General features: G+C 45.3%; 192 protein-coding genes, 3 tRNA genes and 1 pseudogene (2 of these 196 cut by a window edge). 90 read left to right on the top strand and 106 right to left on the bottom strand.

Going from position 1 to position 230,686, the window contains the following annotated elements:
• The 9 genes from FS373_RS06385 to FS373_RS06345 form a co-directional block, all read right to left on the bottom strand.
• Nucleotides 1–1,563 carry the 5' portion of a SurA N-terminal domain-containing protein gene (locus FS373_RS06385; protein WP_144047275.1) on the bottom strand. Its footprint begins 303 nt before the window's first position, so only the first 1,563 of its 1,866 coding nucleotides appear in the window; its start codon is at nt 1,561–1,563; its stop codon lies beyond the left edge, outside the window.
• Nucleotides 1,564–1,752: 189 nt separating this feature from the next.
• Nucleotides 1,753–2,025, bottom strand: coding sequence for an HU family DNA-binding protein (locus FS373_RS06380; RefSeq protein WP_013052264.1), 273 nt, complete (start codon nt 2,023–2,025; stop codon nt 1,753–1,755).
• 258 nt (nt 2,026–2,283) lie between these two features.
• Nucleotides 2,284–4,641, bottom strand: coding sequence for an endopeptidase La (gene lon / locus FS373_RS06375; RefSeq protein WP_144047276.1), 2,358 nt, complete (start codon nt 4,639–4,641; stop codon nt 2,284–2,286).
• Between the two features lie 149 nt (nt 4,642–4,790).
• Nucleotides 4,791–6,068, bottom strand: a complete 1,278-nt coding sequence (clpX, locus tag FS373_RS06370) for an ATP-dependent protease ATP-binding subunit ClpX (RefSeq protein WP_144047277.1) — start codon at nt 6,066–6,068, stop codon at nt 4,791–4,793.
• 81 nt (nt 6,069–6,149) lie between these two features.
• Nucleotides 6,150–6,761, bottom strand: coding sequence for an ATP-dependent Clp endopeptidase proteolytic subunit ClpP (gene clpP / locus FS373_RS06365; RefSeq protein WP_144047278.1), 612 nt, complete (start codon nt 6,759–6,761; stop codon nt 6,150–6,152).
• A gap of 90 nt (nt 6,762–6,851) precedes the next feature.
• On the bottom strand, nt 6,852–8,156 hold the full coding sequence (tig, locus tag FS373_RS06360) for a trigger factor (protein WP_144047279.1): 1,305 nt from the start codon (nt 8,154–8,156) through the stop codon (nt 6,852–6,854).
• Between the two features lie 253 nt (nt 8,157–8,409).
• Nucleotides 8,410–8,485: transfer RNA gene (locus FS373_RS06355), tRNA-His, on the bottom strand.
• A gap of 8 nt (nt 8,486–8,493) precedes the next feature.
• Nucleotides 8,494–8,570, bottom strand: a tRNA-Arg gene (locus FS373_RS06350).
• A gap of 190 nt (nt 8,571–8,760) precedes the next feature.
• Nucleotides 8,761–8,837 (bottom strand) — tRNA-Pro (locus tag FS373_RS06345).
• A gap of 411 nt (nt 8,838–9,248) precedes the next feature.
• Here FS373_RS06345 and folD point away from each other — a divergent pair.
• Nucleotides 9,249–10,109 (top strand): bifunctional methylenetetrahydrofolate dehydrogenase/methenyltetrahydrofolate cyclohydrolase FolD, encoded by an 861-nt coding sequence (gene folD, locus FS373_RS06340; RefSeq protein ID WP_144047280.1) that lies wholly within the window; start codon nt 9,249–9,251, stop codon nt 10,107–10,109.
• A 350-nt stretch (nt 10,110–10,459) separates the two neighbouring features.
• Here the strand turns inward: folD and cysS are convergent, their stop codons facing one another.
• A complete protein-coding gene (gene cysS / locus FS373_RS06335) occupies nt 10,460–11,839 on the bottom strand; it encodes a cysteine--tRNA ligase (protein WP_144047281.1) in 1,380 nt (459 codons plus the stop codon).
• Between the two features lie 263 nt (nt 11,840–12,102).
• Here cysS and FS373_RS06330 point away from each other — a divergent pair, with 263 nt between their 5' ends.
• Entirely contained in the window at nt 12,103–12,597 is a 495-nt protein-coding gene (locus FS373_RS06330) for a peptidylprolyl isomerase (protein WP_144047282.1), read from the top strand.
• 9 nt (nt 12,598–12,606) lie between these two features.
• A complete protein-coding gene (locus tag FS373_RS06325; protein ID WP_144047283.1) occupies nt 12,607–13,341 on the top strand; it encodes a UDP-2,3-diacylglucosamine diphosphatase in 735 nt (244 codons plus the stop codon).
• A 76-nt stretch (nt 13,342–13,417) separates the two neighbouring features.
• Here FS373_RS06325 and miaE read toward each other — a convergent pair whose 3' ends face one another.
• Complete coding sequence (gene miaE, locus FS373_RS06320; protein ID WP_144047284.1) at nt 13,418–14,206, bottom strand: tRNA isopentenyl-2-thiomethyl-A-37 hydroxylase MiaE; 789 nt, start codon at nt 14,204–14,206, stop codon at nt 13,418–13,420.
• A 387-nt stretch (nt 14,207–14,593) separates the two neighbouring features.
• Between miaE and FS373_RS06315 the strand changes: the two genes are divergently transcribed.
• Nucleotides 14,594–15,190 carry a Yip1 family protein gene (locus FS373_RS06315; RefSeq protein ID WP_144047285.1) on the top strand — a complete coding sequence of 199 codons (597 nt, stop codon included), beginning with the start codon at nt 14,594–14,596 and terminating at the stop codon, nt 15,188–15,190.
• An 82-nt stretch (nt 15,191–15,272) separates the two neighbouring features.
• Here FS373_RS06315 and glnS read toward each other — a convergent pair whose 3' ends face one another.
• The 3 genes from glnS to FS373_RS06300 form a co-directional block, all read right to left on the bottom strand.
• Nucleotides 15,273–16,943, bottom strand: coding sequence for a glutamine--tRNA ligase (gene glnS, locus FS373_RS06310; protein ID WP_144047286.1), 1,671 nt, complete (start codon nt 16,941–16,943; stop codon nt 15,273–15,275).
• 215 nt (nt 16,944–17,158) lie between these two features.
• Nucleotides 17,159–19,450 carry a Fe(2+) transporter permease subunit FeoB gene (gene feoB / locus FS373_RS06305; RefSeq protein WP_152828975.1) on the bottom strand — a complete coding sequence of 764 codons (2,292 nt, stop codon included), beginning with the start codon at nt 19,448–19,450 and terminating at the stop codon, nt 17,159–17,161.
• Nucleotides 19,443–19,712, bottom strand: coding sequence for a FeoA family protein (locus tag FS373_RS06300; RefSeq protein ID WP_144047288.1), 270 nt, complete (start codon nt 19,710–19,712; stop codon nt 19,443–19,445). The genes feoB and FS373_RS06300 overlap by 8 nt, the downstream gene beginning before the upstream one ends.
• Before the next feature lie 422 nt (nt 19,713–20,134).
• On the opposite strand from FS373_RS06300, the gene FS373_RS06295 reads away from it, so the two are divergent.
• The 12 genes from FS373_RS06295 (at nt 20,135) to FS373_RS06240 (ending at nt 40,255) form a co-directional block, all read left to right on the top strand.
• On the top strand, nt 20,135–21,097 hold the full coding sequence (locus tag FS373_RS06295) for a DmsE family decaheme c-type cytochrome (protein ID WP_407695668.1): 963 nt from the start codon (nt 20,135–20,137) through the stop codon (nt 21,095–21,097).
• A gap of 13 nt (nt 21,098–21,110) precedes the next feature.
• Entirely contained in the window at nt 21,111–23,237 is a 2,127-nt protein-coding gene (locus tag FS373_RS06290; RefSeq protein ID WP_152828974.1) for an MtrB/PioB family decaheme-associated outer membrane protein, read from the top strand.
• 126 nt (nt 23,238–23,363) lie between these two features.
• On the top strand, nt 23,364–25,253 hold the full coding sequence (locus tag FS373_RS06285) for an OmcA/MtrC family decaheme c-type cytochrome (protein WP_227992511.1): 1,890 nt from the start codon (nt 23,364–23,366) through the stop codon (nt 25,251–25,253).
• A 103-nt stretch (nt 25,254–25,356) separates the two neighbouring features.
• Nucleotides 25,357–27,516, top strand: a complete 2,160-nt coding sequence (locus tag FS373_RS06280; protein WP_152828972.1) for an OmcA/MtrC family decaheme c-type cytochrome — start codon at nt 25,357–25,359, stop codon at nt 27,514–27,516.
• 508 nt (nt 27,517–28,024) lie between these two features.
• Nucleotides 28,025–30,244: an OmcA/MtrC family decaheme c-type cytochrome gene (locus tag FS373_RS06275; RefSeq protein ID WP_152828971.1), complete on the top strand. Its 2,220-nt coding sequence runs from the start codon at nt 28,025–28,027 to the stop codon at nt 30,242–30,244.
• 432 nt (nt 30,245–30,676) lie between these two features.
• The gene (locus tag FS373_RS06270; protein WP_152828970.1) at nt 30,677–32,686 is read left to right on the top strand and encodes an OmcA/MtrC family decaheme c-type cytochrome; all 2,010 of its coding nucleotides are present in this window, start codon (nt 30,677–30,679) and stop codon (nt 32,684–32,686) included.
• 93 nt (nt 32,687–32,779) lie between these two features.
• Entirely contained in the window at nt 32,780–33,781 is a 1,002-nt protein-coding gene (locus tag FS373_RS06265; protein WP_144047295.1) for a DmsE family decaheme c-type cytochrome, read from the top strand.
• Nucleotides 33,782–33,795: 14 nt separating this feature from the next.
• Nucleotides 33,796–35,907, top strand: a complete 2,112-nt coding sequence (locus FS373_RS06260) for an MtrB/PioB family decaheme-associated outer membrane protein (RefSeq protein WP_152828969.1) — start codon at nt 33,796–33,798, stop codon at nt 35,905–35,907.
• A 333-nt stretch (nt 35,908–36,240) separates the two neighbouring features.
• Nucleotides 36,241–36,864 carry a uracil-DNA glycosylase family protein gene (locus FS373_RS06255; RefSeq protein WP_144047297.1) on the top strand — a complete coding sequence of 208 codons (624 nt, stop codon included), beginning with the start codon at nt 36,241–36,243 and terminating at the stop codon, nt 36,862–36,864.
• Nucleotides 36,865–37,021: 157 nt separating this feature from the next.
• A complete protein-coding gene (locus FS373_RS06250) occupies nt 37,022–38,002 on the top strand; it encodes a GGDEF domain-containing protein (protein ID WP_144049045.1) in 981 nt (326 codons plus the stop codon).
• 143 nt (nt 38,003–38,145) lie between these two features.
• Entirely contained in the window at nt 38,146–38,940 is a 795-nt protein-coding gene (locus FS373_RS06245; protein ID WP_152828968.1) for a hypothetical protein, read from the top strand.
• A gap of 166 nt (nt 38,941–39,106) precedes the next feature.
• Nucleotides 39,107–40,255, top strand: coding sequence for a sugar diacid recognition domain-containing protein (locus FS373_RS06240; RefSeq protein ID WP_322619452.1), 1,149 nt, complete (start codon nt 39,107–39,109; stop codon nt 40,253–40,255).
• A gap of 598 nt (nt 40,256–40,853) precedes the next feature.
• Here the strand turns inward: FS373_RS06240 and FS373_RS06235 are convergent.
• Nucleotides 40,854–43,913: an efflux RND transporter permease subunit gene (locus tag FS373_RS06235; protein ID WP_322619451.1), complete on the bottom strand. Its 3,060-nt coding sequence runs from the start codon at nt 43,911–43,913 to the stop codon at nt 40,854–40,856.
• 2 nt (nt 43,914–43,915) lie between these two features.
• Entirely contained in the window at nt 43,916–45,064 is a 1,149-nt protein-coding gene (locus FS373_RS06230; RefSeq protein WP_152828966.1) for an efflux RND transporter periplasmic adaptor subunit, read from the bottom strand.
• A gap of 291 nt (nt 45,065–45,355) precedes the next feature.
• Between FS373_RS06230 and FS373_RS06225 the strand changes: the two genes are divergently transcribed.
• The 9 genes from FS373_RS06225 (at nt 45,356) to FS373_RS06185 (ending at nt 55,620) form a co-directional block, all read left to right on the top strand.
• Entirely contained in the window at nt 45,356–46,081 is a 726-nt protein-coding gene (locus FS373_RS06225) for a TetR/AcrR family transcriptional regulator (RefSeq protein ID WP_152828965.1), read from the top strand.
• Between the two features lie 422 nt (nt 46,082–46,503).
• Nucleotides 46,504–47,010 (top strand): helix-turn-helix domain-containing protein, encoded by a 507-nt coding sequence (locus tag FS373_RS06220; RefSeq protein WP_152828964.1) that lies wholly within the window; start codon nt 46,504–46,506, stop codon nt 47,008–47,010.
• 388 nt (nt 47,011–47,398) lie between these two features.
• Nucleotides 47,399–49,708 carry an MIX and LysM peptidoglycan-binding domain-containing protein gene (locus FS373_RS06215; RefSeq protein WP_152828963.1) on the top strand — a complete coding sequence of 770 codons (2,310 nt, stop codon included), beginning with the start codon at nt 47,399–47,401 and terminating at the stop codon, nt 49,706–49,708.
• 2 nt (nt 49,709–49,710) lie between these two features.
• The gene (locus tag FS373_RS06210) at nt 49,711–50,142 is read left to right on the top strand and encodes a hypothetical protein (protein ID WP_152828962.1); all 432 of its coding nucleotides are present in this window, start codon (nt 49,711–49,713) and stop codon (nt 50,140–50,142) included.
• A 627-nt stretch (nt 50,143–50,769) separates the two neighbouring features.
• Nucleotides 50,770–51,102, top strand: coding sequence for a hypothetical protein (locus FS373_RS06205; protein ID WP_152828961.1), 333 nt, complete (start codon nt 50,770–50,772; stop codon nt 51,100–51,102).
• Between the two features lie 175 nt (nt 51,103–51,277).
• The gene (locus FS373_RS06200; RefSeq protein ID WP_152828960.1) at nt 51,278–51,997 is read left to right on the top strand and encodes a hypothetical protein; all 720 of its coding nucleotides are present in this window, start codon (nt 51,278–51,280) and stop codon (nt 51,995–51,997) included.
• Between the two features lie 112 nt (nt 51,998–52,109).
• Entirely contained in the window at nt 52,110–52,571 is a 462-nt protein-coding gene (locus FS373_RS31850; protein WP_227992510.1) for a hypothetical protein, read from the top strand.
• A gap of 211 nt (nt 52,572–52,782) precedes the next feature.
• On the top strand, nt 52,783–53,811 hold the full coding sequence (locus tag FS373_RS06190; RefSeq protein WP_152829099.1) for a transposase: 1,029 nt from the start codon (nt 52,783–52,785) through the stop codon (nt 53,809–53,811).
• Nucleotides 53,812–54,396: 585 nt separating this feature from the next.
• Nucleotides 54,397–55,620 (top strand): glycosyltransferase, encoded by a 1,224-nt coding sequence (locus tag FS373_RS06185; RefSeq protein ID WP_152829098.1) that lies wholly within the window; start codon nt 54,397–54,399, stop codon nt 55,618–55,620.
• Between the two features lie 107 nt (nt 55,621–55,727).
• On the opposite strand, the gene FS373_RS06180 is transcribed toward FS373_RS06185, so the two are convergent.
• From FS373_RS06180 to FS373_RS06170, 3 genes are all read right to left on the bottom strand, one after another.
• Nucleotides 55,728–56,210: a DUF1348 family protein gene (locus FS373_RS06180; RefSeq protein WP_152828959.1), complete on the bottom strand. Its 483-nt coding sequence runs from the start codon at nt 56,208–56,210 to the stop codon at nt 55,728–55,730.
• Between the two features lie 40 nt (nt 56,211–56,250).
• Nucleotides 56,251–57,909, bottom strand: coding sequence for a 2Fe-2S iron-sulfur cluster-binding protein (locus FS373_RS06175; protein WP_152828958.1), 1,659 nt, complete (start codon nt 57,907–57,909; stop codon nt 56,251–56,253).
• A 197-nt stretch (nt 57,910–58,106) separates the two neighbouring features.
• Entirely contained in the window at nt 58,107–58,652 is a 546-nt protein-coding gene (locus tag FS373_RS06170) for a carboxymuconolactone decarboxylase family protein (protein ID WP_152828957.1), read from the bottom strand.
• A gap of 225 nt (nt 58,653–58,877) precedes the next feature.
• Between FS373_RS06170 and FS373_RS06165 the strand changes: the two genes are divergently transcribed.
• The 4 genes from FS373_RS06165 (at nt 58,878) to panP (ending at nt 64,561) form a co-directional block, all read left to right on the top strand.
• The gene (locus FS373_RS06165; RefSeq protein ID WP_152828956.1) at nt 58,878–59,777 is read left to right on the top strand and encodes a LysR family transcriptional regulator; all 900 of its coding nucleotides are present in this window, start codon (nt 58,878–58,880) and stop codon (nt 59,775–59,777) included.
• 266 nt (nt 59,778–60,043) lie between these two features.
• Nucleotides 60,044–61,402 (top strand): GntP family permease, encoded by a 1,359-nt coding sequence (locus FS373_RS06160; RefSeq protein WP_152828955.1) that lies wholly within the window; start codon nt 60,044–60,046, stop codon nt 61,400–61,402.
• Between the two features lie 95 nt (nt 61,403–61,497).
• On the top strand, nt 61,498–62,679 hold the full coding sequence (locus FS373_RS06155; protein WP_144047308.1) for a glycerate kinase: 1,182 nt from the start codon (nt 61,498–61,500) through the stop codon (nt 62,677–62,679).
• A gap of 223 nt (nt 62,680–62,902) precedes the next feature.
• A complete protein-coding gene (panP, locus tag FS373_RS06150; RefSeq protein WP_416221743.1) occupies nt 62,903–64,561 on the top strand; it encodes a pyridoxal-dependent aspartate 1-decarboxylase PanP in 1,659 nt (552 codons plus the stop codon).
• A 31-nt stretch (nt 64,562–64,592) separates the two neighbouring features.
• Here the strand turns inward: panP and map are convergent, their stop codons facing one another.
• From map to FS373_RS06135, 3 genes are all read right to left on the bottom strand, one after another.
• Nucleotides 64,593–65,300, bottom strand: coding sequence for a type I methionyl aminopeptidase (gene map, locus FS373_RS06145; RefSeq protein WP_152828954.1), 708 nt, complete (start codon nt 65,298–65,300; stop codon nt 64,593–64,595).
• A gap of 201 nt (nt 65,301–65,501) precedes the next feature.
• Nucleotides 65,502–65,633: a hypothetical protein gene (locus tag FS373_RS32410; protein WP_265575319.1), complete on the bottom strand. Its 132-nt coding sequence runs from the start codon at nt 65,631–65,633 to the stop codon at nt 65,502–65,504.
• Complete coding sequence (locus FS373_RS06135; protein WP_144047310.1) at nt 65,630–65,845, bottom strand: ParD-like family protein; 216 nt, start codon at nt 65,843–65,845, stop codon at nt 65,630–65,632. Before FS373_RS06135 ends, FS373_RS32410 begins: the two co-directional genes overlap by 4 nt.
• Nucleotides 65,846–66,079: 234 nt before the next feature.
• Between FS373_RS06135 and FS373_RS06130 the strand changes: the two genes are divergently transcribed.
• The 4 genes from FS373_RS06130 to FS373_RS06115 all read left to right on the top strand — a co-directional run bounded on the left by FS373_RS06130 (nt 66,080) and on the right by FS373_RS06115 (nt 69,974).
• Nucleotides 66,080–66,973, top strand: coding sequence for a metal ABC transporter substrate-binding protein (locus tag FS373_RS06130; protein WP_152828952.1), 894 nt, complete (start codon nt 66,080–66,082; stop codon nt 66,971–66,973).
• 210 nt (nt 66,974–67,183) lie between these two features.
• Nucleotides 67,184–68,047: a manganese/iron ABC transporter ATP-binding protein gene (locus FS373_RS06125; RefSeq protein ID WP_144047312.1), complete on the top strand. Its 864-nt coding sequence runs from the start codon at nt 67,184–67,186 to the stop codon at nt 68,045–68,047.
• A gap of 63 nt (nt 68,048–68,110) precedes the next feature.
• Entirely contained in the window at nt 68,111–69,064 is a 954-nt protein-coding gene (locus FS373_RS06120; RefSeq protein ID WP_144047313.1) for a metal ABC transporter permease, read from the top strand.
• Nucleotides 69,048–69,974: a metal ABC transporter permease gene (locus FS373_RS06115; protein WP_152828951.1), complete on the top strand. Its 927-nt coding sequence runs from the start codon at nt 69,048–69,050 to the stop codon at nt 69,972–69,974. Before FS373_RS06120 ends, FS373_RS06115 begins: the two co-directional genes overlap by 17 nt.
• 81 nt (nt 69,975–70,055) lie before the next feature.
• Here FS373_RS06115 and FS373_RS06110 read toward each other — a convergent pair whose 3' ends face one another.
• A complete protein-coding gene (locus FS373_RS06110) occupies nt 70,056–70,682 on the bottom strand; it encodes a GNAT family N-acetyltransferase (protein ID WP_144047315.1) in 627 nt (208 codons plus the stop codon).
• 45 nt (nt 70,683–70,727) lie between these two features.
• Nucleotides 70,728–71,129: a thiol-disulfide oxidoreductase DCC family protein gene (locus FS373_RS06105; protein ID WP_144047316.1), complete on the bottom strand. Its 402-nt coding sequence runs from the start codon at nt 71,127–71,129 to the stop codon at nt 70,728–70,730.
• Between the two features lie 157 nt (nt 71,130–71,286).
• On the opposite strand from FS373_RS06105, the gene FS373_RS06100 reads away from it, so the two are divergent.
• Nucleotides 71,287–71,766 carry a hypothetical protein gene (locus tag FS373_RS06100; protein WP_144047317.1) on the top strand — a complete coding sequence of 160 codons (480 nt, stop codon included), beginning with the start codon at nt 71,287–71,289 and terminating at the stop codon, nt 71,764–71,766.
• A 125-nt stretch (nt 71,767–71,891) separates the two neighbouring features.
• Here FS373_RS06100 and FS373_RS06095 read toward each other — a convergent pair whose 3' ends face one another.
• Nucleotides 71,892–73,163 carry a transporter substrate-binding domain-containing protein gene (locus tag FS373_RS06095; protein ID WP_152828950.1) on the bottom strand — a complete coding sequence of 424 codons (1,272 nt, stop codon included), beginning with the start codon at nt 73,161–73,163 and terminating at the stop codon, nt 71,892–71,894.
• Between the two features lie 199 nt (nt 73,164–73,362).
• Here FS373_RS06095 and FS373_RS06090 point away from each other — a divergent pair, with 199 nt between their 5' ends.
• The 4 genes from FS373_RS06090 to FS373_RS06075 all read left to right on the top strand — a co-directional run bounded on the left by FS373_RS06090 (nt 73,363) and on the right by FS373_RS06075 (nt 75,696).
• Nucleotides 73,363–74,238: an AraC family transcriptional regulator gene (locus FS373_RS06090; RefSeq protein WP_152828949.1), complete on the top strand. Its 876-nt coding sequence runs from the start codon at nt 73,363–73,365 to the stop codon at nt 74,236–74,238.
• A gap of 85 nt (nt 74,239–74,323) precedes the next feature.
• On the top strand, nt 74,324–75,040 hold the full coding sequence (locus FS373_RS06085) for an AzlC family ABC transporter permease (protein WP_152828948.1): 717 nt from the start codon (nt 74,324–74,326) through the stop codon (nt 75,038–75,040).
• Entirely contained in the window at nt 75,037–75,339 is a 303-nt protein-coding gene (locus tag FS373_RS06080; RefSeq protein ID WP_144047320.1) for an AzlD domain-containing protein, read from the top strand. The genes FS373_RS06085 and FS373_RS06080 overlap by 4 nt, the downstream gene beginning before the upstream one ends.
• 15 nt (nt 75,340–75,354) lie before the next feature.
• Nucleotides 75,355–75,696, top strand: a complete 342-nt coding sequence (locus FS373_RS06075; protein ID WP_144047321.1) for an NIPSNAP family protein — start codon at nt 75,355–75,357, stop codon at nt 75,694–75,696.
• Nucleotides 75,697–75,718: 22 nt separating this feature from the next.
• Here the strand turns inward: FS373_RS06075 and FS373_RS06070 are convergent, their stop codons facing one another.
• The 8 genes from FS373_RS06070 to FS373_RS06035 form a co-directional block, all read right to left on the bottom strand.
• Nucleotides 75,719–76,405, bottom strand: coding sequence for a helix-turn-helix transcriptional regulator (locus tag FS373_RS06070; RefSeq protein WP_144047322.1), 687 nt, complete (start codon nt 76,403–76,405; stop codon nt 75,719–75,721).
• 133 nt (nt 76,406–76,538) lie between these two features.
• Nucleotides 76,539–77,033 (bottom strand): GyrI-like domain-containing protein, encoded by a 495-nt coding sequence (locus FS373_RS06065; RefSeq protein ID WP_144047323.1) that lies wholly within the window; start codon nt 77,031–77,033, stop codon nt 76,539–76,541.
• A 99-nt stretch (nt 77,034–77,132) separates the two neighbouring features.
• Nucleotides 77,133–77,516: a VOC family protein gene (locus FS373_RS06060; protein WP_144047324.1), complete on the bottom strand. Its 384-nt coding sequence runs from the start codon at nt 77,514–77,516 to the stop codon at nt 77,133–77,135.
• Between the two features lie 122 nt (nt 77,517–77,638).
• On the bottom strand, nt 77,639–80,338 hold the full coding sequence (locus FS373_RS06055) for a M16 family metallopeptidase (RefSeq protein WP_194165810.1): 2,700 nt from the start codon (nt 80,336–80,338) through the stop codon (nt 77,639–77,641).
• Nucleotides 80,339–80,738: 400 nt separating this feature from the next.
• Nucleotides 80,739–81,758, bottom strand: a complete 1,020-nt coding sequence (locus FS373_RS06050; protein WP_227992508.1) for a hypothetical protein — start codon at nt 81,756–81,758, stop codon at nt 80,739–80,741.
• Nucleotides 81,759–82,092: 334 nt separating this feature from the next.
• A complete protein-coding gene (locus FS373_RS06045) occupies nt 82,093–82,983 on the bottom strand; it encodes a helix-turn-helix domain-containing protein (protein WP_152828946.1) in 891 nt (296 codons plus the stop codon).
• A 136-nt stretch (nt 82,984–83,119) separates the two neighbouring features.
• The gene (locus tag FS373_RS06040) at nt 83,120–83,935 is read right to left on the bottom strand and encodes a GNAT family N-acetyltransferase (RefSeq protein ID WP_144047328.1); all 816 of its coding nucleotides are present in this window, start codon (nt 83,933–83,935) and stop codon (nt 83,120–83,122) included.
• 283 nt (nt 83,936–84,218) lie between these two features.
• Nucleotides 84,219–84,527 (bottom strand): hypothetical protein, encoded by a 309-nt coding sequence (locus tag FS373_RS06035; RefSeq protein WP_144047329.1) that lies wholly within the window; start codon nt 84,525–84,527, stop codon nt 84,219–84,221.
• A gap of 244 nt (nt 84,528–84,771) precedes the next feature.
• Between FS373_RS06035 and FS373_RS06030 the strand changes: the two genes are divergently transcribed.
• The 3 genes from FS373_RS06030 to FS373_RS06020 all read left to right on the top strand — a co-directional run bounded on the left by FS373_RS06030 (nt 84,772) and on the right by FS373_RS06020 (nt 85,810).
• Nucleotides 84,772–84,996, top strand: coding sequence for an amphi-Trp domain-containing protein (locus FS373_RS06030; protein WP_144047330.1), 225 nt, complete (start codon nt 84,772–84,774; stop codon nt 84,994–84,996).
• Nucleotides 84,997–85,241: 245 nt separating this feature from the next.
• Nucleotides 85,242–85,529: an HU family DNA-binding protein gene (locus FS373_RS06025; protein WP_185976859.1), complete on the top strand. Its 288-nt coding sequence runs from the start codon at nt 85,242–85,244 to the stop codon at nt 85,527–85,529.
• A complete protein-coding gene (locus tag FS373_RS06020; RefSeq protein ID WP_144047332.1) occupies nt 85,526–85,810 on the top strand; it encodes an HU family DNA-binding protein in 285 nt (94 codons plus the stop codon). Before FS373_RS06025 ends, FS373_RS06020 begins: the two co-directional genes overlap by 4 nt.
• Before the next feature lie 102 nt (nt 85,811–85,912).
• On the opposite strand, the gene FS373_RS06015 is transcribed toward FS373_RS06020, so the two are convergent.
• Entirely contained in the window at nt 85,913–87,634 is a 1,722-nt protein-coding gene (locus FS373_RS06015; protein WP_152828945.1) for a phospho-sugar mutase, read from the bottom strand.
• A gap of 383 nt (nt 87,635–88,017) precedes the next feature.
• Between FS373_RS06015 and FS373_RS06010 the strand changes: the two genes are divergently transcribed.
• Nucleotides 88,018–88,344 carry an SMR family transporter gene (locus FS373_RS06010; RefSeq protein ID WP_144047333.1) on the top strand — a complete coding sequence of 109 codons (327 nt, stop codon included), beginning with the start codon at nt 88,018–88,020 and terminating at the stop codon, nt 88,342–88,344.
• Between the two features lie 95 nt (nt 88,345–88,439).
• Complete coding sequence (locus tag FS373_RS06005; RefSeq protein WP_152828944.1) at nt 88,440–89,303, top strand: RluA family pseudouridine synthase; 864 nt, start codon at nt 88,440–88,442, stop codon at nt 89,301–89,303.
• A gap of 260 nt (nt 89,304–89,563) precedes the next feature.
• Here FS373_RS06005 and FS373_RS06000 read toward each other — a convergent pair whose 3' ends face one another.
• The 3 genes and pseudogenes from FS373_RS06000 to FS373_RS05990 form a co-directional block, all read right to left on the bottom strand.
• Nucleotides 89,564–90,319, bottom strand: coding sequence for a putative porin (locus tag FS373_RS06000; RefSeq protein WP_152828943.1), 756 nt, complete (start codon nt 90,317–90,319; stop codon nt 89,564–89,566).
• 269 nt (nt 90,320–90,588) lie between these two features.
• A pseudogene (locus FS373_RS05995) lies at nt 90,589–91,350 on the bottom strand (alpha/beta hydrolase family protein); the annotation flags it as partial.
• A 202-nt stretch (nt 91,351–91,552) separates the two neighbouring features.
• Nucleotides 91,553–92,344 (bottom strand): substrate-binding periplasmic protein, encoded by a 792-nt coding sequence (locus FS373_RS05990; RefSeq protein WP_194165809.1) that lies wholly within the window; start codon nt 92,342–92,344, stop codon nt 91,553–91,555.
• Nucleotides 92,345–92,528: 184 nt separating this feature from the next.
• Here FS373_RS05990 and FS373_RS05985 point away from each other — a divergent pair, with 184 nt between their 5' ends.
• The 5 genes from FS373_RS05985 to FS373_RS05965 all read left to right on the top strand — a co-directional run bounded on the left by FS373_RS05985 (nt 92,529) and on the right by FS373_RS05965 (nt 95,616).
• Nucleotides 92,529–92,876 carry a DUF6508 domain-containing protein gene (locus FS373_RS05985; protein ID WP_144047338.1) on the top strand — a complete coding sequence of 116 codons (348 nt, stop codon included), beginning with the start codon at nt 92,529–92,531 and terminating at the stop codon, nt 92,874–92,876.
• A gap of 106 nt (nt 92,877–92,982) precedes the next feature.
• The gene (locus tag FS373_RS05980; protein WP_144047339.1) at nt 92,983–93,534 is read left to right on the top strand and encodes a TetR/AcrR family transcriptional regulator; all 552 of its coding nucleotides are present in this window, start codon (nt 92,983–92,985) and stop codon (nt 93,532–93,534) included.
• An 84-nt stretch (nt 93,535–93,618) separates the two neighbouring features.
• The gene (locus FS373_RS05975; protein ID WP_144047340.1) at nt 93,619–94,158 is read left to right on the top strand and encodes a carboxymuconolactone decarboxylase family protein; all 540 of its coding nucleotides are present in this window, start codon (nt 93,619–93,621) and stop codon (nt 94,156–94,158) included.
• Nucleotides 94,159–94,237: 79 nt separating this feature from the next.
• Nucleotides 94,238–94,735, top strand: coding sequence for a DUF417 family protein (locus FS373_RS05970; RefSeq protein WP_152828940.1), 498 nt, complete (start codon nt 94,238–94,240; stop codon nt 94,733–94,735).
• A gap of 269 nt (nt 94,736–95,004) precedes the next feature.
• Nucleotides 95,005–95,616, top strand: coding sequence for a hypothetical protein (locus tag FS373_RS05965; protein ID WP_152828939.1), 612 nt, complete (start codon nt 95,005–95,007; stop codon nt 95,614–95,616).
• A gap of 617 nt (nt 95,617–96,233) precedes the next feature.
• On the opposite strand, the gene FS373_RS05960 is transcribed toward FS373_RS05965, so the two are convergent.
• The 9 genes from FS373_RS05960 to FS373_RS05920 form a co-directional block, all read right to left on the bottom strand.
• Nucleotides 96,234–97,094, bottom strand: coding sequence for a LysR family transcriptional regulator (locus FS373_RS05960; protein WP_152828938.1), 861 nt, complete (start codon nt 97,092–97,094; stop codon nt 96,234–96,236).
• Nucleotides 97,095–97,158: 64 nt separating this feature from the next.
• Nucleotides 97,159–98,034: a DMT family transporter gene (locus FS373_RS05955; protein ID WP_194165808.1), complete on the bottom strand. Its 876-nt coding sequence runs from the start codon at nt 98,032–98,034 to the stop codon at nt 97,159–97,161.
• 104 nt (nt 98,035–98,138) lie between these two features.
• Nucleotides 98,139–98,612, bottom strand: coding sequence for a hypothetical protein (locus FS373_RS05950; RefSeq protein ID WP_227992507.1), 474 nt, complete (start codon nt 98,610–98,612; stop codon nt 98,139–98,141).
• Nucleotides 98,613–98,669: 57 nt separating this feature from the next.
• On the bottom strand, nt 98,670–99,764 hold the full coding sequence (oleD, locus tag FS373_RS05945) for a 2-alkyl-3-oxoalkanoate reductase (RefSeq protein ID WP_152828936.1): 1,095 nt from the start codon (nt 99,762–99,764) through the stop codon (nt 98,670–98,672).
• 3 nt (nt 99,765–99,767) lie between these two features.
• On the bottom strand, nt 99,768–101,525 hold the full coding sequence (gene oleC / locus FS373_RS05940) for an olefin beta-lactone synthetase (RefSeq protein ID WP_152828935.1): 1,758 nt from the start codon (nt 101,523–101,525) through the stop codon (nt 99,768–99,770).
• Nucleotides 101,526–101,620: 95 nt separating this feature from the next.
• Entirely contained in the window at nt 101,621–102,508 is an 888-nt protein-coding gene (locus FS373_RS05935; RefSeq protein WP_144047348.1) for an alpha/beta fold hydrolase, read from the bottom strand.
• A 114-nt stretch (nt 102,509–102,622) separates the two neighbouring features.
• Nucleotides 102,623–103,672: a 3-oxoacyl-ACP synthase III gene (locus tag FS373_RS05930; RefSeq protein ID WP_144047349.1), complete on the bottom strand. Its 1,050-nt coding sequence runs from the start codon at nt 103,670–103,672 to the stop codon at nt 102,623–102,625.
• A 227-nt stretch (nt 103,673–103,899) separates the two neighbouring features.
• Nucleotides 103,900–105,195, bottom strand: coding sequence for a methyltransferase (locus FS373_RS05925; RefSeq protein WP_152828934.1), 1,296 nt, complete (start codon nt 105,193–105,195; stop codon nt 103,900–103,902).
• A gap of 306 nt (nt 105,196–105,501) precedes the next feature.
• On the bottom strand, nt 105,502–106,692 hold the full coding sequence (locus FS373_RS05920) for a chemotaxis protein (RefSeq protein WP_144047351.1): 1,191 nt from the start codon (nt 106,690–106,692) through the stop codon (nt 105,502–105,504).
• Nucleotides 106,693–107,014: 322 nt separating this feature from the next.
• On the opposite strand from FS373_RS05920, the gene FS373_RS05915 reads away from it, so the two are divergent.
• Complete coding sequence (locus FS373_RS05915; protein ID WP_152828933.1) at nt 107,015–107,260, top strand: DUF1289 domain-containing protein; 246 nt, start codon at nt 107,015–107,017, stop codon at nt 107,258–107,260.
• Nucleotides 107,261–107,331: 71 nt separating this feature from the next.
• On the opposite strand, the gene FS373_RS05910 is transcribed toward FS373_RS05915, so the two are convergent.
• From FS373_RS05910 to FS373_RS05885, 6 genes are all read right to left on the bottom strand, one after another.
• Complete coding sequence (locus FS373_RS05910) at nt 107,332–107,694, bottom strand: YajD family HNH nuclease (RefSeq protein ID WP_144047353.1); 363 nt, start codon at nt 107,692–107,694, stop codon at nt 107,332–107,334.
• A gap of 148 nt (nt 107,695–107,842) precedes the next feature.
• Nucleotides 107,843–109,819, bottom strand: coding sequence for a BCCT family transporter (locus tag FS373_RS05905; protein WP_144047354.1), 1,977 nt, complete (start codon nt 109,817–109,819; stop codon nt 107,843–107,845).
• Between the two features lie 834 nt (nt 109,820–110,653).
• Entirely contained in the window at nt 110,654–111,364 is a 711-nt protein-coding gene (phoU, locus tag FS373_RS05900; protein WP_144047355.1) for a phosphate signaling complex protein PhoU, read from the bottom strand.
• 86 nt (nt 111,365–111,450) lie between these two features.
• Nucleotides 111,451–112,269: a phosphate ABC transporter ATP-binding protein PstB gene (pstB, locus tag FS373_RS05895; protein WP_144047356.1), complete on the bottom strand. Its 819-nt coding sequence runs from the start codon at nt 112,267–112,269 to the stop codon at nt 111,451–111,453.
• A 140-nt stretch (nt 112,270–112,409) separates the two neighbouring features.
• Nucleotides 112,410–114,062 (bottom strand): phosphate ABC transporter permease PstA, encoded by a 1,653-nt coding sequence (pstA, locus tag FS373_RS05890; protein ID WP_144047357.1) that lies wholly within the window; start codon nt 114,060–114,062, stop codon nt 112,410–112,412.
• Nucleotides 114,063–114,428: 366 nt separating this feature from the next.
• Entirely contained in the window at nt 114,429–116,684 is a 2,256-nt protein-coding gene (locus tag FS373_RS05885) for an ABC transporter permease subunit (protein ID WP_152828932.1), read from the bottom strand.
• A 183-nt stretch (nt 116,685–116,867) separates the two neighbouring features.
• Here FS373_RS05885 and FS373_RS05880 point away from each other — a divergent pair, with 183 nt between their 5' ends.
• Both FS373_RS05880 and FS373_RS05875 read left to right on the top strand, forming a co-directional pair.
• The gene (locus FS373_RS05880) at nt 116,868–117,368 is read left to right on the top strand and encodes a glycine cleavage system protein R (RefSeq protein WP_152828931.1); all 501 of its coding nucleotides are present in this window, start codon (nt 116,868–116,870) and stop codon (nt 117,366–117,368) included.
• 265 nt (nt 117,369–117,633) lie between these two features.
• Nucleotides 117,634–118,449, top strand: coding sequence for a DUF2797 domain-containing protein (locus tag FS373_RS05875; protein ID WP_152828930.1), 816 nt, complete (start codon nt 117,634–117,636; stop codon nt 118,447–118,449).
• A gap of 89 nt (nt 118,450–118,538) precedes the next feature.
• On the opposite strand, the gene FS373_RS05870 is transcribed toward FS373_RS05875, so the two are convergent.
• Entirely contained in the window at nt 118,539–118,943 is a 405-nt protein-coding gene (locus FS373_RS05870; RefSeq protein ID WP_152828929.1) for a cupin domain-containing protein, read from the bottom strand.
• Between the two features lie 204 nt (nt 118,944–119,147).
• Between FS373_RS05870 and FS373_RS05865 the strand changes: the two genes are divergently transcribed.
• From FS373_RS05865 to FS373_RS05855, 3 genes are all read left to right on the top strand, one after another.
• A complete protein-coding gene (locus FS373_RS05865) occupies nt 119,148–121,286 on the top strand; it encodes a TonB-dependent receptor (RefSeq protein WP_152828928.1) in 2,139 nt (712 codons plus the stop codon).
• Nucleotides 121,287–121,753: 467 nt separating this feature from the next.
• Entirely contained in the window at nt 121,754–122,683 is a 930-nt protein-coding gene (locus tag FS373_RS05860) for an esterase/lipase family protein (protein WP_152828927.1), read from the top strand.
• A 25-nt stretch (nt 122,684–122,708) separates the two neighbouring features.
• Entirely contained in the window at nt 122,709–123,683 is a 975-nt protein-coding gene (locus FS373_RS05855) for a lipase chaperone family protein (RefSeq protein WP_152828926.1), read from the top strand.
• 54 nt (nt 123,684–123,737) lie between these two features.
• Here FS373_RS05855 and FS373_RS05850 read toward each other — a convergent pair whose 3' ends face one another.
• The gene (locus tag FS373_RS05850) at nt 123,738–124,166 is read right to left on the bottom strand and encodes a hypothetical protein (protein WP_152828925.1); all 429 of its coding nucleotides are present in this window, start codon (nt 124,164–124,166) and stop codon (nt 123,738–123,740) included.
• Nucleotides 124,167–124,196: 30 nt separating this feature from the next.
• Complete coding sequence (locus FS373_RS05845; RefSeq protein WP_229380946.1) at nt 124,197–124,703, bottom strand: DUF4136 domain-containing protein; 507 nt, start codon at nt 124,701–124,703, stop codon at nt 124,197–124,199.
• Between the two features lie 327 nt (nt 124,704–125,030).
• Between FS373_RS05845 and FS373_RS05840 the strand changes: the two genes are divergently transcribed.
• Together FS373_RS05840 and FS373_RS05835 are read left to right on the top strand one after the other, a co-directional pair.
• Nucleotides 125,031–125,624, top strand: a complete 594-nt coding sequence (locus tag FS373_RS05840; RefSeq protein ID WP_144047366.1) for a LysE family translocator — start codon at nt 125,031–125,033, stop codon at nt 125,622–125,624.
• Nucleotides 125,625–125,740: 116 nt separating this feature from the next.
• Nucleotides 125,741–126,307 carry a DUF1415 domain-containing protein gene (locus FS373_RS05835; RefSeq protein WP_152828924.1) on the top strand — a complete coding sequence of 189 codons (567 nt, stop codon included), beginning with the start codon at nt 125,741–125,743 and terminating at the stop codon, nt 126,305–126,307.
• A gap of 89 nt (nt 126,308–126,396) precedes the next feature.
• On the opposite strand, the gene rihA is transcribed toward FS373_RS05835, so the two are convergent.
• Together rihA and FS373_RS05825 are read right to left on the bottom strand one after the other, a co-directional pair.
• Nucleotides 126,397–127,338, bottom strand: coding sequence for a pyrimidine-specific ribonucleoside hydrolase RihA (gene rihA / locus FS373_RS05830; protein WP_144047368.1), 942 nt, complete (start codon nt 127,336–127,338; stop codon nt 126,397–126,399).
• A gap of 159 nt (nt 127,339–127,497) precedes the next feature.
• A complete protein-coding gene (locus tag FS373_RS05825; protein WP_144047369.1) occupies nt 127,498–128,040 on the bottom strand; it encodes a GNAT family N-acetyltransferase in 543 nt (180 codons plus the stop codon).
• Nucleotides 128,041–128,293: 253 nt separating this feature from the next.
• Between FS373_RS05825 and FS373_RS05820 the strand changes: the two genes are divergently transcribed.
• The 3 genes from FS373_RS05820 (at nt 128,294) to FS373_RS05810 (ending at nt 130,411) form a co-directional block, all read left to right on the top strand.
• The gene (locus tag FS373_RS05820) at nt 128,294–129,061 is read left to right on the top strand and encodes a ribonuclease H family protein (RefSeq protein WP_144047370.1); all 768 of its coding nucleotides are present in this window, start codon (nt 128,294–128,296) and stop codon (nt 129,059–129,061) included.
• 53 nt (nt 129,062–129,114) lie between these two features.
• Nucleotides 129,115–129,747 carry a sulfotransferase family protein gene (locus FS373_RS05815; protein WP_144047371.1) on the top strand — a complete coding sequence of 211 codons (633 nt, stop codon included), beginning with the start codon at nt 129,115–129,117 and terminating at the stop codon, nt 129,745–129,747.
• Nucleotides 129,748–129,838: 91 nt separating this feature from the next.
• Nucleotides 129,839–130,411: a tRNA-(ms[2]io[6]A)-hydroxylase gene (locus FS373_RS05810; protein WP_144047372.1), complete on the top strand. Its 573-nt coding sequence runs from the start codon at nt 129,839–129,841 to the stop codon at nt 130,409–130,411.
• A gap of 78 nt (nt 130,412–130,489) precedes the next feature.
• On the opposite strand, the gene FS373_RS05805 is transcribed toward FS373_RS05810, so the two are convergent.
• The gene (locus tag FS373_RS05805) at nt 130,490–131,392 is read right to left on the bottom strand and encodes a LysR family transcriptional regulator (protein WP_144047373.1); all 903 of its coding nucleotides are present in this window, start codon (nt 131,390–131,392) and stop codon (nt 130,490–130,492) included.
• Between the two features lie 143 nt (nt 131,393–131,535).
• On the opposite strand from FS373_RS05805, the gene FS373_RS05800 reads away from it, so the two are divergent.
• A complete protein-coding gene (locus FS373_RS05800) occupies nt 131,536–132,174 on the top strand; it encodes an NAD(P)-dependent oxidoreductase (RefSeq protein ID WP_152828923.1) in 639 nt (212 codons plus the stop codon).
• 181 nt (nt 132,175–132,355) lie between these two features.
• On the opposite strand, the gene FS373_RS05795 is transcribed toward FS373_RS05800, so the two are convergent.
• Nucleotides 132,356–132,964 (bottom strand): short chain dehydrogenase, encoded by a 609-nt coding sequence (locus FS373_RS05795; protein WP_152828922.1) that lies wholly within the window; start codon nt 132,962–132,964, stop codon nt 132,356–132,358.
• Between the two features lie 191 nt (nt 132,965–133,155).
• On the opposite strand from FS373_RS05795, the gene FS373_RS05790 reads away from it, so the two are divergent.
• From FS373_RS05790 to FS373_RS05780, 3 genes are all read left to right on the top strand, one after another.
• Entirely contained in the window at nt 133,156–134,007 is an 852-nt protein-coding gene (locus FS373_RS05790; protein ID WP_144047375.1) for a LysR family transcriptional regulator, read from the top strand.
• Nucleotides 134,008–134,094: 87 nt separating this feature from the next.
• Entirely contained in the window at nt 134,095–134,859 is a 765-nt protein-coding gene (locus FS373_RS05785; protein ID WP_152828921.1) for a helix-turn-helix transcriptional regulator, read from the top strand.
• 127 nt (nt 134,860–134,986) lie between these two features.
• Complete coding sequence (locus FS373_RS05780; protein ID WP_152828920.1) at nt 134,987–135,721, top strand: transglutaminase-like domain-containing protein; 735 nt, start codon at nt 134,987–134,989, stop codon at nt 135,719–135,721.
• A gap of 213 nt (nt 135,722–135,934) precedes the next feature.
• Here the strand turns inward: FS373_RS05780 and FS373_RS05775 are convergent, their stop codons facing one another.
• Complete coding sequence (locus FS373_RS05775; RefSeq protein WP_144047378.1) at nt 135,935–136,387, bottom strand: hypothetical protein; 453 nt, start codon at nt 136,385–136,387, stop codon at nt 135,935–135,937.
• Nucleotides 136,388–137,290: 903 nt separating this feature from the next.
• Here FS373_RS05775 and FS373_RS31415 point away from each other — a divergent pair.
• Nucleotides 137,291–139,087: a phosphatidylinositol-specific phospholipase C domain-containing protein gene (locus FS373_RS31415; RefSeq protein WP_194165807.1), complete on the top strand. Its 1,797-nt coding sequence runs from the start codon at nt 137,291–137,293 to the stop codon at nt 139,085–139,087.
• A 502-nt stretch (nt 139,088–139,589) separates the two neighbouring features.
• Here the strand turns inward: FS373_RS31415 and FS373_RS05765 are convergent.
• The 8 genes from FS373_RS05765 to FS373_RS05730 form a co-directional block, all read right to left on the bottom strand.
• Nucleotides 139,590–140,777 carry a kynureninase gene (locus FS373_RS05765; RefSeq protein WP_152828919.1) on the bottom strand — a complete coding sequence of 396 codons (1,188 nt, stop codon included), beginning with the start codon at nt 140,775–140,777 and terminating at the stop codon, nt 139,590–139,592.
• An 82-nt stretch (nt 140,778–140,859) separates the two neighbouring features.
• Nucleotides 140,860–141,705, bottom strand: a complete 846-nt coding sequence (gene kynA, locus FS373_RS05760) for a tryptophan 2,3-dioxygenase (RefSeq protein ID WP_144047380.1) — start codon at nt 141,703–141,705, stop codon at nt 140,860–140,862.
• A gap of 287 nt (nt 141,706–141,992) precedes the next feature.
• On the bottom strand, nt 141,993–142,793 hold the full coding sequence (locus FS373_RS05755; protein ID WP_152828918.1) for a PhzF family phenazine biosynthesis protein: 801 nt from the start codon (nt 142,791–142,793) through the stop codon (nt 141,993–141,995).
• Between the two features lie 20 nt (nt 142,794–142,813).
• On the bottom strand, nt 142,814–143,263 hold the full coding sequence (locus FS373_RS05750; protein ID WP_152828917.1) for a GNAT family N-acetyltransferase: 450 nt from the start codon (nt 143,261–143,263) through the stop codon (nt 142,814–142,816).
• A gap of 84 nt (nt 143,264–143,347) precedes the next feature.
• Nucleotides 143,348–144,571 (bottom strand): lanthionine synthetase C family protein, encoded by a 1,224-nt coding sequence (locus tag FS373_RS05745; protein ID WP_194165806.1) that lies wholly within the window; start codon nt 144,569–144,571, stop codon nt 143,348–143,350.
• Between the two features lie 61 nt (nt 144,572–144,632).
• On the bottom strand, nt 144,633–145,433 hold the full coding sequence (locus FS373_RS05740; RefSeq protein ID WP_227992505.1) for an alpha/beta hydrolase: 801 nt from the start codon (nt 145,431–145,433) through the stop codon (nt 144,633–144,635).
• Nucleotides 145,434–145,573: 140 nt separating this feature from the next.
• Nucleotides 145,574–146,341 carry a class I SAM-dependent methyltransferase gene (locus tag FS373_RS05735; RefSeq protein ID WP_227992543.1) on the bottom strand — a complete coding sequence of 256 codons (768 nt, stop codon included), beginning with the start codon at nt 146,339–146,341 and terminating at the stop codon, nt 145,574–145,576.
• Between the two features lie 399 nt (nt 146,342–146,740).
• Nucleotides 146,741–147,127 carry a VOC family protein gene (locus tag FS373_RS05730; RefSeq protein WP_144047385.1) on the bottom strand — a complete coding sequence of 129 codons (387 nt, stop codon included), beginning with the start codon at nt 147,125–147,127 and terminating at the stop codon, nt 146,741–146,743.
• A gap of 428 nt (nt 147,128–147,555) precedes the next feature.
• Between FS373_RS05730 and FS373_RS05725 the strand changes: the two genes are divergently transcribed.
• Both FS373_RS05725 and FS373_RS05720 read left to right on the top strand, forming a co-directional pair.
• Nucleotides 147,556–148,221 (top strand): hypothetical protein, encoded by a 666-nt coding sequence (locus FS373_RS05725; RefSeq protein ID WP_144047386.1) that lies wholly within the window; start codon nt 147,556–147,558, stop codon nt 148,219–148,221.
• 567 nt (nt 148,222–148,788) lie between these two features.
• Nucleotides 148,789–149,658: an amino acid ABC transporter substrate-binding protein gene (locus FS373_RS05720; RefSeq protein WP_144047387.1), complete on the top strand. Its 870-nt coding sequence runs from the start codon at nt 148,789–148,791 to the stop codon at nt 149,656–149,658.
• Here the strand turns inward: FS373_RS05720 and FS373_RS05715 are convergent.
• The 7 genes from FS373_RS05715 to FS373_RS05685 form a co-directional block, all read right to left on the bottom strand.
• A complete protein-coding gene (locus FS373_RS05715; protein WP_144047388.1) occupies nt 149,645–149,836 on the bottom strand; it encodes a hypothetical protein in 192 nt (63 codons plus the stop codon). The two genes, FS373_RS05720 and FS373_RS05715, sit on opposite strands and share 14 nt — an antisense overlap.
• A 153-nt stretch (nt 149,837–149,989) precedes the next feature.
• Nucleotides 149,990–150,544: a porin family protein gene (locus FS373_RS05710; protein ID WP_144047389.1), complete on the bottom strand. Its 555-nt coding sequence runs from the start codon at nt 150,542–150,544 to the stop codon at nt 149,990–149,992.
• A 566-nt stretch (nt 150,545–151,110) separates the two neighbouring features.
• The gene (locus FS373_RS05705; protein WP_152828914.1) at nt 151,111–152,391 is read right to left on the bottom strand and encodes a PrpF domain-containing protein; all 1,281 of its coding nucleotides are present in this window, start codon (nt 152,389–152,391) and stop codon (nt 151,111–151,113) included.
• 207 nt (nt 152,392–152,598) lie between these two features.
• On the bottom strand, nt 152,599–155,220 hold the full coding sequence (gene acnD / locus FS373_RS05700) for a Fe/S-dependent 2-methylisocitrate dehydratase AcnD (protein WP_152828913.1): 2,622 nt from the start codon (nt 155,218–155,220) through the stop codon (nt 152,599–152,601).
• Between the two features lie 74 nt (nt 155,221–155,294).
• Nucleotides 155,295–156,419, bottom strand: coding sequence for a 2-methylcitrate synthase (gene prpC / locus FS373_RS05695; protein WP_144047392.1), 1,125 nt, complete (start codon nt 156,417–156,419; stop codon nt 155,295–155,297).
• A gap of 177 nt (nt 156,420–156,596) precedes the next feature.
• Nucleotides 156,597–157,475, bottom strand: coding sequence for a methylisocitrate lyase (gene prpB, locus FS373_RS05690; RefSeq protein WP_152828912.1), 879 nt, complete (start codon nt 157,473–157,475; stop codon nt 156,597–156,599).
• Between the two features lie 228 nt (nt 157,476–157,703).
• Nucleotides 157,704–158,369, bottom strand: coding sequence for a GntR family transcriptional regulator (locus FS373_RS05685; RefSeq protein ID WP_152828911.1), 666 nt, complete (start codon nt 158,367–158,369; stop codon nt 157,704–157,706).
• A 260-nt stretch (nt 158,370–158,629) separates the two neighbouring features.
• On the opposite strand from FS373_RS05685, the gene FS373_RS05680 reads away from it, so the two are divergent.
• Both FS373_RS05680 and FS373_RS05675 read left to right on the top strand, forming a co-directional pair.
• Entirely contained in the window at nt 158,630–159,025 is a 396-nt protein-coding gene (locus FS373_RS05680) for an LETM1 domain-containing protein (RefSeq protein ID WP_144047394.1), read from the top strand.
• A gap of 145 nt (nt 159,026–159,170) precedes the next feature.
• On the top strand, nt 159,171–160,532 hold the full coding sequence (locus FS373_RS05675) for a leucyl aminopeptidase family protein (RefSeq protein ID WP_144047395.1): 1,362 nt from the start codon (nt 159,171–159,173) through the stop codon (nt 160,530–160,532).
• A gap of 185 nt (nt 160,533–160,717) precedes the next feature.
• Here FS373_RS05675 and FS373_RS05670 read toward each other — a convergent pair whose 3' ends face one another.
• On the bottom strand, nt 160,718–162,310 hold the full coding sequence (locus tag FS373_RS05670) for an ABC-F family ATPase (protein WP_144047396.1): 1,593 nt from the start codon (nt 162,308–162,310) through the stop codon (nt 160,718–160,720).
• A gap of 198 nt (nt 162,311–162,508) precedes the next feature.
• Complete coding sequence (locus FS373_RS05665) at nt 162,509–164,782, bottom strand: heavy metal translocating P-type ATPase (protein WP_144047397.1); 2,274 nt, start codon at nt 164,780–164,782, stop codon at nt 162,509–162,511.
• Nucleotides 164,783–164,998: 216 nt separating this feature from the next.
• Here FS373_RS05665 and FS373_RS05660 point away from each other — a divergent pair, with 216 nt between their 5' ends.
• The gene (locus FS373_RS05660) at nt 164,999–165,382 is read left to right on the top strand and encodes a MerR family DNA-binding protein (protein WP_144049053.1); all 384 of its coding nucleotides are present in this window, start codon (nt 164,999–165,001) and stop codon (nt 165,380–165,382) included.
• A gap of 82 nt (nt 165,383–165,464) precedes the next feature.
• On the opposite strand, the gene FS373_RS05655 is transcribed toward FS373_RS05660, so the two are convergent.
• The 13 genes from FS373_RS05655 to FS373_RS05595 all read right to left on the bottom strand — a co-directional run bounded on the left by FS373_RS05655 (nt 165,465) and on the right by FS373_RS05595 (nt 180,981).
• Entirely contained in the window at nt 165,465–167,537 is a 2,073-nt protein-coding gene (locus FS373_RS05655; protein ID WP_152828910.1) for a prolyl oligopeptidase family serine peptidase, read from the bottom strand.
• Nucleotides 167,537–167,815 (bottom strand): hypothetical protein, encoded by a 279-nt coding sequence (locus FS373_RS05650; protein WP_152828909.1) that lies wholly within the window; start codon nt 167,813–167,815, stop codon nt 167,537–167,539. The genes FS373_RS05655 and FS373_RS05650 overlap by 1 nt, the downstream gene beginning before the upstream one ends.
• Before the next feature lie 194 nt (nt 167,816–168,009).
• On the bottom strand, nt 168,010–168,768 hold the full coding sequence (locus FS373_RS05645; RefSeq protein ID WP_152828908.1) for an SDR family oxidoreductase: 759 nt from the start codon (nt 168,766–168,768) through the stop codon (nt 168,010–168,012).
• Nucleotides 168,769–168,772: 4 nt separating this feature from the next.
• A complete protein-coding gene (gene mmsB / locus FS373_RS05640; protein WP_144047400.1) occupies nt 168,773–169,693 on the bottom strand; it encodes a 3-hydroxyisobutyrate dehydrogenase in 921 nt (306 codons plus the stop codon).
• Nucleotides 169,694–169,746: 53 nt separating this feature from the next.
• Nucleotides 169,747–170,886: an enoyl-CoA hydratase/isomerase family protein gene (locus tag FS373_RS05635; RefSeq protein ID WP_152828907.1), complete on the bottom strand. Its 1,140-nt coding sequence runs from the start codon at nt 170,884–170,886 to the stop codon at nt 169,747–169,749.
• Nucleotides 170,886–171,659, bottom strand: a complete 774-nt coding sequence (locus tag FS373_RS05630) for an enoyl-CoA hydratase (RefSeq protein ID WP_152828906.1) — start codon at nt 171,657–171,659, stop codon at nt 170,886–170,888. Before FS373_RS05630 ends, FS373_RS05635 begins: the two co-directional genes overlap by 1 nt.
• A gap of 25 nt (nt 171,660–171,684) precedes the next feature.
• On the bottom strand, nt 171,685–172,842 hold the full coding sequence (locus tag FS373_RS05625) for an acyl-CoA dehydrogenase family protein (protein ID WP_152828905.1): 1,158 nt from the start codon (nt 172,840–172,842) through the stop codon (nt 171,685–171,687).
• Nucleotides 172,843–172,992: 150 nt separating this feature from the next.
• On the bottom strand, nt 172,993–174,498 hold the full coding sequence (locus FS373_RS05620) for a CoA-acylating methylmalonate-semialdehyde dehydrogenase (RefSeq protein ID WP_144047403.1): 1,506 nt from the start codon (nt 174,496–174,498) through the stop codon (nt 172,993–172,995).
• A 230-nt stretch (nt 174,499–174,728) separates the two neighbouring features.
• Nucleotides 174,729–175,919: a thiolase family protein gene (locus FS373_RS05615; RefSeq protein ID WP_144047404.1), complete on the bottom strand. Its 1,191-nt coding sequence runs from the start codon at nt 175,917–175,919 to the stop codon at nt 174,729–174,731.
• 259 nt (nt 175,920–176,178) lie between these two features.
• On the bottom strand, nt 176,179–176,628 hold the full coding sequence (locus FS373_RS05610; RefSeq protein ID WP_144047405.1) for a hypothetical protein: 450 nt from the start codon (nt 176,626–176,628) through the stop codon (nt 176,179–176,181).
• A gap of 83 nt (nt 176,629–176,711) precedes the next feature.
• Entirely contained in the window at nt 176,712–179,042 is a 2,331-nt protein-coding gene (locus FS373_RS05605) for an immune inhibitor A domain-containing protein (RefSeq protein ID WP_322619450.1), read from the bottom strand.
• A 523-nt stretch (nt 179,043–179,565) separates the two neighbouring features.
• Nucleotides 179,566–180,510, bottom strand: coding sequence for a homoserine O-acetyltransferase MetA (gene metA, locus FS373_RS05600; protein WP_152828904.1), 945 nt, complete (start codon nt 180,508–180,510; stop codon nt 179,566–179,568).
• Between the two features lie 69 nt (nt 180,511–180,579).
• Complete coding sequence (locus FS373_RS05595) at nt 180,580–180,981, bottom strand: YbaY family lipoprotein (protein WP_144047408.1); 402 nt, start codon at nt 180,979–180,981, stop codon at nt 180,580–180,582.
• A gap of 1,258 nt (nt 180,982–182,239) precedes the next feature.
• On the opposite strand from FS373_RS05595, the gene FS373_RS05590 reads away from it, so the two are divergent.
• The 5 genes from FS373_RS05590 to FS373_RS05570 all read left to right on the top strand — a co-directional run bounded on the left by FS373_RS05590 (nt 182,240) and on the right by FS373_RS05570 (nt 187,961).
• Nucleotides 182,240–183,589: a toll/interleukin-1 receptor domain-containing protein gene (locus tag FS373_RS05590; protein WP_152828903.1), complete on the top strand. Its 1,350-nt coding sequence runs from the start codon at nt 182,240–182,242 to the stop codon at nt 183,587–183,589.
• A gap of 585 nt (nt 183,590–184,174) precedes the next feature.
• Entirely contained in the window at nt 184,175–184,936 is a 762-nt protein-coding gene (locus FS373_RS05585; RefSeq protein WP_152828902.1) for a DUF5677 domain-containing protein, read from the top strand.
• A gap of 417 nt (nt 184,937–185,353) precedes the next feature.
• The gene (locus FS373_RS05580; protein ID WP_152828901.1) at nt 185,354–185,842 is read left to right on the top strand and encodes a DUF6680 family protein; all 489 of its coding nucleotides are present in this window, start codon (nt 185,354–185,356) and stop codon (nt 185,840–185,842) included.
• Between the two features lie 547 nt (nt 185,843–186,389).
• On the top strand, nt 186,390–187,229 hold the full coding sequence (locus tag FS373_RS05575) for a DUF2971 domain-containing protein (protein ID WP_194165805.1): 840 nt from the start codon (nt 186,390–186,392) through the stop codon (nt 187,227–187,229).
• 312 nt (nt 187,230–187,541) lie between these two features.
• Nucleotides 187,542–187,961, top strand: a complete 420-nt coding sequence (locus tag FS373_RS05570; protein WP_152828899.1) for a GNAT family N-acetyltransferase — start codon at nt 187,542–187,544, stop codon at nt 187,959–187,961.
• Nucleotides 187,962–188,315: 354 nt separating this feature from the next.
• Here the strand turns inward: FS373_RS05570 and FS373_RS05565 are convergent, their stop codons facing one another.
• Nucleotides 188,316–188,723, bottom strand: a complete 408-nt coding sequence (locus tag FS373_RS05565; RefSeq protein ID WP_152828898.1) for a hypothetical protein — start codon at nt 188,721–188,723, stop codon at nt 188,316–188,318.
• Nucleotides 188,724–189,294: 571 nt separating this feature from the next.
• Between FS373_RS05565 and FS373_RS05560 the strand changes: the two genes are divergently transcribed.
• Complete coding sequence (locus tag FS373_RS05560; RefSeq protein ID WP_152828897.1) at nt 189,295–190,062, top strand: SDR family NAD(P)-dependent oxidoreductase; 768 nt, start codon at nt 189,295–189,297, stop codon at nt 190,060–190,062.
• Between the two features lie 126 nt (nt 190,063–190,188).
• On the opposite strand, the gene ompW is transcribed toward FS373_RS05560, so the two are convergent.
• From ompW to FS373_RS05530, 6 genes are all read right to left on the bottom strand, one after another.
• Nucleotides 190,189–190,833: an outer membrane protein OmpW gene (ompW, locus tag FS373_RS05555; RefSeq protein WP_144049054.1), complete on the bottom strand. Its 645-nt coding sequence runs from the start codon at nt 190,831–190,833 to the stop codon at nt 190,189–190,191.
• Between the two features lie 309 nt (nt 190,834–191,142).
• Nucleotides 191,143–191,697: a nucleotidyltransferase family protein gene (locus FS373_RS05550; protein ID WP_322619449.1), complete on the bottom strand. Its 555-nt coding sequence runs from the start codon at nt 191,695–191,697 to the stop codon at nt 191,143–191,145.
• Nucleotides 191,698–191,766: 69 nt separating this feature from the next.
• On the bottom strand, nt 191,767–193,977 hold the full coding sequence (locus FS373_RS05545; RefSeq protein WP_144047414.1) for a hypothetical protein: 2,211 nt from the start codon (nt 193,975–193,977) through the stop codon (nt 191,767–191,769).
• A gap of 195 nt (nt 193,978–194,172) precedes the next feature.
• Nucleotides 194,173–194,568, bottom strand: coding sequence for a YbaY family lipoprotein (locus FS373_RS05540; RefSeq protein WP_144047415.1), 396 nt, complete (start codon nt 194,566–194,568; stop codon nt 194,173–194,175).
• Between the two features lie 64 nt (nt 194,569–194,632).
• Nucleotides 194,633–195,499, bottom strand: a complete 867-nt coding sequence (gene tesB, locus FS373_RS05535; protein WP_144047416.1) for an acyl-CoA thioesterase II — start codon at nt 195,497–195,499, stop codon at nt 194,633–194,635.
• Between the two features lie 195 nt (nt 195,500–195,694).
• Nucleotides 195,695–196,600: an SDR family NAD(P)-dependent oxidoreductase gene (locus FS373_RS05530; protein ID WP_152828896.1), complete on the bottom strand. Its 906-nt coding sequence runs from the start codon at nt 196,598–196,600 to the stop codon at nt 195,695–195,697.
• Nucleotides 196,601–196,930: 330 nt separating this feature from the next.
• Between FS373_RS05530 and FS373_RS05525 the strand changes: the two genes are divergently transcribed.
• Nucleotides 196,931–197,803, top strand: a complete 873-nt coding sequence (locus FS373_RS05525) for a 1,4-dihydroxy-2-naphthoate polyprenyltransferase (protein WP_144047418.1) — start codon at nt 196,931–196,933, stop codon at nt 197,801–197,803.
• Nucleotides 197,804–197,877: 74 nt separating this feature from the next.
• Nucleotides 197,878–198,117, top strand: coding sequence for a DUF3624 domain-containing protein (locus FS373_RS05520; RefSeq protein WP_144047420.1), 240 nt, complete (start codon nt 197,878–197,880; stop codon nt 198,115–198,117).
• A gap of 10 nt (nt 198,118–198,127) precedes the next feature.
• Here FS373_RS05520 and FS373_RS05515 read toward each other — a convergent pair whose 3' ends face one another.
• Nucleotides 198,128–199,504 carry a leucine-rich repeat-containing protein kinase family protein gene (locus tag FS373_RS05515; RefSeq protein WP_152828895.1) on the bottom strand — a complete coding sequence of 459 codons (1,377 nt, stop codon included), beginning with the start codon at nt 199,502–199,504 and terminating at the stop codon, nt 198,128–198,130.
• Nucleotides 199,505–199,586: 82 nt separating this feature from the next.
• Nucleotides 199,587–200,018, bottom strand: a complete 432-nt coding sequence (locus tag FS373_RS05510) for a GNAT family N-acetyltransferase (protein WP_144047422.1) — start codon at nt 200,016–200,018, stop codon at nt 199,587–199,589.
• A 251-nt stretch (nt 200,019–200,269) separates the two neighbouring features.
• Here FS373_RS05510 and FS373_RS05505 point away from each other — a divergent pair, with 251 nt between their 5' ends.
• Nucleotides 200,270–202,546 (top strand): peptidase U32 family protein, encoded by a 2,277-nt coding sequence (locus FS373_RS05505; protein WP_144047423.1) that lies wholly within the window; start codon nt 200,270–200,272, stop codon nt 202,544–202,546.
• A gap of 175 nt (nt 202,547–202,721) precedes the next feature.
• A complete protein-coding gene (locus FS373_RS05500) occupies nt 202,722–203,462 on the top strand; it encodes a glutathione S-transferase (protein ID WP_144047424.1) in 741 nt (246 codons plus the stop codon).
• Between the two features lie 837 nt (nt 203,463–204,299).
• On the opposite strand, the gene FS373_RS05495 is transcribed toward FS373_RS05500, so the two are convergent.
• Nucleotides 204,300–204,641, bottom strand: coding sequence for a hypothetical protein (locus FS373_RS05495; protein ID WP_227992503.1), 342 nt, complete (start codon nt 204,639–204,641; stop codon nt 204,300–204,302).
• Between the two features lie 255 nt (nt 204,642–204,896).
• Between FS373_RS05495 and FS373_RS05490 the strand changes: the two genes are divergently transcribed.
• Entirely contained in the window at nt 204,897–205,937 is a 1,041-nt protein-coding gene (locus FS373_RS05490; protein ID WP_144047425.1) for a formylglycine-generating enzyme family protein, read from the top strand.
• A gap of 9 nt (nt 205,938–205,946) precedes the next feature.
• Here FS373_RS05490 and FS373_RS05485 read toward each other — a convergent pair whose 3' ends face one another.
• From FS373_RS05485 to FS373_RS05470, 4 genes are all read right to left on the bottom strand, one after another.
• A complete protein-coding gene (locus tag FS373_RS05485) occupies nt 205,947–208,496 on the bottom strand; it encodes a LysM peptidoglycan-binding domain-containing protein (protein ID WP_152828894.1) in 2,550 nt (849 codons plus the stop codon).
• Between the two features lie 14 nt (nt 208,497–208,510).
• On the bottom strand, nt 208,511–209,137 hold the full coding sequence (locus FS373_RS05480; RefSeq protein ID WP_152828893.1) for a DUF4123 domain-containing protein: 627 nt from the start codon (nt 209,135–209,137) through the stop codon (nt 208,511–208,513).
• The gene (locus tag FS373_RS05475) at nt 209,116–211,203 is read right to left on the bottom strand and encodes a type VI secretion system Vgr family protein (RefSeq protein ID WP_152828892.1); all 2,088 of its coding nucleotides are present in this window, start codon (nt 211,201–211,203) and stop codon (nt 209,116–209,118) included. The genes FS373_RS05480 and FS373_RS05475 overlap by 22 nt, the downstream gene beginning before the upstream one ends.
• 210 nt (nt 211,204–211,413) lie before the next feature.
• A complete protein-coding gene (locus tag FS373_RS05470) occupies nt 211,414–211,932 on the bottom strand; it encodes an Hcp family type VI secretion system effector (protein ID WP_144047429.1) in 519 nt (172 codons plus the stop codon).
• 468 nt (nt 211,933–212,400) lie between these two features.
• Between FS373_RS05470 and FS373_RS05465 the strand changes: the two genes are divergently transcribed.
• A complete protein-coding gene (locus FS373_RS05465) occupies nt 212,401–214,080 on the top strand; it encodes an RluA family pseudouridine synthase (protein WP_144047430.1) in 1,680 nt (559 codons plus the stop codon).
• Between the two features lie 91 nt (nt 214,081–214,171).
• Here FS373_RS05465 and gndA read toward each other — a convergent pair whose 3' ends face one another.
• Nucleotides 214,172–215,725, bottom strand: coding sequence for an NADP-dependent phosphogluconate dehydrogenase (gndA, locus tag FS373_RS05460; protein ID WP_144047431.1), 1,554 nt, complete (start codon nt 215,723–215,725; stop codon nt 214,172–214,174).
• Between the two features lie 298 nt (nt 215,726–216,023).
• Nucleotides 216,024–217,961 (bottom strand): propionyl-CoA synthetase, encoded by a 1,938-nt coding sequence (locus tag FS373_RS05455; protein ID WP_152829090.1) that lies wholly within the window; start codon nt 217,959–217,961, stop codon nt 216,024–216,026.
• A 424-nt stretch (nt 217,962–218,385) separates the two neighbouring features.
• Here FS373_RS05455 and FS373_RS05450 point away from each other — a divergent pair, with 424 nt between their 5' ends.
• The 9 genes from FS373_RS05450 to FS373_RS05410 all read left to right on the top strand — a co-directional run.
• Nucleotides 218,386–218,784 carry a MerR family transcriptional regulator gene (locus tag FS373_RS05450; protein ID WP_144047432.1) on the top strand — a complete coding sequence of 133 codons (399 nt, stop codon included), beginning with the start codon at nt 218,386–218,388 and terminating at the stop codon, nt 218,782–218,784.
• Nucleotides 218,785–218,905: 121 nt separating this feature from the next.
• Nucleotides 218,906–220,075: an isovaleryl-CoA dehydrogenase gene (locus FS373_RS05445; RefSeq protein ID WP_144047433.1), complete on the top strand. Its 1,170-nt coding sequence runs from the start codon at nt 218,906–218,908 to the stop codon at nt 220,073–220,075.
• 80 nt (nt 220,076–220,155) lie between these two features.
• A complete protein-coding gene (locus tag FS373_RS05440; protein ID WP_144047434.1) occupies nt 220,156–221,763 on the top strand; it encodes a carboxyl transferase domain-containing protein in 1,608 nt (535 codons plus the stop codon).
• A gap of 57 nt (nt 221,764–221,820) precedes the next feature.
• Nucleotides 221,821–222,660: an enoyl-CoA hydratase-related protein gene (locus FS373_RS05435; RefSeq protein WP_144047435.1), complete on the top strand. Its 840-nt coding sequence runs from the start codon at nt 221,821–221,823 to the stop codon at nt 222,658–222,660.
• Complete coding sequence (locus tag FS373_RS05430; RefSeq protein WP_152828890.1) at nt 222,660–224,762, top strand: acetyl-CoA carboxylase biotin carboxylase subunit; 2,103 nt, start codon at nt 222,660–222,662, stop codon at nt 224,760–224,762. The genes FS373_RS05435 and FS373_RS05430 overlap by 1 nt, the downstream gene beginning before the upstream one ends.
• Nucleotides 224,763–224,808: 46 nt before the next feature.
• Nucleotides 224,809–225,699 carry a hydroxymethylglutaryl-CoA lyase gene (locus FS373_RS05425; protein WP_144047437.1) on the top strand — a complete coding sequence of 297 codons (891 nt, stop codon included), beginning with the start codon at nt 224,809–224,811 and terminating at the stop codon, nt 225,697–225,699.
• 82 nt (nt 225,700–225,781) lie between these two features.
• Nucleotides 225,782–226,489: a CoA transferase subunit A gene (locus FS373_RS05420; RefSeq protein WP_152828889.1), complete on the top strand. Its 708-nt coding sequence runs from the start codon at nt 225,782–225,784 to the stop codon at nt 226,487–226,489.
• A gap of 16 nt (nt 226,490–226,505) precedes the next feature.
• A complete protein-coding gene (locus FS373_RS05415) occupies nt 226,506–227,162 on the top strand; it encodes a 3-oxoacid CoA-transferase subunit B (protein ID WP_144047438.1) in 657 nt (218 codons plus the stop codon).
• A 254-nt stretch (nt 227,163–227,416) separates the two neighbouring features.
• Nucleotides 227,417–230,686: the 5' portion of a hypothetical protein gene (locus FS373_RS05410; protein WP_152828888.1), read on the top strand. The gene runs 519 nt beyond the window's last position; the window shows 3,270 of its 3,789 coding nt (coding positions 1–3,270); the start codon lies at nt 227,417–227,419; its stop codon lies beyond the right edge, outside the window.

Genomic DNA, 230,686 nt, shown 5'->3' with positions numbered 1-230,686 from the left:
CGACTCGGCGTCAGGGAAAGCACTCATTAAGGTTTGAGCCTTCTCACGAGCCACTTCATTAGCTTGCTCCTGCTTCAAACGCTCAACAATACCGGCTTTTACCTTAGCGAAATCGACAGTACCCGCAGTAGTGTGAGACTTGATGCGGATAACCATGGCATGGTTAGCGTCTATCTCAATCACATCGCTGTTCATTCCATCTAGCAATACGTTGGTAGAAAAAGCCGCCTTCAACACATCTGGGTTATCGAACGGTGCCGGTGCATTAGAGCGAGTAAACACGGGTGAAGTCATGACTTCAACTCCAAGCTCACTCGCAGCTTCACTCAAGGTATCAGGCACTTCATAGGTCACATCGGCAAGTGTCTGCTGCAAACCATAATAAGTGTCGACCGCTGCCTTATCTTTCAGCTGAGCAATAATCTTATCTTTAACATCAGCAAAAGGTGCTTCGGCCCCTGGCTGGACGTCGAGTAGCTTGATGATATGATAACCAAAGCTTGTCTTCACCACAGTCGAATATGAACCTTTTGACAGTGAATAAAGCACATCATCGAAAGCTGGCTCCATGACGCCTTGTTCAAACCAATCTAATTGACCACCCTGCTCGCCACTGAAAGTGTCTTCAGACTCAGTTTTGGCAAGTTCAGCAAAATCTTCACCAGCTTGGAGCTTGGAATAGATAGCTTCGGCCTTAGCTTTTGATGCTGACTCATCATCGCCAAGGTTAACGAGAATATGTGCAGCAAGGCGTTTCTCAGCCTTTAGATACTGCTGCTTATTCTCATCATAATAGGCTTGAGCCTCTGCATCGGTCACTGCCACATCGTTAGCCATATCAGTAGCATTAAGCTCAATGTATTCGAGACTCATAGTCTCAGGACTCATGAATTGTGCAAGATTCGCATCAAAAAATGCTTGCGCCTGTTCATCAGTCACTTCAGCATCGGCTACAAATGGGCTTGCATCTACAATATGATAACGAATATCGCGGGTCTGCCCCTGAATACCTGCCAAATAACTGGTTTCACCAGGAAGCACAAATTCAGAACCGACCAGAGAAGCAACAAGCTGACGGCGGGTCATATCGGTCCGCATCATATTCCTGAACGTATTCGCCTGATAGCCTAACTGACGCAAAATGGCCAGATAACGGTCGTTATCGAATTGACCATCGGTCTGAAATGCAGGCTCAGTCATGATGGCATTCTTAATCTGCTGATCTGATACTCGCAAACCAAGTTCAGTGGCGGTTTGATCGAGTAACTTTTCTGCGACCAAACGTTCTAACACGCTTTGCTTTACACTTGCCAGATAAGTATCATCTGCGGCTAGCGCTTGGAACATTTCACCCAGTTGCTGCTCTAATCGAGCACGTTCACTTTGGTAGGCTTGTTCCAAGGCTGACTCACTGATATCTTCACCATTAACAGTGGCAGCTGCTGCCTCTGTCGATGATCCTAAGTAACTACTTACACCAGTAAATGCAAAGGAAAGTATTACTAGAACCAGAATGCTTTTTGCAATCACGCCCTGTGAGCCTTCGCGAATCTTCTCTAACATCTGTTCTCTCGCTCGTTGCGATTAAAAAATAAAAAGGCGCATCACGTTTGAGATGCGCCTTTTCGTAAACTTGAGGTCATTAGCAACCTATGCTACTGAATGCCTGTCATACTCATTATTCGTAAAAGCACCGCTAAAGCAGTGCTTGTATCTTACGAAACTCTTTTAAAAAGAGTGGTAAAACGGATCTTAGTTTACAGCGTCTTTTAGAGCTTTACCTGCTTTGAATGCAGGAATGTTTGCTGCAGCAATCTTGATCTCTGCACCCGTCTGTGGGTTGCGACCAGTACGCTCAGCACGTTGACGCACTTCAAAAGTACCAAAACCAACAAGAGAAATCTTATCGCCATCTTTAAGGCCGTCAGTGACTGCGCCGATGAAAGAATCTAATGCACGGCCAGCAGCCGCTTTAGAAATGTCAGCACCAGAAGCGATTTTCTCGATTAGTTCAGATTTGTTCATGTCATCCCCTTGAATGTAATTTTTGCACCGCAACCAAATCCTTTGCTAGAGCGGTCTGCGGTGGCTTTTATAACAAGCTTGAATTTAAAACTCAAGCTCAGTAGGAAAAGCAAGATAAATATAATTGGAAATAGCTCAAAACCAGTAGCCATAAGGGCTTGAGAAGAATGGGCTATCCACCAACCTAGGCTACCACAGCTAGCGAGTTTAAAAAGCCCCTTTTTGCAATTTTTTTACTACAAAGGGGCAATTTTTGCGTTAACCCGTGTTTTTAACGACTTCGAAGCCTTCAATTGGTCGCTCTAGCGCCAATTTTAACACTTCATCGATCCAGCGCACCGGATAAATTTTCAAGTCGGCGACTACGTTTGCAGGGATCTCTTCCAAATCTCGTTCATTTTCCTTTGGAATCAACACGACTTTAGTTCCACCTCGGTGGGCAGCAAGCAACTTTTCCTTCAATCCACCGATAGGCAATACCTCACCACGTAGGGTGATTTCACCTGTCATGGCGACATCGGCACGTACAGGGTTCCCCGTTAGGCTAGAAACCAATGCGGTACACATAGCCGCACCAGCAGAAGGCCCATCTTTCGGTGTTGCCCCTTCTGGCACATGAACATGGATATCACGTTTCTCATAGAAATCAGGATTGATGCCTAACTGTTCTGCACGAGCTCTGACCACTGTCATCGCAGCTTGAATTGACTCCTGCATAACATCACCGAGTGAGCCTGTGTAACTTAGCTTACCTTTACCCGGTACCGAGGTGGCCTCAATAGTGAGCAAATCACCACCGACTTCAGTCCATGCCAACCCAGTCACTTGACCGATCTGGTTATTGGACTCTGCTTTACCATAGTCACAACGCTGCACACCCAAAAATGATTTTAGGTTATCCTGATCCACGTCAACATGCTTAAGCGTCTTGTCGAGCAAGATACGCTTAACCACTTTACGACAGATTTTTGATAGTTCACGTTCAAGCGATCTCACACCCGCTTCACGTGTGTAATAACGAATGATACCTATGATGGCACTATCATGAACTGTCACTTCTTTGATTTTGAGGCCGTTACGTTCGATTTGCTTAGGCAACAAGTGTTGCTTAGCAATATTAAGTTTCTCATCTTCGGTGTAACCCGATAGACGAATGACTTCCATACGGTCAAGTAGTGGGCCAGGGATATTCATCGAATTCGAGGTCGCAACGAACATCACATCGGACAGATCGTAATCCACTTCTAAATAGTGATCACTAAAGGTCGAATTCTGCTCAGGATCTAGCACCTCTAACAGAGCCGACGCTGGATCGCCACGCATATCGCTGCTCATCTTATCTATCTCATCGAGCAGGAACAGCGGATTTTTAACCCCTACTTTAGACATTTTCTGGATGACTTTGCCCGGCATAGAGCCAATATAAGTACGACGATGACCGCGGATCTCGGCCTCATCACGTACGCCACCCAAGGCGACACGAATATACTTGCGCCCGGTTGCCCTAGCAATCGACTGTCCTAATGAGGTTTTACCCACGCCTGGAGGTCCCACTAAACAAAGAATTGGACCTTTAAGCTGCTTGACTCGGCTCTGAACCGCCAAGTACTCTAAAATGCGTTCTTTGACTTTTTCCAAACCAAAATGATCAGCGTCTAACACATCTTGTGCCTTGGCCAAGTCACGTTTAATTTTAGAACGTTGACGCCAAGGAACCGAGATCATCCAATCGACATAGCTACGAACAACCGTAGCTTCAGCCGACATGGGCGACATCATCTTCAATTTATTGAGCTCAGCGATCGCCTTCTCTTTGGCTTCCTCCGGCATCTTAGCTTCTTCAATCTTCTTGGCTAAGGTTTCAAATTCATCGTGAGACTCATCGATGTCCCCCAACTCTTTTTGAATCGCCTTCATCTGCTCGTTGAGGTAATACTCGCGCTGACTCTTCTCCATCTGCTTCTTGACTCGAGAACGGATCCGCTTCTCAACCTGTAACAGATCAATTTCGGACTCCATCATGGCCATCAAATACTCGAGACGTTCGGCAACATCGACCATCTCAAGCACAGATTGCTTATCTTCGAGCTTAAGTGGCATATGGGCCGCCATGGTATCGGCAAGACGTGCGGCTTCTTCGATCCCCGACAGTGACGTTAACACCTCAGGTGGGATCTTCTTATTCAGCTTGATGTAGCCCTCAAACTGGCCAACGGCAGAACGAACCAACACCTCTTCCTCTTTCTCAACCATTGGCTCAGATTCCAGGTATTGAGCCGTGGCGACAAAGAAAGATTCCTCGTCTGAATATTTCTCGATGCGCGCGCGCTTACCACCTTCAACCAGTACTTTTACTGTGCCATCGGGTAACTTCAACAACTGTAAAATTGAAGCGACTGTACCCACTTCAAAAATGTCATCAATGCTTGGGTCATCGAGCTCAGCATCGCGCTGGGCAACCAGAATAATTTGTTTGTTTTGCTCCATCGCCGATTCCAGGCAACGAATAGATTTTTCCCGTCCTACGAATAACGGAATTACCATATGGGGATAAACCACCACATCTCTTAGTGGTAGTACGGGTAGTTCGATTCGCGCTTCACTCTCTTGTGTCATAGCTCGATTCCGTTTGATGATAATACTAATGATTATATTGGGATGAATTGATTGGTTTCAATGGCTAACAACAAATATATAAACTGAGCGAATAAAAAAGGAGCCATATGGGCTCCCTTTCAATTCTGATGAGTCTGTTTCTGAGAAACTTACTCTGCGCCTGCAGCCTTAGGCTCACTATTCTCATAGATGAGTATAGGGCTAGATTCACCTTTAACGACAGATTCATCTATCACAACTTTAGCAACATCATCTGAGGAAGGTAGGTCATACATGATATCGAGTAAGATACCTTCAACGATTGAGCGTAATCCACGAGCACCAGTCTTACGGGTCATCGCCTTAGCTGCAATGGCTTTGAGTGCATCAGCTCTGAACTCAAGCTCTACGCCTTCCATCTCAAACAGTGCTGCAAACTGTTTAGTCAAGGCGTTCTTAGGTTCAGACAAAATTTGCACCAAGGCCTCTTCATCGAGCTCTGCCAATGTCGACAGAACAGGAAGACGGCCGATAAACTCAGGGATCAGACCATATTTGACCAGATCTTCCGGCTCAACCTGCATCAGGATCTCAGAGATAGTGGCTTTATCATCTTCGCCCTTAATTTGAGCGCCAAAGCCAATACCACTGCCTTTATGGCTACGCTGCTCGATAACTTTCTCGAGACCAGAAAAGGCGCCACCACAAATGAACAGAATCTTAGAGGTGTCGACCTGTAAGAATTCTTGCTGAGGATGCTTACGTCCTCCCTGAGGTGGTACAGAAGCAACGGTGCCTTCTATCAGCTTGAGCAGTGCCTGTTGAACACCTTCACCGGACACATCGCGAGTGATCGATGGGTTATCAGACTTACGACTGATCTTATCTATCTCATCGATGTAGACAATACCGCGCTGCGCCTTCTCGACGTCGTAATCACATTTTTGTAGCAGCTTCTGAATGATATTCTCGACATCTTCACCTACATAACCAGCCTCGGTTAATGTGGTTGCATCGGCCATGGTAAATGGCACATCCAGAAAACGCGCAAATGTCTCGGCGAGTAATGTCTTACCGCTACCCGTTGGGCCAATCAGCAAGATATTACTCTTGCCGAGTTCGACACCATCTTTAGGACTCGAATTTTTTAATCGCTTATAGTGGTTATATACCGCGACAGACAGGACCTTCTTCGCCTTATCTTGCCCAATCACATAATCATCCAGATGAGCTCTTAACTCATGTGGTGTCGGTAATTTGTCCTGATCTTGCTTCGGTGAAATCTCTTTGATCTCTTCCCTAATAATATCGTTGCAGAGCTCAACACACTCATCACAAACATATACTGAAGGGCCAGCGATGAGTTTACGAACCTCATGTTGACTCTTTCCACAAAAAGAGCAGTACAGTAGTTTCCCACTGTCACCGGTACTTTTGTTGTCGCTCATTACACTACCTCTTGCGCAGTCTGCACTACTTAAATCTACTTATCGCCTTACTACTCAGCATAGCTCAGCCAAAGACAAAAATCAGCCCTGTTTACTCATCACTGAATCGACGATTCCATATTCTGCCGCTTGATTGGCACTCATGAAGTTATCACGATCCGTATCACGTTCAATCACTTCCAGTGGTTGGCCCGTGTGCTCAGCCAGCATCTGGTTTAACTTATCCTTGATGCCCAATATCTCCTGAGCATGAATGGCGATATCAGAGGCTTGCCCCTGAAAGCCACCCAATGGCTGATGGATCATCACTCTGGAGTTTGGCAAACAATGACGCTTACCTGCAGCGCCCCCAGCAAGAAGAAACGCCCCCATGCTAGCAGCTTGTCCAATACAGACTGTACTGACATCCGGCTTGATGAATTGCATAGTATCGTAGATCGCCATTCCGGCAGTAACAGAGCCGCCTGGAGAGTTAATATACAGGAAAATATCCTTATCAGGGCTCTCTGACTCCAAAAACAGTAATTGTGCGACGACAAGATTAGCCATATGCTCTTCAACTGGACCAACCAGGAAGATGATACGCTCTTTTAATAGGCGAGAATAGATATCGTACGAGCGTTCACCCTTGGCAGTTTGTTCAACTACCATAGGCACTAGTGCATTTAATACTGATTCTGGTGCATTTTGCATTATTTATAATCCCTAAATAAAAACGGCTCGCATGAGGAACCTCATACGAGCCATTATAAATGGTTAATCACCATTTAAGTCAAGCTAAGCTTAGCCTTGTTGTGTAGCCTTGTTCATAAATTCTTCAAAGTTAACTGCTTTTTCAGTCACTTTGGCAGTTTTTAACAAAGCTTCAACCGCTTGCTCTTCAAGAGCGACATTACGCATGTTCTGCATCATCTCTTGATTAGCCTTGTAATATTCAACAACTTCACTTGGATCTTCGTAAGCTGAAGCCATAGAAGCAATAAGCGCCTGAACACGTTCGTCTTCAGCTTTAAGCTCGTTAGTCTTGATCACTTCACCAAGTAGTAAGCCAACTTTTACGCGACGTTCTGCTTGCTCAGTGAATAGGTCTGCAGGTAGCTCAGGCATGTTAGCAGCTTGATCACCGAAACGCTGCATCGCTTGCTTACGCAATACTTCAACTTCGCCATCGATAAGCGACTTAGGCAGGCCGATTTCATTCTGCTCAAGTAGACCTTTAAGTACTTGCTCTTTAACACTGGCTTTAAGTGCTTGCTCAAGTTCACGACCCATGTTCTTGCTGATCTCAGCTTTAAGCGCTTCCAGACCACCTTCGGTCACACCGAATAGCTTAGCAAACTCATCGTTAACTTCAGGAAGGTTAGCCGCTTGAACTTCGTTCAATGTGATAATGAACTTAGCAACTTTACCTTTCAAGTTTTCAGCATGGTAATCTTCAGGGAAAGTGACATCGATATCGAACTCTTCACCCGCTTTATGACCTTCAACACCAGACTCGAAGCCAGGGATCATGCGGCCGCTACCAAGTTGTAGTTCGAAGTTTTCGGCTTTACCGCCTTCAAACTCTTCACCGTCAACTGAACCCACGAAGTTGATCATCGCCTTGTCGCCATCAGCAGCTTCACGCTCTACAGCTTCAAAAGTAGCGTGTTGCTTACGCAATGTTTCAATCATAGCGTCAACATCAGTATCTGTGACTTCAGCAGTTGGTTGCTCAACTACGATTGCATCAAGACCCTTTAGTTCTACTTCTGGGTAGATCTCGAAAGTCGCTACAAACTGGAAGTTATCGGTATCTGACTCACCAGGTATGAAAGTCGGTGCGCCAGCTGGGTTTAATTTCTCAGCAACAATAGCTTCAACGAAATTACGCTGCATCACTTCACCGGTGATATCTTGACGGATAGCCTTGCCATAACGCTTGTTAATGACACTAACTGGCACCTTACCTGGACGGAAACCAGGAAGACGAGCACGCTTTGCTTCGCTCTTTAATGCTTCATTAACGGTTTTTTCAATCTGCTCAGCAGGAACAGAAATAGTTAGGCGACGCTCTAGGCCTTGAGTTGTTTCAACAGAAACTTGCATTGTTTTACCTCGAAATAAGTCTTACATCCTTTGTAATAGTCGAATGATCAACTATTAAAGTATTCGTTTCTTGATCTTAAAATTTGACTAGAAAGCCCATCACAACTGAATTCCGGCTCTAATCACTCATAGTTGAGAATTATCAAGACGCGACATTATAGCCACGCTTTATCCCAGAGTCGACCTTAAAACACGAATTACAGGCGTAAAAAAAGCGACCTAAGGTCGCTTTTCTACTTTCTTCTGAAAGAAATGGGGTGACTGATGGGGCTCGAACCCACGACAACCGGAATCACAATCCGGGGCTCTACCAACTGAGCTACAATCACCACTGATATGGTGCGCCCGGCAGGATTCGAACCTGCGGCCACCCGCTTAGAAGGCGGGTGCTCTATCCAACTGAGCTACGGGCGCTTCGAAAGTGATAATTCTCACATCCTGAATAAGCGTTGAAAGACGTATCTTTCATTTATCTGCTTGGTGTTCAGATAAATATATAATTGGTCGGCCACTCTCTTTCATAAAGAGTGAGAATTCGAAGCTCTTAGCCTCTGTTCCTATTCGACCTTAAAGCAGGAAGGTTAACAACCTACTTTAATAAATTTGGTCGGTGATAGAGGATTCGAACCTCTGACCCTCTGGTCCCAAACCAGATGCGCTACCGGGCTGCGCTAATCACCGAAAATCAACTTTTACTTTATCTGCAATCAACACCAGAGTTCCTCTGTTCCACTTCTTATCCTAAACAAGGATGCTAAAGCGGCTGCGCTAATCACCGAAGGTCTATCATTTGAAAATTTTAAAGAATGTTTATAATTGGGAGAAACATTCAATCTTCTGCTAACCTCGAGAACAATCTAGCTTCTCGTTGAGAACGGAGCGCATCTTAGCCCCTAGCCTGACATGCGTCAACGGTTTTTTTATAAAGAAAGTGAGCTTGGTTACTTTACAAACTATCGGGTCTAAAACCACTCAAATTATCCGTATTTTAGAACTGATTGTTGTACAGCTTAATAAATGACACTCAAGCCTTGTCCTGTTAAAATGGCGCCGTTTTCATTATCGCGCTCCATTAAAGGATATCCAACCCCAATGACAGCTCAAAGAATCGATGGCAAAGCGATCGCTCAATCCATTCGAACACAGCTAAAAGAAAAAGTAACCGCCCGTAAAGAGGCAGGACAGAGAGCTCCAGGTTTAGCGGTGATCTTAGTCGGCGCAGATCCAGCGTCTCAAGTTTATGTTGGCAGCAAGAGACGCGCCTGCGAAGAGGTCGGATTTCTTTCCCGCTCATATGACTTAGACAGCAGCACGTCTGAAGAGGAGTTGTTGGCGCTAATTGATGAGTGTAATAACGATTCATCTATCGATGGTATATTAGTGCAACTGCCTCTGCCTAAGCATATCGAAGAGTCGAAGGTCATCGAGCGTATCAGACCCGATAAAGATGTTGATGGTTTCCATCCCTATAACGTTGGCCGTCTGGCTCAGCGCATTCCGGTATTGCGTTCATGTACACCTATGGGGATCATGACACTGATTAAGTCTACTGGCGTTGATACCTTCGGTTTAGACGCTATCGTAGTGGGAGCCTCGAACATAGTGGGTCGCCCTATGACACTTGAATTGTTACTCGCGGGTTGTACTACCACCACCTGTCATAGATTCACCCGCAATCTTGAACAAAAAGTCAGACAAGCGGATCTGGTTGTGGTCGCAGTAGGCAAGCCGGGGTTTATTCCTGGAGATTGGATCAAGCCCGGCGCCTTGGTTATCGATGTGGGGATTAACCGTCTTGAAGATGGCAGCTTAGTGGGTGATGTTCAATATGACGTTGCGGCGGAAAATGCCGCTTTCATCACCCCGGTTCCCGGTGGCGTCGGTCCAATGACCATAGCCAGCCTGCTGGAGAACACTTTATATGCCGCCGAGACTTATCACGATAAAGTCTAGATAGATTATAGGCTTGGATATTATTAGGTTCTAGGTTCTAGGTTCTAGGTTCTAGGTTCTAGGTTCTAGGTTCTAGGTTCTAGGTTCTAGGTTCTAGGTTCTAGGTTCTAGGTTCTAGGTTCTAGGTTCTAAAAAGCATAAATGTTCTGACTGCCACGGATAGCGGAAATGCCAATAAATGAATGGAACATTTATGGCCAGGCACAGCGAAGGTTTATACCCGTCCTTGGTAAATCTTCATAAATGTTCCAGACATAAATACCACACCTTTCCATCCATGGGGCGTGGCATAAGTGTTCCAGACACAAAAAAGCCTGCATCTGCAGGCTTTTTAATGGGAAAGAGTAATTTCACTTCTTACGCCAGGTGGTGCCACTAGGGCCATCTTCTAAGATAACGCCTAAAGCATTTAAACCATCACGAGCCACATCGGCAGCAGGCCAATCTTTCTCGGCTCTGGCGCGATTACGCTCGACGATCAAGGCCTCTATTTGAGCCACTTCATCATCACTGCCCTCCCCCTTGAAGAAGGTATCGACATCTTGTTCCAGTAGACCTAATACCTCGGCCAGCTCTTTTAACTTAACCCCCAATGCCGACGCTTGTGCGATGTCACTGCCTTTGAGACGGTTAATCTCACGCACCATCTCAAACAGCACCGAATAAGCTTCAGGCGTATTAAAATCGTCATCCATCGCTGCCTTAAACTTAGCGACAAATTCGGAGGCATCTGCAGGCTCAACGCTAAGATCTAAACCTTTAAGTGAAGTATACAAACGCTCGAGTGCAGATTTAGCTTGCTTGAGGTTATCTTCCGAATAATTAAGCTGGCTACGGTAATGACCCGATAACAGGAAGTAGCGAATCGTCGCAGCATCATAGTGCTTAAGCACATCACGTATGGTGAAGAAGTTGTTCAATGACTTAGACATCTTCTCCTTGTCGATCATTACCATACCAGTGTGCATCCAGTAATTCACATAAGGTGTGTCATGGGCACAGCAAGATTGAGCAATTTCATTCTCATGGTGTGGAAACTGAAGATCTGAACCACCACCATGGATATCGAAGTGTTGACCTAAGTGCTTACTGTTCATTGCCGAACATTCTATATGCCATCCTGGACGACCGGCCCCCCAAGGAGATTCCCAGGTCGGTTCTCCGGGTTTAGACATCTTCCACAACACAAAATCCATAGGATCGCGTTTAGTGTCTTCGACTTCGACGCGAGCACCGGCTTGCAACTGCTCAATATTTTGCCCCGACAGGCGGCCATATTCAGGGAAAGATGACACGCTAAAGAGCACATCGCCATTATCGGATACATAGGCATGTTCCTTCTCGATAAGTTTTTCAACCATATCGATAATTTCAGGCATATGTAGTGTGGCTCTAGGCTCAAAATCTGGGCGTTTCATGTTTAACGCATCGAAATCACGATGCATTTCACCAATTAAACGCTCAGTCAAAGATTCACAACTTTCGTTATTCTCAGCCGCGCGCTTGATGATCTTGTCATCTACATCGGTAATGTTTCGCTGAAAATTCACCTCATAGCCTGAGTATCTCAGATACCTGACAATCATATCGAAAGAGACAAAAGTTCGACCGTGACCGATATGACATAAGTCATAGATGGTGATCCCACACACATACATGCCAATTTTTCCTGGCTGTAATGGTTTGAATTCCTCTTTTTGGCGGGTCAGACTATTGTATAACTTCAACATCGCTACTCTCTTCAACGAAAAAACAATAAAAATTAGCTAGACAGTTTAACATCGCCCCCATGTTGCTTCCATCAGTTTTACGTGACTCTCACCATGAAACCCGGCTTTTTATCAAGTATATGGACGAGTTTTATCCTCACACGCTCTGACAATCAAATTTTTATTCTCTTAAGCAAATTAGCGACTAGCTCTTTATGCGAAATGGCAATTACGATAGAATCCTGCCACAATTTCTTATTGCTAAATTTAGTGAGAATCAAATCATGATCACTCTTCATACCAACCATGGTGAAATCACCCTGGAACTAGAGACAGAAAAAGCACAGTTAACTGCCGAAAACTTTATCAAGTATGCTAAAGATGGCTTCTATGACGGTACGGTATTCCACCGCGTTATCGATGGTTTCATGGTTCAAGGTGGTGGCTTCACTGAAGATATGGAGCAGAAGCCTTGCGGTGAAACCATCCAGAACGAAGCAAACAATGGTTTGTCGAACGTGATAGGCACTGTGGCTATGGCCAGAACATCGGATCCCCATTCGGCAACGGCTCAGTTCTTCATCAACATCAATGACAATACCTTCCTGGATTTCAAATCAGAGACAGCACAGGGCTGGGGTTACTGCGTATTTGCCAAGATCAGTGCCGGCATGGACGTGGTCAACAAGATTAAAGCGGTAAACACAGGTAACAAGGGCATGCATCAAGATGTGCCTCTAGAAGCTGTAATTATCGAGAAAGTGACCATTGCCGAATAAATCAGCTTAATGCGCACACTTTTTATAGGCGATCTGCATCTATCTGCAGATCGCCCTGATATTACACTCGCCTTCAATCAGTTTCTCGATACCCAACTCGATGATGCCGAAGCGCTCTATATACTTGGCGACCTATTTGAAGTCTGGACAGGCGATGATATTGCCGAGCCCTTCGCTAATGAGTTAGCCGATAAACTCCATGGCATCTCACAAAACCTGCCTATCTATTATATCCATGGAAATCGAGATTTTCTGATTGGTAATCAATTTGCAACACGATCTGGCATAACCTTATTGCCAGAACTCCATAGCCTTAATCTATATGGCATTGCTACTGTGCTCCTTCATGGCGATAGCCTATGCACACTCGATAAGGGCTACCAAAGATTCAGACGCTTCAGAAATAACTCAGTGGTTAAGTGGATCTATTCACGCCTTCCTAAGCGCACTCGCCAAAATATTGCAACCAAGATACGTGCAAAGAGTCAGGCGAGTAATATGAATAAAAGCTACACCATCATGGATGTAGAGAAAGATGCCGTTACTCAACTAATGAATAGTTGCGGCGCAACACAGATGATCCATGGCCATACCCATAGACCCGATATTCATTATTTAGGTAAAAATCAGGCTGGAATTGAGAATCTGCGAATTGTGGTCGGTGACTGGTACGAACAAGGCAGCGTGCTTAGCGTGTCGAAAGATAATCTAGCCTTAACCAGCCTGCCCTTTCAAGCCCAGTAATGACTTCGTTAAGTCTTTACTGGCTCTCTCCCCTACAAAAACCGCCCCCAATAGTTCGAAACAGATTCAAAAGGTATTAGGTCACTGGTGCGCCAGAGTGAAATTTAAACTCAGGATCGACAGATAAAATTAGCTCAGCTTCAGTCTGGCGGATAACGGCTATTCGCTCACTCACAGGCACACTCTTCTTAGTCATAGCATTGGCCTGAATCAGTTCCGCTAGCACCAGGTAATCTTGATAATGTCTCGCTTCTGAGCGTAACAGAGAAACATAGAACCGGTTGAGTTCATCGTCTAAAAAGGGCGCCAGTTTTGCGAAGCGCTCACAGGATCTAGCCTCAATAAAGGCGCCTATGATGAGCTTATCGACTAAGGCTGCTGGCTCATGTGTCCTGACTTGCTTCATCATGCCTTTGGCATAACGACCCGCTGTCATGTTCTGGTAAGGGATATTTCGTGCTTGCATAATCTCTAACACCTGCTCGAAATGATGAAACTCCTCTTTGATAAGACGAACCATCTTACTTATCAGTTCGGAGCCATGATCGAAGCCGGGTTTAGCGACTAGCTCCCCGGAAAAATCATTTTTTTTACTGTCACGAGATAAAAAGGCGTCTATGTCTCTGTCTTTTTGATAGATAAATTCTTCATAGGGTTTTGCCCATTGAAGTAACAATTTGCCACTGTCTTTATCGATTGCATATTTCCGAATAAGAAACATGGCCGTCTGCGCCGCTTTTAATTCACAGTTACAGTGATCGATAAGTAACTCAGGTAGACTTTCCGGCTTTTTAGCCACTTCAATCCAGGCATCTGGTGTTTCACATCCTAAAAAATCATGGATCGGGGCTAACAATTGCTGCATGGACTCTGTTCTCGAAGTAAATAAATGTCATCTTTATGGGTGCATTATTCTAGCATCGACTCGGGTAGGCAGAGGGATCAATTTAATCGTTATTTCTTATCCTGAATTATTAATCCAGAAGTTTGAACTCGATCAAACAAACAGGAATACAAACTTAGAAACAAATAATTAACAAATGAGGTAAGTTCAGCTTGACTAAGAGCCTGTTTTGTTCAATAAATAAACTTACACCATGCAATTATTGGAAATATGAGCTAGACATTAGTGAGAGCATTGATTGGCATTGGGTATCGTGAGCCGTAAGGTCTTTGGGAATTAGACCAATAGGCATGTAGGCTCGTCTGAAGTTTGGCGAGCAAAAGTTAAAGCTAAACAAGGATAATTATAATGATATTGAATCACTTAATGGGACTCTACACACATCCAAAAGAAGAATGGCACACAATTGAGCAGAATCATGAAGCACTCAAGAGCAGTCTGAGCCACATATTGCTCATTGCACTCATTCCAGTGATCTGTACCTTCATCGCAGCTACTGAACTGGGATGGGACTTAGGTGTTGGCGATCGACTCTTTCTAACACAAGAAAGTGCACTATTGATGTCCGGAGGCATGTATTTTGGACTCATTGCCGGTGTGTTTGCACTCGCTTATCTGGCTTTTTGGATGGCAAAGACGTTCGATGCTGATCCTAGCTATACTCAAGCACTGGAACTCGCATCTTACACGGCAACCCCATTATTTATGGTGGGGCTCGCCGCATTGTATCCCGCTATTTGGTTTGTGATGGTCGTCGGCTTCTTCGGACTCGCCTACTCAGTTTATCTGCTCTATACCGGTGTCCCTATTATCATGAATATTCCTGAAGAAAAAGGCTTCATCTATGCCAGCTCAGTGGTCACTGCTGGCCTGGTACTGCTGGTCGCCTTGATGGCATCGAGCGTTATCCTCTGGAGTATGGGTTTTGGCCCTATGTATCAATAGAATCTAGGAATCTAGGACAACAAAAAAGGCTTTAGGGTTTCCCCTAAAGCCTTTTTAATACATCAATTTTTATATCAACTAACTACTGTGAAGAATCTCGCAGCGCTACCGTCAGGTTGAAGACTAAGCTGTCTGGCGTTGAATCTTTGCTATCTGCACAGAAATATCCTTCACGCTCAAACTGATAGGCTTTTTCCGCTGCAGCATTCACAAGACCCGCTTCGACTAGACCTTGCTTCACCACAAGAGAATCAGGATTTAATACATCCTCTACTGTTTCAGCCCCTGCAGGGTTAGCATCGATAAATAATCGATTGTAGAGACGGAACTCGGCAGGCTTAGCACTGCTCGCTTCAACCCAGTGAATAACACCTTTCACTTTACGGCCATCAGATGGGTTTACACCTAATGTCTCATCATCATAGGTACAGTAGATAGTGGTGATGTTACCTTCTGCATCCTTGTCACAGCGCTCAGCTTTAATGACATATGCGTTACGAAGGCGCACTTCTTTACCTTGTACAAGACGCTTATACTTCTTATTGGCTTCTTCACGAAAATCATCGGCATCGATAAACAGCTCGCGGCCAAATGTTATCTCACGCTTACCAAACTCATCTTTACTCGGATGAATGGGTGCATGAAGAGTCTCAACTTGCCCTTGCGGATAGTTTTCGATAATCACCTTAACCGGATTGATCACCGCCATGGCGCGGGGAGCATTATCGTTTAACTCTTCACGAATACAGGCATCTAACATGGCCACTTCAACCATATTATCTTGCTTAGTCACGCCAATGCGCAGACAAAACTCACGAATAGAGGCGGCGGTATAACCACGACGGCGAAGTCCTGCGAGAGTAGGCATGCGGGGGTCGTCCCAGCCATGTACCAGCTCACGGGTAACCAAGTCATTTAGCTTACGCTTAGACATCAAGGTGTATTCAAGATTAAGTCTGGAGAACTCATATTGACGAGTTCTGTTAGGCGCCTGAAAATCATCTAAATGATCCAGTACCCAGTCGTACAGACGACGGTTGTCTTGAAACTCTAATGTACATAAAGAGTGACTGATGTTCTCGATGGCATCCGAGATACAGTGGGTAAAATCGTACATAGGGTAGATGCACCACTTATCACCCGTTTGATGGTGATGAGCGAAACGAATGCGGTAGATGATAGGGTCGCGCATACACATGAAAGACGATGCCATATCTATCTTAGCTCTGAGTGAACATTCACCCTCTTTGAACTCACCCCTACGCATCTTCTCAAACAACTCAAGGTTCTCAGCCGCTGAAGACTCACGATAAGGACTGTTCTTACCCGGTGCTTTCAATGTACCGCGATACTCACGAGTCTCTTCACTGTTTAGGAAGCAGACATAAGCTAAGCCCTTAGTGATCAGCTCAACAGCATAGCCGTGTAGCTGATCGAAGTAATTAGACGAGTAGCGAATATCTCCAGACCACTCGAAACCCAACCACTTCACATCGTCCTGAATCGAATGAACATAATCGATATCTTCTTTTTCAGGATTGGTATCATCAAAACGTAAGTTACATTGGCCCTTGTAATCCTTTGCTATACCGAAGTTTAAGCAGATAGATTTAGCATGACCAATATGAAGAAAGCCATTAGGCTCAGGTGGAAAACGTGTATGCACGCTGGTGTGCTTACCGCTTTCAAGGTCTTCATCTATGATGTTACGAATGAAGTTACTGGGACGAACTTCGCTGTCCACATGGCTCATGTGATTCCTCTTAGAGAACGCTGGCCAACCATTAGCCTGCTTGTATATACAATTAGCTTTATGGGATGGCATATTTTGATGTAATTGGAAAGATAATCTACTATCTCAGTGCCAGATACAACGCCTGATAGCAAAAAACAGCAACAAAAAACCATATAATAAAAAAGCAGCGAATAAACGCTGCTTTTTTATTATATTCGACTACGACTTGCTTGTTATGTGATCACTTTTACATCTAATGTGACCATCTCAGTCCGTTTGGCTTTCACCTTCAACCAAATATAGAAAATAGCCAGCGCACTGATAAAGAAACCAATCCACAGACTCGATGAAAGCGGGTGCTCCCCGAACGTCGCCGCCTGATAGAAGACAGTCGCCGTGCCGTAAGCTAAGGCAAAAGTCCAAACCCCGGCAAATGCAGCCCAACGCCCACCAAACTCTCCCACTAACGCGCCCATCGCCGCGACACAGGGTGTATAGAGTAAGATAAACAACAAATAGGCAAAGGCTGCCGTGATCCCAGAGAAACCCGCCTGAAGCGCGGTGAAGGTCGAAGTATCCACCTCTAACTCTTCCGATGCAGCTTCCACCGAAGACACATCACCCACAGAGATCGACAAGGGATCATCGAGTGCGATACCGAACAAGTTTTCCGGAATAGTACTCAAGGCTTGTTTGAGTGTTTCAGAGAACGGTGCAAGCTCTTCGTCACCCGAGCCAGCTGTGCTATACAAGCTGTTAAGAGTCCCGACTACCGCTTCTTTGGCAAATATCCCGGTGATAATCCCCACAGTGGCAGGCCAGTTATCTTGCTCCACTCCCATTGGGCCGAAAAATGGCGTCACTTTCTGGCTGGCAACGCTGAGCACGGACTCTGAGCTATCTTCATGGCCAAAGGTACCATCTACGCCTATGGCGTTGACGAAGTTAAGCAAGGTCACCACGATAACGATAGTCTTGCCCGCACCAAGAATGAAACTCTTGGTCCGTTTACCTGTACGGTTCATTACCGTCTTAAATTTGGGTTTCTCGTAACTCGGTAACTCCATCACCACAGCACTGCTGCTGCCAGGAAGCAAGGTCGAGCGCAAGAGTAAACCAGTCCCTACCGCGGCTAATATTCCTATGATATAGAGTAAAAACACCAGGTTCTGTCCCGACTCAGGAAAAAAGGCGGCGGCAAACAACGCATACACAGGAAGCCGTGCACCGCAGGACATAAACGGCGCCATCATACCTGTTACTATGCGCTCACGTTCACTGCCTAAAGTACGTGTGGCCATGATAGCGGGTACCGAACAGCCAAAGCCCACTATCATAGGCACGAAAGCTTTACCCGGCAGACCGATGCGACGCATAAGGCCATCGACAACAAACGCCGCACGAGCCATATAGCCCGAGCCTTCGAGCACAGACAGCGCTAAAAACAGCGCGGCGATGACAGGAATAAAGGTCGCTACCGTCTGAATACCTTGTCCAATACCACCAGCAATGATAGTAACTAACCAAGCCGGCGAACCAAGACTCGCCATCAATGCACCTAAGTGATCGACGAAGATAGCGCCAGCGGTAATATCGAAAAAATCGATAAACGCGCTACCCACATTGATACTGAACATGAACATCAGATACATAACAAACAGAAATACTGGCACGCCGGCCACCGGGTGAAGAATCACCTTATCTAGTTTGTCACTCAGGGTTTCACTGCCATCCGATGATACAGAGGAGTCATAGACACTTTGGACGAAGTCGAAACGTGTGGTGGCCACCATAACTTCTATATCTTGGCCCTGCCTGGAAATCGATTCAGAGCACTCATTAACCTCATCGTGCATCTGGCCATTCTTGCACTGACCACACCCTATTCCATTGGCCAACATGGCGAGCGCGCGGCCACGGCTTAGGCTTGTATCACTGGACAATAAACTGGTGACGCCTGTCTCAATTCGAGCGTCATAATTGAGAATCAAGGCTTTCTCGGACACCTTGCCCTCGAACAAAATCACAACTTGCGCCTTCACTTTCTCGATATCGGCCTCATCCCGTGAGCAAACACCCACAACCGGACAACCTAAGGTTTTGCTCATCTGCTCAACATCGACTTCGATGCCGTGGCTCTTGGCCGCATCTATCTTGTTGAGCACGACAATCATAGGTATGCCAAGCTCACGCAGCTGAATCGTTAGATACAGATGTCGCTCAATATTGGTCGCATCGACGAGATTGATAATACCGTCTATCTGTTGCTCGGCAAGAAACTGCTGTGCTATCTGCTCATCTAACGAGCAATCACAGCTTTTACCGGCAGGCAGTAGATCATAGATACCAGGAAGGTCGGTTAGAGAAACATCGGTACCATTTAGGGTAAATAAGCCTGTTTTCTTCTCTACTGTGACCCCAGACCAGTTACCAACCTGTTGATTGGCACCCGTGAGTGCATTAAAAAGTGTCGATTTACCCGCGTTAGGATTACCGACAGTCACACAATGAAACTGCTTAGCCATTCGTTAGTACCGCCTTAACTGTATCTGCTCTAACTATCTCTACATCAATAATGTCGGCAAGGTCACGACGCATACATAATCGACTGCCTCGAATATCGAGCAAAAGCCCGGATCCCATCGGAGCCTTACGGATCATGAAGAATGACGTGTTTGGGGTGATCCCCATGGAAAGTAATTTTCGTTTAACCACAGATGGCAAACTCAACTGGCCAACCTCTGAAATCGTGGCGTGATCGCCAGGGTTTAAATCGCTTAATTTCATTATGCTTTTATACCTTTTAACAGGTCTCAATAATTCTTAAACTCGAACTAATTTTAACGGAGGAACAAGAAGAATAACTTTACCTAGATCAACTTTTCGCATTGGGAACGATAATAGTTTTCAATTGTATTCTATATTATGTGACAAAAGTCCCAACTAATAAATGATTGTAATCAAATAAATCCAACTACAAGCTAATACGAATAATTATCAATTACTTAATTATTGAGCTTATTAATCGCACCCTACAGTGATCGAGATCACATTTTAGATTTTCCCTTCATAATCATCACTCTTTACCGGACGAAATCACCGCAAATGTGACTCAAATGTAATGCACATGCTCTATAGTTATGTATTAGTAAATTAGATAATTACTAATATAACAATTATTAGCAAAATAGCGCTCAGGATGTGTGATGATGAACATGGGATCTGCTTGGACAAAAAGCAAGGCCTTACCTTGCCTGTTATTTTTATTAACAGTATTTAGTTTACATCTAGCGGCTGCTCCTTGGGATGATAAAGACCCTGCCGAAGTAGAAACGATTCTCGACCAAAAATTTGCCGAAGGTAAATACTCCTCAAAAGGCGCTGATACTTGCCTAATGTGTCACAGAAAGAGTGCCAAGGTGATGGCGCTGTTTGACGGTGTACACGGTAATACCAGCGTCAAGGGCTCTCCGATGGCCGATCTGCAGTGCGAAGCCTGCCATGGTCCATTAGGCAAACACAACCGAGGCGGCAAAGAGCCAATGATCACCTTCGGTGCTAACTCACCAGTTCCGGCCCAAAAACAAAATAGTGTCTGCATGAGCTGTCATAATGATGACAAGCGTATGGCTTGGAGTGGTAATCACCACGACAACGCCGATGTCAGTTGTGCCAGTTGTCACTCGATCCACACCGGACACGACCCAATCAGTGATCGTAAAACAGAAGTCGAAGTTTGTACTTCATGTCACACCCAACAGAAAGCCGACATCCATAAGCGCTCTTCTCACCCGCTGAAATGGCAACAGATGGTGTGTAGTGATTGTCATAACCCCCATGGAAGTTTAAGTGACTCTAGCCTCAAGCAGATGAGTGTGAATGAAAACTGCTATTCATGTCATGCAGAGAAACGCGGTCCAAAGCTGTGGGAACATTCACCTGTCACGGATAACTGCGCCAATTGCCATAACCCTCATGGCAGCGTGAATGAAGCCATGCTTATCAGTAAGCCACCTCAGCTCTGTCAGAGTTGCCACGCTTCTGATGGACACACATCGAACGCTGTTTTCGCTAATCAGAAGAATGCCTTCAATGCGGGGCAATCCTGTATGAACTGCCATAGCCAAGTACACGGCTCTAATCATCCATCCGGTAAGCTACTGCAGCGTTAAGAGGGAATAGATAATGAAAACACATATTATGAATACCCTAGCGCAACACACGATAAAAATGAGCTTAGTTGCCATCGCCATGACGAGTGTTTTTTCCCCCGCAATAGCCGATGGGTACGGCCTAGCACAAGTTAATCGTACCAGTTTAAAACTTGAGAAGTGGCAATGTAAGCGTTGCAAGGTTTCAACTGACACCCAAGGGAGTATCGGCGTAGGACTTGCCTATAATGATGGCTCAGATCCTCGGTTCGGTAATACTTCTGGAACAGACAAAGACGGACTCGTCGGCCACTTAGATGCCGATGTGACGTTAAAAGGCGAATCAGGCTATCGCACCGAAATTGCAGCGAACAAGCTAGGTTATGACAACGGCAGTGCAACGCTGACCACCGGCAAGCCCGGGCAATATGAAGTCGCTTTCGGATATCGAGGTATCGCTAATTACGATACTAACAGGGCTCTGACACCTTATATGGTTAACAGTGATGCTATGCTTCTCCCCGAAGACTGGCAAACTGGTGCCACTACTGGACAAATGATTTCGCTAATCGATAGCGTCAGGCAAGCTGAGCTTATGACCCAGCGTGATAGCCTGACCCTAGATGCACATTATAAAGGTGATTTCTATAAAGCTGAGCTGGATTACCAGCACCAAGAGCGCTCAGGACAAGGTGCCTTTAGTGGTAACTTATTAACAAACAGTGCCATGTTGGCACAACCTATCGATGACTCCATCGATAATCTAGGCGCAAAAATCTACTTCAATGGCGATGGTTGGCTTGCGGGCATAGATACCATGCTTAGCCGCTATAATAACGATCATGATGCAATAAGCTGGGATTCAGCATTTAGCCCAACCTTTGGTGCGGCTTATTCGGGTCAAAGTGCTACGACACCAGATAACAAGGCCTACCGAATAGCGGGCAATGCGCAATTTAGCGACAATGGCCAACAAATTTTAATGCACACAGGTTTCAGTCGCTTCACCCAAGAACAAACATTCCTACCCGCTACAATTAACGGCCCTTCTCCTGACTTACCTTCAGCGAATTTAAATGGTCAAGTCGATATGATTGAGATGACCATTAAGTATTCGGGGCGCATAACCCGTGAATTAAGCTTACGTGCCAGTTACGACTACAAAGACAGGGATAATAAAACTGAAGTGAATGACTACCCTCAGGTGATCACCGACAGTTATTTTAGCGGGGCAGCAACAAATCCTGAATATGATCGCACACGTCAAAAGGCCAAGCTTGCCGCTAAATACAGATTTAGCCGTAATGTCTATCTCGATGTGGGTTATGAATATGATCATAACAATTATAGTGATTTGGACAGAGAAACCATACACGAGTCCAGCCTATATGGACGCTTGAGCTACCGACCTTCTCACGCTTGGTCATTTGGGTTTAAAGCAAAAGCGCAAGATAGAAGCGGTAGTGAATACAAGCCGGTCAGTAGAACTGATAGTCCCAGCAATCCATTACTGAGAAAAACCTACCTTGCAGATAGAGAACATCAGGAATATAAACTCTCGGCAAATTACACTGGCTCTGCATCTTTCTCTGCCTCAGCGAATCTACATTTAAGCCAACAAGATTATACCGATACCCAGATAGGCTTAACCGATGTCGACACTTCCGGTTATGACATTTCTGGCCAATACCTGATCGATGAAGACCTCAGTTTCAACGTTTTTCTCAATCAGGACTGGCGTGATAGCGAGCAAGCCGGCAGCAGCAATTTCAGTGCTCCTAACTGGTACGCAACTGCTGATGAGCAATCCACTATCGTAGGCCTTGGGATGCTGTATCAAAACCTATTGGATAAGCAGTTATCTCTGGGGGTCGACTACAACTATTCAGATGGCCAAAGCGATACCGAGGTCACCCAAGGCTTGGCAACCCCTTACGGCGCATACTTCTCCACCAGCCATAATGTGAATGCATTCGCCGATTACCAAATGAGTGAATCAATAGGTATACGCTTTGACTGGATTTTTGAACAGTACCAAGATGCCGATTGGAGTAACCAAGGGATGAGCGTCGACTCCATCCCAAATGTATTGATATTTGGTGATCTCAGCCATGACTACAATGCGCATTACTTCGGGGTGACATTGAGCTACCAGCTATAAACATTAGCGATAAACATCAGATTTAAACGACTTATTAATAGCACGTTTTTTGGGAAAGTCAGTGTGTGAGCATGTTCCAAGGAAGAGATGATGAAACTAATTACAAATCTAATATGTGTATTTGACATGAAAAATGCAGCACCGCTTATCCTTGCTTTACTGTTAACGGCTTGTGGTGGTGATGACGGTGAGCCCGGTAACTCAGGAGAACCCGGCGGTCCTCCTGCTACCGATATATCTTCACTTAACGTCGAGGTTAATGAAGTCATTTTTACTCATGGCGTAGCCACGGTGAATTACAGCGTCAACAACCAAGACGATGAGCCCATCGTCGGCATACCTAGCTCAACGTATATTGCAGCTCAGCTTCTTCCCCAAGGTTTTACCAATGCCGGAAACAGCAGTCAGTGGCAATACTTTACCTCTGAGAGCTGCACAAGCAGCTGTACAGGCGAGCTTGTCGATCACAAGAATGGAAAGTATTCCTATACTTTCAGTGCTGCTTTCGATGGCATGAATGAGATGAGCTATTTGCCAGGAGCCACCCAACGCATAGTCATTAAGATTGGCGGAGATAGCTTACCTGACGGAACAGCATTACCAACAACTAACCAAAATTTCGATTGGCAAGATTCAGGTGAAGCCGCCTACACTCGTAATTTGATCACCATGGAGACATGTAACACCTGTCACAAGGATCTCGCTTTTCACGGTAGTAAGTACAACGAAGTCGAAACTTGCGTGACCTGTCATAGTGAAGGAAAAGTGAGTAGCAATGACAATATCTTCCCGCAGATGATACACGGTAAACATTTAACCGGCTTCCCAGGCTCCTTGGCAGATTGTCAGACTTGTCATGCCAATGATGAAACATTGACTGAAAATATGAACTGGGCCCGTGTGCCAGGTATGGAGGCATGTGGTTCATGTCATACCGATATCAACTTTCCTGCAGGTGAAGGGCATCCAGCCCAAGTCGATAACAGCAATTGTGTGGCTTGTCATAATCCCGATTGGACCATGAGTGTACATAATGATGGTGGTAACGATGAGGCATTAGCACAATTTAATGCCCAAATAACCGTTGCTAGCCTCTCAGGCACGACTGTCACTTTTTCACTAAGACTCTCTAACCCTGTCACTGGGGAGGTTTACACAGATAGCGCTGATAAACTTAACTTTGTGGCTGATTTACGCGTAGTAGCTAACTGGGGAACAAGCTTTGATTATGCCACTCGTTCGGCAAAATCAATCAAGTTACAAGAAATACCGCCAAAGTCAGGCAGTGCAGGTATCTACACTTATGACATTACTGACCTAACAGTTCCATCGGGAAGCGAATCAGACCACGGAACCTTAGCTATTCAAGGTAAACTTTGTAGCTCAGAAGGAATGCTTGGTGATTGCGCCAATGAACAATTTTCAAGCGTTAATATAAAATCCAGCCATCAATTCTTCTCAATCGCTTCTATATCGGATGAAGGCAGACGAATTGTTGTCACTAATACTACCTGCGGAAGCTGTCATGGCGATCAAGCCCTCAATTTTCATGGTTCTCGTAACGACCTGGAGCAACAATGTCAGTTATGTCATAACAATAATATGATGGCTGATGCCAGTGCTGTTAATCCCTCGATTGCAACCGCAGACTTTAAGCATCTTATTCACGGTTTACATAGCTCACAACGTGAAGGTTTTGAAGATCTTAATTATCCAGGTCAAATAGGTGATTGTGCTCAATGCCATACCAGTAACGATACAGGAACCCTAACTGCAGCACTGCCGCTGAGTAACGCTGTACAACCCCTTTCAATTGACAATGGCACATTCACCAGTGCTACCGCTGCAATATGTAGCGACTGTCACTCCAGTACAAATGCCGCAAATCATATGACTCAGCAAGGCGCTGTATTTATGGGGACCGAGGAAGATGCAACTTCTGGTACAGAGAGCTGTGCAACCTGTCATGGACAAGGGGCTACAGCGGACGTACTGACAGTCCATCCAATAAAGTAGCAATACAGAATGAATACAAAGAGTGAGGCACTCAATAAACTCTGTCAGATAAAAGAGTGAGTGCCTCAACCCGAGATGATGTATAGATAATGGAACGCAACTTATGGATATCAAAAGAAAAGGTTCGAAGCTAAGCGTTATCGCACTGACCTGCTCTGCCCTACTACTAGGCTGTGGAAGTGATGGTAAAGACGGTGAAGATGGACAAGACGGAGAAGTCGGCTTCTCAGTTAGCCAAGCCAATGAGCTAGTCACTAACATTAGTGCAGTCGACATTGTGGATGGTGTAGTGACAGTCAGCTTCAGTGTTGAAAATGCCAATGGTGTCGCCATCACAGACTTTGATACCTATGAAGGCGTCGACACATTAGGCATGGGGATAGCCAAGCTGCTTCCTCAAAGCGGCAAAGGTTATAAAACACCCCAGTGGATCAACTATATCAATAATATGGTCGAACCGGTTTCCGAGAATATTCCCGCCGGATATGAAGAGATGGCAGGGCCTCAGATCCAGCCATCTCTTGAGGGAAGTTGTAAACAAGAGTGTGTCGAGAAGATTTCTGCGGGTGAATATACCTATACCTTCCAGCTCAACCTCAGTGCAGTTGAATCTGTAGGTGATTTAGACCTGACGTTTGATACTAGCCTAACTCATAGGGTCACCATGGAGATGCGCGCCGATGGCGACATCAAGAAGCTGGTTAATACCCATTATGACTTTTTACCTTCATCGGGTGAGATGGTCAGTGCAGAGGACACGCGCACGGTCGAGTTTTTAGAAGACTCCTGTTTGCGCTGTCACAGTGATAATTATGGTCACGCCTGGGCACCAAAGCTCATCATGCATGGTTCAAAACGTTACGCCATCGAAAATTGTCAAATGTGCCATACCAGCTACGCGGGCGATCCAGAAACGGGGGCCCCTATCGACATGGGCTACATGATTCATAAGATCCACAAGTCCGAGTATTTTATGGTGGGCTATGGCGGTAGTGTCCATGACTACCAAGATGTCACCTTCCCTGCCGATATATACGATTGCCGCACTTGCCATATCGAAGGCGAAACGGCGCCAGCCGATGCTGCAAACTTTAAACATCACAGAGCACTCGCTTGTGGTTCATGTCATTCCGATTCAAGCGATCCCGCAGTAATAAAATCTGAAATGCATGATAAGTATCAACCCGACTATGCTTGTAGCACCTGTCATGCCGAGCAAGGCCAGGAAGGTGCAGGCCATCATATGACCGATGCGATAGCAAAAGATAATGCCAAAAACAGCTACTCGGCTAGCTTAGTGCCAGGGTCAGTGTCGATAGCAACGGATATGATTAGCTTCGATGTAGAATTCAAAGATAGCTCACTAACGACCACCGTAATGAGTCCCGATGCCGATGCCCGTATCTCATTGAGCAATCTCTATTTTGGCTTTGGTAATGACATAGACTTTGGCTCAGGAACACAAAAAATAGACTTACGCTCAATGACTCCGACATCGGTCAGTAATGGGGTATATCGATATACAAGTGCAACCTCGTTAACGCCTGATGAAAGCCAAGCAGCCACTGGTGTTGTCTCTACTAAGATGTGCGTCGATAGAGACAGTCTAATGGGGGTAAATTGCGGCACAGGAACCCATGAGTCTATAAACCCAGCAGTGATCACCGGTGAGCTTGTCGCGTTCAATCTCAATGGTGATACTAGCGTGATGGCCAGAAGAGTGGTTGTCAGTAACGACACCTGTGCCAATTGCCATGATGAGAAGTTTATCGGTAAGTTTGGCATCGGCTTCAAACACAGCGGCAGTTACAGCAACTTCGAGGGTGAGTGTCAGATGTGTCATAACCCCACTCGTTCAGGCGCTGACTCGAAATCGATTATCGATCATATCGACTTTAAAGTCCGCATTCATGCACACCATGCCAGCAAGCGCTCGACTCAAGATCCTGTGACCTTCCCTGAGCATTATGGCAACTGTGCAGTCTGTCATGATAAGGGCCAGCTAAAGATGGATGGCTTGAGCGCTATGGTCGCGACACCTTCAACGGACTCAGTACTTGGAGCTGTTGAATTCTCACCTATCGCGGCAACCTGTGTCAGTTGTCACGGCGTAAAAGACTCTTTAGTGGCGCATATACGGGCTAATGGCGGCGCAGCTAACGACACCAGAGGGAGTTATGTGCCTGGCAGTGAAAGCTGCGCAACTTGTCACGCCGAAGGTAAAACTAATGGCGTCGATGCGGTTCATCCAACTCAGTATTAGATACATTTAGCTACGAGCTACGAGCTACGAGCTACGAGCTACGAGCTACGAAAATAGTTTAATTGAGCAATCTGAAGCAGGAAGTAAACCTTCCTGCTTTTTATATCTAAAAAGTAATACTCTAACATTCACTATTTAGATACCTGACATCTCAGGCTAAGAACACCACCCAATAGCAACGAAATATCAAATAACCCACACTAAACCTCTGATAAATATTTAGCCTCTTCCACGAGTGTTTAGCTTATCCGATCCTTAAGAACGGCTGAAAACCCCTCTTTCACCTACCCCTAAAGAAATAGTCAGACCTAGTTCACATAAACTAGCTAAAACAACTGCTAAAAATTCGCTGCTTAGTTAGCCTTACCAAGGGAAATAAATTCCACACACTAAGTTGCTGTTTAACAACAAGTTGATAATGAGAATTACTCTTATATATCGCAAAGCTTATAAAGCAAACGCTTAAATAGTGACTCAGTGATGATTAAAACTATTGCAGGGAATAATCATGATGAAAAAGTTCAACTCTTTTAATCTAAAAAAGAGTGCAGCAGCCAAAGCTGTACTCAGTGCAGGGATACTCTCTCTTGCACTTGCTGGTTGCGGCAGCGACGGTAGTGATGGTGAAGATGGCAAGCCTGGTCCTATTGGCGTAAATATAGACTCGGCTAAGAGTGTCAATGCGATATTTACTAATGCTGCTGTCGAAGCGGGCATAGTCACCGTCGACTTCACTCTTGAAAATGATAATGGTGTTGCCGTTCTCGGCCTGACTAAAGATCACGATCTGCGTTTTGGTATCGCTCAGCTTGCACATGTTACCGAAACCATGAACGACAAAGATGGCGTACCCACAGAATACGACCGTGGTTACCAATGGCAAGCCTATATCAATGCTGAAAAATCACCTAACCCGGACTGGGTTCCTGAAGGTGAATCAGATATTAACCCAACGAATCAGTTCCAGGCTAATGTAGAAAAAGCCAGTGATTGCGAAACCTGTTTTGTTGATAATAACGATGGGACATATACTTATTCCTTCCAACAAAATATTGGCAACGTCACAACGCCTGTTGAAGTCATTTACAACGCAGACTACACTCAACGTGCCACATTGGAACTTGAGTTACCTAGCTTTGCTGCAAATGCAAATTATGATTGGCAGCCATCTACTGGCACCACTGACGGCATTCAAACTCGTGAAGTCGTTTCTATCGAAACCTGTTACACCTGTCACCAACCAGATAGCCTAGAGTTCCACGGTGGGCGTCGAATCAATCTTGAAAACTGTGTATCTTGTCATACTGCGACTTCAGGCGATCCTGAAAGTGGTAACAGTGTCGACTTCACCTATATGATCCACGCTATCCATAAAGGAAATAGCAGAACAACTTATAGCCCTGACTCACCTGACGCTGATGAGAATGGCAATATTCCAGCACCTTACAAGGTTATAGGATACGGTGGTGGCGTTCACGATTACGGTAAAGTGATGTTCCCTCAGGGACCTGCTGCTGACTGTACCTCATGTCACGTCACAGGCGAAAATGCACCAGTTAATGCGGACTTATTCGAAGCCAATCAAAGCAACCAAGCTTGTATTGCCTGTCACACGACTATGCCTAAGGCATATCACGATCCAAGCAACGAAAACTGTATGTCTTGTCATATCGAAGAAGGCTATGCACGTAGTGCTAAAGAAGCTCACGGCGATATCATGAAAGCCTACAATGAAACCCAAGAGATGAGTGTACAATTCTCTGAAATTGGTGTTGATAGCGATGGTAAGTTCACAACCACAGTTCAAGTGCTGGGTACTGATGGCCTGCCATTAGCTGCAGAGTTTGTCGATACTGGTTCTCGTATTGTAATGGCTTGGGACAGCGATAAAGACTTCCCTTCATACTCTGAAGCTTCATATAGCAAACGTCGTATGAAACTTAGCGAAGGCATCTATGACGCTGCAGCTAATGCATGGGTGATGACTTATGCTGGTATCGACCTTCCTGCCGATGCAAGCGGAAAAACGTTTGAGCTTTGGTCTGCACTTAAAATTTGTTACAACAATGGTGGTTATGGCCGCCCTGTCGTGGAAATGACAGATTGTACAACTGAAGGTGTTCGCAAAGTTGAAGTGAAAGATGAGCCGTTCCATTTTATTTGGAGTGACACAGGTGCAGACTTAGACACAGCTCCTATGGCGCGTCGTGACATTATCGACCCAACTAAGTGTGCAGGTTGCCACAATCAGGAGATTTATCACTACAACAATGGTGTGAATTGCCAGACATGTCATACATCAGACAAGACCACTAAAAGTAATGCGAGTGAGCAGTACCCTAATGCTAAGAAGCCAACCAGTTTCGCTTACAAAGCACATGAAGCTGAAGGACATTACCTGAAATATGCAGGTGTTGGTTCGAGTACTGTAGTAAAAACCGATTGTATGACCTGTCATACTGATGACGGTATTCAACTTGGCCGAGCTCCAGAGCGTACATGGCGCTACGGTGACATGTTGACTGGAGAAGACATGTGGGTCTCTTCTGATGCGGGTTCATGTATGAGCTGCCACCAGAAATACCTCAGTGATTCTGGTAAATCTCACATCGAAACAAACGGCGGTATCTTAGATGGTATCAGCGCTGAAGACGTTCAAAATCGTGCGAAAGAGACCTGTTCAACTTGTCACTCTCCAGAGAAGTTAATGGAACTTCACGGTAACTAATCAGCGGCAAGCACTAACTAAATATGATGAATTAGCACTCGCTCTCTAGCCGTTAAACCATCATTTTTTATACCCAAAGGGAGGCTTAGCCTCCCTTTATTTTATCTGCGTAAGTAAAAAAAGAAAATATTAAACACTTACCATACATAACATCAACTTAACTGAGAATAGTTATCAACTAACCCGCTCATTTATTGATCTGGAATAGCGTTTCCCCCCTGTCTAAACTACCACTTTATAAATAGGCGGATCTTGGTCACACATTAACACCTGCTTTGCAGATTTCACCCCCCTATTACGTTAGCCTTCCCCTAGGGAATTATATTTCCAGCATCGACTTAAGTAGCACTAATAATGAAATCATCTAAATGATAATCGGTTAGCTTAGCTGACCAAGCACTTGAGCCAATGTCAAACCTATGCAGGGAAAAAATGATGAACGTGATAAATAATAAGTTTGTGCTGCTATTGGCAGCAAGTGCTGTATCTCTAGCCTTAACCGGTTGTGGTGGCAGTGACGGTAATAATGGTGATGACGGCAACCCAGGCGGTCCAGCTGCCGATGTAGTTAATGTACTCAACTTAGATGTGACTAAGGTGACTTACCAAGACGGCATGCCAACCATTGAAGTCTTCGCCACTAACGAAGAAGACCTTCCGGTTGTAGGTTTAAAAGACTTGGAAGTTAAAGCCGTTGCCCAGCTTCTCCCACAAGGTTCTACCGGCGCTGGTGACAGCGCTCAGTGGCAGAAAATTGGTTCTGAGAAAACCTTTACCGACCACAAGAATGGCAACTATAGCTTCACCATTGAGGTTGAAGGCTATAATTCAGAGCTAACTCAAAGATACAACGTTATCGCCAGTGCATCGACACTGCAAGATGGCGTAACTTCTGTACCACGTACCGAGCTTTCAGAAGATTTCTCAGGTGACGGCTACCAAGCGCTTTATACCAAAGACATAGTTTCAACTGAAACCTGTGCTTCTTGCCATGCTGCAGGAGAAGCAATTTATCACAGCTACACTTCAGCAGAAACCTGTGCATCTTGTCATACCCAAGAGTGGGCCGAAGGGCGCGGTAAGCCAGAAGTGGCCTTCACTCACCTGGTTCACAACGTACACAACTCAGCCAAAGGCTATAAAGCTGACAAAGATACTGGTGAATTCACTAAAGATGCAGAAAAAGCGCACGCTTTGCTGCAAGACAAGTGTCAAACCTGTCACATTGCACCTGAAGAAGGTAGCAATGAGCTAAGTGAATGGGGCAACTGGACGCGCGTTCCAACCATGGAAACCTGTACAAGTTGTCACGTTAACATCGACTTTAAAGCCGGTGAAGGTCACTCTCAGCAAAATGACAACAGCAACTGTATCGCTTGTCATAACGCAAGTTGGACAGAAGAGCTTCATATGGGTGGCTTCGTTGAGAAGAAAGCACTTATCGACCAATATGGTATGGAAGCAAGCCTTACTGCGATAGCCACAGACTCAGGTAGCGATACCACACTCAGCATTACCATTACTGGTGCTGACGGCGCCGCAATAGATGCTGCAACATTATTGACTAATATTGAGCAACTGGAATCTATCACTAACGTGGGTCCTAACTTCCCGATAATGGGCTACAACCCAAGCCCTGGTAATGGTGAGCATAAAGTGCTTATTAATCTAGTTAAAGATGGCACCCTCGATGAAGCAGCCTCTATTGTTGATGGTAAATTTGTCACCACAATCGCTAACCTTCCTTACGGTGAAGTCGGCGCAGATACTGATACAGCATTTAGCTTTATCGGCCTGACCTTATGCAACGACGGTACTGATCTGCTTGCCTGTGGTGAAGGCGTTGATAGCACATCAATGAAAGCAGAGCTTGCCCACGGCACACTTTCTGGTGAAGCACCGAGTGTACGTCACACAGATTCAGTTAACTTTGCAGCTTGTGAAAGCTGTCATGGCACCGAGTGGGAGCTACATCAAGAGTACCATGCAGGTTTCGTGATGACAGAGCAGCTAGGCCGCATCAACGAAGCGGGTGAGATGATTGTTGGTGTTGATGGCTGTGTCGCTTGTCACACTCCAGATGGTACTTACATGAGTGGCGGCAACAAAGGTGCACTCGAGATGAAACTTCACTCAGTACATAGTTCTGGTGATTACGGCATTATTTCAGGCATGACCTGTAGTCAGTGTCATAACGACTTCAACCTTGATGCTTTCAAGGTGAAAGGTGCGTTAGCAACCTCATCAGGCAAATACAGCACACCTATCGCGGCAACATGTAGCTCTTGTCATAGTCATAGCGATAGCTTCAAGCCACACGCTGAAGGTCAAGGTGCCATCATCGACGGTTCCTATGAAGCCGCCAACGATGCAGCCCAACTTGAAACCTGTTTCTTGTGTCACAACCCAAGCATCAATGATCACACTTCGGTGAAGATGTAATTTGCTCAACTCTTAACGATAAATAGAGAGTTTGAAAGGGGGAGTCCTCTCCCCCTGCTTTCAAGCGAATTTGTGCAGATTAGGAAGCCAAATATGAAAATCATTAATACACTAAAATCTGTTTCACTGTCAGTGCTCCCCGTACTGCTAGTGTCAGCAGTCTTGTCTCTCGGTATGACTTCTGTCGCTCACGCGTCAAAGTGGGATGCCAAGATGACTCCCGATGAAGTCGAAGCCACATTAGATAAGAAGTTTGCCGAAGGTAAATACTCCCCTAAAGGCGCCGATTCTTGCTTAATGTGTCACCGTAAATCTGAAAAAGTGATGGATCTGTTTAAAGGTGTCCATGGCTCAATCGATTCAAGTAAGAGCCCTATGGCTGGTCTTCAATGTGAAGCCTGTCACGGCCCTCTTGGTAAGCATAACCGCGGCGGTAACGAGCCAATGATCGCCTTCGGTCCAGACTCGACTCTGTCAGCCGAAAAACAAAACAGTGTCTGTATGAGCTGTCACTTAGATGATAAGCGTATGGATTGGAATGGTGGACACCATGACAATGCCGACGTTGCTTGTGCTTCTTGTCACTCCATACACACAGATAAAGACCCTGTTTTGTCTAAAAACACCGAGATGGAAGTCTGTACTAGTTGTCACACCAAGCAAAAAGCTGACATGAACAAGCGCTCAAGCCACCCGATGAAGTGGGCCCAAATGGTGTGTAGCGATTGTCATAATCCACATGGCACTTTGAGCGACTCAGATCTTGTAAAACCTACGGTTAACGAGACATGTTACTCCTGTCACGCCGAGAAGCGCGGCCCAAAACTGTGGGAGCATGCACCCGTAACTGAAGATTGTGTCGCTTGTCACAATCCACACGGTTCGGTGAACGAAGGGATGCTGAAGACTCGTGCTCCTCAGCTTTGTCAGCAATGTCATGCCAGTGACGGTCATTCCAGTAGTGCCTACATGGGCAACACAGATCAAGGCTCAACCGTAGGTGGCAATGCATTCACTGGTGGTCGCAGCTGTTTGAACTGCCATAGCCAGATCCATGGTTCTAACCACCCATCTGGCAAGCTATTTCAGCGCTAAACGGAGTCGAGAAGATGAAATTCAAATTAAATTTAGTCACCCTCGCCCTACTTGCTAATGCTGGCTTTGTCAGCACGGCAATGGCAGCTGGCGGCTATGGTATTCAAGATGCGAATACCGACAAGGTTAAGTTCGACAAGTGGGCGTGTAAACGCTGCGTTGTCGAAACTGGCGTTAACGGCACTGTCGGTGTCGGCATGGGCTATAACAATAGCGATGATATTCGCTCTGCCAACGCCTTCGCAGCCGAAAACGACTTAGCGGCTAAGCTAGATGCAGATCTGAAATATGTTAGCGAATCAGGTTACCGCGCCACCATAGAGGCCGATAACCTCGGCATGGAAAATGGCCGTTTAGATATTAATGCCGGTAAATCCGGTCAGTACAACCTGAACCTTAACTATCGTCAGATTGCCACCTATAAAACAGACAGCGCCATGTCACCTTATCAGGGCGTTGGTGGAGACCATCTAACCCTGCCAGATAACTGGCAGACGGCAGGTTCGAGTCAAGATATGACTCAGCTATACAGCAGCCTGAACCCTATGGAGTTATCACTTAAGCGTAAACGAGCCGGACTTGGTTTCGACTATACGTTTGATGCTGATCCGGGTGAGGAGTTATGGACCACTTATCTAAATTATCAACGTGAAAATAAGACCGGACTTAAGCAAGCTTCTGGTAGTTTCTATAACCAGTCTATGATGTTAGCTGAACCCGTCGATTACACCACAGATACGGTAGAAGCAGGTATAAAGCTTAAAGGTGACAACTGGTTCACAGCACTTAACTACTCAGGTTCGAGCTTTAAAAACCAGTATAGTCAGCTAACGTTTGATAACGCCTTTAACCCAACGTTCGGCGCGCAAACTCAAGGCACCATGGCATTAGATCCTGACAATGAAGCTCATACGGTTTCATTGATGGGCCGAGTCACTGCCGATAAGACTATCTTGAGTGGCCGCGTTCATTACGGACAAATGACCCAAGATCAAGCGTTTGTCACCTCTGGGTACGGTTACCAGATGCCAGCAGAATCCCTCGATGGTCGCGTCGACATGACAGGTGTGAACTTGAAGCTAGTCTCCCGCTTAAATCGCAGCGTGAGTATTAAGGCAAGCTATGATTATAGCGATCGTGACAACAAGACTAACGTTGAAGAATGGACGCAGATAAGCATAGACTCAACAACAGGGCAAGCTGCCTATAACACGCCCTATGACATCACCACACAAAGGGCTAAATTAAGTGCCAACTATCGCATCACTCGCGGTATGCGACTCGAAGCGGGTTATGATTACCGCCAGGATGACCGTAGCTATCAAGATAGAGAAACCACCAACGAACACACACTCTGGAGCAAGTTCCGTCTGAGTAAGTTCGAAAACTGGGATATGTGGATCAAGGGTAGCTATGGCGAGCGTGACGGTTCTGAATACCAAGCATCAGAGTGGACTTCAAACGAGTCTAACGACCTGCTACGTAAGTACAACCTAGCAGATCGCAAACGCACCATGGTTGAGGCTCGTATCACTCACAGCCCTACCGAGGCGTTGACTATCGACTTAGGTACGCGATACGCACTGGATGACTATAACGACACCCAGATTGGTTTAACTGAATCTAGAGATCTTAGTTATGATGTCAGTGCAAGTTACCTGATCAACGATGATATGACATTGACGGCATTTTATAACCGTCAGAACATAGAATCAGATCAATCAGGTAGCACTAACTTCAGCACGCCAAACTGGTTTGGTGTGGTTGAAGATCAGGTCGATGTGATCGGTGCAGGCTGGAGTTATAACAACCTGATGGAGAAAAAGTTACGTTTAGGCGTAGATTACACTTATTCAAATTCAGACAGTAATACTCAGGTCACCCAAGGTGTCACCGGAGATTACGGCGACTACTATGCCAAGTCCCATAACATCAACATCTATGGTCAGTATCAAGCCACCGAAAAAATGGCGCTTCGCTTAGATTATAAGATGGAGAAATACCAAGATAATGATGCTGGCAATGAGATAGCACCTGACGGTATCTGGAATGTAGTGAGTTTTGGTTCAAACAGCCACGATTACACTGCCCACCTCATAATGTTGAGTATGAGTTATAGGTTGTAAAAACTCGGGTAGATTATAGATGAAGCTCAAACAGCCAACTCTATGACCTACCACAGCCCACCTCATAATGTTGAGTATGAGCTATAGGTTGTAAGAAGTTCCGAGGGCCTAGGGCCTAGGGCCTAGGGCCTAGGGCCTAGGGCCTAGGGCCTAGCTAAAACATAAATGCCAGCTGCTATCTTATTAGTCGCTGGCATTTTTATTTTTTAAAACTGTCTCACATCGACATTAGCGTCACTGTCTCTAGCTCGAAAAACTGGCTTACAAACCTTGCAAGTATTCACGCAATAGATGAGTCATAATGATTCGATAAACAATGACCTCATATAATGAATGAAACCATCTGATAAGTTCCTGCAGCTCAAAGCAAAAATCTCAGCCTGTAACTTATGTCAGGCTGAGCTGCCTTTGCCTGCAAAGCCTATCATCCAAATCTCGCAAAATGCCAAAATATTAATTGCTGGCCAAGCACCAGGCATAAAAGCCCACGAGAAAGGAGCGCCCTTTCACGACCCCAGTGGTAAACGACTCAGAGACTGGTTAGGTGTAACAGAGGAACAGTTTTACGATGCAAACCTGTTTGCCATAGTACCTATGGGATTTTGTTTTCCCGGCACCATAATCAGAAATGGTAAAAAATCCGGCGACAAACCGCCCATGCCATTATGTGCGCCGATCTGGCGTCAAACCTTGTTTGAAGAGTTAGCCCATATCGAGCTGACTATCATTCTAGGCCAATATGCCATCGACTATCACCTGAATAGTAAACAAGGAAAAAATAAGCTGTCAGTGACTCAGGCTGTGATGAACTGGCAGGAGTATTGGCCAGCAAGCATCGCCCTGCCTCATCCAAGCCCGAGGAATAATATCTGGCTTAAACGCCATCCAGAGTTTGAGGCAGAGGTCATTCCAAGACTCAGAAACAAGGTGAAAGATATATTAACAGTTCAGGGTTGAGCTAAATGCTTAACTTGAAACGAATCACTCCACAGACTAGGCCCCTCATACTATTATCTTAAATGAGTAATAAACATCCACTCACCCAACAAAACCTCTAGGCCTTAGCTAAACTTAATTTTAATAACACAAGATCTGAGGTCAATTTGTGAGTGACATGCTAAGTCCAACACGTGCTCCTTACCCTTACTCATCTATTTTAGAGCTAGAGATAGAGGAGATCGACTGGCAAAGATGGCAGCGGCTGGTAAACACTGTCGCCGACATGTTCCATGCTCCGGCTACTTTCATCAATCAAGCTAATCTCAAGGGCATCGAAGTCATCATAGCGTCACAAAAACCAGAGACACATTATCAACCGGGGAGTGTCGATTTAGACACTAATATCTATTGTCATCACGTAGTCAAAAACTCGATCGAGCTCTATGTTAAAGACGCCAAGCTCGATCCCCAATGGAGCAATAACCCAGAATACACCGAAGATAACTATGTCTCTTACTTAGGCTTACCTATCTCCTGGCCCGATGGCAGCATTTTCGGCACCCTGTGTGTGTTAGACACTAAGGCCACCGATTACCCTGAAACCTATATCAATGCGCTTGGAGTCATTAAAGAGGTGATCGATAGTGACCTTCGTCATCTGTATAAAGAGAATCAACTGCTGACACTCAGCTATACCGACCCATTAACACAAATCTATAATCGACGTGGCTTCGAAGACCTGCTTCTCAGCACTCAAGACTTAGCCCAGAGACTCAACCGGCAACTTATTTTGCTTTATTTCGACCTGGATCATTTTAAAGAAGCCAATGACATTTTTGGCCATGAAATTGGAGATGACATCTTAAAAGTCTTCGCAAAAACACTGAAAGTGAACAGTCGAAGCTGTGACTTAGTCGCCAGGTGGGGCGGCGATGAGTTTCTGGTATTGATTCATGCTGAAAACGAGCACTGTGTCGAACTGTTCAATCACAGAATGGCTGAGCATTTATCGGCTTGCTCCTTAAAAACTGAGATAGAATACTCATTCGGTTATGCCGTGCTCAAACCTGGTGAAGAAACCGATCTCGAATCATTGTTAAAAATTGCCGACGAATACATGTACCAAAATAAACTTGCTAAGAAATCTCAGTCTTAACTCGAGATTCAGAAGACCCATAATATTGATTACATCGGTAAATACCATAAATGTTAGATTCAACAAGATATATACCTTGATGTAATACCTGTAACACATATAAAATTACTGCATATGGATTAGTTTAGACGGAACTTAAGTTTATGGCATCAGTAGTATCTTCTCGCCTGGCACAATTTCACTTACCTCGGTTATTCACCCTATTATCAATCAGTGTGCTCACGGCATGTAGCGGTGGCGGCGCAAACTCCACAGCAGAGACAAATGGAAATTCAGGCAACAGCAGCACGTATCAATTCAATGCTGATTTCATTAACCTTATTCCTAATACTCAATTAGCCACTAAAGTCGATCTCTTCTATGAGCATATCGGCATAGATGAAGTTGAAATAGCCTCAAATATCGATTATTTAGAGCGACAAAGAACATCTAACTTTGGCTGGACTGGCCTAACTCAAGCCAATTTAAGCTTCACAGTAAAAGACGCGCTCAATAATCAGTCTTTGCTCAGCACAAGCACCATGACTTATAGCAATACTCAACAAGACCTGTTCCTACTTGCTACAGGTGAGAAACCTACGACTCAAGCCGTGTCACTTATCCGCATCAACAAGCTCGAAGGTGAGCAAGCCAGCTATCGCTTGTTTCACGCTAACGCCTTAGAGCCCCGCAGTATCGATATCTATAATGCTGATGCACAAACCGCTATTGCCCTCAACTTGGCCTTTAACCAAGTGTCTGCGCCTATTAAATATGATCAAAATCTGGCTGAAGTTAATGTCTTCGCTATTCCCTCTGGCACAAGCCCGGATTACAGCAACACCAGTCACTACTTGTTACAAGCCGTTATCACACAAGAATCGAATGACACTCTGAGTGTACTTGTGGCCAAACCTGGAACAACATCTAGCTGGCAAATAAATCACTATTTTGAATAGCGTTATTTATATCACCGTGAAATAAAAGCCCCAGCTCTTGTTTGCCCCCAGTCTTTGGACAAACAAGAGCGGTAAATAAAAGTATCGGTATAAAAGTTTGCCATATCTCATAGTTAGCCCTTCCAAAATACCTTAAGCTAATAGAAACACCTTCGAGACGCTAAATGTGTATTTTCTAGATCCCAACCTAGCCCAACAAATTGTTGAACGAACCATGAAAATTATCCATCACAATATTAATGTGATGAATGATAAAGCTGTCATCTTAGGCTCGGGCGATCCACACCGTATCGGCTCCACTCATGAAGGTGCCCTGCTGGCGATTAGCCAGAATCGAAGTGTTGTAATTAATTCAGCCATGGCGGCTAATCTTCATGGGGTAAAAGCAGGTATTAACTTACCCTTACATTATAAAGGCGAGATCATTGGCGTTATTGGCATCACAGGTGAACCTGAAACCTTAAGAAACTACGGTGAGCTACTTAAAATGACCGCCGAGATGATCGTCGAGCAAGCCAACTCCTTAGAGCTTGCTCAATGGCAATATCGTCAAAAAGAAGAGTTTATTCTTCAACTGATAAAATCAGACACTGAATTTTCGCCTCAAGTTAGAGACTGGGCCCTACAACTCAATATAGAGATAGACGCCCCTCGTGTAGTCGCGGTGATTCAAGTCCAGGGTGATGAAGAGCAAACCTCAGCAAACTCCTTACTCAAAAAAGTGCTCAACCTATTGGAGACCCCTTCACGTGGTAACTTGGTCGCCATGACCTCTATGACTGAGTTGGTGATCTTAAAGCCCGCGTTTCTTGATGGCAACAAGTGGGACCCGCATCTTGAGAGCCAGCGCATCGATCAGCTTCTCACCCGTATCCCAGAAGAGTTGAATGTCAGATTAAAGATTGCGCTAGGCCATTTTTTCCCCAGCCCTGCCGATATAAGCCGTTCCTACACCACAGCCAGAGAAACCTTAGCCTTAGGTCAACAGCTCAGACCCAATGAAAGTAAATACCTCTATGAAGACTTTTCACTACTTGTATTACTCTCCGGACTCAGAGGAGACTGGCGAGGTAGAGAGCTGACCACGCCCTATCAATCACTCGTCGATGCTGATAAAAATGGTCAACTCAGTAAGACCTTAACCGCTTACCTGCAACACTTCGGTGATCTACAGCAGTGTGCTAATGAACTCTTTATCCATAGAAATACCTTAAGATATCGCCTGGATAAGATCCAACAACTGACTGGCGTCGATATTCAAACACTCGATGGCCTACTTCAGCTATATCTGGGCCAGGTATTGAGTAAACAGTAATTTGGCCTTCGAATGAAGGCTGATTACATTTTTTGTTTAGTTCATTTTGTTTTGCTTGTTCCTTCTCATCATTCCGGTAGAGCTTTTGAGCCGGAATCTGACCTCCATGGATGGAGGAAATGCCAAATTTTGTATGGAGCAAAATTGGCCGTGTGGGCTCTGCCAAAACATCTGACCCACATGGATGTGGGGAATGCCAGAAAATGTAGGGAACATTTTTGGCCATGTTTTGGAAGCTCGCAGCCGCATCTGCACTGAGTTATTTTCTCTCTTCGATTGAGCTTTTTATGCTCTTCTTCGTGTCCTCTGTGTACTCCGTGGTGAATTGCTTTTGCCGAAAGTTAGCTAGCCTTCGAATGAAGGCTTATTGCATTTTCTTGTTGTTTGTATAACCGTCATTCCGGTAGCTCTTTTGGGCCGGAATCTGACCTCCATATATGTGGGGAATGCCAGAAAATGTAGGGAACATTTTTGGCCATGTTTTGGAAGCTCGCAGCCGTATCTACAACTTGGTGGTTTACAAGAATATTTGACCTTATTTGATACGCCCCCTTTGTTTCTTGAAATGGTGAGTTACTACACTCACCATTTTCAATGTTTACTTAGTTAACACGGCTTGCCTCTCATCAAACAAGGCGTCTGTAGATTTATTGAGATTTTCTGCTAGAGCCAAATAGACTGCCGGTAACACAAATAGGGTAAATATTGTGCCGATAAACATGCCTGCTACCAAAATAATACCAATACTATTCCTGGCTTCTGCGCCTGGTCCTGTCACTAAAACTAAAGGAAAGTGACCAAGTACTGTCGCAGCTGTTGTCATCAAAATAGGTCGTAACCTTAACTTTGCGCTATATACGACAGCGTCCAATTTTCGATACCCTTTTTGTTGAAGCTCATTCGCAAACTCTGTAATTAGTATTCCATTTTTAGCAACTAAGCCCACGAGAGTAATAAAACCGATTTGGGCGTAGATATTCATCGTTGTCATACCAAGAAACGAAAACGACATACCGCTAGCAAGAGCCAAAGGTACGGACCCAAGTAATACCACTAATGGCGAACGAAAGCTGTTGAACTGTATAGCTAGAACCATGTAAACCATGAATAAAGATATGGCAAGCACAGAGAATAAACTGTTTCCTTCTTGGCGTAGTTGACGAGAGCTGCCCGCATAATTCACTTGGTATCCTGGCGGTAATATCTCCTCTGCCTTTTGTTCCAGAATACTCAACGCTTGATCAGGTGTTGTCCCTGGCACCAATCCACCTAAAACACGAAACGAGTTAAGTTGATTAAATCGGTTCGCGCTGCGTACGCTAGCGGTTTGCTCTAAGTTTGCGATACTACTTAAGGGTACAAAATCGCCATTCGGTGTTTTTATTTGTAGGGTGAGTAATGTTTCACTGCTATTTAGCTGTTGCTCCTCAATCATGGGGATCACACGATAGGCCCTACCATTACTATCAAAACGTGTCACGTCCTGCTCTGACACCATCAATGATATTTGGTCTGTTACCGCTTTGGTTGTTAACCCCAAGTCCATCATTTTTGTACTGTCAAACTCGAGTCGTGCATGAGGCATATCTAGCTTCAGGTCCGTATCAACAAACATGAATTTGCCACTTTTTTGCGCGGCCTCTAGCAGTGCATATGAATACCTAAGCATATCGCTGTGACTATCTTGCGATTGAATGACCATTTCTACATCAAATTGCCCAGCCGTCGGCAGTGGCATCGGTGACGTTGGGTAAATTCTCAAGCCAGTGATTTCTTTGAGTGCAAAATAAATATTTTGTACAACATCTGAGGTTGAGTATGAGCGTTGGTCGTATGGAACGAAGTTAATGCCACTGAAACCGCCTGACTCAGTAAGGGTCTGCCATACCATGTCTATGCCTTCCATTTTCTCAATAGAGCTGACCGCCTTTTGCATAAATTGATTGCTATAGTCTAAAGAACCACCTGAAGGGGCTTCAGAAATAACAAATAGCGAACTTTGGTCTTCAACAGGAGCAAGCTCTTGCTGTGAAAATAGATAGAAAGGAACGATCAAAAGCGAAAGAACAAATGCTCCAGTCAATAGGGCTCGGTCATGAGAGAAAACACGATATAGTCCATTCTCATAACGCGCTGACAATCGATCGAATATCAGGTTGACCTTGTGCGTTAGGCGACTTTCTTTCCCCTTTTCTTGAGAGACGTAGGCGCTCATGATTGGCGATAAAGTAATAGCAACGATACCGGAAACAAGAACAGCAATGGCTAACGTAAACGCGAACTCTTTAAATAGAGCCCCAGACAAACCGCCGACAAAACCAATGGGGACAAATACTAAAGCCAAGGTGATTGTCATAGAGAAAATAGGGCGCAGCAGCTCTCTTGAGCTTATTAATGCAGCTTCAATTCGGCCTTTACCATTTCGCATATGACGTGCGACATTTTCTACGACGACAATCGCATCATCGACAACCAGTCCTACAGATAAGACGATTGCCAAAATGGTCAGTAAATTAAGTGAGAAACCCGCTAGTAGCATCGCTGCGATACTGCCTAAAATTGAAATAGGAATCGTCACCAAAGGCACCAACGCCGTTCGAAATGATCCCATTAGCAACAGAATCACTACGCCTACCAGCAATACAGTTTCGACAAGAGTGGTGAAAATTTCTTTGAGTGCATCTCGCATATATTGAGTGCCATCATAGCCAATGGTGATACTTGTTCCTTCTGGTAAGCGTGAATTAGTGACCACAAGTTGCTCGTATAATGCATCACCAATTGAAATTTCGTTCGAACCCGGTGACGTTACGATGCCGATAAAAACCGACTCACTAAGATTTAGGCGTGCAGAGTCGGTACCGCGATCCTCTCCAAGCTCTATACGAGCGAAATCGCTAAGGTAAATAAAAGTATCACCACTCTTTTTCACGATCATTTGGCGAAAATCATCGGCGCTTTGGTACAGTGCATTACTCATGATACTTATGTTTTGGCTAGCGCTTTCTACATGACCTAAAGAAGCGATAACATTGTTATCGATTAAAGCCTGATGAACTTGATCGGCACCAATATTCAAGCTTGCCATTTTCAGAGGATCGAGCCATACACGCATAGCCGGCTTGCGTCCACCAAGTACATCCGCACTTTGAACGCCAGGCACAGACGCAAACCAAGGTGTTACGTCGCGTTCTAAAAAGTCGGTGAGCTCTGCTCTGTCCATTGTAGTGCTAGAAACATTCAGATAAAAAGTGGCTCCTGGCCTGTCGACACGGGTAACAGAAACGCTTGGGTCTTGCACGCCATCTGGCAGTTCATAAGAGATCTGGCTGAGCCGTGAGTTAAGTTCAGCAAGCGCATTGGTGCTATTTTCGTTGAGCTTGAGCCATACCGTTACCTTACTCAGTCCTGCTGTTGTTGATGAATCGACGTAGTCGACGCCCGGAACACTCATTGCAACTCTTTCGATTGGTTCTGTAACGAAACCTTTTACGACATCAGCAGAGACACCAACATACTCAGTGGTGATGATAAGAGACGAACTTTCGATCTGGGGGAACTGCGAAATCGATAGTCGTTGTGATGCCATCAAACCGGCAATGATAATGATCAAAGAAATGACGATTGCTATAACTGGCTTTTTAACAAAGATATCCACTGTTATTCTCCAACAATAGCTGCAACGAGTGGCGGCTCTTGTGGTAAAGCTCCTTCCCTTGAGCGAACCAACAAGCCTTCATAAAGTTTGAATGCGCCAGCCGCCGCAATTTTCTCACCTTCATGAACGCCTTCAGTGATTAGTTTCGATCCATTAATCTCTGAGATAACCTGTACGGGAACGCGTTTTGCCCGGTAAGCTCCGGGCTCACTGTCGAGTGCGATTAGCTTCATGACATATGAGCCATAAAGATCCTGATTAACAGAAATAACAGGGACTTGATATACCGTCTTGTTTTCACTTATCGGAATAAGCACTTCCAATGGCATGTTTGGTGTGTAGGGGGCGAGGGTTCGGCTAATCTCTGCGCGATATCTCAGGCTACGAGTTGTCTCCGATATTTGTGTGTCTTTTGCTATGACTGTTGCCTGCTGGAAAGACGATGTACCAAGAGAATCAATGTTTCTTGCTCGTATCTGAGAGCTTATGTCGAGCTCTGGGTAGAATTGTGGAACGCTAAAATCTACCCAGACTTTGTCACTGTCTCCAATAAACGTTGAAAGTACTTGGTTAGCAGAGACATAGTCGCCTAACTTGATATCATGAAGTCCTATGACCCCATCAAATGGCGCAATAACGGTCTTTTGTTTGATTGTGACTTGTAGTACCTCAATTTCAGATTCAATCACAATAAGGTCAGCGTAAGCTTGATCATATTGCTCTTGGCTAATCGATTTTTTTTCTAGCAAAGTTAGATAACGTTGAAGTACTGATTGAGCATGTTTTTTGCGTGCTTGTGCCGATTTTATTCTCGCGCGTTCTTCAGAAATATCGACCTGAAATAATAGATCTCCTCCATTAGCCTTTCCACCAGCTTGGAAACCAACAGAGGCAACTTTCCCCGACAGCTCCAGTGATAAATTAGATTGCAGTGGCGATGCCGCACTGCCAAGTACGCTGACAGTCGGTGTATGCTCCGAAACTTTTACGTAGGTGGCATCGACGACTTCGTAGTGCTCAGGGAAGGAGGACGCTATATCTATTGCGACTTTTATTTGATTGTATTTGTAATACCCTAAACCACCTATAATCAAGGCTAAGCTTGATAGCACCCATAGCCAACCTACGAATGAAGACCTTTTCTTTTTCATATAATCACCACAAAAGTTTAAATAATTGCATTCGAATGATATTCGAATAGGATTCGGATTATGAATTGTTGGAATTTTTTGTCAAACTGAAAGGTTTAAGTTTCAAGCAATGGTGAGAGCAGGAAGGTAACTTTACTCTTTAAATATCAATCACTTTAAGACAGCATACTTGTGTTAAAATTATATTCATTGACAACCTTTTCGTATTCATAGCAGCTTATCCATAAAGATTGACTCAGGTAGGGAGATTTATTAGCATTCACCCGAATATTATTCGAATGAAGGTCCACTATGCCAGCCCCTAAACACACTATCGCTGAACAAGAGAAGCTAATATTAGATGCTGCTGCACAATGTATTCTCGATACTTCGTTGATCGATTTTAAGATGTCGGCGATTGCTAAAAAAGCTGGTTTATCAATGGGCTCAGTTTATAAGCACATCCAATCTAAAGAAGATGTATTGGTTGCCCTGTCTGTACGTCTTGATAGTCAAGCATCCAATGTTATTCGATTCATTCTTGCTCTACCCTATTCACTTCCAGCGAAGATCGTGGCAATTAATCTTGTGTCACAAGAATCAATGTATATTTATTCTTTTTCTTATCAGCTTCTTACGATGATAAGCAGTAGAGACTTGCTAGCCAAAGCCTCTGATAAATGGCTAGCTAAATTATCTTTAGTGTCTACAGAAATTAGGTTTCAGTTTCAAGATGCGTTACGAGAGGCAGTAGGTTCAGAAGAATTACTTTGTGAAGAGGAAGAAAAAGAAGCTCTGATTGAAGAGTTTATGCTCCTGCATTGGGCCGTAAATATAGGCTCCCCTCAAATCCTTAACCACCCCCATGAGACTCATATAAATGAAGCTAAGGTAAACGTTAATGTACCGCTGACATTGGATCACCCATTAATGAGAGCGACTATCCGTATGACAAATTGCTACCCTTGGAAATACCCAGTGACACGAAAAGAGCTATCTGAAATTGAGCAAGTGCTCATCGAAAATGATTTACGATAGATTTAGATTCTTTCTTAATTTATATTGCCCTTTTAGGATAAAGGAGAGAAGACGAGACAACCATATCTTTTGTTTGTTTCTGGTTAAATCTTTCACTAAAAACTATATTTTTCAATAAAGTAACGGCTTGTATATTGTAACCCACAATAAAAGTAGGTTATTGTGTGTGCAGTTAGGGAAACGCAGGCGAGACTCACTTCTTAAGTAAGAGGTAGAAAGTCGCCATTCAGGGATGAAGACAAGCTAGCAGTACTCACTCACTCTTTGCAGAAAAGAAGAAAAGCAGAGTGAACTGCTCAAGCAATTGATTCATATCAATCTTCCCCCTATTTTTTTCACGTTTTGCAACGAAAGAATTTCCCCAAAAACACCCAATCAGTTAGATTTAACAATGGGTGTCTTAGTTATTTAAACCCGCATTCTTGGATGGAAACAAATGGGACCCGCACCTGGAGAGTCAGCGAATCGATCAGCTTCTTACTCGCATTCCTGAAGAGTTGAATATCCGATTAAAAATCGCACTGGGACACTTCTTCCCAACCCCAGCCGATATTAGTCGCTCCTACATAACAGCACGAGAAACCTTAGCCTTAGGTCAGCAACTAAGGCCCAATGAAAGCAAATATCTGTATGAAGACTTCTCGCTACTTGTATTACTCTCCGGGCTCAGGGGAAATTGGCGGGGACAAGAACTAACAACACCCTATCAGACGCTCGTGAATGGGGATAAAAATGGTCAACTCATTAAGACCTTAACCGCTTACCTGCAACACTTCGGTGATCTGCAGCAGTGTGCTAATGAACTCTTTATCCATAGAAACACTTTAAGGTATCGTCTGGATAAAATCCAACAACTCACTGGCGCCGATATTCAAGAACTCGATGGCCTGCTTCAGCTATATCTTGGACAGGTATTGAGTAAACAGTAAGTTTGTTAGCCTTCGATTGCAGCTTTATTATTTGAAGCCTGATTAGCTAGGCTTCCATAGTTACTCAGCTCTTCTGGCTCACATACTACCTTGTGGAAACATTTTCCCGTACAAAAGCTGTGACTATCTAAGTGAAGAATAATCAAACAAAGGTGCTAACTCTAAATAAAGTCAGCTAGTAGCTATTTTAGCGATATAAAGCGTATTCTTGTTTTTAGAAAAGTTCAAACCAGCAAGAATATGGTGGCTACATAATGTTGCAAGCTCATCGTTCAATACCTGCTAGATAGGTGGTACTATCCTCGTCTATCGAAAGTTACGACTCAATTTAGCAAATAAGTGATGGACCACTTTTGGGTTAACCCCCATACATTCAATGGATGAATATATGCGCTCAACGAAAATAGTCAACGTCGACACCTTAATGCTAGCGGATGCCAGTTGCATCGAATCTGATACCTCCTGGATAAGCGATAAGGATTGGAAAGAGATGTTGCCTACTGGTAGCTCTTTAGGCCAAATTGAAAGTCAGCTTGAATCTGGCGAATCAGTTGTATTGAGTGACAGCCCCAGAAGTCCATTATTTACCTTATCTCAAGGCGAGTGGATAAAGTCAGTGAGTGCAAGTTCGGCTTTTCCAAGTTGTGCTGTTACCGCCATCACCCAACGTTTTAATGCTGCTGGAAGTAGTATCGCATTTGAGCGTTCGCCCGGTGAGTCGCTACCACCTTCACCGCAATTAGATTACACGCCCGATACTTCTACAGTGAAGGAGCAAGTGTTCCCTATCTCCTGCCAGTACAATGTAGAGATAGCCTGTACTCCTCAACATTTAGACACTTTAAATTATGGCTACTTCATGTTGGCTAAAACCAAGAATGAACCTAGCTTGGCATTATCTACGGTCAAGCCATTAGGCAGTCATTCTCTGCTCACTGCGCTCGGTAAGTTTGAGGAGCCTAAACAACTTCTGCACATGCTGACCACAGGCAAGAGCAGCCAGTTATCTGTAAAACCGGTAAAGATGGTGCCCTTAGGCTCTCAACAAGTCTATGAGTCCTTTGTTCCAGTGCAACTTGCCGTGCAAGTGGGTGAGAGGCTGGGCTACCCCATTCGCGGTTATTTCTATCATTTCAAGCAAGGTCAACTGGTACATGAATACGCTATCGTCGAGGGTGCCAAAGGATATTTTAATATCACTCACTCGACAGCGAACGCCTTATCTGATGAGGTAAACATACCGGCATTAAGAGGGAGTATCTTTCTGCCTTGGAAAATTAATGGACAACAGGTCGCCCCTCAGCATATTTACTACAGCAAGCAAAAGTTAACCGCTGAGATGTTCCAAAGCATCGATGGGGCCTGGCTAAACACTAATGCCTTCATGGTTGACCTGAAAGCCATCTTAGCCATCAACCAGGAAGCGGGGCTTGAAAGAGCAGAAGAGCAAGCGAGCCAACAAAACAAACAACCGGCTAAACCACAAAACCATGCGGTACTCCCCAGTCATGCTGGTCCCGGTCGTGAAAGCTGGTCTGATATTGCCAAGCAATACGGACTGACGCCTGATGAGTTACTCGCACTAAATCCTGCTTTCCAGCAAGACCCGATGCTGCTTAAAGCCAGCGATATCTTAGTCATCGCCAAAGCGGAAACAGCTCAAGATAAGTCCAAAGTAGATACTCAGCCGCCCCAAGCCCCGCAAGCGGTAAGCCGAGCAGATAACATCTATTACCAATCTTCAACACCAGAGTTGGCACCGGGTATTATCGGCATTACTAAGCAATCGGTGTTAAAGGGTGTAGCGGTCCTGAATTTAGTTGAGCTAGTTAATCGAAACACTAAGTCTTTCCCTGATGAACCTTTACGAGACAAGCTAAAGGAAAATAATAAACACATTATGTTTTTGACGCTAAAAGAAGCCCTAGATGTATTACGCGATTGGGGGTGGAAGGATACAAAAGGGCTATGGAAAGAAAGTACTGATTCAGTGTTAGGGCAGGTACTAATCAATTACGGTGTAAATGGTAAGGATGTCGTCACAGCATCTATGCTCATCTCTCAATTAGGTAGCGTTGGTATCAAGGCTACAAGTTATCTCAATAAAAGTGGTACAGAGATGATAAAACTCTCTGGTTATGCAGGTATACGCAAAGTCTTAAACGCCCCCTCTTTTAGTGCTGTAAACCCCAAGATTGTTCAAGTTGGTATCGGAAAATATGGCCTTGCCAACTCTATTAAAAGTGGCGCAGTATTAACGTTTTACGTTGCGGCAGCTTACCGTATCGTTGATTACATTTTGACAGATGAACAAAGGCTTTCTGAATTCATAGGTTCGATGGCTACTGATGTAGTGAAGATAGGAATAGCTTCTGCTATTACATGGGGGATCGGTAGCGTCATCGTTACCTCTTTTGTTGTTGTGAATTTTGGAATTGTAATCGTTGCGGGGTTAGCTACTGCTGTGATTTTAAACTATTTAGATGACAGGTATGGAATAACTAATCAAGTCATTGAATATTTAGAAAAGTCGCAGCAAGAAGTTGTAGATAAAGCACGAGATATTGAAGATGGCTTTTGGGACTTAGGGTCTATGATTTTAGATGGGATGCTAGAGGCTGGTAAAAGAGTCATAGAAGATGAGGTTCGGAGTTATATCAGAAGCACAATACAAGATATTAAGCCAAGGATGTTTTAGTTATGCAATCTAATTATTTAACAAATCGGCTCAGAGCATTCTTTGCTACATTGATAGGGATCGCTATAACAATAGGAACCAGTATATTTGGGTTTCAAGGAGTTCTAGGGTATTTCAACTATACTGATGTCATCATCTACACGCGAGGACTGGTAGTTTTTTTATTTATTCCTCTGTTTTTTATTATGGTAACTGGTTATCAGGTTTATATATTAATATATGGCCGTGACTTACCTCACTTTATTGGAGTGAAACTAGTGCGAGCGACTATTTTCATTGCTATATCTGCATTTGTTTCATCAATTACTTTTTCAATATGGTACTCCAATCATTTGGAAGATAAAGGCTACATTCAATGTAGTGGAGTACCGGTTGGATACATGCCTTTCATGGCAGTAAAATATGTTGTATTTGAGTCTATGTGTAAAAAATAATTGTGATATTTATAATGGCTAAGCTCCCAAAATAGTCAATCTGAAGTAAATAAAATTACAACTGTAGTGACTATAGCCATGCCACTACGAATAAATCACTAGTGTCGGCAGACAATAAATCCTGATCAATGATCATTAAAGTTTGTCACTTTTACTGGTTTAGGTGCAAATCAAAGGAGAGGCTCTGGCTCACTTCTGCCCCAACATGAGTTGGCGGCAGTATTTCGCCGATTTCAGTATTAACCTTTTCGCAATACTTTTTCTCAGCTGAAGAGGTAATTATTTTTCTTGCGACAACTCTTTAGTTAACCAGTCCTTGAGTTATATACAGTATTATTGGTTTTTTGCGGATATTTACCGAATTTTGCGTATTCAGTTCACGATTTTCTATTGAGTGATAATAAAAAGCAGCGTAGATTCAAGTAATTAAAAACGCGCATACTCGGTTTTCAAGAGACCGGAGATACGAGGCAAGCAGAGTGTGCATTCTCGTTTTTCCAGAAGGTGTGTTTGGACTAATCGTTGAAAATGTTTATAAATGAGACGATTATGAGTATACGCCTTGACTGGTCTAACCTGATAAACGCGCAAGGCGTGTATACAAAGGTTATATTTTTCGGAGAAATCATGGATTTTGAGTCCCTAGATAAATCAATCAAGAATGAGCTTTTGACTTCTATCCCTCTGTTCATTTTTGCAATACTAATTCCAACCCTTGCATGGCGTGGTTGGTTTCAACTAGATGAAAATGTGGGTACTTGGTTCCAAAGAAGTGGCTCTTTAATGGTACTTTTTGCAGTGTGGATTGAATTCAAGCTATTTAAAATAACAAATTCAACAAACCCGATTAGTGCCAATGGACAAACGTGGGATAACTTAGAAGTTGGGAGCCGTTTAAGAATTAAATATGGAAAAACAATTCAAAAATTGAAGTTTCTTGCCGCTGCATTGGTACTTTAGTTTGGGGGTATGGTGATTTGTTCTTATCAACGATCATCGAGTGTGAAAAAATAGTAATGCACTTAAATGCAACTAAAACAGTCGGTTAGTCTTGGCTTCTCTCCACGTTTTAACCCGCGATTTTAGTCCGTTTAATGCGGAGTTATGTGTCTATTGGAAATCGAGGATAATATTTATGAAATGCCCTAATTCAGCGGCAGTAAAAGCATTAGGTTCGTCAATGGACCGACTCAATGAGGCGCAATGGTACGTTGAATTGATGCAAGATAATTATCACACGGCAAACAAGTTTCGTTGGGCACTAACTGGTTTTCTTCGCTCAATCAAAGAAATCCCTCAGATCATCAGTATGGAGGTTCAGCAACACGCTGAATTAAAAGACTGGTATAAAGAGGTGCGAAAAGACATTCAAAATGACCCTATTGTAAAATACTTGAGCAAACAGCGTGACGTAGTGGTGCACAAAAAAACTTTAGAAACCGCAAGTTCAGCGACTGTCGGGTTTGTGCGAGGAAAACAGTTAAAGCTTGGTATTAGTGTACCGATCAATCCTCGTTATGATAGTGTTGAAGGCATCTTAATGTACATTGACGCAGCAGCACGAGATACAGACTTTCTAGGTATTCTATATACAGAGGATGATGGTAGCGGTGAAAGAAGTGCTGTGATTCGTGAATGGAAACTCCCGGGGTATGAGGACGTAGAAGTAACAACTCTATGCAAACACGCTTGGGAGTTAATGGGGAAAACGAACGTTGCATTAGCACGTATGCTCGGTGCAGACTTTTTTGAGCCTCAGTTAAAAGTGAAGCCAGTAAACGAGGTTTCAATCCAAACATATGATCCAGATTGGGTTAAAGAGCAACTTCAAATAGCAAAAAGTGAAATATCATAGCTACACATAAAACTGTTAAATCAGGACAAATACAGTTGGCTGTGTTTCATTCCGCAACAATATTTTGCCCATTAACGAGGGCGTTATGTCTCCTAAGTAATGGAGAGTCAGGATGATTCAAAGATACATTAGGTGGTATGAAAAAGAAGGTGACGCATTTATTGGTGAAGAGCCTTTTTACTTAAGTACCATTGAATTGCAGTTCATTTTTAGCCGTGAAGCTAACTATCCCTTACTCGATTGCTATCAGATAGATAATGATCAGAAAGATAACTTTGTAAGAATTTTATTACATCGCTTTGATTTGGATAAGTTTGATTATTTCTTAGAGTCGCATGAAGCGAAGGGATACCTGCATGAACTCTGGTCAGAAAACGAAGTAGAGCAACTGTTCTGTTTGGCTGGTAGAGGTGGCGAGGAAGCTAGGAGTCAAATGGAACCGGATGCCGAGCTGATATGGTCGATTTCTGCAACTAGCCACTACGAAGCAATGGAAAAGTACTATCAACATATGGGATGGGGGTATTATGCATCAGAATTCTTAGTTGATAGATTTCCATATGATAATAAATAGAGACAGACATAACAAACGGCTCCAAGTGAAGTGGATATAGGGATCGGACCGAACTAGGGCTTTTTAATAAACTAAGAGACTTTTTCTAATCTGAACTAAGTGCATTAGTGCAAAGCCAGAAAAAGACGGGACAGCCATATCTTTTGTGCTTTAGCACATCCTCTACTAACCTTTAAGTTACCTCAACTTAGTTTTGTTCAGGATAACGATGATGACTTCAGCTCGAAGAATTCTTATCGATGCAGAATCGACTCCGTTTTACCACATAATAAATCGTTGTGTTAGAAGGGCTTTTTTGTGCGGAGAGGATGAACTCACAGGTAAAAGCTATGAGCATAGACGCGGCTGGATTGTCGATAAAGTTAAGGCTCTATCTGCTATTTTTTGTATTGATGTCTGTGCCTATGCGGTGATGAATAATCACTATCATTTGGTCCTTAAAATCGATACCGACAAAGCCAAGTCATTGAGTAACCGTGAGGTTATTAGTCGATGGTGTAAGGTAACAAAAGGGCATGATGTAGCGACTAAATTTATGAATGGAGAGACCTTAATCGAGGGGGAGCGTTTACTACTTGATGGGTTATTGGCTGAGTGGCACGAACGTCTATCCAGTATCTCTTGGTTTATGAGGTGCCTCAATGAAGAGATAGCGCGTAGGGCCAATCGTGAGGATGGATGTAAAGGGGCTTTCTGGGAGGGGCGCTTTAAGTCACAAGCTTTACTTGATGAGCAAGCACTATTAGCCTGCATGATGTATGTTGATTTAAATCCTATTAGAGCGGGAATTGCCAACACACTTCAAGCTTCTGATTATACGTCTATTCAGGAGCGCATTAACGAGCTCAATACACCAGATAAAGACACTAAACCAAATGATGAATCAGAACTAATCTCGAGTGAGCGACTCAAACCCCTTGCCCAATTTGATGGTGCAGCTCATTTAGCGACTCAATCAGGCGTCCCATTTCATTTCTGTGATTATTTACAACTTATCGATTGGACTGGCAGAGCAATTAGGCCAGACAAAAGAGGTTTCATCGACTCAAGTCGCCCTAAATTACTTGATGAACTTGGTATATCATCCGATGCCTGGATAACCTCAGCAAAAGAGTTTCGCCGCCAATACAGTGGTATTAGTGGTCGTTGGGATGCTATGTGTGCTTTCAAAAAGCAACATAACTGTGGGCTATGGTGTAAAGGTAAAGCCAGCAGTAATGCACTTCACCCCTCGCCTTAGTCGTATATAAATTATCTACAAAGGCTTGGTGATAATTAGGGATTTCGAATAAACCAAGATACTTTTTCTAATCAATGTCAGTTTAATTAGACTCTGATCTCCGGGGTCAGAGTAAACTTTATTACTAGCCAGTATAGTTACAATCGAAGAGACAAACACTCAGGTGTGAACGCGGCTGAGAGCTTCCGAAACAAGGACGTTTTGGCAGAGCCCACGGCAGGTGATAGATAACTATAAGGTTTTGGTATTCGACATAAAACCAAATACTAATTCAGCCTAATGAAACCCAAAAAGATACTTACAACTTATTATCAGACAAAAAATTTGAATGGCGACTCGCAGAAGTGTTTGCACATGAGGTCACTCATTCACATCCTTGTGATTGTGACATTCGTAAATCCATTTACAGCACCTGCTGCAGGCAATAAACACCAATGAAGCTTTGGTGATCAGCAAACTAACCAAATAACAAAACCAGTCCAATGAACCCACAATAGATATTTAACCAACTTGTTATCCGACAAGCTTGAACCTTCATCTGGTATACAATACCCTCCCATTAAAGTACCTATTATGTGAGAAATGATGAAGAAAGTATTAGTGATAGGCTATGTGTGGCCAGAGCCCAACTCATCGGCGGCAGGTACACATATGTTGTCGCTGTTAAGGCTTTACAGGCAACAAGGCTGGCAGGTCGAGTTCGCCACCCCGGCGCAGCCATCGGATCACATGATAGACCTAAGCCTAGAAGGTATATCCAGTAAAAATATCAGCTTGAACTGCGATAGCTTCGATACTTATATCATGGATTTTCAACCAGATATCGTCATGTTCGACCGTTTCATGATGGAAGAGCAGTTTGGCTGGCGCGTGGAAAAACACTGCCCCGATGCCATAAAAATACTCGATACCGAAGACCTACAATGCTTGCGTAATGCACGCCATCAAGCCGTTAAGAGTGAGCGAGCACTCACTCAAGCCGACCTGTTCAGCGATATAGCAAAACGTGAAATAGCCGCGATTCTTCGCTGTGACATCTCACTTATCATCTCAAGTTTCGAGATGGAGCTGCTACAAAACCAGTTTAAGCTTGACCCAAGCCTCTTGCATCACTTGCCGTTTATGGTGGACTTGAACAAGCGCCCGTCTCAGACAAAAACCTATACTGAGCGTCAGCACTTTATGACCATAGGTAATTTCCGTCATGCTCCTAACTGGGACGCCGTGCTATATCTGCAAAAAATCTGGCCCTTGATCAGAAAACAGCTACCCCAGGCAGAGCTACATATCTATGGCTCCTACCCGCCACCGAAAGCCACCGCACTCAATAACCCCAAAACTGGCTTTATCATTAAGGGTTGGGCGGAAGATGCCTATCAGGTAATGGAGCAGTCTCGTGTCTGCTTAGCACCCATTCGTTTTGGTGCCGGTATCAAGGGTAAGCTACTCGATGCCATGATAATGCAGACCCCAAGCGTCACCACAAGTGTTGGCAGTGAAGGCATGATTCAAGATGAGCAGTGGCCTGGTTGCATTACAGATATTATCGATGACTTTGCCCAAGCTGCGGTTGATTTATACACTCAAGAATCACTCTGGACAGAGGCTCAAAGCCACGCCTCGAGTCTATTAACGGCGCGATACGATGGTGAGATGTTAGGGCAGAATTGGATGAAAAAGTTGGCTCATACAATAGAAAATATTGACCAACATAGGCTGAATAACTTTACCGGCGCCATGCTTAAGCATCACTCGATGGCGAGCACTAAGTATATGTCTCAGTGGATAGCGGCTAAGAATGCCAAGTAATGACTCAACCAGTAGCTCTGCAGACTGATTTACCAGAGCTACTCATCAACTTCCATCACAACAAAGCCATAAAGCACTGAAACAACCGTTTCCTAAACCACAGACCCCTAAAGCCCTAGTTCAGTCAGCCCAGGATGTTCATCTGGCCGGCGTCCTATGGGCCAATAAAATTTACGTTCAATCTCTTCAATCTTCAGATCATTGATACTGGCGTGGCGCTGCTCCATCAAGCCGTTTTCATCAAATTGCCAATTCTCGTTACCATAGGCTCGATACCATTGACCACTAGCATCGCAATATTCATAGGCAAAACGTACCGCAATGCGATGGCTATCCACCGCCCATACCTCTTTAATCAATCTATATTCAGTCTCTTGCTGCCATTTGGCTGTGAGCAGCTGGATAATTTCATCTCGTCCCTGCACAAATTGATCACGATTACGCCAAATTGAGTTTTCACTGTATGCCTTCGCTATTTTTTCCGGTTGCTGTCCATTCCAGGCATCTTCGGCCATTCTTGCTTTAATCACTGCACTGGCTTGGTCATAGGGCGGCAGTGGTGCTTTTTTGTCATTAGTTATGTTATTCATATCAATCTCTCACTGTATGTCTTGCTTGCATCATTAATGATTAAAGATCCAGAGTCAGCACTTGTGTCTTTGATCGGGAAACACAGGGACAAAATAGCTGTAGTTGCTCTTTTTCAATATCGGTCAGCACACTGTCTCTATGGTCAGGTTTTCCCTCTATCACAGGTATTGCGCACTGTTTACAGCTTCCAGACTGACAGCTAAAAGGTGTATCAATATCGGCAGCGAGTAAGGCATCGAGAACCGACTCATCGGCAGCAACCTTAAGTTTCAGTTTCGACTTAGCAAGATCAATGGTGAATGCCTTATCCTCAACTGAGCTGTCTACAACGCCACCGAAGCCTTCGCTTCTGATGCGGTCACTATCGATACCCAGCTCATTGGCCATAAACTTCATCTCACTGAGCATCTTTTGCGGGCCACAGATATAGAAGATGGTATTTTTGGGCGCCCTCGATAACACATGACGTAAATTCATTCGCCTATTGTCGTCACTGGGATAAATTGATATCGACTCACCAAACTCTCGCTCTAGTCGGTCCCTAAAAGCCATATCCTTAATACTTCGGCCACAGTAGTGCAGCGAAAGTGTTACGCCTCTCGACTTTAGGTATTGCGACAGCGGCTTTATCACAGTGATCCCAACTCCTCCAGCAATCAAGATTGCAGGCTCAGTCCCTGAGTGCACATCGAAATGGTTGCTTGGTAAATCACAGTTAATCACCATGCCAATTTGAAAGTTATGGTGGATCGAATGGGATGCACTCTTGTGCAGATAATGCTCCCGACCTTGGCCAGTCTCGCTGCTTAAGCGTTTAGCGAGTACGGCTATCTCGTAGAAGTTTCGGCGCGAGGGATTAGAGCAGATAGAGAAGGAACGATGCACCAGAGAGCCATCATTGAGCAGAACCGGCACTCTAATATGAGAACCTGCAGTCACTAAAGGCAGCTCTCCTCCACCAGCAGCTTTAAATTCAAAGGCACGTACTTCAGGTGTCAATTGACGTATGCCGCTGATAACCAGACTCAGTGGCCCTTCACCTAAAGTGACAGGACTCAGTCTGCCAAGGTTTTCGGCCTTTTCCACTGGCTTACTTTCAGCTTGCTCAAGCTGTTTAGCTTCTAATCGCTTAGCTTCGGCGAGTCTTGCCGCTACAATGTCCTCTACCTCAGCTTCACTATATCTGGGGGTGATATGTTTAGGGCAGTTCCAATCGAAGGCTTCAACTTGGATAACGAAAGCACGCTCGACCCTGGCACGGTAATCATCGTCCTGCAATTGACTCAACATTTCTGAGTCATTCACATCCGCAAGCTTTACCCTGCCGAGCAACTTAAGTCGGGTCTTGTTGGGATAATCCATAAAAAACAGTGACACCTTGTCATTGTTAGCAAAATTACCTGTGCTGATATACTGACGATTACCGTTATAATCGGCAAAGCCAATGGTCTTGTCATCGAGCACTTTCATAAAGCCTTGCGGCCCACCTCGATGTTGAATGTAAGGCCAGTCGGTTTCACTGACACTGGCCATATAGAAACTGTCACGGGCCTGGATGAATGCTGTTTCAGCAACGCCAAGGCGATCATTAAAATCCTCGCCACCTTCCATCCCCTCATAGCCTTTACGGCTGCCAAGCCTCGCCTGGACCTCTTTCACGGCTTGAGTGAAACCTATCTCAGCAAATTTATGACCCATGACTTTATCTCCAATAACTCGATAATCTTATCTGACTGTCACTCTTTAGCTGATATGCCAGCTAGAGAGTGACAGTAGCGAATCTCACCTGGCAGAGTTTAAAATAGCCCTCTAATACAGGCGAGAATAGTGCCCTAATACAAGTGAAACAATTATCTGACACAAGTGTCAAGTTTTGTTGTTTCAACTCACGTCAATTAAGCCACTTTGTTCAGTGACACTTTTGGAAAGTCGATATCTAATTGACTCGCCTTACCGAGAATATTGGTCATCACGTTCATGCCGACATGAGTAATGATCTCGACAATATCTGCTTCGGTGTAGCCCGCAGCGCGCACCGCGGTTAACTCTGCATTGGTCACATCACCGTTATGTTCGGCGAGAGAGGTAGCAAATTTCACCGCAGCAGCAGCCTTTGCATCTTGGCTGGTACCTGCGCGATTAGCCTCTATTTCATCACCATTGAGACCCGCTTTACGACCCAGTGCGGTATGAGCTGATAGGCAATACTCACAGCTGTTTTGTTCAGCCAAGGCTAACGCAATACGCTCACGAGTCAGCGGGGTTAAGCTACCTTCCCCGGCAATGCCATGTAAGCCTAGAAAAGCGCGCAGCGCGGCGGGTGAGTTAGCGAACACTTTCAAGAAATTTGGCACCATACCCAGCTGAGACTGAATCACCTCTAAAAGTGCTTTTTGTTCGTTATTGGCAGTATCGTTTTCGATTAAATTAATGCGGCTCATGGTCGTTCTCCATTATATGAATTGCTAGTAGGTTTATCGGTAACAAGCCTTCTGTGCTTGCTTGGTAACTAGATTGCCAAATTTCACTTTAAAGAAGAATACCCGTATATTACATTTGATAATTCCAATAAATGGAATAACAAATCTAGTGAAATAATAAGCCTAGTGAAATAACCAGTAAGTGAAGTATCAGGCTAATAAAATAACCAGCAAGTGGAATAACAAATGGATAGATTTCATCTTCTCAAAGTATTTATTGCCGTAGCTGAAGAGCAAGGGTTCGCTGCCGCGGCAAGAAGGCTGAACATGTCGCCACCAGCGGTTACCCGCGCCATCGCAGGACTCGAGCAGCAGCTCAATGTCAAACTACTCAATCGCACCACACGTTTTGTCAGAGCGACCGATGTAGGGCTGCGTTACTTAGATGATGCCAGACGTATCTTGGCAGACCTAAGCGCTGCCGATGAAGCGGTAACGGGCATAAATGCAGAGCCACAGGGACATCTTGCGGTCACCGCACCTGTGATGTTTGGCAGCCTGTTCGTTATGCCTTCAATAGTCCGATACCTGCAGCAGCACCCTAAAATGGAAGTCTCAGCCATCTTTCTAGATCGGGTGGTTAATATGCTCGAAGAGGGTATAGATGTGGGAGTAAGGATAGGTCAACTGCCTGATTCGAGTATGCGAGCCAGACGGGTGGGCTCAGTCAGGCTGGTGCTTTGTGCATCACCACAATATATCCAGATCCACGGCCTTCCCCAACACCCAGATGATCTGCATCAACACACAATTATTGCCTCAAAGGCCGGCAATAATGGTCTGGATTGGCGCTTTCCCGATGGTAAGAGTATCAAGTCAATCAAGGTCAAACCTCGACTGACGGTCACCACTAACGACGCCGCCATCTCTTCAGCCGTCGAAGGCTTGGGTATCACCCGCTTACTCTCATATCAAATCGCCCTGCAACTCGCCTCGGGTGAACTTAAAATTTTACTGGAGGGCTTCGAGCCCGAACCCCGGCCTGTGCATATCATTCATCGAGAGGGCCCCAATGGCTCGGCCAAGGTGCGCAGTTTAGTTGACCTGTTAGCGAAACAGCTTAGCCAACATCCGGCGCTCAATTAAACAAACAACGCTACCTCTCCTCAATAGGTGTGGTTAAACGCTCAAATTATCGCTGAGCCTCATCTGACCACTAAATATATTTGTGCAAACGCACAAATATATTACCGATAAAGGTGATAAATCAGTCACTAGACACGATGTCAGATTGTACTCAGCACAGGATAATAGCCAAAGCCTGAAATACCTTAGCCGTCGACCTTTAAAAACGGCGAGTGAACCGGGTCAAATAAAAAAGTAAGCTAATAATACCCAAACAGGGACACCCTATGAGCCAAGTCATGATCTTGTTGGCAGTGATATTTTTCATTGTTATTGCCACCTCAAAATTCAAACTACATCCATTTTTAACGCTGATTTTAGCCTCATTCCTTACCGCATTTGCCTACGGATTACCCAGCACAGATATTGCCAAGACCATCACTAGCGGATTCGGTGGTATTCTTGGCTATATTGGCCTGGTTATCGTACTCGGTACTATTATCGGTACCATATTGGAGAAGAGCGGCGCGGCCATCACCATGGCAGATGTAGTCATCAAGGTGCTGGGGAAACGTTTTCCGACCCTGACCATGTCGATTATCGGCTACCTGGTCTCAATTCCTGTTTTTTGTGACTCAGGTTTCGTGATCCTTAACTCCTTGAAACAATCTATGGCCAATCGCATGAAGGTCTCGAGTGTCTCCATGAGTGTCGCCTTAGCCACGGGTCTGTATGCGACTCACACGTTCGTGCCGCCAACACCCGGCCCTATTGCCGCTGCGGGTAACTTAGGTCTGGAATCGAATCTCGGCTTAGTCATCTTTGTCGGTGTGTTTGTCGCGGCCGTTGCCGCACTTGCTGGCACGCTGTGGGCTAACCGTTTTGCCAATGTTGAGCCGGACGGTGAAGGTGCGGAAGAACTTAACAAGAATGTAGAAGACTTCGACACGCTAAAAGAAGCCTATGGCACACTGCCAAGCCCGACTCGCGCCTTTGCCCCTATCTTCGTGCCCATCTTACTCATCTGCTTTGGCTCAGTCGCTAACTTCCCTTCAGCGCCGCTTGGCAATGGTCTGTTATTTGATGTGCTCGCCTTCCTGGGTCAACCAGTAAACGCCCTTATGATTGGTCTGTTCCTGTCTATTTCACTGCTTAAAAGCAGTGAAAAGATTAAAGAGTTCAGCGAGCGCATCACTCAAGGTCTAGTGGTTGCCGCCCCCATTCTGCTAATCACAGGTGCAGGCGGTGCATTCGGCGCCGTGCTTAAAGCGACAGAAATTGGCACCTTCCTTGGAACATCACTTTCGGCATTAGGCATAGGCATCTTCATGCCATTTATCGTCGCTGCTGCCCTTAAATCAGCCCAAGGTTCATCGACAGTGGCATTAGTGACCACATCGGCCTTGGTGGCACCTATGCTGGGTGATATCGGTCTTGCCAGTGACATGGGACGAGTACTGACTGTGATGGCCATCGGAGCCGGCGCTATGACGGTTTCTCATGCCAATGACAGCTTCTTCTGGGTCGTGACTCAATTTAGCCGCATGAGTGTTAAGCAAGCCTATAAAGCACAAACTATGGCGACGCTAGTGCAAGGCATAACCGCAATGACCTTAGTGTATATCTTGAGTCTTATTCTGCTTTAAACGCCAGGCCCAGAGTTCAGTGGCTGTCACAGCAGCCACTGACATTTTATTGTTTTTAGTACCCAGTTCTTCTGACTGCTTTAGGATCCCCACCAATGAAAATAGTTATCGCTCCCGATTCATTCAAAGAAAGCCTGAGTGCGATGGAAGTAGCCAACGAAATCGAACGCGGCTTTAAATCTGTCCTGCCCGACACTGAGTATCTAAAGTTGCCTGTTGCCGACGGCGGTGAAGGCACTGTGCAGTCTATGGTCGATGCGACAAACGGTTCCATTATCGAGCTCGATGTTATCGGCCCCCTGGGAAAACGAGTCAGTGCTCATTACGGGATCTTAGGAAATGAGTTTATTGGTGACAGTAAGACAGCCATCATAGAGATGGCGTCGGCCTCGGGCCTACATCATGTCTCAGTCGAGAAACGCGACCCTCGTATCACCACCAGCTATGGCACAGGCCAGCTTATCTGTGATGCGCTCAACCGCGGCATCAAACACATCATAATTGGCCTAGGTGGCAGTGCCACCAACGATGGCGGCGCAGGTATGGCACAGGCACTTGGTATTCATCTGCTCGATGAGTCAGGCAAAGCCCTGAGTGTGGGCGGTTCGGCATTAAACGAGCTTCACACCATAGACATGAAAGATCTCCATCCCCTTATCCAGCGCTGTGAATTTATCGTCGCCTGTGACGTAGATAACCCTTTGTGTGGTGAGAAAGGCGCGTCGGTAATTTTTGGTCCACAAAAAGGCGCTACACCCGAAATGGTAACCAGCCTGGATGCGGCCTTGACTCGATACGCCGACATTATCGCCAAGACTATTGCTAACAAACAGATCAATGACACTAAAATTGAAGACAAGCGCAATACACCAGGTGCAGGCGCCGCCGGCGGAATGGGGCTGGGTGTCATGGCATTCCTAAACGCCACACTCAAACCCGGCATAGATATCGTCATGGAAACCGTAAAACTCGACGAAAAAATTGCAGGCGCAGATCTGGTGATCACAGGAGAAGGCAGACTCGACAGCCAAACCCTGCACGGTAAGACCCCAATGGGCGTCACGCGCGTCGCCAACTCACAGGGTATTCCTGTTATCGCCATAGCAGGCTGCGTCAGTGATGATGCCAATATGCTACTCGAACATGGCCTATCTGCCATCTTCTCCATCACTCCCAGGGCGCTGCCACTGGAGGATGTGCTTGCCAATGCTAAACACAACTTATTTACCGCGTCGCAGAATATCGCCGCTCTCTATGCCATGAAGATAAAGGCGTAATGCCGTCCTCGAAGACGATAAAATGAGGCTATCCTCTCTTTATCGTCTTCAGATAACCTCAATGGCACTCAGCCCAAACAATCGCCACCGCTTTACATTCCCCATGAATCGTTTTAACTTTTCCACTTGATGCACCAAAGCGCATAAAGTAAAGTGACTCCCCTTTGGAAAACTGCAACAAATAGCAGTTCCTGTTGAATAGTGTGATAGCTAAGAGATAACCATGTCGATGACACCCAGACGAGCCACAGCTTCTGAAGAGGCATTACTGCGCATCTTCACCGTACCGGAAGCCCCTGATTCAACATTAAGCGTCATCGAGCAAAACATATCGCAAAACTTGATGGGCTTCCTGCAAGAAAGTGTGGTTGCCATCGAGAAGCCTCTGTCTGAGATAGAGCTAGACTTCCAACAGCATCAGATCCCCTCTGCGCCTCAGTTTGTTTCAGACTATGCCGATGAGATGATGAAAACCTTAGTAGCGCATTCGGTTCATACGTCATCGCCTAGCTTTATCGGTCACATGACCTCGGCTCTACCTTACTTCGTCTTGCCTCTGTCTAAGATGATGGTTGGCCTGAATCAAAATCTGGTAAAAATTGAGACCTCTAAGGCCTTTACGCCACTGGAACGTCAGGTCTTAGGTATGATGCATCACCTGATCTACAGTGAAGATGATAAGTTTTACAAAAGCTGGATGCACAGCGCCAACTACTCCCTCGGAGCATTTTGCTCTGGCGGCACGGTCGCCAACATCACGGCCCTATGGATAGCCCGTAATCAGTTACTCAAGGCCGACGGTGACTTCAAAGGAGTTTCGGCTCAAGGCCTGATGAAAGGCCTACGTCATTATGGCTATGATGATCTGGCCATCTTAGTCTCAGAGCGTGGTCACTACTCATTGGCGAAAACGGCAGACTTACTTGGCATAGGCCGTGAGAACATCGTTAAAATCCCCACATCGAGTAGTAACAAGGTCGATGTGGAGAAGATGCGCGCCATGGCAAAACAGCTTGAGCATGACAACATCAAGGTCATGGCCATCGTCGGCGTCGCAGGTACCACAGAAACAGGCAATATCGACCCCTTAGATGAACTTGCCACACTGGCCGTAGAACTTGAGTGCCATTTCCACGTCGATGCGGCTTGGGGCGGCGCCTCGCTATTATCGAACCAGTACCGCCATCTGCTTAAAGGCATAGAGCGCGCTGACTCAGTCACAATCGATGCTCACAAACAGATGTATGTGCCCATGGGCGCGGGAATGGTGATCTTCAAAGACCCGGCCTTCGCCAACGCCATTAAGCATCATGCAGAATATATTTTACGAAAAGGCTCTAAAGATTTAGGCAGTCAAACTCTGGAAGGTTCACGCCCGGGAATGGCCATGTTGGTCCATGCCTGCCTGCAAGTCATTGGCCGGGATGGTTACGAGATATTAATCAACAACAGTTTAGAGAAGGCGCGTTATTTCGCCGAGCTTATCCAGCAGCAAGAAGATTTCCAACTGGTATCAGAACCTGAGCTCTGTCTGCTCACCTATCGCTATGTGCCAAAATCGGTGCAGCTGGCGATGCAAGAGACCAGAGACAATGGCAACACAAAGAAGTTAATCGAATTTAACGGCTTACTCGACGGTCTGACTAAGTTTGTCCAGAAACGTCAACGAGAACAAGGCACCTCATTTGTGTCTCGTACCCGTATTAATCCCGAAAGTAGCAGCGGACTCAATATTCAATCTGTGGTTTTTCGTGTGGTTTTGGCTAATCCCCTCACCACCCGTGAGATATTGCAGCTGGTCTTAGCCGAGCAGATAGAGATAGCCAAACAAGATAATAAATTCTTGCCGCAACTGTTAGCACTCGCCTCTCACTCGTCTTAACCATGTGACAAAACCATAAAGAAGCCGTTTATCAAACGGCTTCAGTTTCCCTTAAGGTCAACACCTCGAAACCCGTTTGGGTTACTAAGATAGTGTGTTCCCACTGAGCCGATAGCTTCTTATCCCGGGTCACCACGGTCCAGCCATCTTTCTTGGTTTTTATTTTGGCATTTCCCTGATTGATCATAGGCTCAATGGTAAAAGTCATTCCAGGTTTCAATGTTAAGCCCAAACCTGGCCGACCGTAATGCAATACTTGTGGCTCTTCATGCATTTCACGCCCTATACCGTGGCCGCAATACTCCTTCACTACGCTGTAACCCGATTTCTCGACATGTTTCTGTATGGCATGGCCTACATCTCCCAGTGTGGCGCCGGGTTTAACCACATTTATCCCCAGCCACATGGCTTCATAGGTGGTCTGCACCAATCTCTTAGCCAGTGGGCTGGCATCGGGTAACAGATAGGTCTTACTCGAGTCCGCAATGAAGTCATGCTTTTCCAAGGTGATATCGACATTGACGATATCGGTGCTCTTCAACCTATAAGTTGCAGAAGGTATGCCGTGGCAGACCACCTCATTGACCGAGGTATTGAGCGAATATTGATAACCGTATTGACCTTTGCTGGCGGGACGAGCGTCAAGCTCGTTAACGATGAAGTCTTCGACCTTATTGTTGATCTCCATGGTGGTGATTCCCACCCGAATATACTCATCTAGAATCCGATACCATTCCATATAAGTATCTGGTCAGTTCAGAGACTCTCAGTTTTTTCAATTCAAGGCGCATTGATGAGGAAATGGTTATTCCCTTTTCAGTCAATGAAACGCAGACGTGGAAACACTGAGAGCCTCACGCAGTGCGGGTTTCAAAGCCCTTTATGCTACGTTGAATGTTCTCGATATAGAATAACTATTAGCTTCAAACATTCGCCTTGCCTACAGTGCTTTGAACTCCCGCTGAATGATCAGATACTTACTCGGAATGGTATTAAACACCCGGGCCAGTAGCTTGCCCGATTGCCTCATTAACTCAGCTTCAACGGCTGACTTGATCTGAATGTCACTCATGACTTACCTTCATGAAGAATGCCTTCTAAAGATACGTTTTCATCCCTGAGGCGTTGCTGCAATATCTCATTGAAGGTTAACGTCGGATTCAACTCGGCTAGCATGCCGGTCTTGATCCAAAACTCCACTTGGGAGTTGATCGATCTCGACATCACATTGCTCGACTTTCTGATCTCTTCATGGAGTTCATCTGAAATTTTAACCAGTCCCAAAATGCACCTTTATATGGTTTATATATAAAACGTATATGTATTATATATAAAACGTATATACCCATCAAGCCCTGACTCAGATACCAATATCAATAGCCCAGATCAACACCTTCCCTTTCCCCTTCACACTTTACGACTTAATTGATAATAATTATCATTTGCATTGAGAAAACACTTATTCCCTGCTAGCATTGAGTCGGTCCACCACGTAACCGCACATAACAAGGAAAAAATATGTTTCGTACATTTGGTTTGCTGCTCGCTATCACCCTCTCCTTCTGGTCGCAAGACCTGCTTGCCAGCCAGAGTGATAAGTTTAAGATCATCACCACCTTCACCGTTATCGCCGACATGGCGAGAAACGTGGCAGGCGACGCCGCTATTGTCGAGTCCATCACCAAACCAGATGCCGAAATTCATAACTATCAGGCGACGCCGGGCGACATTCGTCGTGCACAGGGGGCCAATCTTATCCTGTATAACGGCCTAAATCTGGAACTCTGGTTCGATAAGTTTTTTTACAATCTCAGTGAAGTCCCCCGCACCATAGTCACCAAAGGCATAGAGCCTATGGGAATTTCTCAGGGCCCCTATTCCGGTAAGCCTAATCCCCACGCCTGGATGTCCGCCCCCAATGCGCTGATCTATGTGGAAAATATCCGCCAAGCCTTGGTCAAGTATGACAGCGGCAATGCCGCAAGCTATAACACCAACGCCAAACGTTATTCGGCGCAGATCCTCGCCGCAGTCGCGCCATTCAAGGCGCTATTAGATGCGGTGCCGGAGGAGAAACGTTGGCTGGTAACCAGTGAGGGAGCGTTTAGCTACCTGACTCGAGACTATGATCTGAAGGAGCTCTACCTCTGGCCCATCAATGCCGATGCCCAAGGCACACCTCAGCAGGTGAGAAAGGTTATCGATCAGATGAGGCAGCATAAAATCCCAGTCATCTTCAGTGAGAGCACGGTATCGGCCAAACCCGCTCAGCAGGTGGCACGAGAAACCGGAGCCAAATACGGAGGCATGCTCTATGTCGACTCTCTGAGCAGCACTTCTGGCCCAGTGCCGACCTATATCGAGCTGCTAACGACAACCTTGAGTACCATAGCCAGAGGATTAAACGACTAATGACAGTACTCACAACTGAATTTATAGCTAGTCTCACAGTTAACGACATCACATTCCCCTCTAGCAACAACCTGAAGATAAGCACTTTAAAGACCATAGGCAGAGGACTAAACGACTAATGACAGCACTTATTACGAGTCTCACAGTTAACGACATCACTGTCCCCTATCGCAACGGCCAGCTGACAAGCAGCTTAAGGACCAACGACTAATGACTGCACTCACTAGCGGACTCACAGTTAACGACATCACAGTCACCTACCGCAACGGTCATACTGCAATTCATGATGCCAGCTTTGACCTGCCTAAGGGGTCAATCACAGCCCTGGTCGGCGTCAATGGCAGCGGCAAGTCCACCCTATTTAAATCCATCATGGGCTTCGTCACTCTGGCTAAGGGCAAAGTTGAGATCTTGGGTCTTTCGGTTAAACAGGCCCTAAAGAGCAACCTGGTGGCCTATGTTCCCCAGAGCGAAGAGATAGATTGGAATTTTCCTGTGCTAGTAGAAGATGTGGTCATGATGGGTCGATATGGCCATATGAACATGTTTCGCATCGCTAGCAAGCATGATGAACAGATGGTGAATATCGCCCTGGACAGGGTCAATATGAGGGAGTTTCGCAAGCGTCAGATAGGGGAGCTTTCCGGCGGACAGAAGAAGCGTATCTTTCTTGCCAGAGCTCTGGCCCAAGAGGGGCAAGTCATCTTACTCGATGAGCCTTTCACCGGTGTGGATGTGAAGACCGAAGATCAGATCATGGCACTACTGCGTGAGCTACGCGCCGAGGGCAAGGTTATCTTAGTATCGACCCATAACCTGGGCAGTGTACCCGAGTTTTGTGACAGAACGGTACTCATCAACCGCACCGTACTCGCCGCAGGCCCCACCAAATCGGTATTCACTCAGGAAAATCTGCAACTGGCATTTGGCGGCGTGCTGCGTCACTTCGTATTAGGAGGTAAAGACCTCCATGAAGATGATGATGCCAGGCAGGTAACCTTACTGACGGATCATGAGCGGCCTGTGGTGTTATACGGTGATGACAGCAAGACTCAGGTTGTTAGCAGTGAATAGTATTTGGAAAATAGCGATAGAAGTGAATTCTTGATTAAAGTACCAGCTTAAAAAGTGAACCCTATGATTGAAACTCTATTACAGCCATTCGAATATGGCTACATGGTAAATGCCATCTTTATCAGTGCCCTGGTCGGTGGCGTATGCGCCTTCCTATCAGCCTATCTGATGCTCAAGGGCTGGTCTCTTATCGGCGACGCCCTGTCACACTCCATCGTTCCCGGTGTCGCTGGCGCCTATATGTTAGGTTTGCCCTTCGCCCTGGGCGCCTTCTTTTCCGGAGGACTCGCGGCAACGACCATGCTGTTTCTCAGTCAACGCTCTAAGCTTAAAGAAGATGCCATCATAGGCCTAATCTTCACCTCCTTCTTCGGCCTCGGCCTGTTTATGATCTCCCTCTCCCCCACTTCGGTGAACATTCAGACCATAGTACTGGGGAATATTTTGGCAATCACCCCGGAAGATACCCTACAACTCCTGTTGATTTCCGGTATATCTTTGGCCGTGCTGGTACTGAAATGGCGAGATCTTATGGTGGTTTTCTTCGATGAGAACCACGCCAGAAGCATAGGTCTCAATCCCAATGCTCTGAAGATCCTCTTCTTCACCTTACTGAGTGCATCGACTGTGGCGGCGTTGCAGACCGTGGGCGCGTTTCTGGTTATTGCCATGGTAGTGACCCCCGGAGCTACCGCTTATCAGCTTAGCGACCGATTTGGCATTGTCGTCATCTTGAGTGTCGCCATAGGCGCTATTACCTCTTTTGTTGGCGCCTACTTAAGCTTCTTTATCGATGGTGCTACTGGCGGCATCATAGTGGTTTTACAGGCATGTGTCTTCGTGCTGACATTTGTGTTTGCCCCTAAACATGGTTACCTGGCGGCGAGGCACAGGGCGAAACGCTTCTCAGCTCCAAGCTTAAAAACGACCTCTAAAAAAATATCGCCAAGCATGCTAGAACAAAAGTCGAAAAACATCTCAGTCGATACAGGAGTCCCCAATGACCAGTTTATTTAACTCAGGTCTGGACATATTACTCTTACCCTTTAGCTTTACCTTCATGCATCAAGCCTTCGTGATCGTCTTGTTAGTGGCGATTCCCACCTCAGTGCTCTCCTGCTTTCTCGTGCTCAAGGGCTGGTCCCTGATGGGAGATGCCATCTCCCATTCGGTACTGCCAGGAGTTATCTTGGCCTATGTGCTGTCTATCCCCTACGCCATAGGCGCGTTCGCCGCCGGCATGTTCTGCGCCTTAGCCACGGGGTTTATCAAGGACAACAGTCGTCTCAAGGAGGACACTGTGATGGGCGTAGTGTTTTCCAGCATGTTTGGTTTAGGTCTGGTGCTGATGACTAAGGTTGAGACTGGGGTCCATCTGGACCATATCTTGTTCGGCGATGTGCTCGGAGTGAGCTGGACAGACGTGCTCGAAGCTGGGGGCATTGCGCTGCTGGTAATAAGCTTCATCCTATTCAAGGGGCGGGATCTGCTGGTGTTTGTCTTCGATCAGCAACATGCCAAAGCCATAGGATTGCCCGTAGGTCTGCTGCATTATGGTTTGCTGTCGATACTCTCCCTCACCATAGTCGGCGCACTTAAGGCCGTTGGCATGATTCTGGTTGTCGCCATGCTGATAGCTCCCGGGGCCACCGCCTTCCTGTTAACCCGTAAGTTTCAATCTATGATGCTAATCGCCCTGCTTATCTCGACCTTGACCTCCTTCCTGGGCGTCTATCTCAGCTTCTTCATCGATAGTGCCCCCGCGCCCACCATCATCATGCTGATGACGCTGATCTTCATCTGTGTGTTCTTCTATTCCGGCTATCAGACGAAACGAGCCTCCGCCGCCCTAGACCCAAAAGACCAGAAAAACCAACAAGATCAGCAGCACAGTTTAGAAACGCCCAAAGAGGCGTTCGCCGAATAACGAGTCAATCAGGTCAGATAAATGAAATGAGATAAACAAGGAGCGGCTGGCTTATACCGATTGGTATCAGATACTAAGCCGCTAATCTTGAAAAACGATATGGTAAAATACCTGTTGGTCTGTATCGTCAACGCCCTTTTCAGAATCTTCTGACGACACAAAGCAGAGGCTGAATCCAGTGTTAACTAACACAGCAATCGATGCCAGATTACTACTTTCAACACCGGCGACGATCTTGCAAACATGAATCAGACTATCTTTAACAGAAGACCTTACACTATTGACTGGAGATTTTGCCCAAGCCACCAGCCCCTTAATCATCTCACAAGCAAAGCCTTGTCCCCATTGTGACTCCGTGAGCAGATAACCTAAGTGTAATGTAACCACTTTATCGCTTGGCAACTCTTGCTCTTGATGCCGCTCCTCATGTAAGAAGATGAAACCTATCACTTGGCGGGTTTCACGCTTTCTCACCACTAAGAAACTGCACTCCTCGACCCTGGCCTCTAGCCAGATCTTAGCTTCCTCGAGATTATGAATATTTTGCCAACCCGGCGGCAAGGCGCGGGTCACATTTGGGGTGAGAATATCCAGTGTCATACTGGCAAGCTCTGCCATATCCGGCACTTGATGATTGGCTGAGTCAGGCCAAGCTGAAATAACCAACCTTGGGGTCTCGAATTGGTACAATAAAGCAGAATTTTCCATATGCCCTCTCTTAATATCAATCAATCTAATTAATACAAGTTAATATCAATCAATAAACCGGCTACGCAGATCTTCTGTAGGCAGCATACAGGCATCGCGTTTGCCGAAGAGTGAATAACGCCGACTCCCCAACCAGTGATAGCAATAATCCCTGAATGAACGAGGCAAGACCGAAAATATCCTCAGCAGAGGCCATAAACCGGATAGGTCTTTACAGATCTCAAGCGCCGCATCGGTACGGGTATAACATTTTCCCTGCTTGATAAGAAAGAAGGTATCGCCGTAATCATTCACAAGCGAATACCTAGCCATCAAGTCTTTTGCAGCCTCGCTTTGCATAGGCGTAAAGCAAAAAATTTGCTTAGGATCTCGCTTAATGATGAAGTTGACCGCGTTATTGCAGAGATTACACACACCATCGAAGATGATGATATTTCTGGTTTCCATGGCACTCCTTACTTTTTCTTATACAAAGTGGCTGCTGGGCTTAAGATTTACATTTAAATCCTGATTTCTGGTTCAGAAATTGCTCGGTTTACTGAGACGAAGTCGACTCGATAATATACGCAAAGATATTCCATAGTTCCAATGGAAGGACAGTAACATGATGACAGTTAATGGCTACAATGCTTATTTAAATACAGACACACATATTAGTAAGCCATCACAGGTTCAAGCTAGCCATCATATTGCGTCAAATTCAGTCCAATCTCCGGAGCCCCAGAGTCATATCATCGACCCAAACAGCCAATATCAAGACCGAGTCACACTTTCATCGAGCGCTCAAACCGCTGAAAGTCCCGAGGCCGACACCTATGAACAACTTGGCTCACAAGCCAAACAAAGAGCCAGCTTACAAGATATAATGCAGGTCATACTGGATAAACGCACTGGCATTGACCGTGATAAATTAGATGAGATAGAGGCTCAAATACAGGCTATTGCAAAGAGTGACACCCTAAGCAAAGAGCAGAAGGAGGCACAGATCAAACTGTTAGAGGAGCAAAAGACACAACTAATTCAAGAGTTTGTCGAGAAAAACGAACAAAACCAGCAAGAATACGATAATAAAATCACGTCATAGCCACCGATGTTTAGCGCAACATTCATAGCGACTAAAGATAGCGGCAAAGCGGATGCCGTTTGCAGGCAAGGATTAGCCGCAATAACGGCAAGAAATAAATACCAGCAGCCAATCCTTGAAAATAATTAAATATAGCGAGCGAAAACTCTCACCATAGTGCCGTCCTTGATCGTAATTTCTAGCCAAGTGTCTACGTATTCTTTCCAAATAAGATCTCTGTTCATCAAGAACGCCTTGGCCGAATAACTCAGGTTAGTATCAGGCATTGCGGCGCATAGCTTAGGATGTTTCTTAGATTGCACCTGTACCTCAATACGATCGGTGAACATCACATCGGCGCGGCCGTCGATGATCTCTTGGAATACTGTCACATTACTGCCATGAACAATGACCTTAGCCTGCTTAATATTGCCATCGACGAAGCGCTGATTCGTACCACCTTTATTGACGATAACTCGCGTGTCCGGCGTATCTATCTTGGCTAAGGAATCATACTGACTCACGTTAGCACACAGGCTAATCGGTGTTTTCCCCCCCTCCAGATAAACATCAGACATCAAACCTACCTGTTGACGAAATAGCTTCTTCGAAATGCCACTCATCATGATATCAAAATCTTGGCTTTGCAGATCTGCTATCAGATCTGTCCAACTCGTAGATAAAAATACAGCTTTGGCCCCCAAAGAAGCGGCCAACTGATTTGCCAGCTCTATGTCTATCCCTCTTCTGTGCGTCCCCGCTAAATATGAAAACGGCTCGTAGTCGCCGGTGGTACCGACTATCATAATTTTTTGAGCCAGTATCTTGTCTAATGCCGACGAATAAACTTTAGGCTTCACTGAAGTTAATGCTCTGAACAACAAGGCTTTCTCTTCAAGGCTCACAAACTGGGTATCTATGGAATGATTAAATATCACAAAGTCATGCTCCCCCTGATGACTCGCAATCCTTTGAATAATCGATTTGCCTAGTACTATCAGTTTGGGACGAATTTCAGACAAGCTAAGTTCGGAACGAGTGGCCCCTTGTAACTCAGGAGGCAAACCATGCTCGGTCCATTGCTGATAATATTTCCCCTGTATCTTCTTAGCTAATTCGATTTGAACCCGAAAAAAGTTCTCGATCGCCTGAGATGCTATCCCTTGCTCCTTTGCCATCGAGACGCTCTTCTCGATCACCAATTTCTCTCTGGTGAGGTCTTCAATCGCTAACTTATGTTGCCATTTATATAAGGCCACAGCTTTCATGTAGCCAAGACGTGTATTCATTTCTGAATAAAGCGCCTGATTTTCATCATCCTCGGCATGAGCAGAGAAAGACAAGAGCGTCAGTAAACTTAAGCATAATACTGCGTATAGACGGACGGAATTAAGGGTATAAAAACGAAGAGAGGCCATAAAAAAGATCAAGATGACTGAAATGGAGCACAAAGATATCAGTTACACCTAATATTGCAACAGAGACAACAAGCTAGCCTGACTAATCGATAGGGTAACGACATTACCTAGCACTAGTACTGGCATTAAATGAGCACAATTTTGTACAAAAGCATTAGCCATTTATGCGCTATGATGACTCAGTACAACGAGGAGTATCATGGAACAAGCGGCACCTAAGGCAGACAAGCAAGATTCTGCCCGACAGAGAAACAATAGTGAAAAAGCGGAATTTACCTTGGCCCAAGAGCTGGGTGGTATTGAGCTACTCGATGCCAGCTATCAAAAACAGAACTTTTCCCGTCACAGTCATGAAGGCTACACCGTTGGTGTGATAGATACAGGTGCCCAGAAGTTCTTTCGTACCGGCAGCAATCACCTAGCGCCGCAGAACAGTATCATCTTAGTCAACGCCGATGAGGTACATAACGGCTGCTCTGCCACAGAGAATGGCTGGTCTTATCGCGCCATGTATCCTCTTCCCGAGCAATTTGCCTCGATCAACCAAGAATTAGGACTGGCCTCGACAGGCGCACCTTACTTTCCCGACGCTGTGGTCCACGACAAGTCGATGGCCGACATGCTCCGCATGACGTTTCAGACTCTTAAAGAGTCCGATAACCGCCTGCTGCGGGAATCTGTTGTCTACTCCACCATGATTAAACTCATGGCACGCCACAGCACACACAGAGGAGAAAACCAGACACAGGCCTTGGCTCAGCCTCAATTGGCACTGGTTAAACAATTTCTCGACGATCACCCCAACGCCGATATCTCTCTGGAAGAGTTGGCAGTGTTAGCCGGGCTCAGCCCCTTCTATTTAATCAAACAATTTCAGCGCACCTTTGGCCTACCGCCCCATGCCTATCAGATCCAAGCGCGAGTCAGACTCGCCAAGAAACGGATCCGAAATGGCGATAAGCTACTGGATGTCGCCTTAGCCTGTGGTTTTCACGATCAAAGCCACCTCAACCGTCACTTTAAACGCACCATGGGGGTCACACCAGGCCAATATGCAAAAGAGTTTACCAGATAAATGAGTGCAAGTTTGTACAAGCCAGCGGATCTCAGATAGGTTAACTTAGTGGTTAATGTTACCAATAGAAGTGTTCAAAAGATTAATGAGTTCCCAAATACAAACATTAAAGGCTGAGGGGAAATTTAACGGCTTCTTAAAGGGCACCTTAGCTGTGATGCCATTAACCATAGCCGTCATTCCCTGGGGCATTTTAGCAGGCTCCTTTGCACTTGACGCCGGACTGTCTCCCTTCGAGAGTCAGGCCATGTCGGCCATCATTTTCGCAGGCTCGGCCCAGTTGGTTGCACTTGGCATGATCAAAGCTGGTGTTGGCTTAACCAGCATCTTAATCACCACCTTACTCATCACCTCGCGGCACTTTCTCTATGGCATGGCCATGCGCCCCCAAATTAGTCCCTTGCCACTCAAGTGGCGGCTAGTCTTAAGCTTTCTGCTTACCGATGAACTCTTTGCCATCGCTAATCAAGGCAAGCAACACAAGCTGGATCCCTGGTATGCATTCGGCGGCGGATTTAGCTTTTATCTGGGCTGGAACCTAGCCACGGCGGCCGGTATTATCGCGGGTCAAACAATCCCAAACCTCGACAGCTGGGGACTGGATTTTGCCATCGCGGCCACCTTTATCGCCATTGTCGTTCCTTCGGTAAAGAAACCTTCAATGCTATTTTGTGTACTAGTCTCTCTCGTCGGCGCCGTTGTCTGTGAGCTATTAGCCATCCCCGCTGGACTACTCATCGCAGCACTGCTTGGCATGACCTCCGGCACACTCTACGCCAAGCTGACAGGAGAGAAAACATGATTTGGTTGACTATTTTAGCCATGGCAGCAGTAGTATTTGGCAGTCGATATCTGTTTCTGGAGCCAAGGCTGCCGGTACGATTAAGCAAAAACACCTTAGCATTCCTGAGTTATTCGGCCCCAGCCGTTCTCACAGCCATTTTCGCTCCCATCGTCTTTATTCGAGAAAATCAGTTAGATTTGAGTTTAGATAACAGCTATTTGATATGCGCAATCTTAGCCGCATTTTTGGCATATACCACACGCAGCGTACTGTTAACCACAGTACTGAGCATGGGGCTCTTCTTCGTTATTCACTAGGGTAAAGGAATAAAAATGACTTCGAACGAAAATTTGGAACACCCAAGAATGCAGGTCACTTGTCATGTTAGATACGTAATAAACCCGGAAATGATTGAGGAGTTTGAACACTATGCCAAACTCTGGATACCGCTAGTTGAAAAGTTTGGTGGCCAACATCATGGCTACTTTCTGCCTGGCGAGGGAGCAAATGATATCGCTATAGCCTTATTCTCTTTTCCTAGTTTGGCTGTTTACGAAATCTATCGGAATGATTCAGCCAAAGATGCTGATTGTCTCGCTGCATTTGACTTCGCCAAAAAACATAAATTCATTTTAAGATATGAGCGTAATTTTATGCGTCCTGTACTAGGCTAATATTTATGGACACTATTGCGTCCTAATTGTAACCGTACTTAGCCTCCATCGCCTCGATATAGTCCTGCATCTCCTCACCGGGCGTCACTGAAAAGTGCCGGCCTAAATTGGTGAGTCCGGTGATCCTATCGACCCTGAAGTTACGAAAATCATCTCTGAGTTCACACCAGGCGAGCAAGGTCCAGGTTCCCTTCCAAAAATAGATGGCCAGAGGGCGGATCTCTCGCTGAGTATTAGCCTCTTTGACATCCCGATATTCCATCGACAGGTATTCCCGTAATCTGGATGCAATTCTCAACACATCGAGAAATTTAAACTCATCGGTGTCGATATAAAAGTCCGGAGCAAACATCAGGGACTGATAATCCTGCAAACGTGCAGGTAAGACTGCTTCAACCTTGATCATCGCCTGCTTGGCGGCGCTGGAGAGCTCTTTACCGCCCCAGGCTTGTACCATACGCATGCCGACTTGAATCGCTTCAAGCTCGGCTTCATTGAACATCAAAGGTGGGACATTGACCTCATGGCGCAGCAGGTAACCGACACCGGCCTCGCCTTCGATAGGGATACCACTGAGACAGAGATCTTGCACATCGCGATATATGGTTCGGGTCGACACTTCCAGCCTCTCAGCCAGCTCTTTGGCCGTCGTTAAACGGCGATGACGCAGTAGTTGAACTAGCTGAAATAATCTGTCGGCTCGGCGCATGAGTCACCTCAATATTGAACATCAAACAGATGACATCCAGCTCTAAAACACTGGCTCTGCAAAACATATCTCTAACAAAACAAAAAGTGCCAAGCCCGATTGACTTAGCACACTCTTTGGTACGAAATTAAGGCTATCTAAGCTTGATGCCAATGTAAATATCTACACCGTCATTGGAGGTGTAGCACTCATAATCTGTGCTATAACTCCGCTCAAATTGGCAATTTTCATCATTAAAATAATGCCATACCTGACCCCAAAGACTGATCACCACAGCAGGCATCTCACCAATAGCACTAAAACGCAGGTATTCTCCGGCGGCTAACGTCAGTCCAGTCAGCTCCGAATTATCGGCTCCCACTTTAGTTAACCCTACCACTAATCCCGCGAGAACAGAGAACTCACCATTATGATCGGATTCATAGTCGTAATAACTGCCATAAACTGGCGAACTCATATTGCTCTGAACATCAGATAAGCTTATAAACTGCTGCCAAAGCGGCCCAATTTTCTGAGTATCGGCAACTTGCTCGGCACGATTTGATGTTCTTACCGCCAGTCCCCTTAACTCAATCACCTCTTGGGTTACCAAAACCGGCGAAACCACATCTTCCTTTATCACAGTCATCTGCTTTCCTTTAGCCTAAAGCCATTTTACTCACTCAAGTAATACCAAGCATGAGCCGGAACTAATCCGGCCCACCCACTCCCAACCTACAACTAGCCACTATTTATCTTTTGACCACAGGCCGACAGTATTGCCTTCGCTATCTTCGAATAACGCGATGAAACCGCACTCGCCTTCTTTGATAGGCATGACAGGAAGGAGCACTTTTACGCCAGCTTGGGTAATACTCTCAACCAGAGGAGACAGTTTCTCACTCAAGTGCAGATAAAGCACACTACCATGGGCCGACGGCTTCATCATCTCATGTTTAACCAAGCCAATACTGGCCGCTTCCTTATCCTCAGTTTCTAGAATCGCCATCTCCATATCGTTCATGACTTCGCGTCTAAAACTGACACCAAAATGCTTGCCATAAAACTCAACGGCTCTATCCATGTTTTCGACGGCTATTTCGCCCCAGACTAGCGGTGCTTGATGTAACATATTGAACTCCTTTCAATTACTAAGTTCACACTCAACATGAGTGCTTCTCCCTTAGCGACGAAACAAGGATAAACCAGGCCTACTGACAGCATAGTGTCAGTAGGCTTTCAGACAGGACAAATTTATTGCTTTATAACACTATTAGATATTTTCTCAGGAAGAACCTTAACAATCACTTCTCTTTCCTGAACTAGGTACCGGTTTGCAGTTTGAGTGATATCGGCCACAGTCACGGCACTCAACTCTTGTGTAAATTGATTAAATCGATCAAAACGAGCCGGGGCGCTATAAGCTTGGCTAGCCAAGTCTAACCAAAACCAGTTACTATTCACTGCATTTTTAACATCTTTAATGATAGGAGCTCTGGCTCTTAATAACTCATCATCTGTAATTGCGCCCTCTTTCTTCACCTCGTCAGTTATCAGTTTATAAGCCGCCTCAACTTTATCTATATCACCAAGCTTTATGTTACTGCTCATACCAATGAAACCGTAACCATCCAGAGAATCTGAATTAGTGCTAAATGCATAGGGAGAATAAGAAACGCCCATTGACTCTCTTAGCTTTTTCGTCAACTTTAATGTGAGTATCTCTTGCAGAAGTTGCAATCTGCGCATGCTCTTCACATCACGATCGTCATCAGTTTTCCAATAGGTGTTTAGCAACGCGGTGTCCACCCCCCCTCGATGAAACAAGATAACAGTTTGGGGCTCAGGAAAATCTATTCCCTTTAGATAATGGTGACTTGGGAGCTTAAACCGCTGTGGCAAAGCGCCAAATGTTTCAGCTACCGCTGAAATTGCTTTTTGATTATTGATATCACCCACAATCGCAATTTCAATCGGCCCATTCTTCATGATCCGTTCGATAACAGGTCTAAGTTCAGCAAATGTGCGCTGCTGAATCTCAGATAAGGGTCCAAGCCCAAAACGCTTATCCTCACCATATAAAGTGCGCATGAATTGTGTATCAATCACATGTTCTGGACTGGAGCTAGCCATTTGCTCACTGACTTTGATCTCATGTCTAAAAAAAGATTCCCCTTCCGAACGATAAGCCTGTTCCGTCAAGAGTGCAGTCAATACTTGCAGCTGCAGCTTTAATTCATCAGGCGTCGTACTGTAAGTTCCACCTAAACTGTCTAACCCGACGCCTAAAGCCATTGAGACATTCTTATCGAGAAAGATATTATGCAGCTCATCGAATGTGTGTTTTTTCAACCCACCTGACTGGTAACCATACTCAAAAAGATTAATTAACCCATCTTTGTCAGCAGGAAAATCCTCAAGGCCATGACCAACACGTAAAGAGATAAACACCTGTCCCTTATCAAACTCTGTTTGCTTTACGTTTACTACAACACCGTTGTTGAACTGGACAGATTTTATTCCACTCACTTTATTTGTTTTTTCAGATACAACTTTCCCTTTATCACCAAAGTTTACGTATTGAAACTCGACTTCTTCACGTGCCTCCAAGGGATAAACTTGAGTATTTAAGCTTTGGTTATATACCTTTAATATTGCTGCTTCTGCATCTTCAATTTCAATATTGCTTGTGAGATAAACACTGGGAGCAGCCCCTGACCATAACAGTCTAAAATGCTCAGCGACCTGTTCCGCTTTAATACCCACAATGTTCTTTTGAAAGAACGCTAAATTATCCTTCGCCGACAACACTGATTCTCGATTTTCAACAGCTTGAGTCACCGAGTCCGCAATAACATAATTCGGAACAGTCTCTTCAGATTGGACAGCCAGTTTCAAATCAGCTTCAAAGCTTGCCACTAACCGATCTATCTCCTTTTGCGTAAAACCAAACTCTAAGGTTTGACCTAAGCTTTGCTCAATCAACTCAAGTGCTGATGGCCATTGCTCTGCATCGATATAACTTGAAACACTACTAATGGTTGCCAGTTCCGAACGCTCTTGATAGGCCGCAGCTCCCGTCATCAAGTTATCGCTGTTAATAGCAATATCATTGAGTCGAATAGACAGGGCAGTATTAGCAAGATAAGTTAACAGATCACCAAGACGTTTTTTACGACTATCTGGCTCAACTTTAGCTGGTGTGATCACATTAATGGAGATACGACTATCGATACTCTTATCGATAAAAGCATGGGTACTAATTTCAGTATTGACGACCAATTTCCCAAAGTCCGGTTCATCGAGGCTTTCATCCGCCGTCCAATCTGAGAACTGCTTTTGAATCGCTTTTTTGACCCGTTCAGGGTTAAAGTCTCCTGTAACAATCAATGTTGTACGCTTTGGTGTGTAATACCTGTGATAAAACTCCACCAGAATATCTTGAGTAACAGACTTAATACCTTGAGATGAACCAACCGGGATCTTGTTGATGTAATCAGTCCCCGGATAGGCAAACCGAATCCAATCAAGAAAACTGTTAAATTCAGGCCCCTGCTTGCCTCTAACCTCAGCGTTTAATACCCCTCTTTCTCTTGCAACCGCAGCTTTATCAATCGTCAGGTTACTACTGGTTTCCCTCATAATAAATAAAGCTTTTTCAATAAGCTCTTCTTCAGCGCTAGGCAGTGACAACTGATAAACCGTCTGCGTAAAATCGGTGAACGCATTGGTATGAGCACCGAAAGCGAGCCCATCCCTTTGCAACATAGTGATCATTTCACCTTCAGGAATATTTTTAGACCCATTAAATGCCATATGTTCCAAAAAATGTGCCACACCTGGCTGCGGGCCTTTTTCCAATGCTGACCCTGCACGGATATGCAGCCGGATTTCCACCTCATCTTTCGGAGATTGACTTTGAATTAGTATGTATCTCATACCATTCTCTAACACATATGGCTTAACTCTGGGATGCAGTGTCAGATCAGTTTTCGGATACCAAAGTGCATCATTCTTATCTACTGGCTGTAAGGGAGCAGCATCGATAAATCCAATAGGAATAACCAGTGTAAAAATGATGACTAGTAAACTCGATCGAATACGCAACATATTCCATAACCTCATGAATTTATATAATTAAAATAAGAAGCGAATAGTATTTTAAAGTCTCTATTTTTATACTACTGCTAAAAGATTGGCGTGAGATTAGCACGAGGTGGATACAAACTGTTTCAATATAGGGTGGCATACTATGTAAAGGCCAATAGTAGATCACTATAAGATCAATTAATCACAGTAAAAACAACAACCAACCCAAAGCCGGATAAGTATTAAACAAAATAGATACAATAGATCAGATGTTCTGAAACATTACTTCTAATCGAAAGGTGATAATGGCTTGATCTAACCTGTCTGTGTCGATCTCTTTACTCCAGTTATACTCGGGGGTAATTTCGAAGAATAACCAGTCCCTGGCGAAATTTTGCCGATAGGTGATGGCGATTCTGGCATTCTCCACATAATGATAAGGCGTATCGACACCATAGATACTGGCAATATAGTTAAGTGCTTGCTTACTACTGATGTAATGGTAAAGGTTAACACTGCTGCCAAACTCCCAGCCATTATCACGATTTTCATACTGAGCGACCACGCTCCAACGCAATAAAAAATCTTCATCGAAGGAATGCTCAATATCGAACTCGGTAGACTCTCCGGTCACCTTCTTCTCTTGATAGATTTTCTGCGTGAGTCGAGTAATGGTGCCCTGGGAGATGGGATAGGTATAGCGCCACCTCGCCTCTAACTTAGGTTTAAAGTTGGCCTTAATATTGAAACTCACTCTGTCCTTAGCATACCAATCATATCTAAGCCCGATATCCCGTTCCCCCTCATCATCGGGCCCTTTTAGGAAAGCGAACGGATCGTCCTCCCCTTGAGAGTCGATGATCACTTTAAGCTTCTGGTTGACCCCGGGAAGATTGAACCTGGCATTGAGGTTTGCCCTATATTTGAACCCTTCCTTGAAGTAATAAGAGAAATCATTAGTCCAGCGAACTAAGGTCCCGGCCCGAGCATCTTCCTGAGTACGATCATCGACAAAAAAGCTGTCGAACCAGATAGCCGGCTGACAAAACTTAGTATTGAGATAATCAAAGGCTTGATCGAAAGCGGTATTATCTGCCGAGTGGGTTAAACAGGGATCAAGAGCCTCTTCAGCCTTATCGAGTGAGGCTTTCTCTTTTACTGGCTCTACATCTTCTTGTGCATCGGCGTCTTGTTCAGTAGGTTCTGGATCCATAGCTTCTTGCTCAAGAGATAGTCCAGCATTGCTCGCCACAACAGGCTTATTCACTTGAGTTCGAGATTGCATCAGAACAGGTTCCAGAGCTTGACCCTGAGCTTCAGCAATTGTCAAAGCCATAAAGGTAAGCGATAGTGAAAGTAGTAAGCTTCTAACCTGCAACAACTGTTATCCAATGTCATACAAATATGAGATATCAGATAATAACATCTAGTACCTAATTTCGTTAACAAAGTAGAGAAAGGTTGAAATAAAGCTTGATTACATTTTTAACTAGATTCATTTTCCTATTTAGATTCCCTGATGTGCCTGCCACTCCAGAAATAAGTGCAACTTCTTGAAAAAAGGCGAAATACTAAATAGCTCATTTAAAACCAACTGTATGGCTAGCGTATTAAATAAGTCAGTTCGTTGGAATAGCAATAGTTGAAGTCTTGGCTAAGGAAGAACGAACACCACCATAAACATCTATGGTTAAGCCCCTCTCATTAGCGTAACTTTTTGGTGTTAAACCTATCTGCTTTTTCAAGTGACGAATAAGATGAGGCTGATCGCTAAACCCAAACTCAAAAGCGACTTCAACCCAATCAATTTCATTAGCACTACGTTGATAAAGATATTCCAGCATCTCCTCTAACTTGTTCATCGTCTGACATTGTTTCAATGTTAGGCCTGTTACCCGACTAAAGCTTCTCTCTAAAGTTCTTTGAGAACAAAAAAGCATATTGCCAAGTTTAGAGATTGGAGATGCGTCCAGTAACTGAAGTACTTTTCGAGTAAGCCTGCTATGCTGATCCTCTTTGCAGTTCCCAAGCCAAGGCAAAAATAAAGTATCTAATTGATTACGACATAGTTCAGAATCACTTCTTGCCACTTCTATAAGTTTATTTTCATCAAGTTCATTTACATTTGACTCATTTGAATAAAATAAGTTAGCAAGATTAATTTCTTCAATAACATCTAACATCGAATGGGAATAGAGTGGAAAACCAAGGGAGTACAATGCGCCAACACGAAATTTGACTCCTAAATGAATAAATGGTTTTGAGTGATCGAGCTGAAAAGTTTGCAGATGAGGAAACAACAAATGACTACCATGGCCATCAACTGTGCCAAGGTCCATACCATAATCATAGGCTTGGTTGCTTGGGGATATGATTAAGTGAGCCGATGGATCTGGGTTTAACTTGGGATATTGATAACTTTCTACACTAGGGCATTTTTCAATAAGCCAATAACACTCAATATATTTGGCGACGTCTTGAGACTTGGGCGCCTGAAGCCAGTTGATCATTGTAGTCTATAACCATCATCTTGGATTACATTGTTACTATATGCTAAACCATGACTAATTACAGTTAGCTTACTCATTTAAGGCAAATAGCTTCATCCCTAAATAGGAATGAAGCTATAGGAATCCTTCATTAACCCTAGGTAAATTCACACTGAATTATTCGGTTTGAGGAGATAAATCCTGCACGGAAAATGGCTTTTTGAGCAGCAATATTGCTACTTTCTGTCGAACAAATCGGTATTAACCCTTGCTTTGAAGCCTGATTAATTAAGTGATAAAGAACACGAGTCGCAACACCTTTACCTCGCTCAGATTCAGCAACTATCATACCTAGATCCGCATAGTCAGTCTGATAATCATCGAATAACCGGCACTCACCAGTTGCTAATAATGTGCCTTCATACCAGTAGCCCCATAGCTCTTGGCGCTGAATCAAGTTACCAAAATATGCCGACAACCATTGTTCTGGCGCACCAATATTGGTCGCTGCAAAGCCAACGAAATCATTAAGTTGTTCCTGATACGCTAATGTCATTCCCAACGGTTCTATGGTCTCAATATTCTGTACCTTATTGTGCTGATACATTAAAGCATTGACCTTAACTGAAGACGTGTTATCTAAACAAAGTGATAAATAATCGGTCTCTGCAGTACTCACGAATGCCCCAAGTACTTTCCCAAATTCAGAAATATTTTCTTTCGCAATCAAAGTAAACAATTCTGTAGCTTTGGTTTTCGCTGTTGGAGATAGATAAAATTGCAACATATAGCCTTCACCATTAATGCAGCAGAAACCTACTAGGCGATTATTCTCGTAAAAAGCAAAATGGTCAGACATGGGGACAAAACCGAAATGCCACATGCCATCGAGTGGGGCCCTTGATAGCGAAAAATATTGCAGTTTTAGTTTACAGATCTCGCTTAATGACACAATTTTTTTAATTTCTAACATGGCTCTGTACCTAACAAATGTATTTGAAAAACTAACGAGGGAACTCGCTTTCGATAGGAAAATAGTACGAGATGGCCGGAATATAAGATTGAATAAAAACGACACTTTGAGCAATAAAGTGATAAATCGCATGAACTAGATGTGAGTACTATTTCTGTTGTCGAGCTTTTCTCTAAGGTGTCTACTCTGAAAATATGACCCGCATTCAGGGAGAACAAAGGTTCTTAAACAAAAAGCCAAGACACGCTTGGCTTTTCACCTGAAACAGTGACAGCTCACTGAATTAACAAACCTGCTTTATTGCCGCTGTTGTCGAAAAATCATGTTGTGTGGAAGCAAGAAGGTGATGTGCTTTCTTCTCGGCAACTTGATTGTTTAAGAAGTCATACTGGCGACTCGCTGCCGCAGTCTTGGAAAAATCGTGCTGTGCCGAGCTCTGTTGCACATTATTTCCCTTGGCAGGCTGATTATTTGAAAAATCATAGCTAGATTGCGCAGCAGCTGTTTTTGAGAAATCTGGAGTCTCGGCAAAGGCGGATGCAGAAGAGAGTACTAAGATGGCTGATAGGGCTGCGCTGATCAATAATTTCATGTTTAACTCCACAATTTAGGTTCGATTAATTATAAATAAGGGCTAATAATTTGCTGTTCACGAGGGCTATAAAGTTTGCCAACTAGCCTCCTCGTTTTCAATAACAGCAGGATAATCCCTCCCCTTAGTGGAGGGTCAAGCATGGATCTAGAAATAATTTATTTTCCCTAAAATAAGAGGAAACCAGCCCATTTTTAAGTAAAGTGATATTGGACAATTTCTCACTCTCAATGAAGGAATACACATGACGAATAAAGCAGATAGAGACATAGAGAAGGATTACCCAAAGGCAGAGTTCGTGGCTAAACTTCGCCGACTGGCTGATTCATTGGAAAGCGAGAGTAAGTTTGAGATTCAGATCGCCGGCGAGCGTATCTATGTGCCAGTGCGTGCAAAGTACAACATAGAGCATGAACGTGAGGGAGACGAAGAGGAAATTGAGTTCCAGATAAAATGGACTAACGTTTAAACATTCATGGCCACAAAAGGCATAATGAAAACCTCAGCCCGAAACGCTAAAGAAACAATAAAGGCCACTGTTTCGACTATAAATATACCCAGAGATTCTTAAGAAATCTCACCCTGTTGCTGTTTAATGCTCTTTACTCTCTCTGTTTAGAGCCTTTTTTCAACAGATAGCGAGTATGTTATTCCCTACTGACTGCGCAATCCTTGCCTATTTTATGATTACAAACTCTTATGACGATAAATCAAATGACAAAAACAAAAAAAGATCTTGTGGTCCGAGTAAAGCAAGACTTATCAAAATATCGAGCCGAACAGCTAAAAGAGATGACTGATTTTTTACTTAACGACATAGTTGAAATAGCGAAGTCAGGCTATATCGTTAGTTTGAAAAACCTAGGGAATATCCAGCAATCTCATAAAGCGGCTAGACCGGGAAGAAACCCCAAAACGGGCGAAGATGTGATCATAGCCGCCAGAAGTCGATTAACGTTTAAATTTCGTCCTAATCTCGCACAGACACCGGAGGAAACATGAACGTGAAAATCCACCTCATAGATTTGGCTCAGCGTTTAAGCCATGAATTCTCCATTCCCCAGAGAGATGCCATGCTGATAGTAGAGGCAACACGAGACTTTTTCATTGAATCAATCAGGGCACAACAGAGAATTGAAATTCGAGGTTTTGGGGTCATAAAGTATAATATCCGTCCCTCGGGGATTAAACGCAATCCCAAAACAGATCAACAAATAATCGTTCCTGAAAAAATTGTCCCTTGGTTTGTACCTTCCCGCTCCACCACCGACATAAGCCCATAGCATTTACCTAGCAACCAACTCCCAATTATTTCTGAGCCTAGCGACTATTCACAGTTGCTAGGCTCAGAAAAGAAAACGTAAAACGCCTTATATCAATAGCGATTATTGAGGTAAAGATGCCTGATGAGCCAAGATAAAGGTATCCATCTCTGCTTGAGCACGGATCTGAACGCTATCTAAACTGTCATCACTCGTCATGTTCGCGACCACTTCGTAGTAACACTTAATCTTGGGCTCTGTGCCTGACGGCCTGACGATGACACGTCCCCCTCCTTCCAGCTTAAAAATAAGCACATCACTGGCAGGTAGATCGATAACTTCAGTGGTGCCGTCTTTAAAGGTTCGCAAACCACAACTGATATCATCTGTGCTCAATACCTGCTTTGTGGCAATCACACTCGGTAGCTCCTTACGTAGATATGCGCCAATATTAGGCGTAGTGGGCTTAAGCGCTATGCTCACCTGTGCATTGAGGTGAAACCCATGCTCACGATAGATGGCTTCTAATCTGTCCCATATGGTCTTGCCTTGACTGGCAAGCTCAGCAGTTAACTGAGCAAACGCCACCAGCGCAGATAGACCGTCTTTATCCCACACCATAGAGCCAACCATGTAACCTAAGGCTTCTTCATAGGCAAACAGGCATTGGTTATCCTCAGTTTGCTCCGCCATGCCGACATTAGTCAGCCACTTAAAGCCTGTCAGTGTCGTCAAACAGGTCGCATCCATACTCGCCGCCACTTTCGATAATAGGCTTGAAGACACGATAGTTGTGCAGGTCAGACGTTGATTTTTAGCGGCGTGAGTCATCAAGTAATGGCCAAACAGCACACCCACTTGGTCACCGGTTAACATTTGATAATCACCGGCCTTTGTACGAACGGCAACCGCAAAACGATCGGCATCGGGATCGTTAGCACAAGCCAACATGGCGCCGTGCTTCTTCGCCTCGGCTATCACAAGATCCATAGCCCCTTTCTCTTCGGGGTTAGGGAAATTCACCGTAGGAAAGTCACCATTGGGCTCACGTTGAGCGGCCACAGAATAGACCTGAGTCACGCCAGCATCGGCCAGTACAGTCTCGGCCATCTCCGCGCCGACACCATGCATGGCGGTGTAAGACAGGCTTACCCGCTCAGGCTGAGTGTGGTTTTGCAGCACAGATGCATCCTTGATCCCTTGACGATAACTTTGATAGAAATCATCTTCCAACACGACTAGCTTACCATTGGCCCTGGCAGATTCGAGATCCAATAAATGGATTGACTCTGTCGCCGCCTTATCGATACACGCCGCAATACCTGAGTCGTGAGGCGGGATGATCTGTGCCCCGTTGCCCCAGTACACCTTATAACCATTGTACTGAGGTGGGTTATGACTCGCGGTCACCACTATTCCTGCCGCCGCATCGAGATGATTAACCCCGAATGCCACTAAAGGAGTCGGCGCTACCTTACAGGTCAAATAGACTTTGATTCCCATGGCAGTGAGTACGCCCGCCGCATCATGGGCAAACTGCTTTGAATCGTGGCGTCCATCGTATCCGATGACCACACCACGAGTGTCGACATCGCTAACCTGTTGCTTAAGATAGGCTCCAAGCCCTGCCGATGTCTGCTGTACTACCAAGCGATTCATCCCCATGGGGCCCGCTTCGACGACGCCTCTTAGCCCGGCGGTACCGAATGCGAGTCGACCCGAAAAACGTTGCTGTAACTCAGCTTCATTGCCAGTATCTATGAGCGCCTGCAGTTCCTGTCGAGTACGGGGATCTGGATCATAATCAAGCCAATGTTTAACCCTAAACTTTAACTGTGTATCCATAATTCACTTCACCTGGTATAGATTGTGCCGCCTGGCCTAAATTACCGTCAGCAGCTGGAAATAGTTATCATTAACCCTAAACCTAGCATCTATAGAGAACAAGCAAATTTGCACTTTAAAAAATGATTAATGAAAACTACCAAGCTTAATCAAAATCCTTAATGATGCCTAATAGACGTGCATAGGGCATTATCCCCTCCGAAGTCGTCAACCCTACTTAACTAAATCCTGATGGTTTTAACCTAAGTAGGCTTGCCCTGCAGAGGCATTATTCGTCTTAGCTTCTCCTTTATGGTTTTATTTTGGCCCTGAGTTTGTCAGGGCCGTTTTTTTAAACTCATAGAGCCACTTCTAAAGCCTACATTGACCCCCAGAGATTAAAAATGAACAGTTACTTCTATTTAAGTATCGCTATCATTTCAGAAGTCATTGCTACCACCTTACTCCCGGTTACATTGGGCTTTACCCGGATATTGCCTTCCCTTGGGTGCGCTATAGGTTATGCCAGTGCATTCTATTTCCTCTCATTAGCGACAGCCAATATTCCTACTGCCGTGGTTTATGCTATTTGGTGTGGAGCTGGAATAGTGCTGATCGCACTTATCGGAGCAATAAGAGGAGATATACCCAATATGGACACCATTTTCGGCATGATATTGATCATCATAGGCGTATCTTTAATCAATATGAATACTAAAGCCATATGTTGAAATAACACCAGTAGTGATTGGGCACAATAATCAGCAGATTTCATTATCAAATGATGTAAAATAGCGTCTAACACTATCAGCTATGCCTATATTTTATGCCCCAAGTCACTCAAAATGTGCTCGAATCCCACTTGACCATTAATAACCTCGAACTTGATGCTGCTTCATTATTGGCAGCAGAGACAAAACTGTCTAAGCAACAGATAAAGCAGGCGATGAACAAGGGAGCCGTTTGGCTTACACGAGGCAAACAGACCCAGAGACTTCGCCGTGCTAAACGGACTTTAAAGCTTGGCGATGAGCTACATCTGTATTACAACCCGCAAGTGTTAGCACACAGTGTCGATGCAGCCGAATTGATATTCGATGGGGGTCAATACAGTATCTGGTACAAGCCCTATGGCATGTTGTGTCAGGGGTCTAAATGGGGCGATCACACCACTATTAACCGCTACGCCGAGATTCACCTCGCCCCCGATCGTCCGGCATTTATCATTCATAGGCTAGATAGAGCCGCGACAGGCTTGGTTCTTATCGGTCACAGCAAAAAAACCACCGCGGCCCTGGCTAAGCTCTTTGAGCTAAGGCAACTCGATAAGTACTATCAGGTAATAGTAGAAGGTCAATTTAACTCGGGAAATCTGGAGTCAGTCACCATAGCGACAGATGTGGATAACAAAGCAGCCCGTTCACACGCTAGATTGTTAGCCTTTGATGAAGAGAAAAAACGCTCTTTAGTACAGGTGAAAATTGAGTCGGGACGTAAGCACCAAATCCGTATTCATATGGCATCTATTGGATATCCGGTCGTAGGAGACAGACTCCACGGCGTAGCGAAAGAAGGTGAATTGAATCTGCAGCTCACCTCTTGCTATCTTAAATTCACTTGTCCCATCACAGATGAAATTAAAGAATTTGAACTGCCTGAAAGGTTAAAGCCTAAACTCATCGCGTGCTGATACAGAATGAAAATATAAGTCTCCCACCGTTCTCAGTCTCAATTTTTCACAAAAAAAAAGCTCTATTCGGACGGAATAGAGCTAAAAAACATCCAAGACAAGCATGTTGATGAGAGCCGCACTACTGACTCACATCAAGAATAGCCCAAGCTAAACCTAAGCATGTTTCTTAAGTGTAGACATGCAGAAAACAAATCTCACCCAATGATTGAAACCATTAAGACACAAACAAGATAAGTGAATCGACTATAAATAAGCCTTTAGAATCGACCAGTGAGCGTAATACCTAAACCGACACCGTCGATATCTTCGTTAATGATTTTTGATATTGCGAAATTAGCAGAGAAATCATCAGAAATACGTAACCAATAAGCGGTTCTAATGTCGAAGTCACCATCTTCAGCATCGCGTGTATATCCAGATCCAACGGACCATGAGTTCGTTACATACCAGTCAGCGCCTAAGTTATAGTTATTCTCCGAATTGGCATGTACCCAGCCCGCCGACAGATCAATTCCAGGTGTTGAGTCTAGCTCTAAATAACGACGAATATTTAAGCCGTAGTTTTCCTCTGCATTATCATCTGTACCACCATCAAAAAAAGCTGAAAAAGATGTCTGCTCATTAACATAATAACCAAGCTCAACGCCATAAGTGTTGAGATCCACATTACCAATACTACTACGTTGATAGTTTAGACCCACAAACCAATTAGAATCGAAGACATAAGTACCATCAACGCCTACGGTATCAAGGTCCAGAGCATCAAAATTAGCATAATGCGCTCCAATATTAGATTCCTGGGCAAGAAAACCGTTTAGCGCATAAGGGCTAGTATTTTGTGCGACAGGATTGGCATAGTATCGATAATTAACACCCAAAATGCCGTCACCCATTTCATCTGAATTGGTAAGATAACCCACGCTAGCTTCATGCTGGTATGCATTATCCTGTGCAGCCATTGCATTTGCACTCAATAGGGCTATAACCAATGTTGAAGCAGTAATTAATTTCATTCTCTTTCCTTGACATGTCTAATGACATAATAATTGATGGTGTTCGATGACTTAACTGAGCCAATGTAAAACAACCATAACTATCTGATAAAAATATTTTTTATTTGTTTCCTAAGGGTAGGAAAAGAAAGGATCAGTGCTTCAATGTTTACAGTTTTGTATTTCAGAGCTTGAATTTAAGTCGTATTTTTCTCAATCGATGGGCTGTTCTACAAATAAACGGTTCTTTAACCGTTTAACCCAGTCATGACCAACTCCTAGCCCTATTTATGAGCCGTAGAGAAGCATAAATATCGACTACTCCAGCTGGCTATGTTTATCGCTACATATTCTGCATCTTCTTTGCGTGTTATTAGGTGATCTGCAGTGTCCAAGCTGATAAAACTTTTAGGGTGTCTTGCCTGAAAGTATACCTTCTCGGCCTGAGCAATAGACACTGTGGTATCCACTGGAGAATGCATAACCAACAAGGCTTTTTTTGTTAGGGTAAAACCTTTTTTAGCATGCAAGTCTAAATCATCTAGAAATTGTTTTTTAATGGTAAATGTATGCGGCCCCAAGGTCACATGAGCTAACCCTTCGGTGTTGATTTCGTCAATTGAACCGGAAAAGTTATGGATCACATGGTCGGCAGTTGAAGGCGCACCTATAGTAACAACAGCCTTACACTCTGGAATATCATCGGCGATTGACAGCATCGCGGCACCACCTAAACTATGACCAATTAATAGCTGCGGCGCATCGTACTCTCGTCTCAAAAAATCCGCTGCTGCTTTGAGATCGTCAAGGTTTGAGGAGAAATTGGTATTAGCAAAATCACCATCACTGCTACCAAGTCCAGTAAAATCAAACCTAAGTGTACCTATACCTTTCTCCATTAAAGCCCGAGATATTCTTGAGGCGGCAACGATATCTTTGCCACAAGTAAAGCAGTGGGCAAATAAGGCAAAAGCACTAACATTACCAGCTGGTTGCTCTAATAAACCGACTAATGTCTGACCATTACTGATAAATTCAACTTTCTCTTTCATGCTGGCATCCTCAATTACTGATTATTTAGCCCATCTATGGCCGCGACTAGCTCAAAAAACACTTGTATTTATTAACGCTGAAAAATAATAAGAGTAATGGTCTTTTCTGTTCACTAAAATGACATTTAAATATTGACCTCAGACATATTAAACTTCCTATTTAAAAGGATTGCACCCATTAATACTTGTTAGTGGCGTAATATTATTTAAAATCCCCTGTAGGTTCTCCCTCTATAGGAACATCAACTCGGTTGTACTTATTTATTATTTTTAGAAAGCTCCCACTTTCTTTCGCCTTCTCAAAACCTATCTTCAAACTCAGGTAAACATCAGGTTTAATTGATTTTTTACTAAAGGCAAAGTAAACCAAGTTTGTATGAATAACAAATGGATGTATCTTAACATTCTTGTATTCAGGATGAATAGCAATGGCGTGGCGCAACTGATAATACTCTTCCAAGAAGCCTATTGTTCTGCCTAAATTTAGGAGTTTTATTTTATCCTTATTGCCATTTACAGTGACAAAATAATGAGAAAAATCTGGCTCATTTTCTAGCTTTAGAGAAAATTCATCCCCATAGTGAGCACCACGTTGAATGGAAATTAATCCACCTAAATGGGTGAGGTCATCTATTGAGCTTATCGAAAATTTTGAATTTTCATCTATGCCAAGTACGATGGCCTCATTCTGCTGAGGCCCAATAAAATACATCCCTTGCTTTCTCTCTTCAGTGATAGAAACATTGAGTAACATATCTATTTCCCCATTCATCATCAGGTGAAGAGCCCTTTTCCTAGGGATAGTCATGTAGTCCGGAGTGCAGTTGATCGTATCGAGTAAGGCCTCTGCGAGTTCAATATTCATCCCCTGCCAATGCCCGCTACTATGTAAATAAGATTGAGGGAAAAAATCTTCAACTCCAACTTTAACTAGACAATCAGCTAGAGAAAGCTGTGGAATAACATAAATGAGAACGAGAATATTTAATTTCACCTTAACCCCCAGTGTTAATCACTACAAATCGATTATTTAACCATACTTCAAGATATAAAGACCGGAGAATACATAAAACCATTCCCAAAAAATAACTATTGAAATTTTATTTTGATTGTACAGGTCTCTGTTTACTGTCTAATGCTTGTTATTGCTACTTTATTAAATAGGAGAAAGAATAAACATGAACAAACCTCTATTGCAACACACTTCATTTATTCACGAAAGATTTGGAAGCTGCTTAGAAAAATCTGGCTCATCACTATTGTGTAATAAGAAAAACTTTGAAAAAGAATTAGAGAACAGAAATCTATTACTAATCAGCTTCCGCTGGGAAGACTGGTATAATTATAGCCATTTTATTGATAGACCTGATTATATCTCTGATTCCACGATATTTGAATGTCAGCTGATACTCACGGCTATTATCAGGCTTGAACGGTTTAGCCCTAAGACTCTGGATAACATGCGGCAACTTGGCGTACTAAAAGCTGTAATGGATCGGCTAAGTTGGTTTGCTAGTAGCCATTGATTGAGTGCCTGAAACTCATTGATTTGAAATATCTCAACGTTATGGCCAGCGTATTTTGATATAACAAACCTTGACACCCTACCAACTGGTAGGTAGCATTGATTGCATGAACACTACATACATAGATATTTTACAGTACGCTGATGAATTAATTCAGCAAAATGGCTTTAATGGTTTTAGTTATGCTGACTTATCCAAAAAGCTGGGTATAAAGAAAGCCAGTATACATCATCACTTTCCTACCAAAGCGGATTTGGGGATTGCTTATTGTCAGCAAAAAAGTGATGCGCTCAGTGAGTTACAACAGCAATTATCGATGAAAAAAACAGCCCGGGCACAATTACAAGGTTACTTTTCAGTGTTTGATGATTGTGCTGAGCTTGGAGGCATGTGTGGAATATTTTCTATGCAAACAGATTTGAAACTCCTGAGTGCAGAGTTGCAAAAACAAGTAAATAAACTGGTTCAATTAGAATTACAGATACTCAGTGGTGTGCTGCTAAAGGGCTTAACAACGGGTGAGTTTCGCTTTAATGGGGCACCAGAGCAACAAGCTGTCATTATCTGCTGCGCGATTAAAGGTGCGCTGATGTTAAACCGTAACCAGCAAGGGTTATATAAGCAAACCTGTGACGCCTGCTTGGATATTATTAGCTAAGAAGGAGGGGAAACCCTAAAAATTTTAACCATTACACCTACCTACTAGAAGGTAGCTTAACTTTAATTAATTAAGGATTTTATTATGCAACGCATTACTACGTTAACTGTTAATACCGCGACAGGTCAGGCACAAACTCAGCTCACAGCATTAAAAAAGGCGATGGGCGCCGAAATCAATTTATTTGGCGCAATAGCCAACTCTTCCAGTGCATTAGAAGGTTTTTTAAATTTTAAGGGATCCCTTGAAAAAGGCGTTTTAAGCAAAAAATTGTCAGAGCAACTCGCGTTAACTATCGCCGGGACTAATGGTTGTCACTACTGTGCATCAGCTCATGCTTTTATCGGTGGAAAACTCGGCTTGTCAGAGGCAGAAATAAGAGCGAATTTAAATGCCCGCTCTGAAGACAGCCAAACAAACACCATATTGAGTTTTGCTAGACAGGTGATAGAGCAAAAAGGCCGTGTCACGACGAAACAACTCGCAGCGACAGAAGCTGCAGGATTTAACCGAGAGCAACTTGTTGAGGTCATAGCACATATAGCGCTAAACACCTTCACTAATTATTTCAATGAAGCTTTTGAGATTGACATCGATTTTCCAAAAATCAGCCTAACTGAATAATCGCCGCCAAGTACATAGCAAACACATGTTGGGCCATAGAGCCCTAAATATAATCAGGCACATGCCACAGGAGTGAACCATGAACGTTAATACCATCCAACTGCAAACCTTATCGACCCTTGGCCAAAAAATTGAGAAGACGGGCTTACCCCTGATCTATATCACGCTAGGAATTATTTATATTTGGTTTGGGGGAATGAAATTCACCTCTGGCCAGGCCGAAGGCATGTACGGCATGATAGCTAATAACCCTTTAGTCTCGTGGATGTATATCATTTTCTCTAAACAAGGTTTAGTTGATTTTCTAGGAAGCCTGGAAGTGCTTATCGGTATCTTGATTATTGGGCGATTTGTTAATCCTGCTTTGTCCGCTATTGGCGGCCTACTCTCAATCACTCTATTTACGGTAACCCTAAGTATGATGATTTTTTTGCCTGGTATCACAACCGAAGCAGGCTTTCCGACACTGAGTTTCTTCGGCGAGTTTTTACTCAAAGATGCGGGATTATTTGCCGCCTCTCTCTTTGTACTTGGGCATAGTCTAACAACATGGGCAGCTGCACAACGTCAAGACTAATAACCTTGAAACTAACACTAGAGCAAACAAACTCGCTTATGTCATGCAGTAATGAAATGAAGTCTGGACGTAGAACGTTTTATTGCACCGCTCCACCGAGTTTTTATGGGGCGGCAGCAATAAAACACAACCCGATAACAAATAGGATGCACAACCAAGAGAAATAGTTGGCAAAATGAAGCCTATTTAGTAACACATAGATTAAGCCTCTTGATAGCTTACTCGACGAAAGGAAAGCAAGTCTTACTAGCTGAACAAAGGGAGGGAATATGCAAAATGTATTATTAGAAACAGAGCAGTCAATTAAGTCGTTAATCAACAAAGGCACAGCAGAAACTCTATTAGCGGCTAAGAACACATTGTCGCTCTATAAAATAGCTCATGATGAATTAAAGACTGATGAGTTACTCACCCTCCCCGAAGTATCACTGAGTGATGCCGTGTGCGTTCAGGCAGGCGCGGCACAAAAACAATTATGCCTGCTTAATGCCCGATTTAACTATTTAACTGAACGTTCGGAGCGATTGCTTTATGGTTACATTGATGAGGTTGGAGAGCTCAATACTGCTTCTGATGAGTTTTATCATTTGAGTCAATTCGTTTCAGAAACATTGACCAGCCTCAAAACCGATAAACCTGAATTTACTCTAAGGATAAAGGAGACCCATGAAAACTTAGCTAGACTAGAGCAAGTGTTAGTCGAGGCGATTCAAACACTGATTAATCGCTTCGAGCTGTTATTGGTACACCAAAGCGAGTTATATCATCGTTACTCAGCACTCAACACACAAAATTCAGATAGGCTGAAATGTGCACAGCCATGGAGTGTGAAGCTTTTCTTATGCAGCTTGGGTAACAGATTTCAATCAGTATTATTCTAACCTTACTTACTACATAACAACTATGGCAACATGTCAGTGCATAACCGCCTAGAGGTTATTGTGAAGCCATAAAGCTGAAAATATTATTCCCGCTAACCAAAATACAGGAATGGAAAATAACAAGCTCACACCCCAATAAAAATACAATCAAGATAAATAGAACTTTAGTCATCAAACTTTCCTTGGTATTTTGTGTATCACCTGACAACTCTGAGCGTCTTAATTGGGTTTTAAGCCGCGGGCATTAGGCACATCGATAGGTAAGCTGTAAGTTGCCGCGCCTTGCTGGCTGACTTTGAACGCCCCCAAAAGGACACCGTGCTATTTTCAATAGCCTGGGCCTGTGGAATGAGCATCACAGAACTTAGAGAGGAGCACAGAAGGGCCACACTCAACACATTAACAGCACGATACCGCATCTTACCTACATCCTTATAGAAACAACCGCTTATAAATTCAGTAACAAACTACTGTAAGTCATAAGTTTTTTCTGTTTCTGCAAGGTATCCAGGTGGCTTAATCTAGAAGTTCTAATTTTTAAAAGCCGAAGAGTCAATTCTGGAGAAGAATGCTTATAGATGAGTTAGAGTAACTTCCCCATCAACAAATACCGAAAGCTAAGCTTCTTTCCTTAGTGTTAACACTATTTCATCATAGAGCAAGTGCGCCAGAGACCCTTTAGTGACTGAAGAGCTGGTCATAACACCTACATCTAGGGCCGGTAATTTAGGCAACCTAGTATTGTTTAGCACTTGAAGATGCGCCGGTACGCTGCATCTTGTTAACACCGCGATGGCCATGCCACTCTCGACGGCGGCCAACTGACCGGCAATATTAGGGCTGTTGTAGACGATGCGATACCCGAAGCTAAGTGATTCGAGTTTATCAAGTATCTTAGCTCTAGCCTGACTGCCAAACTCATACATGGCGACGGGCAGCGGACTCCGGTTCCAAATCTGCTGAGATTGCTTGCCAACCCAGACCAGCTCTTCGGAAAAAAGAGACTCCCCGCGATCGGCTTTATCTTGTGTGATGACGGCAATATCCAGTTCATTGGCTGCTATCTTAGGGATGAGTTGTGACGAAGGCTCGCAGCATAAGGTAATTTCTATAGAGGGGTATTTCTCGGAAAATATGCTGAGTAAGGCAGGCAGATAAGCCATGGCATAATCGTCAGGAATACCTAAGCTGATATGTCCCTGGACATCAGATCCCATAAGTTCCCGCATAGAATTGCGATAAACATAAAGAATTTTTTGCGCGTGAACCAGCAACTCTTGCCCCGATGCATTCAGGCTCAAGCGTCTCGACTCACGGCTAAACACGGCTCGCCCTAGAGTGTCTTCGATATTCTTGATATGCATGCTAATCGCAGATTGTGAGCGGTGCAGAATCTTTGCCGTCTCCGTCATAGAACCAGTCTTGGCGACTGTCACGAACGAGTGGAGCCAGCTTATTTCAAGGTTAAGTTCACTCATTATGATTTCTCTTTGCGACATGGTTTACATAGCAACTGAAATAGAAGTAACCAAAAAGAATTATTCAAATACTAGCCGTCTTTTCTTGCTTAAATACACGTCTCTGTGACGAAATGACTACAGCAAGAATAATGGCAAAGCCACCAGATAATACAACTAAAGAAGGCTGCTCAGAAAAAATAATCCAGGCTAACAAGATGGCATAAATGGGCTCTAATGCAATAACAGTGGCGGCGACTTTAGCCTTAACGCCTGATACGCCATAAATAAACAAGGTATAGGCAATGCCGGTGCATAAGATACCTAATACAGCGAGTAATAAGCACTCTTCTAAGGTGATATTTAACATGCCTTCGAAGGAAAATGGCAACAGCAGAAAAGTAATAACCAGGCATTGAACCCAAGATGATTGCATAGGATTAACCCCGTCAACCAGATAGCGGTTGGTAAGCATCATGATGCTGTAGATCACACCGGATCCCAGCCCCCACAGCATGCCTAGGGCTGATTCATCTGACAAATCAAAGTTTGGTGTGATTAGCCATATCCCAATACCTATCAACAGGATAATAACCCCATCATGAGCCGTAATTTTCTCTTTGAAGAAAAGCGCCTCAAACACGATCACAAAAGCCGGGAAACAGGCAAAGCCCAATGTACCTATGGCTAATCCTCCTAGCTTGACTCCCATAAAGAAGCTGAACCAGTGCAGTGCTAGTAGAGTGGCAGACACAGATAATTTGAGCATCTCATTGACAGATAATGGCGAGAGTAACTGATGTCTAAAAAACGGCACTAAGGCAGTAAGAGTGAGTGAGGCAAACAGGCAACGAGCGAACACTATCACCACAACCCCGACCGCCAGTTGCTCAGCGATTAATGCTGAAGCGCCAAAAAGAAAAGCCGCTGTCTGTAACGAAAGCTGATACTTAGAATGCATTAGCATTCACCCTAGTTAGAATTTATCAGAAGAGCTTAACCAAACAGAACTGATTATAAAAACGAATAATAATGGATAATAGCATTCGAAAAACGAATAGATAATTAGTCCAACCTCTGCCAGACCTCAACTTCTTTAAGCACGCCCTGCTCGATACGTTTGGTATGCAGCTGTTGGCCTTTCATCTGATACTCAAACGCAAATGACTCTCCAGGCGTTACGCCGAAAGAATTAAGTTGAGGATACTCGATATATTGGCTATCGGTGAACTCATAGCGCCCCGAACCTGCGGCCCAGAACTCTTGCCTCTTCTTACCATCAGCTTGCTCAATCTCTTTCATGGTAGTGAAGCTAAAATGAGAGGACGAGATAACCTTGATGGCTGTCAAGTTAAGGTTTTTATAGTCCTGCCATTCACCTCTGTCATCCAGATACTTGCCCGATTCTAACTGCCAACTGCCAATAAAAGGGTTAGTCGAAAGCTCAGTTGCTAGCGCCGTAGAGCTTAGTAAGAGTAGAGAGAAAATCAACGAGAGTGAGACCAAAACAGATAAGAGCAGACGACTTGGAGCGAACATGTTTCTTCCTTGGTAGCGCTTAGGCATGTTCATTCTGCATGCCTAAGCTAGATTGATTTAAGACTTAAGATACTGTCTCAGTTTCACCATCCCTTGGTCAATGCTAATAATAGGAGAATATCCGAAATCTGTTTTCGCGGCCGAAATATCGAAATAGTGACTAGTAGACAATTGCTTAGCCACGAAACGGGTCATCATAGGCTCATCTGTCTTACCAAGGACACCATAGACGCTTTCGAGCACGACACCGACGGCATAGGCTAGGCCAGCAGGAACCCGCTTGGTCACTTCCGGTAAGTCAGCGCAGGCTAAAATCTTATTCAGCATGGCAGCCATGGTGATTGGCTCGTCATTACTGAGGAAGTAAGCCTTACCCGCGGCCGACGCATCCTCACAGCACAAGTTAACGGCGGCTAGGATATGAGCATATGCAGCATTGTCCACATAAATGGTATCCACCAATTTATCTTCTTTGCCGACTAACTTGAGTCGTCCGGCTTTTGCCCTCTCAATGACACGCGGCACCAAATGAGGATCTTCTGGCCCCCAAATAAGATGAGGGCGCAACGCCAGAGTCTTCAATACTTGGCTATTGGCCTCGAGCACCATCTGCTCCGCAACCGCCTTAGACTCACCATAATGATTTAAATAGTTAGCGGCGTAAGGCGCACTCTCGTCGATCCCGGATTCATCCTCACCGGCAAAAGTCACACTTGGCGTACTGGTGTAAATAAGTTTGCTGATCTTAAGCTGCTGACAAGCGCTGATGATATTGGCCGCGCCATCCACATTTGGTGAAAAGTAGCTCTGTTTGCTGCCCCAGACACCCGCCTTGGAAGCCACATGAAAAACCAGATCGCAGCCTTTCATTGCATCAACAACAGCAGCCTCATCGGCAATATCGCCTCTAACCATAGTCACGCCCATGGCCGTTAACTCAGAATATTCACCTCGGGCAAAGCCTGTCACCCTAATCCCCGCCGCCAATAAACGTTGGCAGATTGCCTTACCTAAAAAACCGCCAGCACCTGTGACAAAGGCATGATCCACCTTACCTTTAAGAGCCAGGACCGCTGCTTGTTCCAGAACATGAAACGCTTCTAAAGCAGATGAAACAGCGTGTGTATCGACTGAGACATGAGTCGCTGACATGGATTACTCCTTATGTTTATTCTGGGCCCAGACTGCCAGTTTCTCACGAAAAATCTTAGCGTTATGACGAATGTCGACAGGAAATTCAGGATGAATGAGAAAACGTTTGATACCCAGAGTTTGGCTATGTTGCTCGGCGATGGCATTAAGCTCAGCATATAAACCGGCGCCTAACGAGCATGCCAGAGATTTATCCAGCTCAATACACAATAGAGGCACAACCTCTGGGGTACCAGCGTCGCCATTAACCTCAACCCCAACTAACGCGCTTCGCTTTACTTGGGGGTGGGTATTGAAGATACGTTCACAGGGGATGGAAAAGTAGCGTTTACCACAACTGGCATCGACTCTATGGGCCTTACGGCCACACATCCATAGCTTGCCTTCACTGTCGAGATAACCGAGATCGCCCATACGATGGCGTATCGTTTCACCATCTTGAATCTTAGCCTGCTCGGTCGCGCTATCACGGCGATAGTAACTGCGGCTCACCATAGGTCCTTTAACGACTATCTCACCTATCTGACCGGCCTCTAACCTCAATGACTCGCTCCAGTGCGTGAGCGGTTTCTCGGTGATCTCTATGATGGCAATATCCACCCCAGAGATGGCGTCACCGACACAAATCCCGCCGCCATTATCTGTGATGGCACTGGTGTCAAACAATGCCTGGCTGCCCATCTTACTCAGGGGCAAAGATTCAGTGGCACCATAAGAGTTAAGCACTTCCACACCATCACTCAGCATCTTACTAAAGTGCTTGATAGAAGAGATAGTCGCCGGAGCACCTGCGGATATGACACGTTTGATGCTTAGCAACTTATGGTAACTAACCTCATCGTCCAGTCCTTCTTGTACGCCCGCTTGCCCCAACCTCTCGATCAAAGCCGGATTGACAAACATGTTGCTGCATTGGTACTTCTCGATCGCGGCAAACAAGTAATCAGGATTGGCCGTTATCGGCTTGCTGGCATCCATCTCTGGAATAATCGAGGCCATACCCAGTGCGGGTCCAAACAAAGAAAATAGCGGAAAAGTAGCCAGGTCACGTTCACCAGGCTTAATGCCGTAATCATCTCTCAGAGCGCTTATCTGAGCTTCAAACATCTTGTGGGAGTAGACCACACCCTTGGGCGTTCCTGTGCTACCACTGGTAAACAAAATAGCGGCCATCTCATCTTGGTCTAGCCAGTGCATGTCATAGGGCTCTGATGAGCCGCGTGCTGCGATGGCTTCCAGTGTCACTCCTCCAAACAAACTGCGACCGCCTACGGTCACCAGATGCTTAACCGACCCCTTGCCCCAACCAAAGAGCTTGCGGGCCAGATGCGCCTTAGGAATACCAATAAAGGCATCGGGCTCAGATTCGATGAAACATTGCTTGAGATTCTTCACTCCCATGCCCGGATCCACCAAAATAGGCACAACACCCGCCTTAAACAGGGCGAAGGTTAACGTAAAAAAGTCGACGCTCGGGGTCACCATCAACACGGCCTTCATGCCACGCGTTATCCCATAAGCATTTAAGCCATGGGCTAAACGATCACTTTGTTGATTGAGATCTGAAAAGTTGAGCTCTTGATATTCCAGCGTCTTGACGGAGAAAATAGTCCCGCTAGCTGTTTGTACCACTACGGCGAGATCTTTAGGGGAATGGCTTGCGGCGCTAATGAGGTGACGACAGAGATTAGCGTCCGCTCTCGTGTTAATGTCGCTGTTTTGTACTGTTGAAGAATGGCTGGCAGTTAAAGAGGCTGACATGTTCGATGACCTTTCTCATTGCTTATATGAAATAAGCGGTCAATCTTGACCGCTTATTTGTATTTTATCCTCTCGCTAAAAGCTGACTGCGAGTATTAAACAGCGGCAGAGTCGCTGTTCATAAACTGAGTGATATGTCCGACGACTTCATCAGTGGCATCTTCAAGAATATAGTGACCGCAATCTGCAAATTCATGCACGCTCGCATGGGGCATCTCTACTTTCCACTGGGCCAGAAAATGCTTATCGAAAACGAAGTCTTTCAGGCCCCAGCAGATCATAGTCGGCACATTAGCAAACTTTGGCAGACTGGCGGCTATTTCAGAGACCAGCTCATAGTTTCTATCACCCTCTTTGAGGGGAATATCCTGTACAAACCTCAAGGTCGAGATCCGGTTAGCCCAGGAATTGAAAGGCGCCACATAGGCTTTACGTATCTCACTCGCCATAGGTTTACGCTTAACACCGACATAGGAGGCTATGGATGAAAACGCGTTGAAACCTCGGACCATGGCCGTGCCTAGTAAGGTGTTACGACAGATCCATAAGGGCCAGGGAAACGGCTTAGATTGAGGAAGATGAAACGCGCCGGTATTGAGAATAACCAGACGTTTTATCCGCTCAGGGTAGCGCGCAGCATAACCCATGCCTATCATCCCGCCCCAGTCGTGTACGACTAAGGTGATATTCTCTTTGACGTTTAAATGTTCGAGTAAGGCTTCGAGATCGTCGATACGATTCTTTAATGTGTAGTCGTAACCACTGTCATCCGGCTTATCAGACAGGCCACAGCCGATATGATCCGGCACGATACACTGGTGGTTACTGCTCAGAGCAGACACCACATTTCGATAATAGAAAGACCAGCTAGGGTTACCATGAACCATGACTACAGGCTCACCTTGGCCTTCATTTACGTACTGTAGCTTATGGCCGTTTCTGTCGAGATAATTTCGCTTGAAGGGAAACAGAGTGTCTAACATGACTCTTCCTAAATATTCTTTGCATCATCACGCCTCAAACTTGAGGCGCATAACGTGATTATGTGAGGTATGGAACTGAAACGCGCAAAGTTCGCACTAGTTGGCTGCAGCTCGTTACCACTTGATCCCAAGCATCATGCAGTTAAGTCCGCTGCCTATGCCAAGAAAACTCACCTGATCACCTTTCTTAAGGAAACCCTGATCGTGGGCCATTGCTGCCGTGACAGGCAGAGAAACCGTGCCCATATTGCCCAGTAGTTGGTAAGTAGGAAACTCTTTCTCTTGGGGAATAGCCAATGCATTGAGCACTTTCAGGCGATTTGATGACCCCACCTGATGGCAAATCACTTTATCGACCTGCTCCACCACCCAGTCACGCTGTTCGAGGAAATGGCTCCAGGTATGACGGGCAAGCTCTACTCCCTCTTTGAGTAGAGTCACACCATCGGTGCGCATAAACTCGCGGTAGAGATGTAAACCCGCTTCCTGAAGACCCCATTGACACAAGTTATGGTGTTCAGGTGCAGAAAGGTGGCTCGCACCTAAAAGCTGATGTTGACGCTCGGTACTCAATGGCAAGCTGCCATCGGTAAGCAAGACGGCTACCGCTCCCGAGCCACCAGTTAGGGTTGCCAGAGACTGGGCATAGTTCTGCATGGTTTGATCGGCCAACATATTGTCTATGGTGATATCGACAATATGGCGGGCTGATTCACAGGAGACCACTAAGCCGGCTTTAATTTGACCGAGTTCAATGCGGTTAGCGATATCTAAGATCCCAGAGAGCACACCCAGACAAGCATTACTAATGTCATAGATGGCGGTGTCTTTCGATACTCCAAGCTCGGCAGCGATACGGCACGCCGTAGCCGGCTCGTGTTGATCACGGCAAACGCCGGTATAAACCACAGCGCCTAAATCACTCACTTTCACGCCAGTTTCATCAATAGCCTTATGAGCCGCTGCCAGAGCACCGTCTGATAATCTATGGCCCTTTGGCCACCAGCGACGCTCGGTGATCCCAGTTAATGCGGCAAGTTGCCCCATTGGGATTCGAAACTTCTTATATAGAGGTGCCAAACGAGATTCTAATTCGGAAGTTGACACAACTTCAGGTGCCAGTTCATATGCCAGGCTATTGATAAATACTCGGGAATATTTCATGAAACAGTATTATTTCGCTCACAATATCGGCGCGACTTCAGCCAATAAGTATTATTATTTAGTATTAACCCATCATTTGAGCAAGAAAAGGCTAATGATTCAATAAAAAACCGTCATAGGTGCGATTTATTCACTAATAAACTGCATTTTTCATCAAAAAAATGCAGTGTAAAAGAAATAAATTCATATGACTTAGTATATCTTCACTATAAAAACATAGACTTAGTTCATCCTTTATCGGTTAAACATTCGTTTGCTGGTTTTTCCGCCAAAATCAGTGAATTCCTTGGGGTAATGGCCTCACTGCAGAACCTGGTGAGCTTTACCGAGTAACCTTGCTCTTCGAGAAAGCAGACTCTATCGAGCAGTAACCAATGTTCCAGAATGTCACGAAACAGATGGGCAACCAGATCGATTCGTCGAGTGAGTCTCTGTCTCTGAACGCCTAACTCAAGGTAAAAATCAACATCCAGAGCAACAGGTAATTCTACAGACTTTTTCCCGGCCGCCCAGTGACAGAATGCCTCAAAACCTTGGTTCAACTGACTCTGCTTTATTGATGGAATCGGGAGATATCGCCTGCTTCGGTTCACATCTCGCTGCAAGGAATCGAATCCCAAACGCCAAACGATCTCTCTGTGGCGATATTCGACCTGTTTCGCATTGGCAATGGTGCTGTGTTGCAGTGGCACTTGCAGATCATGTGGAGATAACATCAATTCACTATCTAGTACCACTTCAGACATCCCCTGATACTGCTCAGCTTGAATAAGATGATAACAACAGGGAGAAATAATAATAGATCGGGTGTTTGCCTGAGATGCCAGCCTTAACAGGCGCACATGGAGATCGCCACAGGCATGAAGTGCAACGGCCTGCTGATCCCTCTTTAGCTTGGACTGCTGAGGCGTAAATGCATCGGCGCAGATAAATTCTTGAGGCAGATCCCACTTACCGGCAAATTTTGCTCCTTCATCACACAGACTCTGCTGCCATTCCAGACTCACCACAGGACGAGAATGAGCCTTGGCGATGAGTCGACCAAGATGGCCCTTTCCGGCGCACCACTCCAGTACTTCGCTGCTATCTTGCTTGATTTGAGCCGCAAATGCCGTGATCTGTGACCATTTGCGCCCTTTTATTCCAGCGCTTAAATGGGAGACTTCCCTATCCGACAACTGCTGAACCGAGTGTTGCAATTGGCTTGTGTTCCCACCAGTTAACACGGGGTCCACTTGCAGGAGCAAGTCTAGTTGCCACGCCGACCCATTTCGCTTTAAATCTCGCAGTAGCGCTGGCAGCAGCTCAGTGTTGAGCTTAGCTTGACCCTTATCGAGTTCATCGATATCGACATCAGATATCGACCACACTTTTTCCGCCAAACCAGGGAACTGTTTCTCCCAAGGTAATTGGGTGCAGTCGAACGCCTTCACCTGCCATAGCGCACGGCTCTGAACTAATAATGTATCGAGTTGCTTGAGTCGATGGCGATGGGAGGTTGCTTGCAAGGTGTTGGCACTCATTTTTATAGGTGAAAAACAGGAACAAAATCAGTTCCTAGGCCCTAGGAACTGTCTCTTTACTAAATTTATTGGCTTTCTTGCTTTCCATGCGTTTACACAAGAAAACACCAAGACCCAACTGGCTGAAAGGCGAAGAAAACCACTAGCCTGTTCATTAGCAACCTGCTATCTATTAGCTTTTTACTGCTTTGCTACTCAATTAACTCTTCTTGCTTTCCATGCGTTTACCCAAGAAAACACCGAGACCCAATTAGGTGAGAGACGAAGAAAACCACTAGCCTGTTCTAGCTATGAATCTTCTAGCAATTAAGTTTTTATAACCTTACTACTCAGCTTACTCGTCTTCTTGCTTTCCATGCGTTTACCCAAGAAAACACCTAGACCAAGAGGAGCGAAGAAAACCACTAGCAAGAAGAGCACGAAATAGAGGATCAGACTCTTAAGAGTCTTGGTCAGCTCCTGAAACACTACCTCTACCGTGTGTTTGGAGATCTCATCCAGATTAGCCGCCGCGGCGACACGCTCTCTGGCTACCATCTCTTCCAAAGCCAGGCGCTCATTCTTCACCATTAACTCTAGTGCCTGACGTTCGACCGATAGTTGCTTAAGCTTGTCGTCGGTCGAATCGCTGAGCTGCTGCAGTAAGGGGCTCAGCTCACGTCGCATATCTACGGCTAAGCTTTGCATCATCTCAGGGCTCTGTGCCATCAGCTCCTGGAACCTTGCTGATGTCTCACTGATGCTCACAAGCGTTGCCTGGATTTCTTCGGCATTGATATTGGAATGCAGTGCATAGAGCTCGGCTTTCCAACCTAAAATTTTGGGCATCTGTTCAGAGATCATCGCCATACGGTCTGAGATATCACTCATCACTTCTGGCACTGAACCGAAGGTAGTCACGGCTTCAAATTCATTGATCTCTCTGAATGTTAACCAGTCATTGAATGCCGACTTGCGACTAAATGTGATATCAGTAAGGGGATTATCCAGCACGTACTGCTTGATAAATTCGCGGTTCTTGTTGAAGTCACTCTGGGAGACGAAACCTTTAACTGTTTTCTCAAACTGAGCTTCTAATGCCCTGCTGGTCTCAATAACCAGCGCTTGTTGCTCGCCAAACAGGGCTTTACCCGCGCCAGTGTCATAAAAGTCACTCATCTGCGCCGTAAATGCCCAGGTATCGACCATGGCTGCTACTGGTGAGGCCTGGAAAATAGTCCTCTGTAGTGCCTGTTCAGCATTTATCTTCCACATCAGAGCGTTAGATTTCAGATAGATATCTTGCTCGTCGTTAGATTCGATCGCTGAAATCTGGTCGGCAGTCTGTTCGACCTGACTGTAAAAAGTGCTGCTAAAATCACGACTAAATACCCGCATATTTAGCTGCTCTTGTGGCAGAGGCACCACACCACTTTCAAGTTTTACCTCTAACAGAGAACATGCCGTCGTAAGCAGACCCAGCACGACAAAAACACTTAAGCGTAGCAACGCTTTCATAAAGCCCCCAGTAACTTTCCACAATCCATTGAAAAGCTAAATAAATGAAAAAACAAATCGATAAAAAATTCAATCGAGTCTAACATTTGAGGTCTGCTTTACCTATAGCTTACAGTGCTATAGATCATTCATCAGCTCAATATACCCCACTCTGTTTTCATTGGGATTAAAATATTAACAAACTAATAAACATCAAGTTTACAATCAAACAACCATAGGCTTTAGCTAACTGAGGATTATTCTCACTCCCCCTTGAAAATCGTGACAAGGATCACTAAAATCTCGGTCAATGATTTTGGAATTACAATCTGAGCCGAAACCTATGATTCACTCGCCTTGCGTGGCCAAATGTGGTTTAAACGATGATGACATCTGTATGGGGTGTTACCGGACTATCGATGAGATTGTCGGCTGGAGTGCGGGTGACGATGGGTTTAAAACTCAAGTATGGGAGAAACTAGCCCTGCGTAAGACCGAACTAGCCAAAGGTGAGTTCAGCGAAAGTAACAGCATCAGTCGACAGAAATGGCTAGAAGCTGAGGCTCGGATAGCACTGAACGAGCGTTAATTGATATAAAAATCGATAAAAAGAGATATAGGCGATACTGGCACATATCTCTTAATCGTCTTGCCGGTAAACTACTTCTTCATCATGCCTTTAAGATCGGCGAAGGGATTATAGGTTGCCGATTCTACTTTTGTTTCAGTCGTCGCACCGTACTGAATCAACTCTTCAAATTTCGAATGTTCATTATCATGACAATAAAGACAGAGTAACTCCCAGTTTGAGCCATCCGATGGGTTGTTATCATGGTTGTGATCTCTATGATGCACGGTCAACTCTCGCAGATTTGAGTGAGTAAACTCACGAGTACAACGGCCACACACCCATGGATATAACTTCAGCGCCTGCTCACGATAGCCCGTTTCGCGCTTCGCTTTATAATCTCTGGCTTCAGCTAATACTTTATCTAGTTTACTTTGACCTTGACTTACCGACATATACTTTAATCCTGCTCACAGCTATCGAAACTGACTTCATCATTACCGGCACGATAGCAAAAAAATACCCTGTACCGATAATAACATCGCTACAGGGTAAATTTAACTGTTTAACCGACTTTCCACGAAAAGCCTATTGCTAAAAAGCTTATGCATCCCCACCCAGATATTCTGAACTTGAGATATGCAGGTAATAGTTATACTTCTCATACTGAGTCACTACATCGGCCAAGATCTGTTTCTGAGTGAACCCCATCACGTCATAGTGCTGGCCGCCATGCTCAAGGAAGACTTCGGCGCGATAGTAATCAGTCTCACCATCGTCGACTTCGCTGACTAACGGATTGGTAATGGTGAAGGCTCTGATACGCAGACCATAGACAAAATCGTTATGATCTTCACTAGGGATAACAAACCTGACTCGATTATCAAAATTGACAAACTTAGCCGGAATACCACGACGAACGAAGCTCTCACACACCTTAGTCAGCGCCGGCGTCGCCACCTGCTCGAGGAACTCCTGTACATCATCTTCACTGGGATGGGACACCAGGACATCGAGATGATCTTCCCAGTCCACATCGGTCTTACTGTACTGCACACTGGTATTATGTGACTGCACACTATTGATCTTGATCCAATCATCTCGCAGTGCCCTATAAAGACCTAGGCACATCAACAACATCACTAGCAAGAATGGCAGCGCACTGGCAATAGCCACAGTCTGCAAGGCCTGTAGACCACCTGCCAGCAAGAGCACTGAAGCAACCACACCCTGAAGTAGAGCCCAGAAGACACGCTGCCACACAGGAGCCTCTAAATCACCTCCCGAAGTCAGATTATCGATCACCAAGGAGCCTGAATCTGACGAGGTGACGAAGAAGGTGATCACTAAGCACAGGGCAATAGTCGACAACAGCGTCGAGAAAGGCATGTGTTCGAAGAAGACAAACAGGGCGACAGACACGTCCGATGAAACCGCTTCGGACAGATAAGTAGCGCCATGATTCATGATGGCATCTATAGCGGTATTACCAAAGACCGTCATCCATAAGAAGGTAAAAGCCGATGGCACAAATAACACGCCAATCAAGAACTCCCTAATGGTTCTGCCTCGGGAAACTCGTGCGATAAAGGTGCCGACAAAAGGTGACCAGGAGATCCACCAGCCCCAATAGAGCAAGGTCCAACCGCCTATCCAATCATTCTTCTGTTCATAAGCATATAAGTTAAATGTCTTACCCACTATATCACTCAGATAGGCACCGGTATTTTGCACAAAAGCCTGTAGTAATTCGACCGTTGGTCCAAAAATAAGCACAAAAATCAACAAAAGCACTGCCAGCCCCAAATTGAGCTCACTGAGTCGTTTAACCCCTTTATCCAAACCTGAGAATACAGACAGGGTAGCTATCAACGAAATCGCGATGATCAAGCCTACCTGCACCATAGCATTCACCGGCACACCGAGTAGATAGTTAAGACCCGAGTTAACCTGCAGTACGCCGAAGCCCAGAGAGGTAGCTACGCCAAACATGGTACCTAGCACGGCAAACGTATCAACCGCATGACCTATGGGTCCATAAATACGCTCACCAATCAAGGGGTAAAGGGCACTTCTCGGCAACAGAGGTAATTTATGACGATAAGAGAAATAAGACAGACTCAGGGCAACGACGGCATAGATGGCCCAAGCATGGATCCCCCAATGAAAGAAGGTTATCTTCATCGCATCTTTTGCCGCCTGAATCGTCTCAGGAGTAGCATCAGGTGGCGACATATAGTGCATCACAGGTTCGGCAACACCGAAAAACATCAGGCCTATGCCCATACCAGCAGAAAACAGCATGGCTATCCAGCTCTTATAGCTGTAATCGGGTTCAGCGTGATCTGGCCCAAGTTTGATATCACCGAAACGGCTAAACATGACAAAGATGATAAAAATAAGGAAAATGGCTACGCCTGAGATGTAAAGCCAACCAGCTTTAACCTGAAACCAAGTCTGAGCCGTTTTGAATACATCTTGGGCTTGTTCTGGCCACACAGAGCCGACGAACACCATCAAGATGATGAGAAATAACGATGGAAAAAAAACAGGTGGATTGATACTGGTCTTAATAGACATATAGCTCCCGCACGTTAACATGCGGCGGCACACAAGTAATGATGACGCCACTCGGATCCCGAAGCACGACACACTCACACCATGACGCATCAAATCCGACACAGGTTAAGTATATGCAGCAACCGGGAAGTTGCATTTTGTGGTAAAGCCCACTAAATCCTTCTGGCATACGATTAGGTATTTAAAAGCCTTTCATCCGCTTAATAGATAAAAATAGGAAATTTAGCGTAAAAGATGCTGAAACAAATCATATTGAATAACCCAGCCCAAGACTCTCACTAAAGTGAGTCCGGCTCACGCCAGCTCCTGAACACAAGATCCGAATCCAAATTGCAGACTCCAGGTGTTAGAGCGGGCTGCTGCCCAGCTATTAAATAGAATTTGCGTATCGATTTATCTACAGAGCTCGGTAATCATATCCTTGCTCTGTCAAAAAAACAGATACTCACAAAACTCGCTAATATAATAACCTACTATGCCGATCCAGTAATGTGCGGCTAGACAATTAAAACAAAAAAGCAGCGATAAGCTGCTTTTAATCAAGATTTACACCATTGTGGGCTCAAAATTTAGCCTAAAGACTCAGATCTTTTTCATCTCTTCATAAGATATGAGATTGCCGGACATCTTTTCTATTACCAGACTTTTCGCTTAGCCAAGTTATAAGTTCAGGTCTTTTTCCATCTCTTCATAAGATATGAGATTGCCGGGCATCTTTTCTATTACCAGACTTTTCGCTTAGCCAAGTTATAAGTTCAGGTCTTTTTCCATCTCTTCATAAGATATGAGATTGCCGGGCATCTTTTCTATTACCAGACTTTTCGCTTAGCCAAGTTATAAGTTCAGGTCTTTTTCCATCTCTTCATAAGAAACGTGGCGTACATCTTTTCCTTTAACATAATAGATGATGTATTCGCAGATATTCTGACAGCGATCGCCGACACGCTCCACCGCTCGTGTCGCCCAAAGCACATCAAACACCTCAGGTATTGAACGGGGATCTTCCATCATATAGGTCATAAGTTGGCGGATGGTACCTTCATACTCTTTATCTAGCTTAGCGTCTTCCTTATGTAGCGCGAAAGCTGCATCAGCATCCATGCGAGCCAAGGCATCTAGGGTGCCGTGAAGAAAGCGGGTCGCGTGGCGTCCCATGCTATCGAGACTCACCAGAAGAGGCTGTTGCTTTTTCAAACGTTTATCCAGAGCAACCTTGGCAATTTTCACACAAGCATCACCGATACGCTCTAAATCTGTGATGGTTTTAGAGATGGCCAGCACTAACCTTAAATCACTCGCCGCAGGTTGCCTTTTGGCGATGATACGGGCACATTCCTCATCGATCGCGACCTCCATACCATTAACCTTATGATCGCCTTCGATCACGCTCTGGGCGAGCTCAGCATCTAAGGTTGCAATAGCATCCAGAGCTTGCTCCAACTGACGCTCTACCAGGCCACCCATGGCCAAGACGCGGTTACGAATATCATCCAGCTCGGCGTTAAACTGACCCGAAATGTGTTTATTTAAATTCATATTATCCATCGGTGTTAACCCTTTTTCAGTATCTCATCCCCAGGGAGCTTAGCTCACTGGACTTGGATTGGTTGACTCACTCTAATTAGCCTTAATTACCCGTAACGGCCGGTGATGTAATCTTCCGTTTTACGTTTCTGCGGCGTGGTAAAAATGGTGTTGGTATCGGCGTACTCAACCAGCTCGCCCATGTACATAAATGCGGTTTGATCTGACACCCGAGCCGCCTGCTGCATGTTGTGGGTCACTATCACCACGGTATATTTTGATTTAAGCTCACTGATCAGCTCTTCAATGATCAGGGTCGAGATGGGATCCAGAGCCGATGTGGGTTCATCCAGTAGTAATACCTCAGGCTCGATAGCTATCGCGCGAGCAATCACCAGACGCTGTTGCTGACCACCTGAAAGGCCGAAGGCGTTATCATGAAGTCTGTCTTTCACTTCATCCCATATCGCGGCACCGCGAAGAGAGCGCTCGGCAGCGTCATCAAGATCGCGACGATTGTTTATCCCTTGGAGGCGCAATCCGTAGACCACATTCTCATAAATTGATTTAGGAAAAGGGTTAGGACGCTGGAATACCATGCCAACGTTACGACGCAAGGCGGCAACATCGATCTTCTTGTCATAGATATTTTGTCCGTGAAGCAGGATATCACCACTAATATGGCAGTTATCCACCAGATCATTCATCCGGTTAATACAACGCAGTAGAGTCGACTTACCACAACCACTAGGGCCGATGAATGCGGTAACTTGTTTCTCCGGTATCTTCATCGATACATCAAACAGGGCCTGTTTATCGCCATATTTCAGATCTAAGTTACGGATCTCCAGGGCTGTTTCTTCCTGGCTCAAGTTTTTCAGGTCCACTGATTTAGTACTCATCGCTGACTTATCTATCGAAATCATTTTATGTCCTATCACTTATAGATCTGCTACGCATCTCTATTTGAGTCACTGTGTGACAACTTTTTGGTTTATAACTGCAACTTAAAAGTATGATTCTGTTTCTCTATCATACTGGGTTTGCATTACTCCGCTAGCCAATATTAGTGCTCGAGTGAGCGATATTTCTCACGTAGATGGTTTCGAACCGCAATCGCCGTCAGGTTCAATGACACAATGACAGTAACCAGCAGGAACGAGGTGGCGTAAACCAGAGGTCTCGCGGCCTCTACGTTCGGACTTTGAAAGCCCACATCGTAAATATGAAAACCTAAGTGCATAAACTTTCGCTCCAGATGCACGAAGGGAAAGTTCATGTCTATGGGCAAGGTTGGCGCAAGCTTAACCACACCCACCAACATCAAGGGAGCCACTTCACCCGCGGCGCGCGCCACAGCCAGAATGAGTCCTGTCATGATCGCCGGGCTCGCCATAGGCAAGATAATGCGCCACAGAGTTTCCGCCTTGGTAGCCCCTAGTGCCAGGCTAGCTTGGCGTACCGAACTTGGGATACGGCTCAAGCCTTCCTCGGTCGACACGATAACCACAGGTAAGGTCAAGATAGCTAAGGTCAATGCAGACCAGAGTACACCCGGGGAGCCAAATGTCGGCGCCGGCAGCGCTTCGGGAAAAAAGAGCTGATCTATGCTGCCACCGAACATATAGACGAAGAAGCCTAATCCGAATACCCCGTAAACAATCGAGGGCACACCAGCCAGATTAATCACGGCGATGCGGATCATCTTAGTGACCGGGCCTTTCTTGGCATATTCATGCAGGTAAACCGCCGCAATCACCCCAAAAGGCGTCACGATCACAGCCATCAACATCACCATAAAGACAGTACCAAAAATAGCCGGAAATACTCCGCCCTCAGTGTTGGCTTCACGAGGATCGTCACTGACGAAACGCCCAACACCGACGAACCAATGGCCCAATTTATCCAGCGGGCCCAGACGATTGGAATAAGTCACATCCAAAATGCTGTCCAGCTTGAGGGTAACCTCCACGCCGCGCATGTCTTTGATAACGACCGAATCCCGACCCGCCTCTTTCCTGAGTCCGAAGAACTTTTTCTCTACAATCAGATATTGAGCCTGTAGGTCCGCCCGTTTCAGGGCTAAGTCGGCCTTAATCACTGGTGTTAGCTTACCATCGAGTTCATAACCACGTCCCTGCAGACGAAGCTTCTCAATGGCGTAGTTTATCGAACCAATCTCCCCCTTCTGAAGATCCACCGCCTTATCATTGAGCGCCACAGAACGATCTATGTGCGACTCGAACGAGGCTTCGACATTATCGAAGTCGAGTCGTTTACCATTTTCGATGACTGCAACAGGGTAGCCGTAAAAATCGCCATTTTTGCTGCGCTCGATGACCGCGATATCTTCGGGTCGACTGCGAGAGATGATATCAGTGGCTAGAATCCAACGAAAATCCAGGCCAACAAATTCACGGTTACCCGTTTTAACTAAGTAACGGGTAACCGTATCACCCGGCGCCTCTTCAAACACATGACCAGCCGAGATCAACTGCTCTGTGGGCACCTGCTCGGTGTCGTATATCTCCCCGATAAGCGTATATTGGGTCCCCTGTTGATCTTGCATCTCCCATTGATAGATCTCAGCAGGCCAAAAGTAACTCAAGCCCCGCCATGCAATCATCAAGAGTAGACCCAATACTGCAATCAAACTGATGCTGACCGCACCACCTGTCATCCAGATCCAGGGAGAACCAGACTTAAACCAATTACCCATGACACTGACTCCCTACATCTAGTGCTGAACATACCGCATCATCTGTCATATCACAGTCCCAGGGAGAACCTGACTTAAACCAATTACCCATGTGAGTTTCTCCATACATCTAGTGCTGAACATACCGCACCACCTGCCATATCACAGCCCCAAGGAGAACCAGACTTAAACCAATTACCCATGACACTGACTCCCAAGAAGTAGATCAAACTTAGCAACAAGCACCATGTCATTCATTCCCAAAGCCCAAGGAGAAACAGATTTAAACCAATTACCCATGAGAGTGTCTCCATAAGTTCAACTGTAAAACCCATATATTCATGTTCATATATATATTCATCATTTCTTTGCTACTAAAATGAGCGATTAAAGTGAGCTATAGCGTTCACGTAGACGCTGTCTCACCACTTCGGCAATAGTGTTGAAAATAAAGGTGAAAATAAACAGTACAAAAGCCGCCAGGAAGAGTACCCGATAGTGAGAACTGCCTATGGCCGACTCAGGTACTTCGACGGCAATATTCGCCGCCAGGGTGCGCATGCCCTGAAACACACTCCACTCCATGATAGCCGTGTTACCTGTCGCCATGAGTACGATCATGGTTTCACCAACCGCGCGTCCAACTCCCATCATAATGGCGGAGAAGATGCCCGGACTTGCAGTAAGCAATACCACTCGAGTGAGAGTCTGCCAGGTGGTCGCACCCAGCGCCAAACTGCCATTGGAAAGATGACGAGGCACAGAGAACACCGCATCTTCGGCTATCGAGAAGATAGTTGGTATGACTGCAAATCCCATGGCGATACCCACAACCAGCGCATTACGCTGATCGAAGGTGATACCGAGTTCATTGGTGATAAATAATCTTGAATCACCATCAAAGAAGGCGATTTCCAATGCTGGACTGATAGCGAAAGAGAACCAGCCGACGAATAAAATCACCGGAATCAACATCAACTCCTGATAGGCTTCAGGCAAGTACTCTTTAGCCTTACCTGGCAAGTTATGCCAGATGAAAGCACTGGTTAGTATCGAGAGCGGCAAGAGAGTGAGTAAGACTAAGATCCCCGGCAAGTGGTCCTCTATCAAGGGCGCCAGCCATAAACCGGCAAGGAAACCGAGTATTACCGTAGGCAAGGCTTCCATGATCTCGATGGTTGGCTTGACGATGGAGCGTACTTTAGGCGTCATAAAATAGGCGGTATAGATGGCACCGGCAATCGCCAAAGGAGTGGCAAACATCATGGCATAGAAAGCGGCTTTCATGGTACCAAACGCCAATGGCATCAGGCTCAACTTAGCTTCAAAATCATCGGATCCCGAAGTCGACTGCCACACATATTTTGGCTCAGGATAACTTTCATACCACACCTTGCTCCACATGGCGCTCCATGACACTTCAGGGTGAGTATTTGAAACACTGAACATATGTAACTTGTTGTCAGCTTCGACCACTAAGGCGTTAGAGCGTGGGCTGAAGCCCAGGGTGCCGGGATTCTTTAAGTTAAAATCTTTGGAAAATAGTTTTCTTTGGCTCGTGGTATAAAGCAACGACAACTGGCCATTATCGCTGATAGTGACAAAGCTCTTTCGATAAAATTCAGAGGCAACACTCTTAATGCCGCCATGATTTCTAAATTCGCGTATCTCTTGATACTGACGCCCTTGCTTACCATTCACCTGAAAATACTGTTGTACCAAACCTGAATCGTAACTCACCAACAGAGAGCTTGCCCCTGCTAGCAGGCTAACATTTGTGACGTTGACACCAGTACGCCCCAACTCTAATACTTGACTCAGGGAGACAGCTTCGGCATCTCGAATATCATAGACGAAGAGTTTATTGTCTGATCTGAGCAGGAGTTGACGCTGATTAGGAGTCATCAATTGTTGCTGAACACGTACCGGAGCATCGTCGATGATGCCGTTATAAGCAGACCATTCGACCTCTTCGGTCATCATGTTCTCTTCACCCTCCTGACGTGACAGACGCCAAATATTATCATCTCCCTGATAAGCAAAGGTCATCTTATCGCTACTGTAATCGAATGCGAGATTGTTTATCGATTGCCCCTGTTCATCGACAGTCATAGGCGTCTTGCCGTTAGGGAATCTCAAATTAGGTGTGATGAGTCGCTTATTGTCTGGATAAGTCACACCAAACTCGATACCTGCAATGATCACCTGACCATTATCGAGTCCGAAAGCAAACCTCTGCTCACTTGGCACCGAGGCTGAACTACTGACAACTTGACTACCCTCGGGAAATTCCAGCTGTTCAGTTTCAATTAATTTTGATGAGCTAACATCATAAAAATCGACTCGACCAGTTTGAGAGACACGGTACATGATCTCATTTTGTTCATCGCTTCCAACCATCAGGGCCGGAACTGAATCCTGGAGGTCCACGCTCGATACTGGTGACACTTCGGCATCATCGAAGATAGGCTTGATAACATAGAGCAGATAAAAGAAAATTAACAACAGAGCGATAAATACCATAGCTCCGCCGATAGTCACCCCAATTTGAGTCAACTTATCCTTAATTGCCCTGCTGCTTGAGCCTCTCCCCATCAGTAGGTTATGAGCCTTAGAATCAGGTTGTTTTACCTGAGTTTCCATTAGAACCTCGTTTATTAAATAGCCAGTAGACTTTTCACTGGGATTGTTTCAACTGCTATGCTAACAATAGCTTAGAAACATTCTCATTATTCTGATGTGTGGCATTATATGACGTAAAGATGACACTAGTGTTACAGTGCCTAATCAAGGATGAAAACAATTAAAGACAGGAGAAATATCAATATGTTACGTTATTTAGTTACACTGCAGGTTGCAGATAAAAAAGGACTAGTTGAACAGATAGCCCACGCGGTGAGTCGCCATGGCGGTAATTGGCTGGATTCTGAACTACGTCATATCGATGGTATCTTCGCCGCCATACTCCTGTTAGAGGTGCCTTCGTCCAACTGGGACATCTTAATCGAAAGCCTGGAATGTATCGAAGGCTTGAGCCTGACCTATGCCAAGACCAGCAAACAGCCCAATAAACTACAACATCTTAGCTTCTCACTCGTCGCCTATGACAGACCCGGTCTGGTACACGAGATCTCCAACAAAATAAGCGCCCAGGGTATCAATATCGAACACTTCAGCAGTCGTTATGAGACAGCCTGCCACACTGGCATCGCCTTATTCAGAGCAAACTTCGATCTCGGCATGAAAAACCCCGAGCAAGAGGAACAACTATGTGAAGCACTTTATGCATTAGGTGATGATGTGGTACTCGATAAGATAAGCCGCTAAAGCAGACTTGACCCAATAGCTATCCGACCCAAGAAAAAATAGACTCAGTCTCTACATCGAGGAGAACCTTTCTCTTCGATGACTTTATCTTCGATTACTCCCCTGCTCACTTAGCCTTCAGAATGCTTCTTTACATAATCACTTCGCAATCGGTTAAATCAATCAAGAATCAAACCAACAATCTGATATGATGAGAAACATAAGATCGTTAATGTCATGCTCAAAATTATAGGGAACGATAGAGTTTCCAATGATAGGAAAAAATATGTTAGGAACCATCAAGAAGATGCGCGCCACACTGGATGATAACCAGCAGGTGCAGTATCAGTTGCCTATAGGCGATGATTTATTAGACATGAATCCGCTAATCGGCACCAGTGTCACCCTCACACATACAGGCAAAATATGTTGCAGTAACTGTGGTAAGCGCACCAAGAAGAGCTATTCTCAGGGCCATTGTTTCGTCTGTATGAGAAAGCTGGCCAGCTGCGACATGTGTATCATGAAGCCCGAAACATGTCATTTCGCCGAGGGGACATGCCGCGAGCCTGAATGGGGAGAGGCTAACTGTTTCGTGCCCCATTACGTTTACCTGTCAAATACCTCAGGACTCAAAGTTGGCATCACACGTCACACCCAACTCCCGACCCGATGGATTGATCAGGGTGCCACCCAAGGTTTAGCTATCTTGAAGGTGTCGACCAGACAGATCTCTGGACTCGTCGAAGTCGAACTAGCCAAGATGATCGCCGATAAGACCAATTGGCGCACCATGTTAAAGGGCAATGCACAAGACATAGATCTAAAAGCGAAAGCCGCAGAATTACTGCCGGAAGTCGAAAACAAGATCCATGAAATATGCATGGCACATGGCGACTACGCCATTGAGAAGCTCGATGAAGAGATACAGAGTATCCACTTCCCCGTCACCGAGTTTCCAACCAAAATAAGTTCGCATAACTTCGACAAAGAGCCTGTGGTCAGCGGCATATTGCTCGGCATAAAAGGTCAGTATTTAATCTTCGATACTGGTGTGATCAATCTACGCAAGTTCACCTCCTATGAGATTAGCGTCGGCTAAGCTGAGTCAATAAGCAGTTTAAATAAAAAAGCTCATGAAAATCATGAGCTTTTTGTTTAGCGATTAAGATGGATTATTCCTAATAAATATTAGTGTTTATGATCTAAAATAGTCACTTTATCCCCTTGCTCAGCCAGATAAAACACCACGATTTTGGCCGGCTCTGAACTGATGTTTTTTCCATAATGAGAGGTATTAACCAGTTCGATAAGCGTGTCTCCAGCTTTCAGGTTTTTCTTTTTACCGTCGCGGGTGTACACCATCAATTCACCACTTAGGAGTATGCCGGCATTAATCACCGGATGCTGATGCCAGGGCAGTTCCTCACCAGGGGCTATGACAATCTCTTTGATCGTCACTTCAGGCTGGGTCAATGAGTATGCAGGCAGTTTATTCCCGTCCCATGACTCGGTAGATTTGATCAGATCCTTAGAGGTGGCGGCACCAGCGGTCAATGATGCGAACATCAGAGTGGCAGATAAAAGCTTTAACATGAACATATCCTTACTATCAATAAATTTATCCAATCAGATCTGAGCGTTTTCATCGGTCATCATACATAAAAATGTGATCAGAGGCACAAAACCACGTCAAATCAAATACAAGCTGCAACATGGGTGAATTAAATGTAAATAACCTTTCAATGATACCGATAACGATTATCATTCGCGGCACTTTTGTTACATTCAGGACCACACATGTCATTCTCACTTAGCAAAACGGCCATTGCCACGCGATGCGCACTGCTTTGCCTCGCACTTCCCTCACTCTCCGCCTTAGCCGATGATAACGCCCGCTCCATGGAACGTATGATTATCACAGGAAGCCGCAGTGTCGAGCGCATCGATGAAGTGCCATCTTCGGTCACCCTGATCGACAACAAGATGCTTAAGCAAGATATGTTGGTCAGCTCAGAATTGCAGAACATACTGGCGTTCCGCGTACCGGGAATGGCGCCAAGCTCAGGCACCTCCAGTAACTCGGGGCAAACATTACGTGGTCGAAAAGCGCTCGTCATGATAGATGGAGTGCCACAGTCGACGCCACTAAGAAATGGTCAGTTAGGCATTCGTTCCATCGATGCCGGAGCCATAGAACGCATCGAAGTGATCAAGGGCGCGACCTCAATTTATGGTAATGGCGCATCGGGCGGTATCATTAACTACATCACTAAGAAGGCCAGTAGTGACGATAAAGCCAGAGTCCAGCTAGGCGCATCGAGCAAGTTCAGCGCAGTAAAGTTCGAAGATACTCCAGGTTATCGCTTCGATGCATCGATAGACGGTACTGTCGATAAATTCAGTTATGTATTGAGTGGTGCAATAGAAGAGACAGGTTTACAGCGCGACTCGGAAGGCGATGTGATCGGCCTTAAATACGGATTGTCTGAGAGTAAATCGAAAAACTTATTCACTAAACTCGGCTATGCTTTCGACGAAGAGAAGTATCTTCAGCTGACCTATAACTATTACGATGCTCAACAGGAAGCAGATTATGTTGATGTGGTCGGTAGCGTCAATAGTGGCGTTAAGACCTATGCCATCAAAAACACCTCGGGTGATGCAAAACTGGGGGTACCTCAAGGTCCCCGCGGTAACCACAACCTGATGCTAAAATATGTTGATGAAGAAATATTTTCCAATACTCAGCTAACAGTCGATGGCTATGCCCAAGTTATCGAAAACATGTTCTTCTATTCGCCAACTCTGTCGAACCCCAGTGAAGGTTATGCCGGCGGCCAGTCGCTGATTAAGTCCGATAAGAAAGGGTTACGAGTCAACTTCAATACACAAGTTGATTGGGATGATATCGAGGTCAGCTTCATCTATGGCCTGGATGCCCTCAACGATGTTAGCTCTCAACCCTTGGATGACGGCCGGATCTGGGTGCCAGAGATGGACATGACCAACTTGGCCGCCTACCTACAGACCAAGATAGTGATAGACGGAGACTGGATTGTTAAAGCCGGTATTCGTCAAGACAGTGTCGATCTCAGCGTCGATGACTACCAGACACTGAAAGTGTGCAAAGGTGCCGATACCTGCTCAGTCCCTATGGACGTTAAAGGGGGGGATATCGATTATGACACCACCACCTTCAATGTCGGTATCAGATACAATATGAATGAGTATTTCAGCCCATTTATGAGCTTCTCTCAAGGCTCCGACATCTCAGATCTTGGCCGATTATTGCGTACCGCTACCGTCGATGATATCTCGCTTATTCGTACCGAGGCCTCAATCGTCGATAACTATGAACTAGGTTTGTCGGGGCAATTTGCGAACTTGACCTATGAAGTTGCCGCCTATCGCAGCAATTCAGACCTAGGTACCGGCAGTAAATATATAGTGGAAACTGGCGTCTATATGCCAGTTCGCGAGCCACAGAAAATTTGGGGCTATGAAGCTCAGCTTAACTATCAGATACAAGACAACTTAAGCACCAGCGTCAGTTACAGCTGGGTAGAAGGTAAAAATACCGATAAAGATACTTATCTCGACGGTAAAACCATCTCGGCACCTAAGTTCACCGCGACACTCGACTGGCAGCCAATAGAGAAAGCCAGAATCGGCCTAAACTATCTTTATGTTGGTGATCGTAAACGCTTCGAGCCAGTCGATGGTAAGTACGTCGGCACACAAGGGCCTGTTAGCAGCTATAACATAGTGAATTTGAGTAGCAGTTATCAAATTGACAACTGGCAGTTGTCTCTGGGAATCGAAAACCTGCTTAATGCAGACTATTACTCGGCTCGCTCCCAAGCATATACCTATTCAGGTTATAACACCAAGGGATTAGGCACTACAATAAACCTTGGAGTGAAAACCAGCTTCTAATTTAACCCATGATTATTGATGAAGGGCGAGCATTAGCTTGCCCTTCTTTTTAGCCATTTTGACTAAGATATTAATAAAAACCACGAAGAGATGACCTCCTCCAGTTACAGCATAATACCCTTTTCACCCCGCTTCTCAATAACAAATCTAGTCATAAATATGGCTAAACACTAAAATTGCAGATACACATAAGCTAACGGTCCAAAAAATATTTTCATTAGCTGCCGCTAAAGCTCCCACTGTCTTAAACAGGTCCGACATCTCATGCCGCCACTCAGCTTACTCACCAACCGCACGTTTTAAACACGCCCACAGCTCTTGTCCTACCTGAATTTTAATAGAAAACATAGCTTGATCCCCCCCGTTTATTAAGATAACAATAATGACAAGCGTTCACTTTTTATACAGAGCGCTAACAATAAAATACTTATTCAACAAGACAAATTAACCAGCCCCTGGGGAATAACATGAACAGATGGACCTACACACTGACAATTTTGCTCTTGAGCTTATCAAGTTCATTCAATGCGACGGCCAGCACGTCAACATCGGCAACACAATATCCCATAGTTCTGGTTCACGGCTTATTTGGTTTCGATGATATCTGGGGTATAGATTACTTCTACCGGATACCACAAGCACTACAGCGACAAGGCGCACAGGTATTTGTCGCAAATGTTTCACCGGCGAATTCAAGCGAGGTGCGAGGGGAGCAATTACGCAGTTACGTCCAAGCCGTTCTTGCACAAACTGGCGCCGATAAAGTCAACCTGATAGGTCACAGTCACGGCAGCCCAACCATACGTTACGTCGCCAGTGTCAGCCCTGAAATGGTGGCATCGGTGACCTCTATCGGCGGCGTAAATTGGGGCAGCAATGTTGCCGACTTCGCTCGCAGTGCAATACCAGTCGACTCGGCAATAGAATGGCTTGCTCAGCAAGGTTTTAATACCTTAGCCTCGATCATTGCCGGGATCTCCGGCAATAGCGGTCTGCCGACTGACACTATAGCAGCGATGGAATCACTCACTACGGCCGGCTCTGTCGCATTTAATCAGCGCTATCCAGAAGGCATACCAGCCCAATACTGTGGCCAAGGTTCAGCACTCGCCGACAACGGTGTGTACTACTTCTCCTGGTCGGGTTCCGGTCAACTCACCCACGTGTTCGATGTCAGCGATTACCCATTGAGTCTAACGGGTCTGCTATTTAATGAGCCCAACGATGGACTGGTATCAAGTTGTAGCTCGCACTTAGGCTTAGTCATCAAAGATAACTACAAGATGAATCACTTAGATGAAGTGAATCAGACTTTCGGTCTGGTTAGCTGGTTTGAAACCAATCCTGTCACTCTATACAGACAGCACCTAAGCCGCTTAGCCCAACTCGGACTCTAATCTATTTAATAGGATAGGTATAAACATGAACGACAGAACTAAGCCAAGCCAGAAATTCACTAAGCTTATCGGCATACTTGGGCTGATTTCGTTAATATTACTCAGCCTTGGTTTGGTTCTGTATCCGACTATCACTACAGAAAATCGAAGCTCGGCAGCCAAGTTAACCAGTAAAACACCAGAACAAGAGCCATCACTTAGGTTACAGATTGAAGATGCTCAACCCTCACAGTCACCTAAAGTGATCTGGCAGCCATTAAAAATGGAGCTGGCACTAAGATGGAAGTTCGATGACATCATCTTAGAATACCAACAAAATCAAACGCCCTTAGAATCTCAGCTAATCCAGCTGGCTCATACTCTAGCGCTAGACTCGACTGAACTAGCCTACCTTTTGGCCTTATTCGGACGTTATCGTGACTATCAATTGGCTCTTATTGAGATAAAAAATCTCAGTCCCAGCATAGATGAAGATATGCAGATGAGCCAAAGCCTTGCGTTTATCGAGCAGGCTCACGATAGCCAATTTCAATTTTTCAGTGAGCAGGAGATCCAAGCCTTCTTCGCACAGGACAATGCTTACGACCAACAGGCGATAGCCAGAGCGGCCATCAGACAAGATAACTCCCTGACCCCAGCACAAAAGCAGCAATTACTGGCACATCAGATAAGTCAGTTAGATGAGTCAGAGCAACAAGCGTTGCTTCCCAGCTTTCAAGCCGAAAAAATTGCCGCTATGCTCGATAACAGGCAAGTTCAACCACCGGAGATGACACCGGAAATCTCAGCCAGAGTAGAGAAAGTAAGAATAGCGCAAGATGAGTGGAAAACGCGGGTAAGAGGCTATCAAGAGTTTCAGCTGACGATAAAGGAAGAGTATGCGGATACAGAGGAGTACGAGCTAAAAATTGCAATATATATTAAGCAGAATTTCACCTCGACAGAGGTAAAGCGATTGCAGGTTTTTTTAACAAATCCCAGTCTATATGATGCCAGCTAAAGCCCCAAATAGAACAAGCCCTTGCGGGCTTGTTCTATGCGGGTCTAATACGAATTAGTCTTTGTCTGCCAGTTTCTTGCCCATAATGTCCAGCTTACCTTTCTTAGAAAGCCCGGCAATGGCCAGGGTCTGGCTACCGACGCTGTCATAGGTTAAATCGATAGACTCGATTTTAATATCACCTTTAGGTACGCTGATACTACGGCTCGACAGTCCCTTGGTTAACAGACCTAAATTGTCCACCGTCTTGCTCGTGCCGTCACTCATATGCAGTACGACTTTATGCAGGTTCACCGAACCTTGGGTGCACTTTAACTTGATATGAGTGACACTTTTCTCGCTGTAATGAGGAGTTACCGTATCGGTTTCAGTTTTATAATCGACGGTCTTATCTGCAATTTTAACCCAATCTGCAGACGCTAAACCTTGAAACGAAATCAGCGTTAATGCCAATACCAAGATTCGTGTCATTGAAAATTTCAAAATCCTTCTCCTAAACTTCTATCTTTAAAATTAAACGCTAGGAATGCTTCCCAACATTAAAGAGATAAGTTCGTCAAAACGTTGCTGTCTCTGTTCACCAGACTGCTTAAAGTCGGTAAAACCTTGTGCTAACACTCGCCAAACTGGCTGTAGTTGCATAGGCTTAAATAGCGCCACTAACACTGAGCCTTTCTCATACTGATCGCTATCGATACCAGCAGTCGATAAGCCAGCCACTAATCCGGCTTCCTTCAAGATCTCGGCATCACTCATGTTGGACTCGAGTGCCAAACCAAACCCTATCAGCAGATCCGGAGACTCATCGATGGACACGAGTCGATAACCTTTAGACTCCATCATCTGAGTGATCGAGGTGCGCATATGACGAACGACTTTTTCACTGTTAATTCTCTCATCCGCAACCACATTTTCCAATGAGGGATGCCAGGCAAAACGAGAAGTTTTTTCAGAAATGAAACCTAGATCACCCGTAGTCACCATAGTCGTGCGCATTGGGCTGGTTTCAACATGGTCCACAGTGACGCAAGCCGTCAAAAATGTGATTAAAAATAAACAGATTAGTTTTTTGATAATGAGGTTCCTTTTCGATATCAGAGCTTGGCACTCAACAATTTTTCAATGCATCAACAATAACATTGCAAAGGTTAACCTAACCTGACTCATAAGTAACCAAAATGGAGAACATTTGCCTATGGGCCATCTAGAATATTAGCACTTAGAATACTTGTCTTAGCATGCTTAACTATCGACCAGGTTATGAAAGTGAGTCCCAGTTGCAAATTTAGCTTCACTGTCTCACCAATTTAGCTAATATGGCTTCCCGATTTCCCCTACAGGTCCAGTATGGAACTCATTTTAGCTATTGCTCTGTTTGCCTTCTCGTCCGGGATAACTCCGGGGCCAAACAACGTTATGTTGATGAGCTCAGGGGTCAACTTTGGCATTAAACGTAGCCTGCCGCACTTAACTGGGATCTGCCTTGGTTTCCCTTGTATGGTACTTGCCATAGGTTTAGGCATGAGTGCCTTATTCCAGACCTATCCGGTCATTCATTTAGTCATCAAATATATAGGCATTGCTTATCTGCTCTACCTCTCATGGCTTATCGCCAATAGCAGCAGTAAGATGGAAGGCAAACAGACATCGAATCCATTAAGTTTCATACAGGCGGCAGCCTTTCAATGGGTCAACCCTAAAGGCTGGATAATGGCCGTGGGCGCAATAGCCACCTTCACCAATCTTGATACCGCATTAACACCCCAAGTATTGACTATCGCGGCTGTTTTCCTCGGCGTGGCCTTTCCCTGCGCCATGACTTGGTTAGGTTTTGGCGTCGCCTTAAAACGCCTACTCAAAAATGAACGGCAACAGAAAATCTTCAACATCTCTATGGCACTCTTACTCGTGGTGTCGATCATCCCCATGGTGTCGCCATAAGCCAAGTTATTTAGTAGGATAGGTAGTAAGTTCAGCACTGATCGCTTGCGCACTCTGCCTTTCCTCCTTATCCTTGCCCACGATGTATCACCAAAACAGATTAAGGCTAGCCCCGCATGTCACAGCACGAACAAGACAAAGAACTTCAGCTCATCGCGCAGCAGACTCAAAGTTGGGTAGAGCAAGTGATAATGAAGTACAACATCTGTCCGTTCGCTCGCCGGGAAGTCGAACGTGGCAGCATACGCTACGCGGTGATCGATGAGTCCAAGATGCATAATGTACTCGAAGCCTTGATAAAAGAGTGTAAGTTGTTGGATGACAATCCAGATGTTGAGACCACCCTGTTTATTGTCCCCCGTGGTTTCGAGGGCTTCTACCCTTATCTGGATCTGGTCGATGTCGCCAACAATCTGCTTATCGAACAAGGCTATGAAGGCGTATACCAGCTAGCCAGTATGCATCCGGATTACTGTTTCGACGGCGAACCTATGGATGAACCATCGAACTACACCAATCGCTCCCCCTACCCTTTACTCCATATCATTCGGGAGGCCAGCATGGAGCAAGCACTAGCCAGCTATAAGGATCCTGAATCCATTCCCGAGCGTAATATCGAGTTTACCCAGCGTAAAGGCAGTGACTTCTTCGCCAAGCTACTCTCCCAATGCATGAAGAAATAAGCCTTACAGATATCCATCAATGAGCGCATTCTCTGATAATAAGACATGCGCTCAAAACGTCTCGATTTAAAAAGCTAGTCGAGTGAAGGCTATTTATTATACGCCTGCAAACATTCGACGATAAGATCGACAAAACCCTCACGATCCACATCGAACAACACCTTGGCATTCGGCTTATTACCCGACAGCTGATAGCGGTCCACGACTGTCATGCCTTGGGTATGCTCTCCCTTAGTCTCGATACCAACCCACACATCTTGGGCAGTAAACAGCTCAGGTTTCAGCAGCCAGGCTATGGTGCACGGATCGTGCAGCGGCGCCCCCTTGAGTCCCCACTTAGGGTCTTGATGATAGATCATGAAGAAATCCAACAGACCTGCGACGCACTGAGCAACCGGATTATCTATGGCGCGAATTCGCTCTATATCTTGCTGCACAATATACGCTTGGTGAGTCACATCCAATCCGCACATGACGATGGGGATACCTGATTTAAACACCATATCGGCCGATTCAGGATCGACAAAAATATTGAACTCGGCGGCCGGCGTCCAGTTGCCCGCAGCCGCGGCGCCTCCCATCAAGACTATGCTGTCTATCTTAGTGTGCAGCTCGGGATGGCTAGCCAACAGCAGGGCGATATTGGTCAAGGGGCCCGTGGGGTTAAGAATAACCGGAACCTCACTGTCTCGAATTTTCTGCGCCATCAACTCCACCGCGCTGAGCTCGACCGGAGCGAAAGCCGGATCTGGCAGCTTAGGGCCATCCAGTCCGGACTCTCCATGAACATTATCGGCAATGATCAGCTCTCGAGCCAGAGGCTTAAGGGCGCCACCGGCAACGGGCACGTCATATTGCTCCAGCAAGGTCAGTATGCGTAGCGCATTATTCAGTGTCTTATCCGGAGTCTGATTTCCTGCACTCGTGGTCACAGCCAGCACATCCAAGGCTTTAGTGCTAAAGGCAAGAATAAGGGAGATGGCATCATCATGCCCGGGATCACAATCACAGATAATGGGACGACTCGTCATACTATTTACTCCTGAAAAACCAAAAATGACCTAAGTGGCCTAATAATTTACCTAATTGAATTAATATCAATCGCTATGAAAGAGTGTACCTGAGGTTAAAGGGAAATCTGTGAGTCAGTCTGCAAGCTGAAAATCTGGAGCTAGCTGAACCAGATTGAATCATAATAATTTACACATGGGGATGCACATAAGCTCAATACCCGTTGGGTGGCGCCAGCGAGTCTCATCTCCGGCGTTAAAGCCTAACTTTTTATAAAAACCGACGGCATTTAATGAAGATGACAGTGACAAGGTCTTAACGCCCGCTTTTTTGGCCTGCACTTCAAGCTCGATTGCAAGCAACTTACCTATGCCCATGCCTACGGCTTCGGGGTCAACAAAGACGGCCTCTAAACGACATTGAGCCGCATCAATAAAGCCAAAACCCAGAATCTTTTCTGGGGTATCCCCCTGGATATTGCTACCGCATTCTCCCAGAGCTTCAGCGACTTGTTCTACAGAGAGTTCATCGACCAATTCAACGGCGACAATAGCGCCGAGAGATAACAGGACCTCAGTGAACGCTTCCGGCATGGGCGAGCCAGCCCAGGTTTGCACCTCGTATCGGGTATAATGCGTACTGCATCCCTCTAATATGGCATCAGTCCTTATCTGCCAAATCCGGCTCACATCCTGTGATGTCACGGCTCGTGTCGTGATCATGGCTTCTCCTTTAGTTGACCGTTTTTTAACTGAATATCAAAAGCCTGCGGGGTTAATTTCACAGCTATTCTCATCAGAGTCAATCCAGCTCTTTAAGAGGATTAACCTTATCTACAAATAAAACTGGTATAAGATTGTACAAACGAGCTCAGTCTTATCGCTTCTATCCTCTGATTAGGTGACTTTTGCGCTAGGTAACCGTAGTATTTGCCAGAATATACTTTCTTCTATACAGCAAATTTAAGAGTATCAAATGGCTAAAAAGTTTTATGTGGTTTGGGTCGGGCGCGAAACAGGGATTTTTACCACTTGGGATGAAGCCAAGCGTCAGGTCGATAAATTCCCTAAGGCCAAATACAAATCTTTCAAGACAAAATCCGAGGCCGATGCCGCATTTTCAAGAGGCGCATCGAGTGCCTACGCCGCTAAGCCAGCTAGCTCATCTAGCGCAAGCAAGAGTCAAAAAGCTCCGACAGCTAAAACATCAGCTTCTAACGCTGACTATGATGTGGTGATCTATACCGATGGTGGCTGTGAGCCAAACCCGGGTAAAGCAGGATCTGGCGTTGCCGTGTATAAAGATAATGAGTTGTCTGAACTCTGGTACGGGCTATATAACAGCTATGGCACCAACAACTCAGCCGAGTTAAATGCATTGCATCAGGCGCTATTAATCGCAAAAGAGAACTTGGCAGCAGGTAAATCGGCACACATTCGCAGTGACTCCCAATACTCGATAAATTGCATCACCAATTGGGCCTATGGCTGGAAAACCAAAGGCTGGAAACGCAAAACTGCCGGTGACATCAAAAACCTGGATGTCATTCAGGCATCACATGCCCTGTATGACGAGCTTAAAGAAAAACTGGTTATCTCCCATGTTGCGGCCCATATAGGCATAGAAGGTAACGAGTTAGCCGACAGAATGTCTATCTATGCCATAGATAAAAAAGATACAGAGTTTTGCCGCTATCCTAAGCCGATAGTGCTTGCTGAGATTTTAAGTTTACGCACGGGGTAATACCCCTTTCCAACAGCCAGGTCGACAATCGAATCTTAAAGAGCAACAATCAAGTGACAGAGCAGAAAGTATTTATCATAGGCCTACCGAGAACGGCCACCACCAGCGTCTGTGTCGCCACCCTTTCTTTGGGGTTTAAAACCGCGCACACCGCCTACACCCAAAGAGCCATGGATGAGGCCCAGATCATCGCCGACACACCGATTTTTTGTGATTATCAGCAACTCGACAAAGTCTATCCAAATGCTAAGTTCGTTTACCTTACCCGAGAGTCGGATAAGTGGCTGCCTTCTATTCGCCAGTTGTTAGCGCGCATGTTTACCAACTTACAACGCAGTGACGGTGGTTTTAACCCGATATTAAAGCGTTGCTATAACGAGGTATTTGAACCGCTGACTTTAGATAATATTGCCAAAGACAGCTTCTTGCTTGAGTGTTATCAGCGTCATTACCAAGGCGCATTAGACTATTTTAACGGCCGAGAGCAAGACCTGCTGATTATAGATGTCGCTGATGCTGGAAACTTTCAACGGCTAGCCAACTTTTTAAGCATCACAGATATCGCCCCCTCGCAGAATTTTGAACATATCAATATTGGCGGTAAGGTCACAGCCTGGAAAAAGATAAAACATCCGTTGAAAATAGAAGCGACCGAGAAAGGTAAAATCGACAGCATTAAGCGATGAAGCAAGAGTCGACTGAAGCATACACTAGGTTAACGCTTTGCTACTTGGCCTAACTTAGGTAAAATGCCGTTTTTTCTCGCCGAGAGCACTTATGTTTGATTTGAAATACCACACGCCGTTTAAGTGGACCGAAAAGGTATTAGCCGATTTCGATACCTTTTTACAAGATCATGCTTCGGCAGAAAAGAAAGCATCGGGCATGGCCATGTCTATGTTGTCCCATTATCCTCAGCATAAAAAGCTAGCCCGTGCGATGACAGATCTGGCCCTCGAAGAGCTGATCCATTTCAAGCAAGTATTAAAGCTTATCCACGGCCGCGACAATGAACTGGGTCGAGATCAAAAAGATGAGTACATCACTCAGGTACGCAAACTTCATAGACACCCAAGCGATCAACTGTTTTTAGATCGCATGCTCATCGCCGGTGTCATCGAAGCCCGAGGTTTTGAGCGTTTCTCTCTCGTTGCCGAAGCACTCGAGCCAGGTAAAGAGAAAGACTTCTATGAAGCCATTGCTAAGTCGGAAGAGAAACATAAAGAAATGTTTGTCGAACTGGCTTATGAGTATTTCGATAAAGACTTGGTTGATACACGTTTAGAAGAACTGCTTGTCGATGAAGCCAAGATTTGTGAAAGCATTCCTTTCACCGCAGCACTGCATTAACCATTTTAATGTAAACAAGCCCCTTTCTAAGGGGCTTTTTATTGTCTGTTCCTAGCCAACAAGCATTAGCCAACAGGCCTAATCCACGGGCTCTAAGCGTTTAATGTCTTGTTGCCATTGCTCAGCAATAAAGTCGATAAACTGTCTCACTAGAGGTAGTTGATAACTGCGGGACAGATACACGGCCCACAGGGGACTACTGGGAAAGTAATAATCCAAGAGTATTGGTTGCAGCTGTTTAGCGGCAATGATTGGGTTAGCGAGATCGCAGGGTAACCTGACAACACCCTTGCCTCGGATAGCAGATCTAAGTAATAAACCCACATCATTACCTTGAATATTGCCTTTCACCTCAACCGAGAATTGTTGATTATCACGGATAAAGCGCCACTCAGACATGCCAAGATGCACTAAACAGTTATGCTTGGTTAGTTCAGCTGGCGATACGGGCTCGCCATGCAATTTGAGGTATTCTTCCGACGCGCACAGCACAGAATCAATCGAAAACAATTTACGTGCTATCAGGCTTTCATCGGGTTGCTGAGTATACCTAAGCGCTATATCGATGCGCTCGTCCACTAATTGCGAGTAAGTATCCGAGGCAAAAATATCTATGTTGACCAAGGGATGAAGCTCGGTAAAATCTTCCACTAAATCAATCAACATATTTTGTGAGAGTCCGATTGGCGCTGTAATTCGAATCGTTCCCGATAACTTATCTGCCTGAGACAAGGCCTCGAACTCCAATGCCGCGGTTTCATCTAAGATCCGCTCACAGCGCTTTAATGCCGCCTCCCCTGCATGGGTCAAACTCACCTTCCGAGTGGTGCGATGCAATAGCCTCAGCTTCAACCAAGACTCAAGGTCTTGTACATGGCGAGACACCTGCAGTCTGCTCAAGCTCAAATTATCAGCAGCCTGAGTGAAACTGGCAGTATTGGCCACCTCGACAAAACTTCGCATTGCAGTAAACCTATCCATCACACCCACCATTAGTATCTTACATAGATACAATCTACATCATTAATCGATATTTATCCCATATTCCCCTGCTAGTAGACTGCAATGGTTATCAAAACTAAATACTGATCTCGATTGGTATTAAACGAATAAGAGGATTTAAAATGAAAATTGCAGTCATAGGCGCATCGGGTTGGATTGGCAGCCATATCGTTACAGAAGCTAAAAACCGAGGCCATCAGGTTATCGCCTTAGTGCGGGACACAACTAAGATCACAGATACCGACATAGAAGCTCGCCGCTTCGATCTACTCAATAGCCAGGCAGATTTAGCCACAGCGGTAAAAGGCGCCGATGTGGTCATCTCGGCTATCGGCGGACGCGCAGCCGGTAACCATGGCATAGTCTCTAAAACGGCTGAGAAGTTACTATCCGAGCTGCCTCACGCTCACATTGAGCGACTATTATGGGTTGGCGGTGCAGGCTCTCTGGAAGTCGCGCCCAATGTTCAACTGGTAGATACCCCTGAATTTCCTGCAGAATATCACACAGAGTCAATTGAGATGGGTAAGGCTCTCGAGGTATTTCGCCAGAGTAATAGTCCAATTAACTGGACCTTTATCAGCCCGGCGGCGCTGATTTTCCCAGGAGAAAAACAAGCTCAATATCGTGTGGGGGGAGAACAGTTACTCACAGATGCAGAAGGCAATAGCAAGATTTCGGTGAGTGATTATGCACTGGCCATGATCGATGAAGTCGAGACAGGCAAGTATCCGCGGCAACGTATCGGGGTCGCCTATTAATAGATGATGATCATAAGAAAGACAAAAAGTCAGCGTGACAAATACACTGACCTTTTCACTCTTATCGATAACGAATTTCGTCAGCTAACGGCTACTGAGAAGTTAGTCTCGACAATATCGGTTCGCAGATGCTTTATCTGTTGCTATTCATCCGCATTCAAACAATCTTTTAGAGGCTGCATTACTCTTCTAGACCTGCGACGGCCTGATATACAGCACCATTTTTCTGTCCGCTAACACTGGCAACATAATAGGCAGCAAGCTCATCGGCTGGCATACCTGTACTGCTGTCCATACCCAGCATCTCCATCGTCTCTTTAACAAAGCTTGGGCTCACGACGTTAAGCCTTTTACCGTCGATTAACTCAAGTGCTGCAGCGCCAACGAAACCATTGACCGCCGCAGTCGCCATAGAGATAGCAGCCGTCCCTAGTGAAGGATTATCAGATGACTGACCCGAAGTTAAGGTAATAGAGCCCCCGTGATTAAGATATTCAAGCCCTATTCGTACCAGATTAACCTGCCCCATCACCTTACTGTCCAGCACAGTCTGGTAACCAGAATCAGGCATGTCCGCAAGACTCCCCATGGCGCCATTGCCCGCCATGCTCACTACGGCATCCACCATGCCCACCTGCTCAAACAAGGCTCGAATCGAGTCTTTGCTTTGAGTATCGACAGTAATATCACCTCGGCTATGGCCCACTGAGATAACATCATGATCCTTTGCTAAACGATTAACCACTGCCTTACCGATAATGCCGTTCGCACCAATTGCTAAAATTTTCATTGTTTTTGCTTCCTTCTAATTAGAGTCAATTCTTGTATATAGATTAAAATTCGATTTGTTGTCACCCATTCACCAAGCGAGTCTTCAATTCATATTTAATCGATGTCGCTGCTCGAATGAGATAACTTTAAGGCATCACCTGTTCACAAAAAAGCATAGCTTTTAGCACAAGATGGTCATATTATTAGACCATGGTGAATTTAGAACATCTTCAGGTTATCAATACCATCTGTGCAGAAGGCAGCTTTCAGAAAGCCAGCGAGAAACTGCATAAGGTGCGCTCGGCTGTGTCCTACTCAGTAAAACAGGTCGAGTCTTATTACGATATTCAGATCTTTAATCGTCAAACCTATCGACCTGAACTCACGGCAGACGGAAAACTCTTAATTGTAAAAATTAGGCAGCTACTCAAGCAGGCCAGTGATTTTGAAACCTACGTGAATGAGCTAAAGGGTGAGTGTGAGACAGAGTTACGCTTTGGGGTGAGCTCCAACTTCCCTCTGGATAGAATCACTGAGCTGCTGCTCGAATTGAAGCAAACGTTCCCGAGCACCACGATTCATCTGGAAATTGAAGTCGCATCAGGCGAGAGAATGTTACTGGATGAAAAGGTCGATATTGCAATCTATGGTGCCCCGTTTAAAAATAAAGCGGTGGACTATAACCTAATCGATACCATGAATATCCCTCTGCTAATATCTAAGCTGCTCCCCCTTAAAGATCTCAATAAAGTGACAGAAGATGAGCTTGCCGCTTATCCTCAGGTGATAGTCAAATCGACCGACAGTAAATCACCGGATACCAGTTTTATTGATGCTACTCTTAAGTGGTATGTCACCGACCTTCATACAAAAAAGACCTTAATCACTCAAGGTCTGGGCTGGGGACGACTGCCTGAACATCTGGTTAAGAAAGAGCTGGAAAGCGGGGACTTGATCACACTGGATACCTTAGGAGAGTTCAAACTTCCTATGTATGTCTCTAAACTAAAAAACAGAGCATTAGGGCCTGTCGCCCTTAAGATTTGGAATTATTTTCAATAGAATCACCTCTTCAAATGATGTTCAGAACATCACCCGGTTCTGTTTTATCTACATAGTTGGCTCATTGAGAAACAAGAGGAGATACAGATGCACCCAAGCGTTTGGCTCAAACCCGGCATATTAATCATTTATGGCTCGGCGCTCGATACTGCCCCCCATAAGCACCATGCGATTCAACTGATATTGCCAAGCCCAAACGCCTCTTATCAGCTAAATAATACAGCTGGAACTGGTGCGCTGGTGATCGATGCCGACGTGGAGCACCAACTTTCCATGGCATCTGGCTGGATACTCCTGATCGAACCTCTGAGCCATTGGGGGAAAGCCCTGCAAGAGAAGCTTGCTGGCCGCCCTACATGCGACATAGAGCAGCAATCATCCACTATGCCATCAATTGCAGGCAGCGACGACCAGCCCTTTCCCCTATTAACACCACTCTTTGAGCAGCTAGGTCTAGGCAGTTATCCCAACACATTCACCAGTCAGCCCACAGACAAACGTATACAGAGTCTGGTTTCGCAACTGGACAAGTGCATTAATGGCGATTGCGTTAAGCCCAGCAATTGGCGGGCTGCGCAGGTTGCAGAGCAACTAGCTCTATCTGAGAGTCGTTTTCTCCATCTATTTCGCGAGGAGATGGCCATAGCCTGGCGCCCCTACTTGCTATGGCGTCGAATGTTCTGCGCCATTAATGCCTTAAAACAAGGTAGCAATGCAACTCAGGCCGCTTACTTAGCAGGCTTTGCCGACAGTCCTCACTTAAGCCGGACATTTAAAAATAATTTCGGCATGACAATTCGCCAAGCATTAGCCCTACTCCAGCTTAAATCCTATTCCAACTTAAATAAATAAGCTAAATATCCAATCACCCAAACTACCGCTTATCCGATCAAGTTAGCCAGTTTATTCAATTTATCTGCAGCACTAGCTTCTAATATCGACTCATACCCAGCGTACAGATTTGATATTGGAGATACCCATGACAACAACAGCAAAGCAAAACGAGATAACTAAACAGCATCTACAAACCACTGCCATGTTAGATTTTAAGCATCCGAGTATTCAGAGCCTAGTCGATAAACGAGACTGGGCACAGCTGAGCCAATATGATGCTATCGGCGCAATATATACCTATGTCCGTGATGAGATTCAGTTCGGCTATAATGCCGATGACCGCTTATCTGCCAGCCAAGTATTAAAAGATGGCTACGGCCAGTGCAATACTAAAGGCACCTTGCTTATGGCACTGTTTCGGGCGGTAGGAATTCCCAGCCGTTTTCACGGTTTTACCATCTTTAACGAGCTCCAGCGCGGCGCTATTCCTAACTACCTATTTTCGATAGCACCAAAACGGATCATCCATAGTTGGGTGGAAGTAGAGCTAGATAATCGCTGGATAAACTTAGAGGGTTATATTATTGATAGTGACTACCTTGCCCAAGTACAGCAAAGTTTTGGTAAGCAGTGTCAGCAGTTTTCCGGCTTTGGTATTGCGACTAAAAGCCTATCAAACCCGGATATCGACTGGCGGGGTGAGGATACCTATATTCAAAGCGAGGGGATAGCCGATGATTTTGGTTTGTATATTCAACCCGATGATTTCTACAAGAGTTATGGCAGTAACCTATCAGGGATAAAGAAATTCCTATTTCGTTACCTGCTACGCCATTTGATGAATGCGAATGTTAACCGTATCCGAGCTAAAGGCATTTAAAACTAAATCACGTGACATTAGCCTAACGATCTAGAGTGTCGACATTCCAAGCGGGGATAGTCGACAGCTGATAACCCACTAGCCAATCCGCCTAGCAAGGTCTTCAACTACATTGAGTGCCTATTCCAGCTGAGCCTTGGTCACATAAGACGCGGGTCCAAATCTTAGTTGGTTGCCGCGACTGTCACACAAAATGCCTCTTTCAGCCAGTTGTTATACCCAGTCGCTCGCTTTGGCAGTGGTTAAAGATAAGAAGCCGGCATTGTTAGCCATAGTATGGGATGGCAGTGCTAGGCAGCCGTTACTGAGTCCCATGGCTTCACCTTGCCATAGTTGTGTTATCTGTTGCTGACTGATTTCCCTAAGCTTGGTGTCCGTGAGGTTCTGAGCTTCGAAGAAATCGAATACTTCTGCCGCGCGGTAATGACTCACAGGATCATAGGTTGAACCCGCAAAGGCACTCTGACCCGGACCAAACCCCACTTTGCCAGGAGCCTGGTCAAGTACATCAAACTCGGCATACCAAGCGGTAATAATAGGGCTGCCTTGATAGTTTTGCGGAATCCGCATCATGCAGTTACCCTCACCTGCTTGGCAGTACTTATAGCCACCAGCAACCACAGATGCCGACGCTAACTGCCACTCATTGAGATTGAAAGGCACCACATTCAGTGCATTCTCCCTCCTGAATATTCTTTACCGCGCTACTCAATTCATATCCCGCCAGCTTGAGCCACAGTTCGCCTGATGGATCACAATAAACAGCATCTCATCATGCTTTGTAGGATATTTTTCAGACGCATACATGACAGAGTCATTCGAAAATAACTTACGAACTATAAGCGCATCATGCTACTCGGAATATCGAAGAACTATATAGATACGTTCGCCCACAAATTGGGAGTTGGTATCTGAGGCTAGAATATCAACCTAAAGTGGCCACCCAGAAAATCTTTAACTAAATTTATTGGCATATTTTGCGCAAGTCATATTCATATTGGTTCAGCAGATCTAATCGTCCAGGATAACTTACCAGCCAGAGAAACACCTCAACTTCAAATGTTGAAACTCCTCTAAAATCTGTCACAGCGCTTGATTTCAATATCCCCAGCATAGGTCAAAACTCGCCTTTTCTTAAGGTGAGATTCAAAAATTTTCGTGTCAACCAAAACTCAGGATCTTGTACATGACGAAACACTTGCAGCCTACTCAGGTTCAAATTATCCACAGAGATTATGAAACGGAAACGTAATATTGTAAGGTGAATCGATGTTAGAGTTTTGAAGTATAAGCATACTGACCAATTGTATTTCCGAGACAATGAAAAGTTTAAACTTTAATTTTTATTGAATTACAATAAGCTACAATATGAATTAATTCCCATGCAGACACTAGGAGATATAATTCATTACACCTAACCTTTTTGTTTCCCAAATGTAATTAACATTGTCAACATACCCCCTAGCCAACTATCATAGTGAATTACACATTTTCGATAAAACCGAAACTAAACACATACCTGAACCCAATAACGATTTAAAAAAAACCATTAAAACCAGAGTCCATCAAATGAAAATATTGTTCTTTCTATTCTTTATATCCACTGCACCTTTGGCACATTATGATGATGCCTACCACCATAGTCGAGAAGACCTGCCGTATAAATCGACATGGATGATTGACATCCCAGAATCAAAATCAATATATGAAATATCTATCCCAGGAACTCATAGATCTGGAAATATCTATGGTGGCCCAATAAATAAAACGCAAACACTATCAATAACACAGCAGTTAAATTCAGGAATCCGTTTTTTGGATATAGAGCTTATACATAAATATGGTTCGTTCGTAGTTCCTGATGGGACGCTATTCCATGAAACTATGTTTGGTGAAATTCTAGATGAGGTTTCTTTGTTTTTGCTGCAGAACCCTTCTGAATTCATATTCATTAATGTGTCAGGATATGACAAACATAAAAATAAACATAACGACAGAAGCTTTAAAGACACATTCAATGACTATGTGAATCGATATTCAAATATAATTTGGAGTAATGATGGGATTATTCAAACAATCGAGAGTGCAAGAGGGAAAATTGTTTTTATTCAAGACTTGCCAAATGTAAAAAATAATAAATTTGGAGTACCCTACTCTTCGTTTGACACTCAAGATTCTAACTTTGTTTCCACAAATTGGAAGCTGTATAGCAAGTGGGAGAAAGTAAAGTCTCAACTCATAAAATCCGACATAGTAAAAAGTAAAACCATGAACTATTTAAATGCTTCAGGGGGGAGCTTTCCCTATTTTGTGGCTAGTGGTCATTCTAGCCCCGGTACTAATAGCCCTAGACTGGCGACTGGCTTAACGACTCCTTGGTGGAAACATTCTTATAAAGACTTCCCAAGGGTTAGTTGCTTCATAGGTTTTTGCACTATCGCTTTTGAAGGAACTAATGTATTAACAACTAATTGGATAGTAAAGCATCAACCTTCCTATACTGGCATTGTTGTTTCTGACTTCCCCGGAGTTAATTTGATTAACGCCGTAATTAACGCTAACTTTTCAACTCCCCCTCCCCCACCATTGGAAGATGCTCAAGTCGATTATATAACAGGAACAATTAATGGTAATGATGTTACATTTAATGTAAAACTCACAGCCCCAACAAGTCGCGAGAGAGTTTTATCTCTAAATTTCTCCAATGAAAATAACAGTGTTATTAATATCGATTTTAGTAGTTTATCTTATGTGAGTTATGATAAAGGACAAACTTGGCCTATAATTTTAGACATTGACAATACCGAAAACCTACTTATACCTGAGGGCATAAATGAAATAACCATAAGAGCATTAACTTTAATTGACAGTAGCATTGATGGAGATAAATTTATAACATTAAATGCTTGGTTAGATGAAATGCAACAAGACAAATCGAGTTATAGTATAGACATTAGTCGCTCTTACTCTGAAAATAGCATCATGATTAGCGATATGCTTACAGACAAACAAGTATTAATTGAAGGGGATTCGAATACTAGTCAAATTATATTTGATCAAGCTACTTACCGTAATACGCCTCTACACATTCAGCTCATCACTAACTCTGCACAAATCTGGAAGGACCTACATGCTGATGTAGAGCTAATTTACATAGATTTGACTAGCACATATCAATACGATATTAACTTAATAAATTTCAAAGTGTTAAACATACCTAAGGATGTAAGTAAGGTTAAAGTAACTTACTATACTTTAGATGATAACATTCCAGAATCTCAAGAAGTTTTTTATTTTTCAGCTTGGATTTCAGGAGATAAAGAAAATTCTTTCACCGCCGAAACAACTATAATAGACAATGACTAATGTAGATACTATAGCTAGTCTTGTTATATCTTTGAAAAGAATAATCTGAGGTGATTATTCTTAACGTTCTACAGGCCTAACATGTAGAGTCTTGGTTATCGATACTTTCTAGGTAACCAAGATTATTGCTAAGAACATAAAATACCTGAACAATAACAGAACTCATCGAGATTTATCAACAAAGCCAACTGACCATTATTTATTTGCTTCCAGCATAAACTCATGACTAAGATCCAGTCCGGAAATGTGTTTCTTTCTCGATGTAACGGTAATGAATTTGGAAATGAGATCTAAACAGATCCCCCTTGCGATAACCAAGATTAAACTAGCTATTAATACATACCTTAAACTATCATTTACAATAATCTAAAATTGGAATCTGATAACCCACTATCACATCAATATTGTGCTTAAGGGAGAGTCACTTTTAAGCGAGCAAAAAACTACACTGTATATATATGGCTTTGTTCTTTCTTCCACACTTTTGCGCATTGAACAATAGCTAGCCAATCCGCTTTGCTAGATCTTCAACCACATTGAGTGCCTGTTCCAGCTGAGCCTTGGTCACATAAGGCGCGGGTCCAAATCTTAGTTGGTTGCCGCGACTGTCACACAAGATGCCTCTTTCAGCCAGTTGTGATACCCAGTCGCTCGCTTTGGCAGTGGTTAAAGATAAGAAGCCTGCATTGTTAGCCATAGTATGGGATGGCAGTGCTAGGCAATCATTACTAAGTCCCATGGCTTCAATACCTTGCCATAGTTGTGTTATCTGTTGCTGACTGATCTCCCTAAGCTTGGTATCTGAAAGGTTCTGTGCTTCGAAGAAATCGAATACTTCTGCCCCGCGGTAATGACTCACAGGATCATAGGTTGAACCCGCAAAGGCACTCTGACCCGGGCCGAAGCCCACTTTGCCAGGAGCCTGGTCAAGTACATCAAACTCGGCAAACCAACCGGTAATAATGGGACTGCCCTGATAGTTATGCGGGATCCGCATCATGCAGTTACCTTCACCTGCTTGGCAGTACTTATAGCCACCAGCGACCACAAATGCCGAGTCTAATTGCCATAAACTGAGATTAAAGGGCACCACATTCAGTGCATGATAGGCATCCACTAAACAGGGAATATTCAAACTGGCAGCGGCTTTGGCGACGACTCCAACATCTTTGAAAATCTCACTGGTACCAAAAAATACCGCAGAAACCATAACAGCATCGGTTTTGTCATCTAGCTTGTCGATGATTCGTTCGGCTAAGCTAGCGCTTGGCTGTACTGGCACCACTTCAATTTCAATATTCAGCGCTTTTAAACGATTCAGCTGCCTACGCAGCGAGTGAAACTCACCATCTGTGGTAACGATTTTTATCGGCCTGTTAGCCGGTCGTTTAAAGCAGCTCAGATCCGACAAGAAGCGTAATAACAGCTCATGAGTAGAGGCGCCTAATGCGATCTGAGCATCGCGCTCACCCAGCAGCCTACGGTAAAAATCTCGTACTCTATCGGCCTTTTCAAAGGCGGCCTGCCACTTATCATCGATATGTTTTGCCGCATCATCGAAGCACTTAAGTAAGCCTTGCTTGGCTACATCCGGCCAGGCTTGATGTGAGTGTCCCGACAATAAAATACGTTCGCTAACCTTAAAATTTTCATAGTGAGGCTGCAGTGATAACGCGATATCCTGAGTCATGCTTTCTTCTCCAAATGCCGGTGCTGTTATTTTTATTGTTAATACAGATTAACAGTGCGTCTCTATCTGTATGAGTCAGTACCTATAGATGAGTTCTAAGCTCAAAAAGCTCTGGGAAGAAGCTGATATCCAGCGCTTTTTTCAAGAAGCCAACACCCGATGAGCCTCCTGTGCCCATCTTATTGCCTATGATCCGCTGCACCGTATACATATGCTTGAAGCGCCACTGCTGAAAACTATCTTCTATATCTATTAATTTTTCTGCTAACTCATAGAGTTGAAAATGTTCATCGGCATTTCTATACACGTTTAACCAAGCATTTAAAACCGAGTCATTGCTCTGATAGGCTTGACTGAAGTCTCTGGTTAGCACGTCTTCATCTATGACTAGGCCATTGTCATGCAATAACTTAATGGTGACATCGTAGAGACTGGGCGCCTCTAGGATCTGTTGCAGCTCCTGATGCACCACTGGGTCGCTTTCGTGAACCTTGAGCAGGGATGCATTTTTATTGCCCAGTAAAAATTCGACTTTACGATATCCATAGGACTGAAAACCGGAAGAATGCCCCAGCGCATCCCGAAATTTAAGATAATCCACCGGCGTCAAGGTCGACAAAATATTCCAGGACTGAGTCAGCTGATTAAGGATCTGCTTCACCCGAGAGATGACCTTGAAAGCATGGCCAAAATCTCCCTCCTGAATATTCTTCACCGCATTAGTGAGTTCATGTCCCGCCAACTTAAGCCATAGCTCACTCGCCTGATGAATAATGATAAACAACATCTCATCATGTTGATTAGATAAAGGCTGCTGCGCCGATAGCACCTGATTTAATTTCAGATAGTCGCCATAGGACATATCATCTTTAAAATCCGTATGGATATCATCTTCCATGGCCCGATAGTTATTGTGGGGACAGCTCATACTCGTAGCTCCAGTTAATCTTATAATTATTGTTATAAAATGATTACAGCCATTATCAAATAGCCATCGTCAGCATTTAAATAGTCAGACAGATTTAAGCATGAACATAAGTTGAAGTCAGGCATGGGGAAATATTAAAAAAAGCTGGCCTGTACGCTTGAGTTAACAGTATGTAAACAGAAGATATCAAGGTAATAGGAAATATAAGCCTTAACCTGATATGAAAACATTTTGCTCCAACTACCAACAAGTTATCTGCAGCAAAATGTCCTAAGTTATCTAGAAGCTTAAACGTACATGCTTCCTTTGAGTACAGTCACGGCTTGACCAATTAATTTGACCCGCTGATTTGGCAAGCACTCAACATCCACAAAACCACCTCGCTCAGAGGCCTGATATCCATTCAACTTAGTTTTCCGTAGCTTATCCCCCCAATACACGGCCAGCGCGCAATGGGCTGATCCGGTCACAGGATCTTCGTTAATACCGACCCAAGGGGCAAAGTAACGGGAGATAAAATCAACATCTTCTGAAGCAGACTTAGCCGTCACCACAACGCCACGTCCCGGTAACTGTTTTAAGCAATCAAAATTAGGCTCGAGGGCGATAAGCGTTTGTTCACTGTCTATCTCAATGAAGTTCTTCGAATCAAAATAGCTATGGGAAACGACTTGGACAGCACTTAATCCCAGAAACACCAACATCTGCTCATCAACAGGAACATCGAAATCTAAGCAAGCAGCAGGGAAGTCCATCTCAATGTGATTGTTCTCAATTTTTACCCGTAAAACACCGGATAGCGTATTGAAAGCGAGTTCATCACCCACACCGAACAGGCCCTTCTCTTTTAGTACATGAACGACTGCCAATGTTCCATGGCCGCAAAGCTTTACTTCCACTTGAGGCGTGAACCACCTTAACCTTAAGTCACTCAAGGATAAGAAGGCGGTTTCAGAGACAGCCATTTCAGCAGCAATCGCGAACATCAGCGCTTCATCCAAGGCATTTTCCGTGATACAAACACCCGCCGGATTGCCTTTAAACACCTCTAATGTAAATGAATCGACTTGAAAAATTTCTAATTCCATTAAACTGCCTTTCAATTGCGCTATATAACAGTCCAACGGCAGACACCTTTGATATCGACTGTGGCCCCCAGGCGTTCATAGAACTTTATCGCCTGATGATTATCTTGTTCCACTTCCCATTTTATTCGTTCAAAGCCTTTAAGTTTGCAGACACTTTTCGCCTTTTTCATCAAGGCCTCACCCACCTTTTGGCCTCTATAAACTTCCCATACAAACACATCATCAATATTCATGTATGATGTCCCCAGCCAGATAGAGTAATTCCATGTATAAGAGGCATAGCCAGCCACTTCGCCATCGACTTCTGCCAACAGAACCCCAAACGCTGGATTTTCATTAAAGCCTGATTTCAACAGTTCATTCTTATCAGTGACAACATACTCCTCTTGATCGTGATGCCTCGCAATAGCGATGATCAAGTCATAAATAGTATCAATATCTTTCTCTTTGGCTTCTCTCACGATTAGCATTATTTATCCTTAATAGGTTAATGGCTCAACCAGTACCATAGCGCCAGCGAGGTTTCTTGTGTGTTCGGTCTCGCTGGAAATGCATTAAAACAAGTCTAAGCCAGGTATGGCGGCGGCTTCTGGGTGAATACAGTGATGTAAGTAAATTGCGAGACCGGCATCCCCCGTCCATAGCGAATATCGACCTTGGCCATATTGTGAGCGGGCAGATTGGCACTGCTCAATAGCGTGCATGGCAAACTTTCTTGCCCTGTCTAGCCAAACAGGATCTCCCCACCTTAGATATAAATATAGAAAGGCATAACCATTACCCGATGTGCCGTGGCAGATATTAGCGCCCTTCACCAGAGGGCCGGCTTGCCATACCAGCTCACCAGTCTGCGCGAGTAATTCGTCGACTTGCTTAGCATGAAGTGAATCGATTTGAGGCGTTCTCGCCATAGCGGTGACAATCCCCGCCGCTCCGTGGCACCATTGCACCAGCAGCTTTTCAATATTAGGTTTACTGCACAGGATCCAGTTGGCTAGCTCCGCTTCTTTTCTCGCCGATCCTTCTCTTTTAGCCGAGATAGTTAGCGTGGTTGCCGTGCGTTCTATGATCAATTCAGTCAAGTCATCCGGGAGCAGATCTACGCCTTGCAAGAGAATATTGGCATTACCTGTGATGCCATGACAGGCACCATAATAGTGCCTTTTAGGGCCGAAGACCTGACTCTCCCAAAGCCACTCTCGGGTTTCAGTGTCTTGTCTCCAATTATCCATGAGTGACTTGGCGCCTTTAACGTATACATTCTTCCAACGAACGTCGCCGGTTTTACGATAAAGAGCCAATGCAGCGTGCATCATGCCACTCTGTCCAGATGTTATCTCATACAGAGGCAGCGCTAACGTTGCTTCCATGCACAGTAGAAGCTTGTCTGATAACGCCAAGTTGTCTGGCTGCGCTAACACCCCAGGCATAATTATGCCTATCTCTCCAAGTTGTAAACCAGGCTCTACTGACACATCAGGGGCTTTCAAGAAGGCTCGATGAACTTCAGGCAGTAAGTGGGACAAGTCAGTAACTTGATAGCCATAGCATTTCAGGATCTGTAGGGCATGAATGCATCCCGCCGCTCCTGCGTATGCTGACCATTTAGGCCCGGAATTAGAATAACTCTCGGCGTCGAGGGGATGCGTCGGCCAACTGGCATTAGGTAAAACCGACTGTTCAATATCATCAATTATGGATGTAATTTCTGACTGCACACGATCTTGTTCCCATAGAGTTTCGGTAAGTAATTCGTGACGAGATGGTTCAAATAACATGTGTGTCCTTTCCATAGACGGGATTAAACAGCAAACTTAATAATGAAGCCGTTATGGCTCATTAATGGGAGTTAAGAAATACTGATATTGACTGATAGTATGCAGAATACTGGGAAATGTCATTGTGCCCGGCACCTTCGATAAGGACCACCTCAGGAGCGCGGTTAACCAATGACTCTATTAGCTTGTCTGTGTGTATTCGACGAACGACCTTATCATCCTCTGCCACTAAAATCAGGGTATCAGAGTAGATACTCCCGGCGCGCTCTACCGAATTGAACTTGTCTTTGAGTAATATGGACATGGGGTAAAATGGAAATTGTTTTTGGGCAATGCTTTGAATGCTGTCAAACGGGGTCACCAAGACTAACTTCTTCAGCGGACGCTCCGATGCGATATAAGTTGCGACACCGCTACCTAAGCTCCGACCGATAACAAATACACTCTCATGGGTCAAGACCAGGCGATCATACAGCGCCAAGGCATCAGACAATAATGCAGCTTCGCTAGGTGAGCCCTCACTGCCACCATAACCTCGATAATTGACCAAATATACCGAATAAGGCGACGACTCTAGTTCTGATAACTCTGGCTCTAATAATGTTGGTTCAAATGCTTGTTCAAATTCCGGTGCTGTAAAAGCAACATTTTCGGCGTTACCACCAAAATAGATAATCGCCTTATCCTGACCCTTGTTTAATACGATACTAGTCGTCGATGCACCATCATTTTCAAATGTCATGTCACCGAACCTGTGCTCTACTGCTCCTGTTGGAAAATAGATAAAGCTACGTTGCATCAGATAGAGCATCACTCCTAATCCAACATAGGTGACGATAACGAGTATCAAAATTCTATTCATATTTTTAATTTCCGCAAGAGAATGACCACCTAGGTATCGGCCCAACTTTCAAACCTGTTTAAGCTCATTTAGCTTGGCTAAACAGGCATTGCAGCCCCTCAAACTTAAACCAGGATTGATGATTAATGGTGAGGTCTATTTTACTTTTTAGCCACTACAAACCTGACATTGCCGCGTTTATCGTGAGTATCAGCACTAAGATTAGCGAGTAATTCATCACAAAATTCGGTGTACTCTTCACCTAAAAGCTCCCTTAGCTTTTTCATTCTGCCAAGCCTTGCTGACCAGGCTGCTATAATGTCTGCTGACGCAGCACCAGAAAAATTAAGTTCAGGATCAGATACATCACTATCGACATGAACGATATCAAATCCTGCCTGTTGCAACATACCTTGCATCTTACCGCCGAAGTCAAAATCATATAAACCAGAGCCATATGACGCAATTTCAAACGCCAGCACTCTGGTGTAATACTTACTTTCTTTGGCCAGATTACCTGAGATAAAGCACGACACATCTAACAAGGCAATCCAGCCTCCTTCGTTTAACACCGAATATAATGACGTTAAATAACTGATTGGATCACTTAAATAAGATAAAGAGTAGCTTGCCCAGATGCCGCTCACCTCGCCAAAGGAGGCAAAGTTGACACTCTGAAAGTCACTCAATACAAAGGTTTCGTTACTGCTTTTTCTGGAATCACAGAAGGTAATAAACTCATCATTTATATCGACCCCAACCACATGTTTAACTTGTCTAGAAAGTATCCGCGAAACACCACCGACCGAACAGCCAAGATCAACAATAGTGTCGCTAGCAGTTAGCGGAATAATCTCAACAAAGCGCGCCCAATCTCTCCACTCCTGCTGTTTTTTATACTCATGAAATAGGCTCAATAGTGACTCCATAGATATTATTGAAACTAAGACTCGGTTTTTTAATTTAGTCACTCATTGTTAATCGATAACGTACCGAGTCTGTTTCAAGATATCAACAGACGACTAGCCTATTAGCTAATTGACTAAAAAAAGCTTATTCGAAGACTGTAAAGCTGTGAAACTAGGCTTTTAGGCGGATAAATTATTAAATTAAAACAAGACTTGCTAAGCTAATTTTAAAAGCCTATTTCTAACGAGATTTACAATGGTGCGTCTGATTTAATTGCATATCCACCAAGGGAATGTTTAAGATATTTCCATTATCCGCAGTGATCTCGGCCATGAGTTTATCGTGATATTTTTGTGGAACTGATCGAGTGGGTGGGTGCTCCCTAATGTGCATTAATGACTTAGTCCTTGTTAACCAAATCATGAAAATGGTATTTCAGCCATTAAACCTATTAAGTTATTATCTGGATCTCGTAAGAAACCGATCCATAGATCATGATCTTCCATCTTGGCGGCCATTTGAGGCTCTCTCTCAAACTCAACACCTTTATCTTTTAGTTGCTCAGTTGAAGCATGAATATCATTGACTTTGTAATAGATCACTGAGGTCTTATGATCTTCCTCTTTTCCTTGAAGAGTCGTCAACATTAGCCGAGTTCCCCCACAATTAAAAAACGCTAATCCTGGAGGTACTTCGAACAATAGTTCTAATCCGAGGGTTTCACGATAAAATTGCACCGACTTATCTAAATCAGTACTAGCTATGGCAATCTGACCAATTTTCTCAACTTCGATACTGGCACTCATACTCTCGAATCTTCCAAGTTAGCGAACCTAAACATGGATACCAAAGTTACAATAGTTTCAACCTGCCTACAACTTACTGGGTTATAAATGGCCAAGTCGAAACGAGCTTCAGGTTAATGGTAAGCCCTCAATGAGCAGTGAAAAACAATATTGATGATTAACACATCCAGTGAGGATAGAGACAACAAAATCACAATGAATTGAACATTCAATTGTAAATTTTCTTGATATTAGCTTGGTGGTCTTTTACCTTCCAAGTCAAACGTCTGAAAATATTATATATTGTCATTCGGTTATTTTAATTCTAATCAAATGCACCACTAACCAACTTTAAGTAATATTATGCAACAAAGCATGAGTTACACTCACTACCAAGGATGGCAGTACATTATCCCTTTATATAGGGAGTAGTAACGCCTTACATTATTATGCAAAAAAAAACCTTACCTCGTTCTATCATCGCCAGCGTCATATTTTCTGCAGGTTTATTATCTTTACCAACTCATGCGAATCAAGGGCCAGATAGGTTAATTACAGCTGAATCTCTCCAAGTTACGGAAAATAGTAACCCCATTATTACCGACACTTATAGAAGCTCCTTCCTTCTAAATAAAGGCCAAAGAAAGGTGCTTTGGAATACGTTTAAACGACCTGTAGATTATGATCGATTAGCCGCTTTCGTTGCTATTTCTTATGGAGATTTATTGAGTGTGTCATGTAAAATATCTCTATTTAATGGTAACAATACACGGCCTTTTAAGGTTATTGATTGTCGCCGCAGTCAGCAATGGAATCCAACTACCCCTAATGTGCCGGTTTTCAACACCTCATTAAGAGCTAAAATTGAGCTTTACAATGCTGATTTCACCAAACCCAGTAAGCGAGTTTCGCTTATATTGACGCCTAATTTTGCCAATCAAAATGACATTGATCAGGACGGATTGCCGGCTTGGTTTGAAAGATTCCATAACCTATCTGATAATGATGCTGTAGATGCTGCATCCGATATAGATCAAGACAGTTATACCGCACTTGAAGAATATCTTGGTGGTTCAAACCCATTAGATACTAACAGTGTCCCAGTCAATCCTTAGGCTCCACTTCGTTATGTAAGAGGCACTTCATTCTGTCTGATTGACAGTGAAGTTAACTATATAGATATACAAAAATCACATTAAAAACAGGGTTCGCAGGAACCCTGTTTCAAAAATTAAAGATTCACCCTTTTCACTTTTATCTTCTTTTACCAAATATAACCAGACAGCCATTCTTATTCTAAGGTCGATGCCAATCACTGCCAGATAAATTTAACGATGTATCAATCCGCCCACTTATGCTTAGTCGGGGGGATCTTCATCAGTCAATCCTGAGTATCTTACTTGTTTCTTGAACAAAATCTTACAAAGCTACTGGTTCAGCGCTAGATAGACCTCACTCGGTTGTACGCTCATTTCGTTCATACCAGCTGTAGCTCGGCCGGTTTCAGTACGTTGGTTTGTAACAACATTCATGTCTCAATGGTAATTGACGCCATATTCGTTCTATTATGATGCTTTTAATATTTACCCCTTGGTAACGGAGTAAGCATGGAGTGGTTCTTGAATGTTGAAGCGCCTTTGATAAACTAAACTGAGAGCATTGTTGTAAATCTAGGTTACTTCATGATCGTGCGTATAAATACTCTATTCTTACTCATTATTCTCTCAAGTGCATTACATGCAGAAGTTGTGGTTACCTACCCTAAGGCGCGATCAGCACAAGATGTTCGTAGTAATGACCTTATTGAACTACTCACACTTTCTCTTGAGGTTACTAAGGAAACACATGGTGCTTATAAGCTGCAAGCTTCAGGCGATTTTATGAATGAAAAACGCCAGCGTGTTGAATTGAGTAAAGGTGAAAGATTAAACATTATGTGGTCCTCTACTTCTACAGCGCTAGAGGAAAGTTTATTGCCTATTCGTATTCCACTGCGTAAGGGGTTGCTCGGTTATCGAATATCCTTAATCAATAAAAACAATCAGGACAACATTGATCGGGTAAAAACACTGAATGACTTAAGAGGGCTTACCATAGGTCAGGGGCATGGCTGGGGAGATTCGGCCATTTATGAATCTAACGGCATCAAGGTGAAAGAGGCTGACTACGACTCTCTGTTTAAGATGGTGGTACAAAATCGCTTTGATCTTTTCCCCAGGGGTATTAATGAGGTCTTTGATGAGTATCGAGAGCGGGCAGTTAAAGCGCCTAGTTTAGCTATTGAAGAGAATCTACTAATTGTCTACCTGTGGCCCTATTATTTCTTTACCAACAAAAAAGACTGGGTATTGGCTGATCGCATAGAAACAGGTCTAAAAAAAATAATTTCTGACGGTACTTTTGATAAAGTTTTTTTGCGCCATCATAGTGTCTCGATTAAGAAAGCAAACATGAGTAAGCGCAGGGTTTTACGGATTCAAAATGTTTTTTTGCCAGAAACGGTACCCGTGGATGATAAATCCCTGTGGTTCGACCCGTTTAAAGAGTTTTAATTAAATTAGCCGACTCTTCACTCATAGAGCCTCGCTTGTCGGCTCTGACTATTCGCCCAGTATCATCAACAAGTTGCAGATAATCTTTAGTATTGAACATGAGTCCTTTAGGCATTGTTTTATGCTCGTTGCCGACAAAGGGCAATAGCGTGATGTTGGCATAACTAATCCCCCTCAACGGCCCTCACTTAAGCTTAGTAAAAGTGATCTTCATCTGACAATCTTGGGTGATGGGTAGAGCCTGACTCCACTTAATTAACATGTTTAAACGAAAAAAGGGATATCTCAGATATCCCTTTTTCATGTCTACTCACCCTATACAGGGATGTGATTAGAACTGGTAATGCATACCTAACGCGAAGTTAGAAATATCGGTATCGACATTTTGAAAGCTGTTAGAATACTCTGAGTCCAACTCACCGGTCACAACATCATAGCCAAGACGAATGTTCAGATTCTCAGTCACAGAGGCATTAACCCCCACGCCATAGGCCCAGCCGAAGCCAGTAAAATCTTCATTTCTTGAGTTATCGGGCCTTGAAACAACGGCCATAGAAGCAATACCGACTTTACCATATACTGCAAATGTATCATTAATCTGGTAGGTGAATTTAGGGGTCAATGCGAAAGTACCGGCACCGATGTCTTCATTACTGTCACCCAGATCGCCTGAGACGAACAAGTTCGCTTCTAAACCAAACCACTCGTTAAAGTTATAACCGCCGTATGCCCCCAAGCCTACACCAGTTTCACTACCTTTAGCCTTTATTTTAAGTTGACCTAAACTGCCACCGACATAGAAGCCGGTGTTATCGTTGGCTGCCGCCACATGACTCGATGCAAAAATAGTTAATAATGATGCTGCCACAATAGAAAGTTTGTTCACAAAACACCCCAAAATAATTACAGATGTAACACCTGTTTCGTTAGTGCGCGCAGACTAATGCAACTCAACCTAGAACGCTAATGAATTCAACGGGAATCTAAGGCGTGTTCAGCAAGCATTCAGGTTCAGTTCACTGGAGATTCCGTCATGGCGAGAAAGTCATTTATGTTGGTCAACATTGGAGGTAGCAAAACCTGTAGAATAATTAATTTTCCAAGCAGACTAACGGCTTTCTCGGGGTTGGCGACGATCCTTACACCGTGAGCCCCTCCTCTACTACAGCTTACTTAGACCGACTAGAAGAAAAGTGACACCTGAATTAAGAGTGGCGAGGAACAGGCTAGATAACAGAGCAACATCGGTTATTGGCAATCGGTTACTCATTAGAAGAACTGTGAAAATATAGCCAGAAATGTAGCATCAGGGCCGTTAGGTGGTTTTTGTTGGAGTATGAGGATTGCAATTTCGCGGCTAAAGCCGCTCCTATATCAAAGGTAAATTCCCGCTCAAAAGCATTCGGAAATGACTGATAATCAACAAAAAATATAATCAAGCTTCATCAATAGCTAACTCTCATCTGGTACTCGAACCCAGCCTTCCATCAATATTCTGGCACTGCGGCTCATGGATACCTTAGTGACTGTCCATTGACCATCGACTTGTTCTGCTGCTGCACCCACTTTCAATGTACCCGAAGGGTGACCAAAACATACTGAGTCCGCTTGGCTTTCTGTTTTAATAAGAGTGCCAGAGTTCGCAGCTAGGTTTACTAAGGTGCCGGGGATGACAGCTGCCGTGCCTATGGCAACTGCAGCGGTGCCCATCATGGCGTGATGCAGTTTGCCCATGGAGAGGGCCCGTACATTGAAATCTATGTGCGAGTACTCAACCAGCTTACCACTGGATGAGGTATAACTGCTTGCTGGCGAGACAAAGGCAATCTTGGGTGTATGTTGACGAGATTGCGCCTCATCAACATGGGCGATTAGGCCCATTTTGACTGCACCTATGGCGCGCAGCGATTCAAACATCTCCAGAGCTTTAACATCACCGTTTATTGCTTCTTGCAACTCATCACCGCGATAGCCGATATCCTCAGCATTGACGAAGATGGTCGGAATACCGGCATTGATCATGGTGGCAGCTATTTTTTTTGGCTCAAGGCTGTTTCTAGGCTCAGGGCTGTTATCGAGCTCAGGGCTGTTATTAAAAACACCAGCAGGTAAGCTTATCTCATCGACTAGATTACCCGTTGGAAACATGCCAGGCTCCCCTTCTTTGGGCTTATCTGCAGGGTCAATAAAATCGACACCTATTTCAGCGGCCGGGAAGGTCACACCATCGAGTTCAAAATCACCCGTTTCCTGCACTTCACCATTGATGATAGGCACATGGGCAATAATGGTCTTACTGATATTAGTCTGCCAAATTCGTATTACGGCTATACCCTTTTCCGGAATACGGCTGGCATCAACAAGGCCTGCATGAATGGCGAAAGCGCCGACAGCGGCGGACAAATTTCCGCAGTTGCCACTCCAATCGACAAAGGCCTTATCAATCGCCACTTGGCCGAATAGATAATCCACATCGTGATCGGCCTGAGTGCTTTTCGATAATATGACCGTTTTGCTGGTGCTTGAGGTTGCACCTCCCATGCCATCAGTCTGTTTACCGTAAGGATCTGGGCTGCCGATAACACGTAGAAGCAGTGCATCACGGGCCGCCCCAGCTACCTGCGCCACCTGTGGCAAATCAGTTAGCGAGAAGAACACGCCCTTACTGGTGCCGCCACGCATATAGGTTGCTGGCACTTTTATTTGTGGTAAATGTACTTTGTTACTTGTCATAAATTCTACCATTGCAATGCTAATTGGTTCTTATTGGAAACAGGTGAGATAAAGCCAGAGCACAGTGACTAGGGCTTTATATCGTTACAAAGATGAGTTTCGATGACATGGCCAAAAATGTTCCATACATTTTTCGGCATTCCCTACATCCATATAGGTCAGATGTCATCGCAAAGCCTTTATCAACCCCGCTTACAATTCACTATGTTAATTCACATTTGAGTCAAGAAAATCTTGGGCGAAGCGCTGTAGGATCCCACCTGCTTCATAGATTGTCACTTCCTCTGCAGTATCTAGGCGGCACTTCACTGGGACTTCAACTTGCTCACCATTTTTACCTGTGATGATTAGCGTCAATACCGCTCCAGGCGTGCGCTCGCCAATCACATCGTAGATTTCGCTGCCGTCGATACCGTAGGAGTGACGGTTATTTCCACCGGTAAACTCCACGGGTAATACCCCCATGCCCACCAAGTTAGTGCGATGAATACGCTCAAAACCTTCGGCGACAATCACTTCGACGCCGGCAAGACGTACACCTTTGGCGGCCCAATCACGACTCGAACCTTGGCCATAGTCGGCTCCGGCAATAATGACCAAAGGCTGCTTACGCGCCATATAGGTCTCGATAGCTTCCCACATGCGAGACTCAATCCCTTCGGGTTCAATACGCGTGAGTGAGCCTTGCTTAACCTCTGCTTTGCCATTTTTACCGAGCTGAGTCACCATCTCATTAAACAGCTTAGGGTTAGCAAAAGTAGCGCGTTGGGTCGTTAAATGATCGCCCCTATGGGTCGCATAGGAGTTAAAGTCAACTTCCGGTAGCCCCATCTTATCCAGATAAGCTCCGGCGGCGCTTTCGAGCATGATGGCGTTCGAGGGAGACAGATGATCGGTAGTGATGTTGTCACCAAGCACAGCCAGAGGACGCATGCCCTTCATGGTACGCTCGCCCGCGAGTGCGCCTTCCCAATAAGGAGGTCTGCGGATATAAGTACTCTGTGGACGCCAATCATATAGCGGATCGTTGTCACTGCCGTACTCGACTTTAATATCGAACATAGGCTCATAGACCTTACGGAACTGCTCAGGTTTAACACTTTGAGCAATGACCTTATCTATCTCTTCATCACTGGGCCAGATATCTTTCAAGGTCACATCATTGCCCTGGCTATCTTTGCCGAGCACATCTTTTTCGATATCGAAGCGAATGGTACCGGCAATGGCGTAGGCGACAACCAGAGGAGGTGACGCTAAGAAGGCTTGTTTGGCATAGGGATGGATACGACCATCGAAATTTCGATTGCCCGAAAGCACCGCCGTGGTGTACAAATCTCTGTCGATCACTTCTTTTTGAATCACAGGATCTAACGCGCCGCTCATGCCGTTACAGGTGGTACAGGCGAAACCTACGATACCGAAACCCAATTGCTCCAACTCTGACAACAACTTGGCATCTTCAAGGTACAACTGCACGGCTTTGGAGCCTGGTGCCAGCGAGGTTTTCACCCAAGGCTTACGGGTCAAGCCTTTGGCATTGGCATTACGGGCGATAAGGCCAGCTGCAATAACATTGCGGGGGTTTGACGTGTTAGTACAGCTGGTGATGGCGGCGATAATACAGGCACCATCTGGCATCAAGTCTTTGCCATCGGCATCTTGACTCATATCGAAATGACCACTGATCCCCTTCTTGGCAAGATCACTTGTCGACACACGGCGGTGGGGATTAGAAGGTCCGGCGATGTTACGGCCAACCGATGACAAGTCAAAATGCAGTACTCGCTCATACTCGGCATCTTTTAGCGTGTCGGCCCACAAACCAGCATGTTTGGCATAGTTTTCGACCAGTTTTACCTGGCTATCATCCCTGCCTGTCAGCTTAAGATAATCTATGGTCATCTCGTCGATATAGAACATGGCGGCAGTGGCGCCAAATTCCGGGGTCATGTTAGAAATCGTGGCGCGATCGCCCAATGTCAGCGCCCTGGCGCCTTCGCCATAGAACTCTAAATAGGTCGATACGACTTTTTCACCACGCAAGAACTCAGTTATCGCCAGCACGATATCCGTCGCGGTGATCCCACTCTGACGTTTACCCACCAGCTCGACTCCGACAATATCTGGCACACGCATGTAAGAAGGACGTCCCAGCATGACACTTTCAGCTTCTAAGCCGCCCACGCCTATGGCGATAACCCCAAGGGCATCTACATGTGGCGTGTGACTGTCGGTGCCGACTAAGGTATCGGGAAATGCCACCCCATCGCGGGACTGGATAACGGGAGACATCTTTTCTAGGTTGATCTGATGCATGATGCCGTTACCGGGCTGAATAACATCTATATTTTTAAATGCCGTTTTAGTCCAGTTGATAAAGTGGAATCTGTCATCGTTGCGCCTGTCTTCGATGGCGCGGTTCTTCTCGAAGGCATCTTTCTCAAATCCGGCGTGCTCCACCGCTAAGGAATGGTCGACAATCAGCTGAGTCGGCACCACGGGATTGACTTTAGACGGGTCGCCGCCCTTGGCGGCAATGGCATCACGCAGACCAGCCAGATCGACTAGCGCCGTCTGGCCAAGAATATCGTGGCACACCACACGGGCCGGATACCAGGGAAAATCCAGATCTTGCTTACGCTCGATAATCTGTTTGAGTGAGTCGGTCAGCTTAGCAGGCTCGCAGCGACGAACCAGATTCTCGGCGTAAACACGAGAGCAATAAGGCAGCTTGCGGTATGCACCCGGGCTGATAGCATCAACGGCAGCCTCTGTATCGAAGTAATCGAGTTTACTGCTGGGTAGAGATTTACGGTATTGGGTATTCATCTTTATTTACTCAATTAGCGGGAAGCTAGGTCCGAGTTCCTAGAACCTAGGAACTCGGACCTAGCTTCTGGCGCTTATCTTGTTTCGATTGGCGTCACTTTACGTGGCTCGCTGCCGGTGTAATCGGCGCTCGGGCGAATGATGCGGTTATTGGTGCGTTGCTCCATCACATGAGCCGCCCAGCCAGTTAAGCGTGAACAGACAAAGATTGGGGTAAACAATTTAGTAGGAATACCCATGAAGTGATAAGCCGATGCATGGAAAAAATCCGCATTACAAAACAGCTTCTTGCTGTCCCACATAAACTCTTCACAGGCGACGGAGATATCGTAAAGGCTGGTATCACCATTCTCCTGCGCTAGCTTCTCAGACCAGGCCTTGATGATCACGTTGCGTGGATCTGACGTGCGATAAATAGCATGACCGAAGCCCATGATCTTCTCTTTACGCTCAAGCATGCCCGCCATCTGCACCTTGGCATCGGCAGGAGAGCTAAAACTCTGGATCATGTCCATTGCCGCCTCATTCGCGCCGCCATGCAGTGGACCGCGCAAGGTGCCTATGGCTCCAGTAATACAAGAGAACATGTCAGACAGGGTCGATGCACAGACACGAGCGGTAAAGGTCGAAGCATTAAACTCATGCTCCGCATAGAGGATGAGCGACACATCCATCACGCGGCGATGCTGCTCAGAGGGGGCTTTACCATTGAGAAGGTGGAGGAAATGACCGCCGATAGAGGCTTCATCGGTGACGCAATCTATCTCGACGCCTTCATGGGAGAATTTGTACCAATAACACATGATGGCCGGAAATGCGGCGAGGAGACGATTGGCGGCGCGATTTTGCTCAGAAAAGTCATTCTCTGGCTCTAAGTTACCTAGGAAAGAACAACCGGTGCGCATCACATCCATAGGGTGTGCATCTTGAGGTATGCGCTGCAACACCTCTTTAAGTGCCTGAGGCAGATCACGCAGGGTACTAAGCTCGGCCTTGTAAGTCTCGAGTTGATCCACCGTAGGCAGTTCGCCATTAAACAGCAGGTAGGCGACCTCTTCGAAGCTGGTATTATCGGCCAAATCTGACACATCATAGCCACAATATGTTAAGCCGCTGCCAGATTTACCCACGGTACAAAGGCTAGTTTCACCGGCGCTCTGACCACGTAGTCCTGCACCACTCAGTTTTTTATCTACCATTGCTCTTTCCTCTATTTGTTTTTGTGACCTCGCCTCTGCATTTCCTTCACAGAGTTTTGATAACGGGTCATCTATTTTTATCATGCTTTATGTAAGGTTTTATGACGCTCACTCTCCCTGGCAAGGTCACTATTGCTAAACACTCGCCAGGCTTATCTCTTTTTAACGATTATTAAACTATTTGTTCTTGCCTTCGCTAAAGAGCACATCTAACTTCTGCTCATAGGCGTGGTACCCCAGATAATCATAGAGTTCCATGCGAGTCTGCATTTTGTCGGTAACCGCCTTCTGATCGCCATCTTTTAGAATCGTTTCATAGACCATTTCAGCCGCCTTATTCATGGCCCTAAATGCCGATAGCGGATAAAGCACCATGGCACAACCCCACTCACCCAGCTGCTCTTTATTCCATAACTCGGTCTGACCAAACTCGGTAATATTGGCCAGGATAGGCACATCTAATGCCTCGGTAAAGGCGCGATAATGCTCCTCTGTTTTCACCGCCTCGGCGAAGATGCCGTCGGCACCGGCGGCAACATAGGCTTTAGCACGCGCGATGGCAGCCGCTAATCCCTCTTGGGCGAAGGAGTCGGTACGCGCCATGATGAAGAAATCGGGATCCGTGCGAGCATCCACAGCCGATTTGATTCTATCGACCATCTCTTCAGTCGAGACGATCTCCTTATTAGGCCTATGACCACAGCGCTTCTGGGCAACCTGATCTTCCATGTGCACGGCTGCCGCTCCCGCCTTCTCCATATCACGTATGGTTTTAGCTATGTTGAACGCCCCACCCCAACCGGTATCGATATCCACCATTAAAGGCAGGTCACAGGCTGATGTGATGCGTTGTACATCGACAATCACATCATTTAGCGAGGTCATGCCTAAGTCGGGTAAGCCGTATGAAGCATTCGCTACGCCGCCCCCGGAAAGATAGATGGCCTGATGACCTATCTGTTTTGCCATCATGGCCGTGTACGCATTGATGGTGCCCACTATCTGCAAGGGGGCGTTGTCTGCTAATGCCTGGCGAAACTTTTTACCTGCGCTCATGCTTTCCTCTCTTTATTAATGCTTAATACCATTCCATATAAGTATCTGGTTAGTTCAGAGACTCTCAGTGCGGGTTTCAAAGCCCTTTATGCTACGTTGAATGTTTTCGATATAGAATAACTATTAGCTTCAAACATTCGCCTTGCCTACAGCGCTTTGAACTCCCGCTGAATGATCAGATACTTAAGCGGAATGGTATAATACCTAAAACGCCCGAGGCCGCCTTGATTAACGACTTTGGGCTAAATTCTTCTCAATATTGTTCTTCGAATACATGATGTGACGACGCATCAAGATCTCAGCCAGCTCCTCATCACGATTGGAAATGGCCTGTACTATATGTTTATGTTCATCGAATGCCGTGGTAACCCTAGGTCCCGCCATGCCAAGTTGCACACGATACATGCGCACCAGATGATAAATGCCATTGATGAGCATGGAGATAAGGTGTTTATTCTTGCTACCGAGAATGATGCGGTAATGAAAATCGACATCACCAGCTTCCTGGTAATAGGACTCGCCGCCTTTGACTTCATCAAAATGGGAATTTAACAGTTGGTTGAGATCATCTATCTCAGTGGTGCTCATGTTTTTTGCCGCTAACCTTGCCGCCATACCCTCGAGCGATTCGCGAACCTGGTATAACTCAATCAAACCCTCTGTGGATAATGAAACCACTCGGGCGCCAACGTTGGCTTTACGCTCGACGATATGACATGAAGCTAATCGATTGATCGCTTCACGAATGATGGCACGGCTGACGGTATATTTTGTCGACAACTCTGTTTCACTCAGCTTGGCCCCCGAAGGGATCTCTCCTTCAACAATATCTTGCCTTAGCTGAATAAAGGTCTTATCTGCCGCAGTAACAGGCTGTTCGGTGAAAAATGTCATACGTTAACTAGGACTTCTTTTACATTGGATTGTCGACAATATAGTCAAATCTTATGGATTGGTCAAACATAAACCAGTAGATTGTCGACAAAATATCTGTGGTAGCAAGTTTACATCTAGCAGAAAATCCCATTCCCCCCGTCCAGACGGCTCACTTTTCAACCTAAGCAGAGGACTCCCCTTAAAGATGTTACAAATGACTGTAATAAAACCATCAAGCACGGCTTTGCCTATAGGGTCGCCTATGAGACAATCGGGCCATGAAAATTTATGCCCATATTCACAAGGCCCCCATACGCGTTTTTCGCATAGGCAGAAAGCGATTCTGGATCCGTTTAAAACGCGACATGCTTATTTTGAAAGATGCATTGTCTCAGGAGAAACAGGAGACCAAAGATATGTTGGTCACCTATAAACGTTACACAAAGAAGCAGGCCAGCCGTGAAGAGCTAGCCGAGGCCAATAAGCAATTCGGTGATCTGTTAAAGGGATTAGGCTTGGGCGTGTTTGCCGTGCTGCCGTTCGCCCCGCTGACCATACCTCTGGTGGTCAAACTTGGAAAGATGGTAGGCGTAGATGTGCTACCAAGTTCATTTAACAATCTTTCCAGAAAGAGAAAGAAACGCTCCGAAAAATTGGCTGAAAATGAAAAATAGCTAACGTCGTTTTAAATCCCCCAACCCTCAATATTCCCCACCTCTACGCTTACTGACCTTTAACCCGCTTTAATTGCCTGTTACCCTGTTAGACAATAAAAATAACCCTCCTCAAATTGATACAAGCAGCGAGCACGAGTCCAACATGACTGAATTATTGATCTCAGGTGCCCTTGGCACCCCTCTCACTATCTTACACACAGATGCATACTCAACTTGGCTAGCCGAGCAAGACACTCAGACGACAAACTGGCTGGCTACGACTCAGTTTGACGGAAAAGGCATGAGCCTGATCCCAAACGGCGCAGGTGAACTCTCTCAAGCCATTTATGTGAGCTCCGAGCTAGACTCCTATTGGTTATGCGGCGATCTGGTAAACCAGCTACCTGCCGGCCGCTACACCATCCAGGGCAGCGAAGAGCAAATCAAAGTCGCGGCATTTAGCTGGGGTCTCGGTGCATATAAATTCGACCGTTATAAGCACAATGACAAAGTTTATCCTCAACTGGTATTGCCAACTCAGGCTCAGGCTGACGAAGTGAAAAAACTGGTGCGCTCCGTTGCTATTGTTCGCGATCTAGTCAATACGCCAGCTGCAGATATGATGCCTCAGCACTTGGGTGAGATTATGGAGAATTTGGCCAGTGAATTTGGTGCAAGCATCACTCAAATCGTTGGCGATGAGCTGCTCGAACAAAACTATCCAACTATCCACATGGTGGGCCGTGCAAGTGAAAACCTGCCACGCCTGATCGATATGACCTGGGGTGATGAAAATGCACCTAAAGTGACTTTAGTCGGTAAAGGTGTGTGTTTCGACTCCGGCGGACTGGATCTGAAACCCGGTGCAGGCATGCGTTTGATGAAAAAAGACATGGGCGGCGCCGCTCACGTTATCGGCCTGGCTCACCAGATCATGGCGAGCAACTTACCTATACGTTTACGCGTATTGGTACCGGCAGTCGAAAATGCAGTATCGGCAAATGCTTTCCGCCCAGGTGATGTGATTAAGACCCGCAAAGGCATCACGGTCGAAATTGATAATACCGATGCCGAAGGCCGCTTAGTGTTATGTGATGCATTAGCCGAAGCCAACAATGACAAGCCTGAGCTGATGATAGATTTCGCTACACTCACTGGCGCAATGCGCATCGCCCTAGGCACCGAGCTTCCCGGTTTCTTCAGTAACGATGATCAAGTGGCAGCCGATATGACTCAGTCAGGCCTCAAGGTACAAGATCCTATCTGGCGCATGCCACTGCACAAGCCATACCTGGAACTCACCGGCAGTGACATTGCCGATTTAGCCAACTGTGGCCGTGTTCCTCAAGGTGGTGCCATCACAGCAGCACTTTATCTCGAAGCCTTCGTCGATGAAAATATTAGCTGGTCTCACTTCGATGTGATGGCCTGGAACACGCGTAAGCTTCCCGGCCGTCCAGTCGGTGGCGAAGCCTTCGGCATCCGCGCCGTATTCGATTACCTGCAGACACGTTTTTCAAAGTAAAATGGCTTTAGGAACTAGATTCTAGAATCTAGGAACTTTTTAGGCGCTAGCTGAGCTATTGTTGACATCCCTCTTACACCATCCCTGGTGTCCGGGGATAACTACATCCCTGTACAAAAAAGCCCGAACTCAGTTCGGGCTTTTTTGTACAATCTGTTTAAGCCTGGTCAGGCTTAGGTGTCAGCTTACGCATCAACACCTTTACTTCTGAGGAACTCATCATAAGTTCCCTTGAAGTCATTGATGCCATCTTTAGTCATTTCTATGATGCGGTTAGCAACCGATGAAACGAAGGCACGGTCATGACTGACAAAAATCAAGGTACCTTGGTAAATCTCCAGAGCATTGTTCAATGACTCGATAGATTCCATGTCCATGTGGTTTGTTGGCTCATCCATCACCAAAATATTTGGCTTCTGCATGATAAGCTTGCCGAATAACATACGGCCCTTCTCACCACCCGAGAGTACCTTAACCGACTTCTTGATGTCATCAGAGCTGAACAGCATGCGACCCAAGTAACCACGAACCGACTGGTCGTCATCTTCAGGCTTACGCCACTGGCTCATCCACTCAAACAAGGTCATGTCATTTTCAAAATCTGACTCATGATCTTGGGCATAGTAACCGATAGCTGAATTCTCAGACCATTGAATGGTACCGCTATCCTGAGGAATATCATGGGTCAAGGTACGCAGTAAGGTTGTCTTACCGATACCGTTCTCACCTAAGATGGCGATACGCTCACCCACTTCAACCATAAGGTTTAGCTTGTTGAACAGTGGCTCATCGAAGCCCTTGCTTAGCTCTTCGACGATCAAAGCATTACGGAACAATTTTTTCTCTTGCTCGAAACGAATAAACGGATTAACACGACTCGAGGCTTTCACTTCATCAATCTTGATCTTATCGATAAGCTTTGCACGTGAGGTGGCCTGCTTAGCCTTAGATGCGTTAGCAGAGAAACGAGCAACGAAGCCCTGAAGCTCGGCAATTTGCGCCTTCTTCTTAGCATTATCAGACATCAAGCGTTCACGGGATTGTTGAGCTGCCATCATGTACTCATCATAGTTACCCGGGAAAATACGCAGCTCACCGTAATCGAGATCCGCCATATGGGTACAGACTGAGTTTAAGAAATATCTATCGTGAGAGATGATGATCATAGTGCTGTTACGCTGGTTCAGCATCTCTTGCAACCAACGAATGGTATCTATGTCCAAGTTGTTGGTTGGTTCGTCGAGTAGCAATACATCAGGATCAGAGAACAGGGCTTGTGCCAGCAAGATTCGAAGTTTGAAACCCGGCGCAATTGCGCTCATAAGACCAAAGTGTTGATCAACAGGAATGCCCACTCCCATCAGGAGTTCACCGGCACGAGATTCGGCTGTGTAACCATCCATCTCGGCAAATTCCATCTCTAGATCGGCAACCTTGATACCATCTTCTTCTGTCATTTCAGGCAGAGAGTAGATACGATCACGCTCTTTCTTGACTTCCCAAAGCTGTTCGTGGCCCATGATAACGGTATCGATCACGCTGAACTCTTCATAACCAAACTGGTTCTGACTCAGTTTACCGATACGCTCGTTGATATCCAGAGAGACATTACCCGCAGTCGGCTCAAGATCGCTACCCAAGATCTTCATAAAGGTTGACTTACCACAGCCGTTCGCGCCGATCAGACCATAACGGTTGCCGCCGCCGAATTTAACTGAGATGTTTTCAAACAGTGGCTTAGCGCCAAACTGCATGGTGATATTAGCTGTAGTAATCAAGTGTTAGATCCCAAAATTTGTTATGCGATTTGATGTATAAACGAGCAAAATTAAGCGCGATATTATAGCCAGCAGTCCACAAACAATCAACTAAAAGCGAACCAGCTTACGACGAGAATTTACCGTTACAGCAAGATATGATGAAAGGAACCCGAACAGATTTTATTCGGGTTCCTCAGACAACAAGCATTTAACTCATTACTTGTTCAACTTCACATGTCTTAGCCTGTTAGCGTTAGTCACTACTGTTAATGAGGATAAAGCCATCGCGGCTCCTGCTATCACAGGACTCAGTAATATTCCGGTTAGAGGGAATAGAACTCCAGCGGCGACTGGTATGCCTAAAGAATTATAGATAAACGCGCCGAACAGATTCTGCTTAATGTTCCTCATGCTGGCGTTAGCCAAGGCAAAGGTATCGGCCAACACTGACAATCGTCCAGTTAGTAAGGTCAAATCGGCACTCTCGATGGCGACTTCGGTGCCATCTCCCATGGCGATACCCACATCGGCACTCATTAAAGCGGGGGCATCATTGATACCATCTCCTACCATGGCGACGACTTCTCCACTTTCTTTGAGTTCGATAATCTTAGCCTGTTTCTGCTCGGGCAAGACTCCGGCAATGACTTCATCTATGCCCACTTCATCGGCAACGGCCTGCACCGTCTCTTGCTTGTCGCCGCTGAGTAATATCACCCGTTTACCGGCACGCTTGAGCGCGGCAATAGCTTCTTTGGCATCGGGTTTCACCGGATCACTGATGGCAATAACACCGACTAAGCGTCCGCCTTGTGCCACATAAACCGGAGTTTTACCAAGCTGGGCCAAGGTCTGAACCTCATCTTGTAAAGCGTCTACACCCGATATGCCCTCCATGACCATCAAGCTCATATTGCCTATGGCCAGCTCGACGCCAGAGACTATGCCCACTATGCCCTTTCCCTGAATATTGTTGAAACGTTCGGGTTCTACCAAGCTTAGCTCTCGCGTCTTGGCTTCATCCAGCATAGCCTGGGCCAATGGGTGCTCAGAATGTTGTTCCAGACTCGCCACCAGGAATAAGAGCTGCTCAGATGCAGAGGACTCACCACCACTTTCACCGTCACTGCCACCATCAAGCAAGCGAATGTCGGTTACCGATGGCTTACCCGATGTGATAGTGCCAGTCTTGTCCAGCACCACACAGGTCACCTTACTCGCAGTTTGCAAAGCCTCACCATTCTTAATCAAGACGCCCATCTGTGCGGCTCGTCCGACAGATACCATGATAGACATAGGTGTCGCTAATCCCAGGGCACAAGGGCAAGCTATGATAAGCACGCTTGTTAACACCACTAGCGCATGTGATATCTGAGGCGCAGGTCCCGCTAAATACCACACCACTGATGCGACCAGGGCAATAATCACCACCACAGGGACAAAGTACGCCGATATCTTATCCGTGAGTCTGCCTATGGGCATTTTTGATGTTTGTGCCTGCTGAACCAGGTCGATGATTTTCGATAGACGAGTATCGGTTAACCCAGCAGTCACGCGGTAGATGATGCTGCCATTGCCGTTGACGGTGCCAGCACTGAGCGTATCGCCAATGTTTTTAGACACAGGAATAGGCTCACCGGTTAACATGGACTCATTAAGATTCGACTCTCCACTCAATACTTCGCCGTCCAAGGCGACTCGACTGCCAGGTTGTAGTCTCAACTGGTCGCCGATCTGTATTTGCGCTATTTCGACCTCCTCATCTCCAGAGTCGGTCAGCCTTATTGCGGTCGTGGATTGTAATCCTATGAGGCGCTGAACCGCTTCACTGGTCTTGCCCTTAGCCCTGAGTTCCAGCGCATGGCCCAAGTTAATCAAACCCAGAATCATCACACTGGCTTCAAAGTACACATGACGGGTTTCGGCTGGAAACCAGGAAGGCATAATTACCACCAACATAGAATAGGCCCATGCTGTGGTAGTGCCGAGCACAATTAAGGTGTCCATGTTGGCGCTGCGCGCCTTAAGTGCACGCCACATCCCTTTATAGAAGTGCCCGCCTGTGGTCACGAGTAAGATAAAGGTGATGATCCCCATAACTCCCCAAGCCAATTGCTGACTGGGATTATTCACCATCATCTCACCGCCCAATAGCCCCCATAACATCATAGGTACACCTAAACCCAATCCCAACATAGATTGGATGATACGGGTGCGGTACTCGACTCGCTCAGCCTGGATTTTCTTCTCACTGGCTAGCTTGGCATCCAGCACGAGTTCGCTGTCGTAACCAACACTTGCTACGGTCACTATAGCGAGTTCACTGCTGATATCCCCTTGAATCTGTACCTGCTTATCGGCCAAGTTAACCCGTGCAGACACATCTGGGAGTGATAATTTTTCGAACGCACCTTCAATTTTAGCCACACAACTGGCGCAGTTCATTTGAGGTACATATAAAGTCATGCTATTGATATTTTTCATAATCATTGATTCCCCATACTCAAACAATTGAGTCTCGATCAAGGCTATTTAAGTAAGTTATTAAAATAGGTTGTTCCCATTTTACTGCACTTAGGTTAATGTCTCCCCTAATGGGAGAGTCAAAGCTTTATTGTAAATTTAATACACTTTGTTGAATTTGACTCTCACTCGTTTACTTTTGAGCACACTGTGATTGGTATTAAATGACATAAGAGGCTTATGATGAAAATTGGTGAAGTAGCAAAAAAGACTGGTCTATCGGTTAAGAGTATTCGTTATTACCACGACATAGGTCTTATCTGCGCCGCACGTGGGGAAAATGGCTACAGAGAATATGATAAACCTCAGATCGACTCCCTTAACTTTATCAGTCACAGTCGCGACTTAGGTTTCTCTTTAGATGATTGCCGCTCTCTGCTCGACCTTAAACTCAATCAAGACAGAGATGCCGAAGATGTAAAACGTTTAGCTAAGACTCATCTGCAGATGGTGAGTAATAGAATAACCAAGTTGAAGGAGCTCGAGAGCCAATTAAAGCATCTGATTAAGGATTGTCGCGGCGGCCATCAACCGGACTGTGCCATACTGAGCGGACTCAGTGAATAGTCTGGCTAACCCACAAACTTGATGGCCTGTTTTATTAAATAGCTCGCCCCTGATTCCTAACAGATCAATCTAATGCCGGCATTTAGTGTTTTTTTAGCCGGTGAACATTCTCAATTTTCAATGTAGGAACATCACCTGCGGGAGTGAACCCAAATACCTTGCCATAAAAATACAGCTCGGCTTCGATAGCGGTCATTTGATTTACCGGATCCCTCAAATTATGCCCCTCGCCCTCGAATTCGAGATAGGCTACGGGGACCCCTCGCGCTTTGAGTTTGTTAAATACCTCTGTGGATTGCTTAGCCAATACCACGGGGTCATCACCTCCCTGAATTAACAACAAGGGCTCATTTAGCCTGTCGAGGTGATGTAATGGAGAGCGTTCACGATACACGTTATTTTCGGCTGAATTTTTACCAACCAGCAATTCTAAATAACTGGACTCAAACTTATGAGCATCTCGGCTCAATACTTCCATATCACTGATACCAGCATAGCTCACACCAGCTTTAAATGTATCGTAGAACACCAGTGCCGAAAATACGGTAAGTCCTCCGGCGCTAGAGCCTCTAATCGCAAGCTTAGTGCCATCAACCCAGCCCTTGTTGACCAAGTATCCGGCCGCCCGCACGGCGTCCTCCACATCGGCGACGCCCCATTTTCCATAGAGGCTTTGACGATAGGCTCGTCCAAAACCAGAGCTGCCACGATAATTGAGATCCAGCACAGCAAAACCACGACTGGTCCAAAACTGAATATCACGCCTAAATGCCAAACTGGCTTTTGCAGTTGGTCCACCATGCAACATGACCAGCAAGGGGGGCCTAGAGTCTCTGAGGCCAATGAAGTCAGGATTTCTCGCGCCATAAAAATATCCATAGATAGTGACACCGTCACTGGATTTCAGGCTGACACTTACGGCTCTGGAGATATAATTAGGATCGACTGTCGCAAGTTCCGGTGAGTAGATAAGCGCCACCCCTCGTCCTTTCACCTTATAGATCCCTTTTTCCGGAGTCACTTTAGCCCCGACGAAGTAGATACCGTCTTCCCCCTTCACCACCTGAGATATCTCGCCGAAATCCACGGCAATGGGCTCGGTGATACCGGTATCGAGAAAAATTCTAATCAGTGAAGCTTGTCCTTTATCGCTGTAACTGGCGATAATGGTATTCTCTGACTCGAAGGCATAATTATGATTACCCAGCTTCCAGTCAGGTACTGCAAACTCGGCATCTTTATCCAGCACTTGCTCCAACTCGCCCTCGGAACTGATGCGATACAAGTTCCACCAATTGTCAAAATCGGCCACGAAGTAGAGCTGACCACTAGGGCTAAATGATACTTGTGTAATGGAGCCATTTTTATCGGACAATAATCGCTTGGGATTATGCACCCCACCTTTAGGAGCGAGTTCGCCTATCCAAAGCTCAGTATTATCCCAGGGCATATTCGGATGTTGCCAGGCAATCCAAGCCAATGTCTTCATATCCGGTGATACCCTGGGCGATGAATAGAAATCATCCCCGTCGATTAGGATTTCACCTTCCCCGGCAAAGTTAAGATTAAGCGCCACTAGGCTTGAAGTCGGCTCTCCACTGTTTCTGTGGTCTTCACGCACACAGATGAGTCTTGATCCTTTTGAATACCGTACACAATCGGCATGACGAGTACCGGGCATAGTTAAAGGGACGGGCTCTTGGTTAGGCGCGAAGCGATAGAGCAGCTGATCTTCTGCTTTGGAGGCAAAAATACTCTGACCAATAGCAAGAAATGGCGAGCCGCCATATTCATGTACAGTAGATCTGACATCGAATGCCGAGCTCACCGCATCGCTCAACTTTGATCCAGTCTCCAAACGCTTGATGCCAATCTTGCCCTGGGCCGATGAGTCCGATTGAACAAAATAGAGGGCACCGTTGACGCTCTGTAATTCACCAAAATCATCTGATAAACCATAAACATCTTCCGCTGTTATCGGTGACAGCCAGCTGCCATAAGCCGCAATTTTAAGGCCACTTCGTTTATCAACTTTTTCAACATGATCCGGTTTACCACATGCTGCTAGAAAACATAGTAGTAACAATGACAATAAGGGAATAAAATAAAAATGGGGTCTCACTGTTGGCTCCTGTTTCCATAAATAGGTAATCATTATTTTCGAGTTAATTTCTGCTTAAACCATAAAAGAACCGCTAACTGTCTGGTCTGAGTCAGGCCAAAATAGATACAAATCCAGGGAGACAGGAGAAGGTACCATGGCAAAGCCGATGTATCATTGCCCTTGAACATCAAGTAGAAGAAACCCGAATAGATAACGATCAAGCCCACGCCCCCCACCAGCAACATCAAATTTCTTGCCGTTTTTTCCAGCCAGACCATCTTTTTATCGAACATCAACTCAGCTTTCCCCCATAGATTAACATTGAACATTATCACGTATCATAAGCACATATGTAAGTTCTTGTATAAGTGTAATTGTTAAAGCCTGTCACAGGGATAAATACAGATCTTAACGAATGAATCGAGAGCAACAAAAAACGGGCCTAAGCCCGTTTTATTATTTATCATACTTGTCTTAGAAATTAGAGCCTAGGAACTCGTTCCCAGGCTCTAGACACTCGAGTCTATATACGTATGCCACCATCAATCTCGAAGACACGGCCGTTAACATAATCGTTCTCTATGATGAACTTAACCGTCGATGATATCTCGCTAGGTTGACCCAGACGGCCAACTGGCACCATTTTCTCCATACGTGCTAGCGCTTCAGGCTTCATCGCAGCCGTCATTTCAGTTTCAATCACACCCGGCGCTACCGCGGCGCTACGAATATTGTATCTTGCCAACTCTTTCGCCCAGCCAACAGACATAGCAGCCACACCCGCTTTAGAAGCCGAATAGTTAGTCTGGCCCATATTGCCTGCCTTGGCTAAGCTGGAGATGTTGATGATCACGCCTTCTTGCTTAGATTCGATCATAGCAACCGCAGCTTCACGTCCACAGAGGAATGAGCCGGTTAAATTGACGTTAATCACCGCCTGAAATTGCTCATAGGACATACGGTCTGTCACCTTACCCTCTTTGGCTTTGACTAGCATGCCATCGGATAAGATCCCTGCATTGTTGATAAGCACATTCACTTGACCGAAATCTTCCAGAATGAAACCGAACCCCGCCACCACATCTTCTTCAGAGGTAATATCAAAGGCATAACCTTGTACTTCAGCTCTGTCGCCAATATCGGCGCAAGCACGTTCAAGCTTCTCTTGATCGACATCGATAAGGGCCAATTTAGCGCCAGCTTCGGCTAAATCCACCGCCATAGCCAAACCAAGTCCACCAGCACCGCCAGTAATTACCACTACCTTATCTTTTAAATCCATCGTGTTACCCTTTGCTTTTAATTTGTTGTAAATGAGAAAACTGTTCAAAAATACTAGAAAAATCTCGTGTGCCATTGCCTTGACGAGCATGGTTCACATATAAACTGCGTGCAAGCGCGCCCATTGGCGTACAGGAGTTAGTCAGTAATGCCGCCTCTTGGGATAGGCCAAGATCTTTAACCATAAGATCGACCATGAAACCGCCCTGATAATCATTCGACGACGGTACAGACTCCATCACACCCGGACAAGGATTATATTTATCTAGCGTCCAATTACCACCACTACTGACCTTCATTATCTCAGATAACACCTTAGGATCTAAGCCATGGTCAATTCCCATCTGCAGAGATTCGCTGGTGGCTATCATCAGCACTGACAAAAGCATGTTATTACAAATTTTGGCCACCTGACCGGCGCCCGGTCCACCAGCGTGTAAAATATTGGCACCCATATGACTCAGCACCTTAGAGGCTTGCTCAAACCCGCTGTCGCTGCCACCACAGATAAAGGTTAATGTCCCGGCCGCCGCGCCTGCTGTGCCACCCGATACGGGCGCATCGACAAACTCAAATCCTTTACTCGCTGCAACTTCGGCGACATGTTTAGCGCTCTGAGCATCTATGGTCGAACAATCGATCAATAAGGTCCCCTCGGCCACCACATCGAGCAAGCCCTTATCAGAGCTGCCTTCACCTAAGTAGAGCGAGCGAACATGTTTGCCGGCCGGCAGCATGGTTATTACCACATCTGCACCAGATGCAGCGCCGCAGGCACTCTTGGCCGCAAGCGCGCCAACGTCAGTAAGAGACTTCATCGCCTCGGGGACGAGATCGAACACCTTAACCATCACGCCTGATTTAACTAAATTGGCCGCCATAGGCGCGCCCATATGTCCCAATCCGATAAATGCGATACTTGTCATCTAACACTCCTTACCTAAAGTAAATTATTCCCCGAGACTCATTTCAATAGCGCTTACAACAGAGGCTCCTCCAACTGAGCTAAGGGGTGCGATGCTAAAGACCAAGGTGAACTCAGCATCTGCTCGATTAAGCTAGTGGGCACATCCGCCACTTGGTTAAATTTCCACTGGGGATTGCGATCTTTATCGATAAGCAGCGCCCTCACTCCTTCAGAGAAATCTCCCAGAGCACAGCAGTTCACACTCAAGCCAAGCTCAAATCTAAATATCTCAGCCAGACTAAAGTCTATACCTAAGTGCGCCTGGCGATAAATAAGTTGCAAGCTGATGGGGCTACCAGACAGCATGGTCTTGATGGGGCGCGCTAACCAAGACTCCTTAAGCTTAAGCTCGCCGACTCGAGCCATTATCTCGTTGAGCGAGCCCGACATCAGTGCATCAATGTCATCTTTATGAGTCTCGAGCTGCCCCTTGGCTAACCCTGCGCTCGCTTTGACTCCGGTGCGATTGAGTTCATCGCTCAGCAAGCTGTGATTAACCTCGGTATCATCTCCCCAATTCAGGCAGGCCAAGCTATCAAGCAAGGGCTGTTTATCATCATCTTGAATATAGTGATTAGCTATCCCAACGTATTTTGCATCGGCAGCATTCATGTTATAAGCCGTCAGTCCCAGAAACAAACCTAGCTTTCCCGGCATGCGATTAAGAAAGTAACTGCCACCAACATCGGGATACAGGCCTATGGTCACCTCAGGCATGGCGATACGTGAACGCTCGGTTACCACACGATGACTCGCCCCCATCATCAGGCCAAGCCCCCCTCCCATAACGATACCCGTTCCCCAAACTAAAATAGGTTTAGCATAGGTATCGATAAGATAATCGAGTCTATATTCCTGCTCAAAGAACTCTGTCGCCTGCTCGGTAAGTTCACCCGGCGTTGCAACAGATGCATAATAGATGGCCCTGACATCGCCGCCGGCGCAGAAGGCTTTCTCACCTGCACCATCTAACATCACCATGGCGATAGCATCATCATCTTGCCAGCGCGTAAGCTGCGCAAACATCAACTGCACCATCTCGAGGTTGATGGAATTAAGGGCTTGCTCCATATTCAGGGTCATCACCCCAATCTGCTTGCCAGAGGCTGTACCTAAGGTTTGAAATACCACACTATTGGTTGAATTCGTCATCAGCAGTTCTTCCAGTTAGCCTTACGCTTTTCTAAGAAAGCCGCAACCCCTTCTGCCTGATCTTGGGTATCAAACAGGTCCGCAAACAGCTCTCGCTCTATGGGTAAGGCTTGGTTTCTCGGCATATTTCGCCCGGCTTGGATCAGAGTCTTACAGGCTTTAATACTACTGGGGCTCTGCTTAGCCACCTTGGCGGCTAGCTGCATGGCCGCATCGAGAGAGGCTCCGGTGTCTACCTCCTCCTCGACCAGTTTTAGCTGCAGCGCTTGCTGTGCGCCCACTCGCTCACCACATAAGATCATTCGCTTAGCCCAGCCTTCTCCGATGAGCGCCGCCAGATTTTGCGTCCCCCCCGCACAAGGAAGCAGACCCACGGTCGCCTCGGGCAAGGCCATCACCGCCTGAGATTCGGCGATGCGTAGATCACAGGCCAGAGCCACTTCTAAACCGCCGCCCATGGCATAGCCATTGATTGCCGCGATTGAGACACCGCGAAATGCACTCAAGGCTTCGAACGCTTCACCGAAACACTTGGCCATATTGGCAGCATTCTCTTTATTGCCATCGGCAAACAACTTGAGATCGGCTCCGGCGGAGAAAAACTTGTCACCTTCACCAGTGATAACCAGGGCATAAATTTCCGGATTATCATTGAGTGCCTCCACCTTCTGCTTCAGCAGCTGCAGGCTCTGGGCTGTCCAGGTATTGGCCGGCGGATTGCTCATGGTGATCACTGCGGTATTGCCTACAATCTTCTCTATCAGGGCTGTCATCTGTTACTTCCTTTTATGAGTCTAATTACAAGATCTGTCCGGCGCTCTCATCGAGCAAACGTCTCGCAATAATCAAGCGCATGATCTCGTTAGTCCCTTCCAATATCTGGTGTACGCGCACATCACGCACATAGCGTTCTAAGGGATATTCACGTATGTAGCCATAGCCGCCGTGCAGCTGCAACGCCGCATCACAGACTTGAAAACCTATATCGGTAGCGAAGCGTTTCGCCATGGCGCAGTAGGCGGAGGCTTCCGGATCGCCACAATCGAGTTTAAAAGCCGCCAAACGCACTAGCTGTCTTGCCGCCACTAATTCAGTGGCCATGTCGGCGAGTTTAAATTGCAGCGCCTGAAACGTGGCGATAGGTTTGCCAAATTGCTTGCGCTCTTTCATATATTGAGTGGCGCGCTCAAGCGCCGCCTGAGCCGTCCCCACTGAGCAGGTGGCGATATTGATGCGTCCGCCATCTAGCCCCTTCATGGCGAAGGTGAAGCCTTGCCCCTCTTCACCTAATAGATTTGCTACCGGTACTCGCACTTGGCTGAAGGTGATCTCGCGGGTAGGTTGAGCGTTCCAGCCCATCTTATCTTCCGCCTTGCCATAGGTTACCCCTTTTGCATCGGCGGGGATCACTATGGCTGAGATGCCTTTAGGTCCGTCTTGTCCGGTGCGGCACATGACCACTAATAGCTCGGTCGCCCCCGCCCCTGAGATAAACATTTTAGTGCCGGAGATCACATACTCATCGCCCTCTCTCACCGCTTTGGTCTTAAGGGATGCAGCATCGCTGCCCGCGCCCGCTTCGGTTAAACAATAAGATGCCAGTTTCTGACCCGTGGTTAATGACTCGGACCACTCCTTTCTCAAGGTTTCGGTGCCAAAACTGGTCACCATCCAGGTCGCCATATTATGTATGGTCAACATGGCAGTGGTGGATGTACAACCCATGGATAGCTGCTCGAAGATAATCGATGAATCGAGACGTGACAGTCCCATGCCACCTTCACTTTCCGGCGAATACAGGGAGCAGAAACCCAGCTCTCCGGCGCGTTGAATGACATCTTTAGGGAAGTGGTGTTCTCTATCCCATTGAGCAGCAAATGGGGCGAGTTCGTCTTGTGAAAACTGTTGGGCTAGATCGGCAAATTGGCGCTGATCATCACTGAGGTTAAAATCCATCGATGTCTCCTACGGCACTTTTATAATAGAGCTCAAGCTCTTTGTTCTAATGTGTGCCTGCCTGTTTATTGAATCATTGATATTGTAATCATCCTTAGGTGGATAGCGTATCCACCTAAGGTGCTTAAGCGTTACGAACTGTCAGCCCTGTTACTTGAGCTCGATCGTCATGTTGGGCGCTGCATGCTCGGCGTCAGTTATCTGTGACTCGAACCAGCGCGCCGTGATGGTCTTAGTTTCGGTGTAGAAACGCACCGCCTGCTTGCCATAGGCATGCTGATCGCCATAGAAGCTACCCTTCCAGCCGGTGAAAGAGAAAAATGGCAATGGCACAGGAATGGGTACATTGATCCCCACCTGACCCACTTCTATCTCATGCTGATATTTACGCGCGACCGCGCCACTGGCAGTAAAGATTGAGGTTCCATTGCCATAGGGGCTGTTATTGACTATCTCGATGGCCTCTTCCAGGGTATCGGACTCCATGCAGCACAGCACTGGACCGAAGATCTCTTCTTTATAGATGGTCATCTCGGTGGTGACATTGCTAAACACAGTCGGACCCACCCAGTTACCGGATTCATAACCTGGCACGGTAAATTCAGAACCGTCGAGTAGACACGTGGCACCTTCCGCCTTACCTTGCGCGATAAGCGACAGCACTCGCGCTTTGGCTGCTGGGCTTATCAGTGGGCCATAGCCCGCCCCTTTATCATCCCACAGACCGGGTTTTACCTTGGCAATCGCTTCCTTGAGTTCTGGGATCCATTCTTTGGCCGCGCCGACAAATATCGCCACAGATAGCGCCATGCAACGTTGACCTGCCGCGCCAACCGAGGCTCCGACTAAGTTATTAATCACTTGCTGCTTATTGGCATCAGGCATGACAACGCAGTGATTCTTAGCCCCAGCAAACGCCTGTACACGCTTGAGGTTATCCGTGCCTGTCTTGTAGATATATTGACCCACGCCCACAGAGCCTACGAAAGAGATAGCCTTAACGTCTTGATGATTCAGCAGCACATCTACCGCTGTCTTATCACCATGCACTAACTGCAACACGCCCTTAGGTGCCCCGGCCTCTTCGAACAGCTCAACCAAACGCTGAGGCGTCATGGGATCTTGCTCAGAAGGCTTGAGTACGAAGGTGTTACCGCAGGCGATAGACAAGGGGAACATCCACAGCGGGATCATGGCAGGGAAATTAAACGGGGTAATACCGGCACATACGCCCAGAGGTTGACTGTAGCTATAAGTATCTATGCTTCTGGCCACATTCTCGACGGTTTCCCCCATTATCAGGGTCGCGATATTACAGGCATGTTCGGCCACTTCGATACCGCGCCAAACATCGCCTTTAGCATCATCAAAGGTCTTACCCGTCTCTTGGGCCAGAATAGTCGCCAACTCATCATGGTGCTCTTTCAGCAGATGCTGATATCTGAACATCACCCGGGCACGCTCGGAAACAGGCACTTCTTTCCAGGTTTTGAAGGCTGATTTGGCACTGGCTATGGCAGTTTCCACCTCCTGGACGGTAGCGGCATTAATCATGGCGATGGTTTCATTGTTGGCAGGGTTAGTTACCGAGATTTGTTGCTTCCCGATACCATCGATAAACTGGCCGTCGATATAATGTTTCACTTGAGTGGTCATATTGCTTCCCATTAAGACTGCTTGGAACAAGTTTGCTGTGGTTTATTATTTTTTTATCCACATAAGCCTGTTGTCTTGTTGATTGCGGCACATGAGTGACTAGTTATTTACTCACATAGTGTTTGGTATTTATTCGTATACTTCTCTGATTATTCTCTATCTTTAACTTTCATTGGTTTTTCATTACTAATAAAAAAGGCTTATCTTTTCAGATAAGCCTTATGGTCAACTTAAACTTCGATTGCCATGGCAGTGGCTTCGCCGCCACCGATACAGAGCGATGCGACACCGCGCTTGAGCCCGCGGGCCTTAAGTGCATGTATCAGAGTCACTAACAAACGCGAACCTGAACAGCCAATAGGATGGCCCAGTGCACAGGCGCCGCCATTGACATTGACCTTAGACTCATCAAGAGAGAGCTCAGAGATGGCCAACATGGTCACCATGGCAAAGGCTTCGTTGATCTCAAACAGATCCACATCATCCTTACTCCAGTTCACCTTATCGAACAGCTTGTTCATGGCGCCAACTGGCGCCGTGGTAAACAGTGATGGCTCCTGGGCATGAGTAGCATGTCCCTTGATGGTGGCGAGTATCGGCAAGCCCTGAATATTGGCCTGTTTCGCCGTCATCAACATCAGCGCCGCCGCGCCATCTGAGATTGAACTCGAGTTGGCGGCGGTTATGGTGCCGTCTTTGGCAAAAGCCGGACGCAGGGTGGGGATCTTATCGGGACGGGCATTACCCGGCTGCTCATCAGTATCGACTAAGGTATCACCACGGCGATTCGATACTGTGACAGGCGCTATCTCTTGTTTAAATGCACCGGACTCGATGGCCTTGTTGGCTTTATCTAATGAGCTCAGAGAGAAAGCGTCCATCTGTTCGCGAGTAAGCTTAAACTCATCGGCGGTGTTTTGTGCAAACGTGCCCATGGCACCGCCGGTATAGGCATCTTCCAGTCCATCTAAGAACATATGATCCATTATCTTACCGTGACCCATACGCATGCCGCCGCGGGCTTTATCGAGCAGATAAGGTGCCAGGCTCATGCTTTCCATACCACCAGCGATGACGATATCGGCACTGCCGGCCTTGATAAGATCATGGGCCAACATGACTGTCTTCATACCTGAACCACAGACCTTATTGACTGTCGTCGCGCCAACCGACAGGGGTAAACCTGCACCTAGGGTCGCTTGACGAGCCGGCGCCTGGCCTAGACCCGCAGGAAGTACACAGCCCATCAAAACCTCATCGACAGCATCGGCGGCAACGCCCGTCTGCTCAATCAGACTCTTGATGGCTGTCGCTGCCAGTTTAGGCGATGGGACGGTAGATAGGGATCCCTGAAAGCCCCCCATAGGGGTGCGCTTGGCTGCCACAATGACGATCTCTTGACTCAATTGCTCTGTACTCATTATCCACTCCGTCTTTTATCAGCTAGTTAGCGTCAGCCAAAAATAGGTGATCTAGTTCAAGTTCTATAACTAAAGAATAGCACTCTGACGTTTACGCGAACGTAAAGCAAGCGGAAATAGCAAGATAAGAAAGGAAACAGGAGAGTGATATTGTCACTCAAGATTTACACAGGCACTTGCTGTTAGTCCGATATGAGGAAATTGACGAGCTAGCTTAAATTACTAGCCCTTATACATATTGGTATTTAAGTTTGCAGCACTAGAGAGCTGCCCCTTGCTTCAATTGACACAGCCTATACTCAGACTCAGTTTTGTGACGATACTCTTCTATCAGTTGTCGTTTTTGTTCATCCTGGGTGTCTGGTGCAATTACACCTTCATTAAGCAAACTTGTTTCAATTTGTCGGACATTCATTTTTGGCTTCTTACAAGACGAGACAGTTTTCCCTCTCCCCTGACATTGACGGTACTTATCATTTTTCTGCTTGATATAGTCCCGAATTGCCCGCTCCTTTTCTGTTTGAGTCATGGAATCTGTCAGCACTCCGCTTTTAGTCAACATAGGCTCTAATGACCATATATCGACAACAGGTGAAGGCTGCTGACAAGCCTGAGTTAGCTTGGGTTGAGCCAATGCAGGCGACGCCGTAATGGCTAACAGAGATGCATTAACTAAGAATATGGCGATCAGTTTTATTGGTTTCATCATCTATCCACCTTTCACTCGATTATTTTCGACAATAAAAAAAGCGCTGAAATCAGCGCTTTTTTAAGGGCTTGGTCTATTTATAATTAACGATAAATATAAACAGAACCTACGCTTCTGTCTTTACTCTGATTGATCAAGCGAACCTTCAGGCCGTAGGTCGGAACATTACGACCCGCATCAGGAATATCAGTGCCGATATACCTTCTACGGTCATTGAACAGACGTTGACCACGAACACGGTTATCACGCAATGTTATGCCATACTGCTCTTCAAGATCTAAGAACATCTTGTCATTTCTATCTATGCTGAACGTCGCATCATGGATCTGATACTTAGTCGAAGCAGGTGCACCGTCACTCCACTTGAGTGTCTTCTGATCTGCATCGACAACCCCTAAGAAACCATCTCCAGGGTGAATACCTACCCAGTTATCTGAATACTTGTTATCAACATACCAAATGAGAAGTCCTTCTTCATAGCTCATGCTTTCACCGGCAACATTGATGTGGGCAAGGCCACTGTCTACGCCATGGTGAGTACGCCATTCAAGCAAGTAATAATGATCCGTATAGGTACTACCTGTATCAGCCATAAAACCATCGAAGCTAAATGGCTCAGAAGTCGAGTCATCGGCATTCGCTGTAACCACTGCGACACTGTCTAGTTCGACACTGAAATCATCGATATAGATACCCGCATTTGCCACACCGGGATCTGTGCTATACATGACTGTGACATCTACCACCTGACCAGCAAAGCTAGTCAGATCGAACTCAGCATCGATCCAGCCATTTGATGTACCCGTTATACCGTTGCCTAAGTTATTGTCATTTGGGTTGGTATCTGTCGTCAATGAACTAGGTATAGTCACCAGGCCAGCTTCAGTTACGATGGCCAAATAGGCATAATCCCAATCGGCCTCTATGTCATACCAGGTCTTAAACTTAGCTAGGACTGACGTTGCATCGGTCAGATCAACAGTCACATACATGCTATTCTCAAGATCATTGCCTGAACCACTGAAGTAAGCATATTCACCGCTCACCGGCGTGGTGATCAGACTCTGCTTCTGGGGAAGGTTAATGCGAATTGCATCATGGTTAGTGCCCTTGCTTGACGCTTGGTCGAGTAAGCCCTGAACGCCACTTCTCGGAATCTCATCGAAGTTAACCGTTGCGCCATGTAACCAGTTACCACCTAGAGAAGCCTGTAACTGCTCCTTGGCCCAGGCACTGAAACCTGTTGGCTCAGTACCGCCTAGACGACCCGCCCAGCTACCAGAAGACATCACAGACCACATGGAAACTGGCTCGCCTTTACCTGTGTATTGAGTATCGTACTCATCAGGCAGGCCTAGATCATGACCATATTCATGGCTAATCACACCAACGGCACTGTCGATAGGTGCGATAGTATAGTCATAGGCAACCATGGCTCCGCCCCAATAAGGAGCATCTGAGGTTGCACCAGGAATCGCCCAGACACCACCTAGATTCCAGCGATGTGCCCAGATAGCATCTTCACCTAGTTGACCACCGCCGGCTTCTTCACCCACACTGGAATGGAACACCATCACGTGATCCACTAAGCCATCGGCTTCCCAATAATCACCATCGCCATCAAGATCGTATCTATCTTCGATATCGAACTGAGAAAGATCGACACTTGGATCGGCTGAAGCCGCCGCTAACGCTTCACGAATTAAGCTACGTGCGTCGCCATCAGGATTGCCACCATAGTAAGCCGCGTTTTCTGTAGCCATATACCAACCGGCTACATCACCTGTGAGTGAATAACTTCCACCAGACTGCTTTTCATAAAATTGCGTAAATGAGTTGGCATGATGCCCGTTAGGGGCTACCCAGCCATTGGCACCGAACAAGATTTCACGATAATGATCTTGATTATAATCTTCATAATACATACCGGAATCTTCCGGCAGGATTGAGTTATGAGGGAAATCAGGGAACTCCATCAAGATGGCCAGCACACGGCCCTGACGCGTTTCACCGCTATAGTCTTCCAACATCATATTGTCAGGACGATTTCTACGCGATGAACCTAATTTACCAGGCTTCTTTCCCCTGTCCTTGCGGGCTTTCTTGCCAGATGATTTGATCTCGCTATCCATGGCGAAATTACTCGTCGCTTGGGCATCTAAGTTTGCAGCTCTCAGCGCCTCTTCCTGTTGACGAGTGTGTAGGAAACCGCGTAGCGCGACCTCGGCTTCTTTAAATGAAGCCCCTTGAGATATTTTCCCTGATTTTTTTAACATTTGAATCAGTCTTTGCTCGTCGGCAATGACCAGATCGAATGCACCTGATTGATGTGAATGTTCACGCTCTGCTGCGAGCGCATTACCTGACAATCCTGCTAGCGCTATGGCTAGTTGCAATAGTTTTTTATTCAACACGTGAATCCCCTGCGTTAACTTCCAGTTGTTGAGATAGAGTTCTGCCTCGGGATACTAGTTTTGCGCTAGTTTTTTATGAATCGAGGCAAGGTAAAAAACTCTACCTGAAGGAAGACAAGTGAGACAACAAAATAACAACATATCATTCACAAGTCGTATTCGTTCGCCCCTAGACCAATCCTTTAGTCTAGATGAGTGATTGACGAGATCGCAGAACCTGGCTGGAATGAAAATCGACGTTATTAAGCTAAGGTCTTAACAAACTGTTTCTTTTGATTTTAAAAAAATTAAGACGATGAACACGCATATAAATCAGCGTGTTTTATAGACAAGTCAGCCAGCACTTTAGACTGAGCCAAGTCGGGAAGTTATAGCCTTTACAACTAGAACAGGCTTAGGTGTAAACCTGATATTCCACAGTCCAGCGATTCAATCATGGTTGATCGCAGACAAAACAAAAGCCACCTAGGTAGCTTTTATGTTATTCAATTGATTCTTCAAAATACCCTTATAATTAGAAAGGTTACACTTCCTCCTCCCAGGGGGTGATGGCACTCATATCATCCAGATTATAGGGGGTTAACTGATATACATAATAGTTGAGCCAATTACTGACCAACAAGCTGCCATGTCCATGCCAGCGAGCGACAGGCTCCTGTTTAGGATCATTATTTCTAAAATAATTCTGTGGGGTTTCAGGCTCAAGCCCCTCGGCGAGATCCCGTAGGTACTCATCTCTAAGCGTCGCCTTCTGATACTCGGGATGACCCATCACAAACAGATTTCGGCTATTGGTACTGAGCACCATATAAGCCCCAGCCTCATCGGATTCCGTTAACACCTGCAGAGCGGGGTGGGCCTTAAGTTCATCAATATCCATCTGAGCAAACCGGGAATGTGGCGCTAAAAATTCATCATCGAAACCGCGTAACAGAGGGTAATGTTGACAGGTTCGCTGATGCAGGAAGACCCCTGAACGTTTAGACTTGAGCAGTTTTCTATTCAAGCCATACAGGTGATAGAGTGCCGCATGAGCCGCCCAACATAGAAAAAGCACAGAGGTAACATGGCGTTGAGACCAGTCGATAATTTCACGTATATGATCCCAATAGGTCACGTCTTCAAACTCGAGCTGCCCCAGAGGAGCCCCCGTGATGATCAGGCCATCGTAATTTTTATGGCTAACCGCCTCAAAATCCCGATAGAAATTATTCATATGATCGATAGAGGTATGCTTAGATTCTTTATCGTGGATCCGCAGCAAATCCACATCCACCTGTAGTGGTGTGTTCCCCAATAAGCGCAGTAACTGAGTCTCTGTCTCTATCTTATTGGGCATCAGATTCAAGATCAGCACTTTCATCGGACGAATGTCCTGATTCGCGGCTCGAGTCTCGGACATGACGAAAATGTTTTCTGACTCTAAAATACCTGCCGCGGGCAGATTATCGGGAATTTTAACCGGCATACAGCGCCTCATCCTCTATCGTTTGATTAACCAAGTAGTAGAAAAATGTGGCTAAATCAGTAATCCGGCTTAGCGACCCACTTTTTCTACCATGATAGACATAGGCACTGTTGAGCCTAAATCTATGTTGTACGCTTGAGTATTGATAAACATCAGCTTGTCATTGAGGCGAATGCTTGCTCCTATCGAGTAGGTATGACCCGCTTCAAATTGATCTCTGTTTATCAAAAAGTGAAACGGGGCAGGAGAAGTCACATCACTTCTCTCAATCTCAGCCATTACCACTGCAGGCACATCCATCAAGGACACATCTTTGACCTGGACCGTCAACACAGCATCTTGTGGCAAGGCGATGCGCTCCCTGTACCAAATCTCTCCCTGTATCTCGACAACCGCGTTGGGTGTTGCGCAGCCTACTAAAGTTGCAGCAGCCATGACCAAAGGTAAAACCAGTTTCAACCATTTTTTCATTGTATCTCTCCTAATCATACATTAAGACCTCTAGATGTCCATACGTCCATTGTAAAATGACTGGCTCAAATATTATTCTACTATGCGCTTAAAACTAAAGCAGACCACATACATTGGCATATTGTAACCATGGCCAGTTAAATTCCCACCAAGAGAGCAGGCTTCGAATTAAGCTGAATGAAATTTTCTGGTTTAGCTTTTGGCTGAGTGGGTATTGGGGAGTGTGTTTGAAGGTTTAGTCTTCATTGTAATCTATCGCCTGCAGCGTGCTTAAGTGCAGATACTTCTACGAAACGGTGAATATGGCGTAGCCATGTGCTTATGAACGAGAGGCATGGATGCCGAACTGGCCTTTAGATAGGATATCATTCAAGCACATCCCTGTGGGCTCTGCCAAATCATCTGACCGCCACGGATGGTGGAAATGCCGAAAAATGTAGGGAACATTTTTGGCCCTGTTTTGGAAGCTCGTAGCCGCATCTACACCTGGCTGTTCTACAAGAATGGGGTCTCTTCGATTTAGCTTTATTACTAGGCTTCCTAGCTCACTTCTGCCCCAAAGTTAGCGAGCCTTCGAATGAAGACTGATTACATTTTTTGTTCGATTCACTTGGCTTAATTCGTATTGGGATTTGTGATTGAAGGTCGTACCTTCAATGTAACCAAACGCCTGTCCGGCGAGGAATGTGCAGCTACTTCTGCGGCGCGCTGTGAATATATCCCTATACGCTCTGCGGCTTCATCCTTGAAGCCGAAGTCCGCAGCCGCACCTGCACTCGGTTATTTCTCTCTTCGATTGTGGTTATGGCTAGTGTTCCGTAACTCACTTATGCCCCAAAATGAGTTAGCGCTTGCACTTGGTTAAATATCTCCTCAACCTTTTTTCGATATTTATTCTCATCAGCGGGAAAGGTCATTTTATCTGTTCAGTAGTGTTTAGACTGTGATATTAGATTTTTGCAGACATCACAGAAATCACGTCTAACGGCTCACTAATTACTATTGAGCAAAAATGCAAATTAGTGTAAATTCAAAGGACTAAAATAGATTACGCATGGTTTTAGGACAAGTGGGCACACAAAGTGTGCGTTTTCATTTCGCACAAAATGTGCATTGGAGGTAATCGTAAAAACCGTTGTGAGTTAAACAATTAGCTATTCGTGTTTTTACTGGCCTAATGAAGTAACTGCGCATGCGCATTATAACAAATGTCATGTTTAAAAAACTTATATTGTAAGTATATTCGCGTGGAGTTTGAATGAAAAAGAAGTCAACTATTTTTATTTCATATAATCATCAAGATAGGGAAATTGTTGATAATATTGAAGTTTTCTTCAAAGATGTTGGAGTTGAACTGTTTAGGGATATTAGACGTTTAGAATACAAAGATTCCTTAAAGCAATATATGGACTCAGCTATTGAGAAAGATTATTTAATGGTAATCGTAAGTTCAGATTACTTTAAATCTGAAAACTGCCTTTATGAATTCAATTTATTATTTGATGAGAAGAATAAAATATTACCCATTGTTAAGGATTCTGAAACATACTCAGAAATTGTTAGCACAAAAATTGCTAAATTTTGGAATGAAAAATTCAAACAAATTGAGATGGATATTCGAAGTGTTGATGATTTGAGGATGATTAGTCAGCTAGAGGAACAAAGAATAAAGATTGAAAAAATAAAAAATAATATAATACCAATTGTCAATTTCATAAAGGATATGAATTCTAAAACATATAAAGATTTATCTGAAGAAGGTTTTAAATCATTATTAGATTTCATTAAACTACCAGAACTATACGTGGCTAAAACCCTACACGTTATTAACAATAGAGACAATGAGAGAGAAGTACTTGATCAACGTGATTTATTTGAGATAGAAAAGGTACTAAAAAGTTCATGTGATAATAAAACGATAATTGAAAATTCATTTAGAAAAGCAGTGATACTCGCGAGGTATTCACATGATAATGATGCAAAAGTTATTTATGAAAAACTATTGAATATGCAATTGTTAGATAATGAACGATATGTTACGTTGTCAAATTACGGCTTGTTACTAACAACTATATATGCTAAATCACAAGATGAAAAAACGTTAACTTATGCAAAATGTATTTATGAAAAACTTGTAAGTGAGTTCTCAAAATATAAAGATGTTAATAGTAATTACGCAAATTTCGTACTTTTTCATTATAATGACTATGGCACTGCGAAAGTATATTATGAAAAAGAATTAAAAATAAACCCAACACATGTAGAAGCATTACATGGTTATTCTGTGTTGCTTTCTATTAGATTAAACAATCCAAAACGGGCAAGGGAACTGTTAGAAAAAGCGTTATTTATTAGACCTGATGATAATAAATTACTATGTAACTATGCATTATTACTTTCTAATAACATTAGGAACAGTTTGGATGCTAAGACGGCCTCACAAGCTTACGAGAAAATTATAAAAACTGAGAAAATGGATAATCGCTTATTGTACGCAGCATACAAAAATTATGAAACATTATTGAATACTGTTATTGGAGATTCAAAATTAGCTGATGAGTGTAAAAGAAAAGCTTTTGTTTTAGAAACTCAAATTCAAGGGCTATAGCGAAAATTGAACATAAACAATTACATCAACACTATTTATTACACTCAGCGTTGTCAGTTTACCGAGTGTTTGTCATTTTAAGGCGTAATGGTTTCGGCGTTGCTCACACCTCAGTGCGGTGGTACGGCATCCCCTAGTTGCTATACTTTCCCTAACCAAAACATTATAAATTAGAGTTTTAACACTAAGCCATTTGTGTCCAAAAATATGGAAAGCATCATTATCTGATTCAAGTTTTGAGCTGATTTTCTCTGAGTTGTAGGGCGACGGTAAAGCATGTCATTCAGAATTGTCCCAAAATGTGTTGGTAGCAACAACTAGGCGATCCAGAACCAGTCAAACATAGCCTGACTTTTTCTAATCGATTTTGACCGTTTTACTCACCGCCCAAAGACTGATTGCCCTATAGCTCGTCGGAGAAAAAAGTAGTATAACTGAGGTTGTTGGGATTCAAAGCGCAGTAAAAGTATGACTAATAGTGTAAACAGTCGATTCCGTAGTTGTCCTGTTTGTAAAGCAGCAATAGGTTCGTAAGCCTAAAAATGGGCATCAAAGGCGTAAGGCTTCTAAGAGGTGGTAGAAAGAATGAGATATTCCGATCATCAACTGAGTTTGCTTAAAAGTCATTGTGAGGAGCTGCTAGTTTTTTGCCAAGATAATACTCGTTGTAGTCTAGATGATACGGATCATCTTGGTTTTATGTCGCAATGTTTTTTGAGTAAACAAAACGATCATATGTCTGCAATATTGAGGTTGCTTCCACACCCTGATGTACAACTAATTTCAAGAACAATGATTGAAGGATTAGTTCAGCTATTATGGTGTTTTAAGGAGCCTGAACAGGCTTTTAAATGGAGGGGGTATGCTTGGATAAATGATTGGCGAGTTGCTCGTGATATGATCAATAACGGAAGGGATGTAGACCCTGAGTATGCTAGCCGTATCGAAAAATTTATTATCGAGAATGGCAATAATTTCAAGTTAAATAAATTCAAAGACAAGCCTATTCCTGAAAATGAAGATCCTTTTCATAAAAATTGGCGGTGTGGTAAATCTTTGAAGGCTATTTCCAAAGATGTTGGTGGAGTTGATCTATACGCTGAACTTTACTCGCCATATTCTGATTGGCAGCATTGGGGGGTAGCTTCAATCGGGCAAATGATAGAAAGAGATGGTAATGGGATTATTTATCGAGATAGTGTAAATTCTATGCTTTGTTCTCCTCTCGCAGTCGCTTTTCAATGCCTATACCAAGTCATGGAACGGAACAATTCACATCACGAACTTGGTATAAAAAATGACCTTGAGAATCTAAAAAATGAATATATTTCTATGCTTCAAGCCTAACAAACGGCTGCATTTCATTCCTGCTTTGGCCTACAGACTAACTTCGATCGCCGATGAGCCGAGTGTTAACGCATCTCTAATTACAATACTTTATCTAACCAAAAGCTCAAGAGTTAGAGCCTAAACACTAACTCATTTTTGTCCATTTATGACTTAGAGTGATCGCTCTAAGTCATTTCTGCCCCATTGTGCGTTAGATTAAATACTCATTCATATCCTGTTGATGTGTATTTTCCCTACTAAGAGTTATCCTATCGGACTTCGTAAAGCACTCTCTCATCATATTAAACAGGCTGAATTATATCAACTTAGCTTCCCTTTCCATCTAAGTTTCGTTAGGGCGGTACCAGATAATATACATTTCATCGTCTTAGAAGTACTATGTTCAAATATTTGAACTGTAGGTGATTTTCATTAATGGAACTAAACAATCTACCTGAGCTAATAGCTATCGTATCCTCGCCTCTTGTCGCCGTGCTGGTAACTTTGTGGCTAAATAAAAAGCATCAGGTTAGACAAGATCGTCTAGATATCTTCAAGACGTTGATGATGACTAGGGAAAACAATGCAAACATGGATTACGTTAAATCTGTAAATAGCATTGATGTAGTATTCTATGATCGCAGTAAGGTTCGAGAAGCGTGGAGAAATCTATATGATGCATACCATATGTCGCCGCCAGATCTTCATAAAGTTCAAAATAGCCATACAAAATTGTTGGAAGTGATGGCGAATGAACTTGGCTACAAAGATCAAATTACGTGGGAGCATATCACGTCTTCTTATTCTCCAAAATGGTTAAACAACGCGCGTGAAAACGAAGCCAAAGCTAAAGAGTTGCATTTGAGACTCCTCGAAACAACATTGCAACAGCAAGTTAAGGCTAAAGACGAACTGCAATCCTAACTGATCTGCTCCATCAATATTGAACAGTGAGTGAAGCAACTTTCCATGCAAGGTTATTTGCTGATTATTAATTTAGGAAAGTGACTGACATATTACTGCTCTTTTACGTGTTAACAGGATAAGTAAATTCATCATAGATCAGCCAATATGGTCTTACACTTTCTAATCAACTTTGCCATTTGACTTGATGCCTATAGATGCCTATAGATGCCTAAAGACTAGGTACGTATATAATTAAATACCTATTAAATACTCATTTTTTTCATTATGTAAAACATGTAAATTCTCAACGAACTAAACTGTTCACCATAAGAGACTGAAAATAAAGTTTATTTTTTCGCTAATAGAGTTTAACGAGCCCCTAGAATTTTAAATTATCTAAATTCTAGTTTTCCCATTCCACATTCAATTGCCTGACGATGGATTTAGTGGTAAGTTACTAAAATCACTATGAATAAATATCGATTTGACGACTAATCAACCTTAGTGTTGCTAGAGTGTTTATCGGGATTTTCGCTAATACGCGGTTATGCACAAGGAAAGACATTTGAGCATCGAGGAGTTTAAACAAGTTCATCCTTGGCCTGACCAAAGCGAGGTCAGTGCTCTTTTTCGTTTTATGCCGATATGCTCAGAAAATACTGAGTTTCTAGAGCACCTTTTCATTGAAAATAAGTTATATCATTCTTTGACTAGTGGGTTTAATGATCCATTTGAAGGTAAGCCTCACTTCACGATGGATAATTCAAAAAACAACGCTAGGGCAATAAGGGAACACCTTAAGAAAGTTGCTCGGAATAATGGAATGAGTAGGAAAAATGCGGAAACTTTGATAAGTAACTCTATGAAAGACCCAAACTTCATTCCTACTTCAATCGCATCTGCCACTGCGAAGATATTTAACGAATTAAGAATTTGCAGTTTTACCACTAATAAAAAAAACTTACTGTTTTGGTCTCATTATGCTAACTCACATAAAGGAATTTGTGTTGAGTTTGATGCCACCATAATGCCGATTGCGTTTGCATATAAGGTTGAGTATAGCAATGACTATCCTCAGATTACCTTTCCTTTACCTCCAGATGAAAGAGCATTCAAGCCAGTATTAGTTAAAGCAAAAGCTTGGGAGTATGAAGATGAATACAGGACCATGTTCGTACCAAGTGCAATGAGATTACCTAATGATGGGGAGTCACTATTGCTGCATTCTAGTACAATAACGGATGTATACCTAGGCTCAGAAATTAGTAATATAGATAAACAAGCAGTGTTAGAAATAATTTTAAAGAGTAATTTCAATCCAAGAATTTGGCAGGCTAACTTATCTAGCAATTCCTTCGATTTAGAGTTCATACAATTAAAGAAGCGTCCGCTGTCGAACTTGTAGAGTCGCGTCCAGTGTGAATGCATCAGAGGAATTTGAAATTACCATGGCGTTTCACAGGGTTTAATCTCATGCGATTAAATATCAAGCACTTTTACCCTTTGACCTAAGGTACTGCATCGTTATAGGCACACTCTATATTGTTGGCAACGTATTGATAGAAACCATGAGTTGCCAGCTTAATTTGAGTTTTTTGTGTTCGCCAATACCTTTTAACACTATTTTTCTTTTGAAGATGACGATGACGATGACGATTTGAATGATACCTTGGGATTCCCTAGATATGGGGGTTATATGCCAACTGGAGTGCATAGCATGGAGATAACAAAACCTTTACCGCCTAAAGATAATGACTTTGAAGCTTTAAAAGCTGGTCTAACTAAATATAATGAATCTTTTACTGGGGCCGTACATAGAGAGACAGTTTCGTCTTTTGTGAAAAATGATTCTGGTGTCATTGTTGGAGGTATTCTGGGAGAAATAAACTGGAATTGGATGTACATTCAAGGGCTTTGGGTTGATGAAAGTATTCGTAAAGACGGTTGGGGAGCAAAACTTTTATCGGAAATGGAAAAATATTCTTTATCAAAAAATACGACCAATATTCGCCTCGAAACAACTACTTTTCAAGCTTTAGGGTTTTACGTTAAAGCAGGCTATTCAGTTTTTGGTGAGTTATCTAATATGCCTCAAGGACACACAAGTTATTTTTTACAAAAACAACTGAGCTTATAACAAGCCCATGTTACGGCCTGTCCTATTGCCATACTTTCCCTAATATCAAAAATCATTTTAAGAGCTTTAACTTTAACCCATTTCTGTCCAGGAACAAGTTTGGCCACTTGTAATCACAGTATAAGCCGTCCCCGTTAAAAATAGTTATCAATAAGGATTATTATCAGTAAAACTAAACTTGCTCACTATTGTGTATTGTTTTTAGTATCTGTGGTTTCTTGCTCAAACTGGAGGGCTAGGCTGGCCCTATGTTGATCGAGTCTATCAAGGCTTGCTTGGTAGCTGTCAAATGAGGGCATTCCTGAACAGAGAGTAATTTTCCCTATGGGATTGAAGATATACTGACTAATGGTATCAATCGATAGGCTGATTTGGCAGTCTTCCTGGGGCTTTGAGCCCAAGAGAATCACTGCGTAGCGGTTGGCTGTATCTTGGTGGGAGCATCAGAAACTCGACGGCCTGTATTGCTATGTCTGTGTTGCTATCGACGACTTGAGTGGCCTCAGTTATCTTAGTGAAGTAATGCCACTCACCCAATTTGGCATTGTTTAGCGATAACACTTGAGGTGACATGGGCAGTTGCCAGATTTCAGGTATAGCGACGGCCTCTTGTTCTAGCGCTAACTGATTAATAATTATTTCGCCAAGTTTCATATTTACCGACATAGCGCCAGCGCTGGCCACCTTACTGCTCAATATATGAGTGTTTACAGATAACCTTTGCCAAAACATCATATCTTGCTCGATAGCTTGAGCGGTCAAGCTCGGCGCTGTGCTATTTCTATTTTGATAAACATCGAGAAGATAGAGTTTCTGTGCGGCTAGCAGGCTTCGAAATGGCAGGGAATTGATAAAGGCGTTGTAATGGGTGCTGTCTTGCCAGTTACTAATATCGAGTAGCTGTTGATACCGTTCGATTAGCCATAGGTTTTCAATTAAAAGCGCTTTAAGCTGGCTTTACAAGCCATCAAAAAATCATCTTCGCTCAGGCAGTTTTCTAGTGGCAATTTAGGTGGCTCATAGCTTGCAGTTTGCAGTTTGCTTAGCATTAGCTTTTTCCATAACGGTTAGGCTTTGCAGTTGTTGCAGACGCTTTAGCCCTTCTGTTATCGGAGAGTCCTCCTTGGGCACATCAAATCCCAATGCAAAAACATAAGCATTGTTATTGAGGTTGTTGAGGATGGAAGTAAAAGCAAAACGCTTGAGGCTAAAAGATAATTTGCAACTTGTTAGCTGACAATATACCTCTCGCTTCACAGCGATAAGTCATTAGCCTTGTCCTCCTACTGATATCTTCCTATCATGGGCTACCCAAATTAAGTCGAATAGCCTAATGACCAAAGCAACTGCCATTATCGTGGGGGCGAACTCCCTTCTGAGCCGTGAAATTGCCAAACAACTTGCGAGTCAAGGTGTTGAACTTGCCCTACTGGCACAAGACCCGGATTCACTGCAAGAGTTTGTCGACTCGCTTCCTACTCAGACACATGTCTTCCCACTCGAAATCACTGCACCGCAGAAGATCATCGCCACTCTCGAACAAGTCTGGGAAAAGCTAGGCGGCGCGCATTTAGTCATAGTGAATACCGGCTTAAACAGTTATGACCCACAGCTCCCTTGGCTGCCTGAGCAAGATATCATCACAGTCAATGTTCAGGGCTACGCGGCTATCTGCAACACAGCATTTAAGCTATTTAGAGATCAAGGCTATGGCCAACTCGCGGCAATCAATTCCATTGCCGGCCTACGTGGTGGCCCGAGTGTGGCTTATCATGCTTCTAAAGCCTTCGCCAGCAACTACTTAGATGGCTTAAGTATGCATGCCCAAAGACTAAAATTACCAATTACTATTACAGATATTCAGCTAGGTTTACTCGATAAGGCCGCGATGCAGCAGAGCCGTTTATGGTTATCCCCACCCGATGAGGTGGCTAGGCAAATCATTAAAGCAATGCAAAAGGCGAAACGTAAGGTCTATGTGACTAAGCGTTGGCTTCTGGTGGCCTGGTTGACTAAGCTATTGCCTGAATTTATCTACAATACGCGTCACTGGCGTACTAAAGCGGAGCGCCTCGCGGCCAAAGCCGAAGGCAAGAAATAAGTCGATAACTGCTCTCGTAATAAGCAGTGAAAGCAAAACAACAAAGGAGCCAATTGGCTCCTTTGTTTTGATTTACGAAGCAGGTTTTACTAAACTTGCTTTACGAATCTTTTTTACGAAACGAGTTTAGAAGGTATAACCTACGCTGACCATATAAACCCAAGGGTCGATATCGGTTTCGATAGTCGTCGGCGAACCGCCAAGATTGAACTTCACGTCGGTACTGATTTGTGCGTACCAGACAGAGGCATTCACTAGCCAGTTCTTATTCACTTGATAGTCGATGCCAACCTGAGCTGCTAGCCCCCACGAACTGCTCATACTCAGATCCGATAACGCCCCACCCAGATCATTGGTGAATTCATTGTCGTAGAAGTTAGTGAAGTTAACTCCGCCGCCTATGTAAGGACGTAACTTGGACTCAGCATTCCCAAAATAGTATTGGACTACTAAGGTAGGCGGTAGCTGCTTAGTTTCGGCTATCTTACCTTCACCAGGCAGAGAAATATCGTGACTGAATGGTGTCGCCGCTAACAACTCAATGCCTATGTTATCGGTCAACATATAGCCGAAGTTAAGCCCTAATTGAGTATTACTGCTCACGCCGAATTCACCGAAGTCCGCTACCTGCTCACTAGAATCGTTCGGTGCGACAACGGCAACACCGGCACGAATGATAATGTCACCAGCTTGATGAGCCGAAACAGAAGCTGTAAAACCTGTAGCCAGTAGGGCGGCCGCGATTAATCCGGAAATGATATTTTTTTTCATCATACTACTCCATTAATACAAGACTAATTGTCGTTTTTATTATCATGCTTATTACATTTGTCGGCATCCTGCCAGATCTAAACCTGTAACAAGTTGATCCAAATCAATAAGCAAGCTAGATACCTACTTATAAGTACCCCAAGGTGACATGCATCACACTTTAATAACAAACATTGAAGATGCACCTTATAATTTAATGACTTAGATCTCACTGCTAACAAAGTCCTAGTGTATTCACTAGGACGTAGTAAAAATTAGGCTACAGACAGAAAAAGTGAAGGTTAACCAAAAGAAACACAGTGGGAGGGATCAGGCTAATTGTAGTTTAGGGTATCGAGTTAACCAGGCTTTCTGGTCTTTTCTTACATTGAATAGTGACAGCTCACGCTTAGGATTATGGGTGAGCTTTAAGTCGAACAGGCTTTCAAATCCAAAAGGTGCAACAAAATCGAAGCGATGATCTTGTCGCGATACATGAATACCAATCGCCGTCTCACATTCTGGCCAGAATGACATGGCATGTTCACAGCTAGTGTAAGGTGCATCACAGTTTCGAATATGCATTCTCGCTTGATTCTTAACCGACCAGGGCAGATGAGGCGCCCATGACTCTAGCTGCTTTTCATAGGCTTTCTCTCGACTCTCACTGAGATCATCCGCATCGAAGTAGATGAGGTCGATATCATTAAGAAGATGGCTCGACGCCCCATGTAACCTATCCCATACCAGATCGCGCACAAACCCAGCAGCTAATAACCATTGAGGCAGATTGAGCTTAATTGCAAACTCTATGGCTTCCATCCTGACTGAATCCTGTTGCAGCCATTGCTCGATCTCATATTGCCTTGTCGACCTTGAATTCACTTTTTGTCCAAGTTAAGAAACTGATGATAAATACTAATCTATACCCGATATGAAACCTAGAAGACTGGGCTATAGTTTGACAGTAAAAGGCGCTATGCCATCCCAAACAAAGGATTGCTCCAGATTGCCATTACGCAAAATATCAACAGTAAACGCTTTCTCCTGTCGGTGAACCTCAATATCGAAGGGCCCGTTAAAAGCGTATATTTTCCGTAATGCCATTTTATCCCAATGCTCAGGCAGACGCGGGGCGAGCAGAAACTCATTGAATCCCATAGGCTCTATGCCGAATAAACCTTCAACAACCACCCTGGCATATAGACCACTTTCTGCCGATAAGTGACGTTGCTCTCCCTCAGGCCAAGCCTCTACAGCATAAGGAACGTGTTCCCCAGTCAATCGCTTGTAACTGTAGTGCTCGAAGTAGGGCCAAACCCGCTCAAGTTCACCGACTTTCATTAAGGCTCTAAATCCATACAGGGTAGAACGGTCCCAGAATGTCTTATCACCTTCTTCAGTCAGCAAGCCATCTATCGTCCATAATTTGTCAGACAATAATGCATCGATCGTCCCCTGCTTATTCGCATCGAAACCGAAGGCTAATGGCAATGCAATCCAGGCCCTGAGCTTATTGTTGCCCTCAAAATATCGGTAAGTCTGATAGCCGCTGATTTCAGCTGAAAAATATTTGATAATTGCAGATTTTAACTGCTTGGCTTCTTCCAACAGGCCCTCAGAAGATTCACCTAACGCAGATTTGAGTCGAGCGGCTCGTATTAGACCGCCATAAGCCAAGACATTGGTGCTTAAATTTGCATTACCAGCTGGAAAGCGCCCCTCAAGCTCATCGCTATCACTGGCGATCACCCCACTCTCTATTCGCTGTCGACGGTTATATTCAAGACACCAATCGATGAGGGGCATTAACTGCTTAGCCGCTGTGGCATCGCCTAGGGATAGCGAAAAATCACTGGCCCCATAGGCAATCATGGCGCAATCTCCACGATCACCAGCCCCGTTCCAAAAACCTTTCCCTTCGGCGATGATAGAAGATGGCAATGGCTTATAATCTGAATTCATGTAACGAGCAAACCAGCTAAAACTATTTAAGGCCGACTCAACGCCTCGCTTATCGCCTAAGTAAGGGAAGAATGGATTCACATACTCGGCTTGATCATTAGCCCAAATGGCGGCGTAATAACGCGTACCACCTGGGCCGTGAGCTAAACCGCCTCGAGTGGAAAAAATTGATTCTGTGGCTCTGAATTTTGCAAACTCAAACATCTGGTTAATCTTGGGATCTGGAGTCTCAAGTTTAAGTGCGCTGCGCCAAGCTTCTACTTGTAGTGCTCTTTGCTCAAGTGCTCGTGCAGGTTCGATATAGATCATTTCATCGGCTAACTTGGCACTGTATACAATAAAGTGCTCCACAATGTCTCCGGCAGAAAGCCGCCTATTTAGCTCATCTGCATCAACAGATATCTGGTAGCTGCCATATTCACCTTGACTCGCTAAAGTGGTCTCCAATTCTCTCAATGGGGTTAATCGCAAACCCAGAACATCTGAACCTTGGTTTTCAAACTGCCAACGCTCAATCAATGCGGGTTCACTTGGGTGAACAGAAATGGTTCGGGTTAACTTGAGGTCTGTGCTCAGCATCTGTACTAAGGTCAACTGGCCATCAAACATCACATCCTTGAGGCCGCCGTGTGTGACTCGCTCCTCATCGATATAAATATCGGGTGCGACTTGGCTTGAAAAATTGCGAATCAAACTGGCATGGGTATCGTTTGGCAGCGTGCGCAACATGGGCCAGACTAAGGTTTTTTCGAGCACCAAGTTGCCATCTGTTCCCAAGCCATAATCAATAACCGCGGAGACTTGCAATCCACTCATCTCTAGCTGATCTTGATGTGGTGAATTCACAGACCAGTGAATGCCGTTATCAGTAAGCTGCCAAAATTGATTAAACGTCGCTATCTTTGCCGGGATCTGTACCTCTTCGACCTTAGCTATTTTGGCATCGTTAGTGGATATATCCTTCTCATCAGTGCAGCCAGCAATCAAGAACAGTATTATCCCGGAGACAAGCAGTAACAATGCCTGGATATCCTGATGAGTGGCCTTGGACTTTCCCCCACATAAGAGACCAGTCTGGCTATTCGGTTCATTGCAGTTAGACCGCTCAGAGCTGTTATTTAGCTCAAGGCTATTGTCTGGCTCAGGGCTGCTCATTAGTTCGAAATTTTTAATAATTTGATGGCTACCAATAAATCGCACAAGACACTCCATGTGAAAAGGTTAACACCAGCTTATTGCATACAATATTCACAATCAAGTAACATTGCTTGAAAATAGCTAATCTAAATAATTACCCTCATCATCTAACTTCCCATCTAACGTCCCAAATGTCAGCCACAAAAAAGGGGCCTTAAGCCCCCTTTAATTCAATGATGTATTAATGAACTAAGTTAACTACCTAACCGCCTTCATCAATACTTCCGTAGTGTATTTACCATTGCTAATAATTGGGAATCTATCATAAGTCTGAAAAATAACCTGATTTTGATACAGGATCATAGCAACGACCCCGTAGTTTATATTTTCTTCTACCGTTTCAGCCGGTAAAATAAATTTAAACGGCACCGGCGCTCTGGCAATATCGAAACTTTTCTGCGCTACTATTGCACCAGGAGTGTCCATATCTATGATGGCGATGGTGATCTTGCTCCCCTGGGGCAGATTAATCTTCTCCAAATATCCAGCAGCACCATTAATGATAATCGGCGGCTCTGCCTCTACTGTCACGCAGGCCGAAAGCGATAGGACACAAACCAATAATATTATGGTTCTTTTCAACATTACCAACATTATAAAACCCTTATTTCAACAAACGGCCCAATTGAGCCATCAATATTTCCCTGTCTCGCCTGCGCTATTTTGGCGAAACCATGCGCATTAAACCTTCTTGCGTCGCAGATGCCACTAGCTCACCTTTCTGATTGAAAAACTGCCCTTTAACAAAGCCTCTGCCACCGCTGGCGCTCGGGCTCTCTATGCTATAAAGCAGCCAGTCATTCAGATCCAGTGGTCGATGGAACCACATAGAATGGTCGATCGTCGCCATACGCATGCCAGGAGTCAGAAAGGAGACCCCGTGAGGCTGCGCTGCCGTGACCAGAAAGTTGAAATCCGACGCATAAGCCAACAAATATTCGTTGACCGAAAAGTCTGTTGGCACTTGGCCATTGGCCCTGATCCACACATAGCGTTTAGGCTCTGTGATTGTCGATACCATAGGATTACAGGCATCGACCAGACGCATCTCAATCGGTGCATCTGCCATAAATTTTTCCAACATTTTAGGTGGCACTTTATCTTGAAGTGCCATGGCCAGTTCCTGCTGGTTCAGTAAACCCTCAGGGCCAGGTACATTAGGCATTTTATCTTGATGATCAAGCCCCTGTTCAAACTCTTGAAATGAACAGGTCATGTAGAAGATAGGCCGACCTTTCTGAATCGCCTTGACTCTTCTTGCACTGAAACTCCCACCATCACGCATGACTTCAACATCATAAACGATAGGCAGTTTCTCATCACCGGCACGAAGAAAATAGGAATGCAAAGAGTGGACCTGACGTGATGCCGAAACAGTCTGTTTGGCTGCGCTTAAAGCCTGCCCCATCACTTGACCACCGAAGACATGGCCGAAGCCTAAATCTTGACTCTGACCTCGAAATAGCCCCTCTTCGATTCGCTCTAAAGAGAGTAAAGATAATAGATCATTTAATACCTGACTCACTGCATGCCTCACACACCTAATCAACAGCCACACAGCTTAACTCACATAATGGTCTTCAAGCCAGAGTTTTACTGAGTGAGGAGGGGGAAAGCCGCCCTAGTGACACACAAGCTAGATACAGCTTATCCGTTCATTCTTAGAGCTTAGAGAGTCTGACACCAAACTAAGCAAAAGATTCCTGTCATAGACAAGTTTTCATTCAATTGTAATATGACGCTCGCCTGCTCCTCTCTTGGCCCAGGCGAGTATTTGATCCTCACCACTTCGGTGTAAGTTAACTGGCTGCGCCTGATATATCTGCTGCCAACTATCTTGTATCGCCTCAGGCTTACATGCCTCGGCAGGTAAATAACAAGACTTGAACTCGGTAAATTGACCGTGACTGACACTCCCTGCCGCTGTGAGTAAATGCTGACCCGTAGGCGCTTCTGCACCGCAGAGGAACATCATGCTCGCCGTGATTGATGATTTAGAGAAAAGCGGCTTTACCGAAGATGCGAGTCGATTTGCTGTCATTGGAGTCAGGGCGTGGGGCGTTAAGGTGTTGACCTTAATATTGTGATCAACTCCTTCGAGGTAGAGGCTGTTAACTAAACCTATCAAGCCCATCTTGCTGGCACTGTATGAGGTTTCATGCATATCGCCATACAAACCACTGGCCGCACTGATCATTACCACCCTGCCATAGCCTTGCCGCTTCATCTGCGGCCATATCGCCTTGGTCATGTAGAAGCTACCATTAAGATCGGTATTTAACTGATGCTGCCACATATCGACAGTTAGATTATCAAAGTCGCAGGGAGCATGAATTCCAGCATTATTGACTAGAATATCGATACGCCCCCAGTGACTAATGATCTCCGCCACGGCCTGTTTGACGCCGGCGAAGTCGCTGACATCTAAGTTAAATAGCATAGATTGCTCACCCAGCGCTAGCACGGCTTGATGGCTGCTCTCTAACCCAGAGCTGACTCCAGTCTTATCAGTACCAGAGTCAATCAATGCCACCTTGGCACCACGCTCGGCTAAAGCAAGGGCATAGGCTCGACCTAAACCCGATCCCGCTCCCGTTATCACAGCGACCCTATTATCAAAACGCATCGATACTTTTCCTCAATGAATAGCCTCTAAACGAACTGTAAACATGGATAAATTAAGCATGTAAATCAGTGTAAAACTATGACTCCTTCGGCTGAACCGTCTTACCCAGCTAACTTGTCAAGTTTAAGTATAGAAGCATATCTATTGGGTCATTTCTTTGAAGCCGATAACAAAATCCGATTCCTTTTAAACATTTATCCTTAATCTTGATATTTAAGCCGAGTCACGTTCAATAAGGCGATCGCTTAGAGTCCTTCATCTTGATATGATATGACCATTAATAGCCAGTGGGCATCTGCATATAGATGCTCCCCCATAAGAATCGAATAAATGAACCCTTGGATTTTGGCCATAAGGCCTCGTACACTGCCGGCGGCAATTGGGCCTCTCTTGGTAGGAAACATATTAGCCCTCAAATTAGATCAGTTCAGCTTGTTAATCGCCTGTACATCTATGCTTTGCGCTATCTTGTTACAAATTGCAGTTAACTTGGCTAATGATTACTTTGACTTTAAGAGTGGTGTCGATACCGAAGAACGTTTAGGACCGGTGCGGGTGACCCAAAGTGGCTTGCTTACACCAGAAAAAGTCCGCAACGCCATGGTGCTTAGCTTGATACTGGCGCTTATCGTTGGCTCATATCTCATCTACCATGGAGGTTGGCCCATTGCGCTGCTTGCGATTGCCGCCATTTGCGGTGCTCTTGGCTATAGCGGAGGTCCATACCCGCTGGCATCTCACGGTTTAGGTGAAGTGGCGGCCTTTGTCTTTTTCGGTTTAGTGGCCGTGGTTGGCAGTTATTTTCTACAAGCAGGTGAAACCAGCACAGCGGCCTGGATATTAGGCAGTGCAATAGGCTGCTTAAATGCGGCGATAATGCTGGTAAATAACACCCGGGATATTGAAACTGACGCCAAAGCGGGTAAGCAAACCTTGGCCGTTCGTATGGGGGTAGGTCAAGCAAGAGTAGTCTATCAAGCCTTGGTTTACTTACCTTTCGCGCTTATTATTGGCAGCTTCTTTCTCGGTTTTCTACCTGGCACCCCAGTCCTACTCGCGGGTTTTTCATTGATATTAGCGCGTAAACTAAGCAGTGATTTTAGTGTGACTTCAGGAGAGGCGTTAAACCCGTTACTCGGCCGCACCGCTAAGCTCACCATGATTTTCAGTGCCTTGTTTAGTATTGGATTATTCTTTGTCTAAGAGTCATGCTGACGAATGTCTGCTGAATAGAGGCGCTTTATGCGCCGCTAAGCTTAGAAGTAGGATTGTGATATATGACCTGTAACAGCTGCGAATCATCAATTTTCAGGCAAAAACTGGGTCGCTGTAAGGCTTGTATGTGGCAACTGGCAATATTGTCAGTTATAGCCTGGCCCTTGTGGTGGTTTCTCTATAGCGAACGAGTTTCTCATGTCGAGTCCATTGCCCTACTGTTTTTTTGTATCAGCTTCACAGGGCTTTTGCTGCTTCACCTCTTGGTGCTTGGTTATCGTTCACTTACACACAAAACTTAAACTCTCTACTTTAATGCAAGGCTTCACTCACAAGTTCCAAAACCGCTGATTGTAACTTGTCGCTAATCTCGAAGAATCTGGGACGAAGTGCAAATTCATCATGTAAGCAGCTGTCTCTCATTTGCAATAACACAGACAAAAGCGCTTGCTTGCCCGATATCTCAGCATCATCACTTAAGTGTTTCGCATTCACTGACAAGAGATCGTCCACTAGGCAGCCAAAGGCTCTGACCTCTATGGCTTGCATCGCTTCTCTTTGTAGCTGAGGTAGGACAGATAGATCCGACGAGGCACCGAAATCACCAAATAGCATCTCGGCATCAGCATTAATCATGGTGTTATGGGCATAAAGATCCCCATGGCTCACAGCTTGACTGTGCAGATGTGTCATCGTCGCCGCCATCTGTAGCACGACTTTTGCGATTTGTGACACGCTAAACTGAGTCCCGGACTCGAAGGTGTCTCGCGTACAAGTCACCAGAGATGGTGGTAAACCTAAGTTAAAGAAACTCGGCGGGATCAATTCCATCACCAGACCCAGATGCTCTTTTTCGTTTATCTGAGAGATGACTTTAATAAGGTTAATATGCTCGCCCGCCTGCAAACAACAGGCGAGTTCATCGGCAGGATAACCATCACTGGTGACCTCCCCCTTAAACAGTTTTATCGCAATCAATTCTGGCGTGCCAAGTAACCTGACGGGTTGACGATTCCACTTGCCCTTATAGATGACGCCGGATGCTCCTTCGCCAAGTTGCTCGGCTAAGTCGATATCTGTCATCTTGACCGTGAGCATCTCTGGTACAGCTAAGGATATTTTATCCATGGAACTAAGCTTATTACCATCAAATGCAAGCCAAGCAAGTTTTGGCAATTGCAGTAACCAATCGGGCAAATGAGTAAGCTGGTTTGCAGATAAACGTACTAGCTCTAGATTTTTACAATTGGCCATCGACTCAGGCAGCGACGAGAGACGATTCCCTGCCAGAGCGAGTTTCTGTAGGCGATACAGTAGCCCCATGGAATTAGGCAGAGTCTCGATTTTATTATCAGTTAAAATCAACCAGCGAGTCTGCACTGGCAACGCATCTTCATCGACAGTGCGAATCTTATTCGCTTTAAAGCCTATCATCTCAAGCTTAGGGCAATCGCCTAACACCTTAGGCAAGGTTTCAAACTGATTGTTTGAGAGAAACAGGATCCTGAGCTGAGTCAGCCGACCCAAATCATCGGGTAAACTGGATAAGCAATTATTAGAGAGATCCAACACTTCCAATGTGTCAGCTAAATCGAAGATCTCCTTGGGGAATTCAGTTAGGTTTTCGGCTAACTGTAAACGTATCGTCAATGTTAACTGTCCATTTTTAAGTGCTGCTAATGTTTGCAAACCTGATCACTCTACTTAATGCTGAAAATAGCGCGACATGATATAGCATATCTTCATCTTGAGAAAGGGATGAAAAATGCACTTACCGATCCACCAGTTCCTTCTTCAACCAGCATCGACTATGCCCTTTCGGATAATCTGCTAACTCACCAAACACCGAATAACCAAGGCTCTTGTAAAAATCCACAGCCTGAAAGGTAAAACTAGTTAGGTGAGAGTGAGTGCACTCGAGAGCAATTGCTTTATCTTCAATCGTCTCTAGCAATTTCTTACCGAAACCTTGCCCTCGCAATGACTCACTCACCCAGAGTGAATCAATCCACAGCCAGCCCCAATTATCACAATTACCTTGTACCCCGCCCAATATTTCTCCCTGCTCATCACGCAATAAGAAACACAGTTCATATCGACCCGTTTTGCCCACTTTGGCGCTAATGGCTTTCTCTATCCCGTCCCACAATATTTGCTGTTCATCTTGTGTGAGCGTTTCTTGAAAGTGTATCTCGTGGTTCATGGGTAACTTGCCTTTTGTTACTTTCTTGAAATTGAACCTAATCATTCAAGCTTGGAAAATCAAATAACAAAGAGAAACATGACGATAATTCAACTTAATAGCCTGATGCAGTTAATAAATCAGGAGAAAAATCGCCATTAGTGCTCAGCTAAGTAATCCATCGAAACCTAATGTATGGCATTACTTACGGGATGCGGGTAAAATCGCCCCTCAAAAAATGATAATCGAATAATTGAGTGAGTTAGTCTGGGATGAGTAGAAAAATTGAGTTGTTAGCGCCTGGCGGTGACGTTGAAGCAATAAAAGCCGCTATTGTTGCCGGTGCCAACGCCGTCTATTGTGGCTTAGACACATTTAATGCCCGTAATCGTGCCGCCAACCTTTCATTTGATGATCTCTGTGGCATCTTAAGGCTCGCTCATCAGTATGAATGTGAAGTGTTCCTGACTCTGAACGTGGTGATATTGGAGCATGAACTACCGGCACTATTTAAGTTACTGAATCAATTAGTCAACACCAGCTTAGATGGCATCATAGTTCAAGATCTCGGTCTGTTTAACCTGGTTAAGAAGCACTTCCCGACTCTAGACATTCACGCCTCGACTCAGCTAACCACACATAATGAAGGCCAGATACACTTCCTCAGCAGAATCGGTGCTTCACGCGTCAACCTATCACGAGAAATGAACTTAGGTGAGATAAAGTCACTCACGGCTCTGGCCCATGAACATGATATGTTGACCGAGGTCTTTGTTCACGGCTCCCTTTGTATCGCCTTCTCGGGCCAATGTTATTCGAGCTCAGTCAGCGTCGGTAATTCAGGTAACCGAGGCCGTTGCAGTCAGGCTTGTCGAGATGAGTACGAAGAAACGGCTGCGGGCAATAAATATCCTTTAAATCTAAAAGACAATTCAGCCTATTTTGACTTACCAGAGTTAGTCGATGCTCAGGTCGACTCACTTAAGATTGAAGGCCGCATCAAGGGTGCACACTATGTCTACACAGTAGTCGATAGCTGGCGCAAGCAGATCAACCAGTTTGTTGATACCGGTAAGTTACTCGAAGATGACACTAACCTGTACAAGGTCTTTAACCGTGATTTTACCAACTCATTCTTGAAGGGTAATCTCACTAAAGATATGTTTATCGATAACCCTCGAGATAACAGTGTTAACCATGCGGTAGAGAAACAAAACGCCATCTCAGTGGTGCAGATCCAAGCAGTAAAGCAAACACTCAAAACCGATAAAAATGAGCTGGGTGCCAGCCTTGAAGATAAGATCAAATATCTTAATATCGACAAGATGCTCCTCAATTTAAGTTTCACGGGTCAGTTAGATCAACCGTTCTCCATACAGGCAAGAGTCGAGACCATTTCGAATCAGGTCGAACAAGACAATCAAATTCAAACATTCTCAATTCAATCGGATTCCGTACTGCGTGCCTCGGATAAATCGCCATTAGACGCAGAGGCACTGGAGAAACGCTTCAGAAGTTTCAATAACGCCGATTATGTCATACAGGATTATGACTTCTGTGAATTGTCTACTGGCCTGAGCATTCCATTTAAAGAGCTGACGGCGCTAAAAAATAAGCTAGCCTTTCTACTCAATAACTCGGTGGATGTGATCCCACCCGTCGAGCTACCAAAACTTCAACAGCATGCCAAAGTAAACGAAAAACCAGGCCTCTCTTTGTTGATTTGTGATGAGAAAGATGCCCACCTCGGCGATGTTACCGATGCGGACATCTACTTTAAGTTGCCCGAGAGTTTTAAGAAAAACTGCGATAAATATATCGAGCTATTGCAGCGTAACCCGAGATTCATCCCTTGGTTTCCGGCGGTATTGATCGGTAAAGACTATATCGAAGCCGTGAGAATTCTTGAAGAAGTTAAGCCCGCACGTATCGTCAGCAATAACACCGGCGTTGCCTATAAAGCGTTCGAGATGGGCATCGAGTGGATAGCAGGACCGTTTTTAAATACCACTAACTCCTATGCCCTTAGTACCCTTCAGGAAGACTTGAACTGTGCTGGCGCCTTTATCTCTAACGAGATTAATCGTATGCAGATAAGGAACTTGAAACGTCCGGCAGGGTTTAAATTGCTTTACAGCATCTATCATCCCATTTTGATGATGACCAGCCGCCAATGTTTTTTCCAGCAGACTGTAGGCTGTAACAAGCCGAGTATCGAAGATGGCTGCATGCTCAAATGTGAGAAAGCCACCACGATAACCAATGTCAAAGGGATCTCATTTGCCGTCGATAAGCAAAAAGGCGGTTACCCGAGCATCTATAACGACGAACAGTTCTTAAACTTGGATGTGATCAATGACTACTCTAGCCTGTTCGATGAGTTCTTTATCGACTTGACCGATATCGGCTCAGGCTCTAAAGCCAAGCTGGATAAGGTTCAGCTTATTGAACATTTTGAAAGCCTGCTACTAGGCAGTGAAGACGCTAAGGTTCAGCTAGATACCATGGTGACCGTATCGACTCATGCTCAATACAGACAAGGTCTGTAACCGATTAATATCATAATTTAGAATAAAGTAGGAAGAGCAACCTATCTGTATTTATCAAGATAGGCTGCTCTTTCTTTGATAAGCCAGTTTCCTCATTCCCTCTGCACCTATACACTTATTCGCCTATAATCGACCTAAATATTTACCGATTAGTATTAAAGAGCCGATAATACCCATGAGCCAGCTCCCTTTACCTACCCTATATTCACTGCAGCACTGCCCCTATGCCATGCGAGCCCGCTTAGGCTTGTTACTTGCTAAGCAAAAGGTGATGCTCAAAGCCGTAGTCACTAAAAATAAATCCCAGGAGATGCTAGCTTTCTCCCCCAAGGGCACGGTACCCGTGCTGGTACTTGAGGATGTGATAGAGGATCGCGGTACGAGTGTGAGTGGAATCGAGGTTAAGGTTAAGGTTGAGGCCGAGAGCGCAAACAAAAGAAAACCGCCAAGGATCATAGATGAAAGTGTCGATATCATGCTTTGGGCACTGAATATAAACGACCCCGATGATCTGCTGTTGAGCCAAACACCTGAAGCGCTACCCATCATGCTCGAATTTATCAGCTATAACGATAAAGTATTCAAGCCGTTACTCGAGCAATATAAAGATGCCAAACGCTACCATAAAGACACCGAAGCCGATTTGAGAACAGAGTGCGAGTCATTTATACAAGCCTTAGAGCTACGCCTGTCACAACATCAATACCTAATGGGCGACAACCTAAGTTTACTTGATTTTGCACTACTGCCCTTCGTGCGTCAGTTCGCTCGAGTCGACCGTCATTGGTATTTGCAATCTCCCTACCCCTTACTTAGACAGTGGTTAAAAGACCATTTAAACCGGCCGTTGTTTTCCAGAATGATGAAAAAGTTTCCGCTCTATTCAGAGACTGGAGAAGCGTATCCTTTTGGTTAAAAAATATGTAGCTCGCCTGATTGATGTTCCATGTAAAGTGCTATGCAATACCAATTCCATTAAATTTATAATCAATTCAGAGCTCTCTCAGGGCTTTAAATTCAAGGCGCATTGTTGAAGAAATGGTTATTTCCTTTTGAGGCAATGCAACGCAGAAGTGGAAGTCCTGAGAAGCTCACGTAGTGCGGGTTTAAAAACACTTTATGCTGCGTAAGTGGCTCTCGATATACGACTGCATGGATGCTGGAGGTAGAGCAACGCAGGAGCTTGTTGCCGAGAATAACTATTAGCTTCAATCCCCTTACTTGCCTACAGCGTTTTTAACTCCCGCTGAATGATCACTTACTTAATGGAACTGGTATTAGATACAGCAATGCACATACCGACCAGCTAATATAAGCTATTCCTATCAATTGATCGTCTGTAGAGGCATACTGATATAGTTATGCATTAACCTCTAGCTTGAATAAAGGTCACTGCGTAACCTCAGCCTTAGGTTGGCTCAAACTAACTTTAGGTTTAAGAGTTTACCTCAAAAGGAAAGTATTATGAGTAAAGGTCAAGACAGTAAAAAAAATGTCAAAAAGAAACCACTTTTAACAGCAAAAGAGAAGAAAGCAGCAAAGGCTGCGAAGAAAAGTTCAAGCAATTCTCTAGCTCATTAAGCACTAGATGGCCATCAATATTTTTCGATGGCCTTATTTTTACTCGTCAAAAAATCAACTAAAGAATTCATTCTTAATAGACTGCAAGCACCTAATCTTCTTAATAAATACAGGAAATTCTCTTCAGAAGAATCCTTCAGAAAATTTATTTTTCAGGAGAAAGCCGCATAAATCAGTCGATGACGGCCTTAGTCGCCTTCTTCATCACACTGTCATGTTTTTTCGGTTTGGCCATATCCACCGCTTTACCCGCAACGCCCTCATCAGGTAACGCTTCATTCACCGCTTTAGTCGTAGCGTCTTTAGCCGTTTCGGCAGGAGAGCATCGACCTTTAACGCCGACAGTGGCATTTGCAACTGCACTTTTGGCGGCTTTCTCAGGAGTACAATCCGGATTAACGATTCCAGCACTGGCTAACTGAGAAAAACTCAACATTACACCCACTAATACCCATTTACATACCTTGTCCATCACAACACCTCGAATACGAAAATAAATTGAACCGAATATCATATTAGCACCGGGCCTTACGGCTCTCAATAAAGAGACTTTAATAAAGAGATCTCAAAACCAAGATATCCGGCTCAGACTTTCATTAAGGTCAAAGCCGAAGTCAAAACCTAAGTCAAATCTGCGCTCACGAATCTGACCCTCTAATGTTTCCAGCTGGTATTTCTCAAGCTGATTTAGCTGAGTTAAATTTGATTTATTTCTTTGGTAAATGACTGAATGAGTTTAAAATAACCAAAAATATTAAGGATGATACTCATGAGATTTTATCGGTTAAATTCATTGACTCTGGGCCTAATGACCAGCTTGTTCTTAACAGCTTGTGGCGCTGGTGATTTGAATCCCCCCCTCATCACCAGTAGCTCAGTGCCAGATGATGATATCAAGGCCATTTCAGCCAAGATAGAAGCCAGTTATCCCAAGATGGATAAACAGCTTAAGCTGCAAATATTAGATGTGGCGGTTAAATCCATGGAAGACATGGTGTGGATTGAAGGCGGCAGTTTCATAATGGGCGATATTCGAACCCCTTGTGACATTATCGATAAAGGTCGCATGGACTGGACCCCTGAGGCAACATGTTATAGCAACTTCATCTCCAGAAAAAATGGCGCAATTTATCAGCACAAGGTCACACTGGATAGCTATTCATTGGCCAAATATGAAACCACACATTATGGGGCCGATGCATATCGTTTAGCCCATGGCATAGAGCTTGCTCGTGCCGAAGCTCGTGTATTGTATGAGGGATTAACTCAACGAATTAAAAATGATCCCTCGCCAACGAAACGCTGGCAAGAAGCCAAAAACTACTGCCTCTGGCTGGGCGATCTCACTGGCTACAAGTTTGACTTACCTACCGAAGCCCAATGGGAGTATGCGGCGCGCAACCGCGGAAAAAATATCTACTACGCCACCAACAATGGTTATGTGCAGCGCGTCAATGGCACTTATTATGCACCTGAGTTAGGCCGCCATGTCGACATCCTCCCCGAGGAGGTCAATTACGGCTCAGGATTTGACGAGGTCGGTAGCTGGCCGGCTAACCCATTGGGCATTCACGACCTGTCCGGCAACATGGAGGAATGGGTTAATGACTGGTTCTCGGCGGATTATTACCAACACTCACCAGAAGATAATCCTCAGGGGCCGGAAACAGGCACCGATAAAGTGGTCAGAGGAGGCCAAGGTCTGGTCGTCACCACCCGCGCCTTCAGCCCAATAGATCCAATTGATAGTAAATATACTTTAACAGGTTTTCGCTGCGCAGTGCAGCAAAGCACTCCTGTGATTGAATAATATTACCCTTTACACATAATATGTATCTCCCGGCTGATATCCGTGTAGCCGGGCTATTTGCTGGCCGATTTGTTTTTTGTTAGGACTATTTCTATCACGCATCTCACTTCGGCTGCGCACTTGGTACACTTTAGGTAATTGAGGTGCGCTGCTGGCTTGAACATTGGCGCATCTTAGCGCAGCTAAGGCATCGAGCCAGACATTAAAGTCATGCTGTTGGTGTCTATCTAAGATGGCATTGATGCGGTTTAAGTTCGCAAATAAGGCTTTATCTCCCGATACCTTAGTGCCTCTGACATTCATGCAGGCTAAGCTTTCTTCGAACTTACGCCAACTCTTGATGCTAGTGCTCAGCAAGAGATAGATGGCCATTTCCTGTTGCTGCTCCCAGTTAAACCAGAAGGTTGTCACTAGGGTGTTGAGTAGCATGCCGATAGTTTCCGGTGGTAACAAACGTGGAGGTATGCCGGCGTAATGTTCCTGATTAATTATCCGCTCGGCAACCCGCAAAGCCTCGGCTTCCTGATACTGTTGCGATTCCCAATAGCGAACTCTCTCACGCCACCAACCATCAATAGCAGTCGCTCCTGACATCACCGCTTGTTGCAAATAGAACTTGGGATTTTTGACCAGTGCGTTTGTTTCATCCAGTAGCTTTTGCGGCACAGCGAACGCATAGTAACTGGCACGTTGCAAATATTCATATGCCAGAGGGTCAATATTATCGAGCACGTGATAATCCACCACCTCGAGTGCGCCCCATATCACCTTGACGAGTTCCCAGAGTTTTTCAAAATCCACGGTAGTACCAAATCCGCCACTGCCACCAGGGCCCCAGACTAGACGGCCCGAGCAATAGAAGTAAAACTGCCCAGATTCCAGAGCCAATTGAAACTCGCCGCCAATCCCAGCACCAAAGGAAATGTTACCCTCGGCCTTAATTTCAGCCAGGGCACTGAAATTGGTGGTAGCAATATCATCGGGTGATTGCCATTCGAGTGCACCTGCAACCTGGCCGCCCGCTTGTACTCCAGCAAAACCTTCCGCTTTTACCCCGAGGCCACCTGTCGCATTGGTGGGGGCAAGCTGAGTATTGGCTGATAATAAAATCCCAGCCCCCGATGCCTGCTCTTGATTACTGAGTTTTGCCTCACCATTGACAATCACTCCCGCAAAACAGCTCAAGGTCACGCCGACAGAGGCGCGAAAGCAACCAAAGGAATAGAGTGCGGTTTGTTTGTTACTGTCGAGATAAGCCAAGGTTAAGGCATAGCCTTTCTCATAGGGCATAAAATACTTGCCTTCCACCTTGCCTTCGGCCAAAGAGAAAGTGGCATCACCGCCGATACCAATATCCACTTTTCCTTCACTGGGTTCAAAACTGGTCTTAACGCTGGCTTGAGCCGAAAATCGCAGCAACTGCGCTTCTGCGCTAACTGCAAAGCGGGTATCCCCATCCTCATTTACCCACAACTTTTTAGTACCTTTCCACTCCTTCCATTTCCAGCCAGGGTGTGCCCACTTCTTGATATTGCCTTCTAACTTACCCAACATGCCATTGCTTTTATCTTTGACCAGGCCCTCACGTATATCCTCAAACATCGCCTGCTGTATGCCAGCTACATCACGATTAGCTATCAACTGACGTAATCGGGTCTGAGTCGGATTTGTTCGCCAAAATCGTCTTTCACGCTCAAGAAACTCCGCGCGGATATACACCAATCGATTTTCACTCACCAACATGATTTCGATGATGCCTCTCTGGCTAGGGCGGGAACTGAGCTGTCCACTCACGTTACCGAGGTTATCGAAGTTAACGCCTTGCTTAGCTGAGCTTTCAGGTGAAGGTTTACTGGGCACTTGCGCGATGAGTTTTTCTATCTCTGTATCGATACTCTTGAGTCGCCGGCTCCGCAGCGTTGCCATCGATGACTCTGAGAAAAAGGGCACATAATCAGCAAGCAACTGACGCGTACGACGTAACTCGGTAATTTTTGCCACCAGGTACTGTTTATTTTGTGGCTGAATAGCTGAAGACTGGGTTGCCCCCTTACTTGACTCAACACCAATGGCCCCGGCGTGCACCGCTTTAGCGACCCAAGCCTGTTTTCGGCTCAGATGTTGTTCAACATCGGCTTCGCTGGCTTCTTTGTTATCGGGCGCTTTATCTAATACTGCTCGGTAATCTTCAATGAGCTTGTCCATAGTGGAAATTTCTTGCTTGAGCAAGGTCTGGGCATGCTCATCAAGGACGTAATAACCATCAGGCTCACCACCGGTTAGAAATAATACATCGCAGGCATCCATCCCCTTACAAGCAGGTTTGCCCATTACACAACCAGGCTCTACAGGACGCACTGGCTCAACCGGTTCAATGGTCAGCTCAGGCTCCGCCGGCTCAAAGGTGCTCGGCAGTGTTACGAGCTCGCCAGGATAAATGACGTCTGGGTTTAATTGATATTGCGGGTTTAACGCTAACAGCTCAGGAAAGGCAATATTTTGCTCAATGGCGATGCCTAATAGGGTATCGCCCTGTTTAACGGTATAGGTGGTAGTCATAATGAGTGGTTCCGTTATCCTGAATGTACAGAAGGTGAATGGGCAGTACTTTGCTGCCACTGGGTTAACACTTGCTGCATTGCCTCACCCTGTTGGGCAGTCATTGTCCAGCGGATAACATCTGAGTGTTGAGAGGGTGAGGAGGCATTGGCCACAGAAGCGGATAACCATTGCTTGTCAAACCAGATGAATGAGGTGATACCTTGGAAAAAATGTTGTTTATCTGTCGTGCTCATCACCATCATCAAAGGCAGCAGCATTCTGGGTTCATAAAATCTGAACAGGGCAAGGTTTTGGCCGCTATTAATGGTCAGGCATTCAGCCAGCAAGTCAGCTAGCGCTTCAAAACTCAGGCCTGATTGAATAAAACAGCCAATAGAGAACCGCTGGCTAGCGGATTTAATCCGGCTTATGAGCTGCGTCCGCTCAGCAAGCTCAATCAATAGCGGCCCTTCTTCGGCCAGTGATTGGTAAGGCGTATCAGAAAACAGGGGAATAGACCTTGCTGAAGTGCCCTCCTCATACAACCATTGGGTAATATCCGGACACAATAGTGGCTCTATAATGGCGTATTGTGCACTGTCGATACGGGCCGCGCTCTGCGTGATGTCAGCCTGAACTAAGTCGAGTGTATGCTGCATGTTTGCTCTCCATTGCAGTGGCAAAGCTCGGTGACTAACGCCCCCTTTTGCAATATCGCCGGGTAATCCAGTACCGTGACGCTTTCCATGCTGGCAGCAGCCAGCGTCAACTCATCACTCTCTGGTAATATTACAGCATCAACATACCCCGGCAGTGCAGCTAATTGCCCCGCATAACCACTGCCAGAGCCTGCACTACCGCCAGAGTTTAGATTGACGGCAGGCCCCACCAAGTGCACACCAGCAGGATCTACCTTAAGGAAGCTGCCACCTACTTTTAGCGTCAACTCTGCACCAGCCTCGATGACAATTTTAGTGCCCGCCTTAAGATGCACTTCAGTGCCGGCTTCCAATATAGATTTTTTGCCTACTTTCTGTTGTTGGCTACCGTCGATATTGATGCTGACATCTTGCTTCACAAGAGACCGACTATCTCCTTCAACGGTGAGATGGTCATTGGTTTTAATGCGGGTAAAGCGCTCATTTTCAATGTCCAGATGGGCATCGTGTTTGATGTGTATGCTCTGGTCATGTTCAACTAAGGTATTAATGTCCTTCTGGGCATGGATATATATTTCTTCCTGGCCAGCCTCATCTTCGAAGCGCAGTTCGTTACTGCCCTCGCCCTTATGGGTTTGAGTCTTCAGTACGGTACGGGTCTTATTAGCAGGCAGCGGGTAAGGCACTTGATTGGCACTGTGAAAAGTACGCCCTGTAATAATGGGTTGGTCGGGGTCACCCTCTAAGAAACTGACAATCACTTCATGACCAATTCTGGGAATGGCCATCATGCCATATTGGCCACCGGCCCAGCCCTGGCTGACTCGCACCCAACAGCTGGAATTATCATCGCTATAACCATAGCGGTCCCAGGGAAATTGTACTTTTACTCGGCCAAACTCATCACAGAAAATCTCTTCATCCTTAGGACCGACCACTGTCGCACTCTGGGGACCTGTGACCAAAGGTTTTGCATTAGGCTCTGCTTGCCAGGGCGCATTACCTGGAATGGCGGTGAATGTGTTGCTATAGGTGGTGACGGCTTGAGTATTGGCTTCTTCCGCCGCAGCGCCTTGCTCACCTTTGTGCGTCACGGTCACCATGAGCCAGTCACGATTCAGCGCCACATCACCATGCTCCATCAGATCAAACTTGCTGCCGCTGACGGCCTGCATGAGGTTGCTTTTGCCCGAGGCCACTTGTGCATCTCGGCGCAGGAATTCCTGACGAACTTGCGTGAAGGGGATACCACTCTCATCGTCTTTATAACGCCCGGGATAATCGAAGTGTTCGTAATCGAGACGTTGAAAATCCAGCGGTTTTCCCGTACTGGTTTGCAGGAAGCTGTATTGGGGCTTCTTGAAGCTGTTATCTTTGAGCGTGACGCTGGCAGGCTTTATTTGGTGCTGGTAGCTAAATGAGCTAATGAATGGCACTTCTGCAGCGCCGCCATTGACCGCGTTATAGGGGAATGGCGCGTCTACATGAGGCTGCTTAGTGGTGCTGTCACTGAACACCAAGGTATGACTCTTCTCACTGTGCTGAAAATAATAAAACAAGCCCACTTCTGCTGCTAAGCGGGAGATAAAGTCGAAATCAGTTTCCCGATACTGGACACAATACTCACGCACCTGCGACTCTAATCTGGCATCACAACTGAACGCATAATCCTTAATCCCCATTTCGGTGAGGAGCGTGGCTATGATACTGAGCACGCTTTTTTGCTGGAATATGCGACTATTTTGCCTGAGCTTTAATCTTGATAGTGCAGGCACTAAGGTGATGTGGTATTGGGTATGATGATTTCCCGTGTCAGCTTTACTGAACTGACTGACAATGCCGTGCACCTGACGTTGCAGCTCACCGCTTTGATACCAAGTAAGCAACCCCGTCTGGTCGACAATCGACTCAGGCGTCAAATCATCCAGTCGGCTCAGCAAGGTGAGCTTGACCTCAAAGGGTGAGGATAACCCCTCTTTAAAATCAAACGCTAACACCTCAAAGCTGTCATCACTCACGCCTTCGGCGCTAAAGTGGTAACGCAATCCATTTCCAACAGCAATCATCGCAACATCCTAATGCAATTTAAGGGGTGATCCCCTTCCAAAGGACCAACAAAAGAAGGGGAGCGTGTCGAGCAGCAAACTATAATGCAGAGAGCGCAACTCGACGGGGTGTTCAGCGCCATTTGAAAGGAGTCAAAAACAACGCTGAACATATCAGCCCTCAGGCTCAGGGTACCGACCCTGAGGGCAAATCTGGGTTGAAGTTAAATCTTATGCTTCAATTGGCTTACGCCAGTCATCAGCACCAGAGGTACCGGCAGTGACGTGATCCCAATCAATCTTGCGATAAGCCATAGACACTGTGAGTAGCTGGGTAAAATCTGCTTTACTGCTGTCCTGGCAATGAGGCATATGACATTGAATGTCGATAATGGTGGCGCCTTCAAGCTTGGTGCTGAAGAAATGTTCCTGCTTACCCTCAACTGAGGTGCGGTACCACTTGAGCTCCACTTCTGAGATTTTCTCACCTGACGCCAGCGAGTTGTACATCAAAGGAACGGCTTTATTGAGTGCCACAGTGAACTTAAAGGGCTTGTGGATACGCTGACCAGAAGGCTGTCCTGATTGTGGGTCTGTAGGCACAGTGACAACATGGTCAAATTGCTGAACCAGCATCTCATCTTCATGACCTTCGACAAAAATGTCACCGACGGAATCGGCAGTGAAAGCACCTGCTGTAATGTGTCCCTGGGTCTGTCCTTTGATGGAGATATAACATGGAGTTGGCATTGGTTATTCCTTTATTAACAATAAATTAACGAGAGCGTGTGGTGGCCACCCGCTAATAAAGCAAACACCATGCCAATTGCATAACCCGATGAATTTACAGAACTCAGAAAAATGGGGGATGTTGAGTTGGGCAAGATATGGCCCAGACTTGAGCAAGATCTTGCCCTGCGGGCAATAAATGGCCCAGGTTTTCTGGTGGGAATATGAAGTAAGGGATTTAAAAGTATGATGATTACGAATATATAAAATCTTTAACTGCTGATTGAACTCCCTCAGCTTTCCACTTCCGAATGCAACTAAATAGAATAATCTGCTTTTCTTTAATGACCTCTGGTCATCTTAAGGTTAAAATCCCTCCGTATTTTTCACCCTTATTGATCGTCCGCTTTATCGCACTGACTTCCTCACCAGATATGATGAAGCAAGTTTGCGCTTCACGGCTAAACCTTCATGACAATAGACAAGCAAATGCATTCCCCAGAACATTGTTTTACCTCATTTAAAGCGTCAATCTCAGAATTTACTCTTCCGCAGCGTTTTACCTTTCCGTTTTATTATGAGCCTCATCCTCTGTGTCTGTTGGCCGCAAGCGAGTTGCAGCAACACCTAGAAAACCAGACTGATTGGCAACATAACTTTGGTCTGGAAAGCGACAATACTGATAGCTTAGGCAAGATGTTCGGTGTGCTGTTGGTGAAAAATCAGCAAGGTGAGCTAGGTTACCTGTCGGCTTTTTCCGGCAAGGTAGCGGATCAAAACCTGCTGCCACACTTCGTCCCTCCAGTATTTGATATGTTGGCTAAAGACGGCTTCTTTATTCCCGAGCAAGACAAGATAAACCTGATAAACGCTGAGATCACAGAACGTAAACGCGATCCAGAACTGGCGCATTTGCAATCTATGTTAGCCGATGAAACTCAACTCGCTGAAACGCAGATAGCCACCCATCGTGCATCTATGATTGAGAATCGTAAACAGAGAAAGGCGCAGCGTTTGGCGGGTGAATCCCTCGATGAAGACGCCCTCAAACTACTCGGTATTCAGATGAGTAGAGAGAGCGTGCAAGATAAGAACCGCTTAAAGGAGCTAAACGTCTATTGGGATGAACGACTGGCTGCCGCTAAGCTAGCCCATGGCCAAGTGAATAAACGCCTGTCGGCCTTAAAGCTTCAACGTAAAACCATGTCCGCCGCCCTGCAACAACGTCTGTTTGATGAGTATGGATTTTTAAACATAGAGGGTAAGCAGAGAAGCTTAGGTGATATCTTTAAAGGCACCATACATAAGGTCCCACCAGCAGGCTCAGGCGAGTGCGCCGCGCCTAAACTGTTACATTACGCCTTTAAACATGGAATGACCCCACTCGCCATGGCCGAGTTTTGGTGGGGAGTCGCCCCAAAATCGGAAATAAGACAACATAAGAACTACTATGGGGCTTGTCAGGGAAAATGTCAGCCAATCTTGGGGCATATGCTTGAGGGTCTAGCTACCGATGAAAACCCGCTACTGACCAATCCTGCCGAGGGTAAACAGCTCGAAATTATCTATCAAGATAGAGACATGTTAGTGGTCAACAAGCCCGCAGAATTCTTGTCTGTTCCGGGTCGAAACATAGATGATTCTGTATATTCACGAATTAAACTGCTTTATCCTGAGGCTACGGGCCCACTTATCGTCCACAGACTCGACATGTCCACCTCAGGCTTGATGGTAATAGCCCTCAACAAGGCGGCCAATAAGAGCTTGCAGAAGCAATTTATCACTCGCACCGTTAAGAAGCGTTATGTCGCCCTGCTAACCGGTGAATTAACCCAAGATGATGGTATCATCAGTTTACCGCTTCGCGGCGATTTCGATGATAGACCCAGGCAACTGGTATGCTTCGAACATGGTAAGCCAGCAGAAACCAAATGGCAGGTCATTTCTCGGCGCGATGGACGCACTAAAGTGCACCTATATCCCAAAACGGGGCGCACCCATCAACTTAGGGTTCATAGCGCTCACCCCCAAGGCCTTAACATGCCAATCGTCGGTGACGATCTGTATGGCAAGAAGAGCCAGCGATTACATCTCCATGCCGAGTTATTGGAACTCAATCATCCTACAACACGTGAAGCTATGAGTTTTAGCGTGGAGGCAGATTTTTAATCGTCATTGCTATGAGCTAACACGCACAAAAAAGGCTTCCCATGGAAGCCTTTTTTACGCTTTGCAATAATTAGCAAGGAGATACCAAGAGTCAGACCTTAATCAAGTCTCTGGCAGCATGGCTCCAGTTGAGGTGATACTTCTCACCCGCAGGCTTATCGGTGCGCTCAAACGTGTGGGCACCGAAGAAGTCTCTCTGTCCCTGTAACAGGCTAGCTGGCAAGGTTTCACAGCGATAACTGTCGTAATAGGCCAGAGCCGAACTGATACAAGGCACAGGAATACCTTTTAGTACCGCCGCCGATACAGCCTTACGCCAATCCAGTTGTTTCTCAGACAGGGCAATGCTGAAATCATCGGCCATCAACAAGTTGTCCAACTCAATGCCATCATTCGCTGCAGCTTGATAGGCTTGAGTGATAGATTGCAGGAACCTGGCTCTGATAATACAGCCAGCACGCCAGATTTTAGCAATTTCGGCGAAATTTAACGTCCAACCTCTGTCTTTCGCCGCCATGGCCATCAGCTGGAAGCCTTGTGCATAACAGGCAATCTTGGCGCAATAGAGGGCATTTTCAAGCTGGTCAATAAAAGCATCACGCTCATCAGCGGTTGGCTTTTCAGCCGCTGGACCTTTTAGCAGATGACTCAATGTCTGTCTCTGCTCTTTTTGGGTACTGACGGCGCGGGCATAGACGGCTTCGGCAATCGTTGGGGCGGGGCAACCTATCTGCAAGCTGCTAACCGCAGTCCAGAGTCCTGTGCCCTTCTGCCCTGCCTTATCGAGGATCATCGAAACCAGAGGCTTACCAGTAATAGGATCGGCCTGTCTCAAGACTTCCGCGCTGATCTCCATCAAGTAGCTATTCAGGCTGCCTTGGTTCCATTTATCAAACAGATCCGCAATCTCAGTCGTCGTCATGGCAAAGCCATCACTGAGTAACTGATAGGCTTCACAGATAAGCTGCATGTCAGCATATTCGATGCCGTTATGAACCATCTTCACATAATGACCAGAACCTGCCGGGCCAATATAGGTGGTACATGGCTCGCCTTCAGTGACCGGGTTTCCCGGCTCCTGACGCTCTATGGGCAAGCCGGTTTCGGCATCCACTTTAGCCGCAATCGCTTCCCAGATAGGTTTAATTCTATCCCAGGCCTTGATGTCACCGCTTGGCATCAATGATGGGCCGAAACGCGCGCCCATCTCACCGCCGGATACGGCGCAGCTGAAGAAGACAAATTTCTTCGAGTAACGCGCTTCGCGCTCGACAGTGTCGGTCCACAAGCTATTACCCGTATCGATAACGATATCATCAGACTCGATACCCGCGTCGATGAGTGCATTACACACACCATCTACAGGGGCCCCCGCTGGCACTGAAAGCACCAAGATACGCGGTTTTTCGAGGCTAGATAACATTTCAGAAAGATTATTACAGCCATTGATACGCAAAGGTACTTGGGCTTGCTTGCTGGCGGCGTGCTCAGATTTCTCTTGTTGCACAACACCTTGCACCTTGTCTGAATCTAGGTCAAACGCAGCGACGCTGTATTGGTTATCGGCAATATTAAGTGCAAGATTCTTGCCCATAACACCCAGTCCAATAACGCCGATATCATGTAATTTGGTGTGGTTTTGCATTGATTATATTCCGCAGGTCACAGAGATAATTTACCCTATCTTGTTATTGACTAAAACTCATTCCAGTCCAGAGGAAAGGCAAGAATATTAGCCCCTCTTTTATAAGAGGCTGCTCATCTAAGGAGCATAGACGATAGGTTATATTTTGGCGGAGATTATACAGACTTTGGTAAGTTAATTACTAGGCTTTACGCTTGAATGGCGAATTAGTTTCATGTTTATCAAAAAAACCTACAATGCTAAACACGTTAGCATTGTAGGATTTCCCCTCAGATTAGCAGGCTCACGCTTAAGCAGATCACACTAGGGAGTCCGCATAGCCCATGCGTGTAAGCGTATTGCGAACCAGGTCTAAAGTGTGGGGATCTTCGATAGTCGCCGGCATCTTATAACTCTGGTTATCGGCTATTTTCCTCATGGTCCCTCGCAGTACTTTGCCCGAGCGCGTCTTAGGCAGTTTTTGAATGACACTGACCAGACGAAAAGAAGCCACCGGACCGATCTGCGCTCTCACCAAGGCTATTAACTCTCGATGCAAGTCCTCATCACTTAAGTTTACGCCCTTCTTTAATACCACTAAACCCAGAGGCAACTGGCCCTTTAATTTATCCTCGACGCCGATGACGGCAACTTCGGCAACCGCCTCATGTTGACACAAGACCTCTTCGAAACGCCCGGTAGAGAGTCTATGACCGGCGACATTGATGATGTCATCGATGCGACTCATGATATAGAGATAAGCGTCTTCATCCATATAGCCTGCATCTCCGGTAAGGTAGTAGCCAGGATACATGGATAAATAGCTGTCGAGATATCGGGCTTCATTGTGCCAAAGCGTGGTAAGAGCCCCGGGTGGCAGAGGTAACTTGATCACCACATTTCCCGATTGGCCTGCAGGCACTATTTCCCCCTGCTCATCGAGCACTTCGACCCTAAAGCCTGGCACAGCCAGTGCCGGTGAGCCAGGTTTTACTTGAACCGGCGCAGTCCCCATCAAGTTAGCCGCTACGGGCCAGCCGGTTTCAGTCTGCCACCAGTGATCGATCACTGGTTTTTTCAGCCGCGCTTCGGCCCAGTGTAAGGTATCGGGATCGCAGCGCTCTCCCGCCAGAAACAGGGTTTTTAAGCAAGACAGGTCGACGTCCCTTAAGAAGTCACCATCTGGATCGTCACGTTTTATGGCGCGTATGGCGGTCGGAGCGGTAAAGAAACTTTTCACCTTGTACTTTTCAATTGTGCGCCAAAATATGCCGGGATCCGGCGTACCAATAGGTTTGCCTTCGAACAGGAGTGTGGTGGCGCCCATCAGCAAGGGACCATAGACAATGTAGGAGTGCCCCACGACCCAACCGACATCCGATGCGGCCCAGAAGGTATCGCCGGGAGCAATATCATAGATATGTTGCATCGACCACATGAGTGCGACGCTATGACCGCCGTTATCACGCACCACGCCTTTAGGCTGACCCGTGGTTCCCGACGTATAGAGCACATAGAGAGGATCGGTAGCGGCGACAGTCTGACAAGCTATGGCGTCAGCAGAAGCTACCGCAGTCTGCCAATCGCTATCCCGTCCCTCAACGAGCTCGGCGCTATATTGGCTGCGATTTAAAATGATACATTGCTCGACCTTATGCTGAGACTGAGCAATAGCGGTATCGAGCAAAGGCTTATAGGGCACCACGCCGGATGGCTCGACGCCACATGATGCGGATAAAATGAGCTTAGGTTTAGCATCATCGATACGAGCAGCCAACTCACTGGCCGCAAATCCACCGAAGACCACAGAGTGGATAGCGCCTAAACGAGCACAGGCCAACATGGCATAAGCCGTCTCCGGGATCATGGGCATATAGATGATCACCCTATCGCCCTTTTTAACACCATTTGCATGCATATAGCCAGCAAGACGACTCACTTGAGCCAACAACTCATCATAAGTAATGCCATACTCTGTATCCGTCACAGGGCTGACATACTGAATAGCGACCTGCATGCCCCGGCCTTGCTCCACATGACGGTCGACAGCGTTGTAACAGGTATTGCACTGGGCTCCAGAAAACCAAGAGTAAAGCGGCGCATGGCTCTCATCGAGCACCTTATCCCAAGGCTTATCCCAATGGACAGCCTTTGCCGCATCGCCCCAGAAAGACTCTGGCTCAGCGAGAGATCTGGCATGTAAGGCTCGATGAAGGTCTTGATTAGCTTGCGACTCTACTGCTTCTTTAGGTAACATTTCGCTACCTGACGTACGTTCCGACATCTCCATTGCTCTCCCCTAATACTGATCGGTATGAATCGCTGATATATTAATATTCTTACCTTGAATCCTTAGCCGATTTCTATACACATCTCTTACCGATACTCTGTATATAAAACAGCCAAACCAAATTCCATTATGCTGGCAGCTGCACCGATTCCCATTAGACTTTGGGATAAGCTTTAAGCTGTAAATCAACGAGTACCTAGTCTTAGATGTAGACTCCATGCGCTTAGGGACTCGCACCTCAAGCCTAGCCTCTCTAGTTAAGTGGCACATTTGCTTGACGCTCACCCGCGCAATTGAGATTAAAAATTCAATGTTCAAAATGGCCATTACCTTTACCTTTACGTAAACTTCATATATCGTTCTGGAAAAGTTAAATATTATGGTGTTTTTTATGAGTGAAAATCAGAGCCCCCAGACAACTTACTCTATTAGTGATCTTTCGAAAGAGTTTGATATTACGACGCGTAGTATCCGTTTCTATGAAGATCAGGGCTTACTTAAGCCTAAGCGTCGTGGGCAAACTCGCATCTATGGGCTAAAAGATAGGGTGCGTCTTAAACTGATCCTCAGAGGAAAACGTCTGGGCTTTTCACTCGCTGAGACTCGCCGTCTATTCGAACTCTACGATGCCGATAAGAACAGCAGCTCACAACTTCAAACCATGTTAGATCTCGTCGAAGACAAGAAATCGTCTCTACAGCAGCAGATGGATGACATCAAGGTCGTCTTGATGGAGCTAAATTCTGCCGAGCAGCAATGTAGGACGGCACTGGCACTCCAAGAAAAATAAACACCAGCAATGACAAACCCAAGTTATAAAGATTAGTGACCAACTAAAGTTACTAAGCAGAATACAAACAATAATAAAAATCTACTCATTAAAGATTTAAGAAATTGACAGGACACAAGCAATGACTCAACTCTACTCATCTCTTAATTTCGGCCTAGGCGAAGATGTCGACATGCTGCGTGATGCAGTACAGAACTTTGCCGCCAATGAAATTGCCCCCATCGCAGCAAAGACAGATGCAGACAACGCATTTCCTAATGATCTCTGGCCAGTGCTGGGTGATATGGGTCTGCTGGGTGTGACTGTATCTGAAGAATATGGCGGCGCCGAAATGGGCTATCTGGCCCACGTGGTTGCCATGGAAGAAATTTCCCGCGCATCTGCCTCGATTGGTCTGAGCTACGGCGCCCACTCTAACTTGTGCGTTAACCAAATTAACCGCAACGGTAATGCCGAGCAAAAAGCCAAGTATCTGCCTAAATTAGTCACAGGTGAGCACATAGGTGCCCTCGCCATGAGTGAGCCTAATGCAGGCTCAGATGTAGTATCCATGAAGCTGCACGCTCGCAAAGAGGGCGACAGATACATCTTAAACGGCAACAAGATGTGGATCACCAACGGTCCCGACGCTCAAACCTATGTCATCTATGCTAAGACAGATCTGGACAAGGGTGCCCATGGCATCACGGCATTTATCGTCGATCGCGACTCTAAGGGTTTTAGCACGGCGCAGAAACTCGACAAACTAGGCATGCGTGGCTCTAACACCTGTGAACTGGTTTTCCAAGATTGCGAAGTGCCGGCAGAAAATATACTCGGTGGCCTGAACAACGGCATTAAAGTATTGATGAGCGGCCTGGATTACGAACGTGTGGTGCTATCCGGTGGCCCCCTGGGAATTATGAACGCCTGTATGGATATCGTCATTCCTTACATTCATGAGCGTGAGCAATTTGGTAAGTCCATCGGACAATTCCAGTTGGTACAGGGCAAGCTTGCCGACATGTATACCGGCATGAACGCAGCTAAGTCTTATGTCTACAATGTGGCCAAGTCTTGTGACCGAGGCGAAACCACACGTAAAGATGCCGCCGGTGCCATTCTCTACTCCGCCGAGCTCGCCACTAAGATGGCACTGGATGCGATTCAGTTACTGGGCGGTAACGGTTACGTCAACGAATATGCTACGGGCCGACTCCTGCGTGATGCCAAGCTCTATGAAATTGGCGCCGGTACCTCGGAGATCCGCCGTATGTTAATCGGCCGAGAGCTGTTCAACGAATCTAAGTAGCTCCGCCACACACAGAGACGATGCCAATGTTCATTTGGCATCGTCATTTGACCTCAGTTTTGCTCAAAAGGATTGAAACCGTGACGCAACTTAGCAGTCGTATAAATTCCCGCAGCGATGAATTCAAGGCAAAACATGAAGACATGGCTGCCCTTGTTGAAGATCTTAAACTCAAGCTGCAACAGATTGAACAGGGCGGCGGCGAGGTTGCTCGTCAGCGCCATCTATCCCGCGGTAAGATGTTACCCAGACAAAGGGTCGAGAAGCTACTCGATCCCGGCTCGCCGTTTCTTGAGCTCTCTCAGTTCGCTGCCTATGAGTTATATGAAGATGTCATCCCAGCTGCCGGCGTTATTGCCGGAATAGGTCGTGTTAGCGGTGTCGAATGTATGATCATCGCCAACGATGCCACGGTTAAGGGCGGCACTTACTATCCTGTCACTGTTAAGAAACACTTACGAGCGCAGGAAATTGCCAGTCGCTGTCATCTGCCTTGTATCTATCTGGTCGATTCAGGCGGAGCCTACCTGCCCCGCCAAGATGAGGTCTTCCCCGACAGAGACCATTTCGGCCGCATCTTCTACAATCAAGCACAGATGTCAGCCAAAGGCATTCCTCAAATTGCCGTGGTCATGGGCCTATGTACCGCAGGTGGCGCCTATGTGCCTGCCATGGCGGATGAGTCCATTATCGTCAAAGAGCAAGGCACCATCTTCCTCGCTGGACCACCTCTGGTAAAGGCGGCAACCGGTGAAGAGGTCACGGCTGAAGAACTCGGCGGCGCCGAGGTGCACACTAAGATCTCTGGGGTTGCCGATCATTTGGCGCAAAACGATGACCATGCATTAGAGCTGGCACGTAAAGCTGTGACTCGTTTAAATCATCAAAAGACAATTGCAGCCCAGCTCAGTCCGGTAAAACCGCCTAAGTTCGATATCAATGAGCTCTACGGCATAGTCGGCACAGATCTTAAGAAGCCATATGATGTCAGGGAAGTGATTGCCCGTGTGGTCGATGACTCAGATTTTGATGAATTTAAGGCCAACTACGGCAACACCTTAGTCTGTGGTTTCGCCCGTATTCACGGCTATCCCATAGGTATCGTTGCCAACAACGGCATACTTTTCTCTGAGTCGGCCCAGAAAGGCGCCCACTTTATCGAGCTCTGTTGTCAGCGCAAGATCCCTCTCTTGTTCCTGCAAAATATTACCGGCTTCATGGTGGGTAAAAAATACGAGCATGAAGGCATAGCTAAGCATGGTGCCAAGATGGTCACCGCAGTGTCTTGTGCCAATGTGCCTAAATTTACCGTCATCATAGGTGGCAGTTATGGCGCGGGTAACTATGGCATGTGTGGCCGCGCATTTGAACCTACCATGATGTGGATGTGGCCCAATGCACGCATTTCTGTGATGGGCGGCGAGCAGGCTGCCGGCGTGTTAGCCACGGTGAAACGTGATGGTTTAGCCCGTAAGGGTGTCGAATGGTCAGATGATGAAGAGCAAAAGTTCCGTGCGCCTATCGTCGAGCAATACGACAAAGAGGGTCACCCCTACCATGCCAGTGCCCGCTTGTGGGATGACGGCATTATCGATCCGGCACAAACCCGGGATGTGGTGGGTTTAGCTTTATCTGCTGCGCTCAATGCGCCGATAGAAGAGACTAAATTTGGTGTGTTCCGTATGTAATGGCCTTGGCCATACTGACCGACAAGCCTGTATTGACTAAGCTGTGAGTGCTGAACCATGACGACACAATTGATAGAAGATTTTAAATACGTTTCATGCCAACTAACTAATGGCGTGGGACAGATGATCCTCAACCGAGCCGATAAGCATAATGCCTTCGATGAGGTGATGATCGGCGAAATGATCCAGACCCTCGAACATTTTGCTAGCAATAGCGAATGTCAGGTACTGGTGCTGAAAGCCAATGGTAAAAACTTCAGTGCAGGCGCCGATCTCAATTGGATGCGTAAGCAGGCCAAGATGGATTTCGAGCAAAACTTGTGTGATGCCAATGAGCTTGCCAAGTTGATGTCGACCTTAGATAAATTCCCCAAACCCACAATTGCCTTAGTCCAGGGGGCAGCATTTGGTGGCGCATTAGGGCTTATCTGTTGTTGTGATATCGCCATTGCCAATGAGCGAGCCAGTTTTTGCTTAAGTGAAGTCAAACTCGGACTCATCCCGGCGGTTATCAGCCCTTATGTGGTACGCGCCATGGGTCAACGAGCCTCGCGTCGCTACATGTTGACTGCCGAACGATTTACTGCCGAAAAGGCACTGGGTCTACAAGTCATTCACGAGATTAATGACGATCTAGAGGCCGCCGCCGAGCCGATTATCCAAGCCCTGCTCGCTAACAGCCCACAAGGCATGACATGGGTGAAAACCTTGCTGTCTCGCCTCGAAGATGGCGTTATCGATGACGCGACTCTAGAGCATACCAGTGAACGAATCGCAAAAATTCGGGTATCAAATGAAGGTCAGGAAGGCTTAAATGCCTTCTTCGACAAGCGCAAGCCAAGCTGGAGCAGCACTCAAATCGATTCAAAAAATATCAGTGCGCAAGGAGCCAAATAATGTTTAGCCAATCCTTAATAAAAAAACTATTAATTGCTAACCGTGGTGAAATCGCCTGTCGTATCATCAAAACAGCCAAGGCTATGGGCGTTCGCACCGTGGCTTTATACAGCGACGCCGACGTCAATGCCCGCCATGTGGCATTAGCCGATGAATCCTTTTACTTAGGTGGCAGCGCGCCGGCAGACTCTTATCTTAAAGCCGATCTGATCATAGATATCGCCAAGAAGTCTGGTGCACAAGCCATACACCCGGGATACGGTTTCCTCTCAGAAAATGCCGAATTTGCACGAAAATGTGAGCAAGCAGGCATCATTTTCGTCGGCCCTACTGCCGATGCCATCGACTCCATGGGCAGCAAGAGCGCCGCAAAAGATATCATGGGGGCGGCAAATGTGCCGCTAGTCCCTGGTTATCATGGTGATGCCCAAGATGATGCCCTGCTCGTCAAGGAAGCCAACAAGATGGGCTTCCCCTTACTGATCAAGGCAACCTATGGCGGTGGCGGTAAAGGCATGCGTATCGTCGAGACTAGTGCTGAAGTATTGGAAAACATTCACTCTGCCAGACGTGAAGCCAGCTCCTCTTTCGGTAACGACAAACTCCTGATGGAGCGCTACTTGCGCCAACCTCGTCATGTAGAAGTACAAGTCTTCGCCGACAACTATGGCAACTGCATCTATTTGTCAGATCGCGACTGTTCAATTCAGCGTCGCCATCAAAAAGTCGTCGAAGAAGCCCCAGCCCCAGGCCTGAGTGACGAACTCAGAGTCGAGATGGGTGAAGCAGCTGTCGCGGCAGCCAAAGCCATCGACTATCGCGGCGCAGGCACCATAGAATTTCTACTCGATACCGATAACAGCTTCTATTTTATGGAGATGAATACTCGTTTGCAGGTTGAGCATCCGGTAACTGAGATGGTCACAGGTCAAGATCTGGTTAAATGGCAGTTAATGATAGCCAGCGGTAGTCACTTACCCTTGAAACAAGATGAAGTGCGTATTCATGGTCACTCATTCGAAGTACGTATCTACGCCGAAGACCCGCAAAATGACTTCCTGCCCGCCAGCGGAAAGCTTAACTTCCTGCGTGAACCAGAGCAGAGTAAGTTTGTACGAATCGACTCGGGCATTCGTGAAAACGATGTGATCAGTAACTTCTACGATCCTATGATCTCTAAGCTTATTGTGTGGGACGAGACTCGCCCACGAGCATTACAACGTATGGTCCACTCCCTGGAGTCATACCAGATCAGTGGCTTGAAACACAATATCGAGTTCCTGGCTAACATCACCGAGCATAAAGCCTTCAGCGATGCTAATTTCAGCACCGACTTTATCGAGCGCTACGGCGATGAACTTATCGGCCGTAGCTTATCTGCGTCGAACGATGAACAAAATTCCTTAGCCTTAGCGGCGCTCTACCAACTCTGCGCCCGTAAAGTCGCCGCTAAAGAATGTGCGGTGAACAGTCATGATCCTTACTCTCCTTGGGGTACTGTGAGTGGATTTAGGCTCAATAGCAACAGTATCCACCAGGTCTCACTGCTGGACGATAAGCATCAAGTTCAACATTTAGAAGTCAGTGAAATGATGATTGCTGGTCAGTCTGTCTATCAGGTTCAAATCGATGACAAGGCTTACGTGCTAAAGGGCGAGCTCATCGATGAAATGCTTCACGCTGAGATTGCCGTTAAAGACGAGCATGACAAGGCTCTAGCTATCAAGACATCCGGTCATAAAGTGAAAGTGCCGGTCAGCCAGGTTGAAGAAGACTTCACCCTCTTTATCAATGCCACCAGCTATCATTACCGTGCGATTCAGACTGAGCTTGTTGAAGAGCAAGAGTGTCTCGAAGATAAGCTCAAGGCGCCGATGAATGGCACTATCGTGACTCACCTAGTCAACAAAGGTGATGCCGTAACAGCGGGTCAAGGGCTGATGGTGATGGAAGCGATGAAGATGGAATACACAATTGAATCTCCCTTTGATGGCGTAGTTAATGCGTTCTTCTTCGAGCCAGGCGAATTAGTCACTGATGGCACCATATTAGTAGAAGTCGAGCCAGCTGAGACTGAAGAGAAAGTAGAAGGGAAAGCATGAAGATGACTCATGTAATACATGCAACTGATAAGCGGAGAGCCTAATAATGTTCCCTAAACAGGTCAGCATATTTGAAGTCGGCGCTCGCGACGGCCTGCAAAACGAAAAGACAGTCAGTACTCAGGACAAGATAATCTTGATACAAGACTTAGCCAAAGCAGGCATTAAACGCATCGAAGCGGCGAGCTTAGTATCACCAAAATGGGTACCACAGATGGCCGATTCAGGTGAAGTATTACGCAATATTAAGCGTGAAGCGGATGTGACCTATAGTGCGCTGACCCCGAACCTGAAAGGTCTGGAACTCGCGCTTGACGCAAAAGCCGATGAAGTTGCCATCTTTGGCGCGGCGTCCGAGAGTTTCTCTCAGCGTAATATTAACTGCTCAATCCAAGAGTCCATTGTGCGTTTTAAGCCACTGATGGAGCGTGCTAAGGCCGAAAACATTCGGGTACGAGGCTATGTGTCCTGCGTCTTAGGTTGCCCCTATGAAGGTGAGATTGACGTGAATGAAGTGGCTCGCGTGTCTGAAATCCTTTACAAGATGGGCTGCTATGAGATCTCACTCGGTGACACCATAGGCGTTGGCACGCCAAATAATGCCCGTAAAATGGTGCAAGCAGTCAGCCAAGTCGTGCCAGTGGATAAACTCGCACTACACTTTCATGATACCTATGGACAAGCACTGGCGAATATTCTGGCCTGTCTTGAAACCGGCGTCAGTGTCGTTGACTCATCGGTAGCTGGACTCGGTGGATGTCCCTATGCCAAAGGTGCATCGGGTAACTTAGCCACCGAAGATCTAGTCTACATGTTACATGGACTCGGAATAGACACAGGCATAGATCTCACTTTACTTGCCCAGGCAGGTAACAAGATAAGCCAGGCCCTTGGCAGACAGACAGGCTCTAAAGTTGCCCAAGCCTTGCTCAGTTAAGAGCCATCAGCGAGTAAAAAGCAGCGCGAACCTAGAACCTACAGAATTAACACTCGACCCTTCTACAAAGGAGATAAGAATAATGGCAGGACTGAATAAAGTCGTACACAGTTATGAAGAAGCCCTTAAGGGCCTTTCCAATGACATGACTGTGATGGTAGGCGGATTTGGCCTTTGTGGTATCCCCGAAGGCTTGATCTCACATATGGTCAAAATCGGCGTAACAGGATTGACGGCCATCTCTAATAACGCCGGAGTCGATGATTTCGGCTTAGGCTTACTGCTCAAGAGCCGCCAAATCGATACCATGATAGCCTCCTATGTCGGTGAAAACGCCACTTTCGAGAAGCAGATGTTATCCGGCGAGCTCAATGTGATCTTGACCCCCCAGGGCACACTCGCCGAGAAAATACGTGCAGGCGGCGCAGGCATCCCCGCCTTCTTCACCGCAACGGGTTACGGTACCCCCATTGCTGAAGGCAAGGAAACCCGTGAGATAGAGGGGCGCCATTACGTACTTGAGCCATCACTCACCGCAGACTTTGCCTTAATTCGCGCCTGGAAAGCCGATACCATGGGTAACTTGGTCTTTCGTAAAACCGCCGCTAACTTCAACCCTATGATGGCAACGGCCGGTAAAATTACCGTAGTCGAAGCCGAGCATATCGTTCAACCCGGCGAATTAGACCCAGATCATATCCACACCCCGGGGATTTACGTTAATCGTGTCATCCAAGGCACATTCGAGAAACGCATCGAGCAACGTACTGTAAAGCCAGCTGAAGCATAAGCAGGAGGGAGAGATAATGGCATTAACAAGAGATCAACTCGCACAACGTGTAGCGGCAGAGCTAAAAGATGGCTTCTACGTTAATTTAGGCATAGGTATTCCAACCTTAGTGGCTAACTATATTCCACAGGGAATAGATGTAATGCTGCAGTCGGAAAATGGCCTACTTGGCATGGGAGAGTTCCCCACTGAAGAGACCATAGATGCCGATCTTATCAACGCAGGTAAGCAAACTGTCACCGCCGTCGACGGCGCTTCATTCTTCTCATCGGCTGAAAGTTTTGCCATGATCCGTGGCGGTCATGTAGACCTTACCGTACTCGGTGCCTTCGAGGTTGATGAGCAAGGCTCTATCGCCTCCTGGATGATCCCTGGTAAGCTCATCAAGGGCATGGGCGGCGCTATGGACTTGGTCGCTGGTGCTGACAATATTATCGTCACCATGATGCATGCAGACAAGCGCGGAAACTCTAAACTGCTCGCTAAGTGTGAACTGCCGCTAACTGGCTTTGGCTGCATCAAACGTGTGCTGACCGATCTGGCCTTTATGGAGATTAAAGATGGTGCCTTCCACCTGCTAGAGCGTGCTCCGGGTGTCTCTGTCGAAGAGATAGTTGAGAAAACGGCGGGTAAGTTAGTTGTTCCTGAGCATGTACCAGAGATGAGCCTATAGCTATTCGCTAATTCCAGGACAAGACATACAAGTATTAAAGGCCAGTGAGAAATCACTGGCCTTTTTTCATTTTAAAAATCGACTAAAATTAATCTTTACGCAACATACGTCAAGCAAATGGCATGTAACAACTTTCAATACAAGTAAATTTTGTATATCTTATACGAACAGTTTGATAACAACATACTAGATGTGATGGATCACTTTGCAATGCATGAGCATTGCTCATTATGCTCTCATTTGAGGAAGGTAAAGTGGCCATATTTAGTCAAATTAACAAGGGTTATCTAGATTCAGCTTTACAGTTGCTAGCTGTAAACTTTCGCTTTTTAAGCCTGATGATCACTGCCACATTGTTAACAGCTTGTGGTGGTGACGACGATGGCTTTCCAAGTTATGAAACCTTCTCGCCACCAACAGCCACACAGCTATCGACCTCCCCTCAAGCTGAGGTCGATACCATTTTATCCCTAGATTACCAGTTTAATGATGCCGCTAACCGCCCGGAAGGTGGCAGTAAAGTAAGTTGGTATCTTGATAATCAACTGCAAAACCATGATAGTCAGTTTACACCGAGCAAACTTCATGAGGGGCAATGGCTCCACTTCTGTGTCACCCCTATCGCAGCTTACGGAAACAACAACACTGGCTCACAAGTTTGTTCTATCGCAGAACTTATTTTACCAACATCAGGTAGTGTTCCTGTTGCTGAAAATATCCTCATAATATCCCCATTGCAGCCAGGTTCTAAGATTGAAGGGTCATACTTATACACGGATGCGGATGATGATGCCGAAGCTGCTAGCCAGTTAATCTGGCGCTTAAACTCCTCAGAAGTCGCACAAGGGCTGCATTATTTGCTTCCAGTGAATTCAGAAGGTGCAATACTTAGCTTTTGTGTCACGCCAAAGTCTTTAACTGGTGAGCCAAACATAGGTGCAGAAGCTTGCGATACTAAAACTGTCATTGGTAGTTATACGCCCCCAACAGCTAGCAAGTTGCTGATCAGCCCGACTCCCGTGATAGGCAACCTGCTCAATGGCAGTTACCTGTATAATGACGCTAACAACCGCCCCGAGGGAGATAGCTTACTGAGCTGGGAAGTAGATGGCACCGAAGTCGCCACAGGCTCAACAGTAACACTCGTCGTCGCTGATGAAGGTAAAGATATTAGTTTCTGTGTTACTCCATTAGCAACTTATGGCCAGAATGCAATAGGGCTCCAAGTCTGCTCAGCCCCCTCTAACATAGATCCAAAAGCTGGTAGTGCTCCTGTTGCTAGCAGCTTAGCTATCTCATCGCCACTGCAACCCGGGCAAAGTGTCACAGCCAGTTATTTCTATAGCGATGCCGATGGTGATATTGAAGCCAGCAGTCTGACTCAATGGCGAATCGATAACCTGGCTAGCGGCACAGGCTTAAGCCTCACTTTACCCATAGACAGCGAAGGGAAAACTCTGCAATTGTGTGTCACCCCGATTGCGCAAACTGGCTCCCCTAAACAAGGGCTACAGGTGTGTTTCTCACAAAATATCACTGGGACCTATAGCGCTCCGACTGCAACCATTTTGTTAATCAGCCCTGCTCCGGTGGTAGGTACCTTACTCACTGGCAGCTACCTGTATAATGACGCAAACAGCCGCCCAGAGGGAGATAGATTACTGACCTGGAAGCTAGATGGTACTGAGGTTTCAGCAGGAGAGACACTCACTCTCGCCGCCACCGATGAAGGTAAAATCCTAACGTTTTGTGTTACCCCTGTGGCAGCCTATGGCATCAATGCCAGCGGTACACAAGTGTGCTCGACGCCAGCGAGCATTTTCCCCAAAGCAGGCAGCGCCCCTGAAGCAAGCGGCTTAACCATCTCATCGCCACTGCAACCCGGGCAAAGTGTCACAGCCAGTTATCTCTATAGCGATGCCAATGGTGATATTGAAGCCAGCAGTCTGACTCAATGGCGAATCGATAACCTAACTAGCGGCACAGGCTTAAGCCTCACTTTACCCATAGACAGCGAAGGGAAAACTCTGCAATTGTGTGTCACCCCTATTGCGCAAACGGGCTCCCCTAAACAAGGGCTACAGGTGTGTTTCTCACAAAATATCACTGGGACCTATAGCGCTCCGACCGCAACCATTTTGTTAATCAGCCCAACTCCCGTGATAGGCACCTTACTCACTGGCAGCTACCTGTATAATGACGCTAACAGCCGCCCAGAGGGAGCTAGCTTACTGACCTGGAAGCTAGATGGTACTGAGGTTTCAGCAGGAGAGACACTCACTTTCGCCGCCACCGATGAAGGTAAAATCCTAACGTTTTGTGTTACCCCTGTGGCAGCCTATGGCATCAATGCCACCGGTACACAAGTGTGCTCGACGCCAGCGAGCATTTTCCCCAAAGCAGGCAGCGCCCCTGAAGCAAGCGGCTTAACCATCTCATCGCCACTGCAACCCGGGCAAAGTGTCACAGCCAGTTATCTCTATAGCGATGCCAATGGTGATATTGAAGCCAGCAGTCTGACTCAATGGCTAATCGATAACCTAGCTAGCGGCACAGGCTTAAGCCTCACTTTACCCATAGACAGCGAAGGGAAAACTCTGCAATTGTGTGTCACCCCGATTGCGCAAACTGGCTCCCCTAAACAAGGGCTACAGGTGTGTTTCTCACAAAATATCACTGGGACCTATACCGCTCCGACTGCAACCATTTTGTTAATCAGCCCAACTCCCGTGGTAGGCACCTTACTCACTGGCAGCTACCTGTATAATGACGCTAACAGCCGCCCCGAGGGAGCTAGCTTACTAAGCTGGCAGGTTGATGGCACCGAAATCGCCACAGGCTCAACAGTAACACTCGTCGTCGCTGATGAAGGTAAAGATATTAGTTTCTGTGTTACTCCATTAGCAACTTATGGTCAGAATGCAACTGGAGATCAGGTTTGTACTCTTGCCGCTAACATTAATCCAAAAGCAGGCAGCGCACCAAGCACAACTAACTTAAGTTGGGATACTTTCGTCAAACCCAGTACCTTTTTAACTGTTAGCTATGACTTTATCGATTCTGATGGCGATGCTGAAGGGGTTAGTCTGTTCAGTTGGAAACTGGATAATGTAGAAGTCAGCCAAAACATCTCATACACACCGTTAGCAGACAGTGGCGGTAAAAGCCTAAGTTTTTGTGTTACAGCTGTCGCCGTGAGTGGTACACCAAAAATAGGTTCACAAGCCTGCATCACCACAGACATAGCGGCTATCTTGCTCACCGGTGAATTAAAACTCAATCAAACTTTAACCTTAGATGTGAAAGGCTATAGCGAAACTGGCGTCACCTGGAAGTCGACCAACCCGGCTGACAATGCAGTAAGATCCACCAGCAACACCAGCTATACTATATCCCGCTTACCCATTACTCAGTCAGCATTCAGACTGGTAGGCTACGATGTGGAGGTCTGTGTGACCACTGTTGAGGAGGGAGAGATATGTAACTTAGTATCCCAATATCCTGTAACGAGTGTCACTGGCGGA

The organism is Shewanella sp. YLB-07, from assembly GCF_009377275.1.
This window is presented reverse-complemented; position numbering and strand designations above follow the sequence as displayed.

Excerpts from the sequence above, each read along its gene's own strand:
- FS373_RS06380 (WP_013052264.1), bottom strand. The coding sequence starts at position 2,025 with ATGAACAAATCTGAACTAATCGAGAAAATCGCTTCTGGTGCTGACATT.
- lon (WP_144047276.1), bottom strand. The coding sequence starts at position 4,641 with ATGACACAAGAGAGTGAAGCGCGAATCGAACTACCCGTACTACCACTA.
- clpX (WP_144047277.1), bottom strand. The coding sequence starts at position 6,068 with ATGAGCGACAACAAAAGTACCGGTGACAGTGGGAAACTACTGTACTGC.
- clpP (WP_144047278.1), bottom strand. The coding sequence starts at position 6,761 with ATGCAAAATGCACCAGAATCAGTATTAAATGCACTAGTGCCTATGGTA.
- tig (WP_144047279.1), bottom strand. The coding sequence starts at position 8,156 with ATGCAAGTTTCTGTTGAAACAACTCAAGGCCTAGAGCGTCGCCTAACT.
- folD (WP_144047280.1), top strand. The coding sequence starts at position 9,249 with ATGACAGCTCAAAGAATCGATGGCAAAGCGATCGCTCAATCCATTCGA.
- cysS (WP_144047281.1), bottom strand. The coding sequence starts at position 11,839 with ATGTTGAAGTTATACAATAGTCTGACCCGCCAAAAAGAGGAATTCAAA.
- FS373_RS06330 (WP_144047282.1), top strand. The coding sequence starts at position 12,103 with ATGATCACTCTTCATACCAACCATGGTGAAATCACCCTGGAACTAGAG.
- FS373_RS06325 (WP_144047283.1), top strand. The coding sequence starts at position 12,607 with ATGCGCACACTTTTTATAGGCGATCTGCATCTATCTGCAGATCGCCCT.
- miaE (WP_144047284.1), bottom strand. The coding sequence starts at position 14,206 with ATGCAGCAATTGTTAGCCCCGATCCATGATTTTTTAGGATGTGAAACA.
- FS373_RS06315 (WP_144047285.1), top strand. The coding sequence starts at position 14,594 with ATGATATTGAATCACTTAATGGGACTCTACACACATCCAAAAGAAGAA.
- glnS (WP_144047286.1), bottom strand. The coding sequence starts at position 16,943 with ATGAGCCATGTGGACAGCGAAGTTCGTCCCAGTAACTTCATTCGTAAC.
- feoB (WP_152828975.1), bottom strand. The coding sequence starts at position 19,450 with ATGGCTAAGCAGTTTCATTGTGTGACTGTCGGTAATCCTAACGCGGGT.
- FS373_RS06300 (WP_144047288.1), bottom strand. The coding sequence starts at position 19,712 with ATGAAATTAAGCGATTTAAACCCTGGCGATCACGCCACGATTTCAGAG.
- FS373_RS06295 (WP_407695668.1), top strand. The coding sequence starts at position 20,135 with ATGAACATGGGATCTGCTTGGACAAAAAGCAAGGCCTTACCTTGCCTG.
- FS373_RS06290 (WP_152828974.1), top strand. The coding sequence starts at position 21,111 with ATGAAAACACATATTATGAATACCCTAGCGCAACACACGATAAAAATG.
- FS373_RS06285 (WP_227992511.1), top strand. The coding sequence starts at position 23,364 with ATGAAAAATGCAGCACCGCTTATCCTTGCTTTACTGTTAACGGCTTGT.
- FS373_RS06280 (WP_152828972.1), top strand. The coding sequence starts at position 25,357 with ATGGATATCAAAAGAAAAGGTTCGAAGCTAAGCGTTATCGCACTGACC.
- FS373_RS06275 (WP_152828971.1), top strand. The coding sequence starts at position 28,025 with ATGATGAAAAAGTTCAACTCTTTTAATCTAAAAAAGAGTGCAGCAGCC.
- FS373_RS06270 (WP_152828970.1), top strand. The coding sequence starts at position 30,677 with ATGATGAACGTGATAAATAATAAGTTTGTGCTGCTATTGGCAGCAAGT.
- FS373_RS06265 (WP_144047295.1), top strand. The coding sequence starts at position 32,780 with ATGAAAATCATTAATACACTAAAATCTGTTTCACTGTCAGTGCTCCCC.
- FS373_RS06260 (WP_152828969.1), top strand. The coding sequence starts at position 33,796 with ATGAAATTCAAATTAAATTTAGTCACCCTCGCCCTACTTGCTAATGCT.
- FS373_RS06255 (WP_144047297.1), top strand. The coding sequence starts at position 36,241 with ATGAAACCATCTGATAAGTTCCTGCAGCTCAAAGCAAAAATCTCAGCC.
- FS373_RS06250 (WP_144049045.1), top strand. The coding sequence starts at position 37,022 with ATGCTAAGTCCAACACGTGCTCCTTACCCTTACTCATCTATTTTAGAG.
- FS373_RS06245 (WP_152828968.1), top strand. The coding sequence starts at position 38,146 with ATGGCATCAGTAGTATCTTCTCGCCTGGCACAATTTCACTTACCTCGG.
- FS373_RS06230 (WP_152828966.1), bottom strand. The coding sequence starts at position 45,064 with ATGAAAAAGAAAAGGTCTTCATTCGTAGGTTGGCTATGGGTGCTATCA.
- FS373_RS06225 (WP_152828965.1), top strand. The coding sequence starts at position 45,356 with ATGCCAGCCCCTAAACACACTATCGCTGAACAAGAGAAGCTAATATTA.
- FS373_RS06215 (WP_152828963.1), top strand. The coding sequence starts at position 47,399 with ATGCGCTCAACGAAAATAGTCAACGTCGACACCTTAATGCTAGCGGAT.
- FS373_RS06210 (WP_152828962.1), top strand. The coding sequence starts at position 49,711 with ATGCAATCTAATTATTTAACAAATCGGCTCAGAGCATTCTTTGCTACA.
- FS373_RS06205 (WP_152828961.1), top strand. The coding sequence starts at position 50,770 with ATGGATTTTGAGTCCCTAGATAAATCAATCAAGAATGAGCTTTTGACT.
- FS373_RS06200 (WP_152828960.1), top strand. The coding sequence starts at position 51,278 with ATGAAATGCCCTAATTCAGCGGCAGTAAAAGCATTAGGTTCGTCAATG.
- FS373_RS31850 (WP_227992510.1), top strand. The coding sequence starts at position 52,110 with ATGATTCAAAGATACATTAGGTGGTATGAAAAAGAAGGTGACGCATTT.
- FS373_RS06190 (WP_152829099.1), top strand. The coding sequence starts at position 52,783 with ATGACTTCAGCTCGAAGAATTCTTATCGATGCAGAATCGACTCCGTTT.
- FS373_RS06185 (WP_152829098.1), top strand. The coding sequence starts at position 54,397 with ATGAAGAAAGTATTAGTGATAGGCTATGTGTGGCCAGAGCCCAACTCA.
- FS373_RS06180 (WP_152828959.1), bottom strand. The coding sequence starts at position 56,210 with ATGAATAACATAACTAATGACAAAAAAGCACCACTGCCGCCCTATGAC.
- FS373_RS06175 (WP_152828958.1), bottom strand. The coding sequence starts at position 57,909 with ATGGGTCATAAATTTGCTGAGATAGGTTTCACTCAAGCCGTGAAAGAG.
- FS373_RS06170 (WP_152828957.1), bottom strand. The coding sequence starts at position 58,652 with ATGAGCCGCATTAATTTAATCGAAAACGATACTGCCAATAACGAACAA.
- FS373_RS06165 (WP_152828956.1), top strand. The coding sequence starts at position 58,878 with ATGGATAGATTTCATCTTCTCAAAGTATTTATTGCCGTAGCTGAAGAG.
- FS373_RS06160 (WP_152828955.1), top strand. The coding sequence starts at position 60,044 with ATGAGCCAAGTCATGATCTTGTTGGCAGTGATATTTTTCATTGTTATT.
- FS373_RS06155 (WP_144047308.1), top strand. The coding sequence starts at position 61,498 with ATGAAAATAGTTATCGCTCCCGATTCATTCAAAGAAAGCCTGAGTGCG.
- panP (WP_416221743.1), top strand. The coding sequence starts at position 62,903 with ATGTCGATGACACCCAGACGAGCCACAGCTTCTGAAGAGGCATTACTG.
- map (WP_152828954.1), bottom strand. The coding sequence starts at position 65,300 with ATGGAATGGTATCGGATTCTAGATGAGTATATTCGGGTGGGAATCACC.
- FS373_RS32410 (WP_265575319.1), bottom strand. The coding sequence starts at position 65,633 with ATGAGTGACATTCAGATCAAGTCAGCCGTTGAAGCTGAGTTAATGAGG.
- FS373_RS06130 (WP_152828952.1), top strand. The coding sequence starts at position 66,080 with ATGTTTCGTACATTTGGTTTGCTGCTCGCTATCACCCTCTCCTTCTGG.
- FS373_RS06125 (WP_144047312.1), top strand. The coding sequence starts at position 67,184 with ATGACTGCACTCACTAGCGGACTCACAGTTAACGACATCACAGTCACC.
- FS373_RS06120 (WP_144047313.1), top strand. The coding sequence starts at position 68,111 with ATGATTGAAACTCTATTACAGCCATTCGAATATGGCTACATGGTAAAT.
- FS373_RS06115 (WP_152828951.1), top strand. The coding sequence starts at position 69,048 with ATGACCAGTTTATTTAACTCAGGTCTGGACATATTACTCTTACCCTTT.
- FS373_RS06110 (WP_144047315.1), bottom strand. The coding sequence starts at position 70,682 with ATGGAAAATTCTGCTTTATTGTACCAATTCGAGACCCCAAGGTTGGTT.
- FS373_RS06105 (WP_144047316.1), bottom strand. The coding sequence starts at position 71,129 with ATGGAAACCAGAAATATCATCATCTTCGATGGTGTGTGTAATCTCTGC.
- FS373_RS06100 (WP_144047317.1), top strand. The coding sequence starts at position 71,287 with ATGATGACAGTTAATGGCTACAATGCTTATTTAAATACAGACACACAT.
- FS373_RS06095 (WP_152828950.1), bottom strand. The coding sequence starts at position 73,163 with ATGGCCTCTCTTCGTTTTTATACCCTTAATTCCGTCCGTCTATACGCA.
- FS373_RS06090 (WP_152828949.1), top strand. The coding sequence starts at position 73,363 with ATGGAACAAGCGGCACCTAAGGCAGACAAGCAAGATTCTGCCCGACAG.
- FS373_RS06085 (WP_152828948.1), top strand. The coding sequence starts at position 74,324 with ATGAGTTCCCAAATACAAACATTAAAGGCTGAGGGGAAATTTAACGGC.
- FS373_RS06080 (WP_144047320.1), top strand. The coding sequence starts at position 75,037 with ATGATTTGGTTGACTATTTTAGCCATGGCAGCAGTAGTATTTGGCAGT.
- FS373_RS06075 (WP_144047321.1), top strand. The coding sequence starts at position 75,355 with ATGACTTCGAACGAAAATTTGGAACACCCAAGAATGCAGGTCACTTGT.
- FS373_RS06070 (WP_144047322.1), bottom strand. The coding sequence starts at position 76,405 with ATGCGCCGAGCCGACAGATTATTTCAGCTAGTTCAACTACTGCGTCAT.
- FS373_RS06065 (WP_144047323.1), bottom strand. The coding sequence starts at position 77,033 with ATGACTGTGATAAAGGAAGATGTGGTTTCGCCGGTTTTGGTAACCCAA.
- FS373_RS06060 (WP_144047324.1), bottom strand. The coding sequence starts at position 77,516 with ATGTTACATCAAGCACCGCTAGTCTGGGGCGAAATAGCCGTCGAAAAC.
- FS373_RS06050 (WP_227992508.1), bottom strand. The coding sequence starts at position 81,758 with ATGCAATCTCGAACTCAAGTGAATAAGCCTGTTGTGGCGAGCAATGCT.
- FS373_RS06045 (WP_152828946.1), bottom strand. The coding sequence starts at position 82,983 with ATGATCAACTGGCTTCAGGCGCCCAAGTCTCAAGACGTCGCCAAATAT.
- FS373_RS06040 (WP_144047328.1), bottom strand. The coding sequence starts at position 83,935 with ATGTTAGAAATTAAAAAAATTGTGTCATTAAGCGAGATCTGTAAACTA.
- FS373_RS06035 (WP_144047329.1), bottom strand. The coding sequence starts at position 84,527 with ATGAAATTATTGATCAGCGCAGCCCTATCAGCCATCTTAGTACTCTCT.
- FS373_RS06030 (WP_144047330.1), top strand. The coding sequence starts at position 84,772 with ATGACGAATAAAGCAGATAGAGACATAGAGAAGGATTACCCAAAGGCA.
- FS373_RS06025 (WP_185976859.1), top strand. The coding sequence starts at position 85,242 with ATGACAAAAACAAAAAAAGATCTTGTGGTCCGAGTAAAGCAAGACTTA.
- FS373_RS06020 (WP_144047332.1), top strand. The coding sequence starts at position 85,526 with ATGAACGTGAAAATCCACCTCATAGATTTGGCTCAGCGTTTAAGCCAT.
- FS373_RS06015 (WP_152828945.1), bottom strand. The coding sequence starts at position 87,634 with ATGGATACACAGTTAAAGTTTAGGGTTAAACATTGGCTTGATTATGAT.
- FS373_RS06010 (WP_144047333.1), top strand. The coding sequence starts at position 88,018 with ATGAACAGTTACTTCTATTTAAGTATCGCTATCATTTCAGAAGTCATT.
- FS373_RS06005 (WP_152828944.1), top strand. The coding sequence starts at position 88,440 with ATGCCCCAAGTCACTCAAAATGTGCTCGAATCCCACTTGACCATTAAT.
- FS373_RS06000 (WP_152828943.1), bottom strand. The coding sequence starts at position 90,319 with ATGAAATTAATTACTGCTTCAACATTGGTTATAGCCCTATTGAGTGCA.
- FS373_RS05985 (WP_144047338.1), top strand. The coding sequence starts at position 92,529 with ATGAACAAACCTCTATTGCAACACACTTCATTTATTCACGAAAGATTT.
- FS373_RS05980 (WP_144047339.1), top strand. The coding sequence starts at position 92,983 with ATGAACACTACATACATAGATATTTTACAGTACGCTGATGAATTAATT.
- FS373_RS05975 (WP_144047340.1), top strand. The coding sequence starts at position 93,619 with ATGCAACGCATTACTACGTTAACTGTTAATACCGCGACAGGTCAGGCA.
- FS373_RS05970 (WP_152828940.1), top strand. The coding sequence starts at position 94,238 with ATGAACGTTAATACCATCCAACTGCAAACCTTATCGACCCTTGGCCAA.
- FS373_RS05965 (WP_152828939.1), top strand. The coding sequence starts at position 95,005 with ATGCAAAATGTATTATTAGAAACAGAGCAGTCAATTAAGTCGTTAATC.
- FS373_RS05960 (WP_152828938.1), bottom strand. The coding sequence starts at position 97,094 with ATGAGTGAACTTAACCTTGAAATAAGCTGGCTCCACTCGTTCGTGACA.
- FS373_RS05955 (WP_194165808.1), bottom strand. The coding sequence starts at position 98,034 with ATGCATTCTAAGTATCAGCTTTCGTTACAGACAGCGGCTTTTCTTTTT.
- FS373_RS05950 (WP_227992507.1), bottom strand. The coding sequence starts at position 98,612 with ATGTTCGCTCCAAGTCGTCTGCTCTTATCTGTTTTGGTCTCACTCTCG.
- oleD (WP_152828936.1), bottom strand. The coding sequence starts at position 99,764 with ATGTCAGCGACTCATGTCTCAGTCGATACACACGCTGTTTCATCTGCT.
- oleC (WP_152828935.1), bottom strand. The coding sequence starts at position 101,525 with ATGTCAGCCTCTTTAACTGCCAGCCATTCTTCAACAGTACAAAACAGC.
- FS373_RS05935 (WP_144047348.1), bottom strand. The coding sequence starts at position 102,508 with ATGTTAGACACTCTGTTTCCCTTCAAGCGAAATTATCTCGACAGAAAC.
- FS373_RS05930 (WP_144047349.1), bottom strand. The coding sequence starts at position 103,672 with ATGAAATATTCCCGAGTATTTATCAATAGCCTGGCATATGAACTGGCA.
- FS373_RS05925 (WP_152828934.1), bottom strand. The coding sequence starts at position 105,195 with ATGAGTGCCAACACCTTGCAAGCAACCTCCCATCGCCATCGACTCAAG.
- FS373_RS05920 (WP_144047351.1), bottom strand. The coding sequence starts at position 106,692 with ATGAAAGCGTTGCTACGCTTAAGTGTTTTTGTCGTGCTGGGTCTGCTT.
- FS373_RS05915 (WP_152828933.1), top strand. The coding sequence starts at position 107,015 with ATGATTCACTCGCCTTGCGTGGCCAAATGTGGTTTAAACGATGATGAC.
- FS373_RS05910 (WP_144047353.1), bottom strand. The coding sequence starts at position 107,694 with ATGTCGGTAAGTCAAGGTCAAAGTAAACTAGATAAAGTATTAGCTGAA.
- FS373_RS05905 (WP_144047354.1), bottom strand. The coding sequence starts at position 109,819 with ATGTCTATTAAGACCAGTATCAATCCACCTGTTTTTTTTCCATCGTTA.
- phoU (WP_144047355.1), bottom strand. The coding sequence starts at position 111,364 with ATGGATAATATGAATTTAAATAAACACATTTCGGGTCAGTTTAACGCC.
- pstB (WP_144047356.1), bottom strand. The coding sequence starts at position 112,269 with ATGATTTCGATAGATAAGTCAGCGATGAGTACTAAATCAGTGGACCTG.
- pstA (WP_144047357.1), bottom strand. The coding sequence starts at position 114,062 with ATGGGTAATTGGTTTAAGTCTGGTTCTCCCTGGATCTGGATGACAGGT.
- FS373_RS05885 (WP_152828932.1), bottom strand. The coding sequence starts at position 116,684 with ATGGAAACTCAGGTAAAACAACCTGATTCTAAGGCTCATAACCTACTG.
- FS373_RS05880 (WP_152828931.1), top strand. The coding sequence starts at position 116,868 with ATGTTACGTTATTTAGTTACACTGCAGGTTGCAGATAAAAAAGGACTA.
- FS373_RS05875 (WP_152828930.1), top strand. The coding sequence starts at position 117,634 with ATGTTAGGAACCATCAAGAAGATGCGCGCCACACTGGATGATAACCAG.
- FS373_RS05870 (WP_152828929.1), bottom strand. The coding sequence starts at position 118,943 with ATGTTAAAGCTTTTATCTGCCACTCTGATGTTCGCATCATTGACCGCT.
- FS373_RS05865 (WP_152828928.1), top strand. The coding sequence starts at position 119,148 with ATGTCATTCTCACTTAGCAAAACGGCCATTGCCACGCGATGCGCACTG.
- FS373_RS05860 (WP_152828927.1), top strand. The coding sequence starts at position 121,754 with ATGAACAGATGGACCTACACACTGACAATTTTGCTCTTGAGCTTATCA.
- FS373_RS05855 (WP_152828926.1), top strand. The coding sequence starts at position 122,709 with ATGAACGACAGAACTAAGCCAAGCCAGAAATTCACTAAGCTTATCGGC.
- FS373_RS05840 (WP_144047366.1), top strand. The coding sequence starts at position 125,031 with ATGGAACTCATTTTAGCTATTGCTCTGTTTGCCTTCTCGTCCGGGATA.
- FS373_RS05835 (WP_152828924.1), top strand. The coding sequence starts at position 125,741 with ATGTCACAGCACGAACAAGACAAAGAACTTCAGCTCATCGCGCAGCAG.
- rihA (WP_144047368.1), bottom strand. The coding sequence starts at position 127,338 with ATGACGAGTCGTCCCATTATCTGTGATTGTGATCCCGGGCATGATGAT.
- FS373_RS05825 (WP_144047369.1), bottom strand. The coding sequence starts at position 128,040 with ATGATCACGACACGAGCCGTGACATCACAGGATGTGAGCCGGATTTGG.
- FS373_RS05820 (WP_144047370.1), top strand. The coding sequence starts at position 128,294 with ATGGCTAAAAAGTTTTATGTGGTTTGGGTCGGGCGCGAAACAGGGATT.
- FS373_RS05810 (WP_144047372.1), top strand. The coding sequence starts at position 129,839 with ATGTTTGATTTGAAATACCACACGCCGTTTAAGTGGACCGAAAAGGTA.
- FS373_RS05805 (WP_144047373.1), bottom strand. The coding sequence starts at position 131,392 with ATGGATAGGTTTACTGCAATGCGAAGTTTTGTCGAGGTGGCCAATACT.
- FS373_RS05800 (WP_152828923.1), top strand. The coding sequence starts at position 131,536 with ATGAAAATTGCAGTCATAGGCGCATCGGGTTGGATTGGCAGCCATATC.
- FS373_RS05795 (WP_152828922.1), bottom strand. The coding sequence starts at position 132,964 with ATGAAAATTTTAGCAATTGGTGCGAACGGCATTATCGGTAAGGCAGTG.
- FS373_RS05790 (WP_144047375.1), top strand. The coding sequence starts at position 133,156 with ATGGTGAATTTAGAACATCTTCAGGTTATCAATACCATCTGTGCAGAA.
- FS373_RS05785 (WP_152828921.1), top strand. The coding sequence starts at position 134,095 with ATGCACCCAAGCGTTTGGCTCAAACCCGGCATATTAATCATTTATGGC.
- FS373_RS05780 (WP_152828920.1), top strand. The coding sequence starts at position 134,987 with ATGACAACAACAGCAAAGCAAAACGAGATAACTAAACAGCATCTACAA.
- FS373_RS31415 (WP_194165807.1), top strand. The coding sequence starts at position 137,291 with ATGAAAATATTGTTCTTTCTATTCTTTATATCCACTGCACCTTTGGCA.
- FS373_RS05765 (WP_152828919.1), bottom strand. The coding sequence starts at position 140,777 with ATGACTCAGGATATCGCGTTATCACTGCAGCCTCACTATGAAAATTTT.
- kynA (WP_144047380.1), bottom strand. The coding sequence starts at position 141,705 with ATGAGCTGTCCCCACAATAACTATCGGGCCATGGAAGATGATATCCAT.
- FS373_RS05755 (WP_152828918.1), bottom strand. The coding sequence starts at position 142,793 with ATGGAATTAGAAATTTTTCAAGTCGATTCATTTACATTAGAGGTGTTT.
- FS373_RS05750 (WP_152828917.1), bottom strand. The coding sequence starts at position 143,263 with ATGCTAATCGTGAGAGAAGCCAAAGAGAAAGATATTGATACTATTTAT.
- FS373_RS05745 (WP_194165806.1), bottom strand. The coding sequence starts at position 144,571 with ATGTTATTTGAACCATCTCGTCACGAATTACTTACCGAAACTCTATGG.
- FS373_RS05740 (WP_227992505.1), bottom strand. The coding sequence starts at position 145,433 with ATGAATAGAATTTTGATACTCGTTATCGTCACCTATGTTGGATTAGGA.
- FS373_RS05735 (WP_227992543.1), bottom strand. The coding sequence starts at position 146,341 with ATGGAGTCACTATTGAGCCTATTTCATGAGTATAAAAAACAGCAGGAG.
- FS373_RS05730 (WP_144047385.1), bottom strand. The coding sequence starts at position 147,127 with ATGAGTGCCAGTATCGAAGTTGAGAAAATTGGTCAGATTGCCATAGCT.
- FS373_RS05725 (WP_144047386.1), top strand. The coding sequence starts at position 147,556 with ATGCAAAAAAAAACCTTACCTCGTTCTATCATCGCCAGCGTCATATTT.
- FS373_RS05720 (WP_144047387.1), top strand. The coding sequence starts at position 148,789 with ATGATCGTGCGTATAAATACTCTATTCTTACTCATTATTCTCTCAAGT.
- FS373_RS05705 (WP_152828914.1), bottom strand. The coding sequence starts at position 152,391 with ATGACAAGTAACAAAGTACATTTACCACAAATAAAAGTGCCAGCAACC.
- acnD (WP_152828913.1), bottom strand. The coding sequence starts at position 155,220 with ATGAATACCCAATACCGTAAATCTCTACCCAGCAGTAAACTCGATTAC.
- prpC (WP_144047392.1), bottom strand. The coding sequence starts at position 156,419 with ATGGTAGATAAAAAACTGAGTGGTGCAGGACTACGTGGTCAGAGCGCC.
- prpB (WP_152828912.1), bottom strand. The coding sequence starts at position 157,475 with ATGAGCGCAGGTAAAAAGTTTCGCCAGGCATTAGCAGACAACGCCCCC.
- FS373_RS05685 (WP_152828911.1), bottom strand. The coding sequence starts at position 158,369 with ATGACATTTTTCACCGAACAGCCTGTTACTGCGGCAGATAAGACCTTT.
- FS373_RS05680 (WP_144047394.1), top strand. The coding sequence starts at position 158,630 with ATGAAAATTTATGCCCATATTCACAAGGCCCCCATACGCGTTTTTCGC.
- FS373_RS05675 (WP_144047395.1), top strand. The coding sequence starts at position 159,171 with ATGACTGAATTATTGATCTCAGGTGCCCTTGGCACCCCTCTCACTATC.
- FS373_RS05665 (WP_144047397.1), bottom strand. The coding sequence starts at position 164,782 with ATGATTATGAAAAATATCAATAGCATGACTTTATATGTACCTCAAATG.
- FS373_RS05660 (WP_144049053.1), top strand. The coding sequence starts at position 164,999 with ATGAAAATTGGTGAAGTAGCAAAAAAGACTGGTCTATCGGTTAAGAGT.
- FS373_RS05655 (WP_152828910.1), bottom strand. The coding sequence starts at position 167,537 with ATGATTACCTATTTATGGAAACAGGAGCCAACAGTGAGACCCCATTTT.
- FS373_RS05650 (WP_152828909.1), bottom strand. The coding sequence starts at position 167,815 with ATGTTCAATGTTAATCTATGGGGGAAAGCTGAGTTGATGTTCGATAAA.
- FS373_RS05645 (WP_152828908.1), bottom strand. The coding sequence starts at position 168,768 with ATGGATTTAAAAGATAAGGTAGTGGTAATTACTGGCGGTGCTGGTGGA.
- mmsB (WP_144047400.1), bottom strand. The coding sequence starts at position 169,693 with ATGACAAGTATCGCATTTATCGGATTGGGACATATGGGCGCGCCTATG.
- FS373_RS05635 (WP_152828907.1), bottom strand. The coding sequence starts at position 170,886 with ATGACGAATTCAACCAATAGTGTGGTATTTCAAACCTTAGGTACAGCC.
- FS373_RS05630 (WP_152828906.1), bottom strand. The coding sequence starts at position 171,659 with ATGACAGCCCTGATAGAGAAGATTGTAGGCAATACCGCAGTGATCACC.
- FS373_RS05625 (WP_152828905.1), bottom strand. The coding sequence starts at position 172,842 with ATGGATTTTAACCTCAGTGATGATCAGCGCCAATTTGCCGATCTAGCC.
- FS373_RS05620 (WP_144047403.1), bottom strand. The coding sequence starts at position 174,498 with ATGACCACTCAAGTGAAACATTATATCGACGGCCAGTTTATCGATGGT.
- FS373_RS05615 (WP_144047404.1), bottom strand. The coding sequence starts at position 175,919 with ATGAGTACAGAGCAATTGAGTCAAGAGATCGTCATTGTGGCAGCCAAG.
- FS373_RS05610 (WP_144047405.1), bottom strand. The coding sequence starts at position 176,628 with ATGATGAAACCAATAAAACTGATCGCCATATTCTTAGTTAATGCATCT.
- metA (WP_152828904.1), bottom strand. The coding sequence starts at position 180,510 with ATGCCGGTTAAAATTCCCGATAATCTGCCCGCGGCAGGTATTTTAGAG.
- FS373_RS05595 (WP_144047408.1), bottom strand. The coding sequence starts at position 180,981 with ATGAAAAAATGGTTGAAACTGGTTTTACCTTTGGTCATGGCTGCTGCA.
- FS373_RS05590 (WP_152828903.1), top strand. The coding sequence starts at position 182,240 with ATGAAAAAGAAGTCAACTATTTTTATTTCATATAATCATCAAGATAGG.
- FS373_RS05585 (WP_152828902.1), top strand. The coding sequence starts at position 184,175 with ATGAGATATTCCGATCATCAACTGAGTTTGCTTAAAAGTCATTGTGAG.
- FS373_RS05580 (WP_152828901.1), top strand. The coding sequence starts at position 185,354 with ATGGAACTAAACAATCTACCTGAGCTAATAGCTATCGTATCCTCGCCT.
- FS373_RS05570 (WP_152828899.1), top strand. The coding sequence starts at position 187,542 with ATGGAGATAACAAAACCTTTACCGCCTAAAGATAATGACTTTGAAGCT.
- FS373_RS05560 (WP_152828897.1), top strand. The coding sequence starts at position 189,295 with ATGACCAAAGCAACTGCCATTATCGTGGGGGCGAACTCCCTTCTGAGC.
- ompW (WP_144049054.1), bottom strand. The coding sequence starts at position 190,833 with ATGAAAAAAAATATCATTTCCGGATTAATCGCGGCCGCCCTACTGGCT.
- FS373_RS05540 (WP_144047415.1), bottom strand. The coding sequence starts at position 194,568 with ATGTTGGTAATGTTGAAAAGAACCATAATATTATTGGTTTGTGTCCTA.
- FS373_RS05530 (WP_152828896.1), bottom strand. The coding sequence starts at position 196,600 with ATGCGTTTTGATAATAGGGTCGCTGTGATAACGGGAGCGGGATCGGGT.
- FS373_RS05525 (WP_144047418.1), top strand. The coding sequence starts at position 196,931 with ATGAACCCTTGGATTTTGGCCATAAGGCCTCGTACACTGCCGGCGGCA.
- FS373_RS05520 (WP_144047420.1), top strand. The coding sequence starts at position 197,878 with ATGACCTGTAACAGCTGCGAATCATCAATTTTCAGGCAAAAACTGGGT.
- FS373_RS05510 (WP_144047422.1), bottom strand. The coding sequence starts at position 200,018 with ATGAACCACGAGATACACTTTCAAGAAACGCTCACACAAGATGAACAG.
- FS373_RS05505 (WP_144047423.1), top strand. The coding sequence starts at position 200,270 with ATGAGTAGAAAAATTGAGTTGTTAGCGCCTGGCGGTGACGTTGAAGCA.
- FS373_RS05500 (WP_144047424.1), top strand. The coding sequence starts at position 202,722 with ATGAGCCAGCTCCCTTTACCTACCCTATATTCACTGCAGCACTGCCCC.
- FS373_RS05495 (WP_227992503.1), bottom strand. The coding sequence starts at position 204,641 with ATGATATTCGGTTCAATTTATTTTCGTATTCGAGGTGTTGTGATGGAC.
- FS373_RS05490 (WP_144047425.1), top strand. The coding sequence starts at position 204,897 with ATGAGATTTTATCGGTTAAATTCATTGACTCTGGGCCTAATGACCAGC.
- FS373_RS05485 (WP_152828894.1), bottom strand. The coding sequence starts at position 208,496 with ATGACTACCACCTATACCGTTAAACAGGGCGATACCCTATTAGGCATC.
- FS373_RS05480 (WP_152828893.1), bottom strand. The coding sequence starts at position 209,137 with ATGCAGCATACACTCGACTTAGTTCAGGCTGACATCACGCAGAGCGCG.
- FS373_RS05475 (WP_152828892.1), bottom strand. The coding sequence starts at position 211,203 with ATGATTGCTGTTGGAAATGGATTGCGTTACCACTTTAGCGCCGAAGGC.
- FS373_RS05470 (WP_144047429.1), bottom strand. The coding sequence starts at position 211,932 with ATGCCAACTCCATGTTATATCTCCATCAAAGGACAGACCCAGGGACAC.
- FS373_RS05465 (WP_144047430.1), top strand. The coding sequence starts at position 212,401 with ATGCATTCCCCAGAACATTGTTTTACCTCATTTAAAGCGTCAATCTCA.
- gndA (WP_144047431.1), bottom strand. The coding sequence starts at position 215,725 with ATGCAAAACCACACCAAATTACATGATATCGGCGTTATTGGACTGGGT.
- FS373_RS05455 (WP_152829090.1), bottom strand. The coding sequence starts at position 217,961 with ATGTTACCTAAAGAAGCAGTAGAGTCGCAAGCTAATCAAGACCTTCAT.
- FS373_RS05450 (WP_144047432.1), top strand. The coding sequence starts at position 218,386 with ATGAGTGAAAATCAGAGCCCCCAGACAACTTACTCTATTAGTGATCTT.
- FS373_RS05445 (WP_144047433.1), top strand. The coding sequence starts at position 218,906 with ATGACTCAACTCTACTCATCTCTTAATTTCGGCCTAGGCGAAGATGTC.
- FS373_RS05435 (WP_144047435.1), top strand. The coding sequence starts at position 221,821 with ATGACGACACAATTGATAGAAGATTTTAAATACGTTTCATGCCAACTA.
- FS373_RS05430 (WP_152828890.1), top strand. The coding sequence starts at position 222,660 with ATGTTTAGCCAATCCTTAATAAAAAAACTATTAATTGCTAACCGTGGT.
- FS373_RS05425 (WP_144047437.1), top strand. The coding sequence starts at position 224,809 with ATGTTCCCTAAACAGGTCAGCATATTTGAAGTCGGCGCTCGCGACGGC.
- FS373_RS05420 (WP_152828889.1), top strand. The coding sequence starts at position 225,782 with ATGGCAGGACTGAATAAAGTCGTACACAGTTATGAAGAAGCCCTTAAG.
- FS373_RS05415 (WP_144047438.1), top strand. The coding sequence starts at position 226,506 with ATGGCATTAACAAGAGATCAACTCGCACAACGTGTAGCGGCAGAGCTA.